Origin of the sequence: Xanthomonas sp. SI (assembly GCF_014236855.1) — a bacterium.
Lineage (GTDB): Bacteria > Pseudomonadota > Gammaproteobacteria > Xanthomonadales > Xanthomonadaceae > Xanthomonas_A.
In genome coordinates this window covers 3,612,322-3,840,596 of sequence record NZ_CP051261.1, presented here as the reverse complement: position 1 = coordinate 3,840,596, position 228,275 = coordinate 3,612,322, and the positions used below count along the sequence as shown (strand labels likewise).

Here is a 228,275-nt window from a genome sequence, read left to right as displayed (position 1 = left end):
ATCGCGGCATCGTCGGCGCCGGCCTGCTGCCGCCATTGTTTGGCCAGCGCCAGGGTGCGCGGGTTGTAGCCGGGCGGCAGCGCCAGCGCGCGCTGGCGCTGTGCCGGCGCCAGCGCGGCCTCGAAGCGCAGCGGCGGCGCCGAGCGCAGGCGCCAGCGGGTCAGCGCGCCGAGCGGGCGCTCGCTGTGCAGCACGTAGTCGGCGGAGATGCGGGTGCCTTCCGGCGCCTGCAGCGGCAGGTCCAGCGCCACCAGCTGGCGGCGATCGGTCGGCTCGACTTCGATCTCGTAGTCCCACGCGGCCGCGCCGGTCTGCACCGCCGGTGCCGGCAGATACGCATTGCCGCGATCCGCACGCCAGGTACTGCCGTCGAAATCCCACAGCACCGGCCCGCGCCAGTAGCGTTGCGCCGGTGCCGGCACGCGGCCGAAGAACTGCACGCGCAGCGCCGGGGTGTCGTCGGCCATCAGGTCCAGCCACTGACCCGGGCTCATCGTGTCCGACAGGCCAGGCCGGCCCAGCGCGCGCTCGGGCACGCCCCACAGCGGCGAGCCCAGGCGCGGGAACAGCCAGAACGCGGCCAGTGCCAGCGGCAGGCCCAGCGCCAGCAGCCGGCCGACGCCGCGCAGCTGGCCGCGCAGCGGCGGCGCGGCGCTGTGGCCTTCCTGGTCGGCCAGGCGCTGCATGCACAGCAGCGCGGCGATCACCGCGGCCAGCCCCAGCAGCATCGTGATCGGCCCCTGGTCCAGCAGGAACGCGGCGAATGGCGCGAACAGGGCGAAGCCGAGCAGGCTGCGCGCATCGCGCAGCGTCTTCAGTTCCGATGGCTTGATCGCCAGCATCGCCGCGAGCATGGCGCAACCGGTGTCGCGGCCGAAGCGCATGCCGACCTGCCAGTAGATCGCCGCCAGCATCGCCGCCACCAGCAGCAGGCGCAGCGCGGCCGGCAGCGGCCGCCATGCCGAACTGGCGCCGATCAGCAGCGCGGTCGCCGCGAACAGCAGCGCCAGCGCGCCGGGCAACTGCAGCAGCAGCGGCAGCAACGCCAGCAGGCCGGCACCCAGCGCCCAGTGGCGGCTGCTGTCGCGCAGCGCGGGCGAGCGCGGCTCAGCCATGCGGCAGCAGCGCCAGCGCGCGCAGGCACAGGTGCCGGTGTTGCGGGCCGCGGCTCGGGCCTAGCGGCGGCTGCCCCGGCAACAGCAGGCGGTAGCGGCGGCCGTCGCGCTCGGCCTCGTTGACCCAGCGCGCCAGCCGCGCGATGCGGCGCTCGTAGGGCAGCGCCGGCAGGCTGCGCCAGTCCAGCACCACGTCCACGCCGATCGGGCGTTCGTATTCGCGCACCAGCAACGTGTCGCGGCGCGCCGAGTGCTTCCAGGAGATCGCGCGCGGCGCATCCCCGGCGCGGTACGGGCGCAACTGCTGCAGCTCTTCGCCGAGCGCGTGCAGGCGGGTCTGGGTCGGGGTGCCGTCGCCGTGCGGCAGCGGCGGCCCGTCCTGCTCCGGTTGCGGATAGACCAACAGCGGCGCGTCCGGCCAGAACCAGGCCCAGGCGCGCAGCAGGCCCAGCGGCTGGGTGGTGGAAATGCGGATGCGCTGCAGGTCGAGCCAGCCGCGGCGTTCGGTGGGCAGTTCCAGGTCGGCTTCGGTGGCGCCGTCGCCGTGCAGGTCGATGTAGGTGTGCCGGTCGGCATGCGCCACGCGCAGGCCGCGGCGCTGCCGGGCGTCGCCGGCGGCCAGCGCCAGGCGCAGCCGCAGCGGCGTGCCGGCCGCGACCGGTTCGGCCGACAGCGCGTCCAGGCGCAGTCCCGACAGCTGCAGGTGGGCGGCGATCGCGCTGGCGATGGCGGCCGCGCCGAGCAGCATCGCCAGCAGCAAGGCGGGGTTGTTGTTGTAGTTCAGCGCGCCGAGCAGCATCGCGCCGAGCAACAGCGCCAGGAAGCCACCGAACGGCGTGGGCAGGATGTAGATGCGGCGCCGGTCCAGCCGCACCGGCAGCGGCTCGGGATCGCGCGGCCGCGCCAGCCGTGCCAGCGCCTGCCGCCACTCGCGCAGCCGTGCCCGCATCGGCCTCAGTCCACCGCCACGCTGTGCAGGATCGCCTTGGCCAGCGCTTGCCCGGAGGCCGATTCCTGTTCGGCCACCAGGCGATGTTCGGCGACCGCCACGAACAGCGCCTGCACGTCCTCGGGCAGCGCGTGCGCGCGGCCGAGCAGCAGCGCGTGCGCCTTGGCCGCGCGCAGCAGCGCGATGCCGGCACGCGGCGACAGGCCCACGCGCACGCCCGGATGCTGGCGGCTGCGCGCGAGCAGCGCCTGCACGTAGCCGACCAGCGCGTCGCTGGCGTGGATCTGTTCCACGCTGTGCCGCAGCGTGGCCATGTCGGTGTCGCTGAGCAGCGGCTGGGCCTGCGCGATCAGGTCGCGGCGGTCGCTGCCGCTGAGCAGCGCGCGTTCGGATTCGGCGCTGGGATAGCCCAGCGCCAGCCGCAGCAGGAAGCGGTCCAGTTGCGAATCGGGCAGCGGAAAGGTGCCCGACAGGTCCACCGGATTCTGCGTGGCGATGACGAAGAACGGCGCCGGCAGCGGATGCGTGGTGCCGTCCAGGGTGACCTGCTGTTCGGCCATCGCTTCCAGCAGCGCGCTCTGCGTGCGCGGCGGCGCGCGGTTGATCTCGTCGGCGAGCAACACGTGCGCGAACACCGGGCCGGGATGGAACTGGAACTGGCGCGATTGCGCGTCGTACACCGACACGCCGAGCACGTCGGCCGGCAGCAGGTCGGAGGTGAACTGCACGCGTTGGAAGCTCAATCCCAGGCTCGCGGCCAGCGCATGCGCCAGTGTTGTCTTGCCGAGTCCGGGCAGGTCCTCGATCAGCAGATGTCCTCCGGACAGCAGCGCGACAAACGCCATGCGCACTTGCTGCGGCTTGCCCAGGACCAGCGAATTGACCTGCTGCTGGGCCTGCGCGAGCGCCTCGCGCAGCGTATCGGTTAGCATTTCCTGCAAGCGGGGCGGAGTAGGCATCGCATTCTCGCAACGGTTTAGGGGAGTCTAAAGGCAATGCAAGGCGAACAACGTGCACGCACCACCTTCATGGTGCTGTGGATGCTGGTCACCGCAGCCAAGCTGCTGGTGGCCGCGCGCCTGCCGTTGTTCGTCGACGAGGCGTTCTATTGGCAGGAAGGCCAGCACCTGGCCGCCGCCTATTCGGATCTGCCCGGGCTGACCGCCTGGCTGGCGCGGCTGGGCGTGGCGCTCGGCGGCGACCACCTGTTGGCGCTGCGCGCGCCGTTCCTGCTGGTGTCGGCGTTGATGCCGTGGCTGATCGCGCGCATCGCCACGCGCTGGTTCGGTGCGGTGGCCGGCTGGCGCGCCGGCAGCCTGACCTTGCTGATGCCGCTGTCGGGCACGCTCGGCATCCTCGCCTTGCCGGACGTGCCGATGGCGCTGGCGACGATCCTGTGCATGGACGCCAGCGCGCGGCTGCTGCGCCAGATCGATGCGATGAGTGCGGTGGAACTGGCGCTGGGCCTGACCCTGGGCGCGCTGAGCCATTACCGCTTCGCCGGGGTGATCGGGGTCGGCGCGATCGCGCTGCTGCTGATCCCGCAGGGCCGGCGCATGCTGCGCGATCCGCAGGTGTGGGTGGCGCTGGCGATGGGCATCGTCGCCTGGCTGCCGCTGCTGGCCTGGAATGCGGACAACGGCGAGGCCGGGGTCAAGTTCCAGCTGATCGATCGGCATCCGTGGAGCTTCCAGCCCGGCGGCATCGCCTTCGTGCTGATCCAGGGCCTGCTGGTCACGCCGCTGCTGGCGGTGGCGATGTGGAAAGTGGCGCTGGTGGCCACCCGCGGCGGCGGCAGCGGCGGCGCACGCGTGCAGTGGCGCTATTTCGGCCTGCTCGGCGGCGTGTCCACGCTGGGCATCTTCCTGCTCGGCTTCTTCACCGATGCCGAGCGCATCAGTTTCCACTGGCCGTTGCCGGGCTATCTGGCCTTGCTGATCGCCGCGCCGGTGATCCTCAACGGCTGGCCGAAACGGCTGCGCCGCGCGACCTGGTTGCTGACCGGGATCGGTCTGGTCGGCGCGTTCGGCTATTACCTGGCGGTGTCGGTGCCGTCGGTGCGCGAGCATGCCGCTGGCGACAAGTACTACCCGCGCAACTTCGCCGGCTGGAAGCCGCTGGCCTCGGCAGTGCGCCGCGAACTGGCGGCGATGCCGGCGGGCACGCAGGTGCTGGCCGACAACTTCAAGGTCGGTGCCGAGCTCGGTTTCGAACTGGGCGATGCCGATATTCAGGTGCTGCCGCACGCGTTGAACGACAAGCACGGGCGCAGCGCGCAGCTGCGCCAGTGGGGCCTGCTCGGCGATGGCCGGCGCGATGGGCCGCGGCTGCTGGTGCTGTCGCCCAGCGACATGAAATACCGGCTGCTGCTGCAGCGCTATCACGCCGTGTGCGAACTGGTCGGCCCGTTGCCGCCGCCGAAGGTGGTGTCCAGCGATCACGGCAACCAGCGCTTCCTGCTGTTCGCGCTGCCGGCGCAACGCCTGCCTGGGCCGTGCACGACGCCGGCGATGGCCTGGTTCAACGCGCCGGGCGTGGGCGACAAGGTGGCGCCGCATTTCGAGGTGTCCGGCTGGGCGTTCAAGGATGGCGTGGGCATCGCCCGGGTCGAGGTGCTGCTCGACGGCAAGGTCGCCGCGCAGGCGCGCTACGGCGAGACCTACGACATCACCGCGTTCTGGAAGATCTCCACCGATCCGGGCCATCCCAACGTCGGCTTCCGCGCCGAACTCGATGCCAGCGGATTGGCGCCGGGCACGCATTGGCTCGGCCTGCGCCTGCATGGCCGCGACGGCAGCGTCGAGGAGTGGTGGGAGCAGCCGATCGAACTGCGCCGCCGCTGATAGCATGGCGCGCCTTTCCACGCCCGCCGCGCAGGACCGCCCACCGCCCATGCCGAGTCTTTCTGCTGCCCACGCCGCGGCCATGCCGCGGATCGCGGTGCTGGTTCCCTGCCACAACGAAGCGGCCACGATCGGCCAGGTGATCGCCGCGTTCGCCGCGCAGTTGCCGACGGCGAGCATCCACGTGTTCGACAACAATTCCAGCGACGCCACCATCGAGCGCGCGCGCGCGGCCGGCGCGCAGGTGCGCGAAGTCGCGTTGCAGGGCAAGGGCAACGTGGTGCGGCGCCTGTTCGCCGATGTCGATGCCGACGTGTACGTGCTGGTCGATGGCGATGCGACCTACGACGCGGCGATGGCGCCGGCGCTGATCGAGCGCCTGCTGCGCGATGGCCTGGACATGGTGGTCGGCGCGCGGCGCAGCGACGAGGTCGCGGCCTATCGCGCCGGGCACCGCGTCGGCAACGTGCTGCTGACCCGCTGCGTGAGTTTCCTGTTCGGGCGCAGTTTCGACGACATGCTGTCCGGCTACCGGGTGTTCTCGCGGCGCTATGTGAAGTCGTTTCCCGCGCATGCCGCCGGCTTCGAGACCGAGACCGAACTGGCGGTGCACGCCCTGCAGTTGCGCATGCCGGTGGCGGAAGTGGCCACGGCCTACGGCGCGCGGCCGCAAGGGTCGCAAAGCAAGCTGCGTACCTGGCACGACGGCACGCGGATCCTGCTGACCATCCTGCGCCTGTTCAAGGCCGAGCGGCCGTTGCTGTTCTTCTCGCTGGGCTTCGGCGCCTGCGTGCTGTTGGCATTTGGGCTGGCGGTGCCGCTTGTGCTCACCTATGCGCACACCGGCCTGGTGCCGCGCTTCCCGACCGCAATCCTGTGTTCGGCGCTGGTGCTGCTCGGCTTCCTGTTGCTGGCCTGCGGGCTGATCCTGGGCACGGTCACCCGCGGCCGGGTCGAGGCCAAGCGCCTGGCCTATCTGGCGATCCCGGCGCTGCCGTCGCGTTCGCCGTCGGCGTCTGCCACTGCCGAAGACGACCACGCATGAGTGCGGCAAGCGCCGCAGTGCCGGGTCCGAGCCGCCGCCAGCGCCTGCTGCGCGCGCTGGATCGCCGCTTCGCCTTCCACAGCCGCGGCGACGTGATCGCCGCCGGCATCGCGGTGGCGCTGCTCGGCGGCCTGCTGTCGCTGCTGCTGGGCCAGGACGCCAACTGGGATCTGCGCAATTACCACCTGTACAACGGCTATGCCGCGCTGCACGGCCGCCTCGGCACGGACCTGGCGCCGGCGCAGTTGCAGAGCTACTTCAATCCGTTGCTGGACGTGCTGCACTACGCGCTGATGACCGGCCTGCCGGCGCCGCTGGCGGGCTTCGCGATGGGCGCGCTGCACGCGCTGGCGTTCCTGCTGCTGGCCGGCATCGTCTGGCAGGTGCTGGATCCGCGCCTGGATCGGGCGCGGTTGGCGCCGTGGCTGGCCCTGGCCGGCATGTGCAGCGCTGCGTTCCTGTCCGAATTCGCCGGGACCATGGCCGACAACAGCAGCGCACTGCCGGTGCTGGGCGCCTTGCTGGCCGCGCTGCACGCGCAGCGCCGGCAACAGGCGGCCGGGCAGGGCGTGGCGGTGGCGTGGTGGGCGCTGGCCGGTGCGCTGCTGGGCCTGGCGCTGGCCTGCAAGCTGACCAATGCGTCGTTCGCGCTTGCGCTGGGCGTGGCCGCGCTGGTCGCGGGCGGGCGCATGCGGCAACGCGTCGGCGGCGCCGCGGTGCTGACCGTGGTCACCGTGCTCGGCTTCGCGGTCCTGGCCGGGCCGTGGTTGCTGGGCGTGTGGAAGGCCTTCGGCAACCCGCTGTTCCCGCAGTTCAACAGCCATTTCCTGGCGCCGCTGGCGCAGCCGGTCGCGCTCAGCGATACGCGCTGGCTGCCGCAGGGCTGGCTGCAGTGGCTGAGTTGGCCGCTGCACTTCTCGTTCGCGCCGAACCGGGTCAGCGAGGTCGCCTTGCGGCAGATCGTCTGGCCATTGCTGTACCTGGTCGGTCTGGCCACGCTGCTGCGCTTCGCGCTGCGCCGGCCACCCCGGCCCGCGGTGGCCAGCGACGTGGTCGCGCCGGCATGGCGCGCGCTGCTGGTGTTCTTCGTGGTCGCGTACCTGGCCTGGCAGTCGGTCTTCAGCATCCAGCGTTACCTGGTGGTACCGGAGTTGCTGGCGCCGCTGCTGCTGTGGGTCGGGCTGCGGCGCTTGCTGCCGGCACGCATCGCCGCGCCGGCGGCGCGCTGGGCGCTGATCGCCTGCGCACTGGTCGCCATACAGGGCTGGGGCGACTGGGGCCACGAACGCTGGGCGCGCGCGGCGTTCCGGGTGCAGGCGCCGAGCATGCCGCAGCCGGCGCGCAGCCTGGTGCTGCTGGTCGGCGATGTGCCGCAGTCGTGGCGCATCCCGTTCCTGCCGGCGCAGGCGGCGTACGCGTCGGTGGCGTCCAATTTTCCCGAATCGCCGGCCTATGCCGAGCGCGTGCAGGCGCTGCTGGCCGAACGCGGCCAGGGCTATGCGCTGTTGCCGGCGACGGTGGATCGCAACGTCGCGCGCTTGCAGCGGCTCAATGCGCTGGCTGCGCGCCTGGGCCTGGACCGGGGGCCGGACTGCCGGCTGATGCGGCGCCTGGCGCACCGGCCGGTACGCGCGGCAGTGACCGAGCACGATGGCCGCTGCCAGTGGACGATCCTGCCGGAACGGGCCATCGACATCGCCGCCGGCGACCGCGAGGCGTTGGCCCTGGCCGACCGGCAGTTGGCCGGCTACGGCCTGGCCTTGCAGCTGGACACCTGCGCGGTCCACGAGTCCTGGGTCGGGCAGGCGCGCTTTCCGTACCAGTGGTGCCGGGTCGGCCGGCGCTGATCGCGCTGGGTCAGGGCAGCACGTAGCCGGCCTCGCGCAGCAGCCCGGCCAGGCCGATCAGCGGCAGCCCGACCAGCGCGGTCGGGTCCTGGCTGTGGATCGCGCTGAACAGGCTGATGCCCAGGCCTTCGCACTTGAAGCTGCCGGCGCAGTCCAGCGGCTGCTCGGCGGCGACGTAGCGGGCGATCTCCTCGGCCTGCAGCACGCGGAAGCGCACTTCGGTCAGGTCGCACAGCTGCAGCGCCCGTTCGCCGCGCAGCAGGCACACCGCGGTATGGAAGCGCACGCTGCGTCCGGACATCGCCGCCAGCTGCGCCTGCGCGACCTCGGCATGGCCGGGCTTGCCCAGCGGCTGGCCATCGAGTTCGGCGACCTGGTCGGAGCCGATCACCCAGGCATCGGCGGCGCCGGCGGCCACCGCCGCGGCCTTGGCCCGCGCCAGGCGCTGCGCCAGCGCCAGCGGCGCTTCCCCGGGCAGCGGCGTCTCCTCGACCTGCGGGCGGGCGCTGTCGAACGGCAGGCGCAGGCGCTGCAGCAGCTCGCGACGATAGACGGAGGTGGAGGCCAGGATCAGGCGCGGCATCGGCGGTCGGGCAGGGCGGCGCGGGCGCCGGGGCCGGCAGTCTGCGGCGGCAGGCCCGGGCCGGGCAAGCAGGTCGTTGGACGGGCAGAATGACGAGCGTGGCAGGATGACAGGGACGGGTTTGACAGAGCCTGTCCTAGTCCTTAACATTCTGCGGCTTATGTCCGCGAACGTGCCCGAACTGTTGGATGCCTGGCGGATGGTCGCAGCGCGCAGGGTCTTCGAAGACCGTCTGCCGCTCTCGGCGATGACCCGTCTGCAAGGCAGTCTGGCCGATACCGAAGGCGAATGCCGCTACACGCTGGAATTCGGCCGCGACGCTGTACTGCAAGTGTCCTACGTCGAACTGACGCTCGAAACCGAGCTGCCGCTGATCTGTCAGCGCAGCCTGCAGCGCTTCCTGCTGCCGGTGTCCAGCGTACAGCGGCTGGGGCTGATTCGCAGCGAGGCCGAAGAGGCCGCGCTGCCGCCGGAGTACGAGGCCTTGCTGGTGCCGGACGACGGCATGCTGCGGCCCGCCGATCTGGTCGAGGACGAGTTGGTGCTGGCGGTTCCGCTGGTGCCGGTGGCGCCCGGAAGCGAGGCGGTCGAACAGGACTGGCCGGCGACCGAGGAAGAGGTGAGCAAGGCCAACCCGTTCGCGGCGTTGGCGGCGCTGAAGAAACAGTAGCGGTCGGCTCGCCGGCCCGCTGCCTTGAAGGTTGTTGCCGGACGCGCGCGTCCTGCGCGACGTAATGACGACAGATGTAAACGAACCGAGTTTGGAGCAATCCCATGGCTGTGCAGAAATCCCGTGTCACCCCGTCCCGCCGCGGCCAGCGCCGTTCGCACGACGCCCTCAGCGCCAAGCAGCTGTCGACCGACCCGACCAGCGGCGAGATCCACCTGCGCCACCACATCACCGCCGACGGCTACTACCGCGGCAAGAAGGTGATCGTCACCAAGACCTCGCAGGTCGAAGAAGATTGATTTGTGCCCGTCCCTCGCGCCGCGGCGGACGGAGTCACCCATCTTCACAGGCCGCGCCCGCACGGGCGGCCTGCGTAACAGGCAACAGGAATCAGCATGAGCAAGCGGATCTATTCCAGGATCGCGGGCACCGGTAGCTATTTGCCTGAAAAAGTGTTGACCAACGACGATCTGTCGCACATGGTCGATACCAGCGACGAATGGATCCGCAGCCGTACCGGCATCCGCGAGCGGCACATCGCCGCGCCGGGGCAGACCGCCGGTGATCTCGGCTACGAAGCCGCGTTGAAGGCGATCGAGGCGGCCGGCATCGAGGTCGCCGCGCTCGACATGATCGTCGTCGGCACCACCACCCCGGATCTGATCTTCCCGTCCACCGCCTGCCTGATCCAGGCGCGGCTGGGCGCGGTCGGTTGCGCCGCGTTGGACGTCAACGCCGCCTGCTCGGGCTTCGTCTACGCGCTCAGCGTGGCCGACAAGTTCATCCGCTGCGGCGACGCCAAGACCGTGCTGGTGATCGGCACCGAGACCCTCAGCCGCATCGTCGACTGGACCGAGCGCACCACCTGCGTGCTGTTCGGCGACGGCGCCGGTGCGGTGGTCCTGCGCGCCGACGAAGACACCGGCATCCTCAGCACCCATCTGCATGCCGACGGCAGCAAGAAGGAACTGCTGTGGAATCCGGTCGGCATCTCCACCGGGCTCGGCGACGGCACCGGCGACGCCTCCGCCGGCGGCATCCAGATGAAGGGCAGCGAGGTGTTCAAGTACGCGGTCAAGGCGCTGGACGCGGTGGTCGACGAGACCCTCGACGCCAACGGCCTGAACAAGGGCGACCTGGACTGGCTGATCCCGCACCAGGCCAACCTGCGCATCATCGAAGCCACCGCCAAGCGCCTGGAGCTGTCGATGGAGCAGGTGGTGGTGACGGTGGACATCCACGGCAACACCTCGTCCGCCTCGGTGCCGATGGCGCTGGACGTGGCGGTGCGTTCCGGCCGCGTGCAGCGCGGCCAGCTGCTGCTGCTGGAAGCCTTCGGCGGCGGCTTCACCTGGGGCTCGGCGCTGCTGCGCTACTGAGTCCGTCAATCCCCGCGGCATGGCGCCCAGGCGCGCCATGGCCCGCGGCGGGTGCGAGCGCGCCACGCGCCTCGCCCCGGTGCAGGCGGCAGTGATGGCCGCCTCCATTGCGTTGATCCAATCCTTTGACCCAAGGGGCGGCCCGATCGAACGTCGGAACCCGCTGGAAAGCGCGTGCCCGCTCGAACCTCGGCCGATCCAGCGCTGTCGCGTCTCGCCGCCGCGGCGCGGTCTGCCCCTCGGTCACCCATCTCCGTCGCGCTGCGCCGGGTCGCGCGCCGTCCGTATCCGGCCGCGCTGCGACCGCTGCCGCGCAGGCGCACATACGCCCGGGTACAGACGCACGGCCGGTTTCGCCCGTATCATCGCCGCTCGATTTTTGCAGGCGCATCCGCGTGACCGATTCCACACTCGCCTTCGTTTTCCCCGGCCAGGGTTCGCAATCGCTGGGCATGCTGGCCGAACTGTCCGAGCTGCACCCGCAGCTGCGCGACAGCTTCGTCGAGGCCTCCGACGGCGCCGGCGTCGACCTGTGGGCGCTGACCCAGGGCGGCCCCGAGGAAATGCTCAACCGCACCGAATACACCCAGCCGGCGCTGCTGGCGGCGAGCGTGGCGCTGTGGCGGCTGTGGCTGGCCCAGGGCGGCGCGCGTCCGGCGCTGCTGGCCGGGCACAGCCTGGGCGAATACAGCGCGCTGGTCGCGGCCGGCGCGCTGTCGCTGCACGACGGCGCGCACCTGGTGCGCCTGCGCGGCCAGCTGATGCAGGACGCGGCCCCGGCCGGGGTCGGCGCGATGGCCGCGGTGATCGGCGCCGAGGACGCGCTGGTCGAGGAAGTCTGCGCGCAGGCCGCCGGCAGCCAGGTGGTGGTCCCGGCCAACTACAACTCGCCCGGCCAGGTGGTGATCGGCGGCGACGCGGCGGCGGTCGACCGCGCGCTGGCGCTGCTGGCCGAGCGCGGCGTGCGCAAGACGGTGAAGCTGGCGGTCAGCGTGCCCTCGCATACGCCGCTGATGCGCGAGGCAGCCAACCGCCTGGCCGAGGCGATGCGCGGCATGGCCTGGCACGCGCCACAACTGCCGGTGGTGCAGAACGTGGATGCGCAGGTGCACGACGGCGTCGATGCGATCCGCCAGGCGCTGGTCGAGCAGTTGTACCTGCCGGTGCGCTGGACCGGTTGCGTGCAGGCGCTGGCCGCGCGCGGCGCCACCCGCGTGGCCGAATGCGGCCCGGGCAAGGTGCTGACCGGGCTGATCAAGCGCATCGACAAGTCGCTGGACGGGCGCGCGCTGGCCACCCCGGCCGACTTCGCCACCGCGCTCGAGACCTGGGTCGCCTGATCCCGCTGCCGCGCGCGGGCGGGTACGCCCGCGGCGGCCTCCTTTCCCGCGGCGCCTCGCGCGCCGTCCGTCCCCCAAGGAACAGCAGATGAGCAAGCCATTGCAGGGCGAGATCGCCCTGGTCACCGGCGCCAGCCGCGGCATCGGCGCGGCCATCGCCGACACCCTGGCCGCACAGGGCGCCACCGTCATCGGCACCGCCACCTCCGCCTCCGGCGCGCAGGCGATCGGCGAGCGGATGGCCGCCAACGGCGGTCACGGCCGCGCGCTGGACGTCACCGACCCGGCCGCGGTCGAGGCGCTGATCGAGGCGATCGGCAAGGAATTCGGCGCGGTCTCGATCCTGGTCAACAACGCCGGCATCACCCGCGACAACCTGCTGATGCGGATGAAGGAAGAGGACTGGCAGGCGATCATCGACACCAACCTGACCAGCGTGTTCCGCACCTCCAAGGCGGTGCTGCGCGGCATGATGAAGGCCCGCAAGGGCCGCATCGTCAACATCGCCTCGGTGGTCGGGGTGACCGGCAATGCGGGCCAGGCCAACTACGCCGCGGCCAAGGCCGGGATCATCGCCTTCTCCAAGTCGATGGCCAAGGAAATCGGCTCGCGCGGCATCACCGTCAACGTGGTCGCGCCGGGCTTTATCGACACCGACATGACCAAGGCTCTGCCCGAGGCGCAACGCACCGCGCTGCTCGAGCAGATCGCGCTCGGCCAGCTCGGCCAGCCGGCCGACATCGCCAACGCGGTGGCGTTCCTGGTCGGCCCCGGGGCCGGCTACATCACCGGAGAGACCCTGCATGTGAACGGCGGGATGTACATGCCGTAAGCCTGCGGCGCAAGGACTGCGCCTAAGTGGCTGATCGATGGGCGTTTGTGCAGCGATGCAAGCGCCGGGCGGTTTCCACTACACTATCCAACGCGGCCATCGCAGCCCGATGGCGTTTTTGAACCACCACTACTCCATCTGGAGCGATATCCCAATGAGCACCATCGAAGAACGCGTCAAGAAAATCGTCGTCGAGCAACTCGGCGTCAAGGAAGAAGAAGTCACCAACAGCGCATCGTTCGTCGATGACCTGGGTGCCGACTCGCTGGACACCGTCGAGCTGGTGATGGCGCTGGAAGAAGAGTTCGAGTGCGAAATTCCGGACGAAGAAGCCGAGAAGATCACCTCGGTGCAGCAGGCCATCGACTACGTCAAGTCGCACGTCAAGAGCTGATGCTCCGTTCTCGATCGCGATCGGCGCCTGCGTGGGTCCGGTCCGCGTGACAATCCCATGGGGCCGCGCTTGCGGCCCTGTGTTTTTACAGCGTCAACGCCGCGCGTACCGCGGCGAGGAGATTTCGCAATGAGCCGTCGCGTCGTCGTAACCGGCATGGGCCTGGTATCGCCGTTGGGCAATGACCTGGCCAGCAGTTGGGATGGAATCGTCAACGGGCGTTCCGGCATCGGCCCGATCACGCAGATCGATGCGTCGCAGTTCACCACCAAGATCGCCGGCGAGATCAAGGATTTCGATCCGACCAAGTTCATGTCCGCCAAGGACGTCAAGAAGATGGATTCGTTCATCCACTACGGCGTTGGCGCCTCGTTCATGGCGCTGGACGATTCGGGCCTGGTGATCGACGACAGCAACGCCGAACGCATCGGCGCGATCCTCGGCTCGGGCATCGGCGGCCTGCTCGGCATCGAGGAGCAGACCATCAAATTCCACGAGGGCGGCGCGCGGAAGATCTCGCCGTTCTACGTTCCCAGCACCATCATCAACATGCTGCCGGGGCAGGTGAGCCTGATCAAGGGCCTGAAGGGCCCGACCTTCTCGGCGGTCTCGGCCTGCGCCACCTCCAACCATTCGATCGGTACCGCGCTGCGCATGATCCAGCACGGCGACGCCGACGTGATGCTGGCCGGCGGCGCCGAGCGCGGTTCCTCGCCGACCTCGGTCGGCGGCTTCTGCTCGATGAAGGCCATGTCCACCCGCAACGACGATCCCGCCGCCGCCTCGCGGCCGTGGGACAAGGGCCGCGACGGTTTCGTGCTCGGCGACGGCGCCGGCGTGCTGGTGCTGGAAGAGTACGAACACGCCAAGGCGCGCGGCGCGCGTATCTATGCCGAGCTGGTCGGCTTCGGCGCCAGCTCCGACGCGTTCCACATGACCGCCCCGAGCGAGGACGGCGAAGGCGCCGCGCGCAGCATGCTGGCGGCGATCAAGGACGCCAAGCTCAATCCCGAGCAGATCGACTACCTCAACGCGCACGGCACCTCCACGCCGCTGGGCGATCTGGCCGAGACCCTGGCGATGAAGCGCGCGCTGGGCGACCACGCCTACAAGACCATGGTCAGCTCGACCAAGTCGATGACCGGGCACCTGCTCGGCGCGGCCGGCGGCGCCGAGGCGATCTTCTCGGTGATGGCGCTGCACACCGGCATCATCCCGCCGACGATCAACCTGGAAGAGCCCAGCGAAGGCTGCGACCTGGACTACGTGCCGAACGTGGCGCGCGAGAAGAAGATCGACGTGGCGATGTCCAATGGGTTCGGCTTCGGCGGGACCAATGGGACCTTGGTGTTCAAGCGGATGTGATTGAGCCGGGATTGGGGATTCGGGATTTGGGATTGGCAAGAGCGTTCCGTTTTCGCCCCGTGTTCGAGCTTGTTCGTTTGTGTAAACCGCTCTTGTAGCGGGTGGCGCGTCCGCCTCGTTTTTGGCGAGGGGATTTGCCTTGCTGATGCCTGAGCGTTTGCGCTGGCGCGGCGGCGATCCACGTCGGGGCTGTCGCAGCCGCGATCGGGGCGGAACCAATGATCTGTGAGCCGCACGATGCCGCGGTGATGGCGTCGGTTGATGCGATCCCCGCGACTGCGCCGTTGCGCCGGACGCATCCGCCGGCGCGCAGGTGCAGAGACGCCGATCGTTCGCACGTGAGCGGCGCACCGCCGCCTGCGTCCGCATCACCTCCATCTTCCACCGGGTCTTCGATGCTGCGTACCGTTCCCCTGCCGGCCGAGACCGATCTGCTGGCGTTGCACCGCCTGGCGCCGCAGCGCTATCCGTTGCTGCTGGAATCGGCGGCGTCGGGGACCGCGCAGGGCCGCTGGGACCTGCTGCTGATCGCCAGCGGCGAGGGCCTGCGCCTGGACCGCGATGGCGTCACCCGCGACCTGCACGGCGCCGTGGTCGAGGGCGATTTTCTGGCTGCGCTGGATGCGCGCTGGCAGACCGAACGCTGCGCGCGCGACGAGCCGCGCTGGCCGTTCCGTGGCGGCTGGGCGTTGCTGCTGGACTACGAACTGGCGACGCAGGTCGAGCCGGTGTTGCAGTTGCCGCAGGGGCAGGCGGCGACGCCGGTCGCGCTGGCGTTGCGCTGCCCGGCCGCGCTGCTGCGCGACCACGCCAGCGGCGAATGCGTGGCGCTGGCGGAAACCGCGCATGCGGGGTTGCTGGACATGGCACTCGCCGATCTGCAGGCGCTGCCCGCCGCCGCGCCGTTGCCGGCCTGGATCGCGCCGCTGGCGATCGACGAAGACCCGCCGCAGCGCTTCGTCGACGGCGTGCGCCGCATCCTCGATTACCTGCGCGCCGGCGACGTGTTCCAGGTCAACCTGTCGCGACGCTGGTCGGCGCGCTTCGCCGCCGCGCTGGATCCGGCAGCACTGTACGCGCAGCTGCGCCGCGCCAATCCGGCGCCGTTCGCCGGTTTGTTCGCCAGCCATGGCCGTGCCGTGGTCAGTTCCTCGCCGGAACGGCTGGTGTCGGTGCGCGGCGACGTGGTCGAGACCCGGCCGATCGCCGGCACCCGCCCGCGCGCGCCCGGCGACGACGAGGCCGCGCGCATCCGCGAATTGGTCGGGCACCCCAAGGAGCGCGCCGAGCACGTGATGCTGATCGACCTGGAGCGCAACGACCTGGGCCGGGTCTGCGCGCCGGGCAGCGTCGAGGTCGACGAGCTGATGACGGTGGAGAGCTATGCCCACGTGCACCACATCGTCAGCAACGTGCGCGGGCGGCTGCGCGCCGGGGTCAGTCCCGGCGAAGTGATCCGCGCCACCTTTCCCGGCGGCACCATCACCGGCTGCCCCAAGGTGCGCTGCATGCAGATCATCGCCGAGCTGGAACAGACCCCGCGCGGCGCCTATACCGGTGCGTTCGGCTGGCTCAACCGCGACGGCGACATGGACCTGAACATCCTGATCCGCACCGCCGAAGTGGACGGCGCGCAGGCGCACTTCCGCACCGGCGCCGGCATCGTGGTCGATTCGCAGCCCGAGCGCGAACTCGACGAAACCCGGGCCAAGGCGCGCGGCCTGCTGCGCGCGCTGGAACCGTGAGCGGCGCGGTCGCGATACCGGCCGATGCCGGCTGCGCGGTATCCTGCACCCCGTTGAATTCGCTTCGAGGTGGTCGTGGCTTGGGCTAAACGCGGGTGTCTGACCCTGCTGGCGACATTGCTGGTGCTTGCACTGCTGGCCGCCGCGGCCGGCGCGTGGTGGTGGCAGGGCTATCGCGCCTTCTCCGACCAGCCGCTGCACGCGGCGCAGCCCAGCGTGGAGGTGGCGCGCGGCGATTCGTTCAACGGCGTGCTGCGCAAGCTGCGCGCGGCCGGCGTCGAACAGGGCAGCAACCTGCAATGGCAACTGCTGGCGCGCCAGCTCGATGCCGCCGGCAAGCTCAAGGTCGGCGAATACGCGCTGCAGCCGGCGCTGAGCCCGCGCGAACTGCTGCTGCGCATGCGCAAGGGCCAGGTGATCCATTACCGCTTCACCATCGTCGAGGGCTGGAACATCCGCCAGCTGCGTTCGGCGCTGAACGCGGCCACGCCGCTGCGCCACGTCGCCACCGAGCTCAGCGACAGCGAACTGATGGCCAAGCTCGGCCAGCCCGGGCAGCACCCGGAGGGCCGCTTCCTGCCGGAGACCTACCTGTACCAGCGCGAGGACAGCGATCTGGACGTGCTGCAGCGCGCCCACGCGGCCATGGACAAGGCGCTGGCCGAGGCCTGGGACGCGCGCGCCGCCGAACTGCCGCTGCAATCGCCGGAGCAGGCGCTGACCCTGGCCTCGATCGTGGAGAAGGAAACCGGCCTGGCCGCCGAGCGCCCGCAGATCGCCGGTGTGTTCGTGCGCCGCCTGCAGCAGGGCATGAAGCTGCAGACCGATCCGACCGTGATCTACGGCATCGGCAGCGCCTACGACGGCAACATCCGCAAGCGCGACCTGGAAACCGATACCCCGTACAACACCTACACCCGCAGCGGCCTGCCGCCGACCCCGATCGCCATGCCCGGCCGCGACGCGCTGCGCGCGGCGACCAATCCGGCGCCCGGCGACAGCCTGTACTTCGTAGCGGTCGGCGACGGCAGCGGCGCGCACGCGTTTTCCGCCAGCTATGCCGAGCACACCGCGGCAGTGGCGCGCTACCTGCAGCGCCTGCGCGCGCGCAGCGGCGCGGCGGTGACGCCATGAGCGAGGCCGTGCTGCGCCACCACCGCTTCGTCAGCCTGGAAGGCGGCGAGGGCGCCGGCAAGACCACCGCGATCAACGCGATCCGCGACTGGTTGCAGGCACAGGGCCACGAGGTGGTGCTGACCCGCGAGCCCGGCGGTACGCCGCTGGCCGAACGCATCCGCGAGCTGCTGCTGGGCAACGCGCCGGCGCTGCAGCCGGCCGAGCCGCTGGCCGCCGAGACCGAACTGCTGCTGGTGTTCGCCGCGCGCGCCCAGCACGTGCGTGAGGTGATCCGCCCGGCGCTGCAACGCGGCGCCTACGTGGTCAGCGATCGCTTCACCGATTCCAGCTACGCCTACCAGGGCGAGGGCCGCGGCCTGGACCGCGCCTGGATCGCCGACCTGGAGCGGCGCGCGGTCGGCCTGCAGCCGGGCCTGACCCTGCTGCTGGATCTGGACGTGCAGATCGGCCGCGCCCGCACCAGCGGCCGCGACCTGTGGCCGGACCGGATCGAGAGCGAGCAGGACGATTTCTTCCAGCGCGTGCGTGCCGGTTTCCGCCAGCGCGCCGCGCAGGACCCGCAGCGCTTCCGCACCATCGACGCCAGCCAGCCGCCGCAGGCGGTCGCGCACGACGTGGCCGCCGCGCTGGCCGCCTGGGTGCAGCAGGAGCGCACGCCATGAGTGCCGCTTCGACCGACACGCTGCCCTTCGCGCCCTGGCAGCAGCGCGCCTACGAGCAGACCGTGGCCGCGCTCGACGCCGGCCGGCTCGGCCACGGCCTGCTGATCTGCGGCCCGGACGGCCTGGGCAAACGCGCGGTGGCGCTGAAGCTGGCCGCGCACGTGCTCGGCCAGGGCGAGCCGGCCGCGAATCTGCGCAGCGCGCAGCTGATCGCCGCCGGCACCCATCCCGACCTGCAGCTGATCTCGTTCATTCCCAACCGCACCGGCGACAAACTGCGCACCGAGATCGTCATCGAACAGGTGCGCGAGATCTCGCAGAAGTTGTCGCTGACCCCGCAGTACGGCATCGCCCAGGTGGTGGTGGTGGACCCGGCCGACGCGATCAACCGCGCCGCCTGCAACGCCCTGCTCAAGACCCTGGAAGAGCCGCAGCCCGGCCGCTACCTGTGGCTGATCAGCGCGCAGCCGGCGCGGCTGCCGGCGACCATCCGCAGCCGCTGCCAGCGCCTGGAATTCAAGCTGCCGCCGGCCGACGAGGCGATCGCCTGGCTGCTGGCCCAGGAATTTCCGGAAAAGACCGCGCGCGAAGCGCTGGCCGCCGCGCGCGGCCATCCTGGCCTGGCCGCGCAGTGGCTGCGCGAGGACGGCCTGAAGCTGCGCCGGCAGGTGGCCGCGGATCTGGAACAGGTCGCCGCCGGCAAGCTGGGCACGGTCGAGGCGGCGCAGCGCTGGAGCGCCGACGGCTTCGCCGAGCAGCGCCTGGGCCATGCCGCCGACCTGGCGCTGGCGCAGGCTTCGCAGGCCGGCTTGACCGACCCGGCGCGATTGCACAAGCTGGCCACTTGGTTCGACGCAGCCAATCGCACCCGCGACCTGCTGCGCACCACCGTCCGTGGCGACCTGGCCATCGCGGAACTGTTGCTGGCTTGGCGCGATGGCGATCGCCCGGTCCGGAGAGGGGGACAACGATGAGTGCGATGAGCGGACGTCAGGGCATCCTGTCGCTGGCGGTGAAGGACAAGGCGGCGCTGTACAACGCGTACATGCCGTTCGTGAAGAACGGCGGCATCTTCGTGCCCACGCCCAAGCGCTATTTCCTGGGCGACGAAGTGTTCCTGCTGCTGACCCTGCCCGATTCCAGCGAGCGCCTGCCGGTGGCCGGCAAGGTGATCTGGGTGACCCCGATGGGCGCCCAGGGCAACCGCACCGCAGGCATCGGCGTGCAGCTGCCGGACAACAGCGAAGGCGAGACCATCCGCAACAAGATCGAGACCCAGCTGGCCGGCACCCTCAACGCCGACAAGCCGACCCAGACCATGTAGCGGCCGTGCCGGCACGGCATCCGCGTAGGACCGTTGACGCCAGCCACGACAGCCCTATAATGTGCGGCTCGCGACACGGGCGGTTAGCTCAGCGGTAGAGCATTGCCTTCACACGGCAAGGGTCGCAGGTTCGAACCCTGCACCGCCCACCATAAAAATCCCTTGTTTTCAGGGGGGATTCGCGAAACAGAAAAAGCCGGCCATGTGTCGGCTTTTTTGTTGCCCTGTATTTGCTTTGCGAACCGCTATTGGCGGCCGAGAACCCGCATGCTGGAAGCGGCGAGACTATACGTAGTGGTAGCGCACCTGCGCGATCAGCAGGATGCCCGCCTCGACCTTGTAGACGATGCGGTGTTCGTCGTTGATGCGCCGCGACCAATAGCCGGCCAAGGCATGGCGCAGCGGTTCGGGCTTGCCGACGCCCTGGAAGGGATCGCGTTGGATGGCTTTGATCAGGTCGTTGACGCGCTTGAGCATCTTCTTGTCGGTCTGCTGCCAGTAGAGGTAGTCCTCCCAGGCATTGTCCGAGAACTGAAGCGTCACTCGGCCAGATCCCGTGCCTTGCCGCGACCGGCCTCGAGCTGGGCGATGGATTCCAGCAGGCGTTGCGCGCTCTTCGGGCTGCGCAGCAGGTAGGCGGTTTCCTCCATCGCCTTGTAGTCCTCCAGCGACAGCATGACCACGGATTGCTCGCGGCTGCGGGTGATGATCACCGGCTCGTGGTTGTTGACGACGCGCTCCATGGTGTCCGCGAGGGCGGCGCGTGCAGCGCTATAGGTGATGGTGTCCATGCTGGGCTCCAGTTGTACAAATAATTGTACATTTGGATTGGAGCGTGTCAATTTGAGTTCTGAGGCGGCACCAAATGGTCCAAGTAAGCGCCATGTCCATAGGTGGGGCGCTCGGCTCACGATCGGCTCACGGCCATTCCAGATACTGCAGGCATGCCTGAAGGTCCTTCGATCGTCATCCTGAAAGAAGAGGCGGCCGCGTTCGCGGGCCGCAAGGTGTTGCGGGTGTCCGGCAACAGCAAGCAGGAGCTGGAGCGGATGCGCAACCGCAAGATCCTGTCGCTGCGCAGTTGGGGCAAGCATTTCCTGATCGAGTTCGACGGGTTCAGCCTGCGCATCCATTTCCTGCTGTTCGGCAGCTACCGGATCAATGCGCGCAAGGAGGCGCCGCCGCGGCTGAGCCTGGGTTTCGCCAAGGGCGATGAGCTGAATTTCTATGCGTGCTCGGTCAAGTTCATCGAGGGCGCGCTGGACGACGCCTACGACTGGCGCGCGGATGTGATGAATCCGGATTGGGATGCGGCGCAGGCGCGACGCAAGTTGCGGCTGCGGCCGCGCACGCTGGCCGCCGATGCGTTGCTGGACCAGGACGTGTTCGCCGGGGTCGGCAACATCATCAAGAACGAGGTGTTGCACCGCATCCGCGTGCATCCGGAAAGCGAAGTGGGGGCGCTGCCGCCGCGCAAGCTGGCCGAGCTGGTGACGCAGGCGCGCGAGTACAGCTTCGATTTCTATAACTGGAAGAAGGCCTTCGTGCTGAAGAAGCACTACCAAGTGCATACCAAGACCATCTGTCCGCGCGACGGCCATCTGCTGACCTATCGCAAGCAGCTCGGCAAGGCGCAGCGGCGCGCGTTCTTTTGCGAGCATTGCCAGCGCCGCTATGCGCTGGACATTCCACTTGCGCAAGCGCCTTAGGAATCCAGCGCGAGTTCGTCGCCGGCAAGCCGATGGATTCCCAGTTCCGTGTGCAGGCCGGCCCAGCCACTGTCGGTGATGTGGATCGCGCGCGAGCCGTCGCTGCGGCGCAGCCAGCGTTTGGCGCAAAGCAGCGCAAGCAATTCGACACCGAGCGGACCGGCAAGGTGATGCTTGCGTTCGGTCCAGTCCAGGCACTGCCGCGCAATGCCGCGCCTGCTTGCGGTGATGCGCGACACATCCAGGCCCATTCGCGAGAACCAGGCGGCGCCCTCGGCGGACACCGCGTATCGTTTGTCGTTTTGCCTGGCGATCAACGCGCGCCGTTCCAGCGCTTCGGCCACCGCCACGCCCAGTTGTCCGGCCAGATGGTCGTAACAGCATCGGGCCAGGCTCAGCGATTGCTGCTTGTGCCCGGCTTTCCGGCATCGCGGTGCGGCGGGGGCGGCGAGGGTCGCCAGGTTTTCCAGTGCGAACGCGACGTGCGAACCGGCCAGCCGGTAGTAGCGGTGGCGGCCCTGGACCTCGACCGCCAGCAAGCCGCCGTCCAGCAGTTTCGCCAGGTGCGAACTCGCCGTCTGCGGGGTGACGCCGCCGGCGAAGGCGAGCTCGCCGGCAGGCAGTGCGCGCCCGTCGATGAGCGCCATCAACATGGCGGCGCGGGCGGGATCGGCGATCAGGAACGCGGTCGCGGCAAGCTTGGGCTGTTCGACCGGCATCGTGTGCACTCCTGGCGGGCGCGGCCATCATAGACCGCCCCTTGCCGCAACGCTTCGACACGCATCGAATCGATGGCCTGCGCATGTTCCTAGACTGCAGCGCACTACATCGGAGTGTCTTGCATGAGCGAAATCGAAGCGCGGTCGAACGAGGCGGACGGCGATGCCCGTCGCATCTTCGAGCAATGGCATCGCAGCGTCGTCGAACGGAATCTGGACGCGCTGATGGCGCTGTATGCGCAAGACGCGATCTTGGAAACGCCGTTGGCGTACGTGGTTTCCGCAGGGCGTCAGGATGGAAGGCTGCACGGACGCGAGGCGATCAGGACGTTCTTCGCGGCGTGTTTCGCACAACCCGAAAACGGCCTCGGTCGCTGGTACCGCACCGACCGTTGTCATGCGTCCCACCGCCAAGTGATCTGGGAATATCCGCGAGAAACGCCGCAGGGCGATCAGGTCGACCTGGTGGAAGTCATGGACCTCGATGCGCGCGGCCTGATCGCGTGCCATCGCGTGTACTGGGGCTGGAAGGGCGTGCAGACGCTGCTGGCGGGGCTGGGTAGGTAATCGCAGTCGGTACCGGGTGGCCTGCGCACAAACTATGTTTGGCAACGCCCATCGCTTGCTCGGTTCAGGGCGAGCGGGCAGCCATTGACGACAATCGATCGAAGGCGTCCTCGGCGCCTAGCGTTGCGTTGGTCGATTTCATCAAGGGCAAGGATGGTGCAGCCATGCTGCGCGCCTGCGGCGGCTATGATGGCGGTGGCGCTGATAAGCGCTTCAAAACATCTGCATAACACCTGAAGGAAAAAGATGGCGATCACTCGGTTTCTGGCTGTTGGTTTGTTCTCGCTTTGCTCCGTAGCGCCTGCGCTCGCCGGTGCGGCTGCGCTGCATTCGGGCAAGTACGAAGGGCTGATGCTCGCCGTAACGCCCGAGCATGGCGTCGAAGGCTTCTACGCTGAGGAGATGGGCGAGGGCGTGACCCGCGGTTGCGCGTTCTACCTGCAGGGCAAGGCGGCGGGCGCGGCCCCGGTCTCGGTCACCACTTGGGCGGACGGCGCCTATCCCGGCACGGTGGCGGCGTCGCCCGATGGCGTGACGCTGACCGTGAAGCGGGGCCGTGAGCATCCCGGTTGCCTCAATGTGTTGATGCCGGAAATCGCCACTGGCCTGGACCTGACCCGGACCGCCGACAAGAAATGGATCGGGCTGGTGACGGTGTCCGCCGACAAGGCATATCTGCAGAAGGCGCCGGGTGCCAAGACGCCCAAGGGTGCCTATGTCGTCAAGGGCGATGTGGTGGGCGTGCTGGCGTTCAAGGATGGCTGGGCCCAGGTCGAATTCATCAATGCCAAGGACGCTTCGTTCACGGGTTGGATCGATCACGACCAGTACGCGCGCCTGGCCGCTCCCAAACGCTGATCGCGGGCGCGGCACGTCGCAATGTTGGACGGGTCGATGCAATTCCTGATCCGCCAGCACTGCTGATTTCCTCCAGTGGATCGGCACAGCCGTGATGGATAGAGGGACCCGGTTCATTCAGTCCGTCCATAGCGTTTGACCGCAGGCCATGGCGCCGATATGTGCGCCATGTTCGATAGAAATGGACCGTGGTCGTTCGTGCGATGTGTCGCCCGCCTTGATCGAAGGCGACACCCAGGCATGCGTGTGTTCGCTTTAATTCCCGGTTGCGCACATTTGCGTTTTGCAGCGGCGTGGCCGGGTTTTTCAACTGGACGATGGTGCATCTCCTGCGCTGATCTCCAGTCTGCCGCGCAGCGCCAGCTGCTTCTGCCTGCGAATCGTGCCAGCCAGCCGGCCAGCCCGCCGGCCGGCCGCAGTCCGGACAGTGGTGGCCGGTGCGCTCCCTGAGGTGACCATCCTCCGTGCTTGCGCGATGTGCGACGTGCGGCGACATGGCTGCCGCGCTTGGTTCCGCGGATCCGGCTTTTCGCTCCAGCGCTCCCGGGTTTCGTCACCACACGGCTGGCGCTGGCATTGGCCGTGGCTATCTTGCAGCGGCGTTATCCGCATGGGGTGGATGACGTTACGTGCGGCCTGATGCTGCTGTGGCCTGTTTGCCGATGCTGTTGGCGTGTGTGCGGCGATGCCGTGCGGTCGCTGCGGTGACGTGCAGCTGTGTTGCAGCGTCTCGATCCTGCGCGGCCGCATGGAGAAAGCGGTTCTTCGTCTCCGCTTGGGAACAGTGATGAATAAAGCACTCGCAGCGCTTGGCTTTTCGTGTTTGCTGATGATGGGTGCACCGGTGCAGGCGGCGCCGGTGGATTGCGCGAGCTTGGCTGCGACGGCCAAGCTCGTGGCCAGATATCGCCAGTTGGGCGGGCCGCTGTCGGATATCGCCAGCAACGGTTCGATCGGGTCGAGCAAGGCCAGGCGCGAACTGGCTACCACCATCTACCGCGAAGGCCTGGGCGAAGCCGAGGCGGTGCAACGGGCGATGCAGTCATGCGGCAAGGCGGCACAGTCGCCGTCGCAATCGCCGTGACCTGTTCGTCGCGCAAGGCATGCGTGGTTGCGCCTGCCGGCTCAATGGAAATCGCGGCTACGGATGTCCAGGCCGAGCAGCAGCGGGGTCAGGTCTTCGAGGTGGCCGGCGATCAGGTGGCGCACGCCGTCGGCGGTTTCCAGGCGGCCGCGCACTGCCAGCAGCTTGGATTCGATCAGCGCCTGGCGCTGGCGATCGGCCAGGCGCCGCCACACCACGACGTTGACCAGGCCGTGTTCGTCTTCGAGGGTGAGGAAGGTGACGCCGCTGGCGGTCTGCGGGCGCTGGCGCATGGTCACCAGGCCGGCGATGGCGACCGCGCTGGCATGTGGTAGCGCCCGCAATTCGCCGGAGTGGCGGTAGCGGCGCGCGCGCAGTTGCGCGCGCAGCAAGGTCAGCGGATGTTTGCCGAGGGTGGTGCCGATGGTCGCGTAATCGGCGCGGATGTCCTCGCCGAGGCTGGGCAGCGGTAAGGCTACCTGTTGTTCCTGCGTGGCCTCGAGCGGCTCGAACAGTGGACGCTGCGCTTCGACGCCGGCCACCGCCCAGCGTGCGCGGTGGCGGTGCCCGGCCAGCGGCTTCAGCGCGCCGGCGTCGGCCAGGCTGTCGCGCGCCTTGTCGTCGAGCGCGGCGCGATGGCACAGGTCGGCGAGGTCGCGGAACGGCGCCTGCGCGCGTGCCTGCTGCAGGCGCAACGCGGCGTCTTCGGCCAGGCCACGAACCATGCGCAGGCCCAGGCGGATCGCCGGCTGCACCGTCGGATCGGCACTGTAGGATTCCAATCCGCAATCCCAGTCGCTGTAGCGCACGTCCACCGGGCGCACCTGCAGGCCGTGGCGGCGCGCGTCCTGCAGCAACTGGTCGGGGCTGTAGAAGCCCATCGGCCAGCTGTTGATCAACGCGCAGGTGAAGGCCGCCGGTTCATGGCGCTTGAGCCAGCAGCTGGCGTAGGTGAGCAGGGCGAAGCTGGCGGCGTGGCTCTCGGGAAAGCCGTAGCTGCCGAAGCCCTTGATCTGTTCGAAGATGCGTGCGGCGAACTCGGCGCTGTAGTTCTTCTTCAGCATACCTTCCATCAGCTTCTCGCGATGCGGTTCCAGTCCGCCGTGGCGTTTCCAGGCGGCCATCGAACGGCGCAACTGATCGGCTTCGCCAGGGGTGTAACCAGCAGCGTTGACGGCCAGTTGCATGACTTGTTCCTGGAACAAGGGGACGCCTAGAGTGCGTTTGAACACATCGCGCAGTTCCTCGGGCAATTCTTCGGGTATTTCCTCGCCGCTGCGGCGACGCAGGTAGGGATGCACCATGCCGCCCTGGATCGGGCCGGGGCGCACGATCGCCACCTGGATCACCAGGTCGTAGAACTCGCGCGGTTTGAGTCGCGGCAGCATCGCCATCTGCGCACGCGATTCGATCTGGAACACGCCGATGGTGTCGGCGCGCTGGATCATCTGGTAGGTCTGCTCGTCTTCGGCGGGAATGCTGGCAAGGTCCAGGTCGCGGCCGCGGTGCGCACGCAGCAGATCCAGCGTGCGCCGCAGCGCGCTGAGCATGCCCAGCGCGAGCACGTCCACCTTCATCAGTCCGACCAGTTCCAGGTCGTCCTTGTCCCACTGGATCACGGTGCGCTCGGCCATCGCCGCGTTCTCCACCGGCACCAGCGTATGCAGCGGATGCTCGGAGATCACGAAACCGCCGGGGTGCTGCGACAGGTGCCGCGGGAAACCGATCAGCTCGGCGCTCAGTGCCAGCAGCCGGCGCATCAGCGGCGTCTCCGGATCGAAGCCACGTTCGCGCAGGCGTTCGTGCGGCGGGACTTCGTCGTCCCACTGGCCCAGCGTGGAGGCCAGCGCGTCGATGCTGTCGCCGGGCAGGCCGAGCGCACGCGCGACGTCGCGCACCGCGCTGCGGCCGTGGTACTGGATCGCCACGGTGGTCAGCGCGGCGCGCTCGCGGCCGTAGTGGTTGAAGATGTACTGGATCACTTCCTCGCGGCGGTCGTGCTCGAAATCGACGTCGATGTCGGGCCGTTCCTTGCGCTCTTCGGAAATGAAGCGCTCGAACAGCATGCCGATGCGGTCGGGATCGATCGCGGTGACGCCCAGCGCATAGCACACGGCCGAATTCGCCGCCGAACCGCGGCCCTGGCACAGGATGTGGCGCGACCTGGCGAAGCGCACCAGGTCGTAGACGGTGAGGAAGTAGGACTCGTAGCCCAGGCGCTGGATCACGCCCAGTTCGTGTTCGATCAGGCGCCGCGCTTTTTCCGGCACGCCGTGGGGCCAGCGCGCGGCGGCGCCTTGTTCGGTGAGTGCGCGCAGCCATTGCGTCGGGGTCTGCCCGGGCGGCACCAGTTCGTGTGGATACTGGTAGCGCAACTGGCCGAGGTCGAAGCTGCAGCGCTGCGCGATGCGCACCGATTCGGCCAGTAGCGCAGGCGGATACAGCGTGGACAGGGTGGCGCGCGGGCGCAGGTGGCGCTCGCCATTGGCGTACAGGTGCGCGCCGGCCTCGCTCAGCGGCAGGCGCTGGCGGATCGCGGTCAGCGTGTCCTGCAAGGCGCGGCGGCCACGCGCGTGCATGTGCACGTCGCCGCTGGCGACGGCGGGCAGGTGCAGACGCCGGGCCAGTTCCAGGCGCGCGTGCACCAGGGCGTCGTCGTCCGGGCCGCGCAGCAGTTCCACCGCCAGCCACAGGCGCTTGGGAAAGCGCGCCTGCAGCCAGGCGCCGTCGTTTGCGTCGCCGTCACCATCGGCGCTGCGCGGCAGCCACAGGCACAGCAGGCCGTCGAGGTCGCCGTCGAAATCCTCGTGCAGCGCGCAGTAGCTGCCCTTGTCTGCGCGGCGGCGCGCCACGGTGATCAGCCGGCACAGCTGCTGGTAGCCGTGCAGGGTCTCGGCCAGCAGCACCAGCTTGGGGCCGTGTTCGATCTGCAGTTCGCTGCCGACGATTAGCGCCAGGCCGGTGTCGCGGGCCGCCTGCCAGGCGCGCACGATGCCGGCCAGAGTGCATTCATCGGTGATCGCCAGGGCGCGGTAGCCGTGCCGTGCGGCGCGTTCGAACAGTTCCCGCGCATGCGAGGCGCCGCGCTGGAAGCTGAAGTTCGACAGGCAGTGCAGTTCGGCGTAGTCGGGCAATGCAGTGCGCGTGGAGGTTGCGTCGCGCGTCGGGACAGATGGCGTGGTCAGCGCCGGCGCCGGCAAGGCGCGCAGCCGCGGACGTGGCGGGCCGTGGCTCATGCGAACCAGCCGTGCAGCATCAGCGCGTCCGGCGCATCGGCAGGCGCGAACACCCAGGCGCGCTGGCCCTGGCGGGTGCGCACGATGTAGTAGTCGCGGCGCACATCGCCGTCGTCCCACCAGCCGCTTTCGATGCGTTCCGGGCCGGCCAGGCGTTCGGGGTCGCGCTCGCGCAGCGGGATCGGCCGGGTCAGCAGCCAGCCGGGACGCGGCAGCGTGGCGGTGGCAATCGTTGCACTGGCCTTGCCCGCTGTGCTGGCCGGCGCGGGCTTGCCTGACTCGGCGCGCCACGCCCGCTCGGGGCGATGGTCGGCATGCGCGCGCAGGCCGTGCACGGCGTCGTCGCCGAGGCGTGCGCGCAGGCGTTCGCGCAGCTGTTCCCAGGGCAACGCCTGCTGCGCGCGATCGTCGAACAATTCGCGCGCGGCGGGCACGAACGGCGGCAGTTCGTCGGCGCGCAGGCGCATGGCCTGCACCGGCGCCGGCACGCTGGCGTGCTGCAGGCGGCCGCGCGCCAGTTCGAACAGCATCGCCGCATCGCGCTCGGCGGCGAGCAGCCCGACCGGCACCACGCTGTCGTCCAGGCCTTCGTGTTCCAGGTGCAGCTGGAAGCGCTGCACGCCGCCGTCGCGTCCGGCCAGGAACGCGGCCAGGTCGGCGGTCAGGCGGCGCAGCGGGAACAGCAGTGCCTGGCTGGATTCCACCGCATAGCCCAGTTCCAGCCGCGCATCGAAGCGGTCCGGCGGCAGGTAGTACTGCAGCGGCAGCGGCGCCTGCCCGCGCAAGGCATCCAGGTGCTGCAGCAGCGCGGGCGGGTAGCGCCGCGCCAGGCCGCTGCGCGGCAACGCGAACAGTTGCTGCAATTTGCGCAGGCCCATCCGCGCGAAGGCGTCGGCCAGGCCCGGTTCCAGCCCGGCGCGGGCGATCGGCAATTGGCCCAGCGCGCCGTGCAGCGCGGCGTTGTCGAGCAGGGCGATGCCGTCGTGCGCATTGGCCAGCACGCGCGCGGCCAGTGGATGCGGCGCGACCACGATGCGGTGGCGGAAACCCAATGCGGTCAGCTCCTCGCGCAGGCGCGCCTCGAAGCGCGGCCAGGGACCGAACAGACCGAGACTGGCCTCGATCTCCAGCAGCAACGCGCCGGGATAGTCGGTGCTGACCAGCGAGCTGAAGCGGTACGCCCACGCCGCCAGGAACTGCTGGCAGCGGCGGCTTTCCTCGGCATCGTGCAGGGCGGTGGCGAAGCGGTCGCACAGCGCCTGCGCGGTGGCCAGCGATTGCCCGGGCTGCAGGCCGCGCGCGCGCGCGGCGGCGTTGACCGCCTTCAGCGTGCGCCGCTGCGGCGGGCCGGCGAGCAGCGCCAGCGGTTCGTCCGGCGTCGGCCAGCGCCGCAGCACCGTGTCGAGCGCCAGTTGCGGCAGCAGGATGCAGGCCCAGCGCATGCGCGCACCCTCAAGCCGAGGCCAGCGACGGCGCGGCCAGCGCGGCCAGTGCGATGGCACGCGCCGGCGGCATGCCGCCGCGGCACTTGAGCACGCGCAACTGCGCCGGTGCGGCATCGATGGCGATGCGCAGCGCGGCCGGCGACGGATTGGCCGCGGCTTTCAGCGGCCGGTAGGCGAAGCCCAGCGCGCGCCCGGTTTCGGCCGCCACCTGCAGCCGGCGCAGGGTCTTGTCGTTGGCCTGCGCGGGCCAGCACAGCACCGCCGCGCAGCTGCCCGAACGCAGGCATTGTTCGGCGGCCCAGGCCGCGTCCGCGCCGGCGCGCACGATCTGCAGCTGCGGCAGCGCCACCCCGGCCTGTTCCCAGGCAGCGGGGTAGGGCAGATAGGGCGGATCGACCAGGACGATGCGGCCGCCGCCCTGCGACAGCCGCGCCAGCGTCGGCCACAGCAGCTGCAGTTCGCCGATGCCGTCGGCGGCGTGCAGCAGTTCGGTCAGCGCCATCTCCGGCCAGCCGCGCGCCGGCAGCGCGGCGTCGAGCGCGGCATGGCCGGTGGGCTGCGCGCTGGGCGGCAGCGCGGTCGGCTGGCCGCGCCAGACCCGGCGTTCGGCCAGCAGGCGGTCGAGGGCGACGACGGCCGCCATCAGCCTTGCCGGATCAGCCCGCAGTAATGGCCTTCGATGGCGAAGTCCTGCCCCGGCTGCACCACGATCGGCGCATAGGCCGGATTGCGCGGCAGCAGCTGGATGCGTTCGCCGTCGTGTTGGTAGCGCTTGATGGTGAGTTCGCCGTCCAGCCGCGCCACCACGATCTGCCCGTTGCGCGCATCGGCGGCCCGGCGCACCCCGACCAGATCGCCGTCGAGGATGCCGTCGTCGATCATCGAATCGCCCTGCACGCGCAGCAGGTAGTCCGGACGCAGCGCGAACAGCGCGCGGTCCAGCCGCAACTGCTGGTCCAGGCCGATATCGGCGCCGATCGGCGCGCCGGCGGCGACCCGGCCCAGCACCGGTAGCCGCATCAGCCCGCTGCGCGGCTGCGCCTGCGCCGGTCGCAGGCTGCGCGCCTGCTGCGGCACATGCTCGAGCAGCCCGGCCTCGACCAGCGCCTGCACGTGCTTGCGCGCGGCATTGCGCGAGGCGAAGCCGAAGCGTTCGGCGATCTCGGCCAGGCTCGGCGGCCGTCCGGCCTGCTCGGCGCAGTCGTGGACGTAGGCGAGGATGGCGGCGCGCTGCGGGGAAAGGGTATCCATGGTGTACATTTGTACACCTTCGCAGCCAATTTGGCGACGCTGCTCACTGCATTAGCCACCTACCGGTGATAGCGGGCATTGGCTTTGCCATGGACGCATCAGTGCCATCCGGCGCTATCGCGATCGAGCGCTGGGCAAGCTTGTTGTCCGTCTATGGACGCTACGGATTCCCGGCGCTGTCAGGCCCGTGCATCGGCCAGTGCTTTGCGCTTTGCCGCCGTCGATTTCTTGCCGGGTTTTTTCGTCTGGGCGACGACCAGTCCGATCTGTATCTGATAACCCAGGGCCGTGGCGGCACGGCTCAGCGTATCCAGGGTCAGGCCGGTATCTGTTTCGTCCAGCACGCGATCCAGCTGCGAGCGGCTGGTGTTCATGCGCCGGGCCAATGCGGTCTTGGTGAGCTTGGCCGCCTTCATGGCTTCGGCGACTTGCCATGCGATCACGCGCTTGGCCGCGATGGAAGCGGCTTCTTCGAGGATGCCTTCCTCGGCGAGGAAGTCGTCGAAGCTGGATCCGATGTGGGCATTTCGACTCATTGCATCACCTCGTCTCTGCGCCGTTTGGCGGTTTCGAGATCGGACTTCAGGGTCTTGTCCGATTTTTTGACGATGCCATGCAACAGCACCATGTCCGATTTCACGATCGTGAAAAAATCCGCGCAATGCCCTCGGGGATCGTGCTGCGTATTTCCCAGAGGCGATGATCCATCTTGCGCACCAATGGCATGCCGAGGGGCCAGCCCAGTTGCACCGTCTTCATGTCGCCGCCGATGGTTCTCTTGGCCTCGGCCGAGACTTCTTCCCTGAGCCAGCTCCGCACCGGCTCAGCGCCCGATGCAGATCGATAGAAGCGCACTTCCAGTGTGGTTTCCACATGCCATGGTGTACTTATTTATGTACATCTGCAAGTTGCGGATTGCGTCCGCGCCGCGTTTAGCCCGGCGCCGAACCATCGGGCATGATCCCGGCATAGCGCGCCCGTGGGCGGATCAGCTTGCCCAGCGCCTGCTGCTCCAGCGCATGCGCCAACCAGCCGGACAGCCGGGCGGCGGCGAACAGGACCAGGGCGTGCGCGGCGGGCAGGTCGTGGATGAGGCAGATCGCCGCGAGCATGCCGTCGATGTTGGGTGCCTGGCCGCTGCAGTCCTGCGCCGCGGCCAGCACCGTTTCCACATGCCGCATCTGTGGATGGTGGCCACAGCGTTCGCGCAGCAGGCGCAGCACTTCGGCCGCGCGTGGGTCGCCGTCCGGGTAGAGGGCGTGGTGGAAGCCGGGCAGGTCGTCGCCGCGCTGCCAGCGTTCGGCGACGAAGGCCGCCGGGTCGGCGGCGTCCTGGGCATCGCGCAGCAAGGCGTGGGCGCGGGCGGTGGCGCCGCCATGGCGCGGGCCGGACAGCGCGGCCAGGCCGGCGCTGACGGTGGCATGCAGCGGTGCGCCGGTGGAGGCGACCACGCGCGCGGCGAAGGCGGAGACGTTGAGTTCGTGATCGGCGCACAGCACCAGGGTGGCGCGCACCAGTTCGGCGAAGTCGGCATCGCCGGGGCGCCAGCGGTCGGCGATCAGGCGATGCACCGGGCAGGTGTCCGGCTGGGTGCCGACCAGCAGCGCGGCGTTCTGCCGCAGCAAGGTGGCGGCGATCTCGCGGCGCACCGTCGGCGCGGCGTTGAGCGGCTGGCGCAGTTCCAGGGCCAGCAGCGGAATGCAGGCCATGGCGCGCTCCAGCGGCGGCAGCGTGGCGTCGCCGGCCAGCGGCGCCACCCGTTGCGGCCACGGCGCGACCGGGGCCACGGCGAACGGGTCTTCGTCCAGGCAATCCCACAGCAGCCGCGCGATGTCCTCCAGGCCGGCGCCTTCGCGCACCGCGGCCACCGCCGAGCGCCCGCGGTAGTAGGGGCTGTCGGGCCGGATCAGCGAGATGCGCGTCTCCAGCACCGGCAGGCCGCGGTCCAGGCTCTGTGCGGCGCCGCGCGCGGCCCCGCGGCCGACCCGCTTGCGCTGCGCCAGCCGCTCCACTTCGGTGCGCAGGTAGGCGCGGCTGCGGTGGTCGGCACCGGCGCGGGAACCGAGCAGGCCGCGGCTCACGTAGGCGTAGAGCGTGGCGCTGCTGATGCCGAGCAGGGCGCAGGCCTCGGCGGCGGAGATCAGGTTGCGGTCGGCTTCGGGTGGCATGGGAATCCGCTGATAGGTTGATTCATTGAATCAAGATTGATCGGCCCGGGCGATGGTGCCAGATTGGCGGCCATCGCGGAACGGCCATGCGGGCCGCCGCCCTCGCTCAGGAGTTCGCCATGTCGCACGTTTCCGCCGGTGCCCGTTTCCGCGCCGCGCTGGCCGCCGAATCGCCGCTGCAGGTGATCGGCGCGATCAATGCCAACCACGCGCTGCTGGCGCAACGCGCCGGTTACCGGGCGATCTACCTGTCCGGCGGCGGTGTCGCCGCCGGGTCGCTGGGCCTGCCGGACCTGGGCATCAACACCCTCGACGACGTGCTGATCGACGTGCGCCGCATCACCGATGTCTGCGACCTGCCGCTGCTGGTCGACATCGACACCGGCTTCGGCCCGAGCGCGTTCAACATCGAGCGCAGCATCAAGTCGCTGATCAAGGCCGGCGCGGCCGCCTGCCATATCGAGGACCAGGTCGGCGCCAAGCGCTGCGGCCACCGCCCCGGCAAGGAGATCGTGAGCCAGGCCGAGATGGCCGACCGGGTCAAGGCCGCGGCCGATGCCAAGACCGATGCCGATTTCTTCCTGATCGCGCGCACCGACGCGATCCAGGTGGACGGCGTGGACGCGGCGATCGAACGCGCCATCGCCTGCGTGGAGGCCGGCGCCGACGGCATCTTCGCCGAGGCCGCCTACGACCTGGACACCTACCGCCGTTTCGTCGACGCGGTGAAGGTGCCGGTGCTGGCCAACATCACCGAATTCGGCAAGACCCCGCTGTTCACCCGCGAGGAACTGGCATCGGCCGGGGTGGCGATCCAGTTGTTCCCGCTGTCAGCGTTCCGCGCCGCCAACAAGGCCGCCGAGGCGGTGTACACGGCGATCCGCCGCGACGGCCACCAGCAGAACGTGGTGAACACGATGCAGACCCGCGAGGAGCTGTACGAACGCATCGGCTACCACGCCTTCGAGCAGCGGCTGGACGCATTGTTCGCCGGCAAGGGCGCATGATCCACGCCGGTTCCCCTGCCCGAGCATGTCCATGAACACCCACGTCGGCACCACGCCGCCACACGGCCGCATCGACCGCCGCCAGACCGCGCGGCAACTGCTGCAGACCGAGCTGGAGAAACTGCCCGACGCCGAGCGCGAAGTGGTGGAGCGTTTCATCGCCAAGCGCCATGTGGCGCGCGACATCGTCAAGCAGGCCGATCACGACCGCACGCTCGGCGAGCGTATCGCCGACCGGGTCGCCGAGATCGGCGGCAGCTGGAGCTTCATCATCGGCTTCGGCCTGGTGCTGCTGGCGTGGATCGTGCTCAACAGCCTGGTGCTGAGCGAAGGCTTCGATCCGTATCCCTACATCCTGCTCAACCTGTGCCTGTCGTGCCTGGCCGCGATCCAGGCGCCGGTGATCATGATGAGCCAGAACCGCCAGGCCGCGGTGGACCGCCTGCGCGCGCAGAACGACTACGAAGTGAATATCAAATCCGAACTGGAGATCCTGCAGGTGCACGAGAAGCTCAACCAGCTGCGTGAGCAGGACTGGGCGACGCTGGTCGAGCTGCAGAACCGCCAGATCGCCATGTTGCAGCAATTGCTCGAGCGCGCCGGCGGCCTGCCGCCTGACGCGCCCGCTCACTGATCCGCATTCGATGACACGACCGCGATACCCGGGAGACGACGCATGAACGACACCAACGCCAGCCAGGCCGCACCGGCCTTCAAACCGAAGAAATCGGTGGCCCTGTCCGGTACCGCCGCCGGCAACACCGCGCTGTGCACGGTGGGCCGCAGCGGCAACGATCTGCACTACCGCGGCTACGACATCCTGGACCTGGCGCGCAGCAGCCAGTTCGAGGAGATCGCCTACCTGCTGGTGCACGGCAAGCTGCCCAGCAACAGCGAACTGCGCGGCTACAAGGCCAAGCTGCGTTCGCTGCGTGGCGTGCCGGCCGCGGTCAAGGCGGCGCTGGAACAGCTGCCGCCGTCGGCGCATCCGATGGACGTGATGCGCACCGGCGTGTCGGTGCTGGGCTGCGTGCAGCCGGAGAAGGACGACCACAACCACCCCGGCGCGCGCGACATCGCCGACAAGCTGATGGCCTCGCTGGGCTCGATGCTGCTGTACTGGTACCACTACAGCCACAACGGCAAGCGCATCGAGGTGGAGACCGACGACGATTCGATCGGCGGCCATTTCCTGCACCTGCTGCATGGCTTCAAGCCGCACGAAGAGTGGGTGCAGGCGATGCACACCAGCCTGATCCTGTACGCCGAGCATGAGTTCAACGCCTCCACCTTCGCCTGCCGGGTCATCGCCGGCACCGGCAGCGACATGCACAGCGCCATCGCCGGCGGCATCGGCGCGCTGCGCGGGCCCAAGCACGGCGGCGCCAACGAGGTCGCGTTCGAGGTGCAGAAGCGCTACGACACGCCCGACGAGGCGGAAGCCGACATCCGCGCGCGGGTCGAGCGCAAGGAAGTGATCATCGGCTTCGGCCATCCGGTGTATACGGTGTCCGATCCGCGCAACCAGGTGATCAAGGACGTGGCGCGCGAGCTGTCCGACGCGCAGGGCAGCCGCAAGATGTACGACATCGCCGAGCGCCTGGAGGCGGTGATGTGGGAGATCAAGAAGATGTTCCCGAACCTGGATTGGTTCAGCGCGGTCAGCTACCACATGATGGGCGTGCCGACCGCGATGTTCACCCCGCTGTTCGTGATCGCACGCACCGCCGGCTGGAGCGCGCACATCATCGAGCAGCGCATCGACGGCAAGATCATCCGCCCCAGCGCGAACTACACCGGGCCGGAGGATCAGGAGTTCGTGCCGATCGACCGACGCAGTTGATTGCACCCCTCTCCCATCGGGAGAGGGGTGGGGGTGAGGGTACGGGCGCAGCCTGGTGTTGTTTGGTTGCACAAGGCTGCGTCCGGGCCCTCATCCGCCCCATGTAGGATCGAATTTGCACGAGGCTTCGCCCGTACCCTCATCCGCCCCTTCGGGGCACCTTCTCCCGATGGGAGAAGGGTCAGTCTTCGCTTTATTTCTACTGTAGCCAGCCATGAACAGCCACTACCGCAAACCTCTGCCCGGCACTTCGCTGGATTACTTCGACGCGCGCGCCGCGGTCGATGCGCTCCGGCCCGGTGCCTATGCCGCGCTGCCGTACACCTCGCGGGTGTTTGCCGAGAACCTGGTGCGGCGCTGCGATCCGGCCACGCTGGACGCCTCGCTGATGCAGCTGATCGAACGCCGCCGCGACCTGGATTTTCCGTGGTTCCCAGCACGCGTGGTCTGTCACGACATCCTCGGCCAGACCGCGCTGGTGGACCTGGCCGGGCTGCGCGATGCGATCGCCGAGCGCGGCGGGGATCCGGCGCAGGTCAATCCGGTGGTGCCGACGCAGCTGATCGTGGACCACTCGCTGGCGGTGGAATTCGGTGGCTTCGACAAGGCCGCGTTCGCCAAGAACCGCGCGGTGGAAGACCGCCGCAACGCCGACCGCTTCCACTTCATCGACTGGACCAAGCGCGCGTTCGAGAACGTCGACGTGATCCCGCCGGGCAACGGGATCATGCACCAGATCAATCTGGAGAAGATGTCGCCGGTGGTGCAGGTGCGCGATGGCGTGGCGTTCCCGGACACCTGCGTGGGCACCGATAGCCACACCCCGCACGTGGATGCGCTGGGCGTGCTGGCGATCGGCGTCGGCGGGCTGGAAGCGGAGAGCGTGATGCTGGGGCGCGCGTCGTGGATGCGCCTGCCGGACATCGTCGGCGTGGCATTGAGCGGACGGCCGCAGCCGGGCATCACCGCCACCGATCTCGTGCTGGCGCTGACCGAATTCCTGCGCGCGCAGAAGGTCGTCGGCGCCTACCTGGAGTTCCACGGCGAAGGCGCCGCGGCGCTGACCCTGGGCGACCGCGCCACGATCTCCAACATGACCCCGGAGTTCGGCGCCACCGCGGCGATGTTCGCGATCGACCGGCAGACCATCGACTACCTGCGCCTGACCGGCCGCGACGACACCCAGGTCGCTCTGGTGGAAACCTATGCCAAGGCCGCCGGACTGTGGGCCGACGACCTGGCCGCGGCGCAATACGAACGCGTGCTGCAGTTCGACCTGTCCAGCGTGACCCGCAACATGGCCGGCCCGTCCAACCCGCACAAGCGCGTGGCGACCAGCGAGCTGGCCGCGCGCGGCATCGCCGACCAGGACAAGTTGGCATCCGGCAAGGCCGAACAGGCGCAGGGGCTGATGCCTGACGGCGCGGTGATCATCGCCGCGATCACCAGTTGCACCAACACCAGCAATCCGCGCAACGTCATCGCCGCCGGTTTGCTGGCGCGCAACGCCAACGCACGCGGCCTGCTGCGCAAGCCGTGGGTCAAGACCTCGCTGGCGCCGGGCTCCAAGGCGGTGCAGCTGTACCTGGAAGCATCCGGGCTGCTGCCGGAGCTGGAGCAGCTGGGTTTCGGCATCGTCGGTTTCGCCTGCACCACCTGCAACGGCATGAGCGGCGCATTGGATCCGGCGATCCAGCAGGAAGTGATCGCCCGCGACCTGTACGCCACCGCGGTGCTGTCGGGCAACCGCAATTTCGACGGGCGCATCCATCCCTACGCCAAGCAGGCGTTCCTGGCCTCGCCGCCGCTGGTGGTGGCGTACGCGATCGCCGGCACCATCCGTTTCGACATCGAGAAGGATGTGCTCGGCGTGGACAAGGACGGCCAGGCGGTGACGCTGAAGGACCTGTGGCCCAGCGACGCGGAGATCGACGCGATCGTCGCCGCCAGCGTCAAGCCCGAGCAGTTCCGCCAGGTCTACGAGCCGATGTTCGCGCGCAGCGGGCTGGCCGCCGCGCAGGTGGCGCCGCTGTACGCATGGCGTCCGCAGAGCACCTATATCCGCCGCCCGCCGTACTGGGAAGGCGCGCTGGCCGGCGAACGCACGCTGCGCGGCATGCGCGCGCTGGCGGTGCTCGGCGACAACATCACCACCGACCACCTGTCGCCGTCCAATGCGATCCTGGCCGACAGCGCCGCCGGCGAATACCTGACGCGGATGGGCGTGCCGGAAGAGGATTTCAATTCCTACGCCACCCACCGCGGCGACCACCTCACCGCGCAGCGCGCCACCTTCGCCAATCCGCAACTGCTCAACGAAATGGCCGTGGTCGATGGCCAGCCGCAACGCGGTTCGCTGACCCGGCTGGAGCCGGAAGGGCAGGTGGTGCGCATGTGGGAGGCGATCGAGACCTACATGGCGCGCAAGCAGCCGCTGCTGATCGTGGCCGGCGCCGACTACGGGCAGGGCTCCTCGCGCGACTGGGCGGCCAAGGGCGTACGCCTGGCCGGGGTCGAGGCGATCGTGGCCGAGGGCTTCGAGCGCATCCACCGCACCAACCTGGTCGGCATGGGCGTGCTGCCGCTGGAATTCCGTCCCGGCACCACGCGCAAGACCCTGGGCATCGACGGCAGCGAGGTGTTCGACGTGCTCGGCGCGCGCACCCCCAGCGCGACGCTGACCCTGTCCATCGCCCGCGCCGACGGTACCCGGGTGGAAGTGCCGGTGACCTGCCGCCTGGACACCGCCGAGGAACTGGCGATCTACGAGGCCGGCGGCGTGCTGCAGCGTTTCGCGCAGGATTTCCTGGAGGCATCCGCCGCCTGATTCGGCGACATTCTCGAAAGGAAACGCTCGCGGCTTGCGCCCGCGGACTGGCGATGCAGAATTCGGCAATCTTGCTGTCTGGAGTGCGTATGGCGACCAAGAACATCTCCTCGCCGGAGGAACACAAGCAGTTCGTCGACCAACAGGTGGCCGGACACGACTGCGGTTCCAGCAGCGAGTCCGTGCGCGGGTTGATCTGCGGGCAGCGCGACGCGGAAAACCTCCGTGGCGTGCTGCTGGAGGGAGCCGATTCCGGGCCAGCCATGGCGATGGAACCGGATTTCTTCGACACGATGCGCAAGCGGGCTCGGGATCGGGCCTTTCGCGGCCGCCAGCCTGCATGAGCCCCGGCAGCGTGCTGCGGCGCTTCGGGCAGGATTTTTTGGCAGTGTCGAAACCGCCCTGTCCCATTCGTCGGTGTCATGAGCGCGTGCCATCCTGCGCGCGCCGTCCACCAATGAGGAAACCACCATGAGCAACGGTCATCCCGGTACCGTCCGCCTGCACCGCGTCCTGCGCGCGCCGGCCGAGCGCATCTACCGCGCGTTCCTGGAACCGGCGGCGCTGGCCAAATGGCTGCCGCCGCATGGCTTCGTCGCCACCGTGCATGCACTGGATGCGCGGGTGGGCGGCAGTTTCAAGATTTCTTTCACCAATCTGGGCGCAGGCACCAGCGAATCCTTCGGTGGCACCTATCTGGAACTGGTGCCGGGCGAGCTGATCCGCCATACCGATACGTTCGACAATCCTGGCCTGCCCGGCGAGATGATGGTGACGGTCAAGCTGCGCACGGTGGCCTGCGGCACCGAGCTGGACATCGTCCAGGACGGCATCCCCGAACAGATCCCGGTGGAGTTCTGCCATCTCGGCTGGCAGGAGTCGCTGACCCTGCTGGCGCAGCTGGTCGAGGCCGAGATTCCCGCCAACCCTTGAGCTACTCGCCGTTTTTGCGGCGATCGGAAATAAAGCCATGCCCCACGTTCCCCAACTCCGCATTCCCGCCACCTACATGCGCGGCGGCACCTCCAAGGGCGTGTTCTTCCGCCTGCAGGATCTGCCGTCCGCCGCGCAGCTGCCCGGCGCGACGCGCGATGCGCTGCTGCTGCGGGTGATCGGCAGTCCCGATCCCTACGCCAAGCAGATCGACGGCATGGGCGGGGCGACGTCCAGCACCAGCAAGACCGTGATCGTGGCGCCGAGCGCGCGCGCCGACCACGACGTGGACTATCTGTTCGGGCAGGTGGCGATCGACCGCCCGTTCGTCGATTGGAGTGGCAACTGCGGCAACCTGTCGGCGGCGGTGGGGCCGTTCGCGATCGCCGCCGGCCTGGTCGATGCGGCGCGCATTCCGCACGACGGCATGGCCACGGTGCGGATCTGGCAGGCCAACATCGGCAAGACCATCCTCGCGCGGGTGCCGATGGTGGGCGGCGCAGTGCAGGAGAGCGGCGATTTCGAACTGGACGGGGTGACCTTCCCGGCGGCCGAGATCCAGCTCGATTTCCTCGATCCGGCCGCGGACGAGGACGGCGCGGACGGGGCGATGTTTCCCACCGGCAACCTGATCGACACGCTGGACGTGCCGGGTGTGGGCAGCTTCGAGGCGACGCTGATCAACGCCGGCATCCCGACCATCTTCCTCGACGCGCAGGCGTTGGGCTATCGCGGCACCGAACTGCAGGACGCGATCAACGGCGATGCGCAGGCGCTGGCCAGGTTCGAGACCATCCGCGCGTACGGTGCGCTGCGCATGGGCCTGATCGCCAGGCTGGAAGACGCGGCGACGCGGCAGCACACGCCGAAGGTGGCCTTCGTCGCGCCGCCGGCCGACTACGTCGCCTCCAGCGGCAAGCCGGTCGCCGCCGCCGACATCGACCTGCTGGTGCGGGCGATGTCGATGGGCAAGCTGCACCACGCGATGATGGGCACCGCCGCGGTGGCGATCGGCACCGCCGCGGCGATCCCCGGCACGCTGGTGAACCGCGCGGCCGGCGGCGGCGCGCGCCAGGCGGTGCGCTTCGGCCATCCCTCGGGGACGTTGCGGGTCGGCGCCGAAGCGCAGCAGCAGGGAGACGGCCAGTGGAGTGTCACCAAGGCGATCATGAGCCGCAGCGCGCGGGTGCTGATGGAGGGCTGGGTGCGGGTGCCGGGCGATATTGGCTGAGCCGGCAGCGCCGGCGGCAGGGCCGCATCGCTGTGGCGCCGCAAAATCCGGATCTTGTTTTTGTAGGAGCGGCTTCAGCCGCGACATGTTCTAGCCGCGACATGCTCTAACCGTAGTTCCTGTCGCGGCTGAAGCCGCTCCTACAGGGTGCGGGTGGGGCGCTGTAGCGAGCGCTGTTGCACGCCAAGGCCCAGTGACGCGGGCCAACCGGAAATCCGCAGTGCGATGTTGATAGGCCTGGGCCGTCTGGACAGCGCGCTTGCAGAGCACATGTAGCGACACATTGCGCACTTGCAGCCTTAACACGTTCAAGTGACCGGGACATGCACAACATGTGTATTTTGTGTTAATTATGGTGCGGCGCGGCATCGCTTGCCGGCGGCGCGCATTCGCTCTTGCCCATTCCACTCCGGAGTCCCCATGTCCGCCAGTTGGTCGCTGCGCACCAGCGCACTTGCCGTAGCCGTCGTTTCCGCCCTCTCGTTCTCCGCCGCCGCCCAGCAGGCGGACAGCACGGACGGGGTCGCCCGCCTGGACGCGGTCAAGGTCACCGCCGAACGGCGTTCGGAAGATTCCAAGGACGTGCCGATCTCCGCCAGCGTGTTGCGCCCGGAATACCTGGACGCGATCGCCACCAGCGGCTCGGACGTGCGCGTGCTGGCCGGCAAGGCGCCCAGCCTCAATGTCGAATCCTCCAACGGCCGCGTGTTCCCGCGCTTCTACATCCGCGGCTACGGCAACACCGACTTCAACACCTACGCCTCGCAGCCGGTGTCGCTGGTGTACGACGACGTGGTGGCCGAGAACGCGTTCCTGAAGGGCTTCCCGATCTTCGACCTGGAAGGCCTGGAAGTGCTGCGCGGCCCGCAGGGCACGCTGTTCGGCCGCAACACCCCCGCCGGCGTGGTCAAGTTCAACTCGGTCAAGCCCAGCATCGGCGCCAACGACGGCTACGCCAGCCTGTCCTATGGCACCTACGGCACCATGACCATGGAAACCGGCCTGAGCATCGCCATGGGCGACAAGTGGGCCGCGCGCGTGTCGGCGCTGGGCCAGCGCCGCGACGACTGGGTCGACAACACCGTCGACGACCGTTCGTTCGAGGGCTACACCGACTCGGCGGTGCGGGTGCAACTGCTGTTCCAGCCGGGCGAGGACTTCAGCGCGCTGTTCAACGCGCATGCGCGGCATCTCGACGGCACCGCGCGCCTGTTCCGCGCCAACATCTTTCAGCCGGGCAGCAACAAGCTGGTCGACGGCTTCGATCCGGACAAGGTCTCCATCGACGGCGGCAACACCCAGGAACTGCAGACCTACGGCGGCAGCGCCAACCTGACCTGGGATCTGGGCGACATCGTGCTGCACTCGATCACCGGCTACGAGGGCATCGGCAAGTACTACAGCCGCGGCGACATCGACGGCGGCTACGGCGCGGTGTTCGCGCCGCCGTCCGGCCCCGGCGTGATCGCGTTCCCGGTGGAAACCGCCGGCGGCATCAAGAACCTGGACCAGTACTCGCAGGAGCTGCGCGCCGAGTCGCAGTATGCCGGCCCGATCAACTGGCAGGCCGGCCTGTACTACTTCCACGATTCGGTGGAAGGCGAGAACTACACCTACAACACCTTCGGCGGCGGCACCCTCAGCAGCTACCAGCTGACCCGCCAGCGCAACACCTCGTGGGCGGCGTTCGGCTCGCTGAACTACGCGGCCACCGATCGTCTGAACCTGCGCGCCGGCATCCGCTACACCTACGACAAGAAGACCTTCGACGTGCTGGCGCTGGACCGCGTCACCCTGCTCGAGCCGTCCACCGGCAGCACCGACAACTCCAAGGTCACCGGCGACCTCAGCGCGACCTACACCATCAACGACGCCGTCAACGTCTACGCCCGCGCCGCGCGCGGTTTCCGCGGCGCCAGCTTCGGCGTGCCGTCGGCGACCGCGCCGCTGACCGTGGCCGCGCCGGAGACCGTGGATTCGTACGAGATCGGCATCAAGTCCGACCTGTTCGACAAGCGCGCGCGGATCAGCTTCGACATCTACGATTTCCGGGTGAAGAACCAGCAGCTGACGGCGGTCGGCGGCACCTCCAACGACGTGCGCCTGCTCAACGCCGACAAGTCCAAGGCGCGCGGCGCCGAGTTCGACTTCGAGGCGCTGCTCACCCAGAACCTGCGCTTCACCCTGGGCGGCGCCTACAACTGGACCCGCATCGAGGATCCGACCCTGTCGGTCGGCGTGTGCCGCACCTGCACCGTGACCGATCCGCTCAACGCCGCCGGCAACGCCATCATCGACGGCAACGTGCTGCCGCAGGCGGCCAAGTGGATGGGCAACGCCACGCTGCGCTACGGCATCCCGGTCGGCGACGACGCCGAGTTCTTCTTCTACACCGACTGGTCCTACCGCAGCGAGATCAACTTCTTCCTGTACGACTCGCGCGAATTCGTCGGCCAGCCGCTGCTCGAAGGCGGCGCCAAGATCGGCTACAACTGGGGCGCCGGTGCGTACGAGGTGTCGGTGTTCTGCCGCAACTGCACCAACCAGATCCGCGCCACCGGTGCGATCGACTTCAACAACCTCACCGGCTTCATCAACGATCCGCGCATCGTCGGCGCGCAGTTCCGCGCCAATTTCTGATCGGCGCGTCCGCGTTGCGATGAACCAGGGACCGCCGGCTATCATGCCGGCGGTTTCTTTTCATGGGAGGCGCGCATGCGCAGTCTGAAACGGTGGGCGGCGCTGGCGCTGCTGGCCTTGGCATCGGGTGCCGCCGCGGCGGCGCCTGCGGCCAAGACGCCGACGCAGAAAGTGGTGGTGTCCACCGACATCGGCGACGACATCGACGACGCGTTCGCACTGGCGCTGCTGCTGCGCAGCCCGGAACTGAACGTGCTCGGCATCGCGTCGGCCTGGGGCGACACCGCACTGCGTGCGCAGTTGCTGCAGCGTTTGTTGCAGCAGGCCGGACGCAGCGAGATCCCGCTGGCGATCGGCCATGCCACGACCAGCACGATTCCCTTCAGCCAGGCGCGCTGGGCGGCGCAGGGCACGCTGCCGCGAAAGGCGCCGGATGCGGCGGACTTCATCCTGGCGCAGGCGCGGCGCCACCCCGGCCAGGTCACCTTGCTGGTGCTCGGACCGCTGACCGACGCGGCGCGCGCGCTGCAGCGCGACCCGCAGGGCTTCGCCCAGCTCAAGCAGGTGGTGCTGATGGGCGGCTCGGTGCGTGCGGGCTACGGCAAGTCGCGCTACCGGCCGCCTAGCGCGCCGGCGCCGGAATACAACATCGTTTCCGATATCGGCGCCGCGCAGCGCGTGTTCGCCGCCGGCGTGCCGATCGTGCTGCTGCCGCTGGACGCGACCCAGGTGACCCTGGAGGAACCGGAGCGGGTGGCGCTGTTCGCGCATGGCGATCCGCTGACCGACGCCTTGACCCAGCTCTACTACCAGTGGCGCGACACCGACCAGCCCTGGGCCAGCGCCACGCCGACCCTGTTCGACGTGGTGCCGGTGGCGTACCTGCTCGACCCGAGCCTGTGCCCGACCGTGCCGCTGCGCATCGCGGTCGACGATCAGGGGTATACGCGGGAAGTGCCGTCCGGCGCGAGCGCGGCGGGCGGCGCTGCGGCCGTCGACGCCCCGGCGGATGGCGGCCATGCGGCGCCTGGCGTCGCCAACGCCCAGGTCTGCCTGGCGCTGGACCGGCCACGGCTGATCGCGCTGTACATGCAGCGCTTGTTGCGCTGAGGCGGTGGCGCGTCCGCGGCTCCGCTCGTCGCGGCTGAAGCCGCTCCTACAGGAACTTGCGGCCATCCAACCGGGTGCACTGTAGGAGGGGCTTCAGCCCCGACAGGCAGTGTCCGAAGCTGGTGCAGTTCCCGGCTTCGTTTGTCGCGACTGAAGCCGCTCCTACAAGGGCTAAACGGCTGACTGGCCGGGTGCACTGTGGGAGGGACTTCAGTCCCGACTGCATCCGGTCTGGGTAACCTGTGGCCTCATCGGTTGCTTCCACAGCGATATCAGGCAACGACGATGGCGTGTCGGCCGGAGTACGGATGAGCGCTGGGCGCCACCGCCATGCGCGGCAACCCGACGCGCAGAAATCGCCGCCTGCACAGTCCGGCGGCGCCCGCCCGCCACTATCCCCGACCGCCGTGCCAGGCGCCGGCGATCGCCGCGTGCGCAATCTCGATTCCGACCCTCCGGCCGCCGCGTCCGCGTTCTATACTCGCGCCACTTTCACGGAGCGAACGTATGCACACGGATTCGAAGCGGCAGTGGCGCCTCCTGCGCGCGGGGCTGTTGAGCACCTTCCTGCTGCTGGGCCTGGCCTTGGCGCTGGGCGGCTGCAAGCGCAACGAATCCGGGCAGTTGCCCGACGCCAGCGGCGAGCCGGTCAAGGGCCAGAAGGAAGCGATGAAGGGCTTCGGCCTGGTTCGCGCCTATCCCGACCAGAAGGGCGACGGGCTGTCGCTGGCGCTGGAGTTCTCGCGGCCGCTGGTCGGCACCCAGGACTTCGACAAGCTGCTGCGCTTCGAAGAGAAGGTCGGCACCGACGAGAGCGCCTGGTCGCTGTCCGACGACGGCAAGACCCTGCGCTATCCGTACGTGGAGGCGGCCAAGGACTACACCGTGCTGATCTCCGCCGACCTGCTCGCCGCCGACGGCAGCCGCCTGGGCAAGCCGCTCAAGCAGAAGGTCTACACCGGCGAACTGGAGCCGGCGGTCGGCTTCGCCTCGCAGGGCAGCGTGCTGCCGGCGCGCGAGAGCCGCGGCCTGCCGGTGGTGTCGCTCAACGTGCCGGAAGTGGACGTGGAGTTCATGCGGGTCAAGGAAGGCTCGCTGCCGGCGTTCTTCGCCCAGTACCAGCGCGGCGGGCGCCGCGGCAGCTGGGAAATGGACAGCGACTACAGCGACCACACCCCGATTTCGCAGCTGGCCGAGTCGGTCTACGTCAACCGCTTCGTGCTCGGCGGCGACAAGAACGAGCGCGCGCTGACCTATCTGCCGATCCAGGACATCAAGGAGCTGCAGGCGCCGGGCCTGTACTTCGCGGTGATGAAGCGCCCGGGCCGGTTCGAGAACGAATACGACACCGCGTTCTTCACCGTCAGCGACATCGGCCTGCACGCGCGCGCCTACAAGGACAAGCTGTTCGTGCACACCGCCTCGCTGCAGAGCGGCGAGCCGTTGAAGAAGGTGGAGCTGCGCGTGCTCGACGCCAAGGGCGAGCTGTTCCTGAAAGGCGAGACCGACGCCAACGGCAACGCGCTGCTGAACTACACGCTCGACGCCGGCCAGGTGCTGGTGGCGCGCAGCGGCACCGACCTGTCGATGCTGCCGTTCAACCAGCCGGCGCTGGACCTGAGCGAGTTCGCCGTGGCCGGGCGCGAGAATGCCTGGTTCGACGTGTTCGCCTGGTCCGGCCGCGACCTGTACCGCCCCGGCGAGACGGTGCGCGTGTCGGCGCTGCTGCGCGACAACGACGGCAAGCCGGTGGCGACCAGCGGCAAGGGCGCGCAACCGGTGTTCCTGCGCTTGAAGCAGCCCGACGGCAAGATCTTCCGCGAGACCCGCCTGCAGCCGGGCGAGCAGGGCTATTTCAGCTTCGAGCAGCTGATTCCCGCCGATGCGCCGACCGGGCGCTGGCAGGTGGAGTTCCGCACCGATCCGTCCAGCAAGGAAGCGGTGCAGGGCATGACCCTGCGCATCGAGGAGTTCCTGCCCGAGCGCATGAAGCTGGACCTGGACAGCGCGCAGAAGACGCTCAAGCCGGGCGAGCCGTTCAAGCTGCAGGCCACCGCCGCCTATCTGTACGGTGCGCCGGCCGACGGCAACCGCTTCACCGCCAAGCTGGCGGTGGCGGTCGAGCAGCATCCGGTCGAGTCGCTGCCCGGCTATTTCTTCGGCGACTCGACGCTGCAGCTGCCGCGCGAAGCCAAGGACGTGATCGATACCGAGTTCGGCGCCGACGGCAAGATCGCCGAGGACCTGGCGCTGCCGGACGAAGCCAAGCCGACCAGCACCATCGCCGCGCTGGTCTCGGCCAGCGTCTACGAGACCGGCGGCCGCACCGTGACCCGCACGCTCAAGCGCGTGCTGTGGCCGGCGCCGGCGCTGGTCGGGGTGCGCCCGCTGTTCGACGACACCGACGGCGCCGATGCCAACGCCAACGCGCGCTTCGAGCTGATGCGGGTGGATGCGCAAGGCAAGCCGCAGCCGGCCAAGGGGTTGAAGGTGACCCTGGTGCGCGAGCTGCGCGATTATCACTGGGCGTTCGCCGACAACCGCTGGGACTACGATTTCACCCGCCGTTTCGAGAACAAGCAGTCCATCACCGTCGATGCCGGCAGCGGCGCGGCCAAGTTCGATTTCCCGGTGGAGTGGGGCGAGTACCGCGTGGACGTGTTCGATCCGTCCACCGGCCTGACCACGCGCTATCCGTTCCGCGCCGGCTGGAGCTGGAACGACGAGAACCGCGGCCTGGACGCGCGTCCTGACAAGGTCAAGCTGGCGCTGGACAAGACCGGCTACAAGGCCGGCGACACGCTCAAGGTCACCCTGACCCCGCCGCATGCCGGTCCCGGCGTGCTGATGGTCGAGAGCGACAAGATGCTGTACGTGCAGGACATCGACGTGAAGCCGGGCAGCAGCTTCGAGATCCCGGTGACCAAGGACTGGGAGCGCCACGACGTCTACGTCACCGCGCTGGTGTTCCGCGGCGGTTCGGCGCCGAGCAAGATCACCCCGGCGCGCGCGGTCGGCGTGGCCTTCGTGCCGATGGAGCGCAAGACCCGGCGTGTGGCGGTGGGCCTGGTCGCGCCCAAGCAGATGCGTCCGGAGCAGCCGCTGCCGGTGACGGTCAGCGTGCCGGAACTGGCCGGCAAGCAGGCGCACGTGACCATCTCTGCAGTGGACGTGGGCATCCTCAACATCACCCGCTTCCCGGTGCCTGATGCCAACGCGCAGTTCTTCGCACAGCGGCGCCTGGGCGTGGACTCGTACGACATCTACGGCCGGGTGATCGAGAGTTTCGAGGGCGGCACCGGCAAGCTGCGCTTCGGCGGCGACATGGCCTTGGCGGCGTTGCCGCAGGCCAAGCGTCCCACCGCGCGGGTGCAGACCGTGGACCTGTTCTCCGGCTCGGTGAAGCTCGACGCCAAGGGCAATGCGCGGGTGCAGCTGCCGGTGCCCGACTTCAACGGCACGCTGCGGGTCTCGGCGCTGGTGTATTCGGACGAGCGCTACGGCAATCGCGACGTGGAAACGCTGGTGCGCGCGCCGATCGTGGCCGAGGCCAGCATGCCGCGGGTGATGGCGCCGGGCGACCGCAGCACGGTCACCCTGGACGTGCAGAACTTCACCGGGCAAGCGGGCGAGTTCAAGGTGCAGGTGGATGGCGAAGGCCCGCTGGCGATCGCCGAGAACGCGCGCAGCGCCAAGCTCGGCAAGGATGGCAAGGCCACGCTCAGCTTCCCGCTGGTGGCGCAGGAGGGCTACACCGTGGCCAAGGTGCGGGTGCGGGTGAACGGCAACGGCTTCAGCGTCGACCGCCGCTACGACCTGCCGGTGCGCGCGGCGTGGCCGTCGGTGCTGCGCGCGCAGACCCGCGTGCTGGATCCGTTGGCGCCGGTGACGCTGGGCATGGGCGATGCCGAGGGCCTGATGGCCGGTTCGGTCAACGCGCGCATGCTGGTCAGCGCGTTGCCGCCGATCCCGTTCGCCAGCGCGCTGCAGGGCGCGCTGAATTACCCCTACGGTTGCGCCGAGCAGACCACCAGCAAGGGCTACGCCGCGCTGCTGCTCGACGACACCACCGCCAAGCTGCTCGGCGCCCAGGGCCTGGACGCGGCCACCCGCCGCGCGCGCATGGAAGGCGCGTTCGGCCGCTTGGCCTCGATGCAGATCTCCAGCGGCCACTTCTCGATGTGGGGCGACGACGGCTACGTCAATCCGGGCCTGACCCCGTACATCGCCGAGTTCCTGCTCGACGCCAAGGACGCCGGTTTCGCGGTGCCCGACAACGTGCTGCAGAAGGCGCTCAACCGGCTCAGCGAGGACCTGCTGTCCGGCGGCAACAACTTCTACGGCCAGGACCGCCGCGAGAACCTGAAGTTCGCCAACCAGGCCTGGTCCGGCTACGTGCTGGCACGGGTCAACCGCGCCCCGCTGGGCACGTTGCGCGCGCTGTACGACAACGATCGCGGCAAGGCGCTGACCGGCCTGTCGCTGGTGCACCTGGGCGTGGCGTTGTCGCTGCAGGGCGACAAGAAGCGCGGCGACGCGGCGATCGCGGCTGGCTTCGCCAAGGACAGCGGCGACCGTCCGCCTTACTTCGGCGATTACGGCAGCGTGATCCGCGACGATGCGCTGATGATCGCGCTGCTGCACGAGCGCGGCCTGGCCAAGCCCGAGTACGATGCGCGCGCGGTGGCGTTGGGCCGCGAGATCGACGCACGCCGCCGCAGCGGCTGGTTGTGGCTGAGCACCCAGGAGCAGGTGGCCCTGGCGCGGATGGGCAAGGCATTGCTGGTCAACCAGAGCAAGCTGGTGTCCGGGCAGCTGGCGATCGGCGACAACAGCGAGGCGATCGACGCGGCCAAGGCGTTCGGCCGCCAGTTCGGCGAGGCCGAACTGGCGCGCGGGGTCAGCTTCGTGCCGCAAGGCGAGGCGCCGCTGTACGCCAGCCTGGAAATCGCCGGCATCCCGCGCAAGGCGCCGGAGGTGGACGAGAGCACGCTGAAGGTGGAACGCGAGTGGTACAGCACCGACGGCAAGCCATGGACGCCGCGGCCGCTGAAGGAAGGCGAGGCGCTGATCGTGCGCGTCACCATCACCTCCAACGTGGGCATGCCCGACGCGCTGTTGACCGATCTGCTGCCGGCTGGCCTGGAGATCGAGAACTTCAACCTGGGCGACGCCAAGCAGTGGGCCGACGTGGTGGTGGACGGCATCGAGATCAGCGACCGTTCCGAGGCCGCCGACGTCAAGCACGAGGAGTTCCGCGACGACCGCTACGTGGCCGCGCTAAGCCTGGCGCAGGGCGGCAAGGCGCAGGTGTTCTACCTGGTGCGCGCGGTGACCCCGGGCACCTACACGGTGCCGCCGCCGCTGGTCGAGGACATGTACCGTCCCGACCTGCGCGGGGTGGGGCGCAGCAACCCGGGCACGATCAACGTCGTGCAGCCTTAGTCATGCGCCATCCAGCGCAACTCGCTGCAAGCACTGCACGCTGAGGCGCCTAAAGCCCCTCTCCCGCCGGGAGAGGGGTTGGGGTGAGGGTGCGGCGCGAAGCGTCTCGTGGATTTGGGCGCTCGAGGCTACGCACGCAGCCTCATCCGGCCCGCGGGCCACCTTCCCCGAAAGGGGGCATGGTCCTGATGGGAGAGGGTGCCGGCTTTGGTTGAGTGGCTTGAGGCTCTGGCGGACCAGGTCACACACAATGGATAACGACGCGATAGGGCCCTTGTGGCCCTATCGTCGTTTTGGGGCCGCCGGCGCGATGCCGCAACACACCGAGTGGCGCAGCGTCCTGCGATCGAGATGGCCTCCCACCCGCCATTCCCGCATGCGCTCGCCGACCACTGCCCGCAGTGCGGCTTTTCAGCGCGAACCCGACTGCACCTGCAACTGCCAACGCCATGACATGGGCCTGTCATCACCTGCTGGATAAAATTAACTACTTTGAAGTTAGTAATTAATTCCGACATTTTCCAGGGGATACGAGATGACGCGATCGCACCACCGCCACCAGCGCACGTTGCTGGTGTGCCTGCTCGCCGCCAGTTGCCAGGCCGCCCTCGCGCAGCAGGCGGCGACGCCGTTGCTGCCTGCCGCCGCGGACACCGACCGCACCGATACCGCCGCCGCATCGCCGCCGGCTGCCGGCACCGCCAAGACCCTGGACAGCGTGGTCGTCACCGGCGTGCGCAAGGCCAATGCCGCGGCGATGGAGAGCAAGCGCGCGGCGACCAACATCACCGACGTGGTCAGTTCCACCGACGTGCGCGCGCTGCCGGACACCACCATCGTCGAAGCGCTGCGCCGCATCCCCGGCCTGTCGGTGCTGCCGGCGACCGACAACGAACATCCGCGCGACGAGGCCGCCACGCCGGTGCTGCGCGGCCTCGGCCCGTCCTACAACAACGTCACCATCGACGGCCTGACCGTGGCCTCGCCGGGCACGCCGAACGGCACGCTCGGCTCGATCACCCGCGGCGTGCGCCTGGACATCCTGCCGGCGTCGATGGTCAGCGAACTGCAGGTGGTCAAGACCTTCACTCCCGACCTGGACCCCAACGCCACGGGCGGTGCGATCAACCTGCGCACGCGCAGCGCGTTCGAGAACGGCGGCAAGCCGTTCTTCACCAGCGAAGCCTCGCTGGGCCACGCCAACGACGTCGGCAAGCCGCGCGATCAGGACGATCCCGGCTACCGCCTCGGCGCCACCGGCAGCACCACCTTCGGCAGCGACCGGCAATACGGCCTGACCCTGTCGGGCAACTACCAGACGCTGAGCAGCTACACCGAAACCCACATGACCACCGACACGGTGCACTACGGGTTCTACGACGCTAATGGCGTGCTGCAGAGCGGCAGCAACCTCGGCAACGGCTGGGCGGTGCCGCAGCAGGACAAGTACTGGTACGTGATGGACAAGCGCGACCGCTACGGCCTGACCGGCAAGTTCGAAGCGCACCCCAGCGCCGACCTGCAGGCCTACGTCACCGCGGGCTACTACTATTTCAAGGACGACATGCAGCGCAACGAGCTGATCATCGATCCGCGCAACCGCAACCGCGTCGCCAACCAGACCGCGACCTCCGGCAGCTATCCGGCCGGCGACATCGAGGTCGGCTATTCCAACCAGGTCACCACCACCCGCACCAAGCTCGGCCAGGCCGGCATGGAATGGCGGCCGGACGACCGCCAGGTGCTGTCCGCGCGCGGCTCGTGGTCGGATGCGACCTACGACGAGCCGATCCAGATGTTCAAGTACGTCACCGGCGCGTCGCGCCCGGCGGCGGTTGCGGTCGGCCAGACCGGCCCCGGCGTCACCGTCGTGCCCAGCGCCGACTACGCCTTCACCTACGACACCTCGGCGCTGAACCAGCGCTTCCCGGTGGCGCCGCAGGCGTACTCCAACTACGACAACTACAGCCTGTTGTACTGGCGCCCGGACTACAAGCGCAGCGCGCGCGACCGCATCCTCACCGGGCGCCTGGACTACGCCTTCAACCAAGGCGAGCAGGACCGCGGCCTGGGCTTCGGCGCCGGCCTGTCGTACACCACCGACAAACCGTCGTTCGACATCTACCGCGACGACTACGAGCCCAACCGCAGCGCGCCGGCACTGAACATCGCCGACGTGCTGGCGCCGTCCAACGCGCCGCTGCGCTATCTGGGCCTGAACCTGATCACCATCGATCCGAACAAGGCCCGGCGCGTGCTGCAGTCCACGCCGCTGAGCGCGTTCAACAGCACCGACCAGTCGGCCTTCAGCAACCAGGACAACTTCAGCCACAGCGAAAAGATCTTCGGCGCCTACGGCCTGGTCAGCTACCGTGCCGAGGCGTTCAACGTGGAGGCCGGGCTGCACTACGACGACACCGACCAGTCCACCGTCGGCCGCCAGCGCCAACTGGACACCGCCAGCGGCAAGTACGTCTATGTCGATGCGCCGACCGATTCGCACTACGCCAACCTGTTGCCGTCGGCGATCATGACCTACCACCTCAGCGAAAATCTCGACCTGCGCGCCGGCGCCAGCCGCACGCTCGGCCGCCCGCCGTACGACGCCTACGCCGCGCGCACCTCGATCGGCTTCGTCAACAGCACCGATGCCGGCAATCCCAACGCCCAGGGCGTGACCGTGACCGTGGGCAATCCGGACATCAAGCCGCGCGTGTCGACCAACCTGGACCTGTCGCTGGAATGGCGCCTGCCCGACGACTTCGACGGCATGCTGGCTGCGGCGGTATTCAACAAGCGCATCCAGGACGAGATCTTCACCCTGTCGCGCACCGACCAGTTCAGCTACAACGGCACCACCTATTCGAACGTGCTGATCAGTACCCCGGCCAACGCAGCCAAGGCGCATATCCGCGGCCTGGAACTGAGCGCGGTGCTCAACACCTTGCTGCCGGGCGTTCCGGCGTTGTCCGGGCTGGGCGCCAGCGCCAACCTGGCCTTGCTCGATGGCGGCATGGACGTGCCGTACAGCGTCGGCAGCGCGCCGAACGTGAGCCAGCGCCAGCGTAGCGTCGATCGCCTGGTCGGCCAGCCCGGCTACACCGCCAACGCCTCGCTGTTCTACACCATCGGCGGGCTGGAACTGCGCGCGGCCTACAACCGCCAGGGCAAGGCGCTGCGCGCCATCGTCAGCAACATCGACTGGCAGGATCTGTACTGGTCGCCGCGCTCGCAGCTGGATCTGTCGGCGACCTATGCGGTCAACAAGCAGGTCAGCGTGGTCGGCCAGGTCAGCAACGTCACCCACAGCCGCATCACCAGCGTGACCGGACCGGGCGAGAACCTGTTGAAGGACACCTACTCGGTGCCGACCACCTACTGGTTCGGCATCCGCTTCACGCCTTCTCTCTAAAACCCTTCACTCCTTCGGACTGCCATCGCCATGAAATCCACTCTGTTGCCGCTCCTGCTGCTGGGCAGCGCGCTGACCGGCCCCGTTGCCGCGGCCCCCGCCGGCAGCGCCGCCAGCCAGGCGCGCCTGGCCGATCCCGCCGGCGGCATCTTCGTCGTCGCCCATCGCGGTTGCCACAATCCGGCGCCCGCGCACGGCTTCCCCGGCCACGCGCCGGAGAACTCGCTGTCCGGCCTGGAGCGCTGCGTGGCGATGGGCGTGGACATGCTGGAAACCGACATCCGCCGCGCCGCCGACGGCACCCTGGTGATGTTCCACGACGCCACCGTCGAACGCACCACCGACGGCAGCGGCAAGGTCGCCGAGATGACCTGGACGCAGCTGTCGCGGCTGCGCCTGCGCGACGACGAGGGCGGCGCCGATGCGCCGCTCACCGACCAGCACCCTGTGACCCTGGAGCAGATGCTGGCCGCGGCCAAGGATCGGATCATGCTCAATCTCGACGTCAAGGCGCCGATCTATGCGGAGGTGGCGGACGCGGTGCGGCGTGCGGGCATGCAGCGCCAGGTGGTGCTCAAGACCGAGGCCGGCGTGTACAGCCAGCCGCTGGCGTCGCTGCCGCCGTTCGACCAGGTCAACTTCACCCCGGTGCTGCTCAATCCGCCGGGCACCGACGACCTGCTGCAGACCGTGCGTACCCAGATCGGCGGCAAGGTACGCCCGGTCGCGATCGAATTGCCGCGGATGCGCGCCGAGCAATTGCCGCCGGTGGTCGCGTTGGTCAGACAGCAGCACGTGCGGCTGCTGGTCAACACACTGTGGGAAGGGTTCGTCGCCGGCTACGGCGGCGACGCCGATGCGGTGCGCGATCCGGATGCGGTGTGGGGGCGGCTGTACCGCGCCGGGATCGGCGCGTTCCAGACCGACGAGCCCGAAGCCCTGCTGCGCTACCGCGCGTCGCTCGAAAAAAAGCGCTGAGCGCGGGCGGTTGGCCGCGCAACTGTCCGTAATCGGTCGCCGATCGTCCGCTTGCGGACGCGGCGGCCGCGCCCGACGCGGGCGATAGGTAGTCGTTTCAACGAGTTATAGCGCTTCGTCGATTGGCATGCGGCCTGCTCTGCACTGGCCATGGATATCGCGAAGTCTCCGAACCGTTCGATCTGGCGCCAGCGGCGCCGCTGGCTGGCGCTGGCCGTGGCGGCCGTGCTGTTGCTCGGCGTGGTGCTGTTGGGTGCGGGCCGCGCCGCCCCGCAGGTCAGCCGCAGCGAGCTGTGGATCGACGCGGCCACGCGCGGCGAGATGCGCCGCGAGATCCGCGCCAACGGCGTGCTGGTGCCGCGGCAGATCCGCTGGATCACCGCCGGCGCAACCGCCACCGTGCAGCAACAGCTGGTCGATGCCGGCGCGCGGGTGCAGGCCGATACGCTGATCCTGCAACTGGCCAATCCCGAGCTGGATGCCGGCCTGGACCGCGCCCGCGCCGCACTGGCCGGCGCCGATGCCGACCTGGCCGCGCTGCACGCGGCGCTGGCCTCGCAATTGCTGGACCAGCAGGCGCTGCAGGCGCAGGCCGAGTCGGATCTGCAGATCGCGCAGATCAAGGCGCAGGCCTATCGGCGCGGCCACGACGGCGGCGCGATCTCGGCGATCGACCTGACCCAGAGCCAGATCGTGGAGGCGCAGCAGCGCGGCCGCGCCGGCATCGAAACCAAACGCGTGGCCGCGTTCCGGCAGAACATGGCCGCGCAGTTGCGCGCCGCCCAGGCGCGGCGCGCGCAGGCCGCCAGCGCCCTGGCCATCGCCGCGCAACAGGCCGCCTCCTTGCAGGTGCGCGCCGGCAGCGACGGCATCCTGCAGCAGGTGGACGTGGAGCCCGGCCAGCGCGTCGAGGCCGGCGCCAAGCTGGCGCGAGTCGCGCGCCCGGACGACCTGCTGGCGCGGCTGCAGGTGGCCGAGGTGCTGGCCAAGGACGTGATCGACGAGCAGCCGGTCGCGGTGGACACGCACAACGGCGTGGTCAGCGGACAGGTGGCGCGGATCGATCCGGCAGTGCGCAGCGGCAGCGTGGTGGTCGACGTGCGCCTGGCGCCGCCGCTGCCATCGGGCGTGCGCCCGGACCTGTCGGTGGACGGACGCATCGTGCTCGGCACCCTGCGCGACGTGGTCAGCATTCCGCGCCCGGCCCTGGCCGCCCCGAACACCGCCGGCAGCCTGTTCGTGCTGCGCGACGGCGGCGCGCGCGCGCAACGCATCCGCGTGCGCTTCGGCGCCGCCTCCAGCGATCGCATCGAAGTGCGTGCCGGGCTGCATGCCGGCGAGCAAGTCGTGCTGTCCGACACCAGCCAGTGGAACGCCTACGCCACCCTGCGCTTACGCTAGCGCTCCAGGAGAACCAGAATGACCGCATTTCCCGCAGCTTCCGCCGAACCGCTGATCCGCCTGCACGGGCTGGGCAAGGTGTTCCATACCGACGAAGTGGAGACCCACGCCCTGGCCGAGATCGCGCTGGACGTGGCGCGCGGCGATTTCGTCGCCATCACCGGCCCGTCCGGCTGCGGCAAGTCGACCCTGCTGTCGATCCTCGGCCTGCTCGATGCGCCCAGCGGCGGCACGTACCGGCTCAACGGCCGCAGCGTCGCCGAGCTGGACGCGGTCGGCCGCGCGCGCATCCGCAACGCCGAGATCGGCTTCATCTTCCAGGCCTTCAACCTGATCGCCGACCTCACCGTGGAAGAGAACGTGGCGCTGCCGCTGACCTATCGCGACGGCGCCGAGCGCGGCCGGATCCGCCAGCGCGTGCGCGAAGTGCTGGAACTGGTCGGCATGCACCATCGCCACAAGCACTATCCGGGGCAGCTCTCCGGCGGCCAGCAGCAGCGCGTGGCGGTGGCGCGCGCGCTGGCCGGCAACCCGTCGATCCTGCTCGCCGACGAACCCACCGGCAATCTCGACACGCGCAACGGCGAAGCGGTGATGCAGCTGCTGGAACAGCTGCACGACAACGGCACCACCTTGTGCATGGTCACCCACGATGCGGCGTTCGCGCGGCGCGCGCAGCGCATCGTGCACATGCTCGACGGGCGCATCGTCGACGAGGACACCTTCGAGCGCCTGCGCCACGAGCAGGACGTGGCGCTGCCGGCGCGCGCCGCGGAGCAGGCGCGATGAGCGCCGCCCTTTACTTGGCCGAAGCGCGGCAGTCCTGGCGCGCGCTGGCGCGCAAGCCCGGCTACCTGCTGCTGGCGGTGCTGACCCTGGCGCTGGGCGTGGCTACCACCACCGCGGTGTTCGCGCTGCTCGACCAGGCCTTGCTGAAGCCGCTGCCGTTCCCGCAGTCGCAGCAGTTGGTCACCCTGGGCCTGCCCTCTGGCGGCCACAACGTCGCCGCGCCCGGCTATTACCCGATATTGCGGCGCATGCCGAGCATGCAGGCCGTCGGTATCGTGCGTGGGTTTCCGGTGCCGACCAACATCGCCCGCGGCGATGCCAGCGAGGTGGTCGCTGCGATCAGCGCCGACGAGGGATTTCTGCGCACGCTGGGCATGCCGATGGCGGCAGGGCGCAACTTCACGGCCGAGGAAAGCCGGCCCGGCGGGCCACAGGCGGTGATCCTTGCGCATCGCTTCTGGCAGCGTTATTTCGGCGGCGATCCGGCAGCGGTTGGGCGTACCTTGCAGGTCGAGGGCAAGCCGGTGCAGATCGTCGGCGTGCTGCCCGCGGACTTTCCCTGGGCCGAGCCGTTCGACCTGATCCGCAACATGCAGCCGGACCTGGCGGCGACCAACCTGTCCACCAACGAGATCGTGGTGGCGCGGTTGCGGCCGGGCGTTGGCGTGGCCGCCGCGTCCGCGCAGACCGCGGTGGTGATCAAGGGCTTGCTGCGCAACAGCCCGCACATGGACGAATCGTGGTGGCGGAGCTTGCAACGGGAGCCGCCGAACGCCTTGCTGTTGCAGGACAGCCTGTACACCTCCTACAGCGGCAACACGCTGTGGCTGTTCTTCGCTGCGGCGGCCTGCGTGCTGCTGATCGCGGCGATCAATCTGACCAGCCTGATGCTGCTGCGCGCGCTCGGCCGCAGTCACGACAGCGCGGTGCGCGCCGCGCTCGGTGCGCCATGGTTGCGGCTTAGCCTGCCGGCGCTGGCCGAAGGCGTGCTGATCGGCGCACTCGGCAGTCTGGCCGGGCTGGCGCTGGCCTGGCTCGGCCTGCGCCTGCTCGGCGGTTGGGTGCCGTTGCTGTGGATGCGCGGCGAGGCCGCGCACCTGACCGGCGCCAGCGCGCTGTTCGCGCTGCTCGCCGGCGGCGCTACCGCGGTATTGGCCGCCGCGCTGGGCATCGTCCGCGGCCGCCGCCGCAACCTGGTGACGGAACTGGCCGGCGGCGGACGTGGCGGCTGGAGCCTGCAGGCCGGCCGCCTCGGCCGCACCCTGGTGATCGCGCAGGTGGCCATCGCCGTGATGCTGCTGATCGGCGCGGCGCTGTTCACGCGCACGCTGCAGAAGCTGGCGGAAGTGCCGATGGGGTTCGAAAGCCGCTCCGCGGTGGTGTTCACCCTGGCGCCGGTGAAGGAGCGCTACGCCACGGTGCACGATGCGGTGGAGCAGACCCGACGCATCGTCGCGCGGCTGCAGCAGGTGCCCGGCATCGAACGCGTCGGTGTGTCGACCAATCCGCCGGCCACCACGCAGTTGAGCTGGAGCGTGGAGGTGGACGGCATGCCGTCCGTCAACAGCCAGTACCGCCTGGCCACGCCGCAATTCCTGCAGGTGTTTCGCATCCCGTTGCTGGCCGGGCGCGGCATCGCCGAGGCCGACGTGGCCGGGGCCGAGAAGGTCTGCGTGGTCAGTGCCACGTTCGCCGAGCGTTACCTGCACGGCCATGCGCTCGGCAAGATCGTCACCGTGCCCGACGACGGCGGCAACAACCGCTTGCCGATGCGCGTGGTCGGCGTGGTCGGCGACGTGCGCCACGCCGGCCCGGCCCAGGCTCCGGAGCCCATGGTGTACCAGCCGCTGGCGCAGATGAGCGAGCCGATGTGGCAGATCATGCGCAGCTTCGGCGCGTTGACCTATGCGGTGCGCCTGCATGCCGGTGCGCTGGGCGCCGACGAGCGCGCGCTGCGCGCGGCGATCGACGAAGTGGCGCCGCAGCAGCCGATCGCCGACCTGCAGCCGATGCAGGCGCTGGTCGCCAGTACCACCGGCGAGCAGAAGCTCAACCTGCTGCTGGTCGGCCTGTTCGCGGCGCTGGCGCTGCTGCTGGCCGCGGTCGGCCTGTACGCGGTGATGGCGGTGGCGGTGGCCGCGCGCCAGCACGAATTCGGCGTGCGCGCCGCGCTCGGCGCACCGCCGGCGCGACTGCGGCGGCAGGTGCTGCGCGAAGCCGGCCTGCAGATCGGGATCGGGCTGCTGCTGGGTCTGGGCGTGGCGATGGCGCTGTCGCGGCTGCTGCAGCGCTTCCTGTTCGAGGTGCGGGTGGCCGATCCGCTGGCGATCGGCGCGGTGCTGCTGGTGCTCGCCGCGGCCGGCCTGCTCGCGGCGCTGGCGCCGGCGCAGCGTGCGGCGCGGGTGCCGCCGATGCAGGCGCTGCGCGCCGAATGAAGTCTCGGCAGGCGGGACGGTGAGGGGCGGCATTGACACTGTCGAGGTGGTATATATCATCGGTATATATCAATCCATTGCCATCGGAGTATCGCCATGACCACGACCGCGAAACTGTTCCAGTCCGGGCGCAGTCAGGCCGTCCGCCTGCCCAAGGCTTTGCGCTTCGAAGGGGAGGAGGTGATCGCCCGGCGTTTCGGCAACGGCGTGCTGCTGTTGCCCCTGGATGCCCCCTGGCAGTTGCTGCGCGAGGCGCTGGACGAGTTCGAGCCCGGCTTCCAATTGCAGCGCGAGCAGCCCGAACAGCAGGTGCGCGGGGAGTGGCCCGTATGAGTCAGCCGCTCTATCTGCTCGACACCAACATCTGCATCTACATCATCAATCGCCGTCCGCCCGGTGTGCTCGATCGCTTTGCCGCGTTGCGCATCGGGCAGGTCGCCATTTCCAGCATCACCGGCGCCGAATTGGCATATGGCGTGGACAAGAGCGGCTCGCCACGCAATCGGCAGGCGCTGGACAAGTTCCTGGCGCCGCTGGACATCCTGCCGTTCGACGAAGCGGCCATGCGCCGCTATGGCGCGCTGCGCAGCGGACTGGAGCGCAAGGGCACCCCGATCGGTGCGCTGGACCAGTTGATCGCGGCGCATGCCCTGGCCGTGGATGCGGTGCTGGTCACCAACAACGTGCGCGAGTTCGAGCGCGTTGTCGGCCTGCGCCTGGAAAACTGGGTGTCAACGGAATGAGGTCTCGGCGATGAAACCGCTGACCGCGGCGTCGCCGCGCATCCTGGTGGTCGACGACCAGGCGGACGTGCGCGAGGCCTTGCGCATGCTGCTCAAGAGCGCCGGCTACGGCATGGTCGGCGCCGAGTCGCCGGAACTGGCGCTGGCCTGCCTGCGCGGCGACGACTTCGCCGCGGTGCTGGTGGACATGAACTACGCCCGCGACACCACCTCCGGCGCAGAAGGATTGGCGCTGATCGCGCAGATCGCCGCGCAGTGGCCGGGGTTGCCGGTGATCGCGATGACCGCCTGGGCCAGCATCGAGCTGGCGGTGGCGGCGATGCGCGACGGTGCGGTGGATTTCATCGAAAAGCCGTGGCAGAACGCGCGCGTGCTCGCGGTGCTGGACAGCCGCATCGCGCTGGACCGCAGCCGCCGCAACGCGCAGCGGCTCGGCGAGGCGCAGGCTTTGCTGCTGCAGGACGGCGCCGCCGGCTTCGTCGCCGAATCGGCGCCGATGCAGCGCCTGGTCGAGGACCTGCTGCGCATCGCCGGCAGCGGCGCCAACGTGTTGCTGCTGGGCGAGAACGGCACCGGCAAGAGCCTGCTCGCGCAGCTGCTGCACCAGTGGTCGCCGCGCCGCGCGCAGGCCTTCGTCAAGGTCAACATCGGCGGATTGGCGCCGACCCTGTTCGAGGCCGAACTGTTCGGCAATGTGCGCGGCGCCTACACCGACGCGCGGCAGGACCGCGCCGGCCGCTTCGAACTGGCCGACGGCGGCACCCTGTTCCTGGACGAGATCGGCAACCTGCCGCTGCAGCAGCAGCCCAAGCTGCTGCGCGCGATCGAGGATGGCGAATTCGAGCGGCTCGGGTCCTCGCGCACGCAACGTGTGGACGTGCGCATCGTCGCTGCGACCAATGCCGACCTGGATGCGGAAGTGGCGGCCGGGAATTTCCGCCAGGACCTGCTGTACCGGCTCAACACCTTCCAGCTGCGGGTGCCGCCGTTGCGCGAACGCGCGGCCGACATCCTGCCGCTGGCGCGGCACTACCTGGCCGCCGCCTGCACGCGCTACCGGCGGCCGCTGCCGGCGCTGGCGCGCGACGCCGAGCGCGCCTTGCTCGGCTACGCTTGGCCCGGCAACGTGCGCGAACTGGCGCACGCGATGGAACGTGCCGCGCTGCTCGCCGACGGGACGACGCTGGGCAGCGACGACCTGCGCCTGCAGCCGGCTGCTGCTGTCGCGCCGGCCTTGTCCACCCAGCTGACCCTCGAAGAAGCCGAGGCGCTGTTGCTGCGCCAGGCATTGGCGCAGCAGCAGGGCAATCTGCAGCGCGCCGCCGACCAGCTCGGCATCACCCGGCAGAGCCTGTACCGGCGCCTGGGCAAGCACGGCCTGCGCAGCGATGACGGCGGCTGAGCGGCAACGGCGGCGACCGCTGTGGCTGGCGGCGCCGGCCATGCTGGCGTTGATCCTGGTGCTCGCGGTCGGCACGCCGCGGCCGCCCGAGGCGGCCGTGCTGCTGCTGTGCGTGCTGGCGCTGACCGCGGCGCTGTGGCGCTGGCAGCAACGCGATGCCGGGCAGCGTCTGCGCACCCTCAGCGGCCTGCTCGAGGCGCTGCGCGAGGGCGATTACAGCGTGCGGGTGGCGCAGGACGCACGCGATCGTGACAGCGATGGCCTGCTGCAGCGGTTCAACGCGCTGGCGCAGCGGCTGCAGGACGAGCAGCGCGATTCGCACGAGAGCCTGCAGCTGCTGAGCAAGACCCTGGCGGCGCTGGACGGGGCGGTGTTCGCGTTCGAACAGGACCAGCGCCTGCGCCTGGTCAACCCGGCCGGCGAACGCCTGCTCGGCGCCGCTGCCGAGCACCTGATCGGGCAGTCCGCGCAGGCGCTGGGCCTGTCCGAATTGTTCGCCTTGCCCTCGGGCAGCATCCACGCGCATGCCTTCGCCGGCCAGCAGGGGCGCTGGCAGATCGGCCACGCCGCGTTGCGCAGCCGTAGCCAGGCGGGGCAGCTGCTGTTGGTGCAGCCGATGGAGCGCGCATTGCGCGAGGAGGAGGCGCAGGCCTTTCGCCGCCTGTTGCGCGTGCTCGGCCACGAGATCAACAACTCGCTGGCGCCGATTGGCTCGATCGCCGATACGCTCGGACGCTTGCTTGCGGCCGCGCCGGACACGCTCGATGCCGAGCTGCACGAGGACCTGCGCAACGGCCTGGGCGTGATCGAACAGCGCAGTGCCGCGCTGCAGCGTTTCCTCGGCGGCTACGCGCGCCTGGCCAGGTTGCCAGTGCCGGTGCTGGCAACCGTGGAACTGGCACCGCTGTGTGTGCGCGTGCAGCGGCTGCTCGACGATGCGCGGGTGTTGGTCGAGATCGAGCCGCAGCTGCGGCTGCGCGCCGACGCCGACCAACTCGAGCAAGTGCTGATCAATCTGCTGCGCAACGCGCTGGAGTCCGGCGGCAGCGCGCCGGTGGTGCTGCGCGCGCGCAGCGATGGCGCCAACGCGTTGCTCGAAATCCTCGATGGCGGCGCCGGGCTGCCGCCCAGCGACAACCTGTTCGTGCCGTTCTTCACCACCAAGCCCGGCGGATCGGGGATCGGCCTGGTGCTGTCGCGGCAGATCCTGGAGGCGCAAGGCGGCAGCCTGAGCCTCGAGGCGCGTGCGGATGCCGCCGGCAGCGTGGCCACGCTGCGCCTGCCGCTGGCGGCGGACGGCCGCGGGGACTGACGCCGGCTGTGCGGCCCTGTCGTCCGGAGCGCAAGTGGCGATGCCGCATGCAGCACCTGCACGGCCGGGCAGGCGATGCCATGCAGGCGCGTGCGCATGCTGCGTGATTCCGTAAGCGCGACGCTTGCGTGGCGGGCTTCTTTGGACTCGACGCCTTGCCATTGAAGCGCCAGGGCTGAAGCCTCTTCTTGCACGATGGTCGGGCGCCGGGCAGCAGTAGTGTGCATCGCGGATCGTCTCCGAATTCGTAGCTACGCCACAGCGTTCCACCGCCACCTGTTGATGCATCATTTTGCGGCTTGTTGCACGATTGTGCGTGTTTCAGTACAGTCGCCGCATGCCTACCGACCCACCTCTCGCCACAGTGGATGGCGTTACGCCCACCTTCCCCGACGCCGCCAGGCCTGCGATCCGCGCCACCCGCTGGGTGTTCCTGCTGTCCGGCATCGCGATGGCCGCGTGGGCGCCGATGGTGCCGTACGTCAAAGCGCGCTTCGCGCTGGACGATGCCGCCTTGGGCCTGGTGCTGCTCGCCTTCGGCGGCGGCTCGATCCTGGCGATGCCGCTGGCCGGCGTACTCAGCCACCGCGTCGGCAGCCGCGCGGTCATGGTCGCTTCCGGGCTGGCGCTGTGCCTGGGCCTGCCCTTGGTGGCGCTGGCGCCGAACCTGCCGAGCGTGGTCGCCGCGCTGCTGTACTTCGGCGCCGCGCTCGGCGCGCTGGATGTGGCGATGAACGCGCACGGCGTGGAGACCGAAAAACGCGCCGGGCGTCCGGTGATGTCGAGTTTCCATGGCGTGTTCAGCGTCGGCGGGCTGAGCGGCGCGGCGGCGATGAGCGCGCTGCTCGCGGCCGGCGCGCCGCTGCTGGCGGCCACGCTCGCGGTGTCGGCGCTGTTGCTGGCGTTGCTGCTGTGGCAGCGCTCCGGCCTGCTGCGCGTCGCCACCGACGACCCGGCACCGCGCGTCCCGTTGCGCCTGCCGCGCGGCGTGGTGCTGGTGCTGGCGGCGCTGTGTTTCATCTGCCTGCTGGCCGAAGGCGCGATGCTCGACTGGAGCGCGGTGCTGCTGCGCGAGTTGCATGGCGTGGACACGCGTTACGCCGGCGTCGGCTATGCGCTGTTCTCGGTGGCGATGGCGGCCGGCCGCTTCGGCGGCGACCGGGTGGTCGCGCGCATCGGCCAGCCGGCGATGCTGGCGGCCGGCGCCTCGCTGGCCGCCTGCGGCCTGCTGCTGGCCACGCAGTTGCCGGGTGTCGCCAGCGGCCTGCTCGGTTATGCGCTGGTCGGCCTGGGCGTGTCGAACCTGGTGCCGATCCTGTTCGGCGCGGCCGGGCGCCTGCCCGGCACCTCGCCGGCGGTGGCGATTGCCGCGCTGACCACGCTCGGCTATACCGGCCTGCTCGCCGGCCCGGCGCTGATCGGCTTCCTCGCCCACGCCAGCAGCCTGCCCACCGCGTTGCTGGCGGTGGCCGGGCTGTTGCTGCTGGTGGCGATGGGCTCGCGGCTGCTGCGGCACTGATCCGACCAAGGAGTACCACGCCATGCCCTCCATTCCCGCGCACGCCCCGGACACCGTGATCTTCGACCTCGGCGGCGTGCTGATCGACTGGAACCCGCGCCATCTGTATCGGCAACTGTTCGACGACGAGGCGGAGATGGAGCGCTTCCTCGCCGAGGTGTGCACGCCGCAGTGGAACGAGCGCCAGGACGCCGGCCGGCCGTGGCGCGAGGCGGTCGCCGAGTTGAGCGCGTTGCATCCGGCGCAGGCCGAGCGGATCGCCGCCTATCACCTGCGCTGGGAAGAGACGCTCGGCGGCCCGCTCGACGCCAGCGTGCAGATCCTGGAAGAACTGCACGCGCAGGGCGTGCGCCTGTACGCGCTGACCAACTGGTCGCACGAGACGTTTCCGGTCGCGCTGCAGCGCTATGCGTTCCTGCAGCGTTTCGCCGGGATCCTGGTGTCCGGGCAGGAGCGCCTGGTGAAGCCGGATCCGGCGATCTTCGCGCTGCTGCTGTCGCGCTACGAGATCGATCCGGCGCGCGCGGTGTTCATCGACGACGCGCCGCGCAACGTGCACGCCGCCGCCGCGCAGGGCCTGCACGCGTTGCACTTTCGCGACGCGGCCACGCTGCGCGCCGAGCTGCGCGCGCTGGGCCTGCCGCTAAGCAGCGCCGGACCCGGCGCATGACGGCGGCCGCCGACGCACTGCCGCAGGAACGCCAACAGGCGATCCTGCAGCGCCTGCGCGAGCACGGCCGGGTGGTGGCCGCGGAACTGGCCGCCGCGTTCGCGGTGTCGGAGGATTCGATCCGCCGCGACCTGCGCGACCTCGCCGCGCAGGGCCTGTGCCGCCGCGTCTACGGCGGTGCGCTGCCGCCCACGCCCGGCTTCGCGCCGCTGCCGCAGCGGCACGAGGAACATGCCGAGCGCAAGCGCGCGCTGGCGCAGGCGGCCGCCGCGCTGGTGCGCCCCGGGCAGGTGCTGCTGATCGATGCCGGCTCCACCAACAGCGCCATCGCCGCCGCGTTGCCGCCGCGGCAGCGCCTGACCGTCATCACCAATGCGCCGGACATCGCCCAACTGCTGATGCCGCGCGAAGGTTTCGAGATCCTGCTGATCGGCGGCCGGATCGATCCGCGCATCGGCGCCGCCGTCGGCGCGCAGGCGCTGCAGCAACTGCGCCAGGTCCGCGCCGACCTGTGCTTTCCCGGCGCCTGCGCGATCGATGCCGAGCGCGGGTTGTGGGGCGTGGACGGCGAGGAGGCGCTGTTCAAGCGCGCGATGATCGAGGCCAGCGGCGAGACCGCGGTGGTGGTCACCGTGGACAAGCTCGGCGCGCATGCGCCGCATCTGGTGGCCGCGGTGGCGGCGATCGACCATCTGGTGGTGGAGCACGATGCGGCCCAGGCGCTGTGCGCGCCGTTCCTGGCGCAGGCGGTGCAATTGCATCGCGCGGATGCGCCGGCGCCGCCACAACGGGCAAAATAGCCGCTTCCACCGGGAGCCCGCATGCCACAGGACGTCTCCGCCGCCACGCCCCGCGCGTGGCGCACCCGGCGCTGGACGCGCCTGCTGCCGCGGCCGCGTTGGGGCCGCACGCAGTGGCGCGTGCTGCGCTGGGGCACCGCGGCGCTGCTGGCCACGCTGTTGCTGCTGGACCTGGCGTTCCCGCTGCCGCTGCCGAAATCGCGCGACACCTCCACCCTGGTAGTGGCCGCCGATGGCACCCCGTTGCGCGCCTTCGCCGACGGCAACGGCGTGTGGCGCTACCCGGCCACGCCGCAGAGCGTGTCGCCGCTGTACCTGCAGGCGCTGCTGAACTACGAGGACCGCTGGTTCTGGCATCACCCCGGCGTCAATCCGTGGGCGTTGCTGCGCGCCGGCAAGCAGTGGGTCTTCTCGCGCCGCATCGTCTCCGGCGGTTCCACCCTGACCATGCAGGTGGCGCGGATCCTGATGCCGGACGACGTCAGCACGCGCAGCCCGCTGGGCAAGCTGCAGCAGCTGCTGCGCGCGCTGCAGCTGGAAGTGCACCTGAGCAAGCGCCAGATCCTGCAGCTGTACCTGGAGCGCGCGCCCTACGGCGGCACCATCGAAGGCGTGGACGCGGCGAGCTGGGCCTACCTGGGCAAGCCGGCGGCGCGCCTGTCGCAGGCCGAGGCGGCGCTGCTGGCGGTGCTGCCGCAGGCGCCGAGCCGGCTGCGCCCGGACCGGCACCCGGAAGCCGCGCGCGCCGCGCGCGACAAGGTGCTCGAGCGCATGGTCGAACTGCACGTGTGGTCGCGCGAGCAGGTCGACGACGCGCGCATCGAGCCGGTGGTGGCGCGCTCGCTGCAGTCGCCGATGCATGCCGCGCTGCTGGCCGAGCGCCTGCGCCGGCAATCGCCGCGCGCCGCGCACATCGTCTCCACCATCGATGCGGACCTGCAGCGCACCCTGGAAGACCGGGTCAGCGCGTATTTCTCGCAGCTGCCCGAGCGCACCTCCGCGGCGTTGCTGGTGGTGGACAACCGCGACCTGCAGGCGCGTGCCTACATCGGCTCGGTGACGTTCGGCGACCGCAAGCGGCTCGGCGACGTGGACATGGTCCAGGCCTGGCGCTCGCCCGGTTCCACGCTCAAGCCGTTCCTGTACGGTATGGCCCTGGACGACGGCCTGATCCATTCCGAAAGCCTGCTGGTGGACGCGCCGCAGAGTTTCGGCGACTACCGCCCGGGCAATTTCGACGAGGCCTTCAACGGTCCGGTCGGCGCCGCCAGCGCCTTGCGCCTGTCGTTGAACGTGCCGGCGGTGGACCTGCTCGAACGGGTCGGCCCGGCGCGCTTCGCCGCGCGGCTGAACAATGCCGGCATCGGCCTGAAGTTTCCGCGCGGCAGCACCCCGAACCTGGCCTTGATCCTCGGCGGCACCGGCGCGCAGCTGGAAGAACTGGTCGGCGCCTTCGCCGCGCTGAACCGCGACGGCATCGCCGGGCACGTGCGCTACACCGCCACCGACAAGGTCATCGACCGGCGGCTGATGTCGCCGGGCGCGGCGTGGATCGTGCGCGAGATCCTCGAGGCCAATCCGCGCCCCGGCTACGGCATCGGCACCTTCGACGTCGGCACGCGCCCGCGCGTGGCGTGGAAGACCGGCACCAGCTACGGCTACCGCGACGCCTGGGCGATCGGCAGCACCCGCCGCTATACGGTCGGGGTCTGGGTCGGACGCCCGGACGGCACGCCGCTGCCCGGCCAGTACGGCGCGGTGACCGCGCTGCCGCTGATGTTCGAGACCATCGACAGCCTGCCGCGCGCGCGCGGCGACAACGCGCCGCGGCCGATGCCGGGCAACGTGCAGCAGCTGGACGTGTGCTGGCCGCTGGGTATCGCCGCCGAACAGACCCCGCCCGCGCTGTGCCAGCGGCGCTTCTCCGCCTACGCGCTGGACGGCGCGGTGCCGCCGACCTTCGCCGAGCGCGACGCGCGGCTATGGAGTGCCGGCCGCGACACGGTGCAGGTGGACGCGCACAGCGGCCTGCGCCTGTCGCCCGATTGCGCGCGGCCGCACCAGGCCGTGCAGCGCGAACTTGCGCGCTGGCCGGCGCTGCTGACCCCATGGCTGCACGCCAGCGAACGCCAGGCCGGGCAACTGCCCGCCCTGGCGCCGGACTGCCGCGACGACGGCCGCGGCGGCAACGACGTGCTGCGTATCGAAGGCCTCAACGACCGCGCCACACTGGCGCGCGCGCCGGGCAGCCTCAGCGTGCGCCTGCAGGTGCGTGCGCTCGGCACCACCGCGCCGGTGGATTGGCTGCTGGATGGGCGCTGGATCGCGCGCACCGAGGGCGCGCGCAACTTCCAGCGCGATTTCGCCGATGCCGGCGACCATACCTTGACTGCGCTGGCCAGCAACGGCGCGTGGACGCAGGTGCGGTTCCGGGTGTTGCATTGAGCGTAGTTGCGCGTGGATTGCACGACGCGTGATGTGGAACATTCGACTGTGCTGCTTACAGTCGAAGGAACGTTGTAGGAGCGGCTTCAGCCGCGACGGGGTCTACCGGTAAGGCCCGTCGCGACTGGAGTCGCTCCCACAATGGTGCTGCAGTGCCTGCGAAAGGCGAGGGCTGCGAGCGGGCGTCGACATGCTGTCGCGGTCTTCTTGCGAACCAGGAAAACACGCGAAGCAGCATGGCCCCTGTAGGAGCGGCTTCAGCCGCGACAGGTTTGCGGATGGATCCTGTCGCGGCTGAAGCCGCTCCTACAAAAAGCGGGCGCTCGGCTCGTCCGACCCTTGTTCCAACCCCGACGGCGTTACCGACGAACCCGTCGCGGTTGCAAAAAAAAGCGCCCGGCAGGTGCCGGGCGCTGGATGTCCATGCAGGCGATCGCGCGAACTACTTCCCGATCCACCCTTCCAGCAGGTCGGAGAACTCGTCGGCATGCTCTTCTTCCTGGGCCAGGATCTGCTCCAGGATGCGCTTGGTGGTGGTGTCCTTGTCGCCGATGAAATTGATCATCTCGCGATAACTGTCGATGGCGATGCGCTCGGCGATCAGGTTTTCCTTGACCATGTCGCGCAGGTCCTCGCCTTCCTTGTACTCGGCGTGCGAACGCGCGGTCAGCGTGTCGGGATTGAGGTCCGGCTCGCCGCCCAGCTGCACGATGCGTTCGGCCAGCTTGTGCGCGTGCTCCTGTTCCTGCTGCGCGTGCTCCAGGAACTCGGCCTTGATCGAGTCGGCGAGCATGCCCGAGGCCATGAAGTAGTGGCGGTAGTAGCGCAGCACGCACACGTATTCGGTGGCGAGCGCATCGTTGAGCAGCTTGATCACTGCCTCTTTGTCGGCGCTGTAGCTCTTGGTGATCGCGCCGTCCTCGATGCTCTGGCGCGCGTTGGCGCGCAGCGTGGCGGTATCGGTGAGGCCGGCGGTGTGCTGCAGCGGCTTGGCGTCGTTGGCTGGCTTGTTGGACATGGCTGGCCGGTTCCTGTGTGGTGGATGAAGGGGATCAGTCGGGGAGATGCTGCAGCACGTAGTCGGCGGCGGAGACCTTGAATTCGCCCGGCGCCTCGACGAACAGCGCGCGCACCACGCCGTCTTCGGCGTACAGCGCGAAGCGCTTCGCCCGCACGCCCATGCCGTAGCTGCTGGCATCCATTTCCAGGCCCAGCGCCTTGGCCAGGTCGCCGTTGCCGTCGGACAGCATCTGCAGGCCGTCGGGCACCAGTTGGCTCTTGCCCCAGGCCTGCATCACGAAGGGGTCGTTGACCGCCATGCAGTACACCTCGATGCCGCGCTTGCGGAACTCCTCGAAGTGCTCGACGTAGCCGGGCAGGTGCTTCTCCGAACAGGTCGGGGTGAACGCGCCGGGCACTGCGAACAGCAGCACGCGGTGGCCATCGAACAGAGTGCGGGTGTCGACCTGCTCCACGCCCTCGCGGATGCGTTGCAGGACCACTTCGGGAATGCGTTCGCCGGGCTGGATGGGCATGTCGGGCTCCTTGGATGAATCGAGTCTAGAAATCGGTATGGGAAGGCAGCGTCAAGGCCCCTTGAAAAGCGCAGGGCCATTCCTATCTGGCAGGCATGGCGGCGGGCATGCCCCGGCGCCGCGAACCACCCGTCAGGGTCTATCCCATTCACGTTGCAGGAGACTACGAGATGAGCATCGTCCGTTATCGCCAGTTGCCGGCCCAGGCCGCCTTCCAGAACGAGATCAAGCAGGTGTTCGACCGCTTCTTCGACCCCAACGGCGGCACCGACGAGTCGGCCGTCGTCACCGCGCAGTGGGTGCCGCGCGTGGACATCAAGGAAGAAGCCGAGCGCTTCGTGCTGTACGCCGACCTGCCCGGCATCGACCCGTCCGAGATCGAGGTGTCGATGGACAAGGGCATCCTGTCGATCCGGGGCGAGCGCAAGAGCGAGTTCACCGCCGACAGCGAGCGCTTCTCGCGCATCGAGCGCCGCTACGGCAGCTTCCACCGCCGCTTCGCGCTGCCCGACAGCGCCGATCCCGACGGCATTTCCGCCACCGGCTACCATGGCGTGCTGGAAGTGCGCATCCCCAAGCGCCCGGCGAGCACGCCGCGCCGGATCCAGGTCGACACCGGGGCCACGATCGTGCAGTAAGCGCCCACACGCGCCGGCGGCGCCACGGCGTCGCCGCGCCTTCGCGGCCGGCCGGTAGAATGGCCGGGCGATGGTGCGCAGCATGCAACCGGCCCGTTGCCGCAAGGCGGCGGGCCGACTCTTTTTGAGGTGATGGATGGAATTCAAGGATTACTACGCGACCCTGGGCGTGGAGCCCAGCGCGGGCGACGCCGAGATCAAGACCGCCTACCGGCGGCTGGCGCGCAAGTACCATCCCGACGTCAGCAAGGAGGCCGGCGCCGAGGACAAGTTCAAGGCCATCAACGAGGCCTACGAGGCGCTGCGCGATCCGCCCAAGCGCGCCGCCTACGATCAGTTGCGCGCGCAGGGCTACCGGCCCGGCGAAGAGTTCCAGGCCCCGCCCAACTACGGCGGCGCGCAGGGTTACGACTTCGAGGAAGTATTCGGCAACGGCGGCGCCGGCGGCGGTTTCAGCGATTTCTTCGAGAGCCTGTTCGCGCGCCAGCAGCGCGCGCGCCAGGGCGGTGCCGGCCCCGGTCCCGGCGCGGGCGCCGCGCCGCGCGGCGATACCCGCGCCAAGCTGGCGGTGCCGCTGGAGGCGGTGTACGCCGGCGACAGCGTGCGCATCACCATCAACGGCAAGCAACTGGACGTGCGCGTGCCCAAGGGCGTGCGTCCCGGCCAGGTGATCCGGCTGAGCGGGCAGGGCAATGGCGGCAGCAACCTGCTGCTGGAAATCGAATACGCCGCGCACCCGCAGTTCGAGGTGGACGGGCTCAACATCCTGTACACCCTGCCGGTGTCGCCGTGGCAGGCGGCGTTGGGTACCAGCATCAGCGTGCCGACCCTGGGCGGGGCGGTGGAACTGAAGATCCCGCCGGAGTCCGATGCCGGGCGCAAGCTGCGCCTGCGCGGCCGCGGCCTGCCGGGCACCCCGGCCGGCGACCAGATCGTGGAATTGGAAGTACTGGCGCCTGCGCCGGAGACCGAGGCGCAGCGCAAGGCCTATCGCACTCTGGCCAAGGCGTTCGGCGAGGCAGTTTAAGGGCCGGGATTAGGGATTCGGCATTGGGGATTCGAGTTTCCCAGGCCTGCCGCGGCTTGTGCTTTCCTGTGGGAGGGGCTTCAGCCCCGACGCGTTACCGATAAGGCGTCGGGGCTGAAGCCCCTCCCACAAAAAGCGCAGGCGAGAGCGCATGGCGGGCTCGGCTGCATCCCAATCCCTAATCCCGAATCCCGGCTTTTCAGCCCTTAGGCGGATCCTCGCCACTGAACACCCGCTCGATCACCTCGGACAGCTCGTCCTCGGAGAACGGCTTGGTGATGTAGGCGCGGGCGCCCTGGCGCATGCCCCACATGCGGTCGGTGTCCTGGTCCTTGGTGGTGACCAGGATCACCGGGATGTTCTGCGTGCTCGGCTCGCGGCGCAGCGTGCGGGTGGCCTGGAAGCCGTTGAGGTTGGGCATCACCACGTCCATCAGCACCAGGTCCGGCAACGCCGCCTTGGCCGCTTCCACGCCGGCCGCACCGTCGGTGGCGGTGATCGTTTCGTGGCCCAGCTTTTCGACGATGCGCTGGATGCCGAGCAACTGCGACGGCGAGTCGTCGACGATCAGGATGCGTGCCATGTGTTTCCCCCTTGGAGCCACGAGTGTAGTGGCAGCGGCGCGCAGCCGGAAAGCGGTGCGCGTCACAAACCCCCTGGCACGTCTACGCCGCCGGATCCAGCCGCACCACGGTGCGTCCGAACGACTGCCCGGCGAGCATCGTCGCGAACACCTCGGGCAGGCCGGACAGGTCCACTTCGCGGGTGCAGATCGCATCCAGGTGGCGCGGTTTCCAGTCGCTGCCCAGGTGCTGCCAGATCAGGTCGCGCAGGTCGCGCGCGGTGCCGGCCGAGCCGATTCCCAGCAGCGACACGCCGCGCAGGATGAACGGCATTACCGTCATGTCCAGTTCGGGCGTCGCCGCCAGCCCGGCGCTGGCGACGTTGCCGTACGGGGCCGTCTGCGCCAGCAGGCTGGTCAGCATCGCGCCGCCAACGTTGTCCAGGCCGCCGCCGAAGCGCACCGACTCCAGCGGGCGTTTGCTCTGCAGCGCGTCGCGGCCCAGCACCTGGCTGGCGCCCAGCGCCTTCAGGTGATCGGCGCGGTCGGCCTTGCCGCTGACCGCGTGCACCTCGAAGCCGGCGCGGCTGAAGATGTCGATCGCCAGCGAGCCGACCCCGCCGGTGGCGCCGGTCACGCACAGCGGGCCGTGTTCCGGGGTCTGCCGGTTGTCGAGCAGGCGCAGCAGCGCCAGCGCCGCGGTGAAGCCGGCGGTGCCCAGCACCATGCTCTCACGCAGGCTCAGTCCGGCCGGCAGCGGCACCACCCACTTGGCCTCCAGCCGCGCGTACTGGCTGTAGCCGCCGTCGCGGGTTTCGCTCAGGCCGCAGCCGGTGACCAGCACCGCATCGCCCTCCTTGAAGGCCGGGTCGCTGGAGGCGACCACATGCCCGGCCACGTCGATGCCGCCCACCAGCGGGAAACGGCGCAGGATCTTGCCCTGGCCGGTGCCGGCCAGCGCGTCCTTGAAATTCACCGACGACCAGGCGCCGCGGATCACCACTTCGCCCGGGCTGAGCTGGTCCAGACGCACCGGCTCGACCGCGGCGCGGTAGCCGGCCTCGTCCTGGTGGATGCGGAAGGCGGGGAAGCTGGCGGGGAGCGACATGGCGAAAACCTTGGTCGGCACGAAGGAATGCACCAAGATAGCCCTTTCGAAACGTCGGATCTGCCCCATCTTGTAGAATCGGCGACTCACTTACGGTGACCGGCGCGGACCGACGCGCCGCCACCTACCTTCTTGGAGCATGCATGGCCTGGAATACACCCGGCGGCAAGGGCGGAGATGGCTCGGACAATAACGGGCGCAATCCCTGGAAGCCTCGTGGCGGCAATGGTGGCGGCAAGTGGGGCGGGTTGCCCGGTCCGTTGAAGGACCTGTTCGGCGGCGACGGCGCCAACATCGGCCGCTGGGTGCTGGCGGCGGTGGTGCTGTTGCTGTTGTTCAGTTGCTTCCAGCTGATCGGCGAGCAGCAGCGCGGCGTGGTGCTGCGCTTCGGCCAGTTCTCACGGATCCTGCAGCCGGGCCCGAGCTTCAAGCTGCCGTGGCCGATCGAATCGGTGCGCAAGGTCAACGCCACCGAGATCAAGACCTTCAGCAACCAGGTGCCGGTGCTGACCCGCGACGAGAACATCGTCAGCGTCTCGCTCAACGTGCAGTACCGCATCGACGACCCGCGCATGTACGTGTTCGGCTCGCGCAATGCCGACCAGGTGCTGGAGCAGGCCGCGCAGAGCGCGGTGCGCGAACAGGTCGGCCGCGCCGACCTCAACGTGGTGCTGAACAACCGCGGGCCGATGGCCACCGCCGCGCGCGACCGCCTGCAGGCTGCGCTCAGCGCCTACCGCACCGGCCTGACCGTGACCGGGCTGACCCTGCCCGACGCGCGTCCGCCGGAAGAAGTGAAGCCGGCCTTCGACGAGGTCAACGGCGCGCAGCAGGTCAAGGAACGGCTGATCAACGAGGCCCAGGCCTACGCCGCCAAGATGGTACCGGAAGCCCGCGGCCAGGCCGCGCGCACCCGCACCGTCGCCGAGGGCTACAAGGAAGCGTCGATCGCCCGCGCGCAGGGCGACGCCGAGCGCTTCACCCTGCTGCAGCAGCAGTACCAGAATGCGCCGGAGGTCACCCGCAAGCGGCTGTGGCTGGAGACGGTGCAGAAGGTGCTGTCGGAGAACCGCAAGGTCATCGGCGGCGACGGCCGCCAGCTGATCTACGTGCCGATGCCGGCCGATGGCGGCAAGAGCGGCGCCAGCGCCGCGCCGGCGCCATCCGCCAGCGGCGGCATGCCGACGCTGCCGCAGGAAGTCCTGATGCCGTCGCTGTCCAGCAGCCCGGCCGAAAGTATCCGCAGTCCGGAGCGCACGCCGCGCCCGAACGGCCGTGAGGAGGTGCAGCGATGAGAATTTCCCTGTGGGCGGGCGTCGCGGTCGTGGCGCTGTTCGCGCTGCTGAGCTCGGTGTTCGTGGTGCGCGAAGACCAGACCGCGATGGTGCTGAACCTGGGCCGCGTGGCCCGCGCCGACCTCAAGCCGGGCTTGCACTTCAAGCTGCCGCTGGTGGAATCCACGCGCGTGTTCGATCGCCGCTTCCAGGTGCTGGACACGCCGCCGGCGCGTTACTTCACCGCCGAGCAGAAGGACGTCAGCGTCGACTTCTTCGCCATCGGCTACATCTCCGACGTGCGCGCGTTCTACCGCGCCACCGGCGGCGACGAGAAGGTGGCAAATGCGCGCCTGGCGCCGATCATCATCGATTCGCTGCGCAACCAGATCAACTCGCGCACCTTGCAACAGCTGGTGTCCGGCGACCGCAGCGAACTGATCGCGCAGCAGCTGAGCGCGATCAACGCCGCCGGCAAGACCCTGGGCATGCAGATCACCGACCTGCGCATCAAGCAGATCGACCTGCCGACCGACAGCCAGGTGATCACCGACGTGTACGAGCGCATGCGCGCGCAGCGCAAGCAGGAAGCCAGCAAGCTGCGCGCCGAAGGCGAAGAACAGGCGCTGACCATCCGTGCCCAGGCCGACCGCGAGAGCACCGTGCTGGTCGCCGAGGCCGAGCGCGACGCGCAGAAGCTGCGCGGCGAAGGCGATGCCGAAGCCGCCAGCATCTACGGCAAGGCCGGCTCCGCCGACCCGTCGTTCTACGCGTTCTATCGCAGCCTGGAGGCCTATCGCGGCGCCATGGCCGACGGCAACGCGGTGATCGTGCTGGACAAGAACGATCCGTTCCTGCAGTACCTGAAGAGCGAGCGCTGATTAGGCCGGGATTGGGCATTGGGGATTTGGGATTCGCAAGAGCGGGTCCCGGTCGCCACAGTCCCCCTGTAGGAGCGGCTTCAGCCGCGACAGGATTTCCCAGGAAAGCCCGTCGCGGCTGAAGCCGCTCCTACAAATTCCAAGGCGCGCCAGCGCCGACGCGCTGAATCCATCTCCCTTGCCCGAGACTCTATGCACGACCTGATCGCCGCGCTGTGCCTGATGATCGTCTTCGAGGGGCTGGTGCTGCTGGTCGCGCCGGAGGCCTGGAAGCGGCTGGTGCAGCAGATGCTGGCCATGCCGACCGCGCAGCTGCGTGCGTCTGGTGGCGTGGCCGTGGCGGTGGGGCTGCTGGCCCTGTGGTGGGTCCGCGCCTGAGCGGCGGCCCTCCGATCCATCCAGCCCGGTCGCGCTGCTGAACGCAGCGGCCGAGGGGGTGGTGAGCGTCACCCAAAACCCGGATAATGCACAAAAGCCGGCCGGGCCCGCTCCATGCGAGCGTCTCGACCGGCTTTTTCTGTGTAAGGGCCTGCCGCCGCCTGGACGCTCCCCGATGGAGCGGCCGTACCGGCGCCGGCAAGACCCGTGCATGGCCACCACATCCGTGCGGCCCCGATGGCCGCGCAGCAAACCAGGAGTTACCCAGCCATGGGTCAGTCAGTTGTCGTGCTCGGCGCCCAGTGGGGCGATGAAGGCAAAGGCAAGATCGTCGATCTGCTCACCGAGGAAATCGGCGCCGTCGTGCGCTTCCAGGGCGGCCACAACGCCGGCCACACCCTCGTCATCAACGGCAAGAAGACCGTCCTGCACCTGATCCCGTCCGGCATCCTGCGCGAAGACGCGCTGTGCCTGATCGGCAACGGCGTGGTGATCTCCCCGGCCGCCTTGATCAAGGAAATCAGCGAGCTGGAGGAAGCGGGCGTGGAAGTGCGTTCGCGCCTGAAGATCTCCCCGGCCGCGCCGCTGATCATGCCGTACCACATCGCCCTGGATCAGGCCCGCGAGAAGGCCGCCGGCGGCAAGGCCATCGGCACCACCGGCCGCGGCATCGGCCCGGCGTACGAAGACAAGGTGGCGCGCCGCGGCATCCGCATCGCCGACCTGCATTACCCGCCGCAACTGGAAGAACTGCTGCGCACCGCGCTGGACTACCACAACTTCGTGCTGACCAAGTACCTGGGCGTGGAAGCGGTCGATTTCCAGAAGACCTTCGACGAGGCCCTGGCCTTCGGCGAATACGTACAGCCGATGAAGTCCGACGTGGCCGGCATCCTCCACGAGCTGCGCAAGCAGGGCAAGCGCGTGCTGTTCGAAGGCGCGCAGGGCGCGTTGCTGGACATCGACCACGGCACCTACCCGTACGTCACCAGCTCCAACACCACCGTCGGCGGCGCGCTGGCCGGCACCGGCGTCGGCGCCGATGCCATCGACTACGTGCTGGGCATCGCCAAGGCCTACGCCACCCGCGTCGGCGGCGGCCCGTTCCCGACCGAACTGGACGACGAAGTCGGCCAGGGCATCCGCGACCGCGGCGCCGAGTACGGCGCCTCCACCGGCCGCCCGCGCCGCTGCGGCTGGATGGACATCGTCGCGCTCAAGCGCGCCGTGGCCATCAACGGCATTTCCGGCCTGTGCATCACCAAGCTCGACGTGCTCGACGGCATGGAGAAGCTGAAGATCTGCATCGCCTACGAGTACCGCGGCAAGCGCACCGAATACGCGCCGCTGGACGCGCAGGGCTGGGAAGAGTGCACCCCGGTGTACCTGGAGTTCCCCGGCTGGACCGAGAACACCCACGGCATCACCGTGTGGGACGAACTGCCGCCCGCCGCCCGCGCCTACCTGCGCGCGCTGGAGGAACTGGCCGGCTGCCCGATCTCCATCGTCTCCACCGGCCCGGACCGCGACCACACGATGGTGTTGCAGGATCCGTTCGCCTGATCCGGCGTCCCGGCGCATGCCGGGACCAGCGCCGCAGGAAGGCCCCGCAAGGGGCCTTTTTTTTGGTCAAAAGACTTGCAAAGCAATGCTCTGGCGCGGATATTCCATATTCCGGAATATGGAATAAGGGTGCACTGTGGAGCTGAAACCCCAGGACCTCGTGGTGCTGTACAAGCAGGTCGCTCAAGCAGGGCGATCCTGGACGTATGCCTCCTTGGGTGAAGCGCTGCAGATGAGTGCCTCGCAAGTGCACCGTAGCGTGAAGCGATGCACGGCATCCGGCTTGGCGCTTGAGAAAGGGCGTGGCGAATGGGAGGCGGTGCGTACGGCGCTGCATGAATTCGCAGTCCACGGCGTGCGCTATGCGTTCCCCGCCGCCTTGGGTCCTGTGCGACGAGGGATCCCCACGGCGTTCGGCGCGCCGCCGCTGTCCGTGGATATCGCCAGCGCGCCCGGCGAGGCGCCGGTGTGGCCGAGTGCAGAAGGCACGGCAAAGGGGCCGGGCGTGGCGCCGTTGTCCGCCAATGCGCCGCACGCTGCGCTGGCCGATCCTGGCTTGTACGAATTGTTGGCGCTTCAGGACGCCTTGCGCATCGGCCGTGCGCGCGAGCGCACATTGGCTGCCAAGCACCTCAAGCAACGGTTGGGCCTCGGTGATGCGAGCTGACGATCCCAATCTGCCGCATCTACGTGCGATCGCCGATGCGCTAGGCGAATTGCGCGAGCAGGTCGTCTTCCTCGGTGGCGCAGTCGTTGGCCTGTTGCTGTCCGATCCATTGGCCGAGAGCGTTCGCGCTACCTACGACGTCGATGCGGTGGTGGATCTGGACTGGTCCCGGTTCCGTCGTATCGAAGAGCGCGTACAGACGCAAGGCTTCGCCCGCGAGATGGAAAGCGGTGTGGTCTGCCGTTGGGTGCATCGTGCGTCTGGCGTGGTGTTCGATCTGATGCCGGTGGATTCCGAGGTCCTGGGCTTCTCGAATCGTTGGTACGCCTACGCCGTGGAAACCGCTCAGTCAGTTGAACTGGATGAGCGTTTATCCATACGGATGGTCACGGCGGTCGCGTTCGTGGCGACGAAGCTCGAGGCCTTCGCCACGCGAGGTAAGGGCGACTTTCTTTCCAGCCACGATCTTGAGGACGTGCTCAATGTCGTCGACGGTCGGGCAGAACTGGTGGAAGAACTTGCCATGGCGCCGGAAGACCTGAGGCGCATGGTCGCCAACGCTTTTGCGGCTCTGCTGGACGATCCCGCGTTCGCGAATGCGCTACCCGGTTTGGTGGCCGAGCCCGGAAGGGCAGGGATTGTGCGCGAACGCCTTCAGGCCATGCTCCTTTTGCGGCCACAGTGAAAATCGCCGCATGACGAAGATGCCGCACGCAAGACGACACTCCCAACCTCGCGACGACGTCGACGCGGTGGCCGAGCGGCGCTGCGCCGGCATCGGCGCGTCCGGGAAGACCATTGCGTGGTGCGACATGCGCGTCTATCTGGAAAAGGGCATGTCAGCTGAGTTGAACCCTGCTCGGTCGGCTACCTGCTGCCTGTAACACACATGTGCTACATTGCCTCGAACCCATCGCCGGGAGCCCCGCATGAGCACCACCACCATCCGCCTGCCGGACGCGCTCAAGGCCCGCATCGCCAAGGCGGCGGAAGCGGCCGGCACCACGTCGCACAACTTCATCCTGGAAGCCATCGCCGAGAAGGCCGAGCTGGCCGAGCGGCGCGCCGACTTCCACGCCCAGGCCGATCAGCGTTGGGCCGAGTTCCTGGAGACGGGTGAGACCATCCCGTGGGACGAGGCGCGCACCTACTTCAGGGCCCAGGTTGCAGGAAAGCCTGCGAAGCGGCCGGTGGCGCGCAAGCTGGAAGACTGAAGTGGCGCGCATTCGCCTCGGCTCCGGCGTGATCGAGGATCTGGAGCGGATCGCCGCGTATTTGCGCGACCAAGAGAGCGCGCATGCAGAAGAGAGAGCCGAGGAGATCGTCAGCGCGTTCGATGTACTGGCAGGCAATCCGTTGATCGGCCGTCCGGTCCATGCAGACAGCCGCGAACTGGTGATGGGCCGCGGTTCGCGCGGATACGTGGCGTTGTATCGCTATGTGGATGTGACCGACACGGTGGTCGTGCTGGCGATCCGCGCACAGCGAGAGGCGGGCTATGCACGCGATGCATGAAACCGCGGCGGGACACCCGCCCAACTAACTAACAAGGAAGGCCGCTGATGCTCACAGCACTGTTCGACAAGCTGTTCAATCGCAAGCCCAGCCCGGATGCGTTCGCCAAGCTGTTCGAGGACGCGTTGCGCGCGCAGGGCTGCCGCGACGAACTGACGTACCGGCCGGACGAATTCCGCCTTGTCGCGCCGCGCGGGCGCATCATCAATCTGCACAACGCCTATCACGACTACACCACGGCCGATCGCCAGCGCCTGGCCGAGGTGCTGCGCAGCTATGCCGCGGCCTTCGTGGAGGAGGGCGGCGAAGAAAACCAGATCGAGACATTGGAGCAGGCGCGGCCGATGCTGATGCCCGTCGTACGCCATCGCGCCATGTTCGAGGAAATGCGCCTGGAGCATGTCCGCGCGCATGGCTGGGAGACGCCGTTCACGACCGTCTGGCGCGAGCTGGCCGAGGACTGCGTCGAGTTGCTGGCGATCGACCGCCCCGATTCGACCTCGACCCTGCTCGCTGGGCCGAAGGACGCATGGGGCATCACCTTCGAGCAAGCCCTGGCCATCGCCCACGATAACCTGCGCGACGTCACGCCGGACCGCTTCGTCGAGGTCGCCGCAGGCATCTTCCGGGGCGCATGGCAGGACGCCTACGACACCAGCCGCGTGCTGCTGCCCGACGTGCTGCAGCGCGTCCCGGTGAAGGGGCGACCGGTGTTCATGCTGCCTACCCGCGATTGCCTGCTGGTGGTGGGCGACCGCGACGAAACCGCGATGGCCGGCATGCTGGAACTGAGCATGGAAGCGGCCGCGAACGGCCGTTGCATCTCCTCGCTAGCTTTCGCTTACGACGACGCGCGCCGCATCGTGCCGTTCGCGCTGCCGCAGCCCGAGCACCGGCGCCGCCAGGCCGATCTGCAGCGCATGATGGATGCGCCGGCCTATTCCCTGCAGAAGGAACTGCTGGAAAAGATCCACGAAGCGAACCACACCGACATCTTCGTCGCCTCCTACCGCGTGTTCGAGGAGAACGACGGCAGCGGTAATCAGTTCTCGCTGGCGACCTGGACCCGCGATGTCGACACCTCCTTGCCGAAGGCCGATCGCATCGCCTTCGTCATGCCCAAGGACGAGAGCGACGCGGACATGGTGGTCGTGGACTGGGACAAGGCCGTCGCGGTGGTCGCCGAACTGATGCAGCAGGAAACGGACTTCTATCCGCCGCGCTTTCGCGTGCGTGACTTTCCCAGCGAGGCGCAACTCAGGCAACTGGCATGACCTAGCCGTTGCCCTCGGGGCGGCAGGGCGCGGCCCTGGCGGCCCGAGCTGATTGCCCGCTGTCTGTGTTGCAGGCGGCCGCGTCGAACGCGCCACGCCGTCTGTATCCTGCGCCGGCCCATTCGAAGAGCCCCCATGCGCCAGATCCTCACGACCGCCATCGCCCTGGCCTTGGCCAGCGTCTCGCCGTGCACGTTCGCCCAGCCGGAACGTCCTGCACCCAGTGTCGTCGCCGCGCCGGCCGCGGCGGTCACCACGCAATTGCCGCGCACCGCCAGGCCGCGCCATTACGCGCTGGAGATCACCCCGCACGCCGACACGATGACGTTCGACGGCAAGGTCCGCATCGAGCTCGACGTGCTGCAGGCCACCGACCGCATCGTGCTGCAGGCGGCCAATCTGCGCTTCGGCCGCAGCACCCTGACCGGCGGTAAGGCCAAGGCGGCGCTGGTGGCCAAGGTCGCCACCGACGCCGACGCGCAGACCGCCAGCTTCGTCTTCGCCAAGCCGCTGGCGCCGGGCAGCTACGTGCTGTCCATCGACTACAGCGGCGTCATCAACACCCAGGCCAACGGCCTGTTCGCGCTGGACTACGCCACCCCGCACGGCCAGCGCCGCGCGCTGTACACGCAGTTCGAGAACTCCGACGCGCGCCGGTTCCTGCCGTCCTGGGACGAACCCGACTTCAAGGCCACCTTCGACCTGACGGTGAACGCGCCGGCCGCGCAGATGGTGGTCGGCAACATGCCCGTGGCCGCCACCGCCGACCTCGGCAACGGCCTCAAGCGCGTCGCGTTCCAGACCACGCCGAAGATGTCCACCTACCTGCTGTTCCTGGGCGTGGGCGATTTCGAGCGCACCGCGCTCAAGGGCGACAACGGTACCGAGATCGGCGTGATCGCCCAGCAGGGCAAGGCCGAGCAGGCGCGCTTCGCGCTGGAGTCCGGCCGCGACGTGCTGCGCGAATACAACGACTACTTCGGCGTGCGCTATCCGCTGCCCAAGCTGGACAACATCGCCGCGCCGGGCGGCAGTCAGTTCTTCAGCGCCATGGAAAACTGGGGCGCCATCTTCACCTTCGAACATTCCTTGCTGCTGGACCCGGCGGTGTCGGACGTGACCGACCGCCAGCGCGTGTTCACCACCGCCGCGCACGAGATCGCGCACCAATGGTTCGGCGATCTGGTGACCATGGCCTGGTGGGACGACCTGTGGCTCAACGAAGGCTTCGCCACCTGGCTGGAAGGCCGCACCACCGCCAAGCTGCATCCGGAATGGGATATCGACAAGACCGGCCCGGCCTACGTCAGCCGCGCCGCCATGGGCCGCGACGCCTACGCCACCACCCACCCGGTGGTGCAGACCGTGGCCACCGTCGAACAGGCCAGCCAGGCCTTCGACGGCATCACCTACGAAAAGGGCTCGGCGGTGATCGGCATGCTGGAGGATTACGTCGGCGCCGACGCATGGCGCGACGGCGTGCGCCGCTACATCGCCAAGCGCGCCTACGGCAACGCCGTCACCGGCGACCTGTGGCAGGAAATCGACGCCGCCGCGCCCGGCAAGCAGTTCCTGCAGGTGGCGCACGACTTCACCCTGCAGCCCGGCGTGCCGCTGATCAAGGTCGCCGCCCGCTGCAACGCCGGCACCACCGTCGTGCGCCTGGAGCAGGGCGAATACACCCTCGACCGCCCCGACAAACAACCGCTGCGCTGGCACGTGCCGGTCGCCGTGCGCAGCGGCGACAAAGACGTGCGCGTGCTGGTGGACGGCAGCGCGCAGCTGCAACTGCCCGGCTGCGCCGCGCCGGTGCTGGTCAACGCCGGGCAGAAGGGCTACTACCGCACGCTGTACGCGCCCGCGCAGTTCAAGGCGCTGACCGCCGGCTTCGCCACGCTGCCGGTGGTGGACCAGCTCGGCGTGCTGCTGGATACCAGCGCACTGGCCAGCGTCGGCCTGCAGCCGCAAGCGGACCTGCTCGGCCTGGCCGACACCGTGCCGGTGGGCGCCGCGTCGGACCTGTGGGTCACCGTCGCCACGGTCTACGCCGGCATCGACGACCTGTTCCAGGGCGACCCGCAGAGCCAGGCCGCCTGGCGCCGCTACGCGCTGTCGCGGCTGGCGCCGGAGTTCGCCACCCTGGGCTGGGACGACCGCGCCAGCGACTCCGCCCAAGCCAAGCAATTGCGTGCGCACCTGATCGACACGCTCGGCGGCATGGGCGACGCCCAGGTGATCGCCGAGGCGCACCGCCGCTTCGCCGCATTCCAGGCCGACCCGACCGCCTTGTCGCCGGAACTGCGCAACAGCGTGCTGGGCATCGTCGCGCGCCATGCCGACGCCGCCACCTGGGACGCGCTGCACCGGATGGCGCAGAAAGAGACGTCCTCGATGATCCGCGACCAGGACTACCTGCTGCTGGCCGCCGCCAAGGACGCCACCCTCGCGCAACGCGCCCTGGACATGGCGCTGACCGACGAGCCCGGCGCCACCAACAGCGCCTCCATGATCTCGGCGGTCGCGCGCGAGCATCCGGACCTGGCCTTCGATTTCGCCGTGGCCCACCGCGACCACGTGGACACCCTGATCGACACCACTTCGCGCGCCCGTTATTACCCGCGCCTGGGCACCGGCTCCGTCGACCTGAAGATGGTCGACAAGATCCAGGCGTATGCGCAGCGCTACCTCGCCGCGACCTCGCGCCGCGATGCGGACGCGGCCATCGCCGACATCCGCACACGGGTGAAGCTGCGTGCGCAGCGGCTGCCGCAGATCAAGGCATGGTTGGCGGGGCGGAAGGGGTGAGGGTGGGTGGCTGGTCGAGTGCGGTTGGCTCCCCATCAGGGAGCCTTCGCCCGGCCCAGCCAAAAGGCTTTGCAAATACCCAGATTGGGTAATAACCTACCCATTATGGGTAACACGGCCGCCACCGCCACTGCAAAGACCGAAGCGCCGCGTGCCGCAACCGCGCGGCCATCGGGCCTGGCCGATGCCTTGTTCACCCGCACCCAGCAACGCGTGCTGGCCCTGCTATACGGCCAGCCGCAGCGCGATTTCGGGGTCGGCGAACTGATCGCCGCCGCCGGCGCCGGCAACGGTGCGGTGCAGCGCGAACTGGCCAAGCTGGCCGACGCCGGCCTGCTCACGGTACAGCGCACCGGCAACCAGAAGCGCTACCAGGCCAATCCGCACTCGCCCATCCACGACGAACTGCTCGGCATCGTGCAGAAGACCATCGGCCTGGCCGGCCCGCTCGGCGAGGCCTTGCAGCCCATCGCCGCGGACATCGTGTCCGCCTTTGTCTACGGCTCGGTCGCCAAGCACAGCGACACCGCGCGCAGCGATATCGACCTGATGGTGATCTCCGATACGCTGGGCTATGCCGACCTGATGCGCGCGCTGGATGGCATGCAGGCGCGGCTGGGCCGCCCTGTCAATCCCACGCTGTACACGCGTGCCGACTACACCAAGCGGCTGCGCGACGAAAACGCATTCCTGCAGCGGGTGCTGCAGCAACCCAAGATCTGGGTGATTGGAGGAATGGATGACCTCGCCACTTGAAAACCTGTCCGGCCCCGGCAAGCAACTCAGCGCCGAACCGACCGACCCGCGCGAACTGGAAGGCCTGACGCGCTCGGGCCTGGCCCGCCTGGGCGACGCCAAGAACGCTACGCTGGCCCTCGAAAGCCGCTTCGACCTGGCCTACAACGCCGCGCACGCACTGTGCCTGGCGGCGCTGCGGGCCAAGGGCTACCGCGCCAACAACCGCTACATCGTGTTCCAGGTGTTGCCGCACACCCTGGGCCTGGGGCCGGAGGTGTGGCGGGTGCTGGACAAGTGCCACCACCAGCGCAACGTTGCCGAGTACGAGGGCGAGTTGGACGTGAGCCAGCGGCTGGTGCTGGATTTGATCGCGGCGTGCGATGCGGTGCGGGTGGCGCTGGGGCGCGAGGGGTAGGGGCGGAGCAGGTGCGGGAAACGGCTTTGGCCGGATCATCCAAACACAAAGCAATTCATGGAGGAGGCGGTATGGCGCGCTACGGACGTTGCACGATGGTGGGATGGATGCTGTCCCTGGCTGCACTCGGTGGCGTGCATGCGTGCGCGCAGGCCGCGGCGCCGCCGGGCGCCACGAATGAAATGGCCGGCTTCCCCGCGGTGCCGGCGATCACGCCGCAGCCATGGCGACCATTCGAGGTGGAGCGGCAACTGGGCGCAGTCTGCGTCGATGGCGAGCAAGCGCGCGCCCGTGCGCCGGCATTGCTGTTGCGCGACGCGTACTGCCGCGGCCCCGCACCCGCACACATGGCGCGCGCGCTGCTCGGCATCCCGCCCGACGCGCTCACCATGAGCCAGGACGCACGCACCGCAGGCCTGCGCGATGCGATCTACCTGGCGGCGCCAGGGCAGGGGCGCCGCCCGGATTTCACCGTCGTGGTCGGTGATATCAAGATTCGCTCCTTCGAGAGCCCCGACCCGCAAAAGACCGTCTACCTGGTTTGGTCGGTGCGGTGCGGTACAGACGACGCCGGCATGGCCTGTAGCGCTGGTACGGGGTACAAGGCTTTCCGCCTCGGTGCCGACGGCACCGCGTACGACGTCAGCGCCGAGGTACTCCCGCGCGATCCCGTGCTGACCGCCGCGGATCGCGCACGGCAAGAGAAACAAGGCGGCAATGATATGTACCTGTTGCCGAACAAGCTGCCCTACGTCGCAACACTGCGCTGGCTGATGGAGTTCGATCCGGACCAACCGTTAGCCAAGAGCGACCCAAGGCGCGCGGACAGTTACGCCCACTTCGGCTTCGTACGCTGGACGGGCGAACGCTTCGAGCGTGTCGCACGCGTGCCTCGCGCGCAGTGGCCGTGCCACCCGATGCCGCCAGATGAGGCGGGGTGTTTGCAACAGCCTGATGCAGGCGCGGACCGGTTCGTCGTGGAACAGCCATGAGCAAGGCCCCAGTCCTGCGAGCTTTCGTCGCGCGCGGGCTGGCGTCGCGCGAAATCGCCCGCCAGTCAGGCCGCTATGTCGCCGCAAAGGACGTGCTGGCCGAACTGCAGTCCCGGTTGGACGCCGCGCGGGTGCGTCATGCCAAGGTGCCGCCTGATCGCCAGCGGTGAACGCGACTATCATGCGGCGCAGGTTGCACAACCGGTGGCCGCCGCTTCGAGAAGATCGTGCCGTTCAGTACCGTGGCGCCGGTGAAGGCTGGTTGGCTGGTCGCTTTAGGCCCAAGAGGACATCCGAGCTTTCTTCTTTGATGAACTGTGGGCCTAGCGCGAGATCACCTTTTGGCCAGAAGCTGACGTTGGCCTTCTACGGAAGACTGGCCGGCCCACTAATAGGCTTACGACGACTGCTCAGCATCATGTACTTCGTTTGATCGTGCTCCTAAAAACATCAAATGGTCCGCCCCGGGGAACTCGGGCGTCCACTCTGCATCATCCTCACCCAGATCGTAGCGATGATTCGTGGTGGAAAAAATCACCTGTGCTGATCGTTCGGATGCGAGAAGTTGAATTTTCCTAATGTATTCCGCAAGGTCATCGCGAGAAATGTCTTGTTGCCTAGGCGTATCCAATATAAAGAATCGCGGACCCGTACCGTCGGCTTGTGTCACGATGTCGAACGCAGCAGTTCGAATGGATAGGATGATTCGAGTCAGTGTGCTCCCCTTGAATTTCGCCACCTTTTGGCCGCCGAAGGTCACATTGAAGTCGCTATCCATTTGGACATCTAAACTAACGTTTGGCGTGCGCAGAACACTAAGCCAAAATCTGATTCGCTCACAAATGGCATGGCGGATTCTCAAAAGGTCAAGGTTGGTGGCGCTCGCATATCCTTCTAAATCCGCCAGACGAGCTTGAATTTTTGATCTCTCGTCAAGGCGCACAACATACTCGGTCTCCTCACGGACCAACTCACCCTCGATTTGTCGAGCGCGCCTTAGTTTTATGACCTTTTCGGTAAGTTTAGATACGACTTCAACCAAAGAGGAAACAGACGATTGAGTCGTAGATTCAGCTCGTGCTGCCCTAGCTGCTGAAATTTGCGAAACTAATGCCGATAGCTCTGCTGAGATTTCGTCAATTCTTCGCTGATGAGCAAAATTAGTTCTTTCAAGATCCTTAATCTGGTCCTTCAGATAGAGTAGGCTTTTCCCATATGTTACGGAACTTCTTACGAATAGACCGCAATTTTCATTTGCGCAAATTGCATCAAAAGAAGCAAAGATCCGCCGGGCTTCCTCATTCAAAGATAGAGTGTCAGCTTCTACCTCAATCTCATGCTTTATTTGTCCAAAACCGCGAACACGAGCTTCCAGGTCGGACCGCTCACGCCCTAATGTACGCTCCTGCTGCTGCAGCTGTGCAATACGGGTGTCAAGCTCAACATTGACTTGTTCCGAGACGCCCCCGCTTTCGCGTAGCGCCTCCAAGCCGTCAATGGAAGTCTGAAGCTCGTGATCTATGTCCTGAGCCGGACGACGAGCTCCGCCTAGGTCAGACGTCAGTTCTTCCATCAACTTTTCTGACCTGACCACTGCTCGATCTAGGTACTCAAGCTTGTCTTTTAGCTCGCTTTTCGCACGTCGCTTGTCGAAAGAGTTCTTTGGACCAAGTTTGCAGACGAGTCTCATGGACTCTGCATACTGGCTCTTGATGAACTTAGGCGCCGCGTAGTACTCATCCGCATAGCCATGATCTTGATCAAGGTAGAATAAGGGCAATATCTGGGCGCTATAGATATGAGTTGCCGCATCGCCGACAGTAGTTAAAACAGGATCCTCCAACCCCCACAGCGACAGCAGGAATCTGCTGTACTCGCGCTCATTAATGAACTCTGCTGTTGCCCCGCCACGCTCCTCGACCGTGACGTCAAAAGAACCTTTTAACTTCCTTTTTATAGCGAATTCTCGGCCGCCGACTAGCACTTCCAGGATCACATAATCACACCGTTCGATGATGTCATCACGATATTCAACTTTATATCCAAGTGCGAAAACAATAGATTGAACAATGGGTGTCTTGCCGCACCCATTTGGCCCAAATAACTGAGTGATGCGTTTGCCAAAGTTAAGCTTATTCGAAGACCAGGCGGTTGTGCCCAGTCCTAATATTTGGAGGCTAATCAGTTTCATGCCGGACTTAACCTTAGTTGTCGTTCGATTCGAATGTTGCGATAGCTTCTTTCGACTACTATAAGATTTGAAGCTAGATCACCACCCGCTGAAATTGCGTGATCAATTACAGTGCGGCCAATTGGTGTTGCAGAAATCTTCTTATTGGCCGCATCTACTTCCACTAGACGCGCATGCTCTAAGAATGCTAGAGCCTGTACTGTCCTAACCCTTAGTGATGCGGACCAACCAAGATGCTGGGCTGAGCCGCGAAATCCCGGAAAAGTCTGTTCATAGCAATCGCCGACGAGCTGTCCAATCTCGTCCACAGCAGGTTTGACGTGACCTTTCGCAATCATCAAAATAGTGATGGCGATAAGTGGAAGATGGAACATGGCTTCATTGCTGAGCCGCGGAGGTGGCGACTCATAGGCATAGTCGAACTCGATCTCGATCTCGCTGGCTCTGATCTGATTGAAGAAGTCAGCGAACTTCATCGGGATTCACTCCTGACAAGTTCAGCCAATATACCGCCAGTGAGCATCTCTTCTGTAAGAACTGCACCCAGCGCCCCGGTAGATAGGCTGCTTTTCAATTTGTTGACCTCTTCCTGCAACCCAGGAAATGACACCTCCCCGCGTGCCCAACGGCCATAGATTCCGTTTAAATCGTGCTGCAAAAAGGTTATTTCTCGCTCATAGGTATGCCGGTACGTGCGAAACCAATTATCCCATGCCACTTTCCAGCGTGATGCTGTCTCAATTAGCTCCGGCATGGCACCAGCTTTGCTAAGCTTCCGTTGAAGAATGGACGCATTTTTTAGTGCGCTTGCATCTCCATCGTTGAGGAAATGATAGTAGGCGCCTCGAGAAATGGGTAGGAGGTCGAGCAGATCGTCGACGCCGACTCCTACCGCGTCATCTAGATCAGCGGCAGTAAGCTCAGACAAGAGCTTACGGTTCGACTTCTTCTGAATTAGGGCCAATAGCTTTTCGACCAGCTCAATACCTTCCGTGTGAGAGAGGTCGATCTCACTATATTCCCATACTGCTTTAACAGCCTTGGCTTCGAAATCGGGATGGTGAGGATCGAGATAATCATGTCCAGCGGAAAGCGTGAGCTTTCCTATGCTGGCATGCACACTTCTCAGTGCAGGAGATATCGCGATTCCAAAAATGGCAACGTAGTTGTCGGCCAAATACCGTACCGTGCGCTCACTGACGTCTCCGGAGTAGATTGCTGTCGCGATCTCCTCTACATCGTCTGACAGGTACACATTGGTGAGGAACGTAACGGTTTTGCAGGCATCGCCAAAATTCACTGTGTGTTCCAACAGCTTGCCAACAAAGCTCCCCTTGATTCTTGCCAACTGTTCAGGAGTTGCTGGTTTGGCTGCGGAGCCACCGGGCGCATGAGTGCCTTTGATGATTGTAGGAAGCTTGAGTGGGAGGCCAAAGAGTTCAAGGCGACTCCATTGATGCTTCTTCGAGCCCTTCGTCTTAACCTGCACAAAATTATAGACCGACATGCCATCAAGAGATTCTCGGGTGACAAAGTCGTCTTGATAGTCGCAATAGACTCGGTTTAGAGCCTTTCCCTCCAGGATACCTAGGCAGGCCAGCGCAGCCCCTCGAAACTGACACTGAAACCGAGCGAGCACGTCCCGTCCTGTGAGCTCACGTGGCTTTACTTCATTCAGTTGCGGCCGAGCTGCGTTGCTATGGCTCGCGTCTTCCCCCTTAGTCATGCTGACTTCCCTTAGTCAAGTCAGGACAGAGACACCTGTCCGTTGGTGATATTGAGGCAAGCTGTATCCTCAAGTGCAGGCGATCGACAGGTGATGTGAGCTGCCGATCCTCGGGGGAGACATCCTGAACCGGCCAGCATTCCCCGGGAATCGAACGTCTGCTCTGCGTCGAAAATATTCACTTTTGCATTGCGGCTCTAGATCCCGGGTCGCTGATATAGACATAACACCCCCTCATGCCTCGGCTCATCAAGGTCTTGTAGGTATTTCGGATGATCCGATCCGCGCGGTCATGGACCTCGGGATCGTGCTTGGATTGCGACTTGTATCCGCGGATAGAGCGATCCTGCTTAGAGCGCTGACTTGGATCAGTGAACACCTTACCCTCGCGCCAAGCCAGATCCGGCCCGATGATCACACCCACGTAGTCCAGTTCCAGTCCCTGGCAGGTGTGGATGCATCCGACTTGCTCGACCGAGTTTTCGGCGACGGCCCACAAGCTGCCATCGCTTCCCAGGTTCCACTGCGCGCGATAGTCGTGTTCCGGGATCTCGATGTCCCAGGCATCCGGGTTGTTCTTGCTCTTCCAGTCCCAGCAATAGCCGGCCACCACGCGCGACTTGTTGTTGAGCTTGTTCTTCTCGCGGATCAGGTCGTGCAGTTCTACTGGCGAGTCGACGATGCGGAATTCGAAGGCGTCGCGGTCGAAATCGGTGTTGGCGGTCTCGCGAATGCCAAGGAAGTTGTCCAGCCACGCGATGTAGCCGTCCGAGCCGGCGCAGCGGAACTGCGAGGCCAGCTCCAGCTCGGTCACTTCGGCGCCGAGCTGTGCGGCCCAGCGCCGCAGCTCGCCGGTGTGGCCGATGTCGGAGAGGGTGACGATCTGGTCGTCGTCGACGAAGAAGATGGTGCAGTGCGCGCTGCGGATCAGCTCCATGACCTGGTTCTGGCCGAGGTTGCTATACAGGCCGCTTTTCTCGTTGAGGCGGTGAGCTTCATCCACTACCAGCGTGCCGAATACGTTCGGTTCGGTCTGGTGGAAGTTGCCCGAGCCGGAGAACAGGTTGCCGATCTCGATTTTGCGAATGTGGCCGGCCAGCTTCTGCGCGTAAACGGCACGCGGTGCCGCGTTCTTGGAGACGTACTTGGTGGTGGTGCCGCGCTTGGTCAGCTCGACCATCAGGTTCACCGCCACCACCGACTTCCCGGTGCCGGGACCGCCCTTGACGATAACCACCTGCTTGCGTTCGGCGCTGGCCTGCGACGCGCGCGCCAGGCAGGTTTCGTAGACCAGTTTCTGTTCGTCGATCAGCACGAATTCCTGATTGCCCTTGAGCATGCCGACCACGCTGTCGGCGAGCATCTTGGAAGGGCGGATACGGCCGTTCTCGATTTTGTAAAGCAATTCGCCGTTGTCGCCTTTGCGCACGTGCTGGCGGATGAATTCGCGCAGCTTTCGCTTCTCTTCTACCCCGCGCAGGAACAGCGGCGCCTTGTCGGTGTAGGCGGTGTAGCGCGGATCGTCGATGGTTCCGTCGCGGAAGTGGTTGTGCAGGTAGGCGCAAGGCTGTAGCTGGACGCCACCTTCGTGCACCGCCTCGTTGAAGCCCTGCAGCAGGGCCGCATACGACCAAGCTTGGTAGGACGGGTGCGGGCCTTCGGTCTCGGTCGGCCCGCCGCGTTGCGCCCTTACTATGCCGTCCTTGTCGGTGACGGTAGACGTGGACCATTGCTTGAGTTCGACGATGATCGCCCGCGGTTCTTCGGCCTCGCCAAGACCGCTCAGGATGAAGTCGATGCGCTTGGCGGTCTGCGGGATGCCGAACTCGATGCCGACGCCCATGTCTGCGGGCAGGCTGTCGTCGCTGAGGACATCGGCCATCTGGGTGAGCGAGTGGCGCCAGGCACGGAACTCGCTCTCGGGGGCATATCGGCCCGTCTTCTTGAGGAAGGCGGTGGAGATGATGTCCTCGATTGCCTGCTGTTCCGAGTCTTGCAGGAACGCGGCACGGGTCGACTGATAAACGATCACGCTCGGCGTTCCCCCCGAATGCCTTCCGTATCTCGACTGGACTTTGAACCGATGTGGGATGGCTGGCAAGTCTTTACATTTGCGTGTGCCATCGGTTCGCAGCACCGAGGGTGCTTTGGAGCAATTCGTATACAAAGTTGGCGCATGCCAATCATCGCTTGCAGCATGCAAGAACTAGCTAGTGAGATGACTTGACGCGTCGCGCCAGCGATAGCAGGATTGCCACACGGAGCCTAGGAACTCCTCGTACAGCGGGCTACCACCTCCGAAAACGGGTGGATCTTCATGCCGTTTGGCGAGAGATGCTATGACCGAGGCCGCCCGTCATCCCGATTCGGATCCTGGCTATTACCTGCCAGAAGAAGCGCAGTACCGCCTGCAGCAGCTGCGCGATCACATGCGGTTCCTAGCGCGACTAGCGCAGCCACGCACTTTGGACGAAGAACGCGAGGCCGCCCCGAAGGTGCGTGCGGGCGAGCTGGCGGTGTGCATGGAACTGCTGGCGGAGCAGTTGGACATGGTGCTGCGCGAGGTGTCGTGGCCGGCGCAGCGTCAGTATTAGAGTCCGGTCCAGGGGAATGGTGCCGGTACGAGGCTCCGTGAGTTCGTCTGCAACGTGATCGCGGCGTGCAGCGGCGCCGTTATGCTTGAAAGTTAGGGACGGGGCGTTTGATGCTAAGGAGCCGTGATGCAGCAAAGTGAGGGGGGCGTACCCATCGTCGGTCAGGCTGGCGAGGGGCGGACACGGAGTAGTGGTCAGGGTGCCCCGCTGTGGCGCATGTTGCGCCAGACCTTCGGGGTTGACCTGAAGTGGTGGGTGCCGTGTTGGGGCGGCGGCATGGTGCTGGCGCACTTCCTGCGTATCGGCTACGTGCCGTCGTTGTCGCTTGGGGATCTGGGCGTGGTGCTGAGTGCCGTGGCACTGTTCGGTGGGCTTGCGCTGCTCTGTTTCTTGGCGGTGCTTGTGTTGCCTGCGTGGATGATCGGATTGCTGGTCGATCAGCATGTACTGCCAGTGCCATTGCGACCTAAGCGTGAGACTGGGCCACGCAAAGGATTGAGGTCGTACTACCGGCGGGCACCGGTTGTGCCTCGCCCGCGGCAAGAGCGCATCTTCGGCAGCTTTTGGCTATTTTTGGGAGCGGCGCTGCTCAGCGCCGCTTACTACGCCAGCATGCTGCTCTTCGAGCATTTGGGATTCGGTCAGTTGGCGACCTATGGAATCATCGCAGGCCTGATCACTGGTGCCGCGGCCTTGATGCTGCTGAATATGGTTTGGGACTTCGATCGCGTACGCCGGTTTTGGCCGAGATTGCGCAAGCGGCGCAACATGTTCGTATTGATACTGCTCATGTATCTGGCGTTCTGGCCTTTTGCCGCGCTTGCAGTCAACTACGTGGCGCCACCCGCGCAGGGCAGGGATTGGTTCTATCTCGCGCTTTCTGCGCTGATGCTGATCTTCGCCCATTGGGCGGTGTACGTCACCCATCGTGTCGAATTTTCGAAGCGTCTTCGTGCTTTTGCGCCGGCGCTGTTGATCGTGGTTGTTTATAGCGGAGCGCTACTAGGAAGCGTGGATGTCACCGTACGCAAACTGGGTATCGGCATGCTGCCTGGCGTGCAGCTACAGTTGACGGAGCAGGGCTGCCAGATCGTCAAGGCGGCGTGGCCGGCGGCGCAGTGTGATCGGGCTCAGCCGGCGTCGAACGTGTACGTGTTGCGCTCGGTGGACGTGTTGACGCGTTTGGGTTCGGATTTCTATGTCGCGCCGCCTGGTGGACTCAGCGATGAGCACAAGCCGCGCTTCCTGATTCCCGCAAGCCAGGTGCTGAGCTGGAGCAGGGTGGAACCCCGGAAGAAGAAGGATGCCGCCGCAGCGGCGCAACCGGGCAAATGAGAAAGCCGCTTCGCCGCGGAGGTGTTCGTAGGAAAAGCCGCGGTGCGGGCCAGCTAGGTGGGAGAGCTCGCCGCCAGACGGAGCCGGTGGTGCGCTCTTGCTGAGCGTACGAGGGTAATTCCTTTCATAGCTTATGGATACTGATCGAACTTACGCAGCTTGGATTCACATGCTGTGGAGCGATCTGGACATACATGTTGTTGCGTATGTACTGCAGCGACAGTAGCCATCCGATCTCGCCATAGGTGGGTGGTTCGGTGCTGAAGCCCATCGACTTAAGTGCGCTGACGTAGTCGTCGAGCATGATGTCGCATGGTGGGCTATATTCATCGACCCAGTCGTGCATCCTGATCAATTCCAGTGTCACATTGGAATACTCATTGAACTTTTCGTCGAAATTGTAGGTTACTCCGTACTCCCAATTTTCGTCGCGCGACTTCAGAATAAAGAATCCGGATTTTTTATCTCCCTTGAATGGGGAGCCTATCGAACGTTCGATGAAGTCTATCGATAGGTTCTCGAAGCTGTTGGCGTCCCTGATCATCTCGATAAAACGATGCCCCAGATCGGATGGGGTCATCTCGGCGTTTTCGTCCATGTGCTTCGCTTGAAATTTATCGGTCGCAGGGCCGGTGCTTGCACAGGAGGCGGACGAAAGGATGAGCACCAAGGCCAGTAGAAGATTGGAATTACTTTTCACGCTGCGTACTCCTTTTTCTCGCGAATCGCGAAAATGATCTATGTCCCCGCCTGGTGTCCGAGCGCGCTTTAGCTGTTGCTGCGGATATGCTGCGATATGGCGTGTTTTGGTGCTTCCTGGCAGCTGGCGTCGCTGGCCGGTGTGTAGACACGCTGCCGGTCCTGCACCGATTGCTCGCGATAGCGCAGCGCCTCGATGCGCTCCCGCGGCAGCATGCAGTTGCCGATGCCCGGTTGCAACCTACGAGGGAAACCTGGCACCGGCACGCCCATCAGTTCGCCGAGGGTGCGAAAGGCGGAGTTGCTGTTGATGGTGGCGCCGAACAGCTTGAAGCCGTAGTTGGGGTAGTCCAGGTCCTGGGCGTTGAGTTCTGGCATGGCGCGTAGCGCCGCGTGCCAGCGCGCCAGGATTTCGTGCTTGTCGCCGCTGGCGGCGGTGCGCGCTGGCTGGCCGTCGCGCAGGTAGCTGGTGCGGTCGGGCTGGGCGCCGATGGCGTTGGCGTAGTCGGCGTCGTGCGGGTAGTGCCAGGCGCGCAGCGCGTGCCTGCGCGCGTCGGTGCCGATCGGGATCGGCGTGCCGGTGTGCCGGTCGGTGGCCAGGCCGTGCAGTTCGGCCAGGGCGTTGCCGCGCTCGTCGCGCAGCACCCAGTAGGCGTGGCCGGCGATGCCGGCAATGCAGAGCAAGCGTGCTTCGATCGAATGGTCGCGCATGGGGCTCTTCTTTCCGTCTGCTCGAGACTAGCGCGGTGGGGTGGCGATGCAACTGCCGAGCGCGGTCTTGAGGTCCTGCATCGCCTGCGCCACGCCCAGGTCGGCGAAGTAGGCGCCTGCACCCTTGAGGGCGATCCTGGCCTGGCTGGCGCCCTGCGCGCGCTCGATGCGCATGCGGAAGCCGCTGCGATTGGCGTCTTCGAAGTCGCCCGATTCCAGTACGCCGTTGGCGGCGTCCTTGCGCGTGACGTTGGGCCAGGAACTGCTGGTCTCGGACAATTGGGCGATGCTGGTCTCGGCGCAGTCGAACAGGCGCTGGGTCGGCAGATCGGCGGGGATGGCCAGGACGTCGGAAGCCATCGGCGGCGTGCGCGCGGCTGCGGGCACGCTGCACCCGCCAGCGACGATAAGCAGGCCGGTGATCTGGACGGCCGCGAGCCATGGCTTCATGTGCGTCTCGTGTTGGGTAGCCGGCGCGCGCTTCCATCGCGTGGCGGAACAGGGAGACCACTGTAGTTTGGCCGCCTGTGGCTGTCGATCCGGTGGTCGGGTCGCACCGTTACGCGCGGAGCGCAACGGCGGTCATTTGCCTGGAATGACGAACCGGTCGTCCTTGGTGCACAGCGACGGCTTGCCCGGAGGACATGGCCACTGGGCGGCGGGCACGGTTAGTCGGTAGACGAAGCGCTCACCGTCCCACGCGATGAAGCCGGCATGCACCTGGCTCCCATGATCGAAGGCGCCCGCGGCGGTCGCGGGCAGCGGTTGCTCGGGGTCCGTTTCGGCGACCCATCGCAGCACCGGCACCTGGGCCAGGCGCGAAGCATCTGCGAAGACGTCGCCGACGCCTTTGTCCTGATAGGCGTCGCGGGTTTGGCGCAGCGCGGCGATGGTGGCCGACGCGAATTCTCCGGTGATGTCTTCGGGCGTCTGCCCGTCCACCACGCGGTAGGCGCGCAAGCCCGTGTCGGCGACGGTGGCGCCCGGCGTGCTGCACTGTTGCTGCGCCTGGTCCGAGCGGTCGGCAGCGGTGGCCAGTTCGGAGCAAGGCACGCGCAGTTGCATCAGGTAGCCGGTCATGTTAGGTGCGGTGCCGCTGAATGTGCGGACCCAGTAGCGGAACGCAGGGCCGTTGTTGTCGGCCACCAGATAGTCGTGGCGCCCATCGGGCCGCGGCAGATCGATGACGTACGCGTCCTGCGCCAGGGTATGGCGGCGGATGTCGGCGGGCACCAGCACGTCGCGGGTGGGCAATGCGGCGATCGCCGTAGCCACGTCGGCAGGCAAGGGCTGCAGCCGCGCGGCGTCGACCTGCGGGCCGCTGGCCGAAGGCAGGCCGGGCAGGCGCACGGGTGGTCCGGACACGCTGTCGCTGGCGGAGGGCGGGGCGTGCGGTGGCGCTGCGGCGGGACTGCCGGCGGGGTCTGCCGGTGCCGGCGCTTGCGCCGTGGCGGGCGCCTGCGCAGTGCCGCTGGCGGCCGGTTGCGCGCAGCCGGACAGCAGCAGCGAAGCCAGCAGCACGATGGCATTGTCGCGTTGGCTCATGCGGCGTCTCCTGCGGCCATCGTCAGCGGCCACCGATCGAGGGCGCTTCGTGCTGTGGCGCGGGCGTCTGCGCCGCCTGCTCGCGTGCCTGTTGCTGCAACCGGTCCAGGCTTGCCTCCACCGGTGCCTGGGTCAAGGCTGCGGTAGCCACGGTCACTCTGGTCGACGCGGGGTCGTTCGCGTGTCCCTGGACCATGAACAGGTTCTCGCCCTGGGCGCGCGTGCCTGTGGCGTTGCTGAGAGTGATGTCGTCGACGCTGGTCAGCCGGTTGGCTTTGGCGTCGTACAGCAGCCGCAGGCTGTAGGCATCGGCGTTCTGCGCGTACTGGCCGCCGAGGTCGCGCAGCTTGCCGCTGATCTGGGTTTGCAAGGCATGGTCGGGATGGTTGGCATTGCGCGGGTCGGACGCGGCCGGCGCGGCGGCTTGCGCCGGCGCCTGCCCCGGCTGGTCGCGCTGGCGTTGCTGCTGGTCGCCCGGCGCCACCGAGGTGAGCACGTATTGCCAGCGGTCCTGGCCCGGGGTGCCACGCACGGTGCTGACGAAATCGTCGTACTGGCCGCCGCCGATGGTCTGGCAGCCGCCCGAATCGGTGTTGGCGCCGCTGCCGCGGTGGATCTTGAAGGTGTTGTTGAGATCCTGCACGCCGTTGACGTCGCGCGCGTCGAACCAGCCGTCGGCATTGCTATCGCGCTCGACCCGGCGCTGACCGGCGTTGACCGCGGCGGGGGTGGGGCGCAGTGCGAACTCGTCCGGATGATTCTTGCGGGGATGGTCGGTGGCCAGCATCTCGGTGGTGCCTTCCGCCAGTCGGCCGAGATCGGCAACCCGGTCGCCGTTGACATCGTTGCCTTCGGTCTTGACGCGCGTGACCACGTTCGCGAAGCCTTCGCTGCGCGGCGAGGTCTTGGCGTGCCCGTCGTACTGCGCGGTCGGTTCAGTGGAGACGGTGTTGTATTCGCGGGTGTGGCGGGTGCCGTCGGCATCGCGCCAGATCACCGCGATGCGATCGTCGTAGACGCCGCGGCCTCGATTCTCGGTGGTCCGGTTCTCGTTGCGCATGCCCAGGATTACCCGGTCGTGTCCTTCCAGCGCGGTGCGCGCCGCGTCGGTGCCGCGCGTGCCGACGATGCTGGCATAGACGTCGTGTTGTTGCGCCTGCGAGAGGTTGGCGGTTTCCTGCGCGGCGGGAAAGCGCGGCGCTGCAGTGGCGCCGCCGAGCCGCTCCAGCATGGGGGCGACCGCGGGCGCGTCCGCCGCCGCGACGCTACCGGGCTGGCGCAACGCGGCCAAACGTTCGCTGGCGCGCGTGGCGACCAGACGGTCCAGGCTTTCCTGCACAACCAGGCTTTGGTCCTGTCGCAGCGTGTCCAGCCTGGACGCGGCGTCGCGCGCGCGGTTCTGGTTGAGCAGGCCGACGACTTCGTCGGCGGAGGCACTGATATCGAGTTCGGGCATGACTCTCTCCTTGAGAAATGTGAAACCTGTTCAGCGGCGCGGCCTGTGCTGACCTCGCGCCGAGCATGCCACAGCATCATGGCGCGACTGCTGAATGGCGTTAGCGCCTGGCGCAGTTGTCTACGTGGCTGCAGCGGCGGAGTTCGCTCACCCTTGTGTTCCCCAGATGGCTCGGGCGTTGCGGCATGTTGCCGAGAGTGGCGCCGGTGTGCAGGTCGAAGTTGTGGTGGTGTTGAACGAAGCGCGCGGCCATATCGAACACGCTGCCTGCAGGCGCGGGTGCGGTCGTACGCCGTGGTGCCACGCATGCGAGCGGGACTGGGCACAGCGCAGCGGGGCGGCGGACGCAATGGGCCGGGCTAACCAGCACCAGTGGAAAATGCGTGGATGCGGCGGGGCCAACGATGCGGGCGAAGCGCTAGACGATGCGGCGTCACGCGGCATGACGCAATTGCGCCAATACAGTCACGAAACTGCGCGTTCCCTCACTCTGCGCCGCCGTTGGTCACCAACCGCAGGAACACCTCGTGCTGGTACCGGCTCATGCGCAGCTGCTGGCCGTTGTCCATGGTCACCACGTGGTGACCGTTGAACCAGGGATGGATGGCCTTGACCCGGCGCACGTTGATGATCGCCGAGCGGTGCACGCGGGCGAAGTGGCGCGGGTCCAGGCGCGCGCCGAGGGCGGCCATGGTCTCGCGCAGTTCGTGCACGGCGCCGGCCACATGGAGTTGCACGGTGTTGCGGTTGGCCTTGATCCAGACGATGTCGTCCACGGCGACGAACACCACGTGTTCGTCCACGCGCACGGCGATGCGTTGCAGGTAGGCGTCGCGCTGGCGCAATGCGTCCAGTGCCTGCAGGAGGTGGGCGGGGTTGTTGCCGGCGCCGCCCAGTCGCGCCTTGGCGCGTTGCAGGGTGGCGGCGAAGCGTTCGCGGCTGAAGGGCTTGACCAGGTAGTCCAGCGCGTTGGCTTCGAAGGCGCGCACGGCGTATTGCTCGTAGGCGGTGACGAACACGGTGGCGGGCATGCGCTCGGCGCCGATCTGCGCGACCACGTCCATGCCGGTCATTTCCGGCATCTGGATGTCGAGGAACACCAGGTCCGGCGAGTGTTCGCGGATCGCCGCCACCGCGGCGGCGCCGTCGCCGCATTCGCCGAGCAGGGCGATGTCGGCGTGCTCGCGCAACAGGCGCACGATGGCGTGGCGGGCGATCGGTTCGTCGTCGATGACCAGCGTGGCGATGCTCATGCGGGCACGTGCTCCGGCGCGCCTTCGGCGTCTTCCAGTTCGCGGAACGGCATGCGGATACGGCACGCCACGCCTTGCGGCCAGATCATATCCAGGCGGATCTCGGCGGCGTCGCCATACAGTTCCTGCATCCGCAGCCGCGTGTTGGAGAGGCCGATGCCGTGGCCTGCGTTGCCGCTGCCGTCGCCCAGCGTGCTGTTGCGATTGCGCACTTCGATGCGCAGCTTGCCGTCTTCGCGCCGGCTCTCGATCTCCACGCAGTCGGCGCCGGCATGGCGGCCGATGCCGTGCTGGATGGCGTTCTCGACGATCGGTTGCAGCAGCAGGCTCGGCACCGCGCAATCGAGCGTGGCCGGGTCGATGTACAGGCGCGTGGTCAGGCGGTCGCCGAAGCGCTTGCGTTGGATGCCCAGGTACAGGTCGAGCAGGGTGAGTTCGTGGCGCAGGGTGATTTCCTGGCCGTCGAATTCCTCCAGCAGCGCGCGCAGCAGTTCGCTCAGGCGCAGCAGCATGTCCTCGGCCGAGGCGACGTCGTCGTCGAGCAGGGTCACGATGGCGTGCAGGGTGTTGAACAGGAAGTGCGGTTGTAGTTGGGTCTTCAGCGCTTGCAGCCGCGATTGCGCCAGTTCCGTGGCCAGGCGGCCGGCTTCCAGTTCGCGGCGGTCGCTCTCGCTGCGGTAGTGCAGCGCCTGCTGGATCGCCAGCAGGCTCCAGTAGGTCAGCAGGCCGGTGGCGAAGTGCTTGCCGATGAATTGCCCGAGCTGGTCGAAGAACGCGCCCGGCGAGACGACTGCGCCGATGAACATCGCCAGCGTGGTGACGCCGATGCTGGCAAGCAGTTGCCGCCCCAGCGAACGCAGCTGCAGCGGCGTGGGGATCGGGTAGCGTTCGCCCAGGCGGAACACCAGTGGCGCCAGCGCGGCCCAGGTGTACCACTGGATCATCGACCAGCGCAGGTAGTCGCCGAGCTGCCAGGTGTGGTCGCTGACGGCATCGTAGAGATAGCCCTGCACGGCGAACGCCACGACGACGGCGGTCCACAGGGTCAGGTATCGGGTCAGGCCGATTTCCGTGGAACCCAGGCGGATCTTCATCGGGCGATGCTCGAACGGGATGCGCCGATCCTAAGCGCGGTGGTGCGCGCTGAGAAGCGCGGCGAGCAATGGCGACGATTGGGCACGCCGGTACGACGATTCGTCCCGGATCGCTGGGCGCGGGTTGGGGCGGGCGCGCCAGATGTGCGCACCGCTGCCGCTGCGCGATGCGCGCCGGGCGGTATCCCTTCCTGCCAGAGATGTCCGCCATGCCTCCATTGCCTACCGCCTGCCTTGCCATCGCGCTGCTCGCCGCCGCAGCCACCGCCCATGGGCAGGACGCCAGCCGCACGCACTACGTCATGCTGGTCAACCGCGCGCACGACAGCGTGACCGCGCTGGCGGTCGCTGACCCTGGCAGCACCACGTTCCGCGCCATTGCCGCCGACCCGCTGCGCGGCGGCGGCGACTCGGCCACCATCGGCATCGCCGGCGCGGGCTGTCGCTACGACCTGCGTTTCGAATTTGGCGACGGGCGCACGCTGGTGTACCGCAACCTGGACGTGTGCCGCAATGTGCTGGTACGGATCCGGGCGCTGCCGCGCAAGGAAGTGGACGCGTCGATGCGGTTTGCGGTGTCGATGGGGGGTTAGCCTTTTCGAGACTGCGGGGGACGTTGCGGGAGATGCTTTGGTGAGTGACGTGCTGGCGGGGGCGACACGTGTTGTTGGTGGTGTCTGTCGCGACTGAAGTCGCTCCTACAGGGGGGCGGTGCGCTAGGGCGCCGATGCGATGCCGCTGCTATTCGCCGCCCACCGCGAGGGCGGCATGGATCAGCGCCAGGTGGCTCAGGCCCTGCGGCATGTTGCCGAGCGCGGCGCCGCTGTGCGTGTCGACCAGTTCCGGCAGCAGGCCGACGTCGTTGCCGACGGTGTCGAGCAGGTGTTCGAACAGGCGCCTGGCTTCGTCGCGTTCGTCGAGCAGGCCGTAGGCTTCCACCATCCAGAAGCTGCAGGCGATGAACGCGCCCTCGCGTTGCTGCATGCCGCTGTAGCGGTGCAGCAGTGCGCGCGCGTCGCCGCTGCCGAGTTCGCGGCGGATCGCCTCGCGGGTGGCGATCATGCGTTCGCGGCGCACCTCGCCCAGGCCGAAGCGCGAGGCCAGCATCAGTCCGGCGTCCAGCGCGTCGCTGCCGGCGTACAGGGTGTAGGCCTGCTTGTCCTCGGACCAGCAGTGCGCGTCGATCCAGTCGAGGATGCGCGCCTGTTCGCGCTGCCAGCGCGGCAGCATGGCCTTGGACAGGTGGCCGGCTTCGGCCAGTTCGCTGGCGCGGCGCAGCGCCATCCAGCACTCGACCTTGGACATGGTGTAGTGCTGCGCGTCCTCCAGTTCCCAGAATCCGGCGTCCTTGCGCATCCACGCCTCGGCGCATGCGTTGCCGAGTTCGAACAGGTGCTGCGCGGTGTGCGGATCGAGGATGTGGCCGTGCTCGACGAAGCGCGCGGTCATCTCGAACACGTCGCCGTACAGGCACAGCTGCAACTGGTCGGTGGCGGTGTTGCCCACGCGCACCGGGCGCGTGTGGCGGTAGCCGGCGATATCGATCTGCCGCTCGTCCGGGACCAGTTCGCCGTGCAGCGTGTAGCACGGGCGGATCCACGGCCGGTGCCAGGCGATGGTGCCGAGCAGCCAGGCGAACGCGGCCTTGGCGTCGGGCAGGGCGCCCACGCGCAGGAACGCCTTGGTGGTGTAGGCGGCATCGCGCACCCAGGCGTAGCGGTAGTCCCAGTTGCCGTTGCCGCCGATGCCCTCGGGCAGCGAGGTGGTGGCCGCGGCGGCGATGGCGCCGGTGGGCGAATACCACAGGAACTTCAGCGCCAGCGCCGAGCGCAGCACGGTCTGCGGGTAGCCGCCGTCGTAGTGCAGGTTGCCGGTCCACTCGCGCCATTCCTGGTCGCTGCGCTCGATGCGCGCGTCGATGTCCTCCAATGGCGGCACCGGCAGCGCTTCGTCCTGCGTGGCGAGCACCGCGAGCACCTCGCGCTGGCCGGCGTGCAGGCGCAGCCGGCCCTGCACGCCACGGTCGTCGTAGGCGGAAACGGTGAGCGCCTGCGAATGGCGCAGCATCGCCATCACCGGGCCGATGTGGAACACGCGGCCGTTGGGGGTGTCGCTCATCCACGGCGTGGATGTTCCGGCGCGGGTGCCGGGCCGGAAGCAGATCTCGAACTCCACCTCGCCATCCAGTCCTTCCAGCCGCCGCGCCAGCTCCGACCACGGCAGGCGCCCGGCTTCGCCGCTGTTGAGTGACTCGGTCAGCCGTGCGCTGCCGCTGGCGGTGCGGAAAGTGGTTTCCAGCACGTTGCTGTCGTCGCGGTAGCGGCGCTGCACCTCGCTGGCGCCGACCGGGGTGATGGCGAAGCGGCCGCCGTCGCGCGCGTCGAGCAGGCGGTCGAACAGCGGCGGCGCGTCCATGGTCGGCACGCACCACCAGTCGATGCTGCCGTCGGCGGCGACCAGCGCCACCGAGCGGCCGTCGCCCAGCGCGGCATAGCTCTCGATCGGCGCTGTGCCCTCGGAATCGCGCTGCAGGCGTGGCGCGCGGGCAGGCACGGCCGGCGCGCTCAAGACAGCAACAGGCCGCCGGTGGCGCCGATGATCTCGCCGGTGATGTAGCTCGATTCCTGCGAGGCCAGCAGCACGTACAGCGGCGCCATCTCCACCGGCTGGCCGGCGCGCTTGAGCGGGGTTTCCGAACCGAACGCGGGAATCTTCTCCGGCGGCTGTCCACCGCTGGGCTGCAGCGGCGTCCACACCGGCCCCGGCGCCACCGCGTTGACGCGGATGCCCTTGTCGGCCAGTTGCTGCGCCAGCGCCTGGGTGAAGTTGGCGATGGCCGCCTTGGTCGGCGCGTAGTCGATCAGCATCGGCGAGGGCTGGTAGGCCTGGATGGAGGTGGTGTTGATGATGGTGGCGCCCGGCGGCAGATGCGGCACGGCGGCCTTGCACAGCCAGAACATGGCGAACACGTTGGTGCGGAAGGTGGCCTCGAACTGCTCGGTGCTCAGCTCGGCGATGTCTTTCACCGCGGTCTGCTTGCCGGCCACGTTGACCAGGATGTCCAACCCGCCCAGCGCCTCCACGCTCTTAGTCACCAGCTGCCGGCAGAACGCCTCGTCCTGCAGGTCGCCGGGCAGGCACACCGCCTTGCGGCCTTCGGCCTCGATCAGCGCGACCACCTCGGCAGCGTCCTGCGCTTCCTCGGGCAGGTAGTTGAGGACGATGTCGGCGCCTTCGCGCGCATAGGCGATGGCGGTGGCGCGGCCGATGCCGGAATCGGCGCCGGTGATCAGCGCCTTGCGCCCGGTCAGGCGGCCGAAGCCGCGGTAGCTCTGCTCGCCGTGGTCGGCGGCCGGCTGCAACGCGTGCACGCTGCCGGGCGGGGTCTGGGTCTGCTCGGGGAACTCGGGTTGCGGGAACTGGGTGAGCGGGTTCTGCATCGTGAACTGGTTCTTGCTGCCAGACATGCACGATCTCCTTGCGATGGGGGAAGGCGCGGCGCCATGCCGAGGTGGACGCACTCGGCGGGCCAACGCACGCAGTATGGAAATCGCGCGGATGCGGCAGGGTGAACGAAATGGGCAGGGCACGTGAAAGTGCGATACCGGCACGGCTTGCCTGCAGACATGCAGACGCAACCGCACGCGTCGCATTACGGATGCGGCGTGCGGTACGACCGAGCGATATGCGTGTGCGATGCCTGCTGCGCTCTAGCGGCTGCTGCGACGCCAGGCGATCACTGCGACCGTGGCCAGTGCGGCCAGTGCGGCCACCGCGCCGGCCGCGGCCACCTGCGTCGCCAGCTCGGTGCGCTGCGCGCGCCGGCGCAGGCCGCCGTCCACGCCGACAGGCGACAGTGGCGGCTGGAAGACGTTGCCCGGCAACATTAGCGCGTGCGGCGTGCGTGCCAGATAGCGGTCGAAGAAGCGGCCCATGCCGCGGATCGAACGCATTGGGCGCCAGCGCATGCACCACGCGCATCGCGCCGACCGCTGGGCCGATCACCACGCGCCAAGGGGATGCCGCCACTCAATTCATGGTGTCGATGGCCCGCTAGCGGCCATGCATGAGTGTGCTGCGGCGGCCGCTTTGGGAGGATTGCGTGGTGGCGGCTCTGGATGGCTAAAGGCTATTCGGCCTAGCCGGTGTCCTTTGCGCGACCAAACAGCATGGCACTCAGCATCAAGTTGCAAGCGGATGGACGCGCTCGGGTGCTTGCATGCTGCTGCAGCAAGGCAGCAGCACGCCGTCGCCGCAATCGGCTAGCGCCGCGCGCGTCGCCAGGCGATCAGCGCGGCGACCGCTGCCACGGCGGCAATCGTGCCGACCGCGGCCACCCTGGTCGCCAATTGCACACGCTCCGCGCGTCGGCGTAGATCGCTGTCGGCGCTGCCTGCGGAGAGAGGCGACTGGAACACCTCGCTGCGGTTGGTCCGTGCGCCGCGTGCGCCGAGCGCTGCGGCGGGTGCCTGGACGCCGTCGTTGCCGGAGGCATCGGCGCCGTAGGCGCTGTGGAGGGGCGTGGCGGCTGCTGTGGTCATGCTTTCCGTCGTCCTGCGCGCTGCGGTCATGCGTGCGTATCGCCTGTGCTGTTGGGTGGGACAGTGTGCATGCTCCCAAGCGCAACGTTAAGGCAGCGCGGGCGAAAAGTAAGAATTCCCCTCGCGGGCTGCGACATTTGGCCGCGTCGCAGCCGCTGATCCGTTCAGATGCTGGGATGGTGCCTCCTTTGCCGCGCCCCCATCTTGTGCCCATGGACCTGTTCGCCCAGCCCGACGACGCGCCGCATTGTCTGGTGCCCGATGCCGAGGGCGGTATCCGCTATTGGCCGCAGTTGCTCGATCCGGAGCTGGCGCAGGCCTGGTTCGCCGCTTTGCGCGATGGCGCGCAGTGGCAGCAGCTGCGCCGGCCGATGTACGACCGGGTGGTGGACGTGCCGCGGCTGGTGGCGGCGTATCGCCTGCAGGAGTTGCCCGAGGCGCTGCCGTTGCGTGCGCTGCATGCCGCGGTGCAGGCGCGGCTGCCGGCGCCATACACCGACGTGGGCCTGAACCTGTACCGGGACGGCCGCGACAGCGTGGCGATGCATCACGACAAGCTGCATACGCTGCTGGCGCCGCACCCGATCGCGCTGGTGTCGCTGGGCGCGCCGCGGCGCATGAATCTTCGCGCCACGGCCGGCGCGCGCAGGACCATCGGTGTGGAACTGGCGCCGGGCAGTCTGCTGGCGATGAGCCACGCCTCGCAGCTCACCCACGAGCACGGCATCCCGAAGACCGCCAGGCCGGTGGCGCCGCGGATGAGCGTGGTGTTCCGGGTGCGGCCGCGGTCGGGCTGAACCGTTCGCGCCGCGACAGCGTGTGGATTCCGCGATAATGCGGGTCCGCCCTAGTCAGGAAGACCGCATGACCGCTCTCACCGAACGCTATGCGCGTGCCGTGGACTACGCGCGCATCGCCCACGCCGGCCAATTCCGCAAGGGCGGCACGGTGCCGTATTTCAGCCATGTGCTGGGGGTGTCGACGCTGGTGTTGGAAGCCGGGGGCAATGAAGATCAGGCGATCGGGGCGTTGCTGCACGACGTGGTCGAGGACTGCGGCGCGGGCCACGAGGCGGTGATCCGCGCGCAGTTCGGCGATGCGGTGGCGACGATCGTGATGGGCTGCACCGACGCCAGCGCCGAGCGCAAGGCCGAACACGAGGACGTGCCGGCCAGGCGCCGCGATTGGCGCACTCGCAAGCAGGCGTATCTGGCGCATCTGCGCGAGGCGCCGGATGCGGTGTTGTTGGTCTCGGCCTGCGACAAGCTTTACAACGCGCGCAGCATCGTCGCGGATCTGGAAGATCCCGAGGTAGGTGTGGAGGTGTTCGAACGCTTCACTGCCGGCCGCGAGGGGACGTTGTGGTACTACGCCGCGCTGCATGCGGTGTTCGCCGAACGCGGCGTGGCGGTGCTGCGGCCGTTCGCGGCAGCGGTGGCGCGGATGCATGCGTTGGCGGGTGAGGAGTTTGTCGTGGACGATGCTGGTGCGCTTGCGGTGCCTTCGTTGGTGTAGTCGTTTAACGCAGATGCATGCTCGGCTATTCCCTTCTCCCATCGGGAGAAGGTGCCCCGCAAGGGGCGGATGAGGGTAGGGGCGAAGCCTCATACGCCTGGATCAGCGAGCCGCTTTCACGCCGTACCCTCACCCCAACCCCTCTCCCGGTGGGAGAGGGGCTAAAGCGCTGCAGCTGTTCCCTTCTCCCCTCGGGAGAAGGTGCCCCGAAGGGGCGGATGAGGGTACGGGCGAAGCCTCGTGCGCCTGGATCAGCGAGTCGCTTTTGCGCCGTACCCTCACCCCAACCCCTCTCCCGGTGGGAGAGGGGCTATGAACGCTCGGCTATTCCTTCTCCCGTCGGGACCATGGCCCCCTTTTCGGGGGAAGGTGCCCCGCAGGGGCGGATGAGGGTACGGGCGCAGCCTCGTGCGCTTGGATTCGCGAGTCGCTTTCGCGCTGTACCCTCACCCCAACCCCTCTCCCGAGGGGAGAGGGGCTTTAAGCGCTCTCGGTTTCCACCGTGTCGAACCGTCCCAGGTAGTCGAGCTTGCCCACTGCCACGCCTTGCTGGCGCAGGATCGCGTGCGCGGTGGAGACATGGAAGAAGAAGTTCGGCAGGGCGAAGGTCAGCAGGTAGTCGCTGCCGTTGAAGTCGGCCTTCAATTTGCCGGCGCTCAGCGACACTGCGTGGTCCTGGGCGCCGTCGAGGGCGGCGGCATCCACGCCGTGCAGGAAGCGCTGGGTGGCGGCGATGCGCTCGCGTAGCTGCGCCAGGGTGGTTTCGTCGTCCGCCATCTTCGGCGGCACGATGTCGCTGAGGCGGCCGATGGTGTTCTTCGCGGTGTCCGAGCTGCGCTGGATCTGCGCGGCGAAGCCGAACATGTCCGGCGCCAGGCGTGCGTCGACCAGCGTCTGCGGATCCAGGCCCTGGTCCTGCGCATGGCGCTCGGCCAGGTCCACGTAGTGCTGCAGCACGTCCAGGCCGCGCAGGAACACCGGGACGGTAAGGCGGTACATCGAGACGGACATGGGCGGTTCCTTGAGAAAGAGGTGGGCCGGGTAGGCATCAGCATTGGCGCAGCAACCACTGGATGGGGTGTTGCGGGTCGAACACAAGAGCATCGATGCCACGGGCGCGACGTTTGGCGCGGGCCATACCAGGGTGTACGTAATGGGTGCCGCACGGCGGCTGCGCTGCGGCGAAGACAGCCGCGTCCACTGAGGACATGTGGCTGCGCCCGTACCCTCACCCCCGGCCGCTCTCCCGGTGGGAGAGGGGAGAGGGCCTCCCAGAATGGGTGATTGCCCGCAGCGCGCACGCATCGCATGCTGTGGGGGTTGTCGCCCGCTACCCACAAGGATGCCGATGAGCCTGGCCGATACCCGTCGCCATCAGATGTTCCCGGTGCTCGAGCCGGCGCAGGTGGACACCGCGCGCCGCTTCGCCAGCGGCGCGCCGCGCACGTTCGCACCCGGCGAAGAAGTCTTTGCCGTCGGCGACCATCCGGCGCCGGTGTGGCTGGTGCTGCAGGGTACGATCGCGGTGGTGCGCCGCGACGGGCTGGGCCACGAGAAGCCGGTCACCGAGCACGGCGCCGGGCAGTTCAGCGGCGAGGTCAGCCAGTTGGCCGGCCGTGCGTCGCTGGCCGGCGGGCGCGCCGGAGCCGACGGCTGCGTGGCGGTGCCGTTCGATGCGGCGCATCTGCGCTCGCTGATGATCAGTTCGGCCGATGTCGGCGAGATCGTGATGCGTGCGTTGATCCTGCGCCGGGTCGGGCTGATCGAAGGCGATACCGCCGGTTCGGTGCTGATCGGCGAGCCGGGCGAGGCGCGGCTGACCCGGTTGCAGGGCTTCCTGACCCGCAACGGCTATCCCAACACCTTCCTGGATGCCGCCGACGACGACGAAGGCCGCGCGCTGGTCGAGCGCCTGGGCATCCATCACGACGAACTGCCGCTGATGGTCTGCCCCAGTGGCACGGTGCTGCGCCGTCCCAGCGAGGCCGAGGCCGCGCATTGCCTGGGCATGACCCCGGAGCTGGATCCGCAAAAACGCTACGACGTGGCCATCGTCGGCGCCGGCCCGGCCGGCCTGGCGACCGCGGTGTATGCCGCGTCCGAAGGGCTGTCGGTGCTGGTGCTGGACCAGCGCGCGATCGGCGGCCAGGCCGGCGCGTCGGCGCGGATCGAGAATTACCTGGGCTTTCCCACCGGCATCTCCGGCCAGGCGCTGGCCGGGCGCGCCTACAACCAGGCGCTGAAGTTTGGCGCCGAGCTGGCGTTGCCGCTGGAAGTGGCGCAGCTGCATTGCGATGCGGCCAGCGCCGAGGACTGCAGCGCCGCGCCGCTGCAGTTGCAGATGCGCGACGGCCTGCGCGTGCAGGCGCGCACCGTGGTGATCGCCTCGGGCGCGCGCTACCGGCGCCCGGACATCGCCAACCTGGCCGCGTTTGAGGGCAATGGCGTGTCGTACTGGGCGTCGCCGGTGGAGGCGCGGCTGTGCGAAGGCGAGGAGGTGGCCCTGGTCGGCGGCGGCAATTCCGCAGGCCAGGCGGTGGTGTTCCTGGCGCCGAAGGTGAAGCGCCTGCACCTGATCGTGCGCGGCGCCGGGCTGGAGGCGTCGATGTCGCGCTACCTGATCGAGCGCATCGCCGCGTTGCCGAATGTCGAGTTGCACACCGGCACCGAGGTGGTGTCGCTGCAGGCCGACGCATCGCAGCGCCTGGAGAGCGCGGAGTTCCGCGATCGCACCAGCGGCGCCACGCATCGCTGCACCTTGCACCATCTGTTCCTGTTCGTCGGCGCCGATCCCAACAGCGCCTGGGTGGACGGCTGCGTGCAGTTGGACCATGCCGGCTTTGTTGTCACCGGCGCCGAACCCGCGGCTGGGCAGGTGCCTGCACTGCCGCTGGAGACCGACCGGCCGGGCGTGTTCGCGATCGGCGACGTGCGCGCCGGTTCGGTCAAGCGCGTGGCCGCGGCGGTCGGCGAGGGCGCGGCGGTGGTCGCGCAGATCCATCAGTTTCTGGCGCGGCGCAGTGCGCCCGCCACCATCGAGAGGGCCAGCCCATGAGTGCGCGTTGTTCCCATCTTTCCACCATCGCCGAGGTCACGCCGAGCGCGCGTGGCTGCGAGGAATGCCTGAAGATCGGCAGCCCCTGGGTGCACCTGCGCCTGTGCCGCAGCTGCGGCCACGTCGGTTGTTGCGACGATTCGCCCAATCGCCACGCGACCAAGCATTTCCACCAGACCGCGCACCCGATCATCGAAGGCTACGACCCGCCCGAAGGCTGGGGCTGGTGCTATGTGGACGACACCGAAGTGGAGTTGCCGGACCAGACGCCGCAGCTGGGGCCGATTCCGCGTTATGTGTAGCGGTGGGCGACAGCGTCGGGACTGAAGTCCCTCCCACAGTGCACCCAGTTGGCTCGCCGCAAGTTTTCTGTAGGAGGAGCTTTAGCCCCGACCGGGATGTGTCGACGCTGCAAGCTGCCTGTCGCGGCTGAAGCCGCTCCTACAGAGCATTGGCCGGGCGTTTCTCGGCTTGTGGGAGCGAGTTCAGTCGCGACGAGCGAAGCGGTGAGTGTGCTGGTTTCGGACAGCGTCGGGACTGAAGTCCCTCCCACAGTGCATCAGGGCGATCTGCCGCAAGTCTTCCTGTAGGAGGGGCTTTAGCCCCGACCGGGATTTATCGATACTCGAAGCTGCCTGTCGCGGCTGAAGCCGCTCCTACAGGGGCGTTGGCCGGGTGTGTGGGGCCTTTGCGGGCGTGCCGGCTCTTGTAGGAGCGGCTTCAGCCGCGACCGGCGAAGCGGTGGACCTGATAGCTTCGGGCAGCGCCGGAACTGAAGCCACCCCCGCAACAGCGCCTGTCGATTGACAGGTGTGCATGTAGCGGACGCGACGCCGCGCCCATCGCGCCAGCCCATACACAGCCGCCTCCGTCCGACCCCGCTAAGCTTGCGCAAGCTCTTGCCAATCTTCCAGCCAATGCCCAAGCCGCCCGTTTCCCCCGCCTCCGGTTTCGTCCGCGTCCGCGGCGCCCGCGAGCACAATCTCAAGGATGTGGATGTGGAACTGCCGCGCGATGCGCTGGTGGTGTTCACCGGCGTGTCCGGCTCCGGCAAGTCCTCGCTGGCATTCGGCACGCTGTTCGCCGAGGCGCAGCGTCGCTATCTGGATTCGATCTCGCCGTATACGCGGCGCCTGATCGACCAGGCCGGCGTACCGGATGTGGATTCCATCGAAGGCCTGCCGCCGGCGGTGGCGCTGCAGCAGCATCGCGGCGCACCAAGTACGCGATCTTCGGTCGGCAGCGTCACCACCATCTCCAATTCGTTGCGCATGCTGTACTCGCGCGCCGGGGACTATCCGCCGGGGCAGGCCATCATCTACGCCGACGGCTTCTCGCCGAACACGCCGGCCGGCGCCTGCCCGACCTGCCACGGCCTGGGCCGCATCTACGACGCCACCGAGGCGTCGATGGTGCCGGACCGTGCGCTGAGCATCCGCGAGCGCGCCGTCGCTGCGTGGCCGCCGGCCTGGCATGGGCAGAACCTGCGCGACATCCTCACCACGCTCGGCCACGACGTCGACGTGCCGTGGGCGAAGCTGCCGAAGAAGACCCGCGACTGGATCCTGTACACCGACGAGCAGCCGACGGTGCCGGTGTATCCGGGCTTCACCCTCGCCGAGACCCAGCGTGCGCTGCGGCGCAAGCAGGAGCCGGCCTACATGGGCACCTTCAGCAGCGCGCGCCGCTACGTGCTGCATACCTTCGCCAGCACGCAGAGCGCGCTGATCAAGAAGCGCGTGTCGCAATACTTGCTGAGCACGCCATGCCCGACCTGCGACGGCAAGCGTCTGCGCCGTGAGGCGCTGTCGGTGACCTTCGCCGGACTCGACATCGGCGCGCTGTCGCAGCGTCCGCTCACGCAAGTGGCCGAACTGCTGCGCCCTGCTGCAGAAGGCCGCACCCGCGGCGCCAAGCGCCATCCCGAGCAGGCCATCGCCGCGCAGCGCATCGCCCAGGATCTGCTGGCGCGGATCCAGATCCTGCAGGAGCTGGGCCTGGGCTATCTCACCCTGGAACGCAGTACGCCGACGCTGTCGCCCGGCGAACTGCAGCGGCTGCGCCTGGCCACGCAGATCCGCTCGCAGCTGTTCGGCGTGGTCTACGTGATGGACGAGCCGTCCGCCGGCCTGCATCCGGCCGATGCGCAGGCGCTGCTGGCCGCGCTGGACCAGCTCAAGGCCGCGGGTAATTCGCTGTTCGTGGTCGAACACGAGATCGACGTGATCCGCCATGCCGACTGGATCGTCGATGTCGGTCCCGGTGCGGGCGAGCAGGGCGGGCAGGTGCTGTACAGCGGACCGCCGGCCGGACTGGCGCAGGTCGCCGCCTCGTCCACGCGCCGCTACCTGTTCGCCGAGCAGGCGCCGATCGCGCATGCGCCGCGCGCGCCGAACGCATGGCTGCAGCTGCGCGGGATCAGCCGCAACAACGTCGCCGCGCTGGACGTGGACATCCCGCTGGGCGTGTTCACCACGGTCACCGGCGTGTCCGGCTCGGGGAAGTCGTCGCTGGTCAGCCAGGCCTTGGTGGAACTGCTCGGCGCGCATCTTGGCCAGGAGCGCGTCGATCCGGAAGAGGGCGTGGATCCGCTGGAGCGCAGCACGCAGGCGGCGACCGACGGACGCATCGCCGATGGCCTGCAGCACGTGCGGCGGCTGGTGCAGGTGGACCAGAAACCGATCGGCCGCACGCCGCGTTCCAACCTGGCGACCTACACCGGCTTGTTCGACCATGTGCGCAAGCGTTTCGCCGCGACGCCCGCCGCGCGCAAGCGCAAGTACGACGCCGGCCGCTTCTCGTTCAACGTCGCCAAGGGCCGCTGCGAAACCTGCGAAGGCGAGGGCGCGGTGTTCGTGGAATTGCTGTTCATGCCCAGCGTCTATGCGCCGTGCCCCACCTGCCATGGCGCGCGCTACAACGCCAAGACACTGGAGATCGAATTGCGCGGGCACAACATCGCGCAGGTGTTGCGCATGACCGTGGCGCAGGCGGCGGATTTCTTTGCCGACGATGCGGCGATCGCGCGGCCGCTGCAGGTGCTGGGCGAGGTGGGACTCGGTTATCTGCGGCTGGGCCAGCCGGCCACCGAACTGTCCGGCGGCGAGGCGCAGCGCATCAAGCTGGCCACCGAGCTGCAGCGCGCGCAGCGCCGCGACACCGTGTACGTGCTCGACGAGCCGACCACCGGCCTGCACCCCGCCGACGTGGACACGCTGCTGCGCCAACTGCACGGTTTGGTGGAGGCGGGCAACACGGTGGTAGCGGTGGAGCACGACATGCGTGTGGCCGCGGCCAGCGACTGGATCATCGACATGGGGCCAGGCGCCGGCGATGAAGGCGGCAAGGTGGTCGTCGCCGGCGAGCCGCAGGCGGTGGTGCGGCATGCGGGCAGTCGCACCGCGCCGTTCCTGGCGGAGGCGCTGTAGGGCTGAAGCGTTCCAACGCAGTGGCGCGGCAGGCTGCCCACATCGCACCGTTCCTGCCGGGCGCGTTGCAGGGCTGGATGTTTCCAAGTTCCGGTGCCGGCGCAACTGCCGCAAGTGGAACCGCCTGCATGCAAGGACGTTGTCGCAGGCGCCAACGCGCAGCGGCCTTGCGTTCGATCCGTCGCCTAGGGTGGCGCATTGCGGCCGTCCCGCGCCAGCAGAGGTCGGCGCGGGAACGGCAGTGCTCAGCCGACGTTGCCGCGACCGCCGACGCTGCTGAAGATGCTGCCGGTGGTGAAGCTGGATTCCTGCGAGGCCAGCAGCACGTAGATCGGCGCGATCTCGGCCGGTTGGCCGGGCCTGCCGGTGGGGCCGTCGGCGCCGAAGGTCTTCAGCTTGTCCATGAACTGCCCGCCGCTGGCTGCAGCGGCGTCCAGTACGGGCCGGGCGCGACCGCGTTGACGCGAATGCCCTTGGGCGCCAGTTGCTTGGCCAGGCACTTGGTGAAGCTGACGATGCCGCCCTTGGTGGTGGCGTAGTCGAGCAGCGCTTCGGGCGGATCGTCGGCCACGATCGAAGTGGTGCTGATGATCGAGGCGCCAGGCTTGAGGTGCGGCAACGCGGCGCGGGTCACCCAGAACAGCGCGTAGAGGTTGGTCTTGAGCGTGTCGTCGAACTGCTGGTCGTCGATGTCCAGGATCGACGGCTGTGCGGTCTGGCGCGCAGCGTTGTTGACCAGGATGTCCAGCCCGCCGAGCTGGCGCACGGCCTGATCGATCAACTGCCTGCAGAACGCGGCGCCGCGCAGATCGCCGGGAATGGCCACCGCCTTGCGCCTGGCCGCGCGGATCAGCGCGACCACCTCGCGCGCGTCCGATTCCTCCTGCGGCAGGTAGTTGATCGCCACGTCCGCGCCCTCGCGCGCGAAGGCGATGGCCGCGGCGCGGCCGATGCCCGAATCGCCGCCGGTGATCAGCGCCTTGCGCCCGGCCAGGCGGCCGGAACCGACGTAGCTGCGCTCGCCGTGGTCCGGCACGGGCACCATCTTCGACGCCAGACCCGGCCATTCCTGCTTGGGCGTATCGAACGGCGGGCGCGGATACTGGGTGCGCGGGTCCTGCATCGGCGGCCTGCTGCCGGCGGCAACGGCGCCCGCCGACGTGGCCTGCGCGGCGGCGCCGGACATCGCCAGCGTGCCGCCTGCGGCCAGGCTGCTGCCGAGGACGCCAAGCGCACGGCGGCGGCTGGCGGAGTGGTTGGGATCGTGATCGCTCATGGCGCGGTTCCTCGATGGGGGAAGGAGCAGCGGCGCGGGCATGGTCTTTGCGCCGCCTGTTCGGCGTCCTCCGCCAGGTCCAGAGTGCTGCAGGCAGCAGCGGGATGCATGCGGGCCGACGTCGGGCACCCCATCTCAGCGCCGCGCCCGGCACCGTGGCGTGAGCGCGAGGTGCTGCCGACGTGAAGCGGGCCGGCGACGACGCGTGGGATGCGCGTGGCGGCCGCGACGTGCGCCGTTCCTGACACAGACGCTGCAGGGATAGCGTGTTGCATTCTTTAGGAGCGGCTTCAGCCGCGACGGGCTTGCCTGATGGTGCCTGTCGCGGCTGAAGCCGCTCCTACAGGGTTCGCTGTTGCGGAGCGCTCCCGCTTCTCAGCCTGCCAATTCGAAGCTGGCGGACACGCCCGCAGGCTTGGCCGATGGCGCCACCCACGACTGCGCCGTTGCCGAGGCAGACGCGGCAGTGATAGCGCGTTGCATTCTGTAGGAGCGGCTTCAGCCGCGACGGGCTTTACTGATGGTGCCTGTCGCGGCTGAAGCCGCTCCTACAGGGTTTGCTCTTGCGAAACGCTCCTGCTTCTCAGTTTGCCAATTCGAAGCTGACGGACACGCCGGCAGCTTCGGCCGATGGTGCCACCCACATGTCGAACACGCCCGGCTCCACCGTCGGCTTCAACGCCTGCCAGCCGAGTTCAAGCCTGGTACCACTCCAACGCATCCAGAAATTGCGAGGCCTGCGCAGCGCTGCCCAGATACGAGGCCAGGGACGAGGCGACCGCCGTTCGCGCCGTTGCGAGCAACTCGTCGGTGTCGTCGAATGCGTCGTCGCCCAGTTCCGCCATGGCATTGGCGATGGTGGCCAGGCCGCCGAATGCAGTATCCAGGTTGGCGGCCAGCCACTTGGGTTCCCACGCACCGGCACCGTGAAACGCGAACAGGACCTCGCCGCTGGCGATGTCGAGAATGAAAGGATCCGCGCCTTGGTCCGCGACCACCAGCCACTGCTCGCTCCAGTCCGCAAGGCGTTCGCCGCTGACGGCATTCCACCGGTATCCGTCCTGCAGCTGCCAGAGCTTGTGCAGCGGCGGAATGTCGACCGGGTTGCCGCCGATGTCGAGCGACACGCCGGTCGGGCCAACGTGCGCGTGGTAGGTCTCGCCCCACGGCCCCACCTGCGCATAGAAATCGGCGAGCGTCGCCGGCAGCGGAATCGGTCCCTGCCAGTCGGACGCGGGTTGCGGGCGTAGCTCGCCCCAGGGGGCGAGCAGGGTGCGAAGTGCGGTGTAGGGCATGGGTTGTCCTTGCGGCAATCAATATGCTCGGCACTGTAGTTGCCGAGCATGCAAATGTCGCGCGCCGCTGCGCGATGCCACACACGCACAAACCCGCGGCGGACAGTTACACACTTAGCGGCCGGATTGTCGCCGCATCGTGCACTACCTTGCCGAACTGCATTAGGTCAACCCTTCTGCCGAACGCCGTGCGCAAGCCCCTGTTGACAGTGAACTTAGGGCTTCGACCGGTCCATCTTGCAACTCGGCGTTTGCAGCGTTTCATGGACGACAGCGAAGGGTTTGCCTGACGGGTAGCGGCGACTGCGGACGGATTCCATTACTGCCCGATCGCAGGCGCGGTCTCTGGATGAGCGGATCACGTCGAGCTTGCCGACGGCGCCGCTGTCGAGGACCTCGAACGACACCGTAACAGTGCAGCTCTTTTCCGCAGTGGAAGCGCCGAAGCAAAAGTCGGCGGGTATCTGCAGCGGCGTGGCGGATAAGGGGGCCGGCGGAGCTACATGCTCGGGGGCAGGCCGTTGCTGCGGTGTGCCAGCCAATGCCAGCACTAGCGCCATCAGCGGGGTTTGCATCGACGTCGGCTCCTGCGGGATTTCCGTGATCGCGATCGTTACGGTTGGTCGGTACTGGCGACAGCCTGCAAGTCACGCAGGTTGTCGCGTTGCGCCAGGTCCTTGCCGATGCCGTAGCCGAAGGCGACGAGCAGTAACAGGAGCGCGAACCCGGCGTATAGCTGCCCCTGGCGCGTGTCGCTGCGCATGGCCAGCATGGCGAGGCAGACCAGGGCTGCGCTGAAGTACAGCGGGCTAACGCACAGGCCGAGTACCACGAACAGGCTGATGGCACCGGAGAGCGCGGGCGCGACGGTTTTGTTGGCGGACATCAGGAGTCTTCCTTGTTGGCGTGGCCCAGGACGGTCGCGCAGCGTGGCCGACTGCGCGAGGGCGGCGGCGGCATCGGCCGCCGAATCGAGCATCGCCTGCGCAGCGGGGGACGGTCAAGCCAGGCACGGGCATCCCGATTCCCCGCGCGGGCACTGCCGCAAGGACCGCGTGGGTGCCGGCTAGCGCGTCCGGCCCGCGACGACGTTTTGCCTTGCAGCGCCGCCACAGGTCAGCGCCCGGCTACAACGCCGAACGCGCCATGTCGATCACGAAGCGGTAGTGCACGTCGCCTTTCTGCAGCCGCGCAAAGGCTTCGTTGATCTGCTCCATCGCGATCACTTCCACGTCGGCGACGATGCCGTGCTGCTGGCAGAACGCCAGCATCTCGTGGGTGTCGGCGGTGCCGCCGGTGCCGGAGCTGGCGATGCGGCGGCGGCCCATCGCCAGCATCACCGGGCGGAATTCCAGGTGGTCCGGCAGGCCCAGCGCACACAGGGTGCCGTCGAGTGTCAGCGCCTGCAGCATCGCGTCCATCGGATAGACCGAGGACACCGTGTCGAGGATGAAGTCGAAGCGGAAGGCCTGTGCCTGCATCTGCGCGGGATCGGTGGACAGCACCACCTCGTGCGCACCCAGGCGCTGCGCTTCGGCGGCCTTCTTCGGCGAGGTGGTGAAGGCCACCACGTGCGCGCCCAGCGCCCGCGCGAATTTCACCCCCAAGTGGCCGAGGCCGCCGATGCCGACCACGCCCACGGTGCTGCCGGGCCCCACCTGCCAGTGCCGCAACGGCGAGTAGGTGGTGATGCCGGCGCACAGCAGCGGTGCCGCCGCGGCCGCATCCAGGCCGTCGGGCAGCGGATAGACGAAGTGCGCATCGGCCACGTAGTACTCGGCATAGCCGCCGCGGGTGCGGCTGCCGTCGACGCGGTCGGTGCCGTCGAAGGTGAGCGTGGGGAACTCGCGGCAGTACACCTCCATCTGCGCGCGGCAGGGTGCGCACACGCGGCAGGAATCGACGATGGTGCCGATCATCACCCGCTCGCCGACTTTAAACTCCGGCACCGCCGCGCCCACTTCCACCACTTCGCCGACGATCTCGTGGCCGGGCACCAGCGGGAATTCGCCGCCCCAGTGGTTCACCGAATGCAGGTCGGAATGGCAGACGCCGGCGTACAGCACCTTCACCGCCACGTCGCGTTCGCGCACGGCGCGACGCTCGAAATGCCAGGGCACCATCGCGCCGCCTTTTTCCAGGGCGGCGTAGGCGCGGGTCGGGCGAGGCTGGGCCGTTGGGGCGATAGCGTTCATCAGGGCTCCGGTGCTTTACAATTTGGCTGGAAATGTAATGTTGACAACTTTACAAATTATGTCAAGTGTAAAATCCGCTGCACCCTTTGCGGCTTTGCCGAGCAAGGAGACGCGCATCATGGATGCCGCCTTCCAGCTGTTCCTGCGCCACGGCTACCGCAAGGTCGGCATCGGCGACATCGCCGCGGCGGCGCAGATGTCGCGGCCGTCGCTGTACGCGTCGTTCCCGAACAAGGAGGCAATCTTCGCGGCGATGGTGCTGCGCCAGCGCGACCAGTGCCTGGCCGAATCCGGCGTGCGGCTGCGTCCGGGGCAGGACCTGGCGACGCGGCTGCGGCATCTGTTCGACATCTGGGTGCTGGAACCGGTGGCGGCGGTGATCGATTCGGAGAACGCCACCGAGCTGCTGGCCAAGTGCGGCGACTACGCGCCGGAGGCCCTGGCCGCGCTGTACGCGGAGCTGGAGGCGCAGCTGGTGGCGACGCTGCAGCCGGAAGTGCATGCGCCAGCGGCGATGTCGGCGGCGGACATCGCCTACATCCTGCGCCTGGCCACCACCAGTCTGAAGGCGTCGGCCGATAACGAGGGCGACCTGCGGCGCTTGATCGGCGGGCTGATCGCGATGACGTTGGCGACGGTGCATGCGGGGGAGGGGGCGGGGAAGTCTGTGGCTGCGGCGTCGGCGGCGAAGCGAAAGCGTGGCGGCGGCTGAGTGGGGAGAGCGTCGGGTCATCGCGATCTGCGCTGCGGATTTTTTCTTCAAGCAATGCTTCGGCGCCGATCCTGTTCGAAGCCGTGAAGTGCGCCGCTTCGTTCGTCGCGGCTGAAGCCGCTCCTACAGGGGGGGGCTTGCGGTGAGTTGGCTGGGTGCGTTGTGGGAGGGCTTCAGTCCCGACTGCATGAGGCTGGAAGTCGCGGGGCTTCCTGGCTTTTGTGTTGTGGTGGAGTCGCGGCCGGTCTCTCATCCATCACAGGCTGCTAGGTGCGCCGCTTGGTTTGTCGCGGCTGAAGCCGCTCCTACAGGGGGGCTTGCGGTGAGTTGGCTGGGTGCGTTGTGGGAGGGCTTCAGCCCCGACTGCATGATGCTGGAAGTTGCGCGGCTTCCTGGCTTGTGTGTTGCGGTGGAGGTTTGTTGTGGAGTCGCGGCCGGTCTCTCATCTATCACAGGCTGATAGGCGCGCGGCTTGGTTTGTCGCGGCTGAAGCCGCTCCTACAGGGGGGCTTGCGGTGAGTTGGCTGGGTGCGTTGTGGGAGGGGCTTCAGCCCCGACTGCAGGGTGGTGGACATCACGCGGCCTCTTCGCTGAATTGCTCAGGCTCGCCACGGTCGCCGGGTCGCGCGATGAGACGCGGCCTGGCTACGCTGGCGATCCGTTTTTCTTCGGAGTTCCGCGCATGAGCCGACGTTCCGGTAGCGCCGATCTGCCCCTGCACGGTGGCCGCGTGCCGCAGTGGCTGGGCGAGCGCATGACCCGGCTCGGCGCGGTGATGTGCCAGGCCATCGTGCACAGCTATGGCCGCGACGAACTGCTGCGGCGCCTGGCGCATCCGTTCTGGTTCCAGTCGCTGGGCGCGGTGATGGGCATGGACTGGCATTCCTCGGGCATCACCACCAGCGTGCTGGGCGCGCTGAAGCGTGGGCTGACGCCGCTGTCCGCCGAATTGGGCATCCATGTCTGCGGCGGGCGCGGGCGGCATTCGCGCGCCACGCCCGATGAGTTGTGCGCGGTGGGCGAGCGCACCGGGCTGGACGGCGCCGGGCTGGCGCGCGCCAGCCGGCTGGTGGCGAAGGTGGACAGCGCCGCGGTGCAGGACGGATTCGATCTGTATCTGCACGGTTTCATCGTCAGCGACGACGGGCAGTGGGTGGTGGTGCAGCAGGGCATGAACGGGGCCAGCAAGCAGGCGCGGCGCTATCACTGGCTGTCCGAAGGGCTGAGCAGTTTCGTCGATGCGCCGCATGCGGCGATCGACGGGCCGGGGCAGGGCCGCATCGTCAATCTCGCCGACCATCGCGCCGCCGCGTCGCGGGCGGCGCAGGTGGAATTGTTGCAGGCGCTGGGGCCGGACCGGATCGCGCAGGAATACGGCGCCTTGCAAGGGTCTGCGGCGAACGCGGTGGCGTCCGTGCCACGTGCCGCCACCCGCGCGAACACGATGAACGGTGCGATGGCCGCCGCGCATGCGGCGCGGGGCGCGCGCAGCGCGGCGGCCGATGCGCTGTTCGCGCCGAGCGGCGACCTGTTGGCCGCCACGCCCGACGCGATGCCGGCGCGCATGCCGCCCGGCCTGCCGCACCTGTCGCTGCCCGACCACCACGACGTGCGCGGCAGCGACATCGTGACCCGGCGCCTGCATGGCAACCTGGCCGCGGCGGCCGAATGCGGGCCGCAGGATTTCACCGAACTGCTGCAGGTGCCGGGCGTCGGCGCACGCACCGTGCGCGCACTGGCGCTGGTGGCCGAAGTGCTGCACGGCGCGCCGTGCCGATTCACCGATCCGGCGCGGTTCTCGATGGCGCATGGAGGCAAGGATCGGCACCCGTTCCCGGTGCCGACGCGCGTTTACGACCACACCATCGGCGTGCTCAAGACCGCGGTGGCGCAGGCCAAGCTGGGCCGCGAGGAAAAGCTGGAGGCGATCCGCCGGCTGGATGCGCAGGCGCGCCTGCTCGAACCGCACGCGCACGGGCCGTCGGTGGAGGCGCTGATCGCGGAGGAGCGGCGCGCGTCGCACGCGTACGGAGGGCGCAGCGTGTTCGGCTGGGAGCCTGCTCCGGCCGACGCGGCGAGTGCCGCCGACGATGCGCCAACCCGGCGCGTGCGTCGCCAGTAGGTCGCTGCAGCAAGAGCGGTGCGCGCGATGGCAGCGGCGCGCGGGAGTCCGATCGCGGCGCAGTGCCGGGCGCTTGGCGCCCTGGTCGAAGTCCGGCGCGGACGAAGCGCGAGATCTGCTGGTTGCCAGGAATGACGACTTCGAGGACATCGCCTAGGAAACGTCGCGTGGAATCGGCAATGCGATGCGCGCGCAGCGTGGCCGCTCGGGTTTGGCGAACCGCGATGCGGTAGCGACATGGCGGCGTGTCGCGTCCAGCCAGGGAAAATAAGCGACGCGATCGAACGCGAGGGCAGCAAATCTTGCGCAGCGCTTGGTCATGTCGAGCATGCGCGCACGCTTCGTCAGCATGGGTTCGCGTCATTCGCACTGCTGCACAACCGCAACGCGAACCGCGCGCAGTGCACATCGGCTTCGCATCGCTTATGCCGGTTCTTTACTTTTTGGCTGCTACACCTGTTGCGATGGCCAGTTCCGGCCGCTTGCAGGAGAACGACATGCCGACGCAATCCACTACCGCCAGCGCCAAGCGTGCCAAGCGCGAAGGCAAGGCGGGTACTACCCAGGCCGGCGAATTCGTCCGCGAGGAGATCGATCGGGTGCGCGAGGGCAAGACCAAGGTGAAGTCGACCAAGCAGGCGATCGCCATCGGCCTGTCCAAGGCACGCCGCGCCGGGGTCAAGACCGGTGCGTCCAAGACCGCCTCCAAATCCACCAAGAAGAAGGTCGCGCAGGAAGAAGCGAAGGGCGGCAAGGCCGATGCGCCGTCGCCGACCCGTTCGCGCGGCGCCAAGAAGGCGCTGAAGACCGCCAGCAAGGGCAAGACCGCGAAGCAGACCGTGGGCAAGAAGGCCTTGTCCACGCAGACCAAGAAGGCGGCCAAGAAGCGCACCGCCAGCAGCCGTTCGGCCGCGGCGAAGAAGGCCGCACAGACCAAGGGCGCCAGCGTGCGCAAGAGCGCGGCCAAGAAGGCGGCGCGGACGCGGGCGAAGAAGGCTGGGACCGGTGCCTCCACCGCAAGCAAGAGTACGGCGAAGAAGACGGCGGCCAGGAAGAGTGCGCCGCGCAAGCGCGCTGCGAAGAAGGCCGCTGCGCGGTAGGGCGCCTTGGAGGCGTCTTTCAATCCCTTGTAGGAGCGGCTTCAGCCGCGACAGGTTCTCCGGATAGAGGCTGTCGCGGCTGAAGCCGCTCCTACAACGGCGGGCGTGAGCGACGCCTACAACTCGGTGTATTTGGTGATGCGGCCCTTGGCGCGGTCCACCGGGTACTTGGCGGCATTGACCTGCATCTTCTGCCGCGCCGCCTCGATCGGGTCGATGCCCAGCTTGTCGCACAGCTGCAGCAGGTACAGGAGCACGTCGGCGACTTCGCTGCCGACCTGGGCCTTCTTGTCGTCCGACAGTTGCCGGCTCTGCTCGTCGGTGAGCCATTGGAAATGCTCGAGCAGTTCCGACGCCTCGACCGACAGCGCTGCGGCCAGGTTGCGCGGGGTGTGGAACTGGCCCCAATCGCGTGCGTCGGCGAACGCGCGCTGGGCGGCTTGCAGGTCGTGGAGACTGTCGGACATGGGAAGGGTTCGCGGCTGGGAAACCGCATGGTAATGCACCGCCGGAGCCGCTCGTGGCCGCAGCGGCGATGGCCTGACTTCAGTTGCGGTGTTCCTCGCGCCAGCGGGCGATGGCATCGGACACCGCTTCGCCGTGATCGCGCGACACATCGCGCGGGTGCCGCGGCGACGCGGTGTCGCGGATGCGCGTGGCCAGGGCGTCGCAAGCGGCGTGTCCGCCCTGCTGTATCTGCGCGCATTCGTCGGCGTCGAGCCGGATCAACAGCGAGTAGCCGAACGCGGAGGCGTTGCAGTTCACGTCCAGGAAGCGGTCCGTGCCGGATTGCAGCAGGAACCAGGCATGCGCGACGTGGTCCAGTACGCGGAAGTGCGCGGCGCTCATGACACTGCTATCTGCTGGCACGTCCTGCTCGCGCTGTGGCCGCGACGACACGGAATGGGCGGGCGCGCGAGGCCAGCGCGGCAGGTCGGGCGATGTGGGGTGCGCATCGGCATGGCCATAGCCTATCGCAATCGTATCGACGGACCTCGGCGTTTTTGCTCGGTCAGGACCGATATCCTCTGTGCGGATGCCTGCCGGTGAGGTCGGTCGTGACGGGCTTTGTCGGTAATGCCCGTCGCGGCGGATGGCCCGAGGTCACCCGAAGTCGCTCCCACAGTGTCGGGGAGCGTGGATGGGGGCGGCGGCACGCTCGGCGAAGAACTCCAGCCGCGAACGACGTGCACCGCTCGCGGTAGCGGCGCGGAGATCTTCGCCCCGTCAGCGCGCCTTGCAGCCGAACAGCGACAGGTCGATGGCGTCGGCCATGCGCGCGTAGCCTGCGTCGTTGGGGTGCAGGTGGTCGCGGGTGATGGCGGCCGGCAACGATTCGGGGTTGTCGGGCATGCGCAGGATCGCGTCGAAGTCGATCACCGCGTCGAACGTCTTGCTGTCACGGATGAAGGCGTTCAAGGCCTGGCGCGTGGCGGCGGACACGGGTTCGTAGCGTTCCGATGCGCCGAACGGGGTCAGTGTCGCGCCGATCGTGGCGATGCCGTGCTGGCGCAGGCGTTCGACCACCTGCCGGTAGCCAAGCTGCATGTCCGCAGCAGTGCGCCCCGGCACGAACGCCGGCGGCCCGCTGTGGCGGATGTCGTTGATGCCTTCGAACAGCAGCACCTGGTCGACGCCGGGCAGCGCCAGCACGTCGCGGTCCAGGCGCGCGAGCGCGCTGGGGCTGCGGCCGGCGTCGAGCAGCTTGTTGCCGCTGATGCCGGCGTTGAGCACCACCACCTGGCCGGGGCAGGCCTGCTCCAGGCGCTTGCCCAGCAGCGCCGGCCAGTCGCCATTGCTGCCGCGCGCGGCGGTGGCGCCTTCGGTGATCGAATCGCCCAGCGCCACCACCACCCGCGGCGCTGCGCTGGTCTGCGCATACACCGCCGACACCACGTTCTGCCGGTAGCTCAGCGTGGTGGCGTCGCTCACCTCGACATTGCCCTCGGCCACGCGCACCGCCGTGCGACGCACCGCAGGCCGCGCGGCCTCGGGAAAGTACAGGGTCAGCGCGATCTCGGCCAATGCCGGTACGCGCAGCGCCACCGGATCGCTGAGCAGCACGCCGCCGGGCGGCAGCACGATCTCGCGGCGACCGTCGAACGACACCGGCTGCGCCGGCTGGGCGGCATTGGCCAGGCGCACCGACGCCGCTCCGATCTTCAGCGGCGCGGTGCCCAGTTCGTTGCTGATGCGGAAGCGCAGCGCCTGTGCGGCGGTACCCAGGCGCATGTCCTGGCGCACGCTCTGCCGCTCGAACTGCAAGGAACTGCCGGCCGGACCGTCGAGCCGGTCCGGCGTGGGCGAGGCGATCCACGCCGGCAGCCAATGCGCGGCCTGCTGCGCCGCCGCCGGCAGCGCCATGCACAACGCGAGCGCGGCAGCCGCCACGCCGTTCCACAACAACTGCCGCAAGGGCGGGAATCGCAACGACATGAGCGTGGCTCCTACGCGTTCGGGTCAGGAAAAATACACGCCGCCGTTGACGTCGAGATTGGTGCCATTGATGAAGCTGGCGGCATCGGAGGCCAGGTACACCGCCGCATCGGCGGCTTCGGCGGCGCGGCCTTCGCGGCGCAGCGGGGTGGCGTTGGCGACGAAGGCGCGCACTTCCGGCTTGGTGAAGTCGTCGTGGAAGCGGGTGGCGATCATGCCGCAGCACAGCGCGTTGACGCGGATGCCGCGCGGGCCCAGTTCCTTGGCCATCGCCCGCGAGAAGGTCATCACCGCGGCCTTGGCGGTGGCGTAGATCGCCGCGCCGGGACCGCCGCCGTCGCGGCCGGCCAGCGAGGCGAAATTGACGATCGCCGCGCCCGCCTGCATGTGCGGCGCCACCGCCTGCGTGGTCAGGTACACCGACTTCAGGTTGAGGTCCATGACCTGGTGGAAGAAGGCTTCGTCGATGTCGGCCAGCGGCTTGCGCGCGAGCATGCCGCCGGCGACGTTGACCAGGATGTCGATGCGCTGGCCGAACGCCTGTTGCGTCGCCGCGACCAGTCCGGCCACGGCCTGCGCGTCGGCGGCATCGGCGCGATGCACGATGGCCTGGCCGCCAGCGGCCTGGATCTGGCGCAGGGTTTCCTCGGCGCTGGCCGCGTCGTTGGCGTAGTTGATGCACACCTTGGCGCCGGCCGCGGCCAGCTTCAGCGAAACTTCGCGGCCGATGTCGCGGCCGCCGCCGGTGACGATGGCCACCTTGTCTTGGAATTGCATGCGCGATGAGTCCTTGCGTTGTGGGGAAAGGGAAAGCGATCAGCCGCGGGTGGCGGGATCGTCGAGTTTTTCGATGCGGCCGGTCACCAGCCACAGCGCGGCCAGCGAGGCCGGCACCAGGGCGGCGACGAGAATGAACATCGGCGCATAGGAGTGGGCGGTCATCACCGGCACCAGCCAGGTGGTGATCAAGGTGCCGGCGACCGCAGCCATGCCGCCGATGCCGGCCAGCGAGCCGACCGACTTGCCGTCGAACAGGTCGCCGGGCAGGGTCTGGATGTTGCCGATCGCGATCTGGAAACCGAACAGCACAGCGGCGATGGTCAGCACCGCGATGGTCGGATCTGCGGCGAGCACCGCGCCGAGCAGGGCCGGGGCCATGATCGCGCCGCCCAGGGTGATGGTCCATTTGCGCGCGCGGTCCACGCTCCAGCCGGCCGCGATCAGCCGTCCCGACAGCCAGCCGCCGGACAGGCTGCCGAGCATCGCGCCGACGAACGGCACCCAGGCGAACGCGCCGATCTGCTTGATGTCGAAATGGAAGGTCTCGGCCAGGTAGATCGGCAGCCACGACACGAACAGCCACCAGATCGGGTCGATGAAGAAGCGCGACAGCACGATGCCCCAGCTCTGCCGGTGCGACATGATCTGGCGCAGGCTCGGCAGGTAGGCCGGCTTGTCCGACACGCTGCCGTCGGCCGGCGCGTCCAGGATCAGTGCGCGCTCGGCCGCATCCACCCACGGATGCCTGTCCGGGCCGGCGCGATAGATGACCAGCCACGGCAGCAGCCACACGAAGCCGAGCGCACCGACCAGCACGAAGGTGCCTTTCCAGCCCAGCCACAGGAACAGCAGCGCGATCAGCGGCGCCGACACGATCGCGCCGATCGAGGCGCCGGCATTGAAGATGCCCTGCGCCAATGCGCGCTCGCGTGCCGGGAACCACTCGGCGTTGGCTTTCACCGCGCCCGGCCAGGCGCCGGCCTCGCTGATGCCGAGCATCGCCCGCACGATGCTGAAGGAGACGATCGAATGGGTCACCGCATGCAGCGCGATCGAGATCGACCACACCGCGATCGACAGCGCAAAGCCCATGCGCGTACCGATGATGTCGAACAGGCGCCCGAACACGAACTGGCCGGCCGCGTAGAACAGCATGAAGATGGTCACCAGCAGCGCGTAGTCTTCCTTGGTCGCGCCGATGTCCTGCGAGATCGCCGGCCACATCACCGCCAGCGCGTTGCGGTCGATGTAGTTGATCACCGTGGCCACCGCGATCAGGCCCACGATCATCCAGCGCACCGCGCTGCGTTTGGTCGGCTTGCCCGGCTTGGCAGCGGCGGAGGCGGGCGTGCTCATTTGCCGCCCGCCGCGCGGTCGAAGCGCGCATAGCCGCCGCGCCAGGCATAGCGCTGGCCCTGCACCTGCACGCTGTGCTCGCGCTCGGCGGCGGCATCGTCGGCCACCGCCAGCGCCAGGGTCTTGCCCGAGGCCAGGGTCAATACGATCACTTCGGCGTCGTCGCCGCGCACGCGGGCGATGGCGCGGATGCGGCTGTCGGCGCCGTGCACGTATTCGGCGGTGCCGTTGTATTCGCCGTGCGGTTCCAGTACGCCGAAGAAGCTGACGTCGGCCTGGCCGTCCACGCGCTGCAGCAGCATCGGTTCGCGGCGCAGGTTGAAGTCCGGATCGTTGGCGCCGCTCTCGGCCAGGATCGCGCGCGACGGCGCGCTGCTGCCGAAGCGGTAGCTGTAGAAGCGCCCATCCAGCAGCCAGCTCAGGCTGCGCGGTGCCTGCGACGCGTCGCTGCTCGCGTCCACCCACAGGTGCTGGTAGCCGTTGGCCTTGCCCAGCACCGGGCGCTCGGCCAGCGCGCGCTTGGCCTCGAAGCCGACCTGCATGATGTGGCCGTTGAAATGCAGCGGCAGGTCGTAGCGCGCCGGCTTGGCGCCGTGCACGCGCAGCAGGTCGATCACGATCGGCAGGCCCAGCTCCGGATGGGTCAGCAGCGCCTGGGTGCGGGTGAAGCTGACGCCCTCGTAGGCATGGTCCATGCGCGCGGACACGATCTGGGTGTCGGTGTCGCGGGCGAACAGCAGCGGCGTCGGCGCATATTCCTCGCCCACCCGCCAGTCGCCGTCGAAGTGGCTGCGTTCGTTCACCACCAGCGTGTTGTGCGCCACCGTGGTCTTGGCCCAGCTGGTGTTCTCCGGCAGGTAGATGCCGCCGGACTTGGCTTCCACGTTGAGGAAGCGCGCCGCGCCGTAGTCGGTGACCACGCGCTGGCCGTTGTCGTAGAACAGCCAGTTCAACTTGTCGAAGTGGCCGTGGCCCATGCCCTGCGAGGTGTTCTTCATCACCAGGGTCTGGCCGTCCTCGCCGCCGGCGCGCAGGATCGCCAGCGCGCCGTGATCGCCGTCGGCGCCGTCGCGCAGCAGCGCGGAGCGGAACGCGAACGGCTTGGCCTTGTCCTGCACCAGTGCCGCGGCCACGCCCAGGCCCTCGGGCGTCAGCAGCACGCGCTGCTGGCGTTGCGCGATCGACAGCAGCCGCGCGTCGTGGGTCTGCGCATAGGCGATGCCGAGCCCGGCCACCAGTTCCTCGGTGTCCAGGCCCTTGTCCAGGATTGCGTCGTTGAGCGGGAAGAAGTAGCCGGCGTAGCTGCTCTGCACCAGCGTATCGACCGCCTTCAGCAGCACGCCGTCGCGGCGCTGGAAGATCTTCTGCTGCGGCTGGTTGCGTTCGATCGCATTGGCGAACAATACGAACGGTGCCAACGCATAGCGCTGGTAGTAGGGGCCTTCGGCGTAGTAGCCGTCGGGCGAGAACAACTGGTCGATCTGCTTGAGGAAACCGGCGCTGCCGTCCTGCTTGCTGCCGCGCAGCGCCTTGTCCACCAGGGTCTGGTCGCGCAGCACGTAGCCGGTCATGCCGACCGCGGCCACCGCCCAGGTGGCGTGGTTGTGGATCTTGTCGAAGTTGTCCGGGCTTTCGTCGCACAGGAAGTGCGCCATGCGCCGGAACACCTGCGTGTCGATGGTGTCGCGATCGGCAGGTGTGAGGCTGTCGCGGATCGCGTCGTAGCCCTGCGCGGCGTAGACCAGCCACACCGAATCGTTGAGCGATTGCCAGAACAGCCGCCCCGGCACCTGGCCGCGCCCGGCCGGATGCGCGCCCAGGGTCGGATACAGCTTGGCGTAGGCCAGCAGCAGATCGCGCGCGTAGTCGGCGTAGGCGCGCTCGCCGGTGAGTCGGTACAGCGCGCCGGCGGCCTGGATCGCCTGGTAGTTGCGCTTGTGCTGTTCGTGGCTGGCGCCGCCGCCGGGATCCTTCGGCAGCGGCACGTCGATGCCGGCCTGCATGGCCTTGCGCAGGCTGGCTTCGGCACGCGCGCGTTCGCGCGCGAACAGCGGGTAGCGTGCGCCGTCGCTGGCCATCTGCCGCCATTGCGCGGCGGTGACCAGCACCGGCGCGGCGTTGGTGGCGGCGGTGCTGCTCGCGGCCGCAGCGGTTGGCGTCGCAGCGGGCGCGGCCCAGGCGGCGGGCGCGCTGGTGGCGGCGGCCAGCACCAGCAGCATCAGGCGAGTGGATCGGGTCATAGCAAAGGCTCCGCGTCGGCAGTGGCCGGCAGCGCCGGGGTGCCGAGGAATTGGTTGCGGGTGGCGATCAGTTGCGGCGTGCCGGTGGTGCGCACGCTGCTGATCGCGGCGCTGTCGATGAACTGGTTGTCGTGCAGGACCGTGCGCTGCACGCCGTGCAGGCGCAGCGAGGGCGCATCGGCGCCGCCGACGCGTTCGAAGCGCGAGCCGCTGATCGTCAGCACCGGGCCGAAGGTGCTTTCGTCGCGGCCGCCGCGGTACAGGTCCACCGCCGGCCCACCGATGCGGCGGAACTGCGCATCGGCGATCTCCACGTACGCGGCGTTGTAGGTGCCGCGGTCGTCGGTTTCCGCATGCGCCGACAGCACCGCGCCGGAGACGTCTTCCACCACCACCCGGCGCAGCGCGATGCGCTCGGCCAAGGTGCCCTTGCCCAGCGCGATCACGTCGAAACCGCGGTTGCCGGTGAGGCCATGGATGCGGCTGTCCTCGACGATCAGCTCGTAGTTGGCGGCATTGGAACCGGGTGCGGTGCGGATCACCGCGTTGCCCACTTCGTCCGGCGCGGCACTGCCGTCGATCTGCAGCCGCGCCAGCTTCAGCGCACCGCCCGCTTCGATCTGGAACAGCGTGGCGCGCGAGAACGCGATCTGCGCCTGGCCGCGTGCCGGGCCTTCGACGCTGAGCGGATGGCGCAGCGCCAGCACCTGGTCCACCTGGTAGCGGCCGGCGTCCAGTTGCAGGCGATCGCCAGCGCCGGCGGCCGCCACCGCTTGCGCGAGCGTGTCGTTGCCGGGCCGCACGCGCTGGCGGCGGCCGCTGTCCAGCGCCACCGGCACGGTTTCCTTCGCGTACCAGGCCACGCCGACGTCGTCGCGCGGCACATAGGTCAGCGCAGGATCGGCGCCGATGCCGCCGGCGTCCGCAGCGACCAGCAAGCCGGTGGCGGCGCGCGTCATCGCCAGCGTGCGGCCGGTCACCCCGCCGGGCAGGCGCGGCGAGGCGGCCGGGCTTTGCAGGTTGCCGGCGAAGGCGATGCCGGACAGGTCGCCGAGCACGCGTACCGGATCGTGTTCGGCGACGATCAGGTTGTCGGCGAAATCGCTGTCGATCGGCGCGGCGGTGCGTTCGTCGTCCTTGCCGGCGCCGAAGAACAGCTGCTTGCTGGCGACGAAGGTGTTGTGCTCGATCAGCGCTTCCTGCACCTGCACGTAGCGGTTGGCCGGCGAGTTGGGCACGCCGTACATGATGCTCAGCGCCGAGGAATAACCGTCGCCGGCCAGCCCCTCCAGGTAGTTGTTGCGCACGGTCTGCTTGCGGTTGATGACGCGGATGCCGCCGGTGTCGTCCTTGCCGTCGCCGAAGAACACGTTGTTCTCGACCAGGTTGCCGTCGCCGTGGCGCAGCACCAGCGCGCCGCGCGAGCGCTTGAACACGTTGCCGCGGTAGGTGTTGCCGCCGGACTTGTTGGAGACGATCTCCACTTCGCCGTCGCAGCCTTCGAACCAGTTGTTCTCGACCAGCGAGTTGGAATCGGAGCTGGCGTCGTTGCTGGTGCCGATGCGCAGGGTCTCGCCGCCGTTGGCGCCCAGGTTCGGGCGCGGGCCGAACCAGTTGTGGTCGATGCGGTGGCGGTTGTCCAGGCCCTGCACCGCATCGCGGACCACGACCATGGTCGGGCCGGCGTTGTTCTTGCCGACCAGCTGGTTGTGGTCGAAGCGGTTGTGGCTGTCGTACATCGCCACCCAGTTGTCCGAGCGGCTGCGCTCGGGCTGGTTGAAGCGGTCGACCACGACCCGGGTGATGCGGCTGTGGCGCGCGCGCTCCTTGCTGGAGACGCGGTAGGACAGCACCGCCTCGGTCGGGCTGTAGCCGTCGCGGAACACCAGGTCGCTGACCACCAGGTAGGTGCCGGCCATGCGCAGATTGGACTGGCCGGTGATGATCACCTGGCCCGGGGTCTGTGCGCTCAAGCGGATCGGCTGCGCGGCGGTGCCGGTGCCGGTGAACACGATCTGGAAATCGCGCCATTCGCCATTGGCCAGGATCACGTGGTCGCCGGGCTGCAGGGCGCCGGTGGCGGCGCGGTATTCGGCCGGAGTGGCGACGAGGATGTCGGCGGCAGCGGCCTGGCCGGCAGCCAGGGCGAGGAACAGCAGGGCGAAGCGGTTGCACGCGGCGGTCGATGCCATGGTCTGCCTCCTCTCGATGCGTGCCGTGGCGGCGCCGCCGTGGGCCGGATGGTAGCAGAGGTCGAACGCTCGTCAACCAGATCTGCATACCAAAAATCATTTATCTGGAAAGGTGATTTGGCGCGAAATCCGTGCTGCATACGCACATAAATTAAGATCAATCGCACGTACCAATTGGCCTGGACGGATATTTATACCAATTTGTTGACATTGGTCGGCGGCCGGTAAAGGCTCCGCTCCCAAGTCGTAGCCCTTACGGCGTTCACTCGGGAGGAGAGACCATGCGGCACCCCTATGCGGCCCCGTCCGCCAAGCGCGCCGGCGCGCGCTCGTTGCGCAGCGCCCTGGCCTGCGCCATCGCGGCCTCGTTGACCAGCGTGGCCTGGGCGCAGGAACCGCCCGCCGCTGCGGCCGAGACCGCCACCGCGCCGGCGCCGGCGAGCGGTGCGACGACGCTGGACCAGGTCCAGGTCACCGGCATCCGCGGCTCGATCCAGTCCTCGATCAACAAGAAGCGCGACGACACGGTGATCTCCGACGTGCTTTCGGCCGAGGACATCGGCGACCTGCCGGCGCCGTCGCTGGCCGATGCGATCGAGACCCTGACCGGCGCCGCCTCCACCCGCGACAAGACCGGCGCCTCGGAGATCTCCATCCGCGGCCTCGGCGCGTTCCTCAGCAGCACCCAGTTCAACGGCCGCGAGATCACCAACGGCAGCGGCGACCGCTCGGTGAACTTCAACATGTTCCCGGCCGAACTGATCAACACCGTGGCCATCTACAAGACCCAGCGCGCCGACCTGATCGAAGGCGGCGTCGCCGGCACCATCGGCCTGGAAACGGTCAAGCCGCTGGACTACGGCAAGCGCGCGCTCCAGTTCGACGGGCGCGGCAGCTGGGCCGAGTACGACAGCAAGTACCGCGACAAGGACGGCATCGGCTGGCGCGGCACCGCCAGCTACATCGACCAGTTCGAGTTCGCCAACGGCGGCAAGCTCGGCGTGTCGATCGGCCTGCAGGCGCTGGACGGCACCGATCCGGAAGAGAGCATGACCAGCGGCTCCACCTGGTACGCCTGCGACGGCACCCAGAACGTGCGCAACGCCAACTGCGCCGAGGTCGGCGCCAACGCCATCGCCAACGGCGCGCCGTACTACCTGGTGCCGAGCAGCCGCATCTACCGGCTCAAGCAGGAACGCAACGACCGCCAATCCGAGTTCGCCGCGGTGCAGTGGAAGCCCAACGAGGTGCTCGAGGTCAACGTCGACTACGAACACACCGACCGCAACTGGCACGAGAAACGTTCCGACCTGAGCCTGTCCAACACCCGTCGCGGCATCGTCGATCGGCAGGTCGACGACAACGGCGTGCTGCGCAGCTATTCCGGCAACACCTCGATCGATTCCACCTCGACCATGTACGACCGCAACGAGGAATACACCGGCGGCGGCCTCAACATCGTGCTGCGCCCGAGCGTGGCCTGGGAGATCGCCACCGACCTGTCCTACTCGCACACCGTGCGCGAGGACACCCAGCGCATGACCCGGCTGCGCGCCAACGCCCGCGACGTGAACAACGCGGTGGTGCCGGGCATCAGCAGCGGCACCACCGGCTACGTCAACTACGACTGGGACAACCGCGGCGACGTGCCGAGCATCGCGCTCGACCCGGCGTTCGATGTCGCCGATTGGGATGCCTACACCGGCGCGGCGCGGGTCACCTCCGAGGAGGAAAAGAACGACCACCGCATCCGCGCCGGTCGCTTCGACGTCAGCTACCTGCCCGAGGACGGCCTGCTGACCAAGCTCAGCTTCGGCCTGCGCGCCAGCCAGGCCGACTACCGCTACTTCGACAACACCATCACCACCGACATCGCCGCCAGCGGCGCCGGGCGCGCGCAGATCGTCGCCGCCAACCAGGCCTGCCGCGCGGCGTTCCCGCAGGACGACTTCCTCGACGACGCCAGCGGCAACACCATTTCCAGCTGGGCCTACTTCGACCCGTCGTGCCTGTACGAAGCGTTCCGCGGCAGCAGCGCCACCGGCGTGGACCCGAACTACATGGATCCGAACAACGTCGACGTGGTGGAGAAGACCAAGGCGCTGTTCCTGATGGCCGACTTTCGCAGCACCCTGTTCGGGCTGCCGGTGTCGGGCAACATGGGCGTGCGCTGGGTCAAGACCGATGTGCGTTCGCAAGGCGTGCGCGCCGAGCTGGACCTGATCGACAACGGCGCAGGCACCCTGCGCCTGCAGCCGACCGGCACCTACCAGACCCTGGTCGACAAGGCCGGCAACGACAAGCTGCTGCCCAGCGCCAACGCCTCGTTCGAACTGCGCGACAACCTGCTGCTGCGCGTGGCCGGCTACCGCGCGATGTCGCGTCCGGACATCGCCGCGCTGGGCTCGGGCCGCAACGTCAACCTCACCGGCACCGAGAACTTCACCAGCCTGGAAGAGGCGCTGGCCGGCATCACCGCCACCGGCAACCCGGAGGCCAAGCCGCTGATGTCGTGGAACGGCGATGTGTCGCTGGAGTGGTATCCGAACGAGGACAGCATGCTGGCCGGCGCGGTGTACTGGAAGCAGTTCAACGGCGGCACCGAGACCGCGCTGTTCGACGAGACCTTCGTGGTCGATGGACAGAGCGTCACCGTTGCGGTGCCGCGGCAGGTGACCACCGACAAGAAAAGCACGCTGACCGGCTTCGAGCTCAGCGCCGCGCACCGCTTCTCCTACCTGCCCAAGCCGCTGGACGGGCTCGGTTTCAAGCTCAGCTACAACTACGCCGACACCGATTACGAGACCCAGGATCCGCGCCTGGGCGAGCAGGTGGACGCGGTCACCGGCACGGTGATTCCGGCGATCGTGGCCCCGGCCGGGCTCAGCGGCTTTTCGCGGCATGTGCTGTCCGGCTCGCTGTACTGGGAACTGGGCCGCTTCGACATGCAGGCGATCGGCAAGTACCGCTCCAAGTACTACCAGGACTTCACCGGCAACACCGCGCAGCAGAACCGCTACTACGACGACAACACCAGCGTGGATTTCCGCGCGCGCTACCGGGTCACCAAGCAGCTGTCGCTGTCGCTGGAACTGATGAACCTGACCAACGAACCGCGCGTCGCATCCCAGCCTGTCTACGGCAACTTCCGCGAGTACGTGAGCTACGGGCGGCGCGCATATTTCGGTGTACGATACAAGTTCTGAACGCAGCGGCGCGGCTCCCGGGCCGCGCCGTTTTTCGAGCCGCAGCAGGCGCGGGCGCCTCGTCCCGGCGCCGCTGTGGAATTCACCGACCGGTCCTTAGCGCGAATGTCCGAAAGCCGCCTCTACCAATCCATCGCCGCAAAGATCCTGTCGCTGATCGAATCGGGGGAATTCCCGACCGGTTCGCGGCTGCCGGGCGAGCGCGATCTGGCCGAGCGGTTCGCGGTCAGCCGGGTAACCATCCGCGAGGCCGAGATCGCGCTGGAAGCGCAGGGCTGGATCGCGATCAAGACCGGCTCGGGCGTGTACGTGCGGCCGCGTCCGATCGATGCGCAGGGCGCGCTGCCCGACGTCACCGCCTTCGACCTGACCGCCGCGCGCACGGTGATCGAGGCCGAAGCCGCGGCGCTGGCCGCCGGGCGCCTGACCGATGCCGATATCGAGGAACTGCAGACCCTGGTCACGGCAATGTCCGACCCGACCACCACCGAGGAAATGGCCGGCGAATACGACCGCCGCTTCCACCTGGCGATCGCGCGCCTGTCCGGCAATCCGGTGGTGGAGTACTGCATCCACCTGATCTGGCGCATGCGCAACGAACTGCCGCGGGTGCGCCAGGTGTATGCGCACGTCTGCCACCAGGACGACGCGACCCGTACCGACGAACATGCCGCGATCCTGGAAGCGCTGAAGACGCGCGATCCGGCGGCCTCGCGCAACGCGATGCGCAATCACTTCCAGCGCCTGTTCGAATCGATGCTGGAAGCCACCGAGAGCCAGGCCCTGGCCGAGATCCGCCGCCGCACTCAGCAGGACCGCGAGCGCTTCCTGGCGACCACGCGGATCTGAGCCGGGCGCCGCTGCTGGCGTAATGCTTCCGTTGTCGGCGCTGCGGCGTCATGCGTGTACGCGGATGCGCGCGTGCGGCGTGTCGTCGCCGCTGCCCTCGGTCATCGTCGGGGCGTGCTCGCCTGACTTTGCGGTGTCTGCGTCTGCGCAATCGCAACGCAATCGCGGCACATTGCGCCAGCCGGCGATGTCGCACGCGTCGACATCTGAACGCCATCGTCGCGCCGCACTTGGGTCGCAGCGTCAACCGCAGCGCGGCTGTGTCTCGCGCAGCGACGCCAGCACGATCGGCGATCGCGCCGACTGCGCTGCCCGCATTCACGCCTAGCGCTGCATGCGCCTGTTAAGCATGCAGCCAAGCGGGCTCTCTGGCCCCTCTGGATCATCATGGCGTCCCCCTGGCGTGCGTTGCGTAGACGGCTGCTTCCTTATCGGCGCGGCCTTTCCGGCATGCGCGCGATGTTTCTGCAGCATGGCCGCGCGCGGCCGCTGACCGAAGAGCCGCTGCGTGCGCAACTGCTCAGCGCCGAACAGATGGCCGCGCACGGCGAAGCCCTGGCGCGCAGTCACCGGGTGCGCGGCGGGCGCAGTCCCGAGGTGTTGCTGGCGCGGCTGAAACAGAACGAGGACGTGCTGCGCGACGCCTTGGCGATGCTCGCGGCGATGGTCCGCGACGACATCCGCGTCACCCCGGCCGGCGAGTGGCTGCTGGACAACTTCTACCTGGTCGAAGAACAGATCCTGATCGCGCGGCGCCATCTGCCGGCCGGCTACAGCCGCCAGCTGCCGGCGCTGGCGCAGGGCGCGTCGGCCGGGTTGCCGCGCGTCTATGCGTTGTCGATGGACGCCATCGCCCATGGCGACGGCCGTATCGATGCCGACATGGCCAGCCGCTTCATCGCCGCCTACCAGACGGTGACGCCGCTGAAGCTGGGCGAGCTGTGGGCGATCCCGATCATGCTGCGCCTGGGCCTGCTGGAAAACCTGCGCCGGGTCGCGGCGCGGGTGATGCGCGACGGCATCGACCACCGCCTGGCCAGCGACTGGGCCGACCGGCTCAATACCACCGCCGCGCAGGATCCCAAGAGCGTGGTGCTGGTGGTCGCGGACATGGCGCGCTCGCAGCCGCCGCTGTCCGGCGCGTTCGTGGCCGAGCTGGTGCGCGGGCTGCACGGGCGCGGCGGGGTGCTGGCGATGCCGGTGACCTGGGTCGAGCAATGGCTGGCCGACGGCGGCCAGCGCATCGACGACATGGTGCACGCGGAGAGCCAGCAGCAGGCCGCCGACCAGGTCTCGATCAGCAACAGCATCGCCAGCCTGCGGTTCCTGGCGACGATGGACTGGCGCGACTTCGTCGAAGACCTGAGCGTGGTCGAAGCGCACCTGCGTCGCGACCCGCACGGCACCTATGCGCAGATGGATTTCCAGACCCGCGACAGCTACCGGCACAGCGTCGAACTGCTGGCGCGGCGCAGCGGCGCCAGCGAAGACGCGGTAGCCGCGTGCGTGCTGCAGCTGGCGCAGGCGGCATCCGCGGACGACCGGCGCCATGTCGGCTACTACCTGGTCGACGATGGCCAGCGCGACCTGCCGGCGGCGATCGCCGCGCTGCCGCGCGCGCGGCGGCGGCCCTACGTGGCGCGGCGCACGCTGCCGCTGCCCGCGTACCTGCTGCCGATCGCGGCGATCGCCGCATTCGGCGCCTGGACCCTGCTCGAGCAGCTGCATGCGCTGGCCGCGGTGCCGGCCTGGCTGTGGGCGACCACCGCACTGTTGGGCGTGCTGGCGTTCAGCGAACTGGGCGTGGCGCTGGTCAACTGGGCGGCGACGCTGCTGGTGGCGCCGCGCACGCTGCCGCGGATGGACTTTTCCAAGGGCATTCCGGCCGGCGCGCGGACCCTGGTGGTGGTGCCGAGCATGCTCAGCGACACGGCCACGATCGACGAACTGGCCGAGGCGCTGGAAGTGCGATTCCTGGCCAACCGCGATACGCAACTGCATTTCGCGCTGCTCACTGATTTCCTCGACGCCGCGCAGGCGACGCTGCCCGGCGACGCGGCGCTGCTCGAGCACGCGGTACAGCACATCGTGCGGCTCAACCAGCGCTACGCGCCGGAAAGCGGCGACCGCTTCTTCCTGCTGCATCGCCCGCGCCTGTGGAGCGCCGGCGAACGCGCCTGGATCGGCCACGAGCGCAAGCGCGGCAAGCTGGCGGCGCTGAACCGGCTGCTGCGCGGCGGCGCGGCCGATGCCGATTTCAGTGCGGCGATCGGCGCGACCGCGCTGCTGGCGCAAGTGCGCTACGTGATCACTCTGGACGCGGACACGCGGCTGCCGCGCGACGCGGCACGCGAGTTCGTCGCGACCCTGGCGCATCCGCTGAACCGCGCGCGCATCGATCCGGCACTGGGCCGGGTGACCCGCGGCTACGGCATCCTGCAGCCGAGCGTGGGCAGCAGCATGAGCGGCCATCGCATCACCCGCTACGCGCGCCTGTTCGGCAGCGAGCCGGGCATCGACCCGTACACGCGCACCGTGTCGGACGTGTACCAGGACCTGTTTGGCGAAGGCTCGTTCGTCGGCAAGGGCATCTACGACGTGGACGCGTTCGAGCAGACGCTCGACGGCCGCCTGCCCGACAACCGCATCCTCAGCCACGACCTGCTGGAAGGCTGCTACGCACGTGCTGGCCTGGTCAGCGACGTGCGGCTGTTCGAGGATTATCCGGCGCGCTATGCGGCCGACGTGAAGCGCCGCGCGCGCTGGATCCGTGGCGACTGGCAACTGCTGCCCTGGCTGCTGCCGTGGGTGCCGGACGCGGCCGGCCGCTACCGGCGCACGCCGCTGTCGCTGCTGTCGCGCGGCAAGTTGCTGGACAACCTGCGCCGCAGCCTGGTGCCGCTCGCCGCCACCGCGTTGCTGGCGATCGGTTGGCTGTGGCTGCCGCGGCCGGCGGCGTGGACCGCGTGGCTGCTGGGCCTGTTGGTGCTGCCGATCGTGGTGCCGGCGCTGCACGACCTGGTCGCCAAGCCGTCGGACATGGGCTGGCGCATGCATCTGGGTACGCTGGCCAAGGCGGTGGCGACGCAGTTGCAGCGCGCGCTGGTGGCGCTGGCCTGCCTGCCGTACGAGGCCGGCTACGCCGCGCTGGCGATCGTGCGCACGCTGTGGCGCATGCTGGTCAGCCGGCGCCACTTGCTGCAATGGCATGCGTCCAGCGACGTGGCGCGCAGCCTCGGCCGCGGCAATGCGGCCGAGCTGGTCGGGATGGCGCCGGCGGCGCTGTGCGCGCTGGCGCTGCTGGCGGTGCTGGCCTGGCGGCAACCGCATGCGCTGTGGGTCGCCACGCCGATCCTGGCGCTGTGGATCGTGGCCCCGGCGCTGATGGCGTGGATGGGGCATGCGCCAGCGCAACGCCGCGCGCAGCTGGCGCCGCCGCAACGCGCCTTCCTCGGCCGGCTGTCGCGGCGGACCTGGGCGTTCTTCGAAGTGCACATGCGCGCGCAGGACCATTGGCTGCCGCCGGACAACGTGCAGGAGCATCCGCAGCTGGTGGTGGCGCGGCGCACCTCGCCGACCAACATCGGCCTGGCCCTGCTCGGCAATCTGGCCGCCTACGATCTGGGCTACCTGCAGCCGGGCGGGGTGATCGAGCGCACCCGGCTGACCCTGGCGACGATGGAGACGCTGCCGCGCCATCGCGGCCATTTCTACAACTGGTACGACACCGAGACCCTGTTGCCGCTGCCGCCGGCCTACCTGTCGACGGTGGACAGCGGCAACCTGGCCGGGCATCTGCTGACCCTGCGCCAGGGCCTGCTGGCGCTGTGCGATGCGCCGTTGTTGGCCGCGACCACCTTCGACGGGCTGGCCGACACGTTCGGCGTGCTGCGCGAGGCCGCGCACGACAATCCCGCCGCGGCGTCGCTGCCGCAGGCGGCGCTGCACGATGTCGATCAGCGTCTGCAGGCGCTGCGCACGGCCCCGCCGGAGACGCTGTCGCAGACCTGGCACGCACTGGCTGCGTTGGCCGTGCAGGCGGCCTCGATCGCCGAGCGCTGGCCGCCGCCGGTGCCCACCGCCGAGCACTCCGCCGACGCCTTGGCGCCGCACTGGCCGCAGGTGTTGCTGGACGCATGCAGCGCCGCGCAGCAGGAACTGCGCGAGTTCGCGCCGTGGGCGACGGTGGCCGACCAGTTCGACGCCACGCCGATGTCCGCCTTGGCCGAGATGCCGTTGCCGACCTTGCGCGCGCTGGCCGCGCAGACCCACAACGCCGAAGCCGCCGAGCGCGCCCGCGCGCGCATCCACCAGCTCGAGCGCCTGGCGCATATCGCCGGGCAGCTGTCGCTGATGGAATACGGCTTCCTCTACGATCCGGCGCGGCGCCTGCTGGCGATCGGCTACAACGTCGACGAACGGCGCCTGGACCAGGGTTACTACGACCTGTTGGCATCGGAGGCGCGGCTGTGCAGCTTCGTCGCCATCGCCCAGGGCCAGCTGCCGCAGGAAAGCTGGTTCGCGCTCGGCCGCCAGCTCACCGAGGTCGATGGCGAAGCGACGCTGCTGTCGTGGAGCGGCTCGATGTTCGAATACCTGATGCCGCAGCTGGTGATGCCCAGCTATGCCGACACCTTGCTCGACCAGACCGCGGTGCATGCGGTCAACGCGCAGATCGCGCACGGCGCGCGGCATGCGCTGCCGTGGGGCGTGTCCGAGTCCGGCTACAACGCGGTCGATGCGCGGATGAATTACCAGTACCGTGCGTTCGGCGTGCCCGGGCTGGGCCTCAAGCGCGGGCTCGGCGACGATCTGGTGATCGCGCCGTACGCCAGCATGATGGCGCTGATGGTGGCCCCGGAAGCGGCCTGCAGCAATCTGCAGCGGCTTGCCGAGTCCGGTTTCGGCGGGCGTTTCGGCCTGCACGAGGCGATCGACTACACCCCCAGCCGGGTCCCGCCCGGCCAGGACCACGCGCTGATCCGCTCGTACATGGCGCACCACCAGGGCATGGGCCTGTTGGCGCTGGACCATTTGTTGCGCGAGCAGCCGATGCAGAAGCGCTTCGCCGCCGATGCCGAGTTCCAGGCCACCTTGCTGCTGCTGCAGGAACGGATTCCGCGGGTGGGCGTGTTCCATCCGCAGGAGGCCGACGGTGCCGCGCGCAGCCCGCAGGACGCGCGCGAGGACGAGACCCAGCTGCGCGTGTTCCGCGACCCGAGCGCGCCGCGGCCGGCGGTGCAGCTGCTCTCCAACGGCCGCTACCACGGCTTGCTGACCAGCGCCGGCGGCGGCTACAGCCGCATGCGCGACATGGCCATCACCCGCTGGCGCGAGGACGGCACCCGCGACCATTGGGGCAGTTTCTGCTACCTGCGCGACGTGGACAGCGGCGACTACTGGTCGGCCGCCTACCAGCCCACCGCGGTGGCGGTGGACCACTACGAAGCGATCTTCTCCGATGCCAAGGCCGAGTTCCGCGGCCGCAAGCGCGGCTTCGACACGCACATGGAAGTGGCGATCTCCGCCGAGGACGACATCGAGCTGCGCCGCCTGCGGGTCAGCAACCGGTCGCGGCAACCGCGCACCATCGAGATCACCACCTATGCCGAAGTGGTGCTGGCGCCGGCCATCGCCGACGAACTGCATCCGGCCTTCAGCAATTTGTTCGTGCAGACCGAGATCGCCCGCGACACGCAGGCGCTGCTGTGCACGCGGCGCACCCGCGCGCACGACGAGGTGGCGCCGTGGATGTTCCACGTGGTGGCGGTGCACGATGCGCACATCGGCGCGATTTCCTACGAGACCGACCGCGCGCGCTTCCTCGGACGCGGCAATACGGCGCGCAATCCGCGCGCGTTGCGCCACGATGCGGTGCTGTCCGACACCGCCGGTTCGGTGCTCGACCCGGTGGTCGCGATCCGCTGCCGGATCGTGCTGGCGCCGGAGCAGACCGCGATGATCGACATGGTCTACGGCGTCGGCGGCGACCGCGCCGCGTGCATGGCGCTGATCGACAAGTACCGCGACCGGCGCCTGGCCGACCGCGTGTTCGACCTGGCCTGGACCCACAGCCAGGTGGTGCGCCGCCAGATCAACGCCTCGCAGGCCGACGCGCAGTTGTACGAGCGCCTGGCCGGGCTGATGGTGTACGTGCATCCGGCGCTGCGCGCCGACAGCGAGCTGCTGCTGCAGAACCGGCGCGGCCAGTCCGGGCTGTGGGGCCATGCGATCTCCGGCGACCTGCCGATCGCGCTGCTGCAGATCGGCGATGCCGACAACATCGAACTGGTGCGGCAGATGGTGCAGGCGCACGCGTACTGGCGGCTCAAGGGCCTGCATGCGGACCTGGTGATCTGGAACGAGAGCCAGAGCGGCTACCGGCAGCAGCTGCAGGAGCAGATCCTGGGCATGGTCGCGGCCGATCCGGACGCCAGCGTGCTGGAGCGCCCCGGCGGCATCTTCGTGCGCCCGGTGCAGAACATCTCGCAGGAGGACCGCATCCTGCTGCAGGTGGTGGCGCGGGTCATCGTCAGCGATCAGCGCGGCACCCTGGCCGCGCAGATCGGACGGCATCTGCCGCCGCCGCGCGGCGTGCCCGAACTGGTGCCGCTGCCCGCCGCCGCGCTGGCCGAGGCGCAGGCCCTGGCCATGCCTGCGCCTGCGGCCGGCGATGCGCACGAGGATCCGTGGCCGTTCGCGCCGGCGCATGCCGAGGTGCTGTTCGACAACGGCACCGGCGCTTTCGCCGCCGACGGCCGCGAATACCTGGTCGCGCTGCGCGAGGGCGCGCCGACGCCTGCGCCGTGGTCCAACGTGCTGGCCAATGCGCAGCTGGGCACGGTGCTCAGCGAGAGCGCCGCCGGCTACACCTGGTTCGAGAACGCGCACGAGTTCCGCCTGTCGCCGTGGCACAACGACCCGGTCGCCGACGCCTGCGGCGAGGCGTTCTACCTGCGCGACGAGGACAGCGGGCGAGTGTGGTCGCCGCAAGCGCTGCCGCGCCGCGGCGAGGGCGACTACCGCACCCGCCATGGCTTCGGCTACAGCGTCTACGAGCACGTGGAGGACGGCATCGCCAGCGAGCTGTGGGTGTACGTGGCGCTGCACGAGGCGGTGAAGTTCTCGGTGCTGAAGCTGCGCAACCTGTCCGGCCGCAGCCGGCGCCTGTCGGCGACCGGCTATGTGGAATGGGTGCTGGGCGATCTGCGGGTGAAGTCGCAGATGCACGTGGTCAGCGAACAGGACGGCGCGCACGGCGCATTGCTGGCGCGCAACCCGTACAACGCCGAGTTCTCCGCGCGCACCGCGTTCTTCGACGTGGACGCGGACACGCGCAGCTGCAGCGGCGACCGCAGCGAATTCCTCGGCCGCAACGGCGACATGGCCGACCCGCAGGCGCTGCGCCGCGAACGCCTGTCCGGGCGCCTTGGCGCCGGGCTGGATCCGTGCGCGGCGATCCAGGTGCCGCTGAGTCTGGCCGCCGGCGCCGAGTGCGAGACCGTGTTCCGGCTCGGCGCCGGCAAGGACCACGACGCGGCGGTGGAACTGGCGCGGCGCATGCGCGGCCGCGATGCCGCGCACGACGCGCTGGACGCGGTGCGCATCCACTGGCGGCAACTGCTCGGCGGGCTGCAGGTGAAGACCCCCGATCCCAGCGTGGACCTGCTGGTCAACGGCTGGCTGCCGTACCAGACCCTGGCCTGCCGCTACCTGGCGCGCAGCGGCTATTACCAGTCCGGCGGCGCGTTCGGTTTCCGCGACCAGCTGCAGGACATGATGGCGCTGGTCCACGCGACGCCAGCGCTGGCGCGCGAACACCTGCTGGCCAGCGCCGCGCACCAGTTCCCGCAGGGCGACGTGCTGCACTGGTGGCATCCGCCGCAGGACCGCGGCGTGCGCACGCGCTGTTCGGACGACTACCTGTGGTTGCCGCTGGCGGCGTGCCGCTACCTGCAGGTCACCGGCGACCGCGGCGTGCTCGACGAAGACGTGCGCTACATCGAAGGCCGCGCCGTCGGCGCGGACGAAGAGTCGTATTACGACCTGCCGGCGCCGTCCAGCCAGCGTGCGCCGCTGTACGCGCACTGCGTGCAGGCGCTGCGTCGCGGCATGGCGCTGCTCGGCGAACGCGGCCTGCCGCTGATCGGCACCGGCGACTGGAACGACGGCATGAACCGGGTGGGCGAGGGCGGCAAGGGCGAGAGCGTGTGGCTGGGCTTCTTCCTGTACCACGTGCTGCAGCAGTTCGCGGCGCTGGCGCGCGGGCGCGAGGATACGGCCTTCGCCGACGAGTGCGACGCGGCGGCGCATACGCTGCGCGGCAATCTGGAGGCGCATGCCTGGGATGGCGGCTGGTATCGGCGCGCGTGGTTCGACGACGGCACCGCGCTGGGTTCGGCGGACAACACCGAATGCCGCATCGATTCGATCTCGCAGAGCTGGTCGGTGCTGTCCGGCGCGGCCGAACCGGCGCGCGCGCAGCAGGCGATGGCCGCGCTGGACCAGCATCTGGTCAAGCGCGACGCCGGCCTGATCCAGCTGCTGGAGCCGCCGTTCGACCGCATCGAGCACGACCCCGGCTACATCCGCGGCTACGTGCCGGGCGTGCGCGAGAATGGCGGGCAGTACACGCATGCGGCGGTGTGGGCGGCGATGGCCTTCGCCCACCTCGGCGATGGCGAACGCGCCTGGGAGCTGGCGCGGATGATCAACCCGATCCAGCACAGCCTGGATGCGGCGGCCAGCGAGCGCTACAAGGTCGAACCCTACGTGCTCGCCGCCGACGTCTACGGCGTGGCACCACACGTGGGCCGCGGCGGCTGGACCTGGTACACCGGCTCGGCCGGCTGGATGTACCGGCTGCTGGTCGAATCGCTGCTCGGCCTGCAGCGCGAAGGCGACAGCCTGCGGCTGCGGCCGTGCCTGCCGGCCGACTGGGAGCGCTGCGAACTGCACTACAGCCACGGCGGCAGCACGTACCACATCGAGCTGCTGCAGTCGGTGGCCGCTGAGGCGGATGCCGACGCCGACGACGGCAGCGGCCTGTTCCTGGACGACCTGCGCCAGCAGGACGCGCGCATCGCGCTGGTCGACGACGGCAAGGCGCATCGCGTGCAATGGCGGCAGCCGCGCGCACCGACATGAACACGCGCGCGCAGACCCAGGCGGCATTGGCGCATATGGCGGCGATGCTGCCGCAGTGGACCGCGCATCTGCGCCATCCGCAGGAATTCTGGCCGCAGTTCAGCGCGCTCGCGCAGGAACTGCTGGACGCGGCGGATCCGGGCGATCGCGCGCAGGCGCGGCAGGCGTTGGCGGCGATGCTCGCCGAGCATGCGCTCGATACGCGGCTGCTGCCGCACTGAGTCGCGTCATCGCTTCACGCGCGCACGCCGTCGTGCGGATCGCCCGGCAATCGATGGTAGCCCTCAGCGCCGCGCCGTATGGCGCTGCGCCGATCCCGCCACGCTGGCCTCACGGCATGGTCACCCCGGTTGCACGTCGCCTGCGGCAACACTGCGGTCCACGACGTCGCAAGAGGACACCATCCGATGCAAGCTCTCACCTATCACGGCACCAAGGACGTGCGTGTGGAAACCGTTCCCGATCCGGTACTGATCGACGCCGACGACATCGTGCTGCGGGTCACCGCCACCGCGATCTGCGGCTCCGACCTGCACCTGTATCGCGGCAAGATCCCCGACATGCACAGCGGCGACGTGCTCGGCCACGAATTCATGGGCGTGGTGGAAGATGTCGGCCCCGAGGTGACGCGGGTGAAGAAGGGCGACCGCGTGGTGATCCCGTTCGTGATCGCCTGCGGGGAGTGCTTCCACTGTCGCCTGACCGAATATGCCGCCTGCGAGACCACCAATACCGGCAAGGGCGCCGCACTCAACCAGAAGGGCATCCGCCCGCCGGCGGCGCTGTTCGGCTACAGCCACCTGTACGGCGGCGTGGCCGGCGGCCAGGCCGAATACGTGCGCGTGCCCAAGGCCAACGTCGGCCCGCTGGTGGTGCCGGACGCGCTGCACGACGAGCAGGTGCTGTTCCTGTCCGACATCCTGCCCACCGGCTACCAGGCCGCGCTCAACGCCGGCGTCGGCCAGGGCAGCACCGTGGCGATCTTCGGCGCCGGCCCGGTCGGGCTGATGACCGCCGCCTGCTGCCGCATGCTCGGCGCCGAGCGCATCTTCATGGTCGACCGCTATCAGTACCGGCTGGATTTCGCGCAGAAGACCTATGGCGTGATTCCGCTCAATTTCGAACAGATCGACGATCCGGCCGACATCATCGTCGGCCAGACCGACGGCCGCGGCGTGGATGCCAGCATCGACGCGGTCGGCTTCGAGGCCAAGGGCAGCACCGTGGAAACGGTGATGGCCACGCTGAAGCTGGAAGGCAGCAGCGGCACCGCGTTGCGCCAGTGCATCGCCGCCACGCGCCGCGGCGGCACCGTGAGCGTGCCCGGCGTGTATGCCGGTTTCATCCACGGCTTCCTGTTCGGCGACGCGTTCGACAAGGGCCTGACCTTCAAGATGGGCCAGACCCACGTGCAGCGTTTCCTGCCGGAGCTGCTGGAGCATATCGGCGAAGGCCGGCTCAAGCCGAACGAGATCATCACCCATCGCATGAGCCTGGCGCAGGCCGCCGACGGCTACGCGATCTTCGACAAGAAGGAACAGGACTGCCGCAAGGTGATCCTGACGCCGTAACCCGGCGCGATCGTCGCCTCGCTGCCGTCGCGCTGCATGCAGCCGACGGTGGCCGAGGCCGGCACCGTGCATGAACTCTTTATCGATGTGCACGTCGCCGTGCGGCATGCACACGCTGCGTGGGCGCCATGCCTGTTGTGATCGCGGCACACCCCGCATCGCATGCCGCGCATCCGTCGCGCCATCGACCGTGTCGTTTTTCGAATTGCCTGAGAGACTTCCTTGACCGACCTGCTTTCCCCTGCCGCCTTGGGCGATGCCTGCGATCTGCGCAGCGCCGCCTTGCGCGTGCTCGAACGCTATCCGCAGCTGCCGCTGCCCGGCGCTGGCAACACCTTGGATCGCTGGCGGATCCTGGCCGAAATCGCCGCGACCGACGTGTGCCTGGCCAAGGTGCTGGAGGCGCATTACGACGCCCAGGCGATCCTGGCCGAGCTGGGCGCCGCACCGCCCGCGCCCGGGCAACTGTTCGCGGTGTGGGCAGCCGAAGCGCCGGATGCGCGCCTGGCTTATCGCAGCGACACCGGGCGTGGCGAAGTGCACGGCCGCAAGGCCTGGTGCTCCGGTGCCGGCATGGTCGATTGCGCGCTGCTCACCGCGCACGACCAGGACCGCCAGCAACTGGTGCAGGTGCAACTGGGCCGGCCCGGCATCGCCATCGATACGCAGGCCTGGGCGGCGATCGGCATGGCACGCGTGGTCAGCGGGCCGGTGACCTTCGATGCCGTGCCGGCCAGCGCGATCGGTGCGCCGGGCCAGTATCTGGCGCGTCCGGGGTTCTGGCATGGCGGCGCCGGCATCGCCGCCTGTTGGTTCGGCGCGGCGGCCGCAGTGGCCGAGCGCCTACGTGCGCATCCCAAGCTGCAGCGCGATGCGCATGCGGCGATGCACCTGGGCGCGATCGACCAGCAGCTCGGCGCGGCGCGCGCGCTGCTGCGCGAACTGGCCGCGGCGATCGATGCGGCGCCCGAACACGATCACCAGCATGCGGTGATCCGGCTGCGTTCGTTCGTGGAACGCGCCGCCACCGACGTGCTGGATCGCGTTGGCCGCGCCTTGGGCCCGGCGCCGCTGTGCAGCGATCGCGAACATGCCATGCGCTGCGCCGACCTGGCCGTGTTCGTGCGCCAGAGCCATGCCGAGCACGATTGGGCGGCGCTGGGCCAGGCGCTGGCCGATCAGGTGCAGCCATGGCGGCTGTGAGCGCGGCGCAGATCCACGGCGACGGCACGCCGGAGTCGGCATGGCAGCGCTCGCCGTGGCTGGCGGCCTTGCCGCAGCGCCGGATCGAAGACCTGCTCGCCGGCGCTGGCCGCTTGGTGGTGGTGTCGCCGCATCCGGACGACGAAGCGCTGGGCTGCGGCGGCGCGGTCGCCTGTGCGCGGCGGCTGCGCCTGCCGGTGTGCCTGATCGCGGTGACCGATGGCGAGGCGTGCTATCCGGACGACCCGTACTGGACGCCGCAGCGCCTGCGCGACGTGCGCCGCGCCGAACTGGCCGCCGCCGCGCAGTGCCTGGGCCTGGACGCCGCCGCGATCTGCCACCTGCGCATCGCCGACGGCCAGGTCGGTCAGCGCGAATTCGTGGTCGCCGAACAGATCCACGCGCACTTGCATGCCGGCGATCTGGTGCTGACGACGTGGTGCCACGACGGTCATCCGGACCACGAAGCCACCGCGCGCGCGGTGCGGCGCGCTGTCGCCGCCGGCGATGCGCGCATGGCCGAATTCCCGGTCTGGGCCTGGCACTGGATGGACGCCGGCGCGCCGCAGCAGGCGCTGCCCGGCGCGGTTCGCTACGCGCTGGACGACGCCGACTGGCAGGCCAAGCAACAGGCGCTGCGCTGCTTCGCCTCGCAGCTGGGCACCGCGCAACCGGCGGTGCCGGCGCCGATCCTGCCGCCGCAGGTGCTGGAACGTTTCGCGCGCCGCTTCGAGGTCTTTGTCGCATGAGCGCGGTGCAGCAGTATTTCGGCGACATCTACCGCGACGACGATCCGTTCGGCTATCGCGAACGGTGGTACGAAGCGCGCAAGCGCGACCTGTTGCTGGCCAGCCTGCCGCGCGCACGTTTCGAACGCGCCTGGGAACTGGGTTGCTCCAACGGCGAGCTGACGGCGGCGCTGGCACCGCGCTGCGACGCGCTGCTGGCCACCGACCTGTCCGAGCGCGCGGTGGTCCTGGCCGCGCAACGCAATGCGCACTCCGCGCACGTGCACGTGCAGCAGGCCGAGCATCCGCGCAGCTGGCCGCCGGGCCGTTTCGATCTGATCGTGTTCAGCGAGGTCGGCTATTACCTGCCGTTGCCGCTGCTGCAGGACTGCATCCAGCGCCTGCGTGCGTCGCTGACCGAACAGGGCGTGCTGGTCGCCTGCCACTGGCTGCATCCGTTTGCGCAGGCGTGCATGGACGGACGCGCGGTGCACGCCTGCCTGGCGCAGACCCTGCAGCTGCCGCGCCTGCTGCGCTACGAAGACGACGACGTGCTGCTCGAAGCCTGGGGCGCCACGCCGTATTCGGTCGCGGCCGCGGAGCGGCTGCGGTGATCGCGGTGCTGATTCCGGCGCACGACGAGGAACTGCTGATCGGCGCCTGCCTGCGCTCGGTGGCGCTGGCGGCGCAATGCACCGGCCTGCGCGGCGAGCCGGTGCAGGTGTTCGTCGCCCTGGACCGCTGCAGCGACGGCACCGCGGGCATCGTGGCCGCGCACGGCGCGCAGGCCATCGTGCTGCAGTCCGGCAATGTCGGCAGCGCGCGGGCTGCGGCGGCCGAAGCCGCGCTGGCCGCGGGCGCCCGCTGGCTGGCGTGTACCGACGCCGACTCGGTGGTGCCGGCGAACTGGCTGTCGGCGCAGCTGGACTGCGCCAGCGACGCGTTCTGCGGCATCGTCACGGTCGGCGACTGGGACGACTACGGCAGTGCGCTGCGCGACGTCTACCGCGCCGGCGAATGCCGCCGCGACGATCACCCGCACGTGCATGGTGCCAACCTGGGCCTCAGCGCCGACCTGTACCGGCGCTGCGGCGGCTTCCTGCCGCTGGCCGCGCACGAGGACGTGGCCCTGGTCGAGGCGATGGTGCGCGTACAGGCGCGGATCGCGCGCCGCGCGCAGCCGGTGGTGGTCACCAGCGCCAGACGCGTGGCGCGGGCACGCGGCGGCTTCAGCGACTACCTGAAGCAGATGGAGCGCAGCCTGGCCGAATCGCTGCTGCCCACGCCGGGTGGCGACGTGCTGGCTTGAGCCGAGGTGCATAGCCCCTCTCCCGTCGGCGACCGAAGGAAGTCCCGTGGGAGAGAGGGGTTGGGGTGAGGGTCCGGCGCGAAGCGTCTCGCGGAGTTTGGGTGCATGAGGCTGCGCCCGTACCCTCATCCGGCCCTTCGGGCCACCTTCTCCCGAGGGGAGAAGGGAGCGGCCGTAGCCCCTCTCCCCCCGGGAGAGGGGTTGGGGTGAGGGTACGGCGCGAAGCGACTCGCGGAGTGTGGGTGCACGAGGCTACGCCCGTACCCTCATCCGCCCCTGCGGGGCACCTTCTCCCGAGGGGAGAAGGGAACAGCCGGGGGATGCATAGTCAGAACAGCTACCGAGCGCCAGAGCCACTCCCATGTCCGTCTCATGACGGCGACCACCAACGGCCTGCACAGCGCGCCACCACCGCCAGGGCAACGCGCATTCAGCCAGGAACGCAGAACGGTGCCCGCAGCGGACAGGCCTCGGGATAAGTTTTGTCTCGGATTTGTTGCGAGACAGCAGCCGGCCCGGCCGTGGATCCGCGTTTGTCAATAGGCGCAAAGTAGTTTCTTTTTTTTTTCAATCACTTGCCCCATGGCTTCCGCTGCGCCGGTGAGCGCGCCGTTGTCCACAGGGGGTGTGGATGACTTCTGCATAAGGGTGTGGATAAGCCCGTCGCGGCCACGTGCCACAAGACTGTCAAGAGACCTGGCGAAAAATTAGACAGGGCAATTTCCGGCGCCCGCATCCGTCCCGATTCCGGAGGTCGGGAACGCCGTTCGGCGGCTCTGGGGGAGCCGTGTTGGACCACCTCCGCGGCCATGACACCGATCGGGCGCCGCCGCGCGGGCCCGATCGAGAACGGTGCTATGTCCCACCGGAAAAACCAGCGCTGCACCCCAGGCCCGCCGCCCCACCGCAAACGAAAACCGCGCCATGCGAAGGCATGGCGCGGTCGGGGCAAGGCTGACGCCAGCGACGCAGGCTCAGGCGAGCATGCGCAGCTTCGGTTCGCGGTCCCACTGGCGGGTCTTGGCGGCCTCGATGAAGCCCTTGGCGTTGCCGGCATCGAGCACGCCGGCGTCCTTGACCACGTTGCCGGCCTTCAGCAGCGGCTGCGCCCCGGCATCGGCGGCGATCGCCTTCAGGTGCGCGAAGGCGTTGCTGACGAAATCGACCGCGGCCGACTCCTTGCTCAGCTGCTTGCCGGCCTCGGCCGACAGCACCACCGCCACCGCGTCGAACACGAACGACGGGGTGCCGGCCAGTTGCCCGTCCGCGGCCAGCTTCTTGCCGTCGCTGAGCGTGGCGCCACCGAGCTTCGGCGCCACGATCTTGACCGTGGCGCCGGCGTCGCGCGCCGCCTTCTGCAAGGCCTTCACCGTCGCCGCGTCGGAGCCGTCGTGGACCAGGATGCCGATCGCGCGGCCCTGCAGGGTGTGCTTCATCTTGCCGATCAGTTGCAGCGCCGGCGACGGCGGCATGTCCTGCGGCGCGACCGCGGCCGGTGGCGCCGGCGGCAACGCGTCCATGCCCAGGCCGTCGGCCACGCGCTGCGCCAGCGCCTGATCGACGTGGCGCAGGTGCCCGACCACTGCCTCACGCACATGCGCGGTCTCCACCTTCGACAGCTCGAACACCAGCGCCGAGGCGACGTGCGCCTGCTCCGGCTTGCTCTGGCTGCGGAAAAACATGCGCGCCTGGCTGTAGTGGTCGGCGAAGCTCTCGGCGCGCACGCGGCCCTTGGCGCCGTCCTCGCTGGGCGTGGCGTGGCTGGGGAAGCCGCGCGCGCTTTCGCGCGGGGTGTCGTCCTGCAGCGAGCTGGGTTCGTAGGCGACGCGGCCCTTGGGCACGCCCATCTGCATGTGCCCGTCGCGCTGCATGTTGGCGAACGGGCACTTCGGCGCGTTGATCGGGATCTGGTGGAAGTTCGGCCCGCCCAGCCGGCTGAGCTGGGTATCCAGGTAGGAGAACAGGCGGCCCTGCAGCAGCGGGTCGTTGGAGAAGTCGATGCCGGGGGCGATGTTGGCCGGGCAATACGCCACCTGCTCGGTCTCGGCGAAGAAGTTGTCCGGCCAGCGGTCAAGCACCATGCGTCCGACGATCTTCAGCGGCACCAGTTCCTCGGGAATCAGTTTGGTCGAATCCAGATGGTCGAAGGGGAACTTGTCGGCCTCTTCCTCGGTGAACAGCTGCACGCCCAGCTCCCATTCCGGGAAATCGCCTTGCTGGATCGCTTCGAACAGATCGCGGCGATGGAAGTCCGGATCGGCGCCGGCCAGCTTCACCGCCTCGTCCCACACCGTGGATTGCAGGCCGAGCTTGGGCCGCCAGTGGAACTTGACGAAGGTGCTGTTGCCGTTGCGGTCGAGCAGGCGGAAGCTGTGGATGCCGAAGCCTTCGATCATGCGCAGCGAGCGCGGAATGGTGCGGTCGCTCATCGCCCACATGATCATGTGCAGCGATTCGGGGGTCAGCGAAATGAAATCCCAGAACGTGTCGTGCGCGCTGGCCGCCTGCGGGAAGCCGCGGTCCGGCTCCATCTTCACCGCGTGGATCAGGTCCGGGAACTTGATCGCGTCCTGGATGAAGAACACCGGGATGTTGTTGCCGACCAGGTCCCAGTTGCCTTCCTTGGTGTAGAACTTGACCGCGAAACCGCGCACGTCGCGCGGCGTGTCCACCGACCCGGCGCCGCCGGCGACGGTGGAAAAGCGGGTGAACACCGGTGTCTTCACCCCGACCTCGGTGAGGATCTTGGCGGTGGTGTAGGTGTCCAGCGACGCGGTCAGCTCGAAATAGCCGTGCGCGGCGCTGCCGCGCGCGTGCACGATGCGCTCGGGGATGCGTTCGTGGTCGAAGTGGGTGATCTTCTCGCGCAGGATGAAATCTTCCAGCAACGTCGGTCCGCGCGGCGTGGCGCGCAGCGAGTTCTGGTTGTCGGCGATCGGAATGCCCTGGTTGGTGGTCAGCGGCGGATGCGTGCCGCCGGCGTGCTGATGCAGTTCGTCGCCGCGACCGCGCTGGTCGGCGACGGCGCTGGTATCGACGGGCGTGCTGGATTTGCTGGGCTTGCGAGGGCTGGCCATGGATGAGCGCTCCGGGGGATGAGGCGGTTACGGCAGAAGGGATTCGCGCTGCAATGGCTGCGGAATGTGCGGGAGAGAGGGGGTGTTAGGGGTCCGACCGATGCTGTGCCGGCAGCCGTGAACGATCCGTGCAACCTGTCCGAGCATGGCGTGAGGACGCTGCTGCGGCATGTGTTGCAGTTCGCACAAAGCGCGGACGTGCGAGCGACGTGTATCGCTGAGTTCCAATGCGTCGCGCCACGGCCTGGCGTCGCCCGAGGCGGCTGCGGCGAACCGCGGGCGTGCCCGCTGCCGCTGCCCGTCGGGACGCCGCAAGCGCCGAACGGTGCGGCATTGCCGCTAAGCTGGCGCTACAGGACGGCGCCGCGCGGCCGATAGTGCGTTGCGCGCCGCTCCTTTCAGGGGCCGCGAGCGCGGGGACGGCGCAGCGGCAGCGGCCGATGCAACGCAGCATGGCGTGCGACGGAGACCGAACGTGTTCTTGCCCATCGTCGTCATCGGGTTGTTGCTCGCCCATGCGCTGGCCGCGCAGGCGGGCGGCAGCGCTGCGCCTGCGGCGCAGTGGTGCGGACTGGCGGTGCAGGCGATGGCGGTGCTGGCCGTGTTGCGCCGGCTGCGCCGCGCGCCGGCGGTGGACCGCTGGCCGTGGCGGCTGCTGGGTGGCGTGGTCGGGGTGCAGATGCTGTGGACCGGCTGCAACCTGCTGGCGCTGCTGGTGCCGCAGTACGGTCCGACGCTGCAAGTGCTGGGCGTGATGTTTTCCGGCTCGTCGATGGTGCCGGCGCTGTTCCTGATCGCGCGCTCGTTCAACCGGCCGCAGCCGCGATTGGTGGTGGCGCTGGACGCGCTGCTGGCGCTGGTCGGTGCCGGCCTGCTGTTCCTGCTGATCGACCTGGCGCTGTCGTCCAGCAACGGGTTCTCCGAACCCGACGTCAGCCTGATCATCAATCACGCCGATGCGATGGGTCTGCTGCTCGCGTCGATGGCCACGCTGCGCCTGCTCGGCGCCGGCGGCTGCAGCCGCCGCCACTTCTATCTCAGCGCCAGCGCCTACCTGTGGGCCAACGCGGCAGTGACGGCGCTGTACAACCGCATCGAATTGGCCGGGCTGCCGTGGTGGGGTGGGCTGCTGATCGATCTGCCCGGCATGGCGCTGGTGCTGGTTGCCTCGCTGCCGCGGGGGCGCTGGCTGCGCCACGCGCGGCCAAGCATGCGCAGCGCGGAACTGATCGCCGCGTTCGCGCCGATCGTGTTTTCGCTGGCGGTGCTGTTGCTGGCGATCAGCGTGTCGCGGGTGAGCTTCTTCTGGGGCATGGCCGCGGCCACCGCGGCGGTGGCGGTGTACGGCGTGCACGTGGCGTTCCTGCACAGCGAGCACCTGGAAATCCAGCGGCTGAGCCGCCTGGGCACGCGCCGCCTGCAGCAGCAGGTGGCGCGCGATCCGCTGACCGGCATCGCCAACCGGGTCGGCCTGGCGGCGCGGCTGCGCGACCTGGACGGCGGCCTGGACTGTTCGCTGCTGATGATCGACATCGACTTCTTCAAGCAGTTCAACGACAGCCATGGCCACGTGGTCGGCGATGCCTGTCTGGTGGAGGTGGCCACCGCACTGGCCGAGGCCTTGCCCGCGCACACCGCCACGGTGGCGCGCTACGGCGGCGAAGAATTCGCGGTGGTGCTGCCGGACACCGTGGCCGATGCCGCGCATGTGATCGCGCGGCGCCTGCTGGCGACGATCGAGCAGCGGCAGATTCCGCACCCGGCCAGTCCGCTGGGCGTGGTCACGGTCAGCATCGGCATCGCCACCCATCCGGCCAGCGCCGAGGCGGCGATCGATCTGCTGCACCACGCCGACGCCGCGCTGTACCGCGCCAAGCGCAACGGCCGCAACTGCTGCGCGCATGCGCAGGACGCGGCGGCGGAGATGCAGGGCGTCGCCGCGCCGGGCTGAGCGCACGCGGCAAAAACGCTGCGCGAGAGCGCCGCCGAATCGTGCCACCATCGCGGTTCCTTCCTGCACGCTCGATCCGCTATGACGCGCACCTCCGCCTGGCCGTGGTTCCCCCTGTTGCTGGCCGTCGCCGGCGCCGCGCAAGCGCTGGATCCGCCTGCAGTGGTCTATCCGCAGTTGCCCGCGCAGGGCTCCGATGCTACCGCGTTCGTGCCGAGCGGCTGGAAGCTGGAGGTCGAACGCCGCGGCGATCTGAACGGCGATGGCCGTGAGGATCTGCTGTTGGTGCTGAAGATGGCCGATCCGCGCAATGTGCTGGACAACACCGGCTTCGGCCCGGATCGCTTCGACACCAATCCGCGCATGCTCGCGGTGGCCTTCGCCGAGGGCGATGGTTACCGGCTGGCGCTGCGCGATCACGCGCTGATCCCGCGCCCGGACTCGCCGAACATGGACGATTACCTCGAAGGCGGCGAACCGGCCATCGCGCGCGGCACGTTTTCGGTCAACCTGAACCAGTTTTCCAGCGCTGGCAGTTGGAGCACCTCCCAGACCACGTTCCGGTTCCGCTATGGGCAGGGCTGTTTCCAGCTGATCGGCTACGACGTGCACGGCACGAATCGCGGCAGCGGCGAAGTCCACGATATCAGCGCGAACTACCTGACCGGCAAGGCCAAGGTGAGTGACGGCAGCATCGAGGACAGCGCGCTGCGCACGCAGTGGCGCCAGCTGCCCAAGCAGCCGCTGCGCTGCATCGAGCAGATCGGCGACGGCCTGGAGTTCGATCCCGGCGTGGAGTGAAACTGAGCGCAGCGTCTCGAGTGGTCTAGGCGTGCGCCGGACGCGGCGCACTCGAACGAATTTGCGCAGCGTGCGGCAAAAGAAAACCAGCCGCGGAATCCGCGGCTGGTTCTGGCGTGCGTCTGCGATCGCGGAGCGTTACGCCACCACGTCGTCCTTGTACGCATCCACCGGGATGCACGCGCACATCACGTGCTTGTCGCCGTAGACGTTGTCCACCCGCGCCACCGGCGGCCAATACTTGGCCTGCTTGAGCGTGGGCAGCGGGAACGCGGCCAGCTCGCGCGGATAGGCGTGGGTCCACTCGCCGGCGGTGACCTGCGCGGCGGTGTGCGGAGCGTGCTTGAGCGGGTTGTCCTCGCGGTCCAGGCGGCCGTCCTCGATCGCGCGGATCTCTTCGCGGATCTGGATCATCGCGTCGATGAAGCGGTCCAACTCGTGCAGCGATTCGCTCTCGGTCGGCTCGACCATCAACGTGCCGGCGACCGGGAAGCTCAGCGTCGGCGCGTGGAAGCCGAAGTCGATCAGGCGCTTGGCCACGTCCTCGGCGCCGATGCCGGTGGTCTTCTCCAGCGGGCGCACGTCGAGGATGCACTCGTGCGCGACCAAACCGTTGCGGCCGGTGTACAGGGTCTTGTAATGCGGGGCCAGGCGCTTGGCGATGTAGTTGGCGTTGAGCAGCGCGACCTGGGTCGCCTTGCGCAGGCCGGCGTTGCCCATCATGGTGATGTACATCCAGCTGATCGGCAGGATCGAGGCGCTGCCGAAGCTGGCCGCGCTGACCATGCCGACGTCGCCTTCGCCAGAGTTGAATCCGCCGCCATGGATGGCGGCTTTTTGATTTTCGCCGGCATGGATGCCGGCACGGGGCAGTGTCCGCGGCAGGTAGGGCGCCAGATGCGATTTCACCGCGCACGGACCGACGCCCGGGCCGCCGCCGCCGTGCGGGATGCAGAAGGTCTTGTGCAGGTTCAGGTGCGACACGTCCGAGCCCCACTTGCCGGGCTTGGCCACGCCGACCAGGGCGTTCATGTTGGCGCCGTCGGTGTAGACCTGGCCGCCGTGCGCATGCACCGCTTCGCAGATCGCCACCACGTCTTCCTCGAACACGCCGTGGGTGGACGGGTAGGTGATCATCAGCGCGGCCAGGCGCTCGCTGTATTTCTCGGCCTGGGCGCGGATGTCGTCGACATCGACGTTGCCGTTGGCGTCGCACTTGGTGACCACGACCTTCATGCCGCACATCTGCGCCGAGGCCGGGTTGGTGCCGTGCGCCGATTCGGGGATCAGGCAGATGTCGCGATGCGCCTCGCCGCGCGCACGGTGGTAGGCGCGGATCGCCAGCAGACCGGCGTATTCGCCCTGCGCGCCGGAGTTGGGCTGCAGGCTCACCGCGTCGTAGCCGGTGCATTCGACCAGCATCGCTTCCAGTTCGCCGATCAGCTGCGCATAGCCGGTGGATTGCTCGGCCGGCGCCAGCGGATGGATCGCGCCGAACTGCGGCCAGGTCACCGGGATCATCTCGGCGGTGGCGTTGAGCTTCATCGTGCAGCTGCCCAGCGGGATCATGGTGCGATCCATCGCCAGGTCCTTGTCGGCTAGTGCGCGCATGTAGCGCAGCAGTTCGTGCTCGCTGTGGTGGGTGTTGAACACCGGGTGCTGCAGGAACGCGCTGCTGCGCTTGAGGTCTTGCGGCAATGCGTCGGTAGTGGCCGCATCGAGCGCATCGACATCGGCGCTCGCGCCGAACAGCTGCGCCAGCGCGACCACGTCGGCGCGGGTGCTGGTCTCGTCCAGGCTGATGCCCAGCGCCTCGCTGTCGATCGCGCGCAGGTTGATGCCGGCCGTGCGCGCCTTGGCGTGGATCGCCTCGGCGTCGATCGCCTTGACGTGCAGGGTGTCGAAGAAGCGCTCGCCGACGTCGACGCCGGCGCTGCGCAGCGCTGCGGCTAGGATCGCGGCCAGGCGGTGGGTGCGCCGCGCGATGCGGGTCAGGCCGTCTGGGCCGTGGTAGACCGCGTACATCGAGGCCATCACCGCCAGCAGCACCTGCGCGGTGCAGATGTTGGAGGTGGCCTTCTCGCGGCGGATGTGCTGCTCGCGGGTCTGCAGGGTGAGGCGGTAGGCGGGGTTGCCGGCGGCATCGATCGACACGCCGATCAGGCGCCCCGGCATCGAGCGCTTGTAGGCGTCGCGGCAGGCCATGAACGCGGCGTGCGGGCCGCCGAAGCCGAACGGCACGCCGAAGCGCTGCGAGTTGCCGACCACGATGTCCGCGCCCCATTCGCCGGGCGCGGCGATCAGGGTCAGCGCGAGCAGGTCGGTGGCCACCGCGACCAGGCCGCCTTGCGCGTGCACCGCGTCGGCCAGCGCCTTGTGATCGCCGATATGGCCGAAGCTGTCGGGGTACTGCAGCAGCACGCCGAAGCACTCGGCCTGCAGCGCTTCTTCCGGCGTGCCCACGCGCAGCACGATGCCCAGCGGCTCGGCGCGGGTGCGCAGCAGTTCCAGGGTCTGCGGATGCACCGCGTCGTGCACGAAGAAGGTGTCGGACTTGGACTTGGCCGAGCGCTTGGCCAGGGTCATCGCCTCGGCCGCGGCGGTGGCCTCGTCCAGCAGCGAGGCATTGGCGATCTCCATGCCGGTCAGGTCCGCGCACATGGTCTGGAAGTTGATCAGCGCTTCCATGCGGCCCTGCGAGATCTCCGCCTGGTACGGCGTATAGGCGGTGTACCAGGCCGGGTTCTCGAGGATGTTGCGCAGGATCACCTTCGGCGTATGGGTGCCGTAATAGCCCTGGCCGATGAAGCTGCGCAGCACCTGGTTCTTGTCGGCGATGGCGCCGATCTTGGCCAGCGCTTCCTCTTCGGTGATCGCCTCGGGCAGCGCCAGCGGCAGCGGCGACTTGATCTTGCCCGGCACGATGGCGTCGGTCAGCGCCTCCAGCGAGTCGTGGCCGACGGTGCGCAGCATGTGCGCGATCTCGGCGTCGTTCGGGCCGATGTGGCGTTCGACGAAGGCCGAGTGGTGTTCGAGGTCGCGCAGCGAGGGGGTGTTAGACATGGCGGTCGTCCGGCAGAGGAGGGCACGAAGGGCGGAGGACGCACGGATGCCGCCGTCGGCCGCAGTTGCGGACACGACCGACGGGAAGCCACATGTCTTCCCACTGCCCCTCTGTCCTTTTGCCTGAGAGTTTGGAAGCGGCGGCGTATTGCGCTGCGCTTCGTGCCCCTTCGGCGCCGGGTTGGACCGGTCTCTCCAGAGTCTTGGTGCGGGTGGTATCGGGCCTGAGCGATTACGGGCGTTTGCGCCTTCGGCAGCGGGTCGCCCCGCTTCTCCCACCATGCTGCCCGGCGATTATAGCGTGGCTGGCGGCGCCCACGGGGCCGGCTCGGGCATGGCTGCGCCGGCCCTCGCGCCGGCTTGCTGAACCGTAGCGGCCTGCTGCCGCGGCTTCATGTGGAGGCCATCCCGGTCGCATCGATATGCCCTGCGCGGTCGGCGCTTAACGCGGCATCGGCCAGGGTTTATCATGGCGGCATTCCTTTTCCCATCGTTCCGTCCCTTGGACGGTGTCGTCGCGTGTTCGCCCGCCCGGGCTGCGTGCGGCCGGCTTTCCAGGATCCTGCGCATGACGCTCCCGACGATCTCGACCCGCCGCCTGGCATTGCTGCTGGCCGGGCTGGCGATGTTCGGCCCGTTCTCGATCGACACCATCTTCCCGGCGTTCCCGCAGCTGGCGCAGCGCCTGCGCGTCGATCCGGTGGCGATCCAGCAGACGGTCAGCGTGTACCTGCTGGCCTACGCGCTGATGGGCCTGGCGCACGGGCCGCTGTCCGACGCCTGGGGCCGCAAGCGGGTGATCGTCGGCGGGCTGGTGGTGTTCGTGCTGGCCTCGGCCGGCTGCGCGCTGTCGCGCGACCTGAGCACGCTGCTGGCGTTCCGCGCGCTGCAGGGCGTCTCCGCCGGGGTGGGCATGATCGTCGGCCGTGCGGTGATCCGCGACCTGTACCAGGGCCACGACGCGCAGCGGCTGATGAGCCAGGTGTCGATGATCTTCGGCATCGCCCCGGCGATCGCGCCGATCATCGGCGGCTGGATCCTGGCCACCGGTGCCGGCTGGCCGACGATCTTCTGGTTCCTGGTCGGGTTCTCGCTGCTGTTGCTGGTCGCCACGCTGCGCTGGATGCCGGAGACGCATCCGTTGGAGGCGCGCACGCCGCTGGCGCCGCGCACGCTGCTGCGCGACTACATCGCCATCGCGTTCAATGCGCGCTTCCAGCGCCTGGCCGCCGCTGGCGCGTTCAACTTCGCCGGCGTGTTCCTGTACATCGCTTCGGCGCCGGTGTTCATGATCGACCTGCTGCACCGCACCGAGCGCGATTTCGCCTGGTTGTTCATTCCCACCATCGGCGGCATGACCCTGGGCTCGTTCCTGTCCGGGCGCATGGCCGGGCGCATCGGGCCGATGCGGCAGGTGCGCATCGGCTTCATCTGCTGCGGCGTGTCGATGGTCGGCAATATCGCCTATACCGCGATCGCGCCGCAGATCGCGCTGCCGTGGGCGGTGCTGCCGATCTTCGTGGCCGGCCTGGGCATGGCGCTGATCTTCCCGATCCTGGCACTGGCGGTGCTGGACATGTACCCGCGCCAGCGCGGGCTGGCCTCGTCGCTGCAGGCCTTCACCCAGCTGATGCTCAACACCGTGGTGGCCGGGGTGCTGTCGCCGCTGCTCAGCGGCCGGCCGATGCACCTGGCGCTGGGCTCGGGCGCGTTCTTCCTGATCGGCTGGGGCTTCTGGCGCTGGGAACGGCGCAGCGGCAAGCGCCTGCCGCGGCCCGGCAGCCAGGTGCCGCAGCTGGAGCCGGCCGATCCGGTGTGACGCCGGCGGCGCGGTTGGGCTATCGTCGCCGGGTCATCGTTGAGGAAACCGCATGTCCATCCAGTCCAAGCAGCGCCGCGACGTGCGCAAGAAGCTTGCCGAGCGCCTGCGCCACCGCAGCGAGGCCGCCGCCGCCGCGGCCACCGCGATCGAACCGCATGCCGAGCTGCGCGACCAGCAGCGCACGCTGCTGGCCGGCATCGTGCGCCGCGACGGCGAATGGGTGCTGGGCATGGACGGGCGCATCGCCGGGCAGAGCGAGAGCGCGGCGCAGGTGCTGTCGCTGATCATGCAGGCCGCGGAGCTGCACGAGCGCGCCGGCACGCCGGTGCGGCTGGTGTATTCGGATGCGCTGAAGGACGCCGCGCACGCCGATGCGCAGGCGCAGGGGCTGAGCTTCGACGAGTTCAAGGACCGCCACGCGCAGGTCATGCAGCGCGGCGCCGGCGCGGCGTTGCCGGGCTGAAGGCATGGGCCAGAGCGCCAGCCAGGCCGCGGACGCCGCCGTGTCGCTGGCGCGGGTACGGCGCCGCGACGGCCTGGCGCTGATCCAGGCGCACCGCGCCAGCACCGCCCTGCATCATCCGTGGACGTATCCGTTCACCGACGTGCCCGGCTTCAACGCCTGGTACGCGCAGACCCTGGATGGCAGCAACGTCGCGCTGCTGGCGCGCGCGCGCGACAGCGGCGAGGTCGCCGGCCTGTTCACCTTCAGCCAGGTGGTCGGCGGCTGTTTCCAGAGCGCCTATCTGGGTTACCACGCGATGGCCGGCTGCGAAGGCCGTGGGCTGATGACGCATGCGTTGCGGCTGTGCGTGGCTTACGCGTTTTCCGAACTGGGCCTGCATCGCGTGGAGGCCAATATCCAGCCGGATAACTCGCGCTCGCTGGCGCTGGTCAAACGTGCAGGTTTCCGCCACGAAGGCTACTCGCCGCGCTACCTGCGCATCGGCGGGGTGTGGCGCGACCATGAGCGTTGGGCGCGGCTGGCTGACGATTGAGTCGTTGGCTGCTGCCGATGCGTCCACGCCGTCTTTAGGAAATTTCCTGGCCTGTCCATTCGTTACACACATTGCGTAGCCGCTGACGAGCAGGCGTCAAAAATTCCTCTTGACAGGCTCAAGTGCGCTCTATCACAGTTGTGATGCGGGTGATTGGCGGCGCAATGCTGCTGCATTGGTGGCTGTGCCGTTTGCGATGGGCTTGTACTCAGGTGCGCCTTGAACTGAAGCGCATCCGTGCAAAGTGTCGAAATCAGGGGAAACATGGATCGTCATTCGAGTGCTGTCGTGCTTGCCGCAACGGTGGGCGCTGTTTCATATCAACGGATACCAGCGACGTAAATCGTCGCAGATTGTCGCTGCGTTCGATCTATCGATCGGCGCTGCAAACTTATGCATTGAATCCAGTCACTCCTGCGGTAGATGGATGCACTCCATACCGCGGGCGAGGCATGGCCATCTATTGGTCGTTGATCGATCTCGAGAACACACATGGATACGTCCGCTACGTTTCTTCGTCTGCGCGCAGGTGTGGCCCTGCTGGCGATGGCGTTCGCAACGCTTGCCGATGCGCAGGAGTTGAGGTTCGATCAGAAATACATCGAGCGCATCAAACAATCGCAGGATATCGGGCGGCTGAGCGTCGATTCCTTCGGCGAGCAGGTGAGCCTGAAGAATGGTGCGGTGGAGTTCAACTGGACCGACATCGACATTCCCGGCAACAGCAAGCTTCCCGTCCGGCTGCAACGGTCGCATGTCGTCGAGGACGAGGGCGCGGGACGCAGCGGGAAATTGGGCGGGTTCGGCGTCGGTGGATCGCTCGATGTGCCCTATCTCAAAGGTGTCTTCAGTACGAATGGTTGGCAGGTGTACGGATCCAGCCCGAACAGCCGCTGCAGCCAGCCTGCCCAGCCGCCGAACTACACCTTGACCGCCTCGGACTACTGGTCGGGAAACTGGATGCACATTCCTGGCTCTGGCGACCAGGCGATGCTGGACGAGCCCGCCAGTCAGCTGCCGGCGCCAAGCAACGGCACCAGCTATCCATGGATCACCAAGAACTTCTGGCGCATCTCCTGTCTGGCCAGCACCAAGAACGGATATCCGGGCGAAGGGTTTGTGGCGTTGTCGCCGGAGGGCGACAAGTATTATTTCGATTGGGTGGTCAGCAAGGCGCACCCAAGCATCTCCAAGCGCATGGGCAACTATTCCGCCAGCGCGTCGATGAACCGCCTGGCGGTCTTCTTCCTGGCGACGCGCATCGAGGACCGTTTCGGCAACTGGGTGACCTACACCTACAACGGCGACCAATTGTCGCGGATCGACGCCAGTGACGGCCGCTACATCAGCGTGACCGGCACCTCCGGCGGCAATATCACCTCGGTCGAATCCAGCGTGGGAACCTGGACATATGCCTACGGCGACAAGTCGCTGACCGTCACCCAGCCGGACAACGCGCAGTCGCGCTATGACCAGACCGGCAACATGGAGATCCTTCCTAGCCCTTCGTTGCCCCTGTACACAGGCACTCCTCGGTGTCCGCTTCCGGAACCTTCGTCCGGAGATTTCACCTATGCGGTGACCTTGCCGAGTAATGCGACCGCAACCTACGCGTTCTCGGTGAAGCGGCACTTCCGCCACAACATTCCCAAGCAGTGCAATAGTTTCATGGATGCAGCAGGAGCTAGTACAACTTATCAATATCTGACCATCCCGAACTTCTCGGATGCACTGACCTTGGTCAGCAAGTCCATCGCCGGGCCCGGCCTGCCGTCGATGCAGTGGACCTATACCTATGGCATCGGTGCACGGGCGTTGGCGTTCGAGGAAACCTGCGCCCGCACGGATCTTCCCAATCCCGAACTGACCTGCAGCAAGTCGATGCAGACCGAGGTGCGCGGTCCGGAAAACGACTTCAAACGCTACAAGTTCGGCGCGTGGTACCAGCTCAACGAAGGCGTGGATCTTGGGGCGGAGACCGGGACCGTGACCAGTAGCAGCTCGGGCGATGTCGTGACGATCCTGAGCACGAGCGAAAACGAGTATGTCGCCACCGCGGATGTCGCTGCCATGCCGTTCCCGAATCTTGTCGGCTCCGACAATATGGGCAACAACGACGACATCTCGACATCTGGGCTGCGTCCGCTGAAGCGCACCACGATTACGCAGCAGGGCGTGTCTTTCCAGTCGCTGGTGAATGCCTACGACGTGTTTGCGCGTCCGACTAGCGTCACCCGTTCCAGTACGCTAGGCAATTCCCGGACCGAGGCCACCGCCTACAGCGACAATCTAGGCAAGTGGGTGCTTGGACAGGTGGCCTCGGTGACCAAGACGGCGCCGGGTGCGACAGAGGTCATGTCGAGCACCAGCTACGACGCTGCGACCGCCTTGGCCACGCAGATCAGCCGCTTCGGGAAGCTGATCCAGTCCATCGGCTACAACGCCGATGGCACGGTTGCGTCGGTGACCGATGGCAACAGCAATACCACCACGCTGGGCGGATGGAAGCTCGGCCTGCCGCAGAACATCGCCTACGCGGACGGAACCAGCGACTCGGCCGTGGTCAGCAATCGCGGCTTGATCGACTCGGTGACCGACGAGAATGGCTATACGACGTCCTATACGTACGACGCGATGGGGCGCATCAGCGGCATCGCCTATCCCACGGGCGATACAGTGGCTTGGGCGCCGACCACGCTGTCGTTCGAACGCGTCGATGCGGCCGAGTTCGGCATCGGCTCCGGGCACTGGCGGCAAACAATCGCGACTGGGAACAGCAGGAAGATCACCTACTTCGATGGACTGTGGCGTCCTTTGCTGGTCCAGGAGCAGGACACGGCCAACGTCTCCGCCACGCAACGCTTCAATCGCTATCAGTACGATCACGCTGGACGTGTGCTGTTCGCCTCCTATCCGGGTGCCTCCGACCAACTGGGCACGGGTACCTGGACCGAGTACGACGCTCTGGGCCGGACCACATCGGTTTCCCAGGACAGCGAGCTGGGTCTGCTGACGACCACCACCCAATACCTGTCCGGTTTCCTGACCCAGACCACCAATCCCAGGAACCAGAGCACCATCACCGGTTACATGGCCTTCGACCAGCCGAGCTCGGACTGGCCCGTGAGCTTGAGCCTTCCCGAAGGCGCCTACATGGACATCGCGCGCGACGCGTATGGCAAGCCGTTGTCGCTGACACGCCGCAATGCGGACGGCAGTATCGCGGTGACGCGTGGCTTCGCCTACGACGGCTACCAGCAACTGTGCCGCAGCGTCGAGCCTGAAACCGGCGCGACCCTGTCCGCCTACGATGGCGCCGGCAACCTTGCTTGGTCGGCGGCCGGTCTGGACGCTTCGACTGCCTGCGATGCCAGCGGCACGGCAGCGCCGATCGCCGCCCGCAAAGCCGCCCGCACCTACGACGCGCGCAACCGGGTCAAGACGCTCACCTTCCCCGACGGCAACGGCGATACCACCTATACCTATCTGCCGGACGGCCTGGTCGCCTCGATGGTCGCCAACGACGCCTCGGGCAATGCAGTCACCACCACCTATGGTTACAACAAGCGGCGCCTGCCGAGCAGCGAGCGGCTGCAATGGGGCGACGTCGATTGGTCCGCCGGCTACGGCTACAACGCCAATGGCCATCTGGCCGTGCAGACATCGCCCGGCCTGAGCGTGGATTACGCGCCCAATGCCTTGGGCCAACCTACCCAGGCAGGCACATACGCCACGGGCATCAGTTACTACCCCAACGGCGCGGTCAAGCAATTCACTTACGGCAACGGCATCGCTCACACGATGGCGCAGAACGCGCGGCAGCTGCCTGCGCGCAGCAGCGATGTCGGCGGCGGCGGCCCGTTGGACATGGCCTATGCCTACGACGCGAATGCCAATGTCGCTTCGGTCACCGACTATGCGACGACGCGACAGACCCGCACCATGACCTACGACGGCCTGGACCGCTTGATCACTGCGGAGTCGGTGATGTTCGGTGGCGACAATGTCGCGCGCTATTCCTACGACGTGCTCGACAATCTGGCCAGCGTCCGAGTGCACGGACGCGACCAGAGCTACGTTTACGATGCGAACAATCGCCTGAGCAATGTCACCCAGGGCGCGGGAGGGTCGACCGTCATCGGCCTGGCCTACGACGTACAGGGCAACCTGTCCAACAAGAATGGCGAGTTGTACCAGTTCGACTATGGCAACCGGTTGCGCAGCGTTGCCGGCAAGGCCAGCTACGCATACGACGGAGCGGGGCGCCGGGTGCTGGATTACACCACCGGCGGCAAGCGCAGTTTCTACAACCGCGACGGGCAACTGCTGTATGCGGACGACCTGCGCCAGGGCAAGGCCATGGCGTACGTGTACATGGCGGGGAGCTTGGTCGCCGGTGTTTCCACTACCACCACGGTCCTGCCGCCGCCCCCAGCACCATCGTCCGCGCCTGCGCTGAGTACGCCGTCTGCCAGCAGCACCGGCAATTACACCGTCTCCTGGACGAGCGTTGCCGCTAGCACCAGCTACCCGCTGGAGGAAAGCAGCAATGGTGGCACGTCCTGGTCGCAGATCTACAGCGCCAACGACACCACCAAGGTGATCAGTGGCAAAGGCAGCGGAACCTACACTTATCGTGTTCGCGCCTGCAACGCGGGTGGCTGCAGTGCGTACTCGAACGTGGGGACCACTGTGGTCCAGCTGCCTCCTGCAAGCGCACCGAGCTTGTCCGTTCCTGCGAGCAACGCCACCGGCAGCTACTCGGTGAGCTGGGCTGCAGTGGCGTCCGCCACCAGCTACCAACTGGACGAAAGCGGTAACGGCGGCAGCAGCTGGTCGCAGATCTACAACGCCAGCGGTACCAATACCGCGATCAGCGGCAAGGGTAACGGGGCCTATGCCTATCGAGTGCGGGCGTGCAACAACAGCGGGTGTAGCGCTTACTCGGCGACTGCGACGACGACCGTGGCGTTGCCTCCATCAGCCGCACCGAACCTGTCGTCGCCCGCCAGCAGTGCCAACGGTAGCTACTCGGTGAGCTGGTCCGGCGTCGCCACCGCGTCGAGCTACCAGTTGGAAGAAAGCGGCAATGGCGGCAGCAGTTGGTCGCAGATTTACAACGCCGGTGGGACCAGCGCCGCAATTTCCGGCAAAGGCAACGGCAGCTATGCCTACCGCGTACGCGCGTGCAACGGCTCTGGCTGCGGCGCCTATTCGGCGACCGCGACGACCACCGTGTTGTTGCCTCCATCCACGCCCAGCCTCTCCGTGCCCAGTAGCAGCACCAACGGCAGCTATTCCGTGAGCTGGTCGGGTGTGGCGACCGCCTCCAGCTACCAGTTGGACGAGAGCGGCGACGGCGGCAGCAATTGGAGTCAGGTCTACAACGGAAGCGGGACCAGCGCTGGGATCTCGGGTAAGGGCAACGGCAACTATGCCTACCGCGTACGCGCCTGCAACGGCTCCGGATGTAGTTCCTATTCGTCGACCGCGACGACTACCGTGTTGTTGCCGCCGTCCACCCCCAGCCTCTCCGTGCCCAGCAGCAGCAACACCGGCAGCTACTCCGTCAGTTGGTCGGCGGTGGCGACGGCCTCCAGCTACCAGCTGGAAGAGAGCAGTAACGGCGGCAGCAGTTGGAGCCAGGTCTACAACGGTGGCGGGACCAGTGCTGGAATCTCCGGCAAGGGTGATGGCAGCTACATCTACCGCGTCCGTGCATGCAACGGCTCGGGGTGCAGTGGCACGTCCGGTACAGGAACGGTGGTGGTGGCATTGCCGCCGCCGGTGCCAACAGGGCTCAAGGCCTACTACACCACGCCCAGCACGAGCCAGACACGCTACAGCGCCAGTTGGGGCGCCTCGACGGGTGCGACCAGCTACATGCTCAATGGTCCGATCGTCTACAACGGCCCCAACCGGATGACGGCCAGTACCGTGAGCGGCGCGCCGAACCTGTCGGCGAAGTTCAAGGTCTGCGCCTGCAACAACAACGGGTGCTCTGCGTGGTCGGCCGACGTCACGGCCGTTGGGCAATAAGGGGGGAATGCCATGAAGCGCACAGTCATCCTTACGCTGCTGCTGTCCCTGTCCCTGGTGACGACGGCGCATGCGCAGACCGTCGTCTACTACCATACCGATGCACTGGGAACGCCAGTCGCGGTGACTGACGCCAGTGGCAATGTGGTGGAGCGTAGCGAGTACGAGCCGTACGGTAGCCTGTTGAATCGCCCGCTGACGGATGGGCCCGGCTATACGGGCCACGTCATGGACGCAGTGACTGGGCTGACGTATATGCAGCAGCGCTACTATGATCCCCAGATCGGAAGACTACTATCTGCGGATCCGGTGAAGGCCGATAGCAACTCGGCAGGAGCGTTTAATCGATATTGGTACGCTAGCAATAATCCATATAAGTTCATTGATCCGGATGGGCGAGAAGCTTGCGGGCAAGATACAACGTGCCACTTAGCACACGGAGAGATGGGCTGGACCGTTGGCAATATTCCGGAAGCATCGCCTAGTGATTCAAGAAATTCGGAATCAACGCCCTCATCTTCAAATAGTCGATGGAACGATTTTAAGGGTCGGCTTGGGTTGCAGGGCGATTTGACGAAGAATGGCAACATTTTTGATGTAAGAGCGTTAGCGCATGATATCTTTTACCCGTTGATGGATTCCCCGGGTGGGGGTGGAGTTCATTTGGCGTCCGTAGGTTTCTTCGCGTTGAGACTGGGGCCGGCAGCGAATTCGCTAAAAGGACTGGGGAATATTGGAAGCCACGGTGTTGTTGATGCCTCTGTTGCTTTGAATTCAGGGGCAAAGTGGCTTGGTAAGGGTTATACTGAGGTTGCGCCAGGTGTTTATCGGTCTGCAGATGGGTTGCGACAGTTTCGCATGACTACTAGCGATCTCGTTGGAGCACATGGGACTATAGGATCTCATGTACACTTTGAGGCTTTGAATGAAGCTGGTAAGGTTGTCGAAAACCTACATCTAGGAGTGACGCCGTGAAAAAAATGAGTGCAATAATAGATTATAAAAATATCCCAGAATCCGGGAACGTTCGGCACTTTCACTGGGTTGACTCACGTGATGAATGCTTGAAGGAGCTTCCCAATCCCGTGTCCCTGAATATTGTGGAGGAAGATGGCGGGTTTTTCTTGTTAAGAATGGATGAAAATGGGCAGTGCATTTCTGACACATGGCATATCAGCTTAGATGATGCAAAGCGTCAGGCAATGTTTGAGTTTTCTATCGGAGATTTTGACTGGAAAGAACGCGTCTGATAGAGGTAATTGAATTTCTGGTGACGGGGGCAGCTTCACTTATTCAGTGGTTATTTTGGGTTCGCGTTGCCGATGGGTGGGCCTAATGTTGTTGAAAAAGCTAAAGGGAAAAGAGCTAAAGGGGACGGAGGCAATTAAACTTGGCCTATGACGCACAACGCCCGCATCAGCGGGCCTTATCGTTGTTGCGACGAGGCGTGGGCTTAGAGCCAGCGCTGATTTAAGCGTGATGGTAGCTGCGATCCCACGCCAATGCGCAGCGAGGTCTGCATGGCGCGAGCGGTGAACATGTCGAGGCTGTCGCTGCCGTGCTGCCTTAGTCACGCACTTTCGGTATTCTGCGCTTTGGCATAGGCGTCTTCGCCGCCATTAAACCCGCGTCGCCCGACTTTCTCGCCATCGCGCAGCAGCACAAGCCGCCAGTCGATGATCTGCGCCGGCGCCGGCGACGGCGACGGCGCCAGCGACGGCGCCAGCGGTTCCCCGTACACTGCCTGCCAAGCGTCTTCCAACAGCTTCGTGATCGACGGATCGTCGTCGCGTTCGCCGCGGATGGGCTCAGAAATATTTACTTTTGCTCTGATGCCTGCACCGCCTTCGGCGCCTCCCACCCGCACATCTGCCCCTGGTTCTGCTGCTTGAGCCACTCCTGCATCGGCGCGAAGTATTCCAGCAGCGGGGCGGCGTCGAGCTTGTCGTTGCCGGTGAGTTCCTTCAGCGTCTGCTGCCAGGGCTGGCTGCCGCCACGTTGCAGCATCGACCAGAACTTCTGCCCGGCTTCCTTGTTGCCGTAGAAGGTGCACTCGTACAGCGGACCCTTGTGGCCGGCCGCGTCGCACAGGCCCTTGTAGAACTGGAACTGCAGGATGTGCGACAGGAAGTAGCGCGTGTACGGGGTGTTGCCGGGCACGTGGTATTTGGCGCCTGGATCGAAGAAGTCCTCGCCGCGCGCCGTCGGCGGAGCCACGCCCTGGTACTTGGCCTTCAGTTCCCACCATGCCTGGTTGTAGTGCTCCGGCGCGATCGAGCCGTCGAACACGCCCCAGCGCCAGCGGTCGATCATCAGTCCGAACGGCAGGAACGACACCTTCGCCAGCGCCATGCGCATCTGCGCGTTGATCAGCGCCTCGCGGCTGAGCTGCGGCGCTTCGACCAGGCCGATCGAATGCAGGTACTGCGGGGTCATCGCCAGCACGATGGTGTCGCCGATCGCCTCGTGGAAACCGTCGTTGGCGCCGCCCTGGAACAGCGGCGGCAGGGGATTGTAGGCAAGGTCGTAATAGATGTGGCCGAGCTCGTGGTAGATGGTGGTGAAGTCTTCCTCGTTCGGCTTGATGCACATCTTGGTGCGCACGTCGCCGGCCATGTCCATGTCCCAGGCGCTGGCGTGGCAGACCACGTTGCGCTCCAGCGGCTTGATGAACTGACTGCGCGCCCAGTAGCTGTCGGGCAGCTTGGGCATCGCCAGCGAGGTGTAGAAATCCTGCGCGCGCTCGGTCATCTGCTTGGCGCTCTGCAGCTGCGCGTCGCGCTGGGCCATGAACCGCGCTTCCGGCGAGGTGTCGCCATTGCGCCGCGCCAGCGCCGCGCCGAGGTTGCTCTGGTACTGCTTCTCCAGCGTGTCGGTGATGTCCAGGCTGCCGGCGCCGGGGTAGGGCTGCAACAGGTCCCACAGGTTGCTCCAGTCCTGCTGCCACATGTTGCCGAGCAGGTGCGCCGGCAGCAGGCCGCCGGCGACCTCGCCCTTGTCCTTGCCGTACTCGGCGTCGAGCTTGCCGCGGGTGTAGCAGTGCAGTTGCTCGTACAGCGGCTTGACCTGGGCCCACAGCCGGTCGGTCTCGGCGGCGATCTGCGCCGGCGGCATGTCGTAGCCGCTGCGCCACATCGCGCCGGTGTCGGCGTAGCCCATTTCGCGCGCGCCTTCGTTGACCAGTTCGACGAAGCGCTGGTAGTCCTTGCGCATCGGTTGTGCGGTGCCGTGCCAGCCTTGCCACGCATCGAGCTGCTGGTCGTAGTCGCGGCTGCGGCTCAGCACGTCCTCCAGTTCGCCCAGTTGCCGGCAGCGGCGCGCGTCGCCTTCGCCGGTGCAATAGGCGGCCGCGCCATAGGCGCCTTCCATCTTCGAGGCCAGCGTGGCCAATTCGGCCAGCTTGGCCGGGTCGCGCGGCGCCGGCATCGCGGTCATCAGCTTCAGCAGCTGCAGCGCACGCGCGCTGTCGGCGGACATCGGCTTGCCTTCGTAGCGCTTGGCCTGCGCGATCCAGCCGTTGAGCGTGGTCAGCCAGCGCTCGTTGGCCTTGGATACCAGCCGCTCCGAATCGCCGTTGATGTAGGTGATCGACAGCCATTGCGCCGAGGTCAGCTCCGGCAGCAGCGCGCGGTATTCCTCGTTGATGCGGGCGACGAACTGGTCGGCGCTCTCGCCGGGCGCGGCCGGCGCCGGCGCGGTGTCGGTCTCGGTGGTCGCTTCCTTGCGGCACGCGGACAGCGCAAGCACGCTCGCGCCGATGCACAGCGCAAGCAGCAGAGGGCGATGGTTCACGGCGGATCCCTTCGGTGACGAATGCGACGAGGCTAGTGGTCCGCCCCGCCCGCCGCAAGGGCCGCCCGCGTCGACTGCGCAGGTGGCGCGCCGCCACCGCGGTCGCTTAGCGGCTTCCGGTGCCGGCGGCGATTGCGCTGCCGCTACCCGCGCAAGGCGCGAACAGGTCGCGCGAACGTTCGTAGACCCCGGTCTTGACCTGCATCAGCCCCAGCACCGACGGGAACAGGTTGTCCTGGTCGGCGTACTGGCGCGAACGCGCACGCACGCAGGCCAGGTCCAGGCCGCGGTCGCTGGCGAAGCCGGGCGAGAACCACATCACCATCGGCACGTGGGTCTGCTCCTGCGGGGCGATCGCATACGGCACGCCGTGCAGGTACAGGCCCTTCTCGCCCAGCGATTCGCCGTGGTCGGACAGGTAGATCATCGCGGTGTCGTAGTCGGGCATCGCTTCCAGCGTGGACACGGTGCGCGCCAGCAGGTGGTCGGTGTACAGCAGCGAGTTGTCGTAGGCGCTGGCGATCTGCTCGCGGCTGCAGTTGCCCAGGTCGGCGGTATCGCAGGTGGGCGTGAAGCGGCGGAAGCTGGCCGGATAGCGTTCGAAATAGCTGGGGCCGTGGCTGCCGAGCTGGTGCAGCACGACCACGCGGTCGCCGGGCTTGGCGCGCACCTGCGTGGCCAGGTCCTGCAGCAGGATCTCGTCCATGCAGCGGCCGTCCTTGCACAGCTGGGAGTCCTTGGCGTCGTCCAGGCGCTGGATCGTCAGGCCGTCGCACACGCCCTTGCAGCCGGACTGGTTGTCGCGCCACAGCGTGGCGATGCCGGCGTGCTCGAGCACGTGCAGCAGCGACTGGTGCTTGCGGATGTTGCCTTCGTTGTAGTCGTGGCGGCCGAACGGGGAGAACATGCACGGCACCGAGACCTCGGTGCTGGTGCCGCACGAATGCATGTCGGGGAAGTTGATCACGTCCATCTGCGCCAGCTGCGGCGTGGTCTGGCGCACGTAGCCGTTCAAGCCCCAGTTCTGCGCGCGCGCGGTTTCGCCAAGCACCACCACCAGCAGGCGCGGCTTGCCGCCGGGCGCGCGCGGCGTGGCGATCGCATCGTGTTCCAGCGGCAGCTTCGGCGCCTTGTGCGTGGGGCTGTCGGACTTGAGGTTCTGCCGCAGCGCGACCAGGTAGTTGATCGGCGTGGCCAGGTAGCGGATCTCGCGATGGTTGCGCATCATCGCCGACAGATCCTGAAACGACAGCATCGCGCCGACGCCGCCCAGCGCAAGCATCGCCAGCAGGAAGCCGGCGCGGATCGCCAGCGCCCTGCCTGGCGGACGCCGGATCAGGCGCAGCCGCCACAGCGCCAGGATCGGCAGCGCGGCGTAGAACAGCAGCGGCGCGATCAGCGCCGGGGTCATCAGTTCGCGCGATTCCTTGTGGTCGGTGGCCAGCACGTTGCGCAGCATGTCCGCGTCCAGGTAGACGCTGTAGCTGTTCATGTAGTGCGCGGCGAACGCGGTGGTGAGCAGCAGCAGGCTCAGCACCGGCTTGGCTACGCCGCGCCACAGCAGCAGGCCCAGCAGCAACCCGTGCACCGACAGCAGCAGCAGGAACAGCGACAGGCCCAGCTTCAGGTCGCCGGGATGGCCGCTCATCGCGCTGCGCCAGAACATGCCGTTGCAGACCAGGGCGAAGAACGCGCTGGCCGCCAGCGCCAGCGCTTCGTTGCTGAGCAGTGGGCGATAACTCCACCAGTGGGTCCGGGACTGGCTGCCAGGATGGGGCAGGGACATGCTCATGCGCGGCTTTCCTTCACGACAGGCAAAGCGACATGCATGGATCGGGCCGAAACCTGCGGCTGCCACAGCAGAACGCGGTACAGGCCCAAGGCCACGCCCCAACTCAGGGACAGCGTCCACAGATCGTGGGACAGGAAGTGCGCGCCGCGCAGCTGCTGGCCGAGCCCGAACAGTAACCCGGCGCCGAGCCCGACCGCCAGCGCCGGCCAGCGCCAGGCCGGCTTCAGCGCCAGTGCGACGAAGTACAGCGCCACCCAGGCGTAACCGGCGCTGGAATGCCCGGCCGGGAAGCAGGCCGCGTGCGGCATGCCGGCCGGCCGCGCCTCGAACAGGCCGATGTAGGGCAGGTGGCCGCCGTAGCGGCTCAGGTCCCACGGGCAGTCCATGTGGGTCAGCGACTTCAGCAGCGACACCACGCCGGTGCTCAACGCCACCGCCAGCGCCAGGTACAGCAGCGGCAGCCGGTAGCGCTGGCCGTCGGCGCGGCGCCAGGCCCAGACCGCCAGGGCGGCGGTCGCCACCCAGGCCAGAGTGCTGAGCAGCTTGCCGTCGTGATGGATCAGGCTGCGGGTCAGCGCCGCGTTCTTCAGCGCCCAGTGGCCGCCTTCCCAGCGGTACAGCAGGTCGGCGAACCAGAAGTCGCCGCCCAGGCCCATCAGCACGGTGCTGGCCAGCAGTGCCGCGGCCAGCGGCAGCCACAGATGCCGGCGATAGAACGCCGACGGCGCGGGCAGCACGGAGACGGCGGGCAGGGGCAGGGAAGGACTGTGCATGGATGCAGGCGGGCTGGACGCGCGAACGGTGGCGTGTGTCATGGTGTTGCGCTCCTTGTCGGAGACCGGTCGGATTGGGGCGCCGCAGGCGCGGCGCTTCAGCCCAGGTTGCCGTCGCGGTATTCGGGTTCCGTCCAGGTTTCATCGAGATTCGATCAAGACGCAGCGTTCCGACCGCGTTCCGACGCGCATCCGCTAGCATGGCGCCATCCCCCGTCGTCCCGGAATGCGAGCGAGTGCCATGCGGCTGTTGGTGATAGAGGACAACCGGAACCTGGTCGCGAACCTGTTCGATTATTTCGAGGTGCGAGGCCACACCCTGGACGCGGCGCCGGACGGCGTCACCGGCCTGCACCTGGCCACCACCCAACACTACGACGCGGTGATCCTGGACTGGATGCTGCCGCGCCTGGACGGGCCGCAGGTGCTGCGCGCGATGCGCGAGCAGCACCACGCCGAAGTGCCGGTGATCATGCTCACCGCGCGCGACGAGCTGCCGGACAAGATCGCCGGTTTCCGCGCCGGCGCCGACGATTACCTGACCAAGCCGTTCGCGCTGCCGGAACTGGAAGTGCGGCTGGAGGCGCTGCTGCTGCGCGCCAACGGCCGCGGCCGCAGCAAGCTGCTGCGCGTGGGCGACCTGCAACTGGACCTGGGCACGCTGGAGGCGACCCGCGGCGGCCGCACCCTGCACCTGTATCCGGCCTGCCGCAAGTTGCTGGAAGTGCTGATGCAGGCCAGCCCGGCCGCGGTCACCCGCGACCGCCTGGAGCAGGCGCTGTGGGGCGACGAGCCGCCGGACGGCGACATGCTGCGCTCGCATATCTACGACCTGCGGCGCAGCGTGGATGGCCCGTTCGCGACCAAGCTGATCCACACCCTGCCGCGCATCGGCTACCGGCTTGCGGTGGTGGACCCGCACGAGCAAGAGCATGCCGCGTAGGACCGGGCTGCGGCAACGCATCACCCTGTGGCTGGTCGGCTATGCGGCGCTGCTGTCGCTGGCGGTGTTCGTGCATGGCTACATCGTCAACGACCAGGCCGAGCAGCTGACCTGGCGTTCGCTGCTCAGCTCGGAACTGGAACATTTTCTGGCGCGCAGCGCGGTCGATCCGGACTACCGCTGGATCGACACCCGCACCGTGAGCCTGTACGGCGACGAAGGCGGCGAGCCGCTGCCGCCGACGGTGGCGGCGCTGGCGCCGGGCCTGCACGACGACGTGCCGCTGGAAGGCCGCGACAAGGTGGTGCTGGTGCAGGACGTGCACGGCCGCCGCCTGGCGCTGTCGCTGGACATCACCGAGTTGCAGAAGCACGAGGAGAACCTGGCGCTGTGGATGCTGCTGTCCAACGTGATCGCGGTGCTGCTGCTCGGCGCGCTGGTGGCCTGGGGCCTGGGCCGGGTGGTGCAGCCGCTCACCGACATGGCGCAACGCATCGGCAGCCTGCGCCCGGACCGGCCGGGCCAGCGCATCGACGTGCATCCGCGCGCCAGCGCCGAACAGGTGGTGATCGCCGATGCGTTGAACGACTACCTGCTGCGCAACGACCTGTTCGTCGAGCGAGAGCGCGCCTTCATCGACAGCACCAGCCACGAATTGCGCACGCCGGTGGCGGTGATCGGCGGCGCCGCCGAACTGGCGCTGGAGCAGTCCGACATCCCGCCCAGCGCGCGCAACCAGCTGCTGCGCATCCGCCGCACCGCCAGCGGCGTCGGCCAACTGATCTCGTTGCTGCTGGTGCTGGCCAAGGACCCGGCGCGGCTGGCGCGCGGCAGCGACCTGGTGCGCCTGGACCAGTTGCTGCCGGACATCGTCGAAGACCATCGCCACCTGTGCGCCGACAAACGCCTGGAACTGGTGCTGGCGCCGTTGCCGCCGTGCGAGGTGCTGGCGCCGCTGGCGATCGTGCAGGCGGCGATCGGCAACCTGCTGCGCAACGCGATCGAGAACAGCGACCAGGGCATGATCCAGATCGCGATGCCGGCGCCGGGCGTGGTGCGCATCGACGACCCCGGCCACGGCATGGCGCCGGAAGAGATCAGCGCCATCTACATGCGCATGGCCCGCGGCGGCGGCCGCGAGGGCAGCGGCATCGGCCTGGACCTGATCGCGCGCCTGTGCGAGCACCTGGGCTGGTCGCTGCAACTGGATTCGGATGCGGGGCAGGGCACGCGGGCGACATTGGATCTGCGTCCGGCATTGAAGGATGCTGGGGCGGCGTAGCGCGTTGCCTCGTTTGCACCGGAGCGGCATGGGCATGGGCATCGGCTCGCGGCTATTGCCGCGCAACCTGTACCGCAACCTGTAGGAGCGGCTTCAGCCGCGACCGCGTCCGCAGCTGGGTTGCCATCCATGCCCTGATGGCATCCGAAGCCCGTGCGCTATCCCGCTTCGTTCGTCGCGACTGAAGTCGCTCCCACAGTGGCTTGCGGCAGATTGGCTGGTGCACTGTGGGAGGGACTTCAGTCCCGACTGCATGCGTAGCCGGTTGGCATCCGTGCTTCGTTCGTCGCGGCTGAAGCCGCTCCTACAGTGGCCTGCGGCAGATTGGCTGGGTGCACTGTGGGAGGGACTTCGGTCCCGACTGCGTGCGTAGCCGGCCGGCATCCGTGCTTCGTTCGTCGCGGCTGAAGCCGCTCCTGCAGTGGCTTGCAGCAGATTGGCTAGGTGCGCTGTGGGAGGGACTTCAGTCCCGACTGCATGCGTAGCCGGTTGGCATCGGTACTTCGTTCGTCGCGGCTGAAGCCGCTCCTACAGTGGCTTGCGGCAGATTGGCTGGGTGCATTGTGGGAGGGACTTCAGTCCCGACTGCATGCATAGCCAGTTGGCCTCCGTGCTTCGTTCGTCGCGGCTGAAGCCGCTCCTACAAGAATTCGGAAGCCGAGGGATTGCTTGCGCGGGCCTCAGGCCTGCTGCGGCAGCAAGCCACGTTGCAGCAGCCAGGCGCGCGCGTCTTCGGCGTCCTGTTCGAACCAGGCCCGTGTCGAACCCAGCCGGTAGGTGTAGCCCCAGGTATCCATGTCGGCCATCAGCCGCGCGCTGCCGACGCCGGGCAGCGCGTCGGCCAGCACGATCTGCAGGTAGCAGGTGGCGTCCTCTTCCTCGACCGAGTCGGTGGCGTCGGTATGCACCAGCGCGCGCCGTTCCGGCGGCAGCACGATCAGGTGGCAGGCTTCGTGCAGCAGCGAATGCACCGGTGTGTCGTCGCGCACGTACACGTCGCTGGCGATCACGCCGGCTTCCGGTTCGCCCCAGTAGCTGCCGGGAATCTTGGCGCCGTCGGCGACCCGGTGCAGCATCAGCCCGTGCCGGGCCAGCAGCGCGCGCGGCGCGTCCAGGCCGATGGCGCCGACGGTCAGGACCTCGGCAGCGGGTGCGGAGCGGGAGTCGTCGGTCTGCATCGGAAGGTCGGCAAGGAGGGACGGCGCGAGAGGCAATCGGCAACGCATTGGCGGCGGTTGGGCCGGCCGACAGCGCGACTACCGTGCCGCTCGAACTCGTGCGTTCGGTGAGCGCAGCTGGGGTGGTGCACGCAACCATGGCGCATTTCGGGCGCCGCAGTGCATTTTCGTGGGGACGTTATGTCGAACACACCACCGAACAACGTGGCTCAGGCTGCGCGCCACGGTCGCTATCCACGACCGCAGCACGCTGCCCGGTTCAGGGCGTCGGCCCTTCCGGCAATGCCACCGAGATATCGAGCACGTCGTGTTCGCCGTCCTTGACCAGGTCCACCTTGACCGCGTCGGCGTCGATGTTGACGTACTTCTTGATCACTTCCAGCAGTTCGCGCTGCAGCAGCGGCAGGTAATCCGGGCCGCCGCGGTGGTTGCGTTCCTGCGCGATGATGATCTGCAGGCGGTTCTTGGCCGTCTCGGCGGTGTTCTTCTTGGCCTTGAGAAAGTCGAATAGTCCCATGCTCACCCTCCGAACAACTTGGTGAAGAAGCCCTTCTTCTCCACGGAGATGAAGCGCATCGGGCGCTCTTCGCCCATGATCCGGGCCACGGCGTCGTCGTACGCCTGGCCGGCCGGGGACTCGCCGTCCAGGATCACCGGCTCGCCCTTGTTGGAGGCGTTGAGCACGTCGCCGGATTCGGGGATCACGCCGATCGCCTTCAGCCCCAGCACTTCTTCCACGTCGGTGATGCTGAGCATCTCGCCGCCTTCCACCCGGCCCGGGCTGTAGCGGGTCAGCAGCAGGAACGCCGGCACGGTCTGGCCTTCCTCGGCCTTGCGGGTCTTGGAGTCGAGCAGGCCGATGATGCGGTCGGAGTCGCGCACCGAAGAGACTTCCGGGTTGACCACGACCACGGCGCGGTCGGCGAAGTACATCGCCAGGAACGCGCCCTTCTCGATGCCGGCCGGCGAATCGCAGACGATGTATTCGAAGCCTTCGGCGACCAGGTCCTTGAGCACCTTCTCCACGCCTTCCTGGGTCAGTGCGTCCTTGTCGCGGGTCTGCGAGGCGGCCAGCACGTACAGGTTGTCGAAGCGCTTGTCCTTGATCAGTGACTGCTTGAGCGTCGCCTCGCCGTGCACCACGTTGACGAAGTCGTACACCACCCGGCGCTCGCAGCCCATGATCAGGTCGAGGTTGCGCAGGCCCACGTCGAAGTCGATGACGGCGACCTTCTTGCCGCGTCGCGCCAGCCCGCAGGCCAGGCTCGCGCTGGTGGTGGTCTTGCCGACGCCGCCCTTGCCGGAGGTGACTACGATAATTTCAGCCAAAGGAATGTCTCCTGATACGTTCGGTTGTAGGGCCGCGTCAATCTTGCGCGGCGATCTTGATCTGGTCCTGCTCCAGCCAGACCTGGACGGCCTTGCCACGCAGTTCCTTGGGAATATCGTCCAGCACCTTGTAGTGGCCGGCGATGGCAACCAGTTCGGCGTGGAAGTCGCGGCAGAAGATCCGCGCCTCGGTGTTGCCCTGCGCGCCGGCCAGCGCGCGACCGCGCAGGCTGCCGTAGATGTGGATGCTGCCGTCGGAGATCACTTCGGCGCCGGCGCCGACCGTGGCCACCACGGTCAGGTCGCAGTTCTCCGCGTACAGCTGCTGGCCCGAGCGCACCGCGGTCTTCTGCATGCGGCCCGGCTGCGGGCGCGCCGCAGGGCGGGCGGCGGCGGGGGCGGCGGCGAGAGCGGGGCGGGCGCGGCGGCGGGAGCGCCGCCGTCGATGCGCTCGTACTGGGCGCGGAACTTGGCCAGCAGCGGCAGGCCCAGCGCCTCGGACAGCTGTTCGGTCTCGCGGGTGCCATAGGCCAGCGCCACCGGCAGCACGCCGGCGGCGCGCAGGCCTTCCAGCAGCGCGCGCGCGGTGGCGGTGTCGGGCGTCTGCGCCAGGCCGCCGAAATCGATGATCACCGCGGCGCGGCCGAACAGCTTGGGCGCGCGCTGCACGCGCTCGCGCATTTCCTGGGTCAGGCGCGCCACGTCCAGGGTGCGGATGCGCAGGTTGGCGATGCCGACCTGGCCGATCTTCAGTTCGCCTGCCTGCTCGAAATCCAGATTCACCGACGACACGCTCAGGTCCCGGTCGGGCGCTGGGCCCGCTGCAGGCGACGGGCATGGCCGACCCAGGGCAGGTCGGGCAACTGCTCGCCGTAGGTCTCGCGGACCCAGGCGTAACTGCACAGATCCTTCAACAGCATGCTGGCACGCACTTCCACCTCGTTCATCGTGTTCTGGCCCACTTCGCGGAAACCGAAGCTGCCGTGGAACAGCAGCGCCGCGTCCGCGCCATGGTCCAGGAAAACCTCGCACGCCAGCTGCGGGTAGCGCAGCTCGGCGTAGCTCTGCACGTCGGCATAGAACGCGCGGCCGACGCCACCGCCGCGGCGGCGGCTGGCCACCACGATGCGGTCGATATAGAAGAAGGCCGGATAACGCTCGCGAAACCAGGCGAAATTGCTGCTGTCGTGATCGCTGTCGCCGCCGAAGCCGACCAGGAAGCCGGCCAGGTTGCCGTCGCGCTCGGCGACGCGGAAGTATTCTGCGGTTTCGTAGAAGCGGTGCAGCTTGGCCGAATCCAGCGGCAGGATCGCCAGTCCGGCGTTGTTGTTCAGGGCCAGGACCGAATCGAGCTCGTGCTCGCGCACGTCGCGGATGACGATCGACATTGGGACTCCGTTGCTGATGCGCGCGCGGCCAGATGCGGACCGCCAGCCGGATTATCGCACGCGTGGCCCGGGGCGGCGAGCCGCGCATGCATGACTTCCGTGGGAGTGCATTGCGCGCCGTTCATCCTAAGATGCGTGCATGTTGGGAAACCTCAGCCATACCCGCGTCCTGCGCTTCGCCGGCCTGTTCACCTGGGCCATGATCGCCATGCCGCTGGTCTACACCTACTGGATCCCGGAAGAGGGCTTGAACCGGCGTGGCGGCTGGGAAGCGGCGATGATGTCCGGCTTCTTCATCGCCTTCGGCGGCAGCTACTACTGGCTGACCCGCGGGCTGGGCAGCGGCGGCCACGCGCATTGGTACGATCGGCTGATCCTGCTGCTGCTGACCGTCTGCGCGCTGGCGGTCAGCTATCTGACCGGAAGCGGGCTGGGCAGCATCCTGATGATGGTGGCGGCGGGGGTGATCCCGTGGCTGCTGCCGGTGCGGATCGGCGTGCTGTGGCTGGTGCTGAGCCAGTTGGCGGTGCTGCCGGTGTACTACCTGCTGGTCGGCTTTCCGATGTTCGACGCGCTGATGCAGTCGCTGCTGTACGGCGGCTTCTCCATGTTCATCTTCGTCACCAGCCTGGTCGCGCGGCAGCAGGCGCAGGCCCGCGAGGAGCAGCGCCAGCTCAATGCCGAGCTGCGCGCCACCCGCGCGCTGCTGGCCGAAAGCGCCCGGGTCAACGAGCGCACCCGCATCTCGCGCGAGCTGCACGACCTGCTCGGCCACCACCTGACCGCGCTGAGCCTGAACCTGGAAGTGGCCGGCCACATCACCGAGGGCCGCGCCCAGGAGCATGTGCACCAGGCGCATACCCTGGCCAAGCTGCTGCTGACCGACGTGCGCGAGGCGGTCAGCCATCTGCGCGACAGCGGCGCGATCGACCTGGCCGCGGCGCTGCGGCCGCTGGTCGAGCGGGTGCCGTCGCTGCGGATCCACCTGCAGGTGGACGAGCCGCTGACCGTCGAGGATCCGGAGCGCGCGCATGTCTTGCTGCGCTGCACCCAGGAAATCATCACCAACACGGTGCGCCACGCGCAGGCCGACAACCTGTGGATCCAGGTGCGCCGCGAAGGCCCGCAGGTGGTGATCCGCGCCCACGACGATGGCCGCGGCTGCGAGGCGCTGCTGCCCGGCAACGGCCTGCGCGGCATGCGCGAGCGGCTGAGCCAGTATGGTGGCAGCCTGGAAATCGATGCGCCGCAGGGCACGGGCTTCCGCCTGCGCGCCTCGGTCCCGAGCGCGGCCGCTTTGCTGCCGCCCGCCGTTTCACAAGGAGTGTTGTGATGATCCGTGTCTGCCTGGTCGACGACCAAACCCTGGTGCGGCAGGGAATCCGCTCGCTGCTGGCGTTGGACGGCGGGATCGAGGTGATCGCCGAGGCCAACGACGGCCGCCAGGCGGTGGAGCTGATCCCGCAGGTGAAGCCGGACGTGGTGCTGATGGACATGCGCATGCCGGCGATGTCCGGGCTGGAGGCGCTGCAGATGCTGTCGCGCAACGGCACGCTGCCGCCGACCATCATCCTGACCACCTTCGACGACGACCAGTTGGTGCTGGCCGGGCTCAAGGCCGGGGCCAAGGGCTACCTGCTCAAGGACGTGTCGCTGGAACAGCTGGTCGGCGCGATCCGCGCGGTGGCCGCCGGCGGTTCGCTGGTGCAGCCGGCGGTGACCCAGCGCCTGCTGTCGGGCCTGGAGCACATGCGCAACGACTTCGTCAGCCTGGACCGGCCCGACCCGCTGACCGACCGCGAGACCGAGATCCTGCGGCTGATGGCCAGCGGCTTCTCCAACAAGGAGATCGCCAACTCGCTGGGCGTGGCCGAGGGCACGATCAAGAACCACGTGTCCAACATTTTGTCGAAGTTGGGTGTGCGCGACCGCACCCGGGCGGTGCTGAAGGCATTCGAGCTGCAGTTGGTCTGACGGGCCAGGATGCCCAGCCGGCGCAGCGCGCCGGGCCGGGCGTTCGCGCGCGCCGACGTCGCGCCAGCCTTTGTGGGAGCGACTTCAGTCGCGACGAACGCAGCGGCAGGCCCGCCGAGCCTGGATGGGGTCAGAGCCGATGGCCTTTGCGTCACACCGTCCCGGACGCATTGGTCTGGCCGCCCGGCCCGGCGGCATCGCTCGCGCGCAGGCGCAAAGGCCGCGCCGAAGCTGGCTGGCCTGCAGCGCCGCGGCCCCGCGCCAACCCTGTCGGCCACTGTTTGCGCGACAATGGTCTGGTCGCCGGCTGGACCGTGCGGCGGCGCTGTGCACGGCGCCTTCGCGGGGAATTGGCCACTGTGCTGAATTCCGCGCCGCGATGTGCATGACCACGAACCGCGAAGCCTGCTAGGATGGCCGCTTCGCTTCATTAACCCGGCCGTGGGATCGGCCCCGGAGACCTCCTGAATGACCCGTATTATCGAATTCCTGATCGCACTGGGGATCGTGGCTGGCCTGTTCGTCATCGTCGGCCTGGTGCTGCCTTCGGAGCGTCACATGTCCGAGAGCGTCGAAACCAATCGGCGCATGACCATTGTCTATGACACGGTGAACAGCCTGCGTCGTTTCAAGGACTGGAACCCTCTGGTGCTACGCGATCCGCGTATCCAACTGAAGCTTTCCGGTCCTGAAGCCGGCGTCGGCGCCCGCCTCGACTACACCTCCAGCGAGGGCTACATCGGCAAGGGCAGCTGGACCATCACCTCGACCGAGAAGAACAAGCAGGTCGTCATCGGCATCGAAGACGAGAGCAAGGGCAGCGACAAGACCACGTCGTTCAAGCTCGAGCCGACCGGCAAGAGCGGTCGCAACGTCAAGATCACCCAGGACTACACGGTCAAGTACGGCTGGGACCTGTTCGGTCGCTATGCCGGCCTGTACGTGAGCCGCCATGTCGGCGACGACATCAAGCTGGGCCTGTCGCGGCTGAGCAACGTGCTGGCCACCGTGCCGAACGTCGACTACCGCGCCGAGGAAACCCCGCTGACCGACCTGAAGGTCGTCGACGTCCCGTCCGAGGATCTGCTGGTGGTCAACGCCGGCAACATCGACCGCGACAACGACTCCATCAAGAAGTCCATCAAGGACAACCAGGAGTGGATCAAGCGGGTGATGGACGCCAACGGCCTGGAAGCGGCCGGTCCGGTGCGCATCGTTACCACCGATTTCGGTTCCGACAAGTACGCCTTCGACGTGACCCAGCCGGTGCGCAAGCGTGCCGGTGGCGCGCCGAAGCCGGACGCAGCGGCCAAGCCGGAAGAGAAGAAGGACGATGCGGCTGCTCCTGCAGCTCCGGTCGATGCGACCCCGGTTGCCGCCAGCGGCGATCCGATGAAGCTGACCATCCCGCAGGGCGCGCCGGTCACCTACCTGCGTACCGAAGCGCACCGTTCCGCGTTCGCCAGCTACACCGGCCACATGGCGGGCCTGGATGCGGCGCGCAATGCGGTCCGCGCCTGGGCCGCCACCAGCGGCTACGACGTGACCGACCGTCCGTACGAAGCCTGGAAGGGCGGCGTGGACAAGGCGTTCACGCCGGAAGGCACGTACGACATCTACTGGGCGATCAAGTAAGCCGTCGCCTGGATGGATGAGTGACCCGAAACGCGCCGCTTCTTGCGGCGCGTTTCGTTTGTGGGGCCGGAAACCGGCCGCAACGGAGCACCGTCATGCTGAATCTCGATCGGCGTTCGCGCAAACGTTCCTGGCTGGCCTGCGCCGGCGGCCTGTTGGCAGCCGCCGCGATCGGCCTGTCCGCCTATGCCTCGCACGGCGTCGCCGAGCCGCTGGCGCAATCGCATCTGCAGACTGCGGCCCTGTACGCGTTCGGCCATGGCCTGGCGCTGGCGGCACTGGCTCGCAGCAGCGAACGCCTGCTCGGCCGCGCCGCCTTGGTGCTGTTGCTGCTCGGCACGCTGCTGTTCTCCGGCAGCCTGGCCGGCAACGCGCTGGCGCAGTGGCCGACCCGGCTGGCCCCGGTCGGCGGGACGACGCTGATGCTGGGCTGGGCGCTGTACGCGCTGGATGCGCTGAGGCGTTGAGATGCCCCGTCACGCGCGCGGATTCGACACCCAGGCCGCCTACGACTATCTGAGCCGGCGCGACCGCAAGCTCGGCGCGTGGATGCGCCGGATCGGCCCGATCGCGCCGCAGCCGGGCTGGGCCAAGCCGTTCGATCCGGTCGATGCGCTGGCGCGCGCGATCCTGTTCCAGCAGCTCAGCGGCAAGGCCGCGGCGACCATCGTCGGCCGCGTCGAGGCGGCGATCGGCAGCCCCCGGCTGCATGCCGACACGCTGGCGCGGATCGACGATCCCGGCCTGCGCGCCTGCGGCGTGTCCGGCAACAAGGCGCTGGCGCTGCGCGATCTGGCGCAGCGCGAGGCGGCCGGCGAGATTCCTTCGTTGCGCAAACTCGCCTTCATGGACGACGAGGCGATCGTGCAGGCGCTGCTGCCGGTCCGCGGCATCGGCCGCTGGACGGTGGAGATGATGCTGCTGTTCCGCCTGGGCCGTCCCGACCTGCTGCCGGTGGACGACCTGGGCGTGCGCAAGGGCGCGCAGCGGGTGGACACGCTGGAGCAGATGCCCACGCCGCAGTCGCTGGACGCGCGCGGCGAACGCTGGGGTCCGTATCGCAGCTATGCCAGTTTCTACCTGTGGAAGATCGCCGACTTCAGCGACGCCACCAAGCTGCCCACGCCGCGTTCGCAGGAGTAGGGTCGCGCGGCATCGTGATGCTCCTCTGTAGGAGCGGCTTCAGCCGCGACCGGGCGTTACCGGGGAGGAAGGTCCCGGTCGCGGCTGAAGCCGCTCCTACAGGTTTGGTCGCAGGCTGCGGCGGTGCTCGGCAGCACGTCCTGCGCCGCGCGCGCCATCGCCTCCGGCTTCATGCCGGCAAATACTTGTCCCACAGCCGATTGCGGAAGCGGTGCTGCGGATCGATGCGGCGCTTGATCTGCGCGAACGCCTCGGCTTCGGGGTAGGCCGCGGCGAACTGGCGCGGGGTGGCATGCAGCCGGTACGGCAGGTAGTAGCGGCCGCCGTGCGCCAGTGCCGCATCGATCAACTGCCGGGTCCACACCGCCGCGGCCCGGTCCGGGGCGGCGCCGCTGCGCTGCTTGTAGTACAGCACGAAGGAGAACACCGGCTGCGGCGCCCAGCGCAGCAGCGACACCGTGTCGACAGGCGAGTGGCGGATCGAGACGTTGAGCGCGTTGACCTCGTGGCGGCGCAGGATCGCGCCCATCTCGCGCGCGAATGCGGCGAACGCCGGCAGCGGCAGGAAGTATTCCTGCAGCAGGTAGGTGGACATGCGCCGGGTGCGCGGTTCCAGCGAGCGCGCGTCCAGGCTGGCCTGGCAATTGCGGCGCATCACCGCCGGCGTGTGCAGCAGCGGTTCGGTCTGGTAGCGCTCGCGCAACGACTCGCCCAGCGGCAGTTCGGAGGCGGCCCAGATCAGGTTCTGATCGCGCGCGTAGTCCTGCCCGCGCGGCACCAGCCGGCGCGTGTCGGTGGGCGTCGCGTCGCTGCGCAGCCAGGTCACCGCCAGCGGGCGATCGAAGTGCGGCGGCATCAGGTCGGCGTTGTGCATCACCGCGCGCGGGTCGGCGGCGATGCGTTCGGCGAAGAAGGCCGGATAGTCCGCCAGCGCCACGCGCTGCGCATGCCGTTCCAGCATGTCGTTGCGGGCCAGCGACAGTTCCACTTCGGTGACCACGCCGAGGCCGCCGTAGCCGCCGATCGCCGCGGAAAACAGCTCGGCATCGCGCTCGCGGTCGAGCTCGTGCACCTCGCCCTGCGCATCCACCAGTTGCAGTGCCTGCACCGTATGCGCGATCGGCCCGGCATGCAGGTAGCGGCCATGGCAGTTGACCGCGACCGAGCCGCCGACGCTGAAATTGCTGTAGCTCTGCATCACCGCGACCGCCAGGTCGTGCGGGTCGATCAGGTCCTGCACGTCGCGCCAGCGCATGCCGCTGCGCACGCGGATGCGCTGCGCGGCCGGGTCCAGACGCACCAGCCCGACCAGTTCGCGCAGATCCAGATGCAGCGAGCCGGCGGCGCCGATCTGCCCGCCCATGCTGTAGCGCGCGCCGCCGATCGAGACCGCGCCGCGGCTGTCGCGCAACAGCGCGGCGACTTCGGCCACGCTGCGCGGCGTGGCGATGCACGCGACCGCGGTGCGGTCGATGCCTGCGATATCGGTGACCTGCGCCGCGGCGGCGGTCTCGCGCCGGCAGCCCGGCATCGCCAGTGCGGCGCCGGCGCCTAGCAGGGCGGCGGTGGTCGCACGGCGCTGTTTGTCGATGTGCTCGTCCATAAGCAAGGTGTTCTCAGTGGGATTGGCAGGGGTGTACGTCAGTCAATCGGCGACCAGTTCCACCTGCGTCTGCACGCGCACCCAGGCATCCTGGCTGGGATCGTTGAGCGTGGCGTGCAGCGTATAGGTGCCGAGCGGATCCGCCGGTTCGAAGCGCAGCTGCAGCGACAGCGGTGCCAGTTCCAGCATGCCGGGCGCGGCCGGTTTGCCGCCGGTGGTCAGCGGTCGCGCAGGTTCCTGCAGCGCGACCTGGCCGTCCGGCCCGAGCATGCGCAGGCTCAGTCGCGCGTCGCAGGCGCCGTCGTTGTTGGGGCTGGGCGCGCAGCCCGAATACAGCACGACCACGCGCAGCGGTTCGCCGCGGCGCACGCGGGTGGCCGTGCGCAGTTGCGGGCCGTGGCTGCTGTCGGTCTCGGTCCACTCTTTCCCGAAACGCGCGAATGCGGCTTCGTCGGCGACGTGGACCGTCGCCGCGAAGTTCTTGTCGTGCGCGCGCTCGGCGCTGTCGGCGACGGGTTTGCCCTGGCGGTCGTGCCACTGCGCGGAGGCGTCGAACGACAGGAGCAGCAGTCCGAGGGCGCAACACGCCAGGCCGCCGCGCCATTGACGCTCTACACGATGCTCCATGCCGACCTTCATGCCGACGCTCCCGCATGCCAGCGCCAATGCCAGGGTTCGTAGACGATGCCGTGCGGATTGTCGCGCGGATAGCTCATCCGGTAGCCGAAGCCGGCGGCATGCGCGCGCAGCCAGGCGAAGGCCGCGGTGCGCTCGAAGCTCTCCTCGGCCGGCGGCTCGCCGGGCGTGCCGATGTCCAGCGCATCGCCGCTGTGGTGTTCGCTGTAGCCGGGCGCGGCATTGACCTGCAGGATCTGCTGCAAGCTTTGCCCGCGCGCGAACTTGCGCGCGAAGATGCCCAGTTGGTAGTCGTGGCTGCGGTAGCCGGAGATCGCTTCCAGCACCACGCCGTCGCGCGCGGCGGCGCGCTGCAGCGCCGGCCAGGCGCGCGCGGCGCCGGCGCTCAGCCACAGCGGGCGCCGGTAGCGGTCGCGGCCGGCGCCATGCAGGGTGGCGGGTTCGGCCTGCAGCGGCAGGCCGGTGCTGCGCGCATAGTCCTCGGCGTCCAGGCCAAGGCCGGTCAGGCGTTCGTGCAAGGCGCTCAGCGGCAGCAGCCCGGCGTCGCCGGGTTGCCGGCGCAGGGGCAGGGCGTCGAGGCGATCCAGTGCCGCATCGATGCCGGGTTCGTGCATCAGCCGCGGCAGCAGCGCGTGCAGGCCGTGCGCGGAGGCGGCCGCCAGGTAGCGGCCGTCGCACTTGCGCCGCAACAGCCAGGTCGCCTGCGCGAGCAGGCGCGCGTCGACGTTGCCGCGCGCGCGCAGCAACCCGGCCGGCAGCAGTTCGATGCATTCGGTATTGAGCAGCAGGGCGGGAGCGGGGCGCATCCGCACAGGGTAGGGCTAAGCGCGGTGCGCGGCCAGCCGTTGCAGGTCCTGCAGCAACTGCCGCGGCTGTTCGGGGCTCAGCAGCAGCCAGCGCCCGTCGCGCAGCGGCAGCGCCAGCACGCGGCTGGCATCGGTGACCAGGCAGAACGCGCGCTGGCCGTTGCGCATGCGGAAATAGCCGGATTTGAAGCCGGGCAACGCGTAGGCGATGGTCTTGCGGGTCGGCGCGAATTCGCCGTGCTCGGCCAGGTCCACCACGCGTGCCTGCGCCAGATCGATCTGGGCGATGTCGGTGCGCGCGGCGAACATGCTGGAGCGGATCAGCAGCGTCCGTTCCTGCAGGCGGATGCCGCGCCGCAGGTAGAACAGGCTCAGCACCGTACCGGTCGCCGACAGCAGCACCAGGGTGGCCCAGTGCAGGCGATGGCCGCGATCCGGGCTGGACAGGCCCACGGCGGCGACCAGGCCGGCGGCGAGCAGCAGCGGCAGCCACAGGCCCAGCAGCGGCAGGCGCCCGGGCGTGGCCACACGGTAGTCGCGGGAGGCCGGTGCGGCGCGGGAATGGCTGTGCATGGCGGTCATTGTTGTGTGCGGAGTCGTTGTGCGCGGATCCACTGCGCGGTATCGGCGATCAGCTGCGGGTCGACATGTCCGGGTTGCCCGTACTCGGCCGGCCCGGGCGCGCCGCTGCCGGCGATGCCGAGATGGTTGAGCTGCGCATAGCGGTGCAGGGTCGCGCGAGGATCCCCGCCCAGCGCCTGCTGCCAGCGCTGCCAGTCCGGCGCGGTGACCTGGAAGTCGCGCTCGCCCTGCAGCCATAGCACCGGCTGGCGCAGGGCGAGGACGTCGGCCACCGGATCAACCTCGTCGAACGCGCGCCAGTACGCGGCCGGCAGGTCCTGCGGCGAATCGGTCCGCGCCACCGCACCGTCGCCGCGGACCTTGGCCACGCGCCGCTCGATCTCGGCCACGCGCGCCTTGCCCTCGGCGGACGGCGTGCCCTGCAGGCCGAGCAGATAGCGGTTCTGGTCGAGCAGCAGGTCCAGCAGCGAGCGCGCCGGTGCCGCCCACAGGACGATGCCGGCGGTCTTGCCGGACATGCGCGCGATGCGCGCGGCGAGCATGCCGCCCTGGCTGTGGCCCATCACGAAGATGCGCCTGGGGTCGATACCCGGCGTGTGCGCCAGCGCCGCGACCGCGGCGACGGCATCGTCGGTGGTTTCGTCGTCCATGGTGAAGCCGTCCTGCATGCGCCCGGCGAAGCTTTCCGGCAGGGCGAAGGTGCGCTTGTCGTAGCGCAGCACCGCGATGCCTTGCGCGGCGAGGCCACGCGCGACATCGAGGAACGGCCGGTTCGGGCCGATGGTCTCGTCGCGGTCGAGCGGGCCGGAGCCCTGCACCAGCACCACGGCCGGGAACGGTCCCTTGCCGGCCGGCAAGGCCAGGGTGCCGGGCAGCGGACCGACCGCGAACGCCTGTTCGGCGAAGCCGGCATCGGCAGCGGGCGGCGGCGGGGCCGGTGGCGCCGCCGGGGTCAGCAGCAGGCCGGCGATCTTGCCTTCGGCGTTCACCGTGACATGCAACAGCATCGCCCCGCGTTCGAACTGCAGGCGTCGCTCGATCAGGCTGAGCCCTTGCTGCTGGCGTTCGCTGGCCGTGCCGCGCTGCTGCAACGCACCCATCTGCGCGGACACCATGTGCCAGGCCTCGGCTAGTTTCTCGGCCGGCACCGCTTGCGCCATCGCCGGCGTGAAGTCGCGTTCGGCCGCGGCGATGTCGCCGGCCTGCAGGCGGTCCAGCAGCGTGTCGGCAGTCTGTTGCGGCGTGGCCGCCAGCGCGCAGGAGCACGCCAGCAGCAACGGCAGCGCGAGCCGCGGCGCGCAGCGCAGGCGCATGTCAGAGTTCCCGCTTGAACATCAGCAGCGGCTTGGTGCCCGGCAGGGTGAGGACGTTGATCAGTTCCCAGCCCAGCTTGCCTTGCTTGCTCAGCTCGGCCTGCAGTTCCTCCATCTTCAGACCCATCAGCAGATTGGTCTTGGTTTCGAGGGTGAGGTATTCCCAGCGCTTGCTCATGCTTCAGGTTCCTTGTCGTCCTGCGGCTTGGGCAGCCGGCCGGCCTTGCGCAGCGCGTCGCGCAACACGTATTCGATCTGCGCGTTGAGGCTGCGCAACTCGTCGTCGGCCCAGCGCTGCACCGCCGCCAGCACGTCGGCGTTGATGCGCAGCGGATAGGCCTTCTTCTCGCTCATGCGCGATGGCTCCTGTGCATCCGTGCGGCTGCTGCCGCACGGAGGTGGCGGGGCTCGCGCATCAGTACAGCGAGCCGGCGTTGACGATCGGTTGCGCGCCGCGGTCCGAGCACAGCACGGTCAACAGGTTGCTGACCATGTGCGCCTTGCGCTCCTCGTCCAACTGCACGGTGCCGTTCTTCTCCAGTTCGGCCAGCGCCATTTCGACCATGCCCACCGCACCGGCGACGATGCGCGTGCGCGCGGCGATCACCGCGTTGGCCTGTTGCCGCTGCAGCATCGCCTGAGCGATTTCCGGCGCATAGGCGAGGTGGCTGATGCGCGCCTCGATCACGTCCACGCCGGCCTGGGTCAGGCGCTCGTCGAGGTGGCGCTTGAGCTGCTCGCTGATCTCGGCGGGGTGGCTGCGCAGCGAGATCTGGTTGTCCTCGTGCTGGTCGTAGGGATAGCTGGTGGCCATCGCGCGCAGCGCCGATTCGGACTGGATGTGCACGAAGCTCTCGTAGTCGTCGACGTTGTACACCGCCTCGGACGCGTCGATCACCTGCCACACGATCACCGCGGCGATCTCGATCGGGCTGCCGTCCAGTTCGTTGACCTTGAGCCGGCCGCTCTCGAAGTTGCGCACGCGCTGGCTGACCTTCTTCTTCGAATAGAAGGGGTTGTTCCAGCGCAGGCCGTTGTCCTTGACCGTGCCCACGTACTTGCCGAACAGGCTCAGCACCGCGGCCTGGTTCGGCTGCACCGTGTACAGGCCGCACAGGCTGAACAGGGCGACCGCGCCCAGCAGCAGCGACAGCAGCACCAGCGGCAGCGAGCTCGGCCCGCCGCTGACCGGGTCCTTGATGACGCCCATCACGAACAGCCACAGCGCCAGCGCGGACAGCGCCAGGACGCCGAGCAGAAGCGGAATGCCGGGCAGTGAGCGAAGCGTGCGTTCTTTCATGGCGGTTTCCCCAGGTGTGTTGCGAAAAGATATCACTTTGATATCTCTTTGCAAGAGGGGCGTCATGCCGCTGTGGCGCAGATCGAGCGGCGGCCGTCGTGAAGGCATTGCGGTCATGACCGTCTGGGAGGAGTGCACCGCTGGCGGCTGCTGCCGCAGGCACGATGCATCCCTCGCGCACGGCGCTGGCGTGGGCGCGGACAGTGCGTGCGGTGCGGCAGCTTCGGCGATCAGCCGCCGAGGATGACCACGGGCGTACGCAGCGTGGCCAGGTGATGGGTGCCGACGGCGATGTCGCTGCGGTAGCAACCGGGAACCTCGACGGTGCAGCGTTTGCCGACGCGCACGCCTGCGGCGATGTCCACGCGCCGGCCCAGCGTCGCGTGGCTGCCGATCACGGCTTGCGCACCGACGAAAACTCCGGCGTCGATCCATGCAGACGCGCCGATCTTCGCGCCGTGTTCCAGCACGGCCGCGGTCCCGATCCAGGCGTTGTAGGCGATGTCGCAATGCGCGCCGACGATCGCGCCAGCGCCGACCATGCAGTTCTCGCCCACCTTCGCGGTGGGCGCGACCGTGGCGCCACGGCAGATCAGCGGCGGCAGCTTGATCCCGCGCGATTTCAGTTCGCCCATCAGCTCCAGGCGGCGGAAATTGAGGAATTGCGGTCCCCAGGCGACGAAAGCGGTCGTATCGGCGCCGGCCAGCGCAGGCAGCGCGCCCAGGTCGAAGCGGTAGTCCTGGTCCTGGCCGACGTCCACCGGATGCAGCACGGTCTCCGGCGCCGCTTCGGCCCAGGCGGCCAGCGCCCACTGCAACAGCGCGCCGGAGCCGATCAGGTATTTCTCAGAGGACATGGCGGCCCTCCATGACATCCATGTACCAGCGCTCGACCTGCATGTTGCCATGCTCGTAATTGCCCAGCACCGCGCGCGGCGCGCCGGAGTGCAGGCCCGATTGCACGCTTTCCATGATCTCGATGTCCTCGCGCAGCACTTTCTCCGCGCCTTGCAGATGCGCCAGCAGCACCGCATCGGAGGTCGCGTAGCGGTGCTTCTTGCGCGCGGTGACGTAATACACCGTGAGATCGGTGCGCTGCGCGGACAGCGGCTGGTGGTGCTCGATGATGAAGGAATAGCCGCCCGACCCCGATGCGATATGCAGGTTGGGGTACAGCAGCCAGTTCAGGTACCAGTCGTCGTTGCCGAAGCGCTCGACCTTGTCGTGCCAGGCGTAGTGCGGAAGCGACAGCAAGGGTTGGTCGAGTCCGCCGCCGCTGAAACCGCGCAGCCTGGCCAGGTGTTCGGCCTGCGAGGCGCTGCCTTGCGCGTGATAACGGTGCGCATCGGCGATCTCGGCGTCGCCCATCTGCACCTGGAATTTCACCTGCTGGGACAAAGTGCGCGGATGCACGAAGCGCGGGTGCAGCGCATCGCGCAAGTTCTCGTAGGCCAGCTTCCAGTTGAAGTTCGCCTCGAAGGTCGCGACCAGCACCTCGCTGTCGAACTGTTCGGATGCCCGCCGCAACATGTCCAGCGCCGGCAGCGAAAACTGCGCTTCCAGCGGGAGCGGATTTGCGGAAAGATTTACGAACACCAGATTGCCGATGCAGGCCACGGCGAAGCGCTGCAGCCGCAGGCATTCGCGCTGCGGCGGCGGCAGGCGATAGGCGTCGTCGTGGAACGGGATGTTGTCCACGCCGCCTTCGGCGCCATAGCGCCAGCCGTGGTAGCTGCAGACCAGCGGCCGCACGCCCTGCGGCTGTTGCTGCAGCGGGTTCTGCCGATGCAGGCACAGGTTGTGGAACGCGCGCAGTTCGCCGTCGAAGTTCTGCACCACCACGTCCACCCCGCACACCGAGCGGCGCACGAAGGCGTTGTGCTTCTCCAGCAGCATGCGCGGGGCGACGAACTGCCACAGCGGCCGCATCAGGCGCTCGCGCTCGCGGGCGAACCAGGCCTCGTCGATGTAGCCCTCGGCCGGGATCAGCGAGTGCATCGGCGGCGCTCTCGTACGCACGCAAGTGGATGCCGGCGGCGCCACGCGGTGCGTGCCGATCGGCGTGTGCACGCGGCGGTGCGTTCGTTCATGGCGGCGTCCCAGGCTGGTACGAGGAAGATAGCATCCCGCTACGCGCTTGCCAGCGGGGTAGCCGGCGGCATCGGCGGCGGCGCGTGGCCGGTAGAATGGCGTCCTCTCTCCTTTCGCGCAGGCACCGCCGCCATGACCACCCTGGGAACCCCGCTGTCCGCTTCCGCCACCCGCGTGCTGCTGCTGGGCTCGGGCGAACTGGGCAAGGAAGTGGCGATCGAGCTGCAGCGCTTCGGCGTGGAGGTGATCGCCGCCGACCGCTATGCCGACGCGCCGGCGATGCAGGTGGCGCACCGTTCGCACGTGCTGGACATGCTCGATGCGATGGCGCTGCGCGAGTTGATCGCTCGCGAGCAGCCGCACCTGATCGTGCCGGAGATCGAGGCGATCCACACCGAGACGCTGGTGGCGCTGGAACGCGAGCACGGCCAGCGGGTGATCCCGACCGCGCGCGCGGCGCGACTGACCATGGACCGCGAGGGCATCCGCCGTCTGGCCGCCGAGACGCTGGGCCTGCCGACCTCGCCGTACCGCTTCGTCGATACGCCGGAGGAGTACCGCGCGGCGATCGCCGCGGTCGGCCTGCCGTGCGTGGTCAAGCCGGTGATGTCGTCCTCGGGCAAGGGCCAGAGCACGTTGCGCAGCGAAGCCGAGATCGACGCCGCCTGGGAATACGCGCAGACCGGCGGCCGCGCCGGCGCCGGCCGCTGCATCGTCGAAGGCTTCATCGACTTCGACTACGAGATCACCCTGCTGACCGTGCGCCATGCCGCCGGCACCTCGTTCTGCGATCCGATCGGGCACTGGCAGAAGGACGGCGACTACCGCGAGAGCTGGCAGCCGCAGCCTATGTCGGCGCTGGCGCTGCAGCGGGCGCAGGAGATCGCGCGCGCTGTGACCGACGACCTCGGCGGCTGGGGCCTGTTCGGCGTGGAACTGTTCGTCAAGGGCGACGAGGTCTGGTTCAGCGAAGTGTCGCCGCGACCGCACGACACCGGCCTGGTCACCCTGGTCTCGCAGGAACTGAGCGAGTTCGCGCTGCATGCGCGCGCGATCCTGGGCCTGCCGATCCCGGTCATCCGCCAGAGCGGGCCGTCGGCCTCGTGCGCGCTGCTGGCGCACGGCGAAGGCGTGCCGCTGTTCGGCAACGTCGCCGCCGCGCTGCAGGCCCCGGACACCGCACTGCGCCTGTTCGGCAAGCCCAGCGTGCACGGCCACCGCCGCGTCGGCGTGACTCTGGCGCGCGGCGCCAGCATCGACGAAGCGCGCCAGACCGCCCGCGATGCTGCCGCGGCCCTGACCATCGAACTCAAGGCTTGAACACTTGAGAACAGCGGGTAGGGCAGAAGGGAGGATTGCTCTCCCCATTCTCTATTCCCGATTCCCCATTCCCGGCCTCTCAAACCGCGCCGCCGCCAGGCGGATGCTCCACACCAGTTCCACCATCGCCAGGTTGTTGAGCAGCGCTTCGCCGCCGAGGATCAGCCAGTAGCCGCTGCCGTCCACCCAGAACGGGACGAACGACCAGTCCGGCAGCAACAGCTGCTGCTCGCTGTAGAACGACACATAGCCCTGCGCCCCGTTCCAGCCGCGTGCGCTCTGCCGTTGCGCGAAGCCGGAGAAATCGGCCGCGGCCACGCTCAGCGTGTCGGCCTCGTCCTGGCTCAGCCCGGCATGGCCGAGGCGGAAGCCGCCGTCGGAGGCGAGCACCGCGCGGCGTTCGGCCGACAGCGGCGCGATCACGTGCTGGGCGAAATCGTCCAGCCGGATCTCCGGGCCGGGCACCGGGCGCCGCAGCAACTGGATCCACTGCCGCTCGCGCGCCTCGTGCAGCAGGCGCTGCACGTCGCCGTCCACGCGCATGCGCCATTCCGGCAGCGACAGCGCGCCGTGCGCGCTGAGCAGCAGTTGCAAGGCGCGCTGCATGCGGTCCGGTGCGGCGCTGGCGAAACCGTGCAGCACGCCGTGCGGCGTCGGCATCAGCCAGGTGGGGTCTCGATCGTTCATGGCCAGTGGCTTGCGGTGGGAAGCGGGAGGGTGGCGGAAACGCTGCGGCCGCCGAGCAGGTCGCGTTGCTGCAACCAGCGCGCGGCGCGGTCCCAGCGGTCGTCCAGCGCCAGCGCGTGGCGGCGCAGGTCGCGGCTGGCGAGCATGAAGGCGAGCTTGTCCTGGCAACTGACGCAGTAGTCGAGGAATTCGCGCTCGCTGCGCGCGGCCGCCAGCGGCTCGCCATCGCACAGCGCCTCCACCACCTCGCGCGCCAGCCGCCGCGAATGATCCGGGTTGGCCCGGCGCATGCGCGCCGGCACGTCGGCCGACGGCCGCGCCAGCACGCTCCAGCGCGTGGCCAGCGCGGTGATCGGCAGCAGCGCATGGCCCTGGCTGTGGCGCAGGAACGCCGCGGCGATGTGCGGCGGCAGGCGCTGCTCGGCCATCTGCAGCGCGGCATGGCGCAGCGCGCTGTCGTGGCGCGGCAGGCCGACGAACAGGTCGGCGAGCACGCCTTGCACCGGTTCGTCGTCGGCCAGCTGCAGCGCCGCATGCAGCCGCGCCAGGTGCGCGCCGGCGTCGCGCGGATCGCGCAGCAGCGCGCGCGCATGGGTGCGCATCAGCAAGCGGGCCGGATCTGGGGCGGGGCGTTGGGCCATGGCGCTCAGTCCAGCAAGGTGTCGATCAGGTCGATCATGAATTCCGCGTCTTCCATCGCCATCGCCTCGAAGCCCTGCTCCAGGCCGAGCGCATCGAGGACGCCCTGGTCCTCGCGGTGCACGGCATCGCCCAGCGCCAGCAGTTGCGCCTGCAGCGCGGGCACCTGCGCGGCGATCCGCGGGTGCGCCAGCAGCACATGGCCGATGTCGCACAGCGCGCTCTGCACCAGCGGCCGCAACCGTTCCCGGGTGAGTCGCGACAGGCGGTGATAGGCGTCGGCCAGGAACAGGCCGGCATCGGCCTCGCCTTCCAGCAGCAGCCGCGCCACCGCGGCATAGCTGCTGGCCGGGCGCCAGGCGATGCGGTCGGGATCGAGATCGGCCGGCTCCAGCAGGCGCAGCGCGATCAGGCGCACGTCGTGGTTGTCGGTCAGCGCGATGCGGCAGCCGTAGGCCAGGTCTTCGACGCAGCGTGCCGGCGTGTCCGTGGCGGCGGCGATCACCACTTCGTCGGCATGCCCGCGCGGGCGGGCGACCGGCAGATAGCCGCGCGTGCGGATCAAGGCGCTGGCGTCGAACGGACTGGCGTACACCAGATCGACCACGCTGCGGTCGAGCAACTGCTTCTGCTCGGCGGCATCGGCCGGCATCAGCAGGTGCAGGCCGACCCCGGCGCGGCGTTGCAGCACGGTGCTGAGCAGGTACCAGCCGCCGAAGTTCTCCGGCGCGAAATCCGGCGCGACCAGGAAATCGAGGCTCATGCCGGGGCCTCCGCGCGTTCGTTCTGCAGCCACTGCGCGTACAGCGGTTGCAGCGCGTCGATGCGCCGCCGCGAGGGCTTGCGCCGCACCGAAGTGAAGCCGACCACCTGGCCGTTGCGCACGTTCGGCAGCGCGGTGGCGTAGACCCAGTAACAGGCGCCGTCGCGGCGCAGGTTCTTGACGTAGCCGTGCCACTTTTCGCCGCCCAGCACTGTGTCCCACAGGTCGGCGAACGCGCGCCTGGGCATGTCCGGATGGCGCAGGATGCAGTGCGGCGCGCCGGTCAGCGTCGCCCGCGGCCAGCCGCTGAGTTCGACGAAGGCGTCGTTGGCGTGGGTGATGACGCCGTCCAGGTCGGTGCGCGAGACGATCAGGCGCCCGTCCGGATAGGCCACTTCACGTTCGCTCCAGTACACCAGGCGACGGCTGCCGTCGTGGTAGCGCAGCTCGGCGCTGCGGTGCGGTTCGTGCGGCGGATCCATCGGCGGCAGCGGCATGGCGGAGCTCCTAGAGGATCTGCTGCAGCGCGTGGGCGGCGCGCTTGATGTCCAGGAACACCAGGCCGAGCTTGGCGCTGGGCTTGGCCAGCACGGTCAGCACCGCTTCGCGTCCGGCCGCGCTCATGATCACGTAGCCGAGTTCGCCCTGGATCAGCACCCGCTCCAGCGGCCCGCGCGCCAGTTCGCGCGCGCTGCGCTCGCCCAGCGCCAGCAGCGCTGCCGACATCGCGCCGACGCGGTCCTCGTCCATGCCCTGCGGCATCGCCGAGGCGATCATCAGGCCATCCAGGGAGATCAGCGCCGAGGCCTCGATGTCGGCGGTGGCGCCGTTGAGTCCCTCCAGCGCCTGTTGCAGCTGTTGCGTTCGCATGCTCGCTATCCGATGACGCATCCCGACGGGGTGCGGGATGCATTGGATAGCGTTTGCGCGGTCTTGCCCTTGATCTGGATCAAGGCCGGGGTGCGGCGACCCCCAAAGTCCGGATCAGCTCAGTTGCCGGCCGCCCGCCGGCGCCACCAATCCCTAATCCCGACTCCCCAATCACGGCTCCCCAGCCACATCCACCCACACCAGGTGATGGTCGCTGCCGTCGGCGATCGCCGCGGCCCGGACGCTGGAGGCCGGCCAGAACACGCCGCTGTCCAGGTAGCGGAAGCCGTTGGACGGCAGCACGTAGTCCAGCCGCATCGCGCCGGCCTTCGGCCCGAAATCGCCGGTGACCTGTTGCGGCGGGCCGCGGTGGGCGATGCCGTGCGCGGCATAGGCGCGCGCGGCTTCTTCGCCGCCGGCGCTGTGCGGAGTCGGGTAGCGCAGCACGCGCGGGTGCTCGACCAGCGCGCGGATCGCATCGTGGCGGCCTTCGCCGTCGATGACGTCGTTGTTGAGATCGCCCAGGATCACGAAGCGCGCATCGGCGGCCAGGCCGCCGCAACGGCCGGCGTCGTCGCACAGCCATGTCGCGCTGGCGTTGTTGTCCAGATACTCGCGCCACAGCCGCAGTTCGTCGTGGTTGCGCGCGGCGTTGCGCTTCTCGGCGCCGTCGAACACCGGCGGCGTGGGATGCGCGACCAGGGCGTGGACCAAGCCCAGCGGCGTGCGCACCGGCACGTCCCAATGCGATTTCGACGACAGCCGCAGTTGCGCCCACACCGCATCGCTGTAGAACGGGCGGCCGTCGGGCGGAACGGTCGGGCGCAACGCGCCGGGCATCGCGCTCCACTTGAACAGGCGGAAGCTGCGCACCGCCGCGGCGTCGATCGGATACCTGGACAGCAGCAGCATGCCGTACTGGCCGGGATGCAGGCCGTAGCCCCACGCGTCGTTGCCGCGCGCGCGGCCGTCGCCGCCGACGCTGCCGTCGTTGTCCAGGTCCAGCCCGCTGGGCACGCCGGTGTTGACCGGCGCCAGGTAGCGGTACGGGTAGTGCAACGCGGCGCCGCCGAGCGGCTGGGCGACTTCCAGGTAGCGCTGCTGGAACAGGTCGGCGGCGCGGTGCGCATCGTCGTAGTCGAATTCGTTGAGCAGCACCAGGTCCGGGCGCACCTGCTGCAGCACCGCAGCGATCTTGCGCGCCTGCGCGCTGTCGCCCTGCAGCGCGGCGATCAGGCCGCCGTCCTCGTCCGAATTCAGCGAGGTGTTGAAGGTGGCCAGGCGCAGCGCCGCGGCGGCGGGCGGCGCGGGCGTGGTGGCGGTCGGGGCGGAGCCGGTGTGCGAGCAGGCGCCGCACAGCAGGGTCAGGGCGAGCAACAGGGCGCGTGGGTTCATGCGCGCATGTTCGCATGCGGCGCATGGCGGAACGATGGCGCGGTGGCGGTGCGCGGGTCGGCACTGCGCGGTGATGCGGTGCCCGCGGTTGTTCGCGGCTTCGGATGGGGTCGGGTCGGGGCTGAAGCCCCTCCTGCAGTGTTGCAGCGGGGCGGGTCGGCGCATGTGTTGCGCGCAGCGCGCTCGACTGGCGGCAGGATCAGTCGCCGAGGCGGCCGGCGCTGTCGTCGAAGTCGCGCCAGGTGCGCCCGTCGTAGGCCTGCAGCGGCCGGAAGCGGCGCTTGTAGTCCATCTTCTGGTGGCCGCGGATCCAGTAGCCCAGGTACAGATGGCTCAGGCCTTCGCGCTTGGCCCAGGCGATCTGTTGCAGGATCGCCAGCGTGCCCAGCCCGCGCGCGGCGACGTCGGGATCGTAGAAGGTGTAGACCGCCGACAGGGCCTGCTCGGCGATGTCGGTGACCGCCACCCCCAGCAGCGGCCCGCGCTGTCCGTCCGCGGTCTTCTGGCGCATCTCCAGGAAGCGCCCATGCGACCAGCGGCCGATCAGGAACTGGTCGAACTCGTGCGCGCCGTGCGCATCCATGCCGCCGCCCGGATGGCGCATGCGCAGGTAGCGCTGGTACAGCGCCAACTGTTCCTCGTTGCGTTCGGCGGCGACGATGCGCGTGTCGATGTCGGCATTGCGCGCCAGGCAGCGGCGCTGGCTGCGATCGGGCACGAACTCGGCGATCGGGATGCGCACCGCCACGCAGGCGCGGCAGTGGTCGCAATGCGGCCGGTAGACCAGGTCGCCGGAACGGCGGAACCCCCAGCTCAGCGCCAGCGGATACAGCGCGCCCAGGCGCGGGTCGTGCGGGTCCAGCACCAGATCGCGCGCCTGCCGCTCGGGCCAATAGCCGCACGCGTGCTGGCCGGTCTGGAACAGGCGCAGGTCGTCGCTGGCGTCGGTGTGGATGGCCATGCACCGAGCATAGCGCTTCGCGATCGCAGCGGCCGCGACTGTCCGCCGCATGAATGCGCCCCGGCGCGGGTCAACCGCGCCTGCAACGGGGCGTTGATTGCAGTGAAGGCGCCGCTGCGCCGGCCCGCTTTGCGGTCCGTCGCTGCTGCGCTGGTGACTGCCGCACGCGCTTTCCGCGCCGGCAGGTGTCTTCCTTTCCCTCAGGGAGTTTTCCATGAATTACCGCAATCCGCTGCTCGCCCTGGCCATGCTCGCCGTGCTGTCCGGCGGTGCCTATGCCGCCAATCCGCCCCCGGCCGATTCCGCCGCGCCGGCCGACGCCGGTTGGTTCGCCAAGCTGGACAAGAACGGCGACGGCGTCGTCGATCGCAGCGAGGCTGCGGCCAACCCGCGCCTGGCCGAGCACTTCGACGCGATGGACAAGAACCACGACGGCAAGCTGAGCCCCGACGAGTTCCCGCGCCATGGCCGTCACGGCGAGCGCGGCGGACGCGGCGACCACGGCGCGATGTGGGCCAAGCTGGATACCAACAAGGACGGCCGCATCAGCCGCGACGAGGCCAAGGCCGATCCGAAGTTCGCCGAGCGCTTCGACAAGATGGACGCGAACAAGGACGGCTTCGTCGATCGCGCCGATTTCGAGCTGCGCGCCAAGCAGCATCGCGACGCATGGTTCGCCAAGGCCGATACCAACAAGGACGGCATGCTCAGCCGCGCCGAGTTCGATGCGGCGCAGTCGATGTGGATGCACAAGCCCGGCCAGAAGCCCGGTCAGAAGCATGGCGCGAAGCCGATGCCGGCCGCACCCGACGCGAACTGATCGTTCCACCACGCAACAGACAATCCGCAACAGGCAATAAGCAACAAGCAACAGCAACAAGGCGCCGATCGACAACCGCCCCTGCGCAGCGATGCGCAGGGGCGTTTTTATTTGTCCACGCAGCGGACTCGCGGCACACCGGGCCAAACGCCATGCTCCTGTAGGAGCGGTTTCAACCGCGACAGGCACCTTGGCGAAGTGGAGAACTTCGGCAGCCTGTCGGGGCTGAAGCCCCTCCTACAGTGCAGCCAGCCAGCAGTGCAGCCAGGCGATCGCGAGCGGTTTCAATCGCCGGCTTCGGCGGCCGTCGATCGTCAGCGGCCACTCCAAACCCTGCAAAAACAGCATGCCTTCGCTGCTGCTGACGGCTCAGTTGCCGCGCTGCGCCGGTTGCACCCGCACGCGCACTTCGTCGCTGTCTTGCGCCGGTTGCGACGGCGGTGCGGCGGCTGGCGCTGCGGCCGGAGCGGGGGCGGGGGTCTGGTTGCCGCGATGACGCAGCACCGTCACCAGCGCCACCGCGCCGATCGCCAGCAGCAGCGCGACGCGCAGCCGCCACGCCCAGCGCTTGCCGTTGTCCGGTACCGCCTGCGAGCGGAATTCGCTCAGGTACGGCAGCGTCTGCGCCGGGTCCTGGCGGGTGCTGTCGATCAGGCCGGACTCGCGCAGCAAGGCGCGCGCGCGCGGCTGGTCGTCGGCGTGCACCACCCACACCGTCGGCTGCACCTGGGTCGCCACCGGGTCGATGTAGCTGAACTGGCCGCTGCGCCGGCTGCGATAGGAACGGCCGTTGCTCAGCCGCACCTCGATGCCTTGCTCGCGCAACAGCTTGGCCACGCCTTCGGCGGTTTCCACGCGTTGACTGCTGAAGATCTGCCGCATCGTCGTCGCCTCAGTCCTTGGCCGGAACCTGCGCCGCGGCGCCGGCTTCGGGCACCACGCGGATCAGGCCTTCCTGCGCGGTGCTGGCGACCAGCACCCCGTCGCGGGTGAAGAACTGGCCGCGCGCCAGCCCGCGCGACCCCTGCGCGCTGGGGCTGTCCAGCGAGTACAGCAGCCAGTCGTCGGCGCGGAACGGGCGGTGGAACCACAGCGCGTGGTCGAGCGAGGCCATCTGCACGTTCGGCGTGTAGTAGCTGATGCCGTGCGGAAAGGTCGCGGTGCCGAGCAGGTGGAAATCCGAGGCGTAGGCCAGCAGCGCCTGGTGCAGTTCCGGCGCGTCGCCGACCGGCTCGCTCAGGCGCAACCACATCTGCTGGAACGGCGGGCGCTTGGGCGGGTTGAGTTCATCGCGCGGGTAGACGTGGCGGAACTCGAACGGGCCGCCGCGCGAGAGCCAGCGCTGCACCTTGGTCGGCAGCGTCGCCAGCACGTCCGGGCGCGCCGCCTGGGTCGGTTCGATGTCTTCCGGCTGCGGCACTTCCGGCATCTTCAGCTGATGCGTGGCGCCGTCTTCCTGCTCCTGGAACGAGGCGGCGCAGAAGAAGATCACCTTGCCGTGCTGGACCGCGGTGACCCGGCGCACCGAGAAACTGCCGCCGTCGCGGGTGCGGTCCACGTCGTAGACGATGGGATGGTCGATGTCGCCGGCGCGCAGGAAATAGGCGTGCAGCGAATGCGCGCGGCGGCCGTTGTCCACCGTCGCCTGCGCCGCCGACAACGCCTGCCCCAGCACCTGCCCGCCGAACACGTACTTGGTGCCGATGTCGCGGCTCTGGCCGCGGAACAGGTTGTCCTCCAGCCGTTCCAGCGACAGCAGTTCGATCAGTTCGGAGACGACGGGAGCGGGCGGCTTGGCGGACAAGAGGCGGGGCCTGGGCAATGAGTGTCGACGATTATACCGGGCCGTCCGCGCCCGCCTGCGTGCAGGCGCGGCTCAGCGCTTGCCCAGCCTGGCCACCAGTGCGTGCAGTGCGGCCTGGGTGTCCGGCGCCTGCCAACTGTCGACGAAGCGCTCGAGCTGGATGTGCTCGTCGGCCAGCGCGGCGTGCAGGTCGGCGCGGGCGATCGCGCGGGTCTGCAGCATCGGCTGCCGCGGCCGCTGCAGCAGTTCCTGCAGCCAGGCCACCGCACGCGCGACGACCAGTTCGGCGTCCACCAGTTCGTCGACCAGGCCGATCTCCAGCGCGCGCTCGGCGCTGACCAGATCGCCGCCGACCAGCAGCCGCTCGGCGCGGTGGGCGCCGACCACGCGCCGCAGCAGGTGCTGGATGCCTTCCGGCGCGACCAGGCCGACCTGGGTCTCGTTGAGGCCGATGCTGAGCGGATGCGCCGGCTCGGGACTGCGCGCCATCACCCGGTAGTCGCAGCACAGCGCCAGCACGCAGCCGCCGGCCGGGGCGTGCCCGGTCAGCGCAGCCACCACCGGGATCGCGCTGTTGGCCAGTGCGCGCGCCGCGCCGAAGAAGGCTTGCCAGCTGTCGAGCAGCTTGGCGCGGTCGTCGCCGTGCCCGAGCAGGTGCGGCACGTCCATGCCGGCGGAGAAGATGCGTTCGCTGCCGGACAGCACCAGCGCGTGCACCGCGTCGGCCTGCGCCTGCGCGATCGCCGCGGCCAGTTCGGCGCACAGGGCGGTGTCGAGCGCGTTGACCGGCGCGCGTGCCAGGCGCAGCTGGCGGATGGGGCCGTGGTCGAGAACCTGGATCAGCGAGGTCATGCGAAAGCTTCCGAAGGCGGCGCGGGGCGGGACCGCTATCATAGAGCCATGAAGCTCAAACCATCCGCATGCGTACGGGGGCTGGCCATCGGGCTGGCGTGTTTGGCCGTTTCGGCGCCGGGGGCCGCCTTGGCGGCGCCGGCCGCATCCAAGGCCGCTGGCTGTCTGCCGCAATTGCAGGCGGGCTGGGTGCGGCTGCCGCCGAACGCGGCGATGCCGATGGCCGCCGGTTTCGGCCGCCTGCACAACCCGTGCAAGCAGGCGCTGGCGGTGGTGGCGGTGCGCAGCCCGGCGTTCGCCGACGTGAGCCTGCACCAGAGCACGCAGGTGGACGGGGTCAGCAAGATGCGCGAGCTCGAGCGCCTGCCGCTGGCCGCCGGCGCCGACGCGGTGCTGCAGCCCGGCGGCCTGCACCTGATGCTGATGCAGCCGGCGCAGCCGCTGCGCGAGGGGGCGAGTCTGCCGATCAGCTTCGTGCTGGAGGATGGGCGCGAAGTGCAGGGCGCGTTGAAGGTGAGTGCGAGCAAGCCGTAGCTTTTGGCGGGACTCGGGACTCGGGACCGGGGACCCGGGGGATGGTCCCGAGTGCGCTGCATCCTGGCTTTCCTGTAGGAGCGGCTTCAGCCGCGACCGGTTCGGTGCCAGGATTTCGGATGGTGCCTGTCGCGGCTGAAGCCGCTCCTACAAGGGCGGGGATTGGGGATTTGGGATTCGCAAAAGCGATCTTGCGTGGGTCTGCCAATCCCGAATTCCGGCTTTCCACAGCCGAACGGCTGGTCATCCCCAATCCCGGCGTTTCAATCAGCCGCAGGCCGCGCGGATCTCGTCCGGCAGCGGTGCGCTCTTGCCGGTTTCGGTGTCGATCCACACCACCACCACGTTGCCGTCCGAATGCAGCACGCTGTCGTCCTTCTGGTCGACGATGCGGTGGCCGACGGTGATGCTGCTGCTGCCCATGCGCTCGACGAACAGCTCCACCACGATGTCGTTCGGCCACACGATCGGGCGCCGGTAGTTGACGTTGGTCGCGGCCACCACCGGGGCGATGCGGTTGCGCATCGAGAAGCCTTCCACCTGCAGCAGCCAGCGCACGCGCGCTTCTTCCAGGTAGGAGATGTACTTGGCGTTGTTGACGTGGCCCATGCTGTCCATGTCGCGCCAGCGCACGCTGATCGGCACGCGCGCCAGCGGCTTGTACGAGGGGGAGGAATCGGCGGGGGATGCGCTCATCGTGCGGCCTTCTTGGTCGTGGTCTTCTTGGCCGCCTTCTTGGCGGCGGCCTTCTCGGCTTTGCTCTTGCGCGGCGGCAGCGCGTCGGGCTTGTTGGCCATCGCCGCCGGTTTGGTCGGCTTTGCCACGGTGCCGGCGGGCAGCAGCTTGGCCAGGAAATGGCCGGTGTAGGAATCCGGATGCGCGGCGATGTCCTCCGGGGTGCCGGTGGCGAGGATGGTGCCGCCGCGATGGCCGCCTTCCGGACCCAGGTCCACCACCCAGTCCGCGGTCTTGATCACGTCCAGGTTGTGCTCGATCACGACCACGGTGTTGCCTTCGTCGCGCAGCTTGTGCAGCACGCCCAGCAGCGCCTCGATGTCGTGGAAGTGCAGGCCGGTGGTCGGCTCGTCGAGGATGTACAGGGTGCGGCCGGTATCGCGGCGCGACAGTTCCTTGGACAGCTTCACCCGCTGCGCTTCGCCGCCGGACAGCGTGGTCGCGCTCTGCCCGAGCTTGATGTAGCTCAGGCCGACATCGACCAGCGTCTCTAGCTTGCGCGCGATGGTCGGCACCGGCTCGAACAGCCGCAGCGCGTCCTCCACGGTCATCTGCAGCACGTCGTTGATGTTGAAGCCCTTGTACAGGATCTCCAGCGTCTCGCGGTTGTAGCGCTTGCCGTGGCATACGTCGCAGGGCACGTACACGTCGGGCAGGAAGTGCATCTCGACCTTGATCAGGCCGTCGCCCTGGCACGCCTCGCAGCGGCCGCCGCGCACGTTGAAGCTGAAACGTCCCGGCGAATAGCCGCGCGCGCGCGACTCGGGCACCTGCGCGAACAGTTCGCGCAGCGGCGTGAACAGGCCGGTGTAGGTGGCCGGGTTGGAGCGCGGGGTGCGCCCGATCGGCGACTGGTCGATGTCCACCACCTTGTCGAACAGGTCCAGGTGTTCGATCTCGCGGTACGGCGCCACCGTATGCGAGGCGCCGTTGATCTCGTTGGCGGCCAGGGTGAACAAGGTGTCGTTGATCAGTGTCGACTTGCCCGAGCCGGACACGCCGGTAACGCAGGTCAGCAGCCCGGCCGGGATGTCCAGGTCCACGTTCTTGAGGTTGTTGCCGGTGGCCCCGCGCAGATGCAGGGTCATCTTCGGATTGGCCTTGTGCCGCTTGGCCGGGATCTCGATGCGGCGCTTGCCGGACAGGTACTGGCCGGTCAGCGAGCGCGGCGCCTTCAGCAGGTCCGCCACCGTGCCCTGGCCGACGATCTCGCCGCCGTGCACGCCGGCGCCAGGGCCGATGTCCAGCACGTAGTCGGCCAGGCGGATCGCGTCCTCGTCGTGTTCGACCACGATCACCGTGTTGCCCAGGTCGCGCAGCCGCGTCAGCGTGCCGAGCAGGCGCTCGTTGTCGCGCTGGTGCAGGCCGATCGACGGCTCGTCGAGCACGTACATGACCCCGACCAGGCCGGCGCCGATCTGGCTGGCCAGGCGGATGCGCTGCGCCTCGCCGCCGGACAGGGTGTCGGCCTTGCGTTCCAGGGTCAGGTAATCCAGGCCGACGTCGACCAGGAAGCCGAGCCGCTCGGCGATCTCCTTGACGATCTTGCTGGCGATCTCGCCGCGCCAGCCGGGCAGGTCGAGCTGGCGGAAGAAGTTCAGCGCGTCGTCGATCGGCAGCACCACCAGGTCCGGCAGCGGACGGTCGGCGACGAACACGTTGCGCGCGGCCTTGTTCAGGCGCGCGCCCTTGCAGTCCGGGCACGGCCGCTGGCTGATGTACTTGGCCAGTTCCTCGCGCACCGCCGGCGATTCGGTCTCGCGGTAGCGGCGTTCCAGGTTGGGGATGATGCCTTCGAAGCGATGCTTGCGCTGGCTGCGGCCGCCGGCATCGGTGAAGTAGGTGAAGGTGATGGTCTCGTCGCCGCTGCCGTACAGCACCGCCTGGCGCACGCTCGCCGGCAGCGACTGCCACGGCGCGTCCACGTCGAACTTGTAGTGCTTGGCCAGCGAGGCGATCAGCTGGAAGTAGTAGGCGTTGCGCCGGTCCCAGCCGCGCACCGCGCCGGCCGACAGCGACAGCTCCGGATGCACCACCACGCGCTCGGGATCGAAGAACTCGGCCACGCCCAGGCCGTCGCAGCTCGGGCAGGCGCCCATCGGCGCGTTGAACGAGAACAGCCGCGGCTCCAGCTCCGGCAGCGAGTAGTCGCAGACCGGGCAGCTGTACTTGGAGGAGAACAGGTGCGGCGCGGCCGCGGTGTCGTCCAGCGACTGCACCGAGACCATGCCGTCGGCCAGCTTCAGCGCGGTCTCGAAGCTCTCGGCCAGGCGCTGCTTGATGTCCTCGCGCGGGCGGAAGCGGTCGATCACCGCCTCGATGGTGTGCTTCTGGCGCAGCGCCAGCGCCGGCACCGCGTCGATCTCGTACAGCTCGCCGTCCACGCGCACGCGCACGAAGCCCTGCGCGCGCAGCTGCTCGAACACCTGCGCATGCTCGCCCTTGCGGTCGCGGATCACCGGCGCCAGCAGCATGTAGCGCTGCTCCGGGTCCAGGCCCAGGATGTGGTCGACCATCTGGCTGACCGTCTGCGCCTCCAGCGGATAGCCGTGGTCGGGGCAGCGCGGCTGGCCGACGCGCGCGTACAGCAGGCGCAGGTAGTCGTAGATCTCGGTGATGGTGCCGACCGTGGAACGCGGGTTGTGCGAGGTCGACTTCTGCTCGATCGCGATCGCCGGCGACAGGCCTTCGATGTGGTCGATGTCGGGCTTTTCCATCACGCTGAGGAACTGCCGCGCGTATGCCGACAGCGACTCCACGTAGCGGCGCTGGCCTTCGGCGTAGATGGTGTCGAACGCCAGCGACGACTTGCCCGAGCCGGACAGGCCGGTGATCACGATCAGCTTGTCGCGCGGCAGGTCGAGGTCGAGGTTCTTGAGGTTGTGCGTCCGCGCGCCGCGGATGCGGATGAAATCCATCGCCATGAGGGGTCCGTGTTGTACCGGCCGGGCGTCAGCCAGGGCCAGCGTGGGGGCGGAGAGGGGACGGCAATCGATCAGCGTACCCAGCTTGTCAGGTGGGGGCAATTGCCGGATTTGCCAGGATTCGGGGGCTGCCGCGGCTGGCCGGTTCAGCCAATCGTGACGTGGCGCCGGGACCGCGCCCGCGCCGGGGTGGGGACTTGACCCTAACCCGCTGAAGCCATTACAATTCCGCTCCTGTCTGCCCGAAGAGGCACGGCAGGGGCGACCACAATAACTACAGAGGAAGTCTGGTCATGTACGCAGTACTGGTAACCGGCGGTAAGCAATACCGCGTCGCGCAGGGCGAAACGCTCCGCGTGGAAAAGCTCGAAGTCGAAGCCGGCAACGAGATCAAGTTCGACAACATCCTGATGCTGGGCGACAGCGACGGCATCAAGCTCGGTGACGCGCTGAACGGCGCCACCGTCACCGCGAAGGTCGTGGCCCATGGCCGTGCCGACAAGGTGCGCATCATCAAGTTCCGCCGCCGCAAGCACCACATGAAGCGTCAGGGACATCGTCAGCATTACACCGAAATCGAGATCACCGGCATTGCCGGTGGCGAAAAGAAGTAAGGAGCAGCAGTCATGGCACATAAAAAAGGCGTAGGTTCCTCGCGCAACGGCCGCGACTCCAACCCGAAATACCTGGGCGTGAAGATCTTCGGCGGCCAGGCGATCGAGGCGGGCAACATCATCGTGCGTCAGCGCGGCACCCAGTTCCACCCGGGTTCGGGCGTCGGCCTGGGCCGCGACCACACCCTGTTCGCGCTGGTGAACGGCAAGGTCGAGTTCTCGGTGAAGGGCGCCAAGAAGCGTCGCACCGTGAGCGTGGTGACCGAAGCGGCTACCGCCGAGGCGTAAGCGTTTCGCCTCCAGGGCCTGCGCCACGGCGCGGGCTTGCTGACGAAAGCCCCGCTTCGGCGGGGTTTTTCGTTGGAGGGCCGGGATGGCGGGATTGGGGATTGGGGATTCGCAACGGCGGATCGCTTCAAGTCCTTGCCGTCACCTCGGTTTATCGGGGCCGCTAAACTGCGGTGGCCGGTGTTTTTCCAATCCCGAATCCCGAATCGCGAATCCCAAAATCATGAAGTTGGTAGACGAAGCAGAAATCCAGGTCAGTGCCGGCAATGGCGGCAACGGCTGCATCGGCTTCCGTCGCGAGAAGTTCATCCCGCTGGGCGGGCCGGACGGCGGCGATGGCGGCAACGGCGGCAGCGTGTGGCTGGTCGCCGACGAGAACCTCAATACCCTGGTCGATTTCCGCCACCAGCGCGCGTTCCGTGCGCAGCGCGGCGAGAACGGCATGGGCCGGCAGATGTACGGCAAGGCCGGCGAAGACCTGGTCATCACCGTGCCGGTCGGCACCGTGGTGATCAACGTCGATACCGACGAGACCATCGGCGACCTGGTCGCGCACGGCGACAAGCTGCTGGTCGCGCAGGGCGGCAAGGGCGGCCTGGGCAACATGCATTTCAAGAGCTCGGTGACGCGCGCGCCGCGCAAGGCGACGCCGGGCGAGGAGGGCGAGGAGCGTGCGCTGAAGCTGGAGCTGAAGCTGCTCGCCGACGTCGGCCTGCTCGGCTTCCCCAATGCCGGCAAGAGCACCTTCATCCGCGCGGTGTCCGCGGCCACGCCGAAGGTCGCCGACTATCCGTTCACCACGCTGTATCCGAACCTGGGCGTGGTCAGTGTCGAGGCCTACCGCAGCTTCGTGATCGCCGACATTCCCGGCCTGATCGAGGGCGCGGCCGACGGCGCCGGCCTGGGCGCGCAGTTCCTGCGCCATCTGCAGCGCACCCGCTTGCTGCTGCACCTGGTGGACCTGGCGCCGATGGAAGGCGGCGTGGATGGCGTGTCGCCGACCGAGCAGGTGCGGGCGATCGAGCGCGAACTGGAAAAGCACGACCCGGAGCTGCTGGCCAAGCCGCGCTGGCTGGTGCTGAACAAGGCTGACCTCCTATTCGAGGACGAGGCGCGCACGCTGGCCGAGCAGGTCGTCGCCGAACTCGGCTGGACCCAGCCGTGGTACCTGGTGTCGGCACTGGGCCGCGACGGCACCTGGCCGATCATGAAGGACGTGATGGCGTTCTTCGACCGCCAGCGCGAGGATGCGCTGGAAACGGCCGCCAATGCTGCTCCGGCCGCCGATGCGCTCTGAGCGCGGCGACCGGCCCGGCGCGCGGTTGTCGCCAGCGGATCGCACGCACACGAAAAACCCGGCCGAGGCCGGGCTTTTTCGTAGTGCCGGAAGCGCGAGCGCTTCCGGCAACGACCGCAGCCGGTTAGGCGGCGGTCTTGATCGCCTTGATGCGGGCGGTCAGGCGGCTCTTGTGGCGCGCAGCCTTGTTCTTGTGGATCAGACCGCGCGAGCTGAAACGGTCGAGGATCGGCTGGGCAACGGCGAAAGCGGCTTCGGCGCCGGCGGCGTCGTTGGCGTCCAGGGCCTTGATGACCTTCTTGACGGCGGTGCGCAGCATCGAACGCTGAGCCGTGTTGCGCGCGTTGCGCACGACGGTCTGCTTGGCGCGCTTCTTGGCGGACTTGATATTGGCCACGGTGGTGGTTTCCTGGAAAGCTGTGTGGTGGATAAAAACAAGCGGGAGAGTATGAAGGTTCTAAACAACTGCGTCAAGCCAATTGTCAAGAGGGTCGCTGCATGAGCACGCCGCGCATGCTCCGCGGGCTACTCTCGTTCAGCAGCATGACCATGGTCTCGCGCGTGCTGGGGCTGGTACGCGATCAGGCTATCACCATTTCGTTCGGCGCCAACGCAACCACCGACGCTTTCTGGGTCGCGTTCCGCATTCCGAACTTCCTGCGCCGGCTGTTCGCGGAAGGCTCGTTCGCCACCGCCTTCGTGCCGGTGTTCACCGAAGTCAAGGAAACCCGGCCGCACGCCGACCTGCGCGCGCTGATGTCGCGGGTGTCCGGCACCCTGGGCGGGATCCTGCTGCTGGTCACCGCGCTGGGGCTGATCTTCACCCCGCAGGTGGCGCTGCTGTTCAATCCCGGCTCCAGCGACGATCCGGCCAAGTTCGGGCTGATCGTCGATCTGCTGCGGCTGACCTTCCCGTTCCTGCTGTTCGTGTCGCTGACCGCGCTGGCCGGCGGTGCCTTGAACAGTTTCAACCGCTTCGGCCTGCCGGCGCTGACGCCGGTGATCCTCAACCTGTGCATGATCGCCGGCGCGCTGTGGCTGGCGCCGAAGCTGGAGGTGCCGATCCTGGCGATGGGCTGGGCGGTGCTGGTCGCCGGGCTGCTGCAGCTGCTGTTCCAGTTGCCGGCGCTGCGCGGCATCGACCTGCTGACCCTGCCGCGCTGGGGCTGGAGCCATCCGGACGTGCGCCGGGTGCTGACGCTGATGGTGCCGACCCTGTTCGGCTCCTCGATCGCGCAGATCAACCTGCTGCTGGACACGGTGATCGCCTCGTTCCTGTTCGCCGGCTCGCAGAGCTGGCTGTCGCAGGCCGACCGCTTCCTGGAACTGCCGCTGGGCGTGTTCGGCGTGGCGCTGGGCACGGTGATCCTGCCGGCGCTGTCGCGGCACCACGTCAAGACCGACCATGTCGGCTTCTCCAACGCGCTGGACTGGGGCCTGCGCACCACGCTGCTGATCGCGGTGCCGGCGATGCTGGGGCTGATGCTGCTGAGCCAGCCGCTGGTGGCCACGCTGTTCCAGTACGGCAAGTTCACCGCGTTCGACACGCGCATGGCGGCGATGTCGGTGTTCGGGCTGAGCTTCGGCCTGCCCGCGTTCGCGTTGCTGAAGGTGCTGCTGCCGGCGTTCTACTCGCGCCAGGACACGCGCACCCCGGTGCGCGCCGGCGTGGTCGCGCTGGTCGCCAACATGGTGCTGAACCTGCTGTTCCTGGCGATCCTGTACCACCTGTGGGTGCCGGCCGAGCTGCGCGCGCAGGGCGTGCGCGCGGCGCTGGCGGCGGTGCCGGGCCTGCACCTGGCGCTGGGCCTGGCCAGCGCGGTGGCCAGCTACATCAACCTGTCGCTGCTGTGGCGCTGGCTGCGCCGTGCCGAGGTGTACCGGCCGCGGCCGGGCTGGGCCGGCTATCTGCTGCGGTTGGGCGTGGCCTGCGCGGCGATGGCCGCGGTGCTGGGGCTGGGCCTGCACTGGTTGCCGGGGTTCACCACGATGGACAAGTGGCACCGCATCGGCAGCCTGCTGGCGCTGGTATGTGGTGGTGGGCTGGTGTATCTGCTGGCGTTGCTGGCGCTGGGGTTCCGGCCGCGGGATCTGCGCGAGCATTAGGGGCCGGGATTGGGGATTCGGGATTGGGGATTCGCAAGTGCGGCATTTGCGCTTTCTGTGGGAGGGCTTCAGGCCCCGACGCTCTGCCGGTAAGGCGTCGGGGCTGAAGCCCCTCCTACAGAAGAGCGGTGCTTGCCCGCCCCGGACCGATCGTTTGGCGGGGGTTCCTCCGGCGGCCCTGCTGTCCCGGGTCTTGCCACTCCCCGCTATACTCGACGGTTACGCATCATCGGCTGGCGCACTCCAGCGCCGGCGCTTCGGACCGAGGAATGAGCAGGCTGTTTAGAGACGTCGAGGGCGGGACTTTGTTCCCGCAGGGAAGCGTGGTCTGCATCGGCGCCTTCGATGGCCTGCATCTGGGCCACCGTGCGCTGGTGCGCCATGCGCTGGCGCGTGCCCGCGCGCTGGGCGTGCCGGCGGTGGCGTTGAGCTTCGAGCCGCTGCCGCGCGAGTTCTTCGCGCCGGCCGCGCCGCCGCCGCGGCTGACCCTGGCGCGGGCCAAGGTCGAAGGCCTGCAGCAGCTCGGCGTGGACAGCGTGGGCCTGCTGCGCTTCGACCGGCGGCTGTCGTCGATGAGCGCGCAGGATTTCGTGCAACGCACCCTGGTCGATCGGCTGCAGGCGCGCGAAGTGTGGATCGGGCCGGCGTTCCGTTTCGGCCACAAGCGCGGCGGCGACATCGCGCTGCTGCGCGAGATGGGCGCGCAACTGGGCTTTTCCGCCGGCGAGATCGAGCCGGTGCACCTGCGCGAAGAACGCATCTCCAGCACCCGCATCCGCGAACTGCTGGTGGCCGGCGAATTCGCCCACGCCGCCGATCTGCTCGGCCGCCCGTACGCGATCGACGGCCGCGTGGTGCGCGGCAAGCAGCTCGGGCGCACCCTCGGCTATCCCACCGCCAACCTGCGCTTCCCGCGCACGCCGGCGCTGTCGGGGATCTACGCGACCTGGGTGCATGGAGTGACTGAGCAGCCGTGGCCGTCGGTGTCCAGCTTCGGTACGCGGCCGACGGTGCAGGGTGTGGAGCCGCTGCTGGAAGCGCACCTGTTCGATTTCCACGGCGACCTGTACGGGCGCCACATTTCTGTGGAATTCGTCGCCAAGTTGCGCGACGAAGAAAAATTTTCCGATCTGCCGGCGCTGACCGAACAGATGCACCGCGACGCCGCACTGGCCCGGCGCCTGCTCGCGTCCGCGCAGCGGACCACGCTGCCGCTCGCACAAGCCCGCGCCTCCATACGCGGACTCTCCAATGAAGACAACCGGTAAATCCCCGTGACCCAGGACTACAAAGCCACCCTCAATCTGCCGGCGACGGACTTCCCGATGCGCGGCGATCTGCCCAAGCGCGAGCCGGACACGCTGGCCCGCTGGGAGAGCGAGGGGCTGTACGCGCAGCTGCGCGACAACGCCCAGGGCCGGCCGCTGTTCGTGCTGCACGACGGCCCGCCGTACGCCAACGGCGCGATCCATCTCGGCCACGCGGTCAACAAGATCCTCAAGGACATCATCGTCAAGTCCAAGTACCTGGCCGGCTTCGATGCGCCGTACATCCCGGGCTGGGACTGCCATGGCCTGCCGATCGAGATCGCGATCGAGAAGAAGTTCGGCAAGGTCGGGGTCAAGCTGGATGCGGCGCAGTTCCGGCAGAAATGCCGCGAGTACGCCAACGAGCAGATCGACATCCAGCGCCGCGATTTCAAGCGCCTGGGCGTGATCGGCGACTGGGAAAACCCGTACCGCACGCTCGACTTCCATTTCGAAGCCAACGAGATGCGCGCGCTGGCCCGGATCGTCGACAACGGCCACCTGACCCGCGGCGTGAAGCCGGTGCACTGGTGCTTCGATTGCGGCTCGGCGCTGGCCGAGGCGGAGATCGAATACGCCGACAAGCAGTCGCCGACCGTGGACGTGGCCTACACCGCGCGCGATGGCGCGGCGCTGGCCGCCGCGTTCGGCGTCGCGCTGCCGGAAGGTGTCGAAGTCGCGGTGCCGATCTGGACCACCACGCCATGGACGCTGCCGGCCTCGCTGGCGGTGTCGCTGGGGCCGGACCTGAGCTACGCCCTGGTCGAAGGCCCGGCGCACGACGGCCGCCGCCGCTGGCTGGTGCTGGCCGATGCGCTGGCCGAGCGCGCGCTGCAGCGCTACGGCGTGGCCGAGGTGGTGGTGCATGGTCGTGTCGCTGGCGCAGCGCTGGAAAACCAACTGCTGGCGCATCCGTTCTACGACGAGCGCGACATTCCGCTGATCCTGGGCGACCACGTCTCCGACGAGGACGGTACCGGCGCGGTGCACACCGCACCCGGACACGGCCAGGAAGACTACGTGGCGGCCAAGCAGTACGGGCTGATCGAGCGCTATACCGCCGCGCAGATCAATCCGATCGACGGCCGCGGCGTGTATCTGCCTTCGACCCCGCCGGCCGACGGCGTGGTGCTGGCCGGGCTGCACATCTGGAAGGCCAACGACACCATCGCCGAGGTGCTCGCCGCGCGCGGCGCGCTGCTGGCGCACGCGAGCATGGTCCACAGCTACCCGCATTGCTGGCGGCACAAGACCCCGATCGCGTTCCGCGCCACCCCGCAGTGGTTCATCTCGATGGAGCAGGCCAACCTGCGCGCCGACGCGCTGAAGGCGATCGAGGGCGTGCACTGGTATCCGTCCTGGGGCCAGGCGCGTATCGCCGGCATGGTCGCCGGGCGTCCGGACTGGACCATCTCCCGGCAGCGCACCTGGGGCGTGCCGATCGCGCTGTTCGTGCACCGCGAGACCGGCGAGCCGCATCCGCGCAGCACCGAACTGATGCGCCAGGTCGCCGACCGCGTCGAGGAGAGCGGGGTGGACGTGTGGTACACGCTCGACGCCGCCGAACTGCTCGGCGACGAAGCCGCCGACTACGACAAAATCACCGACATCCTCGACGTGTGGTTCGATTCGGGCGTGACCCACGAGGCGGTGCTGGCCGAGCGCGGCATTCCCAAGCCGGCCGACCTGTACCTGGAAGGTTCGGACCAGCACCGCGGCTGGTTCCAGTCCTCGCTGTTGACCGGCGTGGCGCTGGACCAGGCGGCGCCGTACCGGCAGTGCCTGACCCACGGCTTCACCGTGGACGAGCACGGCCGCAAGATGTCCAAGTCGCTGGGCAACGGCATCGAGCCGCAGGACATCATGAAGACCCTGGGCGCGGACATCCTGCGCCTGTGGATCGCCTCCAGCGACTACAGCAACGAGATGTCGCTGTCGCAGGAGATCCTCAAGCGCAACTCCGACGCCTACCGGCGCCTGCGCAACACCGCGCGCTTCCTGCTCGGCAATCTGCACGGCTTCAATCCGGCCGCGCACCTGCGCACCCTGCCGGAACTGGTGGCGCTGGACCGCTGGATCGTGCATCGCGCCTACGAGGTGCAGGAGCAGATCAAGGCCGCCTACGCGCGCTACGACTTCGCCGCGATCGTGCAGGCGCTGCTGAACTTCTGCAGCGTGGACCTGGGTTCGTTGTACCTGGACGTGACCAAGGACCGGCTGTACACGATGCCGGAGGACTCGCACGGCCGGCGTTCGGCGCAGAGCGCGATGTTCCATGTCGCCGAAGCGTTCGTGCGCTGGATCGCGCCGATCATGAGCTTCACCGCCGACGAACTGTGGGGCTACCTGCCCGGCGCGCACGTCGGCAACGTGCTGTTCGCGACCTGGTACGAAGGCCTGGCGCCGCTGCCGGAGGATGCGCCGCTGAGCGCGGCCGATTTCGATCAACTGCTGGCGCTGCGCGAGCAGGTGGCCAAGGTGCTGGAGCCGATGCGCGGCAACGGCGTGATCGGCGCGGCGCTGGAGGCGGAGATCACCGTCGCCGCCGACGCGGCCACGGCCGCCAAGCTGCAGCCGCTGCAGGAGGAATTGCGCTTCCTGTTCATCAGCGGCGACGTGGTGGTGCGCGAAGCCAGTACCGACGAGATCTTCGTCAGCGCCCAGGCCACCGGCAAGCAGAAGTGCGTGCGCTGCTGGCACCACCGCGCCGATGTGGGCGTGGATCCGGCGCACCCGGAACTGTGCGGCCGCTGCGTCGGCAACATCGACGGACCGGGCGAGGAGCGCACCTGGTTCTGATCCGTTCCTGCGCGGCGGCGGCGGTGCCTTCGCCGTCGCCGTCGTGACTTACGCCGCGTCGTTGTCTTTCATACCCATCCTTCGCCCAAGGCGGACCCCGCGCATGACCGTACGACCCAAACCCTCCGCGCTGATCTGGCTGCTGCTGTCCGCGCTGGTGATCGGCCTGGACCAGTGGAGCAAGGCCTGGGTGCTGTCCAGCCTGCCCGAGTTCACCGCGGTGCCGGTGATCGACGGCTTCTGGAACTGGTACCGCACCTACAACACCGGCGCCGCGTTCAGTTTCCTGAGCCAGGCCGGCGGCTGGCAGCTGTGGTTCTTCACCGCGCTGGCGGTGGGCATCAGCGGCCTGCTGGCCTGGTGGCTGGCGCGCACCCCGCGCGGCGACTGGCGCAGCGCCATGCCTTACGCCCTGGTCATCGGCGGCGCGATCGGCAACGTCATCGACCGGCTGATGCACGGCCATGTGGTCGATTTCATCCAGTGGTACGTGGGCGAGCACTACTGGCCCTCGTTCAACATCGCCGACTCGGCGATCGTCGCCGGTGCCGTGGGCATCGCCCTGTTCGGCGTGTTCGACGGCAAGTCGAAGCGAAAAGCGGGATAATTGGAGCCATGGACGTCCTGCTCGCCAATCCCCGTGGTTTCTGCGCCGGCGTCGACCGTGCGATCGAGATCGTCAAACGCGCCATCGAGACCCTGGGCGCGCCGATCTACGTGCGCCACGAGGTGGTGCACAACCGCTTCGTGGTCGACGACCTGAAGCAGCGCGGCGCGATCTTCGTCGAGGAACTGGACGAGGTGCCCGACGGCAACACGGTCATCTTCAGCGCCCACGGCGTGTCCCAGGCGGTGCGCCAGGAGGCCGAGCGGCGCGGGCTGAAAGTGTTCGACGCGACCTGCCCGCTGGTCACCAAGGTCCATTTCGAAGTGGCCCGGCACTGCCGCGCCGGCCGCGACGTGGTGCTGATCGGCCACGCCGGCCACCCGGAAGTGGAGGGCACGATGGGCCAGTGGAACCGCGAACGCGGCGCCGGGCGCATCTACCTGGTCGAGGACATCGAACAGGTCGCCACGCTGGACATCCAGCAGCCGGAGAACCTGGCCTACACCACCCAGACCACGCTGTCGGTGGACGACACCCGCGGCATCATCGACGCGCTGCGCGAGCGCTACCCGGCGATGCAGGGACCGAAGAACGACGACATCTGCTACGCCACCCAGAACCGCCAGGACGCGGTGCGCGACCTGGCCAGGCAATGCGACCTGGTGCTGGTGGTCGGCTCGCCGAACAGCTCCAATTCCAACCGGCTCAGCGAGCTGGCGCGACGCGACGGGGTGGAGTCCTACCTGATCGACGGCGCCGAGGAGATCGACCCGGCCTGGGTCGCCGGCAAACACCGCATCGGCCTGACCGCCGGCGCCTCCGCCCCACAGGTGCTGGTGGATGGGGTCATCGCGCGGCTGCGCGAGCTGGGAGCCGACGGCGTCGGCGAACTGGCGGGCGAACCGGAGTCGATGGTGTTCGCCCTGCCCAAGGAACTGCGCCTGCGCCTGGTCAATTGACCGGCGGCCGGCGCCCCCCTAGAATTGGCGGTTCAGCCGGAATAGCTCAGTTGGTAGAGCGGCGCATTCGTAATGCGTAGGTCGTAGGTTCGATTCCTATTTCCGGCACCAGATGCAGCGAAAAACCCTGGCCTTGGTCGGGGTTTTTTGTTGGCATTGTTCGAGTTTGGTTTCAAGAATTGATGAGTCGGGAGCGAGTTGGCTGCTGCTGAGTGTGCTCACATTTTTCACATTGCCTGAGTCTGTTCACGCCATTTTCGGCCCGCTCTTGCTTGGATCATCCGGACCGCGATCATGCGCTTGCGCGAGTTCTTGCAAACGGGACTGCTCCTGCATATCGCGAGTCTGATTGGCAGCCAGGTATTGTTGTTGCGCCGATGCGGCCAGCGCCTCGCTCGTCGGCATTTGAGCTCGGTTGGCGTAGGGATCGGGCGATGCTCCAGGGCCGGAACGCATGACGAACATGGTTTCGCCTGCCGATTGCGTGGCTGTAGGCAGGTTCAACGCAACCGCCACTTTGTCATCGGGTTTGAATCCCGCCTCCACCGCCATCTTGTATGCGCTGGCGACCATCCGGTCACTGAGCTCGTTCCAAGGCTTGTTGGCCTTTTCATCGAGTCCGGCGACAGATGAACGTAATTGCTCCACCATCGCGGCATCTTCGGGCCTTGGGCCGGACGGGTCGGGCCCGCCGCTATGTTTTTGCGGGGCTGCCTGAGGGCGTGCGTCGCCACCGCCCGGTCCGCTCAGGGTGATCCCAAGCTGACCGCTCTGGAAATTCTCGATGACCGCCCGTTCCCGTGGCGCCTGATCGGAGGCCTGCGTGTCGGTGATCGAGAGGTTGTCGTGTTCCAGGGTGTAGATGAAGCGCCCATCTTCGCTGCGGTAGGTATTGGCGGGATCGGATTCCGAGCGTCTGCCACCCGTCAGCTCCTGCCCGCCCCAGCGCACTTCGCCCAGGCCGTCGCTGTCCTTCACGGTGTCGCCGGCGCCGATCACGTATGTGTCGTGGCCTTCGCCACCTTCCATCCGGTCGCGGCCCTGCCCGCCGATCAGGATGTCGTTACCACGGTGGGAGCGCAGGGTGTCGTCACCGCCTCCGCCAATCAGCAAGTCGTTGCTTTCGACTTCTGTATTGCCACGCATCCTTTTGGAATCTATGGTCGTGGCATGATTTTCGTCGACTGCTTGAGAGGTATTGTTGCGCTGGTCTGGGCGAAGATTGCCGGTACGAAGTTCTCTTCCTGGATCAAGATAGATTGCAGTGGTGGCGAAATCTTCATTTCGTAACCGATCCGCCAACTCAGGATTTTCTGTTCTAAGTTCTTCCAGTAGTTTGTTTCTGGCAGGCTCTAGGGCGGAAGCGAGGGTCTGAACATGCCCATACTCTTGTATTAGGTCAGGGTAGTTGGCGTCGGCCTGCGCAATGGCGCTTCTTCTGGCCTGATTACCATCCAGGTCAACTCCCCAATTTCGTTCGTTCTCCAAAATGTCGTCGCGATGAAGCTGGAACATCCTATAGACGTTGCGGGCCTCCTCAGGGGTGACATTTAGCGGGTCATCGTAGAGGCCGAAAATCTGGGACTCCATGTTGCGGCGCGCGCGAATACCAAATTCGTTGTTGGTGCCAATTGCGGCTGTGCCGAAGCTGTTGTATCGCACCTGATACCATGCTTCCGCGCGGTCGCCATCACTGATCGCATCGTTGAACCCTTGCATGTGGGTTGCCATGCGCCCGGTTCCGCGGTTATATGTGATTGACACCACCGCCGCCCGCTCATCCGAAAAGGGCATGTTTAGATTGGTTGCATGCCCTTCGTATCTTGAGAGGCTGGCATTCTCCAACAAGCTCCTAGCTTCTTCTTGAGTAATTTGGACGCCAAATGCGAGTCCCATCGCAGTTTTTTGGCCGGCTGGCGCTGCGTCAATAGCTCTCAATTGCTGGCGTTCTGCTTGGGACAGCTGTACGCCTGCTCGATCCCATAGCTCTAAATTGTTGCTACGGTTGAATGTATAGCCGAATCCAATCGTGGCCATGTTATCGCCTGCGTCGTATGGCCCAGCGCGGTAGCCTTCAAAGTTCTGGATCATCACGCTGGCGCGGCGGCGATACTCTTCTTCTGTCCGCTCCTGGTAGTTGATTGGCATGTGCCTCTCCTTTGGCCTGTTTAACTGATATCCGTGCAATTATTAGGGTAACGAAGATTTTCTCTCTATTGCCCTCCCGGGCACGATTTCATTTCCTTCACAAATACTACTCGCGCTCTGGTAGCTGTGGTTTTGCAAGCGCTGATAAGCATGGGGCGCATCGAGCCCCCTTCTTCTGCTTCCGTCTCTTCGTTACATGCTTTGTCACGCTCAGCTTCCCAAGCGGCTTGAGCACCATCTATCTGGACTCGACATTGTGGCAAGGATTCCCGCTTGGCCTTGAGTGCAGCATCGAGGTCGAGGTCTGATGCGACAAAGTCTCGAAAAGCGCAGATGTTCATGCTGAGCTGTGTTCGATCACAGTCATTTAGTAGCTGCTGCAGTTCTGTTGGGGGGATTCGGCTGCGGCTGGAGAGCTCCTCCATAATCGTGGATTGGTGGGTGGCGCATGCAACCAACCCAGAACACATCGCCAGGAACATACCTGCGACTGCACCGGCTGTTCTTTTTGAGCAGATTCCGGTTGCCATGGGGAGCCTCCATCTTGATGTCCTGTGGAGGGCAGTCTAGTCAGAGATTGACCCCGGTTCCACTTGTTCGGTGTAGGATTTTCCTTACTGTGGCATCGGAGAACATCCCGATAGCTGTTCGAGCCTTGGTGTTTGGAGTCCGGGATTGACGATGTCGCTGTCGGTCAGATGTTGGGCATCAGCGGATGGCGTTGATTTTCTGTTCTGCGACGCTTCTTCCCGTCGAGGCCTATGCTGCCCCGGGGCAATCCATGCCGGGTCGTAACAAGACAAAGAACTGCCGTCGAACTGACGACCGGGGCAGTCGTCGATCGATCATTGCGCCTGGGTAGTAGCAGGCAGCGAGCAAGTGGTTTCCCCAGGGCCCTGCTTGCGCTTCCACTGCCACGTCGCCACGGTTTCGCCGCGTGGCTTGTACGAGACCGTCAACGGCTTGCCATCCCGCAGCAACTGCAAAGTGAGGATGCCGTCCTGTTCGCCCTGCAACTGATCCTGGCCGACCGGGCGGGTGATTTCGTCGCCGTTGCGCACGCCGGCCTTGGCAGCGGCCGAGCCGGGGATCAGGTCGCGGACGATGCGTGGGGATTCGGTCAGCACCGCGGGGGCGAAGCCTAGTTCGTAGCGGCGCATGGGTTGGGAGATGCGTTCGAAGCAGGGGCCGAAGGCGTCGCTGGCCGGTAGCGGTGCGGCGCCGTCGAGCATGGCGTGCAGTTGGCGGACCGCTGTTTCGCCGAGGTTGTCGCGCAGCAGTGCTTCCCAGTCGGCGATGCCGAGCGGCTTGTCGCCTTGCCGGCGATGCAGCATCGCCAGGATCAGGTCGTCCAGGGATTTGCGGCCGCCGCTGGCCTTGCGCAGGGCGTCGTCGACGGTGACGAAGTACAGGAAGCCGCGGTCGTAGGGCAGGGTGCGGATGCGGGTGTCCTGCCAGAACTTCGTCGCCACGTCGCTGTTGGGGGCGCTGCCGAGAAGGTTGGTGTAGTAGCGGGCGGCGGTGTAGTTGAGGTCCTTCAGGAACGCGTCGGCGTCGATCATGCCGTAGCGGAACGGCAGGCGCGCCTGGTAGAACACCGCCGTGCCTTCGTTGAACCAGGCATCGGCGAGGCTTTCGCCGTCGTACTGCGAACTCATGTGCGGCTGGAAGGTGTGGAACATCTCGTGGGCGAGGGTCAGTTCCAGCTGTTGCGGGTCGTTGCCGCGGTCGTCGTCGTAGGTGACGACGAAGGAGTTGTACATGCCCATGCCGCCGCCGGGGTTGACCCGATTGCGGCGCAGGAACACGCCGTAGGGCGTGGCCGGCACGGCGAAGAACGCCTGGTAGTGCTGGCGCAGCCGTTGGGTCCAGGTCAGCAGTTTTTCCGCGTCGAACGGGGTGTTGCCCTGCCAGGCGGAGAAGAAGCCGGTGGCGTCGGGCGCCTGCGGGTACAGGCCGATCCTGCCGGCCATGAAGTAGCTGCTGTCCAGCGCTTCCATGCCGACGTCGTGGGCGTTGCGGTCCTGCAGGCTGCTGACGGCGTGCGCGCCTGCGCCAAGTGCCGACAGGTCCCAGTGCAGGTCGATGTCGTGCCGGCCGCTGGTCGGATGCAGCAGGAAGGTGGCGCCGGCGCCGGAGAACGCGCCTTCCTCGCTGCGCAGTTCGATCGGCGGTGCGGCGCCGCGCGCGGCCAGCGCTTCGGTCATCGCCGCGCGATAAGAGAAACGCAGGATGCCGGCGACAGCGCGATTGGCGTACCACTCGCGCTGCCGGGCTGGGCCTTCGCCCTGGTCGCGATAGCGCAGCTGCAACGCGCCGCGGTCGTCGCGCGCGGCCAGTTCGCCAACGCTGGCAGCGATGGTGGGCACGTTGCTGGTCACGTGCGGCATCGCCAGCACGGTGGTGCCGGCCGGGGTGGCCGGCAGCGGGATGGCTTCGTCCACCAGCAGTGCTTCGATCCTGCTGCCGGCGGTGTCCGCTTGCGCGTGGATGGTGATCGCGTACGGCGCATCGGTCGCGGCCATGGCCGGAGACGCGGCCGCGGCGAGGGCCAGGAACAGGTAGCGGTGGCGTGGCATCTTCATCGGCAAGGATCGCAGCAGGTGGGGATCAGGGCGAACAACGGGCGGCCAGCGCCGGATCGACGGCGAAGCGCCAGGCGTCCACGCGCGCGCTGCGCGGCAGGTAGTCCACCTGCAGCGGCTTGCCGTCGCGCTCCAGTTTCAGCTGCATATGCATGTGCTCGTCGGCCATCGCCTGTTCCAGCGGGGTGTATTCGACGATGCGGTCGTTTTCCTGCACGCCGGCACGGGCCGCGGCAGACTCGGGCAGCAGGTTCTTGACCACGCCCATGCGCATGCGGTCGAAGCCGAGTTCGAACGGCTGGTGCGGCGCCGGCACCACGCGATAGCAGCCGAACACCGGCGCGGGCGGCACGATCAGCTTGCCGGCGACCATCGCGTCGAAGTCGCTGCCGGCGCCGGCGCCGAGTTCGCGCACCACCATCGCGCGCCATTCGCGCACGCCGATGGTGTCGCCGGCGCGCTGGCGCTTGAGCACTTCCAGCACCAGGTCGTCCACCGAATGCGCCTGCCGGCCGTGCTGGCGCAACTGCGCATCGACGCTCACCAGGTACATGAAGCCGCGGCCGTACGGCACGCGCTGGGCGCGCGCGTCCTTCCAGAAGCGTTCGCCGGCGGCGCTGTTGTCGAGCGCGCGGAACGGGTTGTCGTAGTAGCCGTCGGCGCGGTGGTTGATCGCCTGCAGGAAGGCGTCCTTGGCGTACACGCCGGCGCGCAGCGACAGCAGCAGCGAGTAGAACTCGGCGGTGCCTTCGGTGTACCAGGCGGTGAGCGCGTGTTCCTCGCCGTCGAGCTTGGGCCAGGTGTGGGCCATTTCGTGCGCCAGCAGCGCCTGCGGGCCCTCGGCGATGGTCTGGCCCTGCGGCCCGTAGCCGAACATGAAGGAGTGCGCCAGGCCGGTGCCGCCGCCGGCCGGGTACGGGTTGCGGCGGGCGAAGGCGCGATAGGCCGAGCCGTCGTCGCCGAAGAAGCGCGCCATGTAGCGGTACAGCTGGCCGGTCTGCTTGGCCAGCAGCTGCGCGTCGAACGGCGGGGTGTCCATCCAGTAGAAGTGGAAGACGTCGTCGTCGTTTTCCGGTACCCGGTGCATCGCGCCGACGGCGTAGTAGGAGAAGCGCAGCAGGTCGGTCGGCCCGGTCGTGCGTTGCTCGCCTTCGCCGACGCTCCACACGCCGCGCGCGCCGGCCGGCAGTGCGCTCAGGTCCCAGCGCAGGTGGATCTGGCGCGGCGCCTCGCCCGGCGGCAGCGCCATGAAGTAGACGCCGGCGCCCATCAGGCCGCCGTCCTGCGCGCGCAGGTCGAACAGCGGGCCGTTGCGGGTGTCGGCATCGACCTTGCGCGGCGGCGTGGCGTAGTCCACGTCGACGTCGCCGACGCTGGCGCGGGTGGCGAGGTAGTTGCGGTACTTGCCGGACGGGTCCGGCGCTTCGTCGACGGCGCGCAGCGGCAGGGCGCCGCGCGCGTCGCGCACCTGGATCTGTTCGGCGCTGTAGGCGGCGGTCGGCGTGGACACCAGCTCCACCGGCATGCGCAGCAATGGCGCGCCCGCGGCGACCTTGGGCGTGGGCAGGTGCAGGTGCACCTGCAGCGCGCCGATCTGGCCGGCGTCGGCCTTGGGCGTTAGCACCACGTCCAGCGGAACTGGGGCGGCCGGTGGTTCGGCGGCAAGCGCGGCGCAGGCCGGCGCCAGCAGCAGGGCGAGGGGGAGCCAGCGGGAGGTGCGTGCGGTCATGGTTTGGCCTGGGGCAGGTAGGCGATGCATTCGATTTCCACCTTGGCGCCCAGCGCCAGGGCGTTGGCGCCGATGGCGCTGCGTGCGGGCAGGTGGCCGGGTTTGAAGCGGCGCACGTACAGGGCGTTGAACGCGGGCCATTGCGCCATGTCGGTCAGCATCACCGTGCACTTGGCGATGTCGTCCATGCCGGCGCCGGCCAGGGCCAGGGCGCTGGCGACGTTGTCCAGCGCGTTGTTGGCCTGGGCGCTGAACTCCTCGGGCAATCCGCCCTGCGCGGCGCTGCCGATCTGGCCGGAGACGTAGAGCGTGTCGCCGGCACGCACCGCGGCCGAGAACGGCGCGCCGGGCGCGGTGCCGTAGTGGTGCAGCGCTGCCGGCGCGGCCTGTGCGGTCCATGGCAGCAGCGTGCACAGCAGTAGCAACGGGAGTCGCTTCATGACAGGGCCTCGATCAGGCGTTCGACATCGTCGCTGCCGTTGTAGAACGACGGCGACACACGGAAGTAATTGCGGTACAGGGTGACTTCGACGCCGGCCGCCTTCAGCTTCGGCGCCAGCCGCTTGCCGACGTCGCGCTGGGCGAAGGACACCAGCGCAGAGCTGGAATCCGGCGGGGTCATCGGGTCGAAGCCCAGCCGCGGGATCGCGGCGTGCAGGCGCGCCAGCAGCGGTTGCCGCCATTGGCGGATGCTGTCCACGCCGATGCGCTCGATCAGTTCCAGCGAGGTCGCCAGCGCGGCGGCGGCGGAATTGTTGAGCGTGCCGACTTCGATCTTGCCGGCCAGGCCGCCGATCGCCTGCGTTTCCAGCGGCGGCTCGCCGGGCGGGTCGAACGGCAGGAGGTGCGAGACCGTCTCGCCCTCCTGGCGGTAGCCCCAGACGATCTGCCGCAAGGCGTCCTGGCTGGCGCGGCGCGCATACATCACGCCCAGGCCGAAGTCGCCCATCAGCCACTTGTAGGTGGAGCTGGCGGCGAAGTCCACGCCGCTGCCGTGCAGATCGATCGGGGTGTTGCCGGCGGCCTGGATCAGGTCGGCGTAGACCAGCGCGCCGCGGCTGTGGGCCAGGTCGCAGACCGCCTTGAGGTCGTGCTGGAAGCCGTTGACACTGGACACCAGGGTCAGCGCGACCAGGCGCGTGCCCGGGGTGATCGCCTTGTCCAGATCCTCCAGGCGGATGCGGTTGTCGTGCGGGCGCACCACCTGCACGTCGAGGCCGCGCTTGGCCAGTTCCATGTACATGAACAGCGAGCCGTTGAAGTGGTAGGCGTCGGTGACCACGCGCTGGCGGCTGTGCGGAATGCCGAGGCCGTTCAACACCAGGTTCTCGCCGACCATGGTGCTGGGAATCCACGCCAGTTCGTCGCGGTCGGCATGCAGCAGCCGGCCCAGCGCGGCCATCGCGCGCTCGCGGTCGCCGCCCATGTCGACCTTGTCGGCATTGGCGTTCATCAGCCGCGCATCGAGGAAGCCGCGTTGCGCCTGCGCGGCGGCGCGGCTGACCGGGTGCATGTAGGCGCCGTTGAGATAGCAGCCGGCGATCTCGAAGGCATTGCCGAGGCCTTGCAGGCCGCGTGCGGGCGTGGGCGCGGTGGCCGCAGCGGCGGTTGTCGCGTTGCTGGTGCCGGCGAGGCCGGACAGCGCGGCGGACAGCGGCAGCGCGCCGGCGGCCGCCAGCAAGTGCCGGCGGGTGGGATCGAAACGGGGCGAGCGCGTGTCCATGGTGGCGTTCCGGCAGGCGAGGGTCAGTTCAATGCAGTTCGGCTTCGGCTTCGATCTCGACCGGGATGCCGAACGGAAGCTCGGCCATGCCGACCGCGCTGCGCGCATGTTGGCCCAGTTCCGGCCCCCACAGCGCCAGCAGCAGGTCCGAGCAGCCGTTGATCACGTTCGGCAGGCGCTGGAAGCCGGGCGCGCAGCGGACCATGCCGAACACGCGCACCCAGCGCTTGACGCGGTCCAGGCTACCCAGGCTGCGTTCCAGGCTGGCCAGCATCGACAGGGCGGTGGCGCGCGCGGCGGCATAGCCCTGGGCTTCGTCCAGTTCGTCGCCGACGCGGCCGACGCCGCCGGCCATGCTGCCGTCGACGTGTTGCGGGCCGTGGCCGGAGATCAGCACGCGGGTGCCGATCACGTGCACCGGCGCGAACGGCAGGATCACTCCGTCGGATACGCGCAGCGGTGGCGGCAAGATCATGCCGAGCGCACGCAGGCGCGCGCTCACGGTGTCGGAGGGGAGGACGTGCGGGGTCTGCATGGGATGCGGGATCGGGTTCATTGAAGTGTCTTCGGGGCCGGCGCGAACGGGGCCACGCCCAGGGCGCGGTAGATCTCGGCGGGCAGGTACAGGGTCTGGTCCTTCACCACCAGCGCGGGCTGGCGGATCGCGGAGATGTCGGTGGTCGGATCGCCGGGCAGCAGCACGAAGTCGGCCTGCTTGCCCGGATGCACGCTGCCGAGCCGGTCGGTGCGGCCGAAATGCAGCTCGCTCTGCCAGGTGCCGGCGCGCAGCGCCTGCTGCGGGGTCAGCCCGGCGGCGACGTACAGTTCCAGTTCGCGGTGCACGGTGAAGCCGGTGCTGTCGTCGGTGCCGGGCAGCAGCACGGTGCCCTGGCGATGCAGGCGGCCGATCAGTTGCAGGGTCTTGTCCAGCGCGCGGCGGTACTGCGCGTCGGCCTGCGCATCGAGATCGGGGACGAAGGTGCGCTGGCGGTAGCGCTGGTAGGCGATCGGCATGTGCGACAGGTACGGCGCATCGGCGGGCAGCACGCTGCCGGCACGGCTCAGCATCAACCGTTCCACGATCACCTCGGTGGTGTCCAGGGCGATGTCGCGCTGGCGCATCAGCTCCAGCGTGTGGCGCACGTTCGGCGCGTCGAGGTCGAGGTCGGCCACGCGCCGCATCGCGGTCAGCCGCAGCGGCGTGCGCGTGTCTTCTTCGGGCGAGAGCACCCAGCCGAGCATCAGCTGGTTGATGTGGGTGATCTCGTCGTAGCCGGCGGCGATCATCGCGTCGGCGTTGGTGAAGGCCGGGATGTGGCCGGTGACGCCCATGCCCAGCGCATGCGCGCGTTCGGCGATCGGCGCCACCCAGGCCGGGTTCATCGAGTTGTAGAGCTTGATCTGCCAGTAGCCGTGGGCCTTGTACCAGGCGACGTCCTTCAGCGCGTCGTCCAGCGTATCGACGACGAAGCCGTTGCGCGCCGAATACGGGCTGCGGCCTTCCAGGAAGCCATTGCGCACGATGCGCGGGCCGGCGATCTCGCCGCGTTCGATGCGCGCGGTCAGGTCGAGCAGGAAGGCGTTGTCGTTGCCCATGTCGCGGGTGTTGGTGACGCCCGCGGCGAGGTACCACAGCCCGGAGGACAGGGTGCTGTGCGAATGCATGTCGTGCAGGCCGGGGATCACCGTGCCGCCGTTGCCGTCGTAGACGCTGTCGCCGGGCGCCGGCTGCCAGCGCGCGTCCATCGAGACGATGTGCCCGTCGGCGACGTGCAGGTTCACCGCGTCGCTGCGCAGTCCGTTGACCGGATCGAACACATGCACGTTGCGCAGCCACAGATCGCGCGTCAGCGGATGCGCGAGCTGGCGCTGCAAGGCCTGCGCATGCGCGAACTGCTGCGCCTTCACCGCATCGGCGATGGTCGCCACCTGCGCCTGGTAGCCGTCGCGGATCGCCACGGCGTCGTCGTCGATGTCGGCCAGCAGCGCGTCGTCGGCATCGACGGCGAGGTAGTGTGGTTCCAGGTCCAGGCCGGACAGCCGCAGCAGCCGCGCCTGCAGCGGCGGCGCCCCGGCCTGGCCCTGCAGCGCCAGCGTGCCGACCAGTTCCAGCTGCATGCGGCCGCTGGGCAGCACGTCCAGGGCATGGTCGGGTGCGGCCAGCAAGGCCTTGGCGTAGGTCCACATCGCCCAGGGGCTGCTGTCGTTGGCGATGTATAGCTTCGGTTGCGGCTGCTGCTTGCGGCCGCTGTCGGCCTGGCTGCTCCATTCGGCGATGCCGTCGCGCCATTGATAACGCTCGGCGACCTTGCCGCCCATCAGCGAGGTGCCGGCGATCGACCACGCCAGCGGCAGCGCATGCGCGCCGAGCACGATGGTCTCGTGGTGCTTGGGGCCGCGGCCGTTGTTGTCGACGTGGTAATCGACCTCGTAGGTGTCGCCGTCGGCCGTGGCCTTCAGGTAGCCGACGTTCTCGCCGTTGGCGATCAGCACCAGCGATTGCGGCGCGGTGGCGGCGCGCGCGGCGTGGCCGGCGAACGTGCAGGCGATGGCGAGGGCGATGGACAGCGGCAGCGTGCGGCTCATTGTAGGAAGTCCTTCAGCAGGCCGTGCAATTGCGGGCGCAATGCGTCTTCCGCGAACACCGCATGGCCGCCGGGCAGCAGGCGGAAATCGATGCGCGCCGGATCCAGGGCGCTGTGGTGCAGCGCGTACCAGGGGCCGAGCGCGGGCACGGCCAGGTCGTAATAGCCGTTGAGCGCCAGCACATGGAAGCCGGGATTGGCCTGCGCCAGGCGGGCCAAGTTCGGTGTGGGATTGAAGCGCAGCGCGCTGCCGAACGGGCGCGGGCCGGCGCCATCGTCGGCGCTGAAGCGCCAGGCCATGGCGATGTCGATGTCCAGGCTGACATAGTCGCGCGGCAAACCAGCGCCGAACAGGCCGTGCAGGTAGTCGGCCATCAGCGCGGAGGTGATCTGGTTGCTGCGGCCCAGGCCGAGCGCCGGATCGTTGGCGGCCGAGGGCCGGCCGTTGTCCGCCGCTTGCGGCGCCGGCAGCGGCGCGGCGACGCGGCTGTCGAGCCGGCCGATCTGCCGGCCGTCGGCGGCGAGCACGCCGAGCCGGAAGCTTTCCACGTCCGGGCGCAGGTCCGCCGCCAGCAGCGTTTGCGCCGGCAGGCCCAGCAGCGCGGCCAGGCGCGCAGCGATGCGGCTGCGTGCGTCGGCCGGCAGGGCGCTGCCCTGCAGCAGGGCCTGCGCGTAATCGCCGAGCGCGAACGTACGCGCCTGCGCATAGACGCTTTCCACCGGTTGTCCGGCCAGCTCGCCCTTGCCGTGGGCGGCGGCGGCGACGATCAGCGAGGGAAGGTCGAACACAGCGCGCAGGTCGTTGCCGGGGCTGTCGTCGCCGCTGCTGGCATCGAGCAGCGGCGAGACCAGCAGCACGCCGGCCGGACGCAGGTCGGCGATGTCCGCGGCGAGCAGGGCGAGCCGGTAGCCGCCGTAGCTTTCGCCGGCGATGTATAGCGGCGCGCGTTCGCGTCCGTGCGTCTTCAGCCAGTGCCGAATCATCGCCTCCACCGCCTTGGCGTCGCCGTGGTCGGACCAGTAGCGCGCGCGTGCGGCGGCATCGGTAGGGGCCTGGCTGAAGCCGGTGCCGGGCGGATCGATGAACACCAGGTCGGCGACGTCGAGAATGCTGTGCGAATTGGCGATCAGGCGCTGCCGTTTGCCGTCGCGCACGCGCAGCCGCGGGCCGAGGCCTTCGACCTGCAGCACCGACGATGCGCCCGGCCCGCCGTTGAAGGCGAACAGCACCGGCCGCGTGTCGTCATCGGTACGCTCGGCCAGATAGCCGATGGCGCTGATCGAGGCGACGCGGGCGCCGTCGGCGCCGGCGAAATCTAGTTGGTCGAAGCTGACCCGATAACGCAGCCGCTGCTCGCCGAGGCGGGCCTGCTGCGGGCTGGACAGCAGAGTCGGTTTCGGCAGCGGCGCCGCGTCGTCGGCGGCTGCGGCGAACGGCAGCGCCGCGCACAGCAGCAGGGCCAGGCCGTGGATCCATTTCATCGAGGAATTCCGCAACTGGAAGAAGGGCCGGCCGCCGTGCGGCGGCCGGCGATGCGCATCAATAATCCCAGGCCAGGGTCAGGCCGACCGTGCGCGGCTGGATCAGCGTCGCGCCGAGCGGCGAGCTGGCCAGCGAGCCGCGGCGGTTGGCGTTGATGTAGCCGACCTCGTCGGTGAGGTTGCGCACGTACAGCGTGGCGCTCCAGGCCTGGCCCTGTACGCCGGCGTTGAGGCCGACGGTGGTGTAGCTGGGCAGGTGGATACGCGGGATGCTGGCCGAGGTGGTGAACTCCATGTCGCGATCGCCCATGTAGGCCACGTCGGCGCCGGCGAAGCCTTCCAGGTTGCTGCCCAGCGGGAAATAGCGCTTGAGCGAGGCCGAGGCGCTGTTGCGCGCCGAGTACGGCAGGCGATTGCCGTCCTTGCCGTAGGCGGAGGAACCCTCGGTGTAGCCGGGGATGTCCTGCGCCAGGGTGGCGTCGGTGTAGGCGTAGCTGGCGGTGACCTTCCAGTCGGCCGACGGCACCCAGTTGACCGACAGCTCCAGGCCCTGGCTGCTGGCCTTGCCGGCATTGGTGGTATAGCTGCTGCCCAGGGTCGGCTCCACCTGCGAGATCTGCAGGTCGCTCCAGTCGATGTAGAACAGCGCCGCATCCAGGCTCAGCGAGTGGTCCAGCAACTGGGTCTTCAGGCCCAGCTCGTAGCTCCACAGGCTGTCGGAGTCGTAGGAGAACGGGACGTTGGCCACCAGGGTGCCGTTGCTGCCGCCGGCACGGTAGCCGGAGGCCACACGCAGGTAGGTCATCAGCTCGTCGTTGAAGCGGTAGCGCGGCGAGAACAGGTAGGTGGTGGCGCTGTCCTTGTTGCTGTCGAAGCTCTGGTTCGGATCCTGCAGCAGGCCGCCGGTATCGCTGTTCTCGCGCAGGCTGTTGCGCGCATAGCGGGCGCCGAACTGGACATCGAACTGCGGGGTGAAATGGTAGGTGCCGT

195 protein-coding genes, 2 tRNA genes, 3 pseudogenes and 1 riboswitch (2 of these 201 only partly in view) are annotated in these 228,275 nt (G+C 68.3%); of the genes and pseudogenes, 108 read left to right on the top strand and 92 right to left on the bottom strand.

The genetic code is table 11. The annotated features are described in order from the left end of the window. The 3 genes in view from HEP75_RS16050 to HEP75_RS16040 are tightly spaced (at most 5 nt apart) and all read right to left on the bottom strand, a layout consistent with a single transcriptional unit that may run on beyond the window. Window positions 1-1,115 carry the 5' portion of a DUF3488 and transglutaminase-like domain-containing protein gene (locus HEP75_RS16050; protein ID WP_185824207.1) on the bottom strand. 835 nt of this gene lie to the left of the window's left edge, so the window shows 1,115 of its 1,950 coding nt (coding positions 1-1,115); its start codon is at window positions 1,113-1,115; its stop codon lies beyond the left edge, outside the window. Further along, window positions 1,108-2,064, bottom strand: a complete 957-nt coding sequence (locus HEP75_RS16045; protein ID WP_185824206.1) for a DUF58 domain-containing protein — start codon at window positions 2,062-2,064, stop codon at window positions 1,108-1,110. Before HEP75_RS16045 ends, HEP75_RS16050 begins: the two co-directional genes overlap by 8 nt. Window positions 2,065-2,069: 5 nt before the next feature. After that, a complete protein-coding gene (locus HEP75_RS16040; protein ID WP_185824205.1) occupies window positions 2,070-3,023 on the bottom strand; it encodes a MoxR family ATPase in 954 nt (317 codons plus the stop codon). Window positions 3,024-3,059: 36 nt separating this feature from the next. Here HEP75_RS16040 and HEP75_RS16035 point away from each other — a divergent pair, with 36 nt between their 5' ends. From HEP75_RS16035 to HEP75_RS16025, 3 genes are read left to right on the top strand one after another with little or no spacing between them, the layout of a single operon-like run. Beyond that, complete coding sequence (locus tag HEP75_RS16035) at window positions 3,060-4,907, top strand: glycosyltransferase family 39 protein (RefSeq protein WP_185824204.1); 1,848 nt, start codon at window positions 3,060-3,062, stop codon at window positions 4,905-4,907. Window positions 4,908-4,956: 49 nt separating this feature from the next. Then, window positions 4,957-5,952 carry a glycosyltransferase family 2 protein gene (locus tag HEP75_RS16030; protein WP_185824203.1) on the top strand — a complete coding sequence of 332 codons (996 nt, stop codon included), beginning with the start codon at window positions 4,957-4,959 and terminating at the stop codon, window positions 5,950-5,952. After that, the gene (locus HEP75_RS16025; protein ID WP_185824202.1) at window positions 5,949-7,799 is read left to right on the top strand and encodes a glycosyltransferase 87 family protein; all 1,851 of its coding nucleotides are present in this window, start codon (window positions 5,949-5,951) and stop codon (window positions 7,797-7,799) included. Before HEP75_RS16030 ends, HEP75_RS16025 begins: the two co-directional genes overlap by 4 nt. A gap of 10 nt (window positions 7,800-7,809) precedes the next feature. Here the strand turns inward: HEP75_RS16025 and HEP75_RS16020 are convergent, their stop codons facing one another. After that, window positions 7,810-8,382, bottom strand: a complete 573-nt coding sequence (locus tag HEP75_RS16020; RefSeq protein ID WP_185824201.1) for a Maf family nucleotide pyrophosphatase — start codon at window positions 8,380-8,382, stop codon at window positions 7,810-7,812. A 160-nt stretch (window positions 8,383-8,542) separates the two neighbouring features. Here HEP75_RS16020 and HEP75_RS16015 point away from each other — a divergent pair, with 160 nt between their 5' ends. The 13 genes from HEP75_RS16015 to HEP75_RS15955 all read left to right on the top strand — a co-directional run bounded on the left by HEP75_RS16015 (window position 8,543) and on the right by HEP75_RS15955 (window position 19,382). Beyond that, on the top strand, window positions 8,543-9,052 hold the full coding sequence (locus HEP75_RS16015; RefSeq protein ID WP_185816664.1) for a YceD family protein: 510 nt from the start codon (window positions 8,543-8,545) through the stop codon (window positions 9,050-9,052). A gap of 104 nt (window positions 9,053-9,156) precedes the next feature. Continuing rightward, window positions 9,157-9,351, top strand: coding sequence for a 50S ribosomal protein L32 (rpmF, locus tag HEP75_RS16010; RefSeq protein WP_003468798.1), 195 nt, complete (start codon window positions 9,157-9,159; stop codon window positions 9,349-9,351). Between the two features lie 96 nt (window positions 9,352-9,447). Beyond that, complete coding sequence (locus HEP75_RS16005) at window positions 9,448-10,431, top strand: beta-ketoacyl-ACP synthase III (RefSeq protein WP_185820800.1); 984 nt, start codon at window positions 9,448-9,450, stop codon at window positions 10,429-10,431. Window positions 10,432-10,826: 395 nt separating this feature from the next. After that, window positions 10,827-11,771: an ACP S-malonyltransferase gene (gene fabD / locus HEP75_RS16000; protein WP_185824200.1), complete on the top strand. Its 945-nt coding sequence runs from the start codon at window positions 10,827-10,829 to the stop codon at window positions 11,769-11,771. 88 nt (window positions 11,772-11,859) lie between these two features. After that, complete coding sequence (gene fabG, locus HEP75_RS15995; RefSeq protein ID WP_185820798.1) at window positions 11,860-12,603, top strand: 3-oxoacyl-ACP reductase FabG; 744 nt, start codon at window positions 11,860-11,862, stop codon at window positions 12,601-12,603. 154 nt (window positions 12,604-12,757) lie between these two features. Next, the gene (gene acpP / locus HEP75_RS15990) at window positions 12,758-12,997 is read left to right on the top strand and encodes an acyl carrier protein (protein WP_003468806.1); all 240 of its coding nucleotides are present in this window, start codon (window positions 12,758-12,760) and stop codon (window positions 12,995-12,997) included. A gap of 129 nt (window positions 12,998-13,126) precedes the next feature. After that, window positions 13,127-14,362 (top strand): beta-ketoacyl-ACP synthase II, encoded by a 1,236-nt coding sequence (gene fabF / locus HEP75_RS15985; protein ID WP_185824199.1) that lies wholly within the window; start codon window positions 13,127-13,129, stop codon window positions 14,360-14,362. A gap of 395 nt (window positions 14,363-14,757) precedes the next feature. Further along, complete coding sequence (locus HEP75_RS15980) at window positions 14,758-16,107, top strand: aminodeoxychorismate synthase component I (RefSeq protein ID WP_185824198.1); 1,350 nt, start codon at window positions 14,758-14,760, stop codon at window positions 16,105-16,107. A gap of 75 nt (window positions 16,108-16,182) precedes the next feature. Further along, a complete protein-coding gene (gene mltG / locus HEP75_RS15975; RefSeq protein WP_185824197.1) occupies window positions 16,183-17,241 on the top strand; it encodes an endolytic transglycosylase MltG in 1,059 nt (352 codons plus the stop codon). Continuing rightward, on the top strand, window positions 17,238-17,906 hold the full coding sequence (tmk, locus tag HEP75_RS15970) for a dTMP kinase (RefSeq protein ID WP_185824196.1): 669 nt from the start codon (window positions 17,238-17,240) through the stop codon (window positions 17,904-17,906). Before mltG ends, tmk begins: the two co-directional genes overlap by 4 nt. Next, complete coding sequence (locus HEP75_RS15965) at window positions 17,903-18,880, top strand: DNA polymerase III subunit delta' (RefSeq protein WP_185824195.1); 978 nt, start codon at window positions 17,903-17,905, stop codon at window positions 18,878-18,880. Before tmk ends, HEP75_RS15965 begins: the two co-directional genes overlap by 4 nt. Continuing rightward, window positions 18,877-19,230 carry a PilZ domain-containing protein gene (locus HEP75_RS15960; protein WP_003468813.1) on the top strand — a complete coding sequence of 118 codons (354 nt, stop codon included), beginning with the start codon at window positions 18,877-18,879 and terminating at the stop codon, window positions 19,228-19,230. The genes HEP75_RS15965 and HEP75_RS15960 overlap by 4 nt, the downstream gene beginning before the upstream one ends. A gap of 77 nt (window positions 19,231-19,307) precedes the next feature. Then, window positions 19,308-19,382 (top strand) — tRNA-Val (locus HEP75_RS15955). Between the two features lie 133 nt (window positions 19,383-19,515). Here the strand turns inward: HEP75_RS15955 and HEP75_RS15950 are convergent. Both HEP75_RS15950 and HEP75_RS15945 read right to left on the bottom strand, forming a co-directional pair. Next, a complete protein-coding gene (locus HEP75_RS15950) occupies window positions 19,516-19,773 on the bottom strand; it encodes a Txe/YoeB family addiction module toxin (protein WP_046978179.1) in 258 nt (85 codons plus the stop codon). Then, the gene (locus HEP75_RS15945) at window positions 19,770-20,021 is read right to left on the bottom strand and encodes a type II toxin-antitoxin system prevent-host-death family antitoxin (RefSeq protein WP_003468816.1); all 252 of its coding nucleotides are present in this window, start codon (window positions 20,019-20,021) and stop codon (window positions 19,770-19,772) included. Before HEP75_RS15945 ends, HEP75_RS15950 begins: the two co-directional genes overlap by 4 nt. 153 nt (window positions 20,022-20,174) lie before the next feature. Between HEP75_RS15945 and HEP75_RS15940 the strand changes: the two genes are divergently transcribed. Continuing rightward, window positions 20,175-20,939: a DNA-formamidopyrimidine glycosylase family protein gene (locus HEP75_RS15940; RefSeq protein ID WP_185824194.1), complete on the top strand. Its 765-nt coding sequence runs from the start codon at window positions 20,175-20,177 to the stop codon at window positions 20,937-20,939. Here the strand turns inward: HEP75_RS15940 and HEP75_RS15935 are convergent. Next, a complete protein-coding gene (locus HEP75_RS15935; RefSeq protein ID WP_185824193.1) occupies window positions 20,936-21,658 on the bottom strand; it encodes a helix-turn-helix transcriptional regulator in 723 nt (240 codons plus the stop codon). The two genes, HEP75_RS15940 and HEP75_RS15935, sit on opposite strands and share 4 nt — an antisense overlap. A 123-nt stretch (window positions 21,659-21,781) precedes the next feature. Here HEP75_RS15935 and HEP75_RS15930 point away from each other — a divergent pair, with 123 nt between their 5' ends. From HEP75_RS15930 to HEP75_RS15915, 4 genes are all read left to right on the top strand, one after another. Continuing rightward, window positions 21,782-22,225, top strand: coding sequence for a nuclear transport factor 2 family protein (locus HEP75_RS15930; protein ID WP_185824192.1), 444 nt, complete (start codon window positions 21,782-21,784; stop codon window positions 22,223-22,225). A gap of 38 nt (window positions 22,226-22,263) precedes the next feature. Beyond that, window positions 22,264-22,455 (top strand): hypothetical protein, encoded by a 192-nt coding sequence (locus HEP75_RS15925; RefSeq protein WP_185824191.1) that lies wholly within the window; start codon window positions 22,264-22,266, stop codon window positions 22,453-22,455. Window positions 22,456-22,471: 16 nt separating this feature from the next. Further along, window positions 22,472-23,083: a hypothetical protein gene (locus tag HEP75_RS15920; RefSeq protein ID WP_255423884.1), complete on the top strand. Its 612-nt coding sequence runs from the start codon at window positions 22,472-22,474 to the stop codon at window positions 23,081-23,083. Window positions 23,084-23,870: 787 nt separating this feature from the next. Further along, entirely contained in the window at window positions 23,871-24,167 is a 297-nt protein-coding gene (locus HEP75_RS15915) for a hypothetical protein (RefSeq protein WP_185824190.1), read from the top strand. Window positions 24,168-24,208: 41 nt separating this feature from the next. On the opposite strand, the gene HEP75_RS15910 is transcribed toward HEP75_RS15915, so the two are convergent. From HEP75_RS15910 to HEP75_RS15880, 8 genes are all read right to left on the bottom strand, one after another. Beyond that, entirely contained in the window at window positions 24,209-27,403 is a 3,195-nt protein-coding gene (locus tag HEP75_RS15910; RefSeq protein WP_255423883.1) for an error-prone DNA polymerase, read from the bottom strand. Continuing rightward, a complete protein-coding gene (locus tag HEP75_RS15905) occupies window positions 27,400-28,845 on the bottom strand; it encodes a DNA polymerase Y family protein (RefSeq protein WP_185824189.1) in 1,446 nt (481 codons plus the stop codon). Before HEP75_RS15905 ends, HEP75_RS15910 begins: the two co-directional genes overlap by 4 nt. Window positions 28,846-28,855: 10 nt before the next feature. Then, window positions 28,856-29,491, bottom strand: coding sequence for a translesion DNA synthesis-associated protein ImuA (imuA, locus tag HEP75_RS15900; protein ID WP_185824188.1), 636 nt, complete (start codon window positions 29,489-29,491; stop codon window positions 28,856-28,858). Further along, window positions 29,491-30,099, bottom strand: a complete 609-nt coding sequence (gene lexA, locus HEP75_RS15895; protein WP_185824187.1) for a transcriptional repressor LexA — start codon at window positions 30,097-30,099, stop codon at window positions 29,491-29,493. The genes imuA and lexA overlap by 1 nt, the downstream gene beginning before the upstream one ends. A 179-nt stretch (window positions 30,100-30,278) precedes the next feature. Then, the gene (locus HEP75_RS15890; RefSeq protein ID WP_185820784.1) at window positions 30,279-30,635 is read right to left on the bottom strand and encodes a helix-turn-helix transcriptional regulator; all 357 of its coding nucleotides are present in this window, start codon (window positions 30,633-30,635) and stop codon (window positions 30,279-30,281) included. Then, window positions 30,632-30,727, bottom strand: a complete 96-nt coding sequence (locus HEP75_RS22305; protein WP_255423882.1) for a type II toxin-antitoxin system RelE/ParE family toxin — start codon at window positions 30,725-30,727, stop codon at window positions 30,632-30,634. Before HEP75_RS22305 ends, HEP75_RS15890 begins: the two co-directional genes overlap by 4 nt. Window positions 30,728-30,735: 8 nt before the next feature. Next, on the bottom strand, window positions 30,736-30,972 hold the full coding sequence (locus HEP75_RS15885; RefSeq protein ID WP_255423881.1) for a type II toxin-antitoxin system RelE/ParE family toxin: 237 nt from the start codon (window positions 30,970-30,972) through the stop codon (window positions 30,736-30,738). Window positions 30,973-31,031: 59 nt separating this feature from the next. Then, window positions 31,032-32,267 carry a citrate synthase family protein gene (locus tag HEP75_RS15880; protein WP_185824186.1) on the bottom strand — a complete coding sequence of 412 codons (1,236 nt, stop codon included), beginning with the start codon at window positions 32,265-32,267 and terminating at the stop codon, window positions 31,032-31,034. A 119-nt stretch (window positions 32,268-32,386) separates the two neighbouring features. On the opposite strand from HEP75_RS15880, the gene prpB reads away from it, so the two are divergent. From prpB to pbpC, 23 genes are all read left to right on the top strand, one after another. Beyond that, a complete protein-coding gene (gene prpB / locus HEP75_RS15875; protein WP_185824185.1) occupies window positions 32,387-33,274 on the top strand; it encodes a methylisocitrate lyase in 888 nt (295 codons plus the stop codon). Window positions 33,275-33,305: 31 nt separating this feature from the next. Then, entirely contained in the window at window positions 33,306-33,908 is a 603-nt protein-coding gene (locus tag HEP75_RS15870) for a DUF1003 domain-containing protein (RefSeq protein ID WP_185824184.1), read from the top strand. A gap of 42 nt (window positions 33,909-33,950) precedes the next feature. Beyond that, a complete protein-coding gene (prpC, locus tag HEP75_RS15865) occupies window positions 33,951-35,117 on the top strand; it encodes a 2-methylcitrate synthase (RefSeq protein ID WP_185813631.1) in 1,167 nt (388 codons plus the stop codon). Window positions 35,118-35,331: 214 nt separating this feature from the next. After that, window positions 35,332-37,944, top strand: a complete 2,613-nt coding sequence (gene acnD, locus HEP75_RS15860; protein ID WP_185824183.1) for a Fe/S-dependent 2-methylisocitrate dehydratase AcnD — start codon at window positions 35,332-35,334, stop codon at window positions 37,942-37,944. 89 nt (window positions 37,945-38,033) lie between these two features. Continuing rightward, window positions 38,034-38,288 (top strand): type II toxin-antitoxin system ParD family antitoxin, encoded by a 255-nt coding sequence (locus HEP75_RS15855; protein ID WP_185824182.1) that lies wholly within the window; start codon window positions 38,034-38,036, stop codon window positions 38,286-38,288. A 127-nt stretch (window positions 38,289-38,415) separates the two neighbouring features. Continuing rightward, window positions 38,416-38,877, top strand: a complete 462-nt coding sequence (locus HEP75_RS15850; protein WP_185824181.1) for an SRPBCC family protein — start codon at window positions 38,416-38,418, stop codon at window positions 38,875-38,877. A gap of 37 nt (window positions 38,878-38,914) precedes the next feature. Continuing rightward, window positions 38,915-40,108 (top strand): 2-methylaconitate cis-trans isomerase PrpF, encoded by a 1,194-nt coding sequence (gene prpF / locus HEP75_RS15845; RefSeq protein WP_185824180.1) that lies wholly within the window; start codon window positions 38,915-38,917, stop codon window positions 40,106-40,108. A 420-nt stretch (window positions 40,109-40,528) separates the two neighbouring features. Next, on the top strand, window positions 40,529-42,748 hold the full coding sequence (locus HEP75_RS15840) for a TonB-dependent receptor (RefSeq protein ID WP_185824179.1): 2,220 nt from the start codon (window positions 40,529-40,531) through the stop codon (window positions 42,746-42,748). A 75-nt stretch (window positions 42,749-42,823) separates the two neighbouring features. Next, window positions 42,824-43,858: a nucleoside hydrolase gene (locus HEP75_RS15835; RefSeq protein WP_185824178.1), complete on the top strand. Its 1,035-nt coding sequence runs from the start codon at window positions 42,824-42,826 to the stop codon at window positions 43,856-43,858. Between the two features lie 507 nt (window positions 43,859-44,365). Continuing rightward, window positions 44,366-49,303, top strand: coding sequence for an alpha-2-macroglobulin (locus tag HEP75_RS15830; protein WP_255423880.1), 4,938 nt, complete (start codon window positions 44,366-44,368; stop codon window positions 49,301-49,303). A 535-nt stretch (window positions 49,304-49,838) separates the two neighbouring features. Further along, on the top strand, window positions 49,839-52,715 hold the full coding sequence (locus HEP75_RS15825; RefSeq protein ID WP_185824177.1) for a TonB-dependent receptor: 2,877 nt from the start codon (window positions 49,839-49,841) through the stop codon (window positions 52,713-52,715). 30 nt (window positions 52,716-52,745) lie between these two features. Continuing rightward, a complete protein-coding gene (locus tag HEP75_RS15820) occupies window positions 52,746-53,693 on the top strand; it encodes a glycerophosphodiester phosphodiesterase family protein (RefSeq protein WP_185824176.1) in 948 nt (315 codons plus the stop codon). Between the two features lie 150 nt (window positions 53,694-53,843). Next, a complete protein-coding gene (locus HEP75_RS15815; RefSeq protein ID WP_185824175.1) occupies window positions 53,844-55,094 on the top strand; it encodes an efflux RND transporter periplasmic adaptor subunit in 1,251 nt (416 codons plus the stop codon). A gap of 18 nt (window positions 55,095-55,112) precedes the next feature. Further along, complete coding sequence (locus tag HEP75_RS15810) at window positions 55,113-55,883, top strand: ABC transporter ATP-binding protein (RefSeq protein WP_185813621.1); 771 nt, start codon at window positions 55,113-55,115, stop codon at window positions 55,881-55,883. Next, window positions 55,880-58,318: an ADOP family duplicated permease gene (locus HEP75_RS15805; RefSeq protein WP_185824174.1), complete on the top strand. Its 2,439-nt coding sequence runs from the start codon at window positions 55,880-55,882 to the stop codon at window positions 58,316-58,318. Before HEP75_RS15810 ends, HEP75_RS15805 begins: the two co-directional genes overlap by 4 nt. A 96-nt stretch (window positions 58,319-58,414) precedes the next feature. Continuing rightward, window positions 58,415-58,651 (top strand): type II toxin-antitoxin system VapB family antitoxin, encoded by a 237-nt coding sequence (vapB, locus tag HEP75_RS15800; RefSeq protein WP_185824173.1) that lies wholly within the window; start codon window positions 58,415-58,417, stop codon window positions 58,649-58,651. Beyond that, a complete protein-coding gene (locus HEP75_RS15795) occupies window positions 58,648-59,061 on the top strand; it encodes a type II toxin-antitoxin system VapC family toxin (RefSeq protein ID WP_185824172.1) in 414 nt (137 codons plus the stop codon). The genes vapB and HEP75_RS15795 overlap by 4 nt, the downstream gene beginning before the upstream one ends. Before the next feature lie 10 nt (window positions 59,062-59,071). Continuing rightward, window positions 59,072-60,463: a sigma-54 dependent transcriptional regulator gene (locus HEP75_RS15790; RefSeq protein WP_185824171.1), complete on the top strand. Its 1,392-nt coding sequence runs from the start codon at window positions 59,072-59,074 to the stop codon at window positions 60,461-60,463. Window positions 60,464-61,268: 805 nt separating this feature from the next. Further along, window positions 61,269-61,775: an ATP-binding protein gene (locus HEP75_RS22170; RefSeq protein ID WP_221899333.1), complete on the top strand. Its 507-nt coding sequence runs from the start codon at window positions 61,269-61,271 to the stop codon at window positions 61,773-61,775. Between the two features lie 337 nt (window positions 61,776-62,112). Further along, window positions 62,113-63,294, top strand: coding sequence for an MFS transporter (locus HEP75_RS15780; protein ID WP_185824169.1), 1,182 nt, complete (start codon window positions 62,113-62,115; stop codon window positions 63,292-63,294). A gap of 22 nt (window positions 63,295-63,316) precedes the next feature. Beyond that, window positions 63,317-63,964: an HAD family phosphatase gene (locus HEP75_RS15775; RefSeq protein WP_185824168.1), complete on the top strand. Its 648-nt coding sequence runs from the start codon at window positions 63,317-63,319 to the stop codon at window positions 63,962-63,964. Then, window positions 63,961-64,764 carry a DeoR/GlpR family DNA-binding transcription regulator gene (locus tag HEP75_RS15770; RefSeq protein WP_185824167.1) on the top strand — a complete coding sequence of 268 codons (804 nt, stop codon included), beginning with the start codon at window positions 63,961-63,963 and terminating at the stop codon, window positions 64,762-64,764. Before HEP75_RS15775 ends, HEP75_RS15770 begins: the two co-directional genes overlap by 4 nt. 21 nt (window positions 64,765-64,785) lie before the next feature. Beyond that, entirely contained in the window at window positions 64,786-67,209 is a 2,424-nt protein-coding gene (pbpC, locus tag HEP75_RS15765; RefSeq protein ID WP_185824166.1) for a penicillin-binding protein 1C, read from the top strand. A 442-nt stretch (window positions 67,210-67,651) separates the two neighbouring features. On the opposite strand, the gene HEP75_RS15760 is transcribed toward pbpC, so the two are convergent. Further along, window positions 67,652-68,227 carry a ferritin-like domain-containing protein gene (locus HEP75_RS15760; protein ID WP_185824165.1) on the bottom strand — a complete coding sequence of 192 codons (576 nt, stop codon included), beginning with the start codon at window positions 68,225-68,227 and terminating at the stop codon, window positions 67,652-67,654. A gap of 34 nt (window positions 68,228-68,261) precedes the next feature. After that, on the bottom strand, window positions 68,262-68,744 hold the full coding sequence (locus tag HEP75_RS15755) for a peroxiredoxin (protein ID WP_185813608.1): 483 nt from the start codon (window positions 68,742-68,744) through the stop codon (window positions 68,262-68,264). 170 nt (window positions 68,745-68,914) lie between these two features. Here HEP75_RS15755 and HEP75_RS15750 point away from each other — a divergent pair, with 170 nt between their 5' ends. Both HEP75_RS15750 and HEP75_RS15745 read left to right on the top strand, forming a co-directional pair. Beyond that, window positions 68,915-69,382 (top strand): Hsp20/alpha crystallin family protein, encoded by a 468-nt coding sequence (locus HEP75_RS15750; protein ID WP_185824164.1) that lies wholly within the window; start codon window positions 68,915-68,917, stop codon window positions 69,380-69,382. 136 nt (window positions 69,383-69,518) lie between these two features. Beyond that, entirely contained in the window at window positions 69,519-70,409 is an 891-nt protein-coding gene (locus tag HEP75_RS15745) for a DnaJ C-terminal domain-containing protein (RefSeq protein WP_185824163.1), read from the top strand. A 199-nt stretch (window positions 70,410-70,608) separates the two neighbouring features. Here the strand turns inward: HEP75_RS15745 and pilH are convergent, their stop codons facing one another. Continuing rightward, window positions 70,609-70,992, bottom strand: coding sequence for a twitching motility response regulator PilH (gene pilH, locus HEP75_RS15740; protein WP_185824162.1), 384 nt, complete (start codon window positions 70,990-70,992; stop codon window positions 70,609-70,611). An 82-nt stretch (window positions 70,993-71,074) separates the two neighbouring features. Then, a complete protein-coding gene (locus HEP75_RS15735; RefSeq protein ID WP_185824161.1) occupies window positions 71,075-72,079 on the bottom strand; it encodes an acryloyl-CoA reductase in 1,005 nt (334 codons plus the stop codon). A 143-nt stretch (window positions 72,080-72,222) separates the two neighbouring features. Here HEP75_RS15735 and hflK point away from each other — a divergent pair, with 143 nt between their 5' ends. The 15 genes from hflK (at window position 72,223) to HEP75_RS15660 (ending at window position 84,751) form a co-directional block, all read left to right on the top strand. Beyond that, a complete protein-coding gene (hflK, locus tag HEP75_RS15730; RefSeq protein ID WP_185824160.1) occupies window positions 72,223-73,374 on the top strand; it encodes an FtsH protease activity modulator HflK in 1,152 nt (383 codons plus the stop codon). Next, window positions 73,371-74,234, top strand: a complete 864-nt coding sequence (locus HEP75_RS15725) for a protease modulator HflC (RefSeq protein ID WP_185813602.1) — start codon at window positions 73,371-73,373, stop codon at window positions 74,232-74,234. Before hflK ends, HEP75_RS15725 begins: the two co-directional genes overlap by 4 nt. A 192-nt stretch (window positions 74,235-74,426) precedes the next feature. Further along, window positions 74,427-74,612 carry a DUF2065 family protein gene (locus tag HEP75_RS15720; RefSeq protein ID WP_185824159.1) on the top strand — a complete coding sequence of 62 codons (186 nt, stop codon included), beginning with the start codon at window positions 74,427-74,429 and terminating at the stop codon, window positions 74,610-74,612. Between the two features lie 270 nt (window positions 74,613-74,882). Then, entirely contained in the window at window positions 74,883-76,175 is a 1,293-nt protein-coding gene (locus tag HEP75_RS15715; RefSeq protein WP_185820758.1) for an adenylosuccinate synthase, read from the top strand. 136 nt (window positions 76,176-76,311) lie between these two features. Further along, the gene (locus tag HEP75_RS15710; RefSeq protein ID WP_185824158.1) at window positions 76,312-76,842 is read left to right on the top strand and encodes a MarR family transcriptional regulator; all 531 of its coding nucleotides are present in this window, start codon (window positions 76,312-76,314) and stop codon (window positions 76,840-76,842) included. Continuing rightward, window positions 76,832-77,527, top strand: coding sequence for a hypothetical protein (locus tag HEP75_RS15705; protein ID WP_255423879.1), 696 nt, complete (start codon window positions 76,832-76,834; stop codon window positions 77,525-77,527). The genes HEP75_RS15710 and HEP75_RS15705 overlap by 11 nt, the downstream gene beginning before the upstream one ends. Before the next feature lie 10 nt (window positions 77,528-77,537). Then, window positions 77,538-77,726, top strand: a complete 189-nt coding sequence (locus HEP75_RS15700) for a hypothetical protein (protein ID WP_255423878.1) — start codon at window positions 77,538-77,540, stop codon at window positions 77,724-77,726. A 45-nt stretch (window positions 77,727-77,771) separates the two neighbouring features. Continuing rightward, window positions 77,772-78,056 carry a DUF1778 domain-containing protein gene (locus tag HEP75_RS15695; RefSeq protein WP_185820756.1) on the top strand — a complete coding sequence of 95 codons (285 nt, stop codon included), beginning with the start codon at window positions 77,772-77,774 and terminating at the stop codon, window positions 78,054-78,056. Window position 78,057: 1 nt separating this feature from the next. Next, window positions 78,058-78,357: a type II toxin-antitoxin system RelE/ParE family toxin gene (locus HEP75_RS15690; RefSeq protein ID WP_185824157.1), complete on the top strand. Its 300-nt coding sequence runs from the start codon at window positions 78,058-78,060 to the stop codon at window positions 78,355-78,357. A gap of 47 nt (window positions 78,358-78,404) precedes the next feature. After that, window positions 78,405-79,631 (top strand): DUF1444 family protein, encoded by a 1,227-nt coding sequence (locus HEP75_RS15685; protein ID WP_185824156.1) that lies wholly within the window; start codon window positions 78,405-78,407, stop codon window positions 79,629-79,631. Window positions 79,632-79,766: 135 nt separating this feature from the next. Continuing rightward, window positions 79,767-82,436, top strand: a complete 2,670-nt coding sequence (locus tag HEP75_RS15680; protein ID WP_185824155.1) for a M1 family metallopeptidase — start codon at window positions 79,767-79,769, stop codon at window positions 82,434-82,436. 105 nt (window positions 82,437-82,541) lie between these two features. After that, window positions 82,542-83,192, top strand: coding sequence for a MarR family transcriptional regulator (locus HEP75_RS15675; RefSeq protein ID WP_185824154.1), 651 nt, complete (start codon window positions 82,542-82,544; stop codon window positions 83,190-83,192). Then, window positions 83,176-83,589, top strand: coding sequence for a hypothetical protein (locus HEP75_RS22400; RefSeq protein WP_185824153.1), 414 nt, complete (start codon window positions 83,176-83,178; stop codon window positions 83,587-83,589). The genes HEP75_RS15675 and HEP75_RS22400 overlap by 17 nt, the downstream gene beginning before the upstream one ends. 71 nt (window positions 83,590-83,660) lie before the next feature. Continuing rightward, window positions 83,661-84,581, top strand: a complete 921-nt coding sequence (locus tag HEP75_RS15665) for a hypothetical protein (RefSeq protein ID WP_185824152.1) — start codon at window positions 83,661-83,663, stop codon at window positions 84,579-84,581. Then, on the top strand, window positions 84,578-84,751 hold the full coding sequence (locus tag HEP75_RS15660; RefSeq protein WP_185826709.1) for a hypothetical protein: 174 nt from the start codon (window positions 84,578-84,580) through the stop codon (window positions 84,749-84,751). The genes HEP75_RS15665 and HEP75_RS15660 overlap by 4 nt, the downstream gene beginning before the upstream one ends. 227 nt (window positions 84,752-84,978) lie before the next feature. On the opposite strand, the gene HEP75_RS15655 is transcribed toward HEP75_RS15660, so the two are convergent. The 4 genes from HEP75_RS15655 to HEP75_RS15640 form a co-directional block, all read right to left on the bottom strand. After that, window positions 84,979-86,772, bottom strand: a complete 1,794-nt coding sequence (locus HEP75_RS15655) for an AAA family ATPase (protein ID WP_185824151.1) — start codon at window positions 86,770-86,772, stop codon at window positions 84,979-84,981. Beyond that, window positions 86,769-87,248 carry a hypothetical protein gene (locus HEP75_RS15650; RefSeq protein ID WP_185824150.1) on the bottom strand — a complete coding sequence of 160 codons (480 nt, stop codon included), beginning with the start codon at window positions 87,246-87,248 and terminating at the stop codon, window positions 86,769-86,771. Before HEP75_RS15650 ends, HEP75_RS15655 begins: the two co-directional genes overlap by 4 nt. Further along, the gene (locus HEP75_RS15645) at window positions 87,245-88,498 is read right to left on the bottom strand and encodes a dsDNA nuclease domain-containing protein (RefSeq protein WP_185824149.1); all 1,254 of its coding nucleotides are present in this window, start codon (window positions 88,496-88,498) and stop codon (window positions 87,245-87,247) included. The genes HEP75_RS15650 and HEP75_RS15645 overlap by 4 nt, the downstream gene beginning before the upstream one ends. Window positions 88,499-88,676: 178 nt before the next feature. Next, window positions 88,677-90,530, bottom strand: a complete 1,854-nt coding sequence (locus HEP75_RS15640; protein WP_185824148.1) for a DUF2075 domain-containing protein — start codon at window positions 90,528-90,530, stop codon at window positions 88,677-88,679. A gap of 307 nt (window positions 90,531-90,837) precedes the next feature. On the opposite strand from HEP75_RS15640, the gene HEP75_RS15635 reads away from it, so the two are divergent. Beyond that, window positions 90,838-91,092 (top strand): hypothetical protein, encoded by a 255-nt coding sequence (locus HEP75_RS15635; protein ID WP_185824147.1) that lies wholly within the window; start codon window positions 90,838-90,840, stop codon window positions 91,090-91,092. A gap of 216 nt (window positions 91,093-91,308) precedes the next feature. Then, window positions 91,309-92,427 carry a hypothetical protein gene (locus tag HEP75_RS15630; protein WP_185824146.1) on the top strand — a complete coding sequence of 373 codons (1,119 nt, stop codon included), beginning with the start codon at window positions 91,309-91,311 and terminating at the stop codon, window positions 92,425-92,427. Window positions 92,428-92,551: 124 nt separating this feature from the next. Here the strand turns inward: HEP75_RS15630 and HEP75_RS15625 are convergent, their stop codons facing one another. The 7 genes from HEP75_RS15625 to HEP75_RS15595 form a co-directional block, all read right to left on the bottom strand. Next, entirely contained in the window at window positions 92,552-93,127 is a 576-nt protein-coding gene (locus tag HEP75_RS15625) for a hypothetical protein (protein ID WP_185824145.1), read from the bottom strand. Window positions 93,128-93,195: 68 nt separating this feature from the next. After that, window positions 93,196-93,837, bottom strand: coding sequence for a hypothetical protein (locus HEP75_RS15620; RefSeq protein ID WP_185824144.1), 642 nt, complete (start codon window positions 93,835-93,837; stop codon window positions 93,196-93,198). 27 nt (window positions 93,838-93,864) lie between these two features. Continuing rightward, complete coding sequence (locus HEP75_RS15615; protein ID WP_255423876.1) at window positions 93,865-94,197, bottom strand: hypothetical protein; 333 nt, start codon at window positions 94,195-94,197, stop codon at window positions 93,865-93,867. 222 nt (window positions 94,198-94,419) lie between these two features. Then, a complete protein-coding gene (locus tag HEP75_RS15610; RefSeq protein WP_185824143.1) occupies window positions 94,420-95,382 on the bottom strand; it encodes a hypothetical protein in 963 nt (320 codons plus the stop codon). Between the two features lie 22 nt (window positions 95,383-95,404). After that, window positions 95,405-96,838, bottom strand: a complete 1,434-nt coding sequence (locus HEP75_RS15605) for an XVIPCD domain-containing protein (protein ID WP_185824142.1) — start codon at window positions 96,836-96,838, stop codon at window positions 95,405-95,407. 485 nt (window positions 96,839-97,323) lie between these two features. Beyond that, window positions 97,324-98,091, bottom strand: coding sequence for a LytTR family DNA-binding domain-containing protein (locus HEP75_RS15600; protein ID WP_185824141.1), 768 nt, complete (start codon window positions 98,089-98,091; stop codon window positions 97,324-97,326). After that, a complete protein-coding gene (locus tag HEP75_RS15595) occupies window positions 98,088-99,185 on the bottom strand; it encodes a histidine kinase (RefSeq protein WP_185824140.1) in 1,098 nt (365 codons plus the stop codon). The genes HEP75_RS15600 and HEP75_RS15595 overlap by 4 nt, the downstream gene beginning before the upstream one ends. Window positions 99,186-99,394: 209 nt before the next feature. On the opposite strand from HEP75_RS15595, the gene HEP75_RS15590 reads away from it, so the two are divergent. Next, on the top strand, window positions 99,395-99,778 hold the full coding sequence (locus HEP75_RS15590; protein WP_185824139.1) for a hypothetical protein: 384 nt from the start codon (window positions 99,395-99,397) through the stop codon (window positions 99,776-99,778). Window positions 99,779-99,926: 148 nt separating this feature from the next. Here the strand turns inward: HEP75_RS15590 and HEP75_RS15585 are convergent, their stop codons facing one another. From HEP75_RS15585 to HEP75_RS15570, 4 genes are all read right to left on the bottom strand, one after another. After that, window positions 99,927-101,738 carry a glycoside hydrolase family 15 protein gene (locus HEP75_RS15585; protein WP_185826628.1) on the bottom strand — a complete coding sequence of 604 codons (1,812 nt, stop codon included), beginning with the start codon at window positions 101,736-101,738 and terminating at the stop codon, window positions 99,927-99,929. Between the two features lie 11 nt (window positions 101,739-101,749). Further along, window positions 101,750-102,652, bottom strand: coding sequence for an SDR family oxidoreductase (locus tag HEP75_RS15580; RefSeq protein WP_185824138.1), 903 nt, complete (start codon window positions 102,650-102,652; stop codon window positions 101,750-101,752). A 243-nt stretch (window positions 102,653-102,895) separates the two neighbouring features. Beyond that, on the bottom strand, window positions 102,896-103,138 hold the full coding sequence (locus HEP75_RS15575; protein WP_185820739.1) for a hypothetical protein: 243 nt from the start codon (window positions 103,136-103,138) through the stop codon (window positions 102,896-102,898). 309 nt (window positions 103,139-103,447) lie between these two features. Then, on the bottom strand, window positions 103,448-103,726 hold the full coding sequence (locus tag HEP75_RS15570) for a hypothetical protein (RefSeq protein WP_185820738.1): 279 nt from the start codon (window positions 103,724-103,726) through the stop codon (window positions 103,448-103,450). Between the two features lie 212 nt (window positions 103,727-103,938). On the opposite strand from HEP75_RS15570, the gene HEP75_RS15565 reads away from it, so the two are divergent. Next, window positions 103,939-104,523, top strand: a complete 585-nt coding sequence (locus HEP75_RS15565; protein WP_185824137.1) for an alpha-ketoglutarate-dependent dioxygenase AlkB — start codon at window positions 103,939-103,941, stop codon at window positions 104,521-104,523. Between the two features lie 67 nt (window positions 104,524-104,590). Further along, window positions 104,591-105,241: an HD domain-containing protein gene (locus HEP75_RS15560; RefSeq protein WP_185820736.1), complete on the top strand. Its 651-nt coding sequence runs from the start codon at window positions 104,591-104,593 to the stop codon at window positions 105,239-105,241. A 480-nt stretch (window positions 105,242-105,721) separates the two neighbouring features. Here HEP75_RS15560 and HEP75_RS15555 read toward each other — a convergent pair whose 3' ends face one another. Next, window positions 105,722-106,252, bottom strand: coding sequence for a DUF1993 domain-containing protein (locus HEP75_RS15555; protein WP_185824136.1), 531 nt, complete (start codon window positions 106,250-106,252; stop codon window positions 105,722-105,724). Between the two features lie 337 nt (window positions 106,253-106,589). Here HEP75_RS15555 and HEP75_RS15550 point away from each other — a divergent pair, with 337 nt between their 5' ends. The 3 genes from HEP75_RS15550 to HEP75_RS15540 all read left to right on the top strand — a co-directional run bounded on the left by HEP75_RS15550 (window position 106,590) and on the right by HEP75_RS15540 (window position 111,724). Further along, window positions 106,590-108,296, top strand: coding sequence for an FAD-dependent oxidoreductase (locus HEP75_RS15550; RefSeq protein ID WP_185824135.1), 1,707 nt, complete (start codon window positions 106,590-106,592; stop codon window positions 108,294-108,296). Then, entirely contained in the window at window positions 108,293-108,598 is a 306-nt protein-coding gene (locus HEP75_RS15545) for a UBP-type zinc finger domain-containing protein (RefSeq protein ID WP_185813572.1), read from the top strand. Before HEP75_RS15550 ends, HEP75_RS15545 begins: the two co-directional genes overlap by 4 nt. Window positions 108,599-109,213: 615 nt before the next feature. Next, a complete protein-coding gene (locus HEP75_RS15540; RefSeq protein ID WP_185824134.1) occupies window positions 109,214-111,724 on the top strand; it encodes an excinuclease ABC subunit UvrA in 2,511 nt (836 codons plus the stop codon). 245 nt (window positions 111,725-111,969) lie between these two features. Here the strand turns inward: HEP75_RS15540 and HEP75_RS15535 are convergent. The 5 genes and pseudogenes from HEP75_RS15535 to HEP75_RS15515 all read right to left on the bottom strand — a co-directional run bounded on the left by HEP75_RS15535 (window position 111,970) and on the right by HEP75_RS15515 (window position 116,490). Continuing rightward, window positions 111,970-112,910, bottom strand: a pseudogene (locus HEP75_RS15535) (SDR family oxidoreductase). Between the two features lie 785 nt (window positions 112,911-113,695). Further along, window positions 113,696-114,295, bottom strand: a complete 600-nt coding sequence (locus HEP75_RS15530) for a hypothetical protein (RefSeq protein ID WP_185824133.1) — start codon at window positions 114,293-114,295, stop codon at window positions 113,696-113,698. 215 nt (window positions 114,296-114,510) lie between these two features. Beyond that, window positions 114,511-114,870, bottom strand: coding sequence for a TonB family protein (locus HEP75_RS15525; RefSeq protein ID WP_185824132.1), 360 nt, complete (start codon window positions 114,868-114,870; stop codon window positions 114,511-114,513). 38 nt (window positions 114,871-114,908) lie between these two features. After that, complete coding sequence (locus HEP75_RS15520; protein WP_185824131.1) at window positions 114,909-115,181, bottom strand: hypothetical protein; 273 nt, start codon at window positions 115,179-115,181, stop codon at window positions 114,909-114,911. Window positions 115,182-115,422: 241 nt separating this feature from the next. Next, window positions 115,423-116,490: an NAD(P)-dependent alcohol dehydrogenase gene (locus tag HEP75_RS15515; protein ID WP_185824130.1), complete on the bottom strand. Its 1,068-nt coding sequence runs from the start codon at window positions 116,488-116,490 to the stop codon at window positions 115,423-115,425. A gap of 37 nt (window positions 116,491-116,527) precedes the next feature. On the opposite strand from HEP75_RS15515, the gene HEP75_RS15510 reads away from it, so the two are divergent. Then, window positions 116,528-117,202: a TetR/AcrR family transcriptional regulator gene (locus HEP75_RS15510; RefSeq protein WP_255423875.1), complete on the top strand. Its 675-nt coding sequence runs from the start codon at window positions 116,528-116,530 to the stop codon at window positions 117,200-117,202. A gap of 682 nt (window positions 117,203-117,884) precedes the next feature. Beyond that, window positions 117,885-119,324 carry a DUF763 domain-containing protein gene (locus HEP75_RS15505; RefSeq protein ID WP_185824129.1) on the top strand — a complete coding sequence of 480 codons (1,440 nt, stop codon included), beginning with the start codon at window positions 117,885-117,887 and terminating at the stop codon, window positions 119,322-119,324. Window positions 119,325-119,477: 153 nt separating this feature from the next. Here the strand turns inward: HEP75_RS15505 and HEP75_RS15500 are convergent, their stop codons facing one another. Continuing rightward, window positions 119,478-119,675, bottom strand: a complete 198-nt coding sequence (locus HEP75_RS15500; RefSeq protein WP_185824128.1) for a hypothetical protein — start codon at window positions 119,673-119,675, stop codon at window positions 119,478-119,480. A 146-nt stretch (window positions 119,676-119,821) separates the two neighbouring features. Here HEP75_RS15500 and HEP75_RS15495 point away from each other — a divergent pair. Beyond that, window positions 119,822-120,316, top strand: a pseudogene (locus tag HEP75_RS15495) (DUF6496 domain-containing protein); the annotation flags it as partial. Window positions 120,317-120,540: 224 nt separating this feature from the next. On the opposite strand, the gene HEP75_RS15490 reads toward HEP75_RS15495, so the two are convergent. The 7 genes from HEP75_RS15490 to HEP75_RS15460 all read right to left on the bottom strand — a co-directional run bounded on the left by HEP75_RS15490 (window position 120,541) and on the right by HEP75_RS15460 (window position 129,428). Beyond that, window positions 120,541-120,891, bottom strand: a complete 351-nt coding sequence (locus HEP75_RS15490; RefSeq protein WP_185824127.1) for a nucleotide pyrophosphohydrolase — start codon at window positions 120,889-120,891, stop codon at window positions 120,541-120,543. A 79-nt stretch (window positions 120,892-120,970) separates the two neighbouring features. Further along, window positions 120,971-121,273 carry a hypothetical protein gene (locus HEP75_RS15485; RefSeq protein ID WP_185824126.1) on the bottom strand — a complete coding sequence of 101 codons (303 nt, stop codon included), beginning with the start codon at window positions 121,271-121,273 and terminating at the stop codon, window positions 120,971-120,973. A gap of 378 nt (window positions 121,274-121,651) precedes the next feature. Next, window positions 121,652-122,860, bottom strand: coding sequence for an SGNH/GDSL hydrolase family protein (locus HEP75_RS15480; protein ID WP_255423874.1), 1,209 nt, complete (start codon window positions 122,858-122,860; stop codon window positions 121,652-121,654). Between the two features lie 24 nt (window positions 122,861-122,884). Next, a complete protein-coding gene (locus HEP75_RS15475; protein WP_185824125.1) occupies window positions 122,885-123,637 on the bottom strand; it encodes a glucose 1-dehydrogenase in 753 nt (250 codons plus the stop codon). A gap of 39 nt (window positions 123,638-123,676) precedes the next feature. Then, on the bottom strand, window positions 123,677-124,996 hold the full coding sequence (locus HEP75_RS15470; protein WP_185824124.1) for an MFS transporter: 1,320 nt from the start codon (window positions 124,994-124,996) through the stop codon (window positions 123,677-123,679). After that, window positions 124,993-127,236 carry an oligoalginate lyase gene (locus HEP75_RS15465; RefSeq protein WP_185824123.1) on the bottom strand — a complete coding sequence of 748 codons (2,244 nt, stop codon included), beginning with the start codon at window positions 127,234-127,236 and terminating at the stop codon, window positions 124,993-124,995. The genes HEP75_RS15470 and HEP75_RS15465 overlap by 4 nt, the downstream gene beginning before the upstream one ends. Further along, complete coding sequence (locus HEP75_RS15460; protein ID WP_185824122.1) at window positions 127,233-129,428, bottom strand: polysaccharide lyase 6 family protein; 2,196 nt, start codon at window positions 129,426-129,428, stop codon at window positions 127,233-127,235. The genes HEP75_RS15465 and HEP75_RS15460 overlap by 4 nt, the downstream gene beginning before the upstream one ends. Before the next feature lie 281 nt (window positions 129,429-129,709). Between HEP75_RS15460 and HEP75_RS15455 the strand changes: the two genes are divergently transcribed. The 9 genes from HEP75_RS15455 to HEP75_RS15415 all read left to right on the top strand — a co-directional run bounded on the left by HEP75_RS15455 (window position 129,710) and on the right by HEP75_RS15415 (window position 147,441). Continuing rightward, a complete protein-coding gene (locus HEP75_RS15455; RefSeq protein ID WP_185824121.1) occupies window positions 129,710-132,634 on the top strand; it encodes a TonB-dependent receptor in 2,925 nt (974 codons plus the stop codon). Window positions 132,635-132,739: 105 nt separating this feature from the next. Next, entirely contained in the window at window positions 132,740-133,483 is a 744-nt protein-coding gene (locus HEP75_RS15450; protein ID WP_185824120.1) for a FadR/GntR family transcriptional regulator, read from the top strand. 450 nt (window positions 133,484-133,933) lie between these two features. Further along, window positions 133,934-142,630, top strand: coding sequence for a glucoamylase family protein (locus HEP75_RS15445; RefSeq protein ID WP_255423873.1), 8,697 nt, complete (start codon window positions 133,934-133,936; stop codon window positions 142,628-142,630). After that, the gene (locus tag HEP75_RS15440; protein ID WP_255423525.1) at window positions 142,627-142,851 is read left to right on the top strand and encodes a hypothetical protein; all 225 of its coding nucleotides are present in this window, start codon (window positions 142,627-142,629) and stop codon (window positions 142,849-142,851) included. Before HEP75_RS15445 ends, HEP75_RS15440 begins: the two co-directional genes overlap by 4 nt. Before the next feature lie 186 nt (window positions 142,852-143,037). After that, on the top strand, window positions 143,038-144,201 hold the full coding sequence (locus HEP75_RS15435; RefSeq protein ID WP_185824118.1) for a zinc-dependent alcohol dehydrogenase: 1,164 nt from the start codon (window positions 143,038-143,040) through the stop codon (window positions 144,199-144,201). Window positions 144,202-144,423: 222 nt separating this feature from the next. Next, complete coding sequence (locus HEP75_RS15430; protein WP_255423872.1) at window positions 144,424-145,404, top strand: acyl-CoA dehydrogenase; 981 nt, start codon at window positions 144,424-144,426, stop codon at window positions 145,402-145,404. Continuing rightward, window positions 145,392-146,153 carry a PIG-L family deacetylase gene (locus HEP75_RS15425; RefSeq protein ID WP_185813554.1) on the top strand — a complete coding sequence of 254 codons (762 nt, stop codon included), beginning with the start codon at window positions 145,392-145,394 and terminating at the stop codon, window positions 146,151-146,153. The genes HEP75_RS15430 and HEP75_RS15425 overlap by 13 nt, the downstream gene beginning before the upstream one ends. After that, window positions 146,150-146,746 carry a class I SAM-dependent methyltransferase gene (locus tag HEP75_RS15420; protein ID WP_185824117.1) on the top strand — a complete coding sequence of 199 codons (597 nt, stop codon included), beginning with the start codon at window positions 146,150-146,152 and terminating at the stop codon, window positions 146,744-146,746. Before HEP75_RS15425 ends, HEP75_RS15420 begins: the two co-directional genes overlap by 4 nt. Further along, the gene (locus HEP75_RS15415; RefSeq protein ID WP_185824116.1) at window positions 146,743-147,441 is read left to right on the top strand and encodes a glycosyltransferase family 2 protein; all 699 of its coding nucleotides are present in this window, start codon (window positions 146,743-146,745) and stop codon (window positions 147,439-147,441) included. The genes HEP75_RS15420 and HEP75_RS15415 overlap by 4 nt, the downstream gene beginning before the upstream one ends. Window positions 147,442-148,415: 974 nt before the next feature. Here HEP75_RS15415 and HEP75_RS15410 read toward each other — a convergent pair. Further along, window positions 148,416-150,518: a catalase gene (locus tag HEP75_RS15410; protein ID WP_185824115.1), complete on the bottom strand. Its 2,103-nt coding sequence runs from the start codon at window positions 150,516-150,518 to the stop codon at window positions 148,416-148,418. Window positions 150,519-150,993: 475 nt separating this feature from the next. Here HEP75_RS15410 and HEP75_RS15405 point away from each other — a divergent pair, with 475 nt between their 5' ends. Then, complete coding sequence (locus HEP75_RS15405) at window positions 150,994-152,469, top strand: GGDEF domain-containing protein (protein ID WP_221899273.1); 1,476 nt, start codon at window positions 150,994-150,996, stop codon at window positions 152,467-152,469. A gap of 81 nt (window positions 152,470-152,550) precedes the next feature. Continuing rightward, the gene (locus HEP75_RS15400; RefSeq protein ID WP_185824113.1) at window positions 152,551-153,270 is read left to right on the top strand and encodes a hypothetical protein; all 720 of its coding nucleotides are present in this window, start codon (window positions 152,551-152,553) and stop codon (window positions 153,268-153,270) included. Between the two features lie 138 nt (window positions 153,271-153,408). On the opposite strand, the gene gcvP is transcribed toward HEP75_RS15400, so the two are convergent. Then, the gene (gene gcvP, locus HEP75_RS15395; RefSeq protein WP_185824112.1) at window positions 153,409-156,333 is read right to left on the bottom strand and encodes an aminomethyl-transferring glycine dehydrogenase; all 2,925 of its coding nucleotides are present in this window, start codon (window positions 156,331-156,333) and stop codon (window positions 153,409-153,411) included. A gap of 101 nt (window positions 156,334-156,434) precedes the next feature. Continuing rightward, a riboswitch (glycine riboswitch) is annotated at window positions 156,435-156,542 on the bottom strand. A 359-nt stretch (window positions 156,543-156,901) separates the two neighbouring features. Between gcvP and HEP75_RS15390 the strand changes: the two genes are divergently transcribed. The 6 genes from HEP75_RS15390 to HEP75_RS15365 all read left to right on the top strand — a co-directional run bounded on the left by HEP75_RS15390 (window position 156,902) and on the right by HEP75_RS15365 (window position 166,442). Continuing rightward, window positions 156,902-158,152: a multidrug effflux MFS transporter gene (locus HEP75_RS15390; RefSeq protein WP_185824111.1), complete on the top strand. Its 1,251-nt coding sequence runs from the start codon at window positions 156,902-156,904 to the stop codon at window positions 158,150-158,152. A gap of 52 nt (window positions 158,153-158,204) precedes the next feature. Continuing rightward, window positions 158,205-158,618, top strand: a complete 414-nt coding sequence (locus tag HEP75_RS15385; RefSeq protein WP_185813546.1) for a hypothetical protein — start codon at window positions 158,205-158,207, stop codon at window positions 158,616-158,618. 4 nt (window positions 158,619-158,622) lie between these two features. Continuing rightward, window positions 158,623-159,153, top strand: a complete 531-nt coding sequence (locus tag HEP75_RS15380) for a GNAT family N-acetyltransferase (protein ID WP_185824110.1) — start codon at window positions 158,623-158,625, stop codon at window positions 159,151-159,153. 492 nt (window positions 159,154-159,645) lie between these two features. Beyond that, window positions 159,646-165,192: an RHS repeat protein gene (locus HEP75_RS15375; protein ID WP_185824109.1), complete on the top strand. Its 5,547-nt coding sequence runs from the start codon at window positions 159,646-159,648 to the stop codon at window positions 165,190-165,192. Between the two features lie 12 nt (window positions 165,193-165,204). Next, entirely contained in the window at window positions 165,205-166,167 is a 963-nt protein-coding gene (locus HEP75_RS15370) for an RHS repeat-associated core domain-containing protein (protein ID WP_185824108.1), read from the top strand. Further along, window positions 166,164-166,442, top strand: coding sequence for a hypothetical protein (locus HEP75_RS15365; protein WP_185824107.1), 279 nt, complete (start codon window positions 166,164-166,166; stop codon window positions 166,440-166,442). Before HEP75_RS15370 ends, HEP75_RS15365 begins: the two co-directional genes overlap by 4 nt. 320 nt (window positions 166,443-166,762) lie before the next feature. On the opposite strand, the gene HEP75_RS15360 is transcribed toward HEP75_RS15365, so the two are convergent. The 4 genes from HEP75_RS15360 to HEP75_RS15345 all read right to left on the bottom strand — a co-directional run bounded on the left by HEP75_RS15360 (window position 166,763) and on the right by HEP75_RS15345 (window position 171,591). Further along, a complete protein-coding gene (locus HEP75_RS15360; protein ID WP_185824106.1) occupies window positions 166,763-167,053 on the bottom strand; it encodes a hypothetical protein in 291 nt (96 codons plus the stop codon). Next, window positions 167,011-168,984 (bottom strand): M2 family metallopeptidase, encoded by a 1,974-nt coding sequence (locus HEP75_RS15355; RefSeq protein WP_185824105.1) that lies wholly within the window; start codon window positions 168,982-168,984, stop codon window positions 167,011-167,013. The genes HEP75_RS15360 and HEP75_RS15355 overlap by 43 nt, the downstream gene beginning before the upstream one ends. Window positions 168,985-169,090: 106 nt before the next feature. Beyond that, on the bottom strand, window positions 169,091-170,776 hold the full coding sequence (locus tag HEP75_RS15350; RefSeq protein ID WP_185824104.1) for a phosphoethanolamine--lipid A transferase: 1,686 nt from the start codon (window positions 170,774-170,776) through the stop codon (window positions 169,091-169,093). Beyond that, entirely contained in the window at window positions 170,773-171,591 is an 819-nt protein-coding gene (locus HEP75_RS15345) for a phosphatase PAP2 family protein (protein ID WP_185824103.1), read from the bottom strand. Before HEP75_RS15345 ends, HEP75_RS15350 begins: the two co-directional genes overlap by 4 nt. Window positions 171,592-171,790: 199 nt before the next feature. Here HEP75_RS15345 and HEP75_RS15340 point away from each other — a divergent pair, with 199 nt between their 5' ends. Next, window positions 171,791-172,492, top strand: coding sequence for a response regulator transcription factor (locus HEP75_RS15340; protein WP_104557661.1), 702 nt, complete (start codon window positions 171,791-171,793; stop codon window positions 172,490-172,492). Further along, on the top strand, window positions 172,482-173,774 hold the full coding sequence (locus tag HEP75_RS15335; protein ID WP_185824102.1) for a HAMP domain-containing sensor histidine kinase: 1,293 nt from the start codon (window positions 172,482-172,484) through the stop codon (window positions 173,772-173,774). Before HEP75_RS15340 ends, HEP75_RS15335 begins: the two co-directional genes overlap by 11 nt. A gap of 680 nt (window positions 173,775-174,454) precedes the next feature. Here HEP75_RS15335 and HEP75_RS15330 read toward each other — a convergent pair. The 5 genes and pseudogenes from HEP75_RS15330 to HEP75_RS15310 all read right to left on the bottom strand — a co-directional run bounded on the left by HEP75_RS15330 (window position 174,455) and on the right by HEP75_RS15310 (window position 177,669). Continuing rightward, window positions 174,455-174,952, bottom strand: a complete 498-nt coding sequence (locus tag HEP75_RS15330) for a hypothetical protein (protein WP_185820701.1) — start codon at window positions 174,950-174,952, stop codon at window positions 174,455-174,457. Window positions 174,953-175,211: 259 nt separating this feature from the next. Continuing rightward, entirely contained in the window at window positions 175,212-175,469 is a 258-nt protein-coding gene (minE, locus tag HEP75_RS15325; RefSeq protein WP_009608870.1) for a cell division topological specificity factor MinE, read from the bottom strand. A 2-nt stretch (window positions 175,470-175,471) separates the two neighbouring features. Further along, window positions 175,472-176,281, bottom strand: a complete 810-nt coding sequence (minD, locus tag HEP75_RS15320; protein WP_185813539.1) for a septum site-determining protein MinD — start codon at window positions 176,279-176,281, stop codon at window positions 175,472-175,474. Window positions 176,282-176,318: 37 nt separating this feature from the next. Next, window positions 176,319-177,073 (bottom strand): annotated as a pseudogene (gene minC / locus HEP75_RS15315) (septum site-determining protein MinC). A 2-nt stretch (window positions 177,074-177,075) separates the two neighbouring features. After that, window positions 177,076-177,669 (bottom strand): GNAT family N-acetyltransferase, encoded by a 594-nt coding sequence (locus HEP75_RS15310; RefSeq protein WP_179570765.1) that lies wholly within the window; start codon window positions 177,667-177,669, stop codon window positions 177,076-177,078. Window positions 177,670-177,808: 139 nt separating this feature from the next. On the opposite strand from HEP75_RS15310, the gene HEP75_RS15305 reads away from it, so the two are divergent. From HEP75_RS15305 to HEP75_RS15285, 5 genes are all read left to right on the top strand, one after another. After that, window positions 177,809-179,002, top strand: a complete 1,194-nt coding sequence (locus tag HEP75_RS15305; protein WP_185813537.1) for a sensor histidine kinase — start codon at window positions 177,809-177,811, stop codon at window positions 179,000-179,002. Continuing rightward, on the top strand, window positions 179,002-179,643 hold the full coding sequence (locus HEP75_RS15300; protein ID WP_003465620.1) for a response regulator transcription factor: 642 nt from the start codon (window positions 179,002-179,004) through the stop codon (window positions 179,641-179,643). Before HEP75_RS15305 ends, HEP75_RS15300 begins: the two co-directional genes overlap by 1 nt. Window positions 179,644-180,111: 468 nt before the next feature. Then, window positions 180,112-181,278, top strand: a complete 1,167-nt coding sequence (locus HEP75_RS15295; RefSeq protein ID WP_185813536.1) for a polyketide cyclase — start codon at window positions 180,112-180,114, stop codon at window positions 181,276-181,278. A 95-nt stretch (window positions 181,279-181,373) separates the two neighbouring features. Beyond that, on the top strand, window positions 181,374-181,745 hold the full coding sequence (locus tag HEP75_RS15290; protein ID WP_185824101.1) for a DUF423 domain-containing protein: 372 nt from the start codon (window positions 181,374-181,376) through the stop codon (window positions 181,743-181,745). Window position 181,746: 1 nt separating this feature from the next. Continuing rightward, on the top strand, window positions 181,747-182,421 hold the full coding sequence (locus HEP75_RS15285) for a DNA-3-methyladenine glycosylase (RefSeq protein WP_185824100.1): 675 nt from the start codon (window positions 181,747-181,749) through the stop codon (window positions 182,419-182,421). A gap of 169 nt (window positions 182,422-182,590) precedes the next feature. Here HEP75_RS15285 and HEP75_RS15280 read toward each other — a convergent pair whose 3' ends face one another. From HEP75_RS15280 to HEP75_RS15235, 10 genes are all read right to left on the bottom strand, one after another. Further along, the gene (locus HEP75_RS15280; RefSeq protein WP_185824099.1) at window positions 182,591-184,024 is read right to left on the bottom strand and encodes an FAD-binding oxidoreductase; all 1,434 of its coding nucleotides are present in this window, start codon (window positions 184,022-184,024) and stop codon (window positions 182,591-182,593) included. A gap of 42 nt (window positions 184,025-184,066) precedes the next feature. After that, on the bottom strand, window positions 184,067-184,663 hold the full coding sequence (locus tag HEP75_RS15275; RefSeq protein ID WP_185824098.1) for a hypothetical protein: 597 nt from the start codon (window positions 184,661-184,663) through the stop codon (window positions 184,067-184,069). After that, window positions 184,660-185,466 (bottom strand): M15 family metallopeptidase, encoded by an 807-nt coding sequence (locus HEP75_RS15270; protein WP_185824097.1) that lies wholly within the window; start codon window positions 185,464-185,466, stop codon window positions 184,660-184,662. Before HEP75_RS15270 ends, HEP75_RS15275 begins: the two co-directional genes overlap by 4 nt. A 15-nt stretch (window positions 185,467-185,481) precedes the next feature. Beyond that, window positions 185,482-186,039, bottom strand: coding sequence for a PH domain-containing protein (locus HEP75_RS15265; protein ID WP_185824096.1), 558 nt, complete (start codon window positions 186,037-186,039; stop codon window positions 185,482-185,484). A 5-nt stretch (window positions 186,040-186,044) separates the two neighbouring features. Further along, window positions 186,045-187,361, bottom strand: coding sequence for an alpha/beta fold hydrolase (locus tag HEP75_RS15260; RefSeq protein ID WP_185824095.1), 1,317 nt, complete (start codon window positions 187,359-187,361; stop codon window positions 186,045-186,047). A gap of 1 nt (window position 187,362) precedes the next feature. Continuing rightward, window positions 187,363-187,539, bottom strand: coding sequence for a DUF4177 domain-containing protein (locus HEP75_RS15255; protein WP_146093497.1), 177 nt, complete (start codon window positions 187,537-187,539; stop codon window positions 187,363-187,365). Further along, on the bottom strand, window positions 187,536-187,715 hold the full coding sequence (locus tag HEP75_RS15250) for an Arc family DNA binding domain-containing protein (RefSeq protein WP_185813527.1): 180 nt from the start codon (window positions 187,713-187,715) through the stop codon (window positions 187,536-187,538). The genes HEP75_RS15255 and HEP75_RS15250 overlap by 4 nt, the downstream gene beginning before the upstream one ends. A 61-nt stretch (window positions 187,716-187,776) precedes the next feature. After that, entirely contained in the window at window positions 187,777-188,661 is an 885-nt protein-coding gene (locus HEP75_RS15245; RefSeq protein ID WP_185824094.1) for an SPFH domain-containing protein, read from the bottom strand. Between the two features lie 230 nt (window positions 188,662-188,891). Further along, a complete protein-coding gene (locus HEP75_RS15240) occupies window positions 188,892-189,518 on the bottom strand; it encodes a DapH/DapD/GlmU-related protein (RefSeq protein WP_185824093.1) in 627 nt (208 codons plus the stop codon). Beyond that, the gene (locus tag HEP75_RS15235) at window positions 189,508-190,659 is read right to left on the bottom strand and encodes an aromatic ring-hydroxylating dioxygenase subunit alpha (protein ID WP_185824092.1); all 1,152 of its coding nucleotides are present in this window, start codon (window positions 190,657-190,659) and stop codon (window positions 189,508-189,510) included. The genes HEP75_RS15240 and HEP75_RS15235 overlap by 11 nt, the downstream gene beginning before the upstream one ends. Window positions 190,660-190,884: 225 nt before the next feature. On the opposite strand from HEP75_RS15235, the gene purT reads away from it, so the two are divergent. Next, window positions 190,885-192,072 carry a formate-dependent phosphoribosylglycinamide formyltransferase gene (purT, locus tag HEP75_RS15230; RefSeq protein WP_185820688.1) on the top strand — a complete coding sequence of 396 codons (1,188 nt, stop codon included), beginning with the start codon at window positions 190,885-190,887 and terminating at the stop codon, window positions 192,070-192,072. 51 nt (window positions 192,073-192,123) lie between these two features. Here purT and HEP75_RS15225 read toward each other — a convergent pair whose 3' ends face one another. From HEP75_RS15225 to HEP75_RS15195, 7 genes are all read right to left on the bottom strand, one after another. Then, window positions 192,124-192,759 (bottom strand): hypothetical protein, encoded by a 636-nt coding sequence (locus HEP75_RS15225; RefSeq protein ID WP_185824091.1) that lies wholly within the window; start codon window positions 192,757-192,759, stop codon window positions 192,124-192,126. Next, the gene (locus HEP75_RS15220) at window positions 192,756-193,400 is read right to left on the bottom strand and encodes a hypothetical protein (RefSeq protein WP_255423871.1); all 645 of its coding nucleotides are present in this window, start codon (window positions 193,398-193,400) and stop codon (window positions 192,756-192,758) included. The genes HEP75_RS15225 and HEP75_RS15220 overlap by 4 nt, the downstream gene beginning before the upstream one ends. A gap of 5 nt (window positions 193,401-193,405) precedes the next feature. Continuing rightward, window positions 193,406-194,161: a PhnD/SsuA/transferrin family substrate-binding protein gene (locus HEP75_RS15215; protein ID WP_185824090.1), complete on the bottom strand. Its 756-nt coding sequence runs from the start codon at window positions 194,159-194,161 to the stop codon at window positions 193,406-193,408. Beyond that, on the bottom strand, window positions 194,158-194,658 hold the full coding sequence (locus tag HEP75_RS15210) for a PAS domain-containing protein (RefSeq protein WP_185824089.1): 501 nt from the start codon (window positions 194,656-194,658) through the stop codon (window positions 194,158-194,160). Before HEP75_RS15210 ends, HEP75_RS15215 begins: the two co-directional genes overlap by 4 nt. A gap of 10 nt (window positions 194,659-194,668) precedes the next feature. Beyond that, a complete protein-coding gene (locus HEP75_RS15205) occupies window positions 194,669-195,052 on the bottom strand; it encodes a roadblock/LC7 domain-containing protein (protein WP_221899272.1) in 384 nt (127 codons plus the stop codon). A 150-nt stretch (window positions 195,053-195,202) separates the two neighbouring features. After that, the gene (locus HEP75_RS15200) at window positions 195,203-196,426 is read right to left on the bottom strand and encodes an endonuclease/exonuclease/phosphatase family protein (protein WP_185824087.1); all 1,224 of its coding nucleotides are present in this window, start codon (window positions 196,424-196,426) and stop codon (window positions 195,203-195,205) included. A gap of 199 nt (window positions 196,427-196,625) precedes the next feature. Continuing rightward, window positions 196,626-197,387 (bottom strand): arginyltransferase, encoded by a 762-nt coding sequence (locus HEP75_RS15195; protein WP_185824086.1) that lies wholly within the window; start codon window positions 197,385-197,387, stop codon window positions 196,626-196,628. A gap of 214 nt (window positions 197,388-197,601) precedes the next feature. Here HEP75_RS15195 and HEP75_RS15190 point away from each other — a divergent pair, with 214 nt between their 5' ends. Continuing rightward, window positions 197,602-198,207: an EF-hand domain-containing protein gene (locus HEP75_RS15190; RefSeq protein ID WP_185824085.1), complete on the top strand. Its 606-nt coding sequence runs from the start codon at window positions 197,602-197,604 to the stop codon at window positions 198,205-198,207. Window positions 198,208-198,576: 369 nt separating this feature from the next. Here HEP75_RS15190 and HEP75_RS15185 read toward each other — a convergent pair whose 3' ends face one another. The 3 genes from HEP75_RS15185 to HEP75_RS15175 all read right to left on the bottom strand — a co-directional run bounded on the left by HEP75_RS15185 (window position 198,577) and on the right by HEP75_RS15175 (window position 200,863). After that, window positions 198,577-199,089, bottom strand: a complete 513-nt coding sequence (locus HEP75_RS15185) for a DUF2007 domain-containing protein (protein ID WP_185824084.1) — start codon at window positions 199,087-199,089, stop codon at window positions 198,577-198,579. Window positions 199,090-199,099: 10 nt separating this feature from the next. After that, window positions 199,100-200,011, bottom strand: coding sequence for an acyl-CoA thioesterase II (gene tesB, locus HEP75_RS15180; RefSeq protein ID WP_185813516.1), 912 nt, complete (start codon window positions 200,009-200,011; stop codon window positions 199,100-199,102). Window positions 200,012-200,083: 72 nt separating this feature from the next. After that, window positions 200,084-200,863 carry an enoyl-CoA hydratase/isomerase family protein gene (locus tag HEP75_RS15175; RefSeq protein WP_185824083.1) on the bottom strand — a complete coding sequence of 260 codons (780 nt, stop codon included), beginning with the start codon at window positions 200,861-200,863 and terminating at the stop codon, window positions 200,084-200,086. A gap of 48 nt (window positions 200,864-200,911) precedes the next feature. Between HEP75_RS15175 and HEP75_RS15170 the strand changes: the two genes are divergently transcribed. Beyond that, window positions 200,912-201,397 (top strand): copper chaperone PCu(A)C, encoded by a 486-nt coding sequence (locus HEP75_RS15170; protein WP_255423870.1) that lies wholly within the window; start codon window positions 200,912-200,914, stop codon window positions 201,395-201,397. Between the two features lie 267 nt (window positions 201,398-201,664). Here the strand turns inward: HEP75_RS15170 and HEP75_RS15165 are convergent, their stop codons facing one another. Continuing rightward, entirely contained in the window at window positions 201,665-202,093 is a 429-nt protein-coding gene (locus HEP75_RS15165) for a thioesterase family protein (RefSeq protein WP_185824082.1), read from the bottom strand. After that, window positions 202,090-205,056, bottom strand: coding sequence for an excinuclease ABC subunit UvrA (gene uvrA, locus HEP75_RS15160; protein ID WP_185820678.1), 2,967 nt, complete (start codon window positions 205,054-205,056; stop codon window positions 202,090-202,092). The genes HEP75_RS15165 and uvrA overlap by 4 nt, the downstream gene beginning before the upstream one ends. 293 nt (window positions 205,057-205,349) lie before the next feature. Between uvrA and rplU the strand changes: the two genes are divergently transcribed. The 3 genes from rplU (at window position 205,350) to cgtA (ending at window position 207,255) form a co-directional block, all read left to right on the top strand. Beyond that, on the top strand, window positions 205,350-205,670 hold the full coding sequence (gene rplU, locus HEP75_RS15155) for a 50S ribosomal protein L21 (protein WP_003468913.1): 321 nt from the start codon (window positions 205,350-205,352) through the stop codon (window positions 205,668-205,670). Between the two features lie 12 nt (window positions 205,671-205,682). After that, complete coding sequence (gene rpmA, locus HEP75_RS15150; protein ID WP_003479072.1) at window positions 205,683-205,958, top strand: 50S ribosomal protein L27; 276 nt, start codon at window positions 205,683-205,685, stop codon at window positions 205,956-205,958. 223 nt (window positions 205,959-206,181) lie between these two features. Continuing rightward, window positions 206,182-207,255 (top strand): Obg family GTPase CgtA, encoded by a 1,074-nt coding sequence (gene cgtA, locus HEP75_RS15145; RefSeq protein WP_185824081.1) that lies wholly within the window; start codon window positions 206,182-206,184, stop codon window positions 207,253-207,255. Window positions 207,256-207,379: 124 nt separating this feature from the next. Here cgtA and rpsT read toward each other — a convergent pair whose 3' ends face one another. Beyond that, window positions 207,380-207,652, bottom strand: coding sequence for a 30S ribosomal protein S20 (gene rpsT, locus HEP75_RS15140; protein ID WP_003469619.1), 273 nt, complete (start codon window positions 207,650-207,652; stop codon window positions 207,380-207,382). Window positions 207,653-207,768: 116 nt separating this feature from the next. Here rpsT and murJ point away from each other — a divergent pair, with 116 nt between their 5' ends. The 6 genes from murJ to HEP75_RS15110 all read left to right on the top strand — a co-directional run bounded on the left by murJ (window position 207,769) and on the right by HEP75_RS15110 (window position 215,144). Further along, the gene (gene murJ / locus HEP75_RS15135) at window positions 207,769-209,361 is read left to right on the top strand and encodes a murein biosynthesis integral membrane protein MurJ (protein ID WP_185816652.1); all 1,593 of its coding nucleotides are present in this window, start codon (window positions 207,769-207,771) and stop codon (window positions 209,359-209,361) included. Window positions 209,362-209,630: 269 nt separating this feature from the next. Further along, complete coding sequence (locus HEP75_RS15130; protein ID WP_185824080.1) at window positions 209,631-210,629, top strand: bifunctional riboflavin kinase/FAD synthetase; 999 nt, start codon at window positions 209,631-209,633, stop codon at window positions 210,627-210,629. 6 nt (window positions 210,630-210,635) lie between these two features. Continuing rightward, complete coding sequence (gene ileS / locus HEP75_RS15125; protein ID WP_185824079.1) at window positions 210,636-213,467, top strand: isoleucine--tRNA ligase; 2,832 nt, start codon at window positions 210,636-210,638, stop codon at window positions 213,465-213,467. A gap of 103 nt (window positions 213,468-213,570) precedes the next feature. Beyond that, window positions 213,571-214,074 carry a signal peptidase II gene (gene lspA / locus HEP75_RS15120; RefSeq protein ID WP_185824078.1) on the top strand — a complete coding sequence of 168 codons (504 nt, stop codon included), beginning with the start codon at window positions 213,571-213,573 and terminating at the stop codon, window positions 214,072-214,074. An 8-nt stretch (window positions 214,075-214,082) separates the two neighbouring features. Beyond that, window positions 214,083-215,033 (top strand): 4-hydroxy-3-methylbut-2-enyl diphosphate reductase, encoded by a 951-nt coding sequence (gene ispH, locus HEP75_RS15115; protein WP_185824077.1) that lies wholly within the window; start codon window positions 214,083-214,085, stop codon window positions 215,031-215,033. A gap of 35 nt (window positions 215,034-215,068) precedes the next feature. Next, window positions 215,069-215,144, top strand: a tRNA-Thr gene (locus HEP75_RS15110). 135 nt (window positions 215,145-215,279) lie between these two features. Here HEP75_RS15110 and HEP75_RS15105 read toward each other — a convergent pair. The 10 genes from HEP75_RS15105 to HEP75_RS15060 form a co-directional block, all read right to left on the bottom strand. Next, entirely contained in the window at window positions 215,280-217,181 is a 1,902-nt protein-coding gene (locus HEP75_RS15105; RefSeq protein ID WP_185824076.1) for an XVIPCD domain-containing protein, read from the bottom strand. 65 nt (window positions 217,182-217,246) lie between these two features. Continuing rightward, complete coding sequence (locus tag HEP75_RS15100) at window positions 217,247-217,711, bottom strand: lysozyme inhibitor LprI family protein (protein WP_185824075.1); 465 nt, start codon at window positions 217,709-217,711, stop codon at window positions 217,247-217,249. A gap of 315 nt (window positions 217,712-218,026) precedes the next feature. Then, entirely contained in the window at window positions 218,027-219,766 is a 1,740-nt protein-coding gene (locus HEP75_RS15095; RefSeq protein ID WP_185824074.1) for a peptidase M61, read from the bottom strand. A 25-nt stretch (window positions 219,767-219,791) separates the two neighbouring features. After that, window positions 219,792-221,495, bottom strand: a complete 1,704-nt coding sequence (locus tag HEP75_RS15090) for a hypothetical protein (protein ID WP_185824073.1) — start codon at window positions 221,493-221,495, stop codon at window positions 219,792-219,794. Continuing rightward, window positions 221,492-221,935 carry a RidA family protein gene (locus HEP75_RS15085; protein ID WP_185824072.1) on the bottom strand — a complete coding sequence of 148 codons (444 nt, stop codon included), beginning with the start codon at window positions 221,933-221,935 and terminating at the stop codon, window positions 221,492-221,494. The genes HEP75_RS15090 and HEP75_RS15085 overlap by 4 nt, the downstream gene beginning before the upstream one ends. Further along, window positions 221,932-223,218 carry an aminotransferase class V-fold PLP-dependent enzyme gene (locus HEP75_RS15080; protein ID WP_185824071.1) on the bottom strand — a complete coding sequence of 429 codons (1,287 nt, stop codon included), beginning with the start codon at window positions 223,216-223,218 and terminating at the stop codon, window positions 221,932-221,934. The genes HEP75_RS15085 and HEP75_RS15080 overlap by 4 nt, the downstream gene beginning before the upstream one ends. A 28-nt stretch (window positions 223,219-223,246) precedes the next feature. Further along, window positions 223,247-223,774, bottom strand: coding sequence for a RidA family protein (locus HEP75_RS15075; protein ID WP_221899271.1), 528 nt, complete (start codon window positions 223,772-223,774; stop codon window positions 223,247-223,249). Beyond that, window positions 223,771-225,804, bottom strand: a complete 2,034-nt coding sequence (locus tag HEP75_RS15070; protein ID WP_185824069.1) for an amidohydrolase family protein — start codon at window positions 225,802-225,804, stop codon at window positions 223,771-223,773. The genes HEP75_RS15075 and HEP75_RS15070 overlap by 4 nt, the downstream gene beginning before the upstream one ends. Next, window positions 225,801-227,285 carry a peptidase S10 gene (locus HEP75_RS15065; RefSeq protein ID WP_185824068.1) on the bottom strand — a complete coding sequence of 495 codons (1,485 nt, stop codon included), beginning with the start codon at window positions 227,283-227,285 and terminating at the stop codon, window positions 225,801-225,803. The genes HEP75_RS15070 and HEP75_RS15065 overlap by 4 nt, the downstream gene beginning before the upstream one ends. Before the next feature lie 58 nt (window positions 227,286-227,343). Continuing rightward, window positions 227,344-228,275 carry the final stretch of a TonB-dependent receptor gene (locus tag HEP75_RS15060; protein ID WP_185824067.1) on the bottom strand. Its footprint extends 1,312 nt past the window's final position, so only the last 932 of its 2,244 coding nucleotides appear in the window; its start codon lies beyond the right edge, outside the window — the gene reads right to left on this strand; the stop codon is at window positions 227,344-227,346.

Bases quoted from the DNA above. Each gene is read 5' to 3' on its own strand.
- HEP75_RS15280 (WP_185824099.1), bottom strand. From the start codon at position 184,024: ATGGACGAGCACATCGACAAACAGCGCCGTGCGACCACCGCCGCCCTG.
- uvrA (WP_185820678.1), bottom strand. From the start codon at position 205,056: ATGGCGATGGATTTCATCCGCATCCGCGGCGCGCGGACGCACAACCTC.
- HEP75_RS15385 (WP_185813546.1), top strand. From the start codon at position 158,205: ATGTCCATCCAGTCCAAGCAGCGCCGCGACGTGCGCAAGAAGCTTGCC.
- HEP75_RS15175 (WP_185824083.1), bottom strand. From the start codon at position 200,863: ATGACCTCGCTGATCCAGGTTCTCGACCACGGCCCCATCCGCCAGCTG.
- HEP75_RS15260 (WP_185824095.1), bottom strand. From the start codon at position 187,361: ATGCGCCTGCGCTGCGCGCCGCGGCTCGCGCTGCCGTTGCTGCTGGCG.
- HEP75_RS15715 (WP_185820758.1), top strand. From the start codon at position 74,883: ATGGGTCAGTCAGTTGTCGTGCTCGGCGCCCAGTGGGGCGATGAAGGC.
- HEP75_RS15190 (WP_185824085.1), top strand. From the start codon at position 197,602: ATGAATTACCGCAATCCGCTGCTCGCCCTGGCCATGCTCGCCGTGCTG.
- acnD (WP_185824183.1), top strand. From the start codon at position 35,332: ATGAACAGCCACTACCGCAAACCTCTGCCCGGCACTTCGCTGGATTAC.
- HEP75_RS15780 (WP_185824169.1), top strand. From the start codon at position 62,113: ATGCCTACCGACCCACCTCTCGCCACAGTGGATGGCGTTACGCCCACC.
- HEP75_RS15510 (WP_255423875.1), top strand. From the start codon at position 116,528: ATGTTGACAACTTTACAAATTATGTCAAGTGTAAAATCCGCTGCACCC.
- HEP75_RS15595 (WP_185824140.1), bottom strand. From the start codon at position 99,185: ATGAAGATCCGCCTGGGTTCCACGGAAATCGGCCTGACCCGATACCTG.
- HEP75_RS15635 (WP_185824147.1), top strand. From the start codon at position 90,838: ATGACCGAGGCCGCCCGTCATCCCGATTCGGATCCTGGCTATTACCTG.
- HEP75_RS15855 (WP_185824182.1), top strand. From the start codon at position 38,034: ATGGCGACCAAGAACATCTCCTCGCCGGAGGAACACAAGCAGTTCGTC.
- HEP75_RS15905 (WP_185824189.1), bottom strand. From the start codon at position 28,845: ATGCGCTGGGCCTGCATCCTGCTGCCGCAACTGGCGCTCGACACGGTG.
- HEP75_RS15890 (WP_185820784.1), bottom strand. From the start codon at position 30,635: ATGAGTCGAAATGCCCACATCGGATCCAGCTTCGACGACTTCCTCGCC.
- HEP75_RS15960 (WP_003468813.1), top strand. From the start codon at position 18,877: ATGAGTGCGATGAGCGGACGTCAGGGCATCCTGTCGCTGGCGGTGAAG.
- HEP75_RS15840 (WP_185824179.1), top strand. From the start codon at position 40,529: ATGTCCGCCAGTTGGTCGCTGCGCACCAGCGCACTTGCCGTAGCCGTC.
- HEP75_RS15380 (WP_185824110.1), top strand. From the start codon at position 158,623: ATGGGCCAGAGCGCCAGCCAGGCCGCGGACGCCGCCGTGTCGCTGGCG.
- HEP75_RS15390 (WP_185824111.1), top strand. From the start codon at position 156,902: ATGACGCTCCCGACGATCTCGACCCGCCGCCTGGCATTGCTGCTGGCC.
- HEP75_RS15920 (WP_255423884.1), top strand. From the start codon at position 22,472: ATGGCGATCACTCGGTTTCTGGCTGTTGGTTTGTTCTCGCTTTGCTCC.
- HEP75_RS15610 (WP_185824143.1), bottom strand. From the start codon at position 95,382: ATGAGCCAACGCGACAATGCCATCGTGCTGCTGGCTTCGCTGCTGCTG.
- HEP75_RS15980 (WP_185824198.1), top strand. From the start codon at position 14,758: ATGCTGCGTACCGTTCCCCTGCCGGCCGAGACCGATCTGCTGGCGTTG.
- HEP75_RS15810 (WP_185813621.1), top strand. From the start codon at position 55,113: ATGACCGCATTTCCCGCAGCTTCCGCCGAACCGCTGATCCGCCTGCAC.
- HEP75_RS15700 (WP_255423878.1), top strand. From the start codon at position 77,538: ATGACGAAGATGCCGCACGCAAGACGACACTCCCAACCTCGCGACGAC.
- HEP75_RS15340 (WP_104557661.1), top strand. From the start codon at position 171,791: ATGCGGCTGTTGGTGATAGAGGACAACCGGAACCTGGTCGCGAACCTG.
- HEP75_RS15630 (WP_185824146.1), top strand. From the start codon at position 91,309: ATGTTGCGCCAGACCTTCGGGGTTGACCTGAAGTGGTGGGTGCCGTGT.
- HEP75_RS15790 (WP_185824171.1), top strand. From the start codon at position 59,072: ATGAAACCGCTGACCGCGGCGTCGCCGCGCATCCTGGTGGTCGACGAC.
- pbpC (WP_185824166.1), top strand. From the start codon at position 64,786: ATGCCACAGGACGTCTCCGCCGCCACGCCCCGCGCGTGGCGCACCCGG.
- HEP75_RS15070 (WP_185824069.1), bottom strand. From the start codon at position 225,804: ATGAGCCGCACGCTGCCGCTGTCCATCGCCCTCGCCATCGCCTGCACG.
- minE (WP_009608870.1), bottom strand. From the start codon at position 175,469: ATGGGACTATTCGACTTTCTCAAGGCCAAGAAGAACACCGCCGAGACG.
- HEP75_RS15930 (WP_185824192.1), top strand. From the start codon at position 21,782: ATGAGCGAAATCGAAGCGCGGTCGAACGAGGCGGACGGCGATGCCCGT.
- HEP75_RS15735 (WP_185824161.1), bottom strand. From the start codon at position 72,079: ATGTCGCTCCCCGCCAGCTTCCCCGCCTTCCGCATCCACCAGGACGAG.
- HEP75_RS15330 (WP_185820701.1), bottom strand. From the start codon at position 174,952: ATGCAGACCGACGACTCCCGCTCCGCACCCGCTGCCGAGGTCCTGACC.
- HEP75_RS15255 (WP_146093497.1), bottom strand. From the start codon at position 187,539: ATGAGCAAGCGCTGGGAATACCTCACCCTCGAAACCAAGACCAATCTG.
- HEP75_RS15305 (WP_185813537.1), top strand. From the start codon at position 177,809: ATGTTGGGAAACCTCAGCCATACCCGCGTCCTGCGCTTCGCCGGCCTG.
- HEP75_RS15440 (WP_255423525.1), top strand. From the start codon at position 142,627: ATGAACACGCGCGCGCAGACCCAGGCGGCATTGGCGCATATGGCGGCG.
- HEP75_RS15420 (WP_185824117.1), top strand. From the start codon at position 146,150: ATGAGCGCGGTGCAGCAGTATTTCGGCGACATCTACCGCGACGACGAT.
- HEP75_RS15290 (WP_185824101.1), top strand. From the start codon at position 181,374: ATGCTGAATCTCGATCGGCGTTCGCGCAAACGTTCCTGGCTGGCCTGC.
- prpC (WP_185813631.1), top strand. From the start codon at position 33,951: ATGAACGACACCAACGCCAGCCAGGCCGCACCGGCCTTCAAACCGAAG.
- HEP75_RS15265 (WP_185824096.1), bottom strand. From the start codon at position 186,039: ATGCACAGCCATTCCCGCGCCGCACCGGCCTCCCGCGACTACCGTGTG.
- HEP75_RS16035 (WP_185824204.1), top strand. From the start codon at position 3,060: ATGCAAGGCGAACAACGTGCACGCACCACCTTCATGGTGCTGTGGATG.
- HEP75_RS22305 (WP_255423882.1), bottom strand. From the start codon at position 30,727: ATGGTGCTGTTGCATGGCATCGTCAAAAAATCGGACAAGACCCTGAAG.
- HEP75_RS15200 (WP_185824087.1), bottom strand. From the start codon at position 196,426: ATGAACCCACGCGCCCTGTTGCTCGCCCTGACCCTGCTGTGCGGCGCC.
- HEP75_RS15370 (WP_185824108.1), top strand. From the start codon at position 165,205: ATGAAGCGCACAGTCATCCTTACGCTGCTGCTGTCCCTGTCCCTGGTG.
- HEP75_RS15500 (WP_185824128.1), bottom strand. From the start codon at position 119,675: ATGCTGACGAAGCGTGCGCGCATGCTCGACATGACCAAGCGCTGCGCA.
- HEP75_RS15675 (WP_185824154.1), top strand. From the start codon at position 82,542: ATGGGTAACACGGCCGCCACCGCCACTGCAAAGACCGAAGCGCCGCGT.
- HEP75_RS15350 (WP_185824104.1), bottom strand. From the start codon at position 170,776: ATGAGCATGTCCCTGCCCCATCCTGGCAGCCAGTCCCGGACCCACTGG.
- HEP75_RS15870 (WP_185824184.1), top strand. From the start codon at position 33,306: ATGAACACCCACGTCGGCACCACGCCGCCACACGGCCGCATCGACCGC.
- HEP75_RS15680 (WP_185824155.1), top strand. From the start codon at position 79,767: ATGCGCCAGATCCTCACGACCGCCATCGCCCTGGCCTTGGCCAGCGTC.
- HEP75_RS15540 (WP_185824134.1), top strand. From the start codon at position 109,214: ATGCCCAAGCCGCCCGTTTCCCCCGCCTCCGGTTTCGTCCGCGTCCGC.
- HEP75_RS15880 (WP_185824186.1), bottom strand. From the start codon at position 32,267: ATGCCACCCGAAGCCGACCGCAACCTGATCTCCGCCGCCGAGGCCTGC.
- HEP75_RS15650 (WP_185824150.1), bottom strand. From the start codon at position 87,248: ATGAAGTTCGCTGACTTCTTCAATCAGATCAGAGCCAGCGAGATCGAG.
- HEP75_RS15400 (WP_185824113.1), top strand. From the start codon at position 152,551: ATGACGCGCACCTCCGCCTGGCCGTGGTTCCCCCTGTTGCTGGCCGTC.
- HEP75_RS15310 (WP_179570765.1), bottom strand. From the start codon at position 177,669: ATGTCGATCGTCATCCGCGACGTGCGCGAGCACGAGCTCGATTCGGTC.
- HEP75_RS15565 (WP_185824137.1), top strand. From the start codon at position 103,939: ATGGACCTGTTCGCCCAGCCCGACGACGCGCCGCATTGTCTGGTGCCC.
- HEP75_RS16005 (WP_185820800.1), top strand. From the start codon at position 9,448: ATGAGCAAGCGGATCTATTCCAGGATCGCGGGCACCGGTAGCTATTTG.
- HEP75_RS15065 (WP_185824068.1), bottom strand. From the start codon at position 227,285: ATGAAATGGATCCACGGCCTGGCCCTGCTGCTGTGCGCGGCGCTGCCG.
- HEP75_RS15755 (WP_185813608.1), bottom strand. From the start codon at position 68,744: ATGCCCATCCAGCCCGGCGAACGCATTCCCGAAGTGGTCCTGCAACGC.
- HEP75_RS15795 (WP_185824172.1), top strand. From the start codon at position 58,648: ATGAGTCAGCCGCTCTATCTGCTCGACACCAACATCTGCATCTACATC.
- HEP75_RS15100 (WP_185824075.1), bottom strand. From the start codon at position 217,711: ATGGCAACCGGAATCTGCTCAAAAAGAACAGCCGGTGCAGTCGCAGGT.
- HEP75_RS15165 (WP_185824082.1), bottom strand. From the start codon at position 202,093: ATGAGCGCATCCCCCGCCGATTCCTCCCCCTCGTACAAGCCGCTGGCG.
- HEP75_RS15570 (WP_185820738.1), bottom strand. From the start codon at position 103,726: ATGACCACAGCAGCCGCCACGCCCCTCCACAGCGCCTACGGCGCCGAT.
- HEP75_RS15235 (WP_185824092.1), bottom strand. From the start codon at position 190,659: ATGCACTCGCTGATCCCGGCCGAGGGCTACATCGACGAGGCCTGGTTC.
- HEP75_RS15505 (WP_185824129.1), top strand. From the start codon at position 117,885: ATGAGCCGACGTTCCGGTAGCGCCGATCTGCCCCTGCACGGTGGCCGC.
- HEP75_RS15475 (WP_185824125.1), bottom strand. From the start codon at position 123,637: ATGCAATTCCAAGACAAGGTGGCCATCGTCACCGGCGGCGGCCGCGAC.
- HEP75_RS15225 (WP_185824091.1), bottom strand. From the start codon at position 192,759: ATGAACGATCGAGACCCCACCTGGCTGATGCCGACGCCGCACGGCGTG.
- HEP75_RS15480 (WP_255423874.1), bottom strand. From the start codon at position 122,860: ATGTCGTTGCGATTCCCGCCCTTGCGGCAGTTGTTGTGGAACGGCGTG.
- HEP75_RS15300 (WP_003465620.1), top strand. From the start codon at position 179,002: ATGATCCGTGTCTGCCTGGTCGACGACCAAACCCTGGTGCGGCAGGGA.
- HEP75_RS15655 (WP_185824151.1), bottom strand. From the start codon at position 86,772: ATGAAACTGATTAGCCTCCAAATATTAGGACTGGGCACAACCGCCTGG.
- HEP75_RS15835 (WP_185824178.1), top strand. From the start codon at position 42,824: ATGCGCAGTCTGAAACGGTGGGCGGCGCTGGCGCTGCTGGCCTTGGCA.
- HEP75_RS15965 (WP_185824195.1), top strand. From the start codon at position 17,903: ATGAGTGCCGCTTCGACCGACACGCTGCCCTTCGCGCCCTGGCAGCAG.
- HEP75_RS15620 (WP_185824144.1), bottom strand. From the start codon at position 93,837: ATGCGCGACCATTCGATCGAAGCACGCTTGCTCTGCATTGCCGGCATC.
- HEP75_RS15525 (WP_185824132.1), bottom strand. From the start codon at position 114,870: ATGCAAACCCCGCTGATGGCGCTAGTGCTGGCATTGGCTGGCACACCG.
- HEP75_RS15590 (WP_185824139.1), top strand. From the start codon at position 99,395: ATGCCTCCATTGCCTACCGCCTGCCTTGCCATCGCGCTGCTCGCCGCC.
- HEP75_RS15935 (WP_185824193.1), bottom strand. From the start codon at position 21,658: ATGCCGGTCGAACAGCCCAAGCTTGCCGCGACCGCGTTCCTGATCGCC.
- HEP75_RS15485 (WP_185824126.1), bottom strand. From the start codon at position 121,273: ATGAGCGCCGCGCACTTCCGCGTACTGGACCACGTCGCGCATGCCTGG.
- prpF (WP_185824180.1), top strand. From the start codon at position 38,915: ATGCCCCACGTTCCCCAACTCCGCATTCCCGCCACCTACATGCGCGGC.
- HEP75_RS15705 (WP_255423879.1), top strand. From the start codon at position 76,832: ATGCGAGCTGACGATCCCAATCTGCCGCATCTACGTGCGATCGCCGAT.
- HEP75_RS16025 (WP_185824202.1), top strand. From the start codon at position 5,949: ATGAGTGCGGCAAGCGCCGCAGTGCCGGGTCCGAGCCGCCGCCAGCGC.
- vapB (WP_185824173.1), top strand. From the start codon at position 58,415: ATGACCACGACCGCGAAACTGTTCCAGTCCGGGCGCAGTCAGGCCGTC.
- HEP75_RS15850 (WP_185824181.1), top strand. From the start codon at position 38,416: ATGAGCAACGGTCATCCCGGTACCGTCCGCCTGCACCGCGTCCTGCGC.
- HEP75_RS15490 (WP_185824127.1), bottom strand. From the start codon at position 120,891: ATGTCCGACAGTCTCCACGACCTGCAAGCCGCCCAGCGCGCGTTCGCC.
- HEP75_RS15205 (WP_221899272.1), bottom strand. From the start codon at position 195,052: ATGCGTCATCGGATAGCGAGCATGCGAACGCAACAGCTGCAACAGGCG.
- HEP75_RS15445 (WP_255423873.1), top strand. From the start codon at position 133,934: ATGCGCGCGATGTTTCTGCAGCATGGCCGCGCGCGGCCGCTGACCGAA.
- HEP75_RS15555 (WP_185824136.1), bottom strand. From the start codon at position 106,252: ATGTCCGTCTCGATGTACCGCCTTACCGTCCCGGTGTTCCTGCGCGGC.
- HEP75_RS15275 (WP_185824098.1), bottom strand. From the start codon at position 184,663: ATGAAGGTCGGCATGGAGCATCGTGTAGAGCGTCAATGGCGCGGCGGC.
- HEP75_RS15825 (WP_185824177.1), top strand. From the start codon at position 49,839: ATGACGCGATCGCACCACCGCCACCAGCGCACGTTGCTGGTGTGCCTG.
- HEP75_RS15195 (WP_185824086.1), bottom strand. From the start codon at position 197,387: ATGGCCATCCACACCGACGCCAGCGACGACCTGCGCCTGTTCCAGACC.
- HEP75_RS15520 (WP_185824131.1), bottom strand. From the start codon at position 115,181: ATGTCCGCCAACAAAACCGTCGCGCCCGCGCTCTCCGGTGCCATCAGC.
- HEP75_RS15775 (WP_185824168.1), top strand. From the start codon at position 63,317: ATGCCCTCCATTCCCGCGCACGCCCCGGACACCGTGATCTTCGACCTC.
- acpP (WP_003468806.1), top strand. From the start codon at position 12,758: ATGAGCACCATCGAAGAACGCGTCAAGAAAATCGTCGTCGAGCAACTC.
- HEP75_RS16015 (WP_185816664.1), top strand. From the start codon at position 8,543: ATGTCCGCGAACGTGCCCGAACTGTTGGATGCCTGGCGGATGGTCGCA.
- HEP75_RS15425 (WP_185813554.1), top strand. From the start codon at position 145,392: ATGGCGGCTGTGAGCGCGGCGCAGATCCACGGCGACGGCACGCCGGAG.
- HEP75_RS15515 (WP_185824130.1), bottom strand. From the start codon at position 116,490: ATGAACGCTATCGCCCCAACGGCCCAGCCTCGCCCGACCCGCGCCTAC.
- HEP75_RS15725 (WP_185813602.1), top strand. From the start codon at position 73,371: ATGAGAATTTCCCTGTGGGCGGGCGTCGCGGTCGTGGCGCTGTTCGCG.
- HEP75_RS15075 (WP_221899271.1), bottom strand. From the start codon at position 223,774: ATGAACCCGATCCCGCATCCCATGCAGACCCCGCACGTCCTCCCCTCC.
- HEP75_RS16045 (WP_185824206.1), bottom strand. From the start codon at position 2,064: ATGCGGGCACGGCTGCGCGAGTGGCGGCAGGCGCTGGCACGGCTGGCG.
- HEP75_RS15105 (WP_185824076.1), bottom strand. From the start codon at position 217,181: ATGCCAATCAACTACCAGGAGCGGACAGAAGAAGAGTATCGCCGCCGC.
- HEP75_RS16020 (WP_185824201.1), bottom strand. From the start codon at position 8,382: ATGCCGCGCCTGATCCTGGCCTCCACCTCCGTCTATCGTCGCGAGCTG.
- HEP75_RS15665 (WP_185824152.1), top strand. From the start codon at position 83,661: ATGGCGCGCTACGGACGTTGCACGATGGTGGGATGGATGCTGTCCCTG.
- HEP75_RS15460 (WP_185824122.1), bottom strand. From the start codon at position 129,428: ATGGCATCGACCGCCGCGTGCAACCGCTTCGCCCTGCTGTTCCTCGCC.
- HEP75_RS15375 (WP_185824109.1), top strand. From the start codon at position 159,646: ATGGATACGTCCGCTACGTTTCTTCGTCTGCGCGCAGGTGTGGCCCTG.
- HEP75_RS15580 (WP_185824138.1), bottom strand. From the start codon at position 102,652: ATGTCTGGCAGCAAGAACCAGTTCACGATGCAGAACCCGCTCACCCAG.
- HEP75_RS15760 (WP_185824165.1), bottom strand. From the start codon at position 68,227: ATGTCCAACAAGCCAGCCAACGACGCCAAGCCGCTGCAGCACACCGCC.
- HEP75_RS15830 (WP_255423880.1), top strand. From the start codon at position 44,366: ATGCACACGGATTCGAAGCGGCAGTGGCGCCTCCTGCGCGCGGGGCTG.
- rplU (WP_003468913.1), top strand. From the start codon at position 205,350: ATGTACGCAGTACTGGTAACCGGCGGTAAGCAATACCGCGTCGCGCAG.
- HEP75_RS15470 (WP_185824124.1), bottom strand. From the start codon at position 124,996: ATGAGCACGCCCGCCTCCGCCGCTGCCAAGCCGGGCAAGCCGACCAAA.
- HEP75_RS15335 (WP_185824102.1), top strand. From the start codon at position 172,482: ATGCCGCGTAGGACCGGGCTGCGGCAACGCATCACCCTGTGGCTGGTC.
- gcvP (WP_185824112.1), bottom strand. From the start codon at position 156,333: ATGTCTAACACCCCCTCGCTGCGCGACCTCGAACACCACTCGGCCTTC.
- HEP75_RS15170 (WP_255423870.1), top strand. From the start codon at position 200,912: ATGAAGCTCAAACCATCCGCATGCGTACGGGGGCTGGCCATCGGGCTG.
- HEP75_RS15660 (WP_185826709.1), top strand. From the start codon at position 84,578: ATGAGCAAGGCCCCAGTCCTGCGAGCTTTCGTCGCGCGCGGGCTGGCG.
- HEP75_RS15750 (WP_185824164.1), top strand. From the start codon at position 68,915: ATGAGCATCGTCCGTTATCGCCAGTTGCCGGCCCAGGCCGCCTTCCAG.
- HEP75_RS15720 (WP_185824159.1), top strand. From the start codon at position 74,427: ATGCACGACCTGATCGCCGCGCTGTGCCTGATGATCGTCTTCGAGGGG.
- rpmA (WP_003479072.1), top strand. From the start codon at position 205,683: ATGGCACATAAAAAAGGCGTAGGTTCCTCGCGCAACGGCCGCGACTCC.
- HEP75_RS15820 (WP_185824176.1), top strand. From the start codon at position 52,746: ATGAAATCCACTCTGTTGCCGCTCCTGCTGCTGGGCAGCGCGCTGACC.
- ispH (WP_185824077.1), top strand. From the start codon at position 214,083: ATGGACGTCCTGCTCGCCAATCCCCGTGGTTTCTGCGCCGGCGTCGAC.
- HEP75_RS15600 (WP_185824141.1), bottom strand. From the start codon at position 98,091: ATGAGCATCGCCACGCTGGTCATCGACGACGAACCGATCGCCCGCCAC.
- pilH (WP_185824162.1), bottom strand. From the start codon at position 70,992: ATGGCACGCATCCTGATCGTCGACGACTCGCCGTCGCAGTTGCTCGGC.
- HEP75_RS15095 (WP_185824074.1), bottom strand. From the start codon at position 219,766: ATGAAGATGCCACGCCACCGCTACCTGTTCCTGGCCCTCGCCGCGGCC.
- HEP75_RS15550 (WP_185824135.1), top strand. From the start codon at position 106,590: ATGAGCCTGGCCGATACCCGTCGCCATCAGATGTTCCCGGTGCTCGAG.
- HEP75_RS15560 (WP_185820736.1), top strand. From the start codon at position 104,591: ATGACCGCTCTCACCGAACGCTATGCGCGTGCCGTGGACTACGCGCGC.
- HEP75_RS16040 (WP_185824205.1), bottom strand. From the start codon at position 3,023: ATGCCTACTCCGCCCCGCTTGCAGGAAATGCTAACCGATACGCTGCGC.
- HEP75_RS15435 (WP_185824118.1), top strand. From the start codon at position 143,038: ATGCAAGCTCTCACCTATCACGGCACCAAGGACGTGCGTGTGGAAACC.
- lexA (WP_185824187.1), bottom strand. From the start codon at position 30,099: ATGGATACCCTTTCCCCGCAGCGCGCCGCCATCCTCGCCTACGTCCAC.
- HEP75_RS15530 (WP_185824133.1), bottom strand. From the start codon at position 114,295: ATGCCCTACACCGCACTTCGCACCCTGCTCGCCCCCTGGGGCGAGCTA.
- HEP75_RS15245 (WP_185824094.1), bottom strand. From the start codon at position 188,661: ATGAAAGAACGCACGCTTCGCTCACTGCCCGGCATTCCGCTTCTGCTC.
- HEP75_RS15545 (WP_185813572.1), top strand. From the start codon at position 108,293: ATGAGTGCGCGTTGTTCCCATCTTTCCACCATCGCCGAGGTCACGCCG.
- HEP75_RS15745 (WP_185824163.1), top strand. From the start codon at position 69,519: ATGGAATTCAAGGATTACTACGCGACCCTGGGCGTGGAGCCCAGCGCG.
- imuA (WP_185824188.1), bottom strand. From the start codon at position 29,491: ATGGCGGCCGTCGTCGCCCTCGACCGCCTGCTGGCCGAACGCCGGGTC.
- HEP75_RS15605 (WP_185824142.1), bottom strand. From the start codon at position 96,838: ATGCCCGAACTCGATATCAGTGCCTCCGCCGACGAAGTCGTCGGCCTG.
- lspA (WP_185824078.1), top strand. From the start codon at position 213,571: ATGACCGTACGACCCAAACCCTCCGCGCTGATCTGGCTGCTGCTGTCC.
- HEP75_RS15295 (WP_185813536.1), top strand. From the start codon at position 180,112: ATGACCCGTATTATCGAATTCCTGATCGCACTGGGGATCGTGGCTGGC.
- HEP75_RS15615 (WP_255423876.1), bottom strand. From the start codon at position 94,197: ATGGCTTCCGACGTCCTGGCCATCCCCGCCGATCTGCCGACCCAGCGC.
- HEP75_RS15345 (WP_185824103.1), bottom strand. From the start codon at position 171,591: ATGACACACGCCACCGTTCGCGCGTCCAGCCCGCCTGCATCCATGCAC.
- HEP75_RS15130 (WP_185824080.1), top strand. From the start codon at position 209,631: ATGAGCAGGCTGTTTAGAGACGTCGAGGGCGGGACTTTGTTCCCGCAG.
- HEP75_RS15185 (WP_185824084.1), bottom strand. From the start codon at position 199,089: ATGCGGCAGATCTTCAGCAGTCAACGCGTGGAAACCGCCGAAGGCGTG.
- HEP75_RS15945 (WP_003468816.1), bottom strand. From the start codon at position 20,021: ATGGACACCATCACCTATAGCGCTGCACGCGCCGCCCTCGCGGACACC.
- cgtA (WP_185824081.1), top strand. From the start codon at position 206,182: ATGAAGTTGGTAGACGAAGCAGAAATCCAGGTCAGTGCCGGCAATGGC.
- prpB (WP_185824185.1), top strand. From the start codon at position 32,387: ATGTCGCACGTTTCCGCCGGTGCCCGTTTCCGCGCCGCGCTGGCCGCC.
- purT (WP_185820688.1), top strand. From the start codon at position 190,885: ATGACCACCCTGGGAACCCCGCTGTCCGCTTCCGCCACCCGCGTGCTG.
- fabG (WP_185820798.1), top strand. From the start codon at position 11,860: ATGAGCAAGCCATTGCAGGGCGAGATCGCCCTGGTCACCGGCGCCAGC.
- HEP75_RS15220 (WP_255423871.1), bottom strand. From the start codon at position 193,400: ATGGCCCAACGCCCCGCCCCAGATCCGGCCCGCTTGCTGATGCGCACC.
- HEP75_RS15685 (WP_185824156.1), top strand. From the start codon at position 78,405: ATGCTCACAGCACTGTTCGACAAGCTGTTCAATCGCAAGCCCAGCCCG.
- HEP75_RS15285 (WP_185824100.1), top strand. From the start codon at position 181,747: ATGCCCCGTCACGCGCGCGGATTCGACACCCAGGCCGCCTACGACTAT.
- HEP75_RS15915 (WP_185824190.1), top strand. From the start codon at position 23,871: ATGAATAAAGCACTCGCAGCGCTTGGCTTTTCGTGTTTGCTGATGATG.
- HEP75_RS15270 (WP_185824097.1), bottom strand. From the start codon at position 185,466: ATGCGCCCCGCTCCCGCCCTGCTGCTCAATACCGAATGCATCGAACTG.
- HEP75_RS15940 (WP_185824194.1), top strand. From the start codon at position 20,175: ATGCCTGAAGGTCCTTCGATCGTCATCCTGAAAGAAGAGGCGGCCGCG.
- HEP75_RS15250 (WP_185813527.1), bottom strand. From the start codon at position 187,715: ATGAGCGAGAAGAAGGCCTATCCGCTGCGCATCAACGCCGACGTGCTG.
- HEP75_RS15210 (WP_185824089.1), bottom strand. From the start codon at position 194,658: ATGCCGCTGCCGCCGATGGATCCGCCGCACGAACCGCACCGCAGCGCC.
- HEP75_RS15450 (WP_185824120.1), top strand. From the start codon at position 132,740: ATGTCCGAAAGCCGCCTCTACCAATCCATCGCCGCAAAGATCCTGTCG.
- HEP75_RS15090 (WP_185824073.1), bottom strand. From the start codon at position 221,495: ATGACCGCACGCACCTCCCGCTGGCTCCCCCTCGCCCTGCTGCTGGCG.
- fabF (WP_185824199.1), top strand. From the start codon at position 13,127: ATGAGCCGTCGCGTCGTCGTAACCGGCATGGGCCTGGTATCGCCGTTG.
- HEP75_RS15455 (WP_185824121.1), top strand. From the start codon at position 129,710: ATGCGGCACCCCTATGCGGCCCCGTCCGCCAAGCGCGCCGGCGCGCGC.
- HEP75_RS16030 (WP_185824203.1), top strand. From the start codon at position 4,957: ATGCCGAGTCTTTCTGCTGCCCACGCCGCGGCCATGCCGCGGATCGCG.
- HEP75_RS15695 (WP_185820756.1), top strand. From the start codon at position 77,772: ATGAGCACCACCACCATCCGCCTGCCGGACGCGCTCAAGGCCCGCATC.
- HEP75_RS15575 (WP_185820739.1), bottom strand. From the start codon at position 103,138: ATGCGTTCGATCCGCGGCATGGGCCGCTTCTTCGACCGCTATCTGGCA.
- HEP75_RS15805 (WP_185824174.1), top strand. From the start codon at position 55,880: ATGAGCGCCGCCCTTTACTTGGCCGAAGCGCGGCAGTCCTGGCGCGCG.
- hflK (WP_185824160.1), top strand. From the start codon at position 72,223: ATGGCCTGGAATACACCCGGCGGCAAGGGCGGAGATGGCTCGGACAAT.
- HEP75_RS15770 (WP_185824167.1), top strand. From the start codon at position 63,961: ATGACGGCGGCCGCCGACGCACTGCCGCAGGAACGCCAACAGGCGATC.
- HEP75_RS15080 (WP_185824071.1), bottom strand. From the start codon at position 223,218: ATGGACACGCGCTCGCCCCGTTTCGATCCCACCCGCCGGCACTTGCTG.
- HEP75_RS22400 (WP_185824153.1), top strand. From the start codon at position 83,176: ATGACCTCGCCACTTGAAAACCTGTCCGGCCCCGGCAAGCAACTCAGC.
- HEP75_RS15085 (WP_185824072.1), bottom strand. From the start codon at position 221,935: ATGAAGCGACTCCCGTTGCTACTGCTGTGCACGCTGCTGCCATGGACC.
- HEP75_RS15240 (WP_185824093.1), bottom strand. From the start codon at position 189,518: ATGTCCTCTGAGAAATACCTGATCGGCTCCGGCGCGCTGTTGCAGTGG.
- HEP75_RS15410 (WP_185824115.1), bottom strand. From the start codon at position 150,518: ATGGCCAGCCCTCGCAAGCCCAGCAAATCCAGCACGCCCGTCGATACC.
- HEP75_RS15465 (WP_185824123.1), bottom strand. From the start codon at position 127,236: ATGACCCGATCCACTCGCCTGATGCTGCTGGTGCTGGCCGCCGCCACC.
- tmk (WP_185824196.1), top strand. From the start codon at position 17,238: ATGAGCGAGGCCGTGCTGCGCCACCACCGCTTCGTCAGCCTGGAAGGC.
- murJ (WP_185816652.1), top strand. From the start codon at position 207,769: ATGCTCCGCGGGCTACTCTCGTTCAGCAGCATGACCATGGTCTCGCGC.
- HEP75_RS15215 (WP_185824090.1), bottom strand. From the start codon at position 194,161: ATGAGCCTCGATTTCCTGGTCGCGCCGGATTTCGCGCCGGAGAACTTC.
- HEP75_RS15645 (WP_185824149.1), bottom strand. From the start codon at position 88,498: ATGACTAAGGGGGAAGACGCGAGCCATAGCAACGCAGCTCGGCCGCAA.
- HEP75_RS15815 (WP_185824175.1), top strand. From the start codon at position 53,844: ATGGATATCGCGAAGTCTCCGAACCGTTCGATCTGGCGCCAGCGGCGC.
- HEP75_RS15910 (WP_255423883.1), bottom strand. From the start codon at position 27,403: ATGAGCCACGGCCCGCCACGTCCGCGGCTGCGCGCCTTGCCGGCGCCG.
- rpmF (WP_003468798.1), top strand. From the start codon at position 9,157: ATGGCTGTGCAGAAATCCCGTGTCACCCCGTCCCGCCGCGGCCAGCGC.